Below are 230,686 nucleotides of genomic sequence, written 5' to 3'. Positions count from 1 at the left end.
TGGCGCATGTGCAGGTGGCGGCAGTGTGGCTGGCGGACATGGCGCAGATCACGGCACAGACCTTTCATGCCCTGCAGGCCCAGGCCCAGGCCGATGGCGTGCATATCGTGCGACCGAGGCTTGAAGGCGAGGGCGGCCCCGGGCATCCGGTGCTGTTCGGGCGGGCGCTGTGGGCAGAGCTTGCGACGCTTGAAGGCGGCGAGGGCGCGCGCGAGGTGATCGCGCGACATCGCGAGGCGCTGCGTCAGGTAGCAGTCGGTGATGCCGGTATCCATCACGACATCGACACGCCAGCGATGCTGAAGCTCAGAGGCTGAGACAGAAACTGAAACTGAAACTGAAACTGCAAGAAGTCACGTGCGCTGGAAACAGGCCCCTCCAGACAGCAAAAGGCCCCGTCACCTTGAAGTGACGGGGCCTTTTGCTGTCGGCGTATCGCGTTAGAGCGTGCGCATATCCAGCAGCTTGATGCTCTGGATGCGCGGCTCGCCCCAGCTCAGGTCGAGCACCCACTCGGCGTCGAAATGCGTGTGCAACACGCTGCCATCGCACATGGCGGCGCGGTGCTCACCGCCCATGCGCAGGGTGGCGCTGTCGAGGCTGTTGCGCTGCGCACGCACCCAACCGAGTGCATGGCCATTGACCAGCAGCTCGCTGCGACGCTGCTCCCAGTTGGCCAGGTACTCGCTGCCGGTCAGGGTTTCATCCAGCAGCTGGATGGAAGCCTCCTCGCCCAGCAGTTCCGCCAGTTCGATAGCAGGCGCCATGCGGTTGAGCATGGAGAACCAGCGGTGCGCGAAGTTTTCGAGTTCGGCCTCGAGGGCCAGATCATTGAAGGTATCGGCGTACATGGCACCTGCTCCCGAGTGGGTAAATATTGATGGGCATTATGCCGAGAGTCGTGAGCAGTAAACATGCCACGAACGGAATGGCAGTGTTGCCAACGGGGAGTCAATGCTTCAGCGGTTGCTGAAGCCGCGACGCCCCGTGGCGTTTGGCTGTTCTCGATCTCTCGGGAGAGTGGTCGTATCAGTGGATGGCTCAGTGGCCGTATCAATGGTCGTATCAATGAATGCGGCGGCCTGACTCGCCATTGCTGTCCGGCGTGTCAGTGTCCTGATGCGATTCACGTTTCTCGACCAGGCGGCGGATACCGACATAGAACAGCGGTGTCAGCAGCAGGCCGAACACGGTGACGCCGATCATGCCGGAGAACACCGCCACGCCCATCGCCTGACGCATCTCGCTGCCGGCACCGGTGGCCAGTACCAGCGGCACCACGCCCGCGGTGAAGGCCACCGACGTCATCAGGATGGGACGCAGACGCAGGCGACAGGCCGTCAGCACGGCGTCCAGACGACTCTGGCCAGCATGCTGCTGCTCACGAGCGAACTCGACCAGCAGGATCGCGTTCTTGCACGCCAGCGCCACCAGCACGATCAAGCCGATGCGCGTGAAGATGTTGTTGTCGCCTCCCGTCAGCCAGACACCAGCCAGCGCCGACAGCAGTGTCATCGGCACGATCAGGATGATCGCCAGCGGCAGCGACCAGCTCTCGTACTGGGCGGCCAGCACCAGGAACACCAGCAATACCACCAGCGGAAAGATGTAGATCATGGTGTTGCCGGCCAGTACCTGCTGGTAGGTCACCTCCGTCCACTCGTAGCCGATGCCCTGTGGCAGGTTGCCGGCCAGCACTTCCTCGATGGCGGCCTTGGCCTGATCACTGGAGACGCCCGGCGCCGGCGAGCCGTTGATATCGGCGCTGACGAAGGTGTTGTAGTGCATCACACGGTCCGGGCCGGTGGTCGGTGTCACCTTGACGAAGCTGCCCAGCGGAATCATGCGGCCGTTGTCGCTGCGCACCTTGAGGTTGCGGATGTCATCCGGGTCGAGACGCGCCGACTGCTCAGCCTGGGCACGCACCTGATAGGTACGCCCGAAGCGGTTGAAGTCATTGACGTACAGCGAGCCCATGTACACCTGCAGGGTCTCGAAGGCACGTTCCACCGGCACGCCCATGATCATCGCCTGCTCGCGATCCAGATCGATGTCGTACTGCGGCACCTGGATGCGGAAGCTGGAGTAGACACTGCTCAGACGCGGGTCAGCGTTGCCCTTGGCGGTGATGGTCTGCACGGCGGAGAACAGCTCATCGAAGCCCTTGTTGCCACGGTCCTGCAGCTGCAACTTGAAGCCCCCCGTAGTGCCCAGGCCCAGAATCGGTGGCGGCGGGAAGACGGCAACGAAGGCCTCGTCGATCCCCGCGAATTTCTGGTTCAGCTGAGCGGCGATCGCCTGACCGGAAAGCTCGGGCGACTGACGCTCATCGAAGTCCGCCAGGGTCGCGAACACGATGCCGGAGTTGGAGGCATTGACGAAGCCGTTCACGGAGAGCCCCGGGAAGGCCACGGTGTGCGCCACGCCCGGTGTGTCCAGCGCCAGTGCCTGCATCTCGTCGATGACCTCGGAGGTGCGGTCGAGGCTGGCGGCGTCCGGCAGCTGGGCCATCGCGACCAGGTACTGCTTGTCCTGCCCCGGGATGAAGCCGCCGGGCACGCTGTCGAACAGCTTGCCGGTGGCGCCGAGCAGTACGACATACAGCAGGCCGACGATGACACCGAAGCGCAGCAGCTTCTTGATCAGGCCGGTATAGCCGTTGGCCATCGCACTGAAGGCGCGGTTGAACGGCGCGAACAGCCAGCGCCCGAACAGGCCATCGATGACACGGGTCAGCCAGTCAGGCTTGGCACCGTGGGGCTTGAGCAGCAAGGCCGACAGCGCCGGTGACAGCGTCAGCGAGTTGAAGGCCGAGATCAGCGTCGAGATGGTGATGGTCAGCGCGAACTGCTTGTAGAACTGACCGCTCAATCCGCTGATGAAGGCCGTCGGCACGAATACCGCCGTCAGCACCAGCGCGATGGCGATGATCGGGCCGGTCACCTCACGCATGGCGATCTGGGTGGCCTCGATGGGCGAGTGGCCCAGCTCGATGTTGCGCTCGACATTCTCCACCACCACGATGGCGTCATCGACGACGATACCGATGGCGAGCACCAGCCCGAACAGCGACAGCGTATTGATCGACACGCCCATCAGCTGCATGACCGCAAACGTTCCGATCAGCGAGACCGGCACCGCGATCAGCGGAATGATCGAGGCCCGCCAGGTCTGCAGGAACAGGATCACCACGATCACGACCAGCAGGATGGCCTCGAACAGGGTGTCGATGACCGCCTCGATGGAGCCGCGCACGAAGACCGTCGGGTCGTAGACGATGTCGTAGCTGACGCCATCCGGGAAGGCCTCGGACATCTCGCTCATGCTCTCGCGCACGGAATCCGACAGCGCGATGGCATTCGAGCCGGGGCGCTGGAAGATCGGCATCGCCACGGCGTCCTTGCCATCCAGCTGCGCGCGCAGCGAATAGCTGTCGGCGCCCAGTTCGACACGTGCCACATCCTTCAGGCGTGTCAGACGGCCATCTTCATCGACACGGATGACGATGTTCTCGAATTCCTCGGCGCTCTCCAGGCGGCCCCGCACATTGAGCAGGCGCTGGAACTGGTTGTCGTCAGGCGAGGGCTGGGCACCGACGGAACCGGCGGCGACCTGCTGATTCTGGGCCCGCAGGGCACTGATGATGTCACCGGCAGACAGGCCCCGCGCCGCCACGGCGTCCGGGTCGAGCCACACGCGCATCGAGTACTCGCCGGCACCGAACAGCTGCACGTCGCCGACCCCCTCGAGGCGGGCGAGATTGTCCTTCAGGTTCAGGCGCGCGTAGTTGGACAGCCACAGCTGGTCATAGCGGCCATCCGGAGAGGTCAGGTGGACCACCATCGTCAGGTTGGGCGAGGCCTTCTCGGTGGTGATGCCGAGTTGCTGCACCTCCTGCGGCAGGCGCGGCGTGGCGCGGGCCACACGGTTCTGCACCTGCACCTGGGCCTTGTCCAGGTCAGTGCCCAGCGCGAAGGTCACCGTCAGGGTCAGGTTGCCGTCGGAGGTCGCCTGGGAGTCCATGTACAGCATGCTTTCGACGCCGGTGATTTCCTGCTCCAGCGGCGTGGCGACGGTGGCACCGATGACTTCGGGGTTGGCCCCCGGGTAGTTGGCGCGCACCACCACGGTGGGCGGCACGACTTCCGGATACTCGGAGATGGGCAGCTGGAACAGCGACAGCATCCCGGAGATGACGATCAGGATCGACAGCACCGCGGCGAAGACCGGGCGCTTGATGAAGAAGCTGGAGATATTCACGAACGGCCTCCGGCTGCCTGACGGTCAGCCTCGGCCAGTGTCGCGGCGTCCTGGTCGTTGTCCTGATCCAGCGGCTGGGCGGTCTGCTGCTGCAGGCGCGAGATACGTGCGGCGAGTGCCTTGAGGGCACCGTCATCGGGCATCTCGACCAGCTTGGGGCTGATCGGCATGCCCGGACCTGCCTTGGCAGGCCCCGCGGCCAGCACGCGGTCACCGGCGGCCAGGCCATCGGTGACGGCACGCAGCGGGCCGAAGCGCGGGCCGGTGGTGATGCCGCGGTAGGCGAGGGTGTTGTCCTTGGCGACCACCAGCACGAACTGACGGTCCAGATCGGTGCCGATGGCGCGTTCCGGAATCAGCACGGCATCACGGATTTCGGGTGAGGCGATACGCAGGCGCGCGAAGGCACCCGGACGCAGAGCGGGATCATCGGCATTGAAGGTGGTGCCGATCCGCAAGGTGCCGGTATCGATGTCGACACTGTTGTCGATGAAGTCGAGCTCACCGTGGAAGGGGAAGTCTTCCTGTCCGGCCAGCTGCAGTTCGACCGGCAGGTGGTCATCGGCGCTGACATGCGCGAAGTCCTGGTTCCAGGTCAGCTCGCTGATGTCGATATAGGCGTCCAGCTGGCGGGTCTCGACCAGCGTGGTCAGCACGCTCTGGCCAGCCTGCACGGTGTTGCCACGCGTGATGCGCGCATTGGACAGGCGGCCGTCGATCGGGGCGCGGATGGTGGCGTAGTCCAGATCCAGACGGGCACGCTCGAGCTGGGCGATGGCGCCCTTGAGCTGTGCATTCAAGCCGGTGGCGGTAGTGCTGCGCGAATCGGCTTCCTCGCGCGATATCAGGTGGCGCTTGACCAGACTGGCGGCGCGACCGGACTCGCTGCGGGCATTGGCCAGCTCAGCCTTGATGCGTGCGACATCCGCTTCCAGACGCTGAACCTCGGCCTTGAAGGGGCGTTGATCAAGACGCACCAGCGGCGTGCCGGCGCTTACCTGACTGCCTTCGGTGAACAGCACTTCTTCGACTTCGCCGCTCACGCGTGGGCGCAGTTGCACGCGCTGGGGAGATTCCAGACGTGTAGTGTAGGTGTGCCAAGCCGCGACCGGCTGCGACTGGGCGGCGACGACTTCCATCGTCGGGGGAGTCTGTTGCGCGTTGCCGTTTTCTTCACTGTTGCCCTCGCTGCAGGCACTGAGCGCCAGAAGGCCGCCAAGGGTCAGTAGCAGGGAAGAAGCGATACGAGAAAGGCGCGCCGGACGTAAGTTCAGTCTCGACATGGGAATTTTCCGTTTCAGGATAGTTGGCTCGGCATCCTAGAGAGCCGGCCTGCGACGGATAAGCCCCTTGGAGCACACCGCTTTGATTCTGAATATGCACCAATTGTGCAGATGGCGCGCTGGCTGACTGCTGCGCTTGAGCAAGGGTCAACGCAAAAGCCCCGCGGCGAATGCCAGCGGGGCTTGTTGTCGTACATGTCACTTGCGTCTGCTGCCGCTCAACTCACTGTGCAGGCATCTCGGCACAGGTATCACGGCATGGCTGGCATGCCGCTTGACGCGACCTTACTGCTTCTCGCCGAAGTACTTGGTGTGGATGGTGTCGTAGGTGCCATCGGCCTTCAGCTCGGCCAGGGCGCCGTTGATCTGCTCGGCCAGGTCCTTGTCACGCTTGCGCATGGCGATACCGAAGCCGTCGCCGAAGTACTTCTTGGGCTCGGTGACCACTTCACCCACGGCCTTGTAGTTGCCGTTGCCGCCGTCGATCAGGGTGGACTTGCCGACCGGGAAGTCGAGGAAGGCGATGTCGAGACGACCCGCTTCCATGTCCAGTACCAGGTCATCGGCGGTGGTGTAGCGCTTGACCTCGGCATTCTTGCCGTAGAGATCGGTGACGTAGTTGTCCTGCAGGGTGCCGCGCTGCACGCCGATGGCCTTGCCGGCCAGGGCTTGCTGGGAGGTGGCGCTCAGCTCGCTGTCGGACGGGGCGAACCAGGCGGACGGCGGGGTGATGTAGGTGTCGGAGAACAGCACCTTCTCGCGGCGCTCCTCATTGATGGTCATCGAGGACATGATGGCGTCGTACTTGCGCGCCATCAGGCCGGGAATGATGCCGTCCCACGCCTGGATGACCCACTCGCAGTCGCGGTTGATCTTCGCGCAGATGGCATTGCCCAGTTCGATGTCGAAACCGGTCAGCTCACCATCGGGCGTCTTGTATTCCATCGGCTCGTAGGGCACGTCGACGCCGATGCGCAGCGATTCGGCCGCCTGAGCGCCACCGGCCATCAATGCTGCACCCAGCAGGGAGATTCCCAGAAGCTTCTTCATGTCAGTCCCATCCATCATTGTTGTTGGTCATACTGGCTGATCAGTGGCATCAGACACTCCCTCCTGAACACCAGCCGTCTGAGCCGCGGACATAAGGGGGCGTGTCATGCCAGTGGCTCCACACTAGCCCAGACCGAGGCTGTGGTGAAGAGGGTCAATGGACAAATTCAAACGGTCGTTAAACGAGATGAATTCCTGCCGTTATATCAGGATATAAAAAAAGCGCCCTACAAAGGGCGCTTTTGACGTTCAGCTTAACGGTTTCAAGTGCGCCAGCAGGCGTTTCTCCAGTTGCCGGAATATGGCAATGATGGTGAAGGTCAGACACAGGTAGATGGCGGCGACGAACAGGAAGGCCTCGAAGGGCGCGTAGAAGCGTGCGTAGATGTCACGCGCGGCGCCGGTGAGGTCCAGAAGCGTCACCACGCTGCAGATGGCACTGGCATGCAGCATGAAGATGACTTCATTGCCGTAGGCCGGCAGCGCCCGGCGGAAGGCACTGGGCAGAATGATGCGACGCATCATCCTGGCGCGTGACATGCCGTAAGCGCGGGCGGCTTCCATCTCGCCCTTGGGAGTCGACTGGATGGCACCGTGGAAGATCTCGGTGGTGTAGGCCGCGGTATTGAGCACGAAGGCCAGCAGCGCCGGCACGAAGGGATCACGGAAGTAATCCCACAGCCAGGTCTCCTGAATGCTGGGCACATGCACGCTGGTCACGCCCAGCGAGATGTCGAAGCCGTCGAAGAACACCACGCCGTAGTAGATCAGATAGAGCTGGATCAGCAGCGGCGTGCCCCGGAAGACGTAGGTGTAGAGATAGACCGGCATCTTCACCCAGCGACGACGCGAGCCGCGCAGGATCGCCAGCGGTACGGCCAGTATCAGGCCGATGAGCAGCGCCAGACATACCAGCTGCACGGTGGTGACCAGCCCTTCCCAGTAGTGCCACAGGGTGGTCGCGGTGAAGATGTAGTTGTCGCTCAGCGCATCCTCGAGCATCTGGCCCAGCTGGGCGATGACGCCTGAGGAGCCTGCATCATTCAGTTGTTCCATGCGCTGGCCTCCCCGAATCCGGCGTTATAGCGCTTCTTGAGACGTGCCAGCCCCCATTCGGACACGGTGGCGATCAGCAGATAGCCCGCCGCGACCGGCAACAGGAAGGTGAAGGGCTCGTGGGTCGCCTTGGCGGCCTCACTGGCGACACGCACCATGTCGACCAGCCCGATCACCGACACCAGGGCGGTGGTCTTGAGCAGTACCATCCAGTTGTTGCCCAGCCCCGGCAGGGCGTGGCGCATCATCAGCGGGAAGCGAATGCGCTTGAAGACCTTCCAGTCGTTCATGCCATAGGCGCGCCCGGCCTCGATCTGCCCGGCATCCACCGCCATGAAGGCGCCACGGAAGGTCTCACCCATGTAGGCACCGAAGATGAAGCCGATGGTGACGACGCCGGCAGTGAACTCATCGACATTGACGAAGACGTCGATGTCGTAGCTGTCGTACAGCCAGTCGGTGACCATGTTGATGCCGATCTGGCCGCCGAAGAACAGCAGCAGCATCAGCACGATGTCGGGAACGCCGCGGATGATGGTGGTGTAGAGCGTCGCGAGCCAGCGCAGAGGCGTGGAGCGCGACATCTTGGCCGTCGCCGTCAATAGCCCCAGCGCGATGGCCAGCAGCTGGGCCAGCACGGCCAGCTGCACCGTGACCCAGGCACCTTCCAGCAGGCTGGGCCCGTAGCCTTGTAGGTCAATCATGGGAAATCTCCCGTGAAGCGCCGAATAACCCGTTCAGCGGCTTACTGGTGGTTGTCGGACGCAGTGGCGGCGCTGGCGAAGTACTTGTCGTTGAGACGCTTGAGCGTGCCATCGGCCTTGAGCGCTTCCAGGGCACCATCGATGGCTTTCTTGAGGTCGCGGTCGCGCTTCTTCATGGCGATGCCGAAGCCGTCGCCGAAGTACTTCTTCGGCTCGCTGATGGCGCTGCCGGTGTTGACGAAGTTGCCGTCGTTGGCGTTGACCAGGGTGTCCTGACCGACCGGCAGGTCCAGGAAGGCGACATCGACGCGGCCGCTGTCCATGTCCAGCACCAGATCATCGAGCTTGGTGTAGCGGCGCACTTCTGCCGTGCGGCCGTAGAGGTCGGTGACGTAGTGATCCTGCAGGTTGCCGCGCTGCACCCCGATCACCTTGCCCGCGAGCGCCTCGGCATCGAGGGTATCCGCGCCCGCCAGCGGGCTGTCCGCCTTGACGAACCAGCCGGACGGCGGCGTGAAGTAGGGCTCGGAGAACAGCACCTGACGCTCACGCTCCGGATTGATGGTCAGTGCCGACATGATGACGTCGTACTTGCGCGCCATCAGGCCCGGGATGATGCCGTCGAAGTCCTGCTCGGTCCATTCGCAATGGGTGGCGAGCTGGGCGCAGATGGCGTTGCCCAGTTCGATCTCGAAACCGGTCAGCTCACCGCTGGGCAGCTTGTAGCCGAAGGGCGCATAGGGCACGTCGATGCCCAGGCGCAGCGGGTCCGGCACATCGGCCGCCTGAGCGGCGCTGGTAGTGATGGCGAAGCTGGAGAGACCGAGGGTGAGACCCAGCAGGGCACGTGTCGCGAACTGTTTCATTACTTGTCATTCCTGAAGTCTTGAACACCTCGAGGCTTGCCGTTGGCATGGCGCTCGTGGTGCTGAATCATGTGCCGGTCACGGGATCACCGTGCCGGGATGTGCCACAGGCCGAGCGGTCGGCTCAGCGATGGGCCAAGGGCCATTCATCAGTACTGTTGATCAGGGCTGCTGATCAGGGCACTTTGTCAGTACTTGGGCGCCAGGAACTGCTTGAGGCGCTCCGACTGGGGGTTGCCCAGCACGTCTTCCGGCTTGCCGGCTTCCTCGACCAGTCCCTGATGCAGGTAGACCACCTGGCTCGAGACATCACGCGCGAAGCTCATCTCGTGGGTCACCACCACCATGGTGCGGCCTTCCTCGGCCAGGTCACGCATGACCTTGAGCACGTCACCGACCAGTTCCGGGTCGAGGGCCGAGGTCGGCTCGTCGAACAGCATCACCTCCGGCTCCATCGCCAGTGCGCGTGCGATGGCGCCGCGCTGCTGCTGGCCACCGGACATCTGCGCCGGATAGTAGTCGGCGCGCTCGAGCAGGCCGACGCGGTCCAGCAGACTGCGTGCGTGGGCGATGGCTTCCTTCTTCGGCTTGCCGAGCACATGGATCGGCGCCTCGATGACATTTTCCAGCAGCGTCATGTGCGACCACAGGTTGAAGCCCTGGAACACCATCGACAGGCGCGCGCGCATGCGCTCGACCTGACGCCAGTCCATCGGTTCACGGCCACGACGGCTTTCCTTGAAGCCGATCTGCTCGCCATGCACGAAGATGTCGCCACCGTCCGGCTGCTCCAGCAGGTTCATGCAGCGCAGAAAGGTGCTCTTGCCGGAACCGGACGCGCCGATCAGGGTGATGACATCGCCCTTGCGTGCTTGCAGTGACAAGCCCTTGAGCACCTGGTTGGTGCCGAAGGACTTGGTGATGTTGCGGACCTCGAGAGGCAGCGCGTCGCTGCTCGGGCTCTCGGCCACGGAAGATCTCATGGTCATGCAGTTACTCCAATCCGGACGTTGCCAGCCCTGGGGGCAATGACACGCCACGAGTCCGCCGCGGGGCGGTCGGGCTCGGGATACAGGTTCGTTGCCGACATGGCACGGCTGCCTGGCACTGCCTTTCACTGCCGCTCGCAGACTTGCACGACGCAGATGTGATGAGGCGGCAAGGCGTGGCACGGGAGGAGTGGCGGAGAATGCCGTCAGGGGCATGGCCAGTTCCTCACGATCAGTCCGATTGATCGTCGTTCTCGCTGCCAGTGACCGTCTACAACAGGCGAAAAATGCCTGTGCTTGCATGTCGTGGACGGGAAAGGGGGCCGATTCTACCAGCTCGACGCAGGGTTCACCGCTATCTGGCGTGGAGGAATGTTACGACTTTGGTGGAGCCTGCAGGGACGCATGCGGGTGCCGTCCGGCCGTGGGGGAGGAGTCTTCATGTTCAAGGTCGCCTGTTGTCGTTGTAGTAAGGCTTTCGTCAGTGCAATCGCGCCGGCATCTTGCTGCGCCCTGAGGGGGATGGGCGGGCAGAACGCCGGCGCTTGTGGCTCAGTGCCGGTTTGTTCAGTGTCTGGTGACTCAGTCTGTCGGTGTCGAGCTCTCGGCCAGCAGCAGGGCGGCGCGGGCGCCTATCTCCACCTTCGCGTTGGGGAAGACCACCCGCAGTGGCGTATCGCCGATGATGCAGGGGCCAGCTGCGGCGTCTTCGGCCACCACGCTGCCGGGGGCGAAGGCGGTGAAGTTGGCGACATCCTCGCTGAAGCACAGCGTGAAGTCGGCTGACTGACGCATCAGTTCCACTTCCACCGTGAAGTAGTCGATGGCCTCGGGGTCTGCTTCGGCGGGTGCCGTGCCGGTCGCCAGCGCCGCGAGCAGGGCTTTCATCGGTGCGAGTGCCGCCATGTCGTTGGCGCCGAAGGGGCGTACCTGGCCCAGTTCCAGCGTGAAGGCGTCGGCATCATGGTAGTGGCGCGAATAGTGCGAGAAAGTCCAGCTGTGCTGATGCTGGTGCAGCACGGCCTGAATGCCGGCGGCGCTCAATATCGGCCACTGCGATGCGCTGATGGCGTCGCCATCACTGAAGGGCACCACCGCGAAGCGCGGATAGAGGCTGTCGCGGATGGCGGTGTGCATGTCGTAGTGCAGACGGCGCGTGCCCTCGGCCAGCGGGAAACGGGCATAGAAGGTGTCCACGGCCGCCATCAGCTGACGTGCGCGTGCCGGCTCATCATCGGATGGACAGTCGTTGCCCGTGACGCTTGCCTCGGCGCGCTTGAACAGCCGATTGAGATTGGTGGTGATGAAACGCTTGCCAGTACGGATGGCGGGCAGGTTGCCCAGAATCAGCAACAGCGGCGCCCCGACGATCAGATGGCCGCTCTCCAGGCCCGCGATCAGTTCACCGAGCAGCTCGATGGGGGCGGTCTCGTTGCCGTGGATGCCGGCGGAGATCACGCACGGGCGCGCCTTGGGCCCCGTGACGTCGGGGGTGATCTCCAGCACGCCGGGCGCGACGATCTCATAGCGACCGCCGGGAATACGGCCCATGCCACGGGCGCTGGCGTGGCCTTCGAGTGTCAGGTCTAGCCAGTCGGCAATCACGAGGCAGTCGGCTCCTGGCGAACATTGGTGGATTCGAAGATCTTGTCGGCGCTGGCCGCCACGAAGCCCTGATACAGCTCGCCATCGGCATCGGGGTAGCGGCGCGCGAATTCGTAGTAGCAGGTGGAGATCTCATGCTCCTCGCCACCGGCGAAGGTGAAGGTCTGGCGGTCGGCGAGGGTGGAGGCCTGCTCCAGCAGCACTTCGGGCGAGCCCTTGATGCGCCCTCCGGCCGGGTTGATGCCAAGGCCCAGCGACTCGACGCGCGTCAGCACCTTGTCGAGGGTGTCGTGATGGCTGAGCGCGTTGACGCTGATGGTGAAGTGGTTGGCGCGCAGGCCGATGATCGACAGCCAGGCCGCATACTCGCTCTCTTCCATCAGGCGCTGATACTGCTCGAAGCTGGGCGCTTTCCACAGGCGGCCAGACCACAGCACGGAGGGCTGGGTGGCGGCATCCGGCGAGATCTGGCTGACCAGCCCATCGATGATCGCCTGGGCGCGCTCGGACAGCTCATGGCATTTCAGCTCGGAGAGGAAGACGCGCGGCATGTCGGGTGACGGCGGCAGATAGCCGAAGGCGCGCAGTTTCTTCTCGCGGAAATCATAGGGCGCGAAGCGGGTATAGCCCAGCGCCAGCAGGTGAGGTTCCAGCGCGCTCAGGGTGATCGGCCCGCGATCGAAGGTGCGGAAGGCGACGTGGTCGTTGACGATGGTCTCGCCGTCAGCGATGAAGGCATCCTGGATCTTTTGGGCCTGGGGCGTCATGGCGACGTAGTCATCCCACAGGGCGCTGAAGAACTGCTGGATATCCATGGCACGGGCTCCCTCTGAACTGAGTTGCCCAGTGCAGCGAGGCGTCACTGGCACTGGGCGACAGCATCAAACGATTGGCATCAGGGCAGCGCACTCGGCGAGGCGCTACCCCGGAAGATTGTCAGCTCACCATTGGCGAGCCACGCGCGCGTGACAAGATGCGAGGTCGGTTGGATGAAAGCGGCTGTCCGCACCATATAAACGTCACGCGCCGGCTTAGACCTTGGTGTCAGGCCTTGGGTCCTGGGACCGGGTTCGGTGTCAGCTATCGGTGTCAGCGTTCGGTGTCAGCGTTCAGTGTCATCAGGAGAGGGGCAGGCGTTGCCCTGTTCGACCTTGATCAGCGCGTCGGTCGCGAAGCCGAGCTCGGCGGCCTGCTCGACCAGCGCCTGGTAGGTGGCGTCATCCAGCTGCGGCTCACGCGCCAGTATCCACAGGTAGTCGCGATCGGCGCCGGCCACCAGCGACCACTGATAGTCGTCATCCAGCGCCAGCACGTTGTAGCCGCCATAGAAGGGGCCGAAGAAGCTGACCTTGAGGGCCGCCGTCTCGCTGCCCTGAGTGAAGTAGGCGCGACCTTCGGCCTGGCTCCATTGCCCTTGCTCGGCGTTGTAGCCGCGATTGATGACGCGCACGCCGCCGTCCTCGCGGGGCGAGTAATCGGCGCTGACGCAGCTCAGGCCCTCCTCGAAGCTGTTGGGCAGGCGGGCGATCTCGTGCCATTCACCGTAGTAACGTTCGAGCTCGAAGTCCTCGACGGGCTGGGTGCCGGACGGGACTCCGGCGCAGCCGCCGAGGAGACCGAGACCGATTAGAGAGAAGGCAAGGTTCGGCAGGCGTGTCATTGGCAGGCTCCATACGGCAGGACGCCCCGTTGATGAATCATGGGGCGTCCTGGTGTGATGCGGGTCATGAGAAAAAGGACGAAACGGCATCCTTGTCTCATTGGGGCGTCTGCCGCTGTCTCAAGAGGGAGGGTGACGCGGCGACATGCTCAAGACGTCGGTCGTCGGTCGTCACAGTACCAGGCGGAGCGGATTGCCGGTGACGACGACGCCCCGACCGCGTTGCTTGGCCTCGTACATGGCGCTGTCGGCGCGCGCGATGACCGTTTCCGGCGTGGCGCCCGAGAAGGGGAACAGGCTGATGCCGATGCTGGCGCTGACGGCGATGATCAGCGGCTCGCCATCGACTTCCAGCGTGATGGGACGGCTGATGGCGTCGATCAGACGTTCCGCCAGCTGCTCCGGGCCCTTGCGGCCGTTGCCCTCACGGCTGATCAGCACCAGAAATTCATCGCCGCCCAGGCGACCGACGATATCGTTGCCGCGCAGGGTGTTGCCCAGGCGCTCGCCGGTGATGCGCAGCACTTCATCGCCGATGGCATGACCATGGCGGTCATTGACCGGCTTGAAGCCATCGAGGTCGATGAACAACGCGGCCTGCACCGTGCCGGGGGTCTGGATGTCGAGTATCTGGTCGAGGCGTGTCAGCAGGGCGCGCCGGTTGAGCAGCCCGGTGAGCGAGTCGCACATCGCATGGTCGCGCAGATCGTCCCGCTCACCGGTGATATGGCATTCATGCAGGAAGAGTTGTCGGCTCTGGCGCTCGCGCGAGTAGGCGCTCATGCCCGCCAGCATATTGACGGCCATCATGAAGAAAGCCTCGTTGGCTTCCACCAGGACATCGGAGCCTTGATGCATCAGCGCGCAGCTGGCGGTGCAGCCCATCCATATCAGCAGTCCGCAGGCCATGGCATAGACGAACTGCAGCCCCAGCAGGGTGTAGGTCCAGAAGACCACGGTGATCAGGGTGACGAAGTAGACCGGGAAGTCACCATGCTCGTCTTCATGCTGTCCGGCGGCGTGGCTCTCCACCAGGTGCTCTCCGGCGTGACTGTCCCCCACATGGAACATCGCCAGCGTCCCCAGCGCTGCCACCAGCGAGGCCAGGCACAGGATGCCGTTGACGTGATGTCGGAAACGCGGGAGACGTGACAGCAGAAACAGGCCCAGCACGCCGATCAGAACGCTGGTACGCAGCAGCAGATAGGGCTCGTAGTGATCCAGCAGACTGATCTCGATCAGCCCATAGGACGCGAACAGCAGACAGCTCAGCGGGATGGTGATCCGGCTGAGCTTGTGTGAGGTCTCGATCTGTCGACGCCGATAGCGTCGTTCCAGGGTGTCATCCGCAAAGCAGAGTGTCATGGGATTCATGGGGCGATACCTGAGTTGCCAGACTCTCAGGATGCCACTGCCTTGCGTGGTATGCCCTGGAGGAACCGCAGCAACCTTTGCGTGCGGTTCAACGCTATTTCAAGTACTCCGCGGCATGAGGGCTTTCGTGCTCACGACTGAGTGAGATTGGCACCGGCCAGCTGGCGCGCCGTGACGCGCAGCGCGGATTCCACCATGTCGTAATCCACATAGCAGCCCTGCAGGTGGCGGCGACCGGTCGTCGGGTCGAAGGACTTGCGGCCGTGCATCACGCGGCGGTTGTCGAAGGCCACCATCTGGCCGGCTTCCAGCTTGAGATGCAGGCGGAAGGCTGGTTCCCGCAGGATGCTCCAGTACTGGCGATAGGCGCTGTACCAGGCCTGCATCTGTTCCAGCGGCAGGCGCAGGCTGTCGCGGATCCAGTTGTTGAAGCGCACCTCGATGACCTTGTCGTTGGCATCCAGATGGATCACCGGCTCGCGCACCACCAGGTCGGTGGTCTCGTCGGCAAAGCGGAAGTCCACCGGGGTCTCGGCCAGCAGCCTGAAGGCCTGCGGGTCCCGCTCGCGCAGGGCTTCGGCGACCGCCATGCCGTCTCCGAAGATGGAGTCACCGCCTTCGGCCTCATTGGCCAGGCAGTAGAGCATCTGGATGTCCGGCGGCTGACGCCAGTTGGGCAGGTCGGTGTGCAGTTCCAGTGCGATCGGCGTGTAGGCGGCGTTGTTGGGCGCCTGCTTGGAGAAGACCTCGAAGCGGCCGCCGAAGTTGGTCGCGCGGATCGGGCCGATGGTCGCGGCCACCTGGTCGATCTCGCCGCCTGCCGTCGGGCCGGCATCCAGAATCGCGAAGCCGTCGCGGCACAGCGCTTCCAGCCAGCCCAGGCGCGCCTGTCCACCGGCCATGTAGTCGGCAAAGGCGGTGACATGAGGTTCATGGCCCTGCTGCCAGGCCTGGCTTGCGGGGACCGGCGTGGCTGGCGGTGCATCACTCGGGCGACGTTGCAGCAACCAGCCGGCATCGAAGCGGCTGGTGTGGCCGTCCTGCCAGACGACGACGAGATTGCCTTGCTCGACACGCATCTGATGCACCGTCAGGGCCGCATCGTCCATCAGCATGAAGGTTCGCTCGAAGGTCTGCGGATGACGGCAGAGATCGCAGGCGCAGTGGTCGCGCAGCCAGATCAGCGGCAGTTGGGTCTGCTCACCGCTGGCCCATGCCAGTGACGCCAGGGTCTCGTCGTGGTCTGCCTTCACCAGCGGCGCGCCCTCGTGATGGGGCAGGTATTCCTTCATGTCCCACTGATGGCGTGCCTGTGGCGCTTCAGTGTCTTGGGTGTCAGGGGCAGATGCGATGAGAGTCTCCATGGGCGCCGTCCTATGTCGTGTGTGCAGTAGCAGGTGAGCCGTCGCGTGTCGCGTGCTGGGTCGTATGGCTGAGCCGCGTAGCTGGGTCGTATGGCCGAGCCGTGTCGCTGAGCCGTGACCCGAGAATGAGACCATTGTCCCCCTCGTCATCACGGCTGGCCAACGCGAAATATGACGGCCATGACTTAGCTGAGCTAATGTGTGCGATTGACCTTCATGCTCTGACGCGAGATAGCCATGCACGAACCTTCCCCCACGACGCCGAATGCCTTGCCGCGCCCCCTGCCGCCGCTGGCCTGGTTGCAGGCCTTCGAAGCCGCTGCGCGCCTGATGAGCTTCACGCGTGCCGCCGAGGAGCTGAGCGTCACCCAGTCGGCCATTAGCCAGCGGATTCGCCAGCTGGAGGACCGCCTTGGCCAGCCATTGTTCGTGCGTCACGCCCGTAGCCTCAATCTGACGCCGGCCGGTCAGGCCTGGTTGCCAGCGCTGCAGGATGGCTTCCAGCGCCTGCAGGAAGGCACGCTGGAAGTCTTCGGTCCCTCGCGCGCCGCACCTGTCAGCCTGCGGGCGACCCCGATGAGCCAGCAGGCCTGGCTGTTGCCGCGGCTGGCGAACTTCCACCGTGACCAGCCCGAGATCGCGCTGCGTCTGGTCAGTGCCTTCTGGCAGAGCGACTTCGATGGCGAGCAGGTGGATATCGAGCTGCGCTACGGCCAGGGCGACTGGCCACAGGTGGAGGCGATCCAGGTCGGGGCAGGGCAGGAGAGAATGGCCGTCGTGGCGAGTCCGGCGCTGAGCGCGCAGCTGACCACGGCGGCGGACCTGGCCGGCATGACGCTGCTGCATGCTGCAGGCTTCGCGGTGGGCTGGCGGCGCTGGCTGGTGGCGGCAGATCAACTGGGGCTGGAGAAGACGACCTCCACCATCAGCTGTGACACCCAGGTGATGACGCTGGAAATGGCGCGTCTCGGCATGGGGGTGGCGCTGGTGCATGAAGGCCATTTCCGGCAATGGCTGGCGTCCGGCAATGGCGGGCTGGAGCAGGTCTTCGCGCTGACGATCCCCGCCGAGCAGAACTTCTGGCTGGTGCGCTCCAATCAACGCCCGATGCGGCCCACCGCGCAGCGTGTCTGGGATTATCTGTTGGCGGAGCCACAGTGAGCGATGCAGAGGTTGCTTTTGCGTCCCCTGCTGATCGATGTTCCGGGCCTGCTGATGCGCTTTCGATTAATATACCGTTAGCTTGAGGTGGTGCCCAGCGCGGTGAGCGACCGCTATCTCTTCTCTATCGCGATTTCCTCGCCTTGCTGGCGGCTTGTCTGCCAAGGGGATGGTCATATCTGCCAGGCGTGTGGTCAGATCTGCCAGGCGTGGTCAGTCGGAAGGCGGCGGGCAACGTGCCAATGGCGACTGCTGGAAGAAGCGCTCCAGCAGGGCATACAGCGCCGGATAGGCCGCATTGAGCTCATCCGGTGCGCTGAAGAAATACTCGCAGCAGACGGCGAAGCATTCGGCGGGGTGGCTGGCGGCGTAGTCATCGATGGGCGTCGGCTCACCGCGTGACAGGCGCGCGCTCAGGTCATCCCACACGGCAGTGAAGGTGGCGTGCCACTCCGCCGCGCTGATATGGCGCGGCAGGGGCGGAAAGCCATCGGCATCGGTGGCGTTGGCCATGTCGAGCTTGTGGGCGAATTCATGGATCACCACGTTGAAGCCGCTCCAGTCACCGCTGGCGGCTAGGTCCTGTTGGGTGACCACCACCGGCCCCTGATACCAGGTCTCGCCGGCGCGGGTGTCCTCGAAGACATGCACCACACCGGCGTCATCCATCTCTTCCACCTCACGGCGGATGGCCTGCAGCGGCAGCATGATCTCGTGCACGCGAGCGCCGGCGTCCTGCCAGCGTTCGGCATGCGCCCAGCCGTTGAGCAGCAGCATCGCCTGGGCGGCCAGTGCCAGCGCCTCGACCTGTGCGAGCGGCTCGGCGCTGGTCAGCTTCCAGTCGCTCAGCTGATGGCGGGCGCGCCGTTCAAGACGCGCCAGTGCCTCGGCGTCGAGCCCCTCGAGGATCGGCAGGCGCTCGCAAACTGCCTGCCACGCCTCATCCTGCGCTGTCTCGCCAGTGGGGGAGGCGGTCGAGACAGTGCCGGCGTCGGGGGCTGAGCTGTCACGGCCGTGGCGAGCGGAGCGCTGCCACAGCCGTTGCCACCAGTGCGTCATCGGCTCAGTCCTGACGGCTGCCGGACTTCCACGACCAGTCACGCAGACGCAGCTCGAAGAGGTCCTTGCGGCGGTCCTTCAGGTTGGTCACCGAGCCTTCGCTGCGCACCACCTTGAGACGCTCCAGATCGAGATCCGAGAACATGATCATCTCGGTGTTCGGCGTGGTCTCGGCCATCACCGCGTCATGCGGGAAGGAGAAGTCCGACGGCGAGAACACCGCTGACTGGGCGTACTGGATGTCGAGGCTTTCGATGGACGGCAGGTTGCCGACGCTGCCGCAGACCACCACGTAGCATTCGTTCTCGATGGCACGCGCCTGAGCGCAGTTGCGCACGCGCAGGTAGCTGTTCTTGGTGTCGGTCCAGAACGGCACCATCAGGATATCCATGTCCTGATCGGCCAGCAGGCGCGACAGTTCCGGGAACTCCACGTCGTAGCAGATCAGCATGCCGATGCGTCCGGCGTCGGTCTCGAACACGGCCAGCTCGTCACCGCCCTTGATGATCCAGTCGCGGCGCTCCTGCGGCGTGATGTGCAGCTTGGCCTGACGGTCGATCTCGCCATCGCGGTGACACAGGTAGGTGACGTTGTAGAGCTCGTTGTCGTCACCGATCTCGACCATGGAGCCGGCCACGATGTTGATGTTGTAGGCCACCGCCATGCGCGAGATTTCCTGCTTGAAGCGCTCGGTGAAGCCGGCGAGGTAGCGGATGCAGCGCACCGGGTCGCTCTGGTCTTCCAAAAGGCCGATCAACGGCGTGTTGAACAGCTCCGGGAAGACGGCGAAGTCACTCTGGTAATCCGACAGGGCGTCGACGTAGTACTCGACCTGTTGCAGCACGGATTCGACACTGTCGAACTTGCGCATCTGCCACTGCACGGCGCCGACGCGAATCATCGTCTTGCGGCTTTCCAGCACGCGCTCGGCGGGCTCGAACAGGATGTTGCTCCACTCCAGCAGCGTGGCGTAGCCCTGGGAATCCTCGTCTTCCGGCAGGTACTGGCGCAGCAGGCGCTTGACCAGGAAGCCGTTGGCCAGCTGGAACGACAGGATGGGGTCATGGATCTCGCGACGCTCCACCTTGTCGATGTACTCGGAGGGCGAGAGCTCGGCGGCGTATTCGTGGTACTGGGGAATGCGCCCGCCGGCCAGAATCGAGCGCAGATTCATCGAGCGGCACAGGTCCTTGCGCGCCTCGTACAGGCGGCGACCGAGGCGATAGCCGCGGTAGTCGACGTCGATCAGCACATCCAGACCGTAAAGCGCATCGCCATCCTCCTTGTTGAGGATGATCTCGCGCTGGCCGATCAGGTCGTCGTACTTGTGCGGGTTGGAGAAGGCGTCGTAATCCACCAGCGCCGTCAGGGCGACACCGACCAGCCTCTCGCCATCCTCGATCACGATCTGGCCATCGGGGAATTCGGCGATCAGGCGGTTGATGGTGTGCTCAGGCCAGGCGCCACCGATGTCGTCGTAGATGCCGTCCATCAGGCGCTTGAGCTGGGGGTAGTCTGATTCCTGCAGGTTGCGCAGGTTCAGGTGCAGGTCTTCGACGGACATCGAGACTCCTTGGAAAATGAAAGAGGGGGATCAGGGCAGGAAGTGGCTGGCGCGAAAGTGATAGGCCCTATTATTCGCGCTGTCGAGGCCGGGTGTCATCAATATCCTTTGGTCAATGTCCGGCCCTGGTCACGCAACCCTCATCAATGGGTCCAACCTCGCGTCACTGCAAGGGTGAGCGAGCCTTCGCGCCTTGAGTGGCGCTCAGTGCGATGTTGAACGAATGCTCATTTTGCTTGCATTTGCGCGGCACAACGTCCAAAACAATGCCAAGGGCAGGGCGCGCGCAGCGAAGTCATGCCGTTCATATCAAGCCTCAATGACACCAGGCCTTAGTGACACCAGACCTCAATGACACCCAAGGAGACCCGCATGACCCCAGTACTCCATGAATTGCGTGGCCGTGATGACCGCCTGCGTTTCTCGCCATTCTGCTGGCGTGCGCGTCTGGCACTCGCCCACAAGGGCCTTGCGGCCGAACTCGTGCCGATGCTGTTCACCGACAAGAGCCCGATCGACTTCTGCGATTCCACCACGGTGCCGGTGCTCAAGGATGCTCACGGCGTGGCGATGGACAGCTATGACATCTTCAAGCATCTGGACGCGCATTACCCGGACAGCGGCGATGGCCTGCTGATCGGCGATGCACATGCCGAGGCACGCCTGAACTTCGTCAAGGTGTATACCGAGCAGGTCATGGCGGTCGGCTTCTTCCGCCTGGTGGCGCTGGATCTGCTGGCGGCCATCCACCCGGATGACCGCGAGTACTTCCGCACCAGCCGCGAAGCCCGCTTCGGCATGCCCTTCGAGGAATTCAACAACGTCGAGGCCGCACGCGGCATCCTGGACAGCGCCTTCAAGCCGCTGCGTGGCCTGCTCGCCAATCAGCCCTTCATGGATGGCGATGCCCCGGCGGCGGCGGATTACCTGGTCTTCGGCTTCTTCATCTGGGCACACATCGTCTCCGATACCTCGCCCTTCGGCGAGACGGAAGACGCGAGCGACCCGCTGGTGCAGTGGCGTGAGCGCATGATGGACCTGCACGACGGCATGGCGCGCAAGGCGCCGCGTGCCAGCGAGATTCCGCAGTCATAACACCTTCAGTAACGTCCGCAGTAACGCCCGCAGTAACGGCTGCAGTAAAGAACATGCTCGCAATGCCCCTGGTGAAAGGCTGCACGAGGGGCCTGGCGATGAGCATGATCTCCTCGATGGCTCGAACGCTCATGGGCGTTCGAGCCATTTTGCTATGTCCTTGCACAGGAGCCCACAGATGATTGATCTGTACTACTGGACCACGCCCAACGGCCACAAGATCACGATCTTTCTGGAGGAAGCCGGTCTCGAGTATCGCCTCATTCCGGTGAATATCAGCAAGGGGGAGCAGTTCGCGCCGGAGTTTCTGGCCATCTCGCCCAACAATCGCATGCCGGCGATCGTCGATCATGCGCCCGGTGATGGCGGTGAGCCGATCTCGGTGTTCGAGTCCGGTGCGATTCTGGAGTATCTGGCCGACAAGTGCGGCAAGTTCCTGCCGCGCGAGACGCGCGCGCGTAATGATGTGCTGCAGTGGTTGCACTGGCAGATGGGTGGCCTGGGGCCGATGCTGGGTCAGGTGCATCACTTCAAGCACTACGCGCCAGAGCCGGTGGAGTACGCCATCGAGCGCTATCACAAGGAAGGCGAGCGCCTGTATGGCGTGCTGGAGCGCCAGCTTGCGGAGCGTGACTTCGTGGCGGGGGATGAGTTGAGCATCGCCGACATGGCCATCTGGCCGTGGCTGAAGGCCGAGAAGCAGGAGATCGATCTGACGCGCTTCCCGGCGGTCGCCGCCTATCGTGCCCGCATCGCCGCGCGTGATGGCGTCAAGCGGGCGATGGCGCGTATCGATGACATCAATCCGGCCGCCAATGTGGCGATGGATGAGGAAGCGCGCCGTCATCTGTTCGGCCAGTAATCCTGACGAACGGTCAGTGCCGCTGTGAAGTCATGAAATTGTGGAACTGAGAAGTCGTGAAGCTGAGAAGTTTGAAGCAACTGCTGAACGGCCCGAAGCGCTGTCAGGCCGACTGGTCAGCGGGTCCAGTCCGTCGGCACACGACGGCGGATATGGTCGAGCAGCGCGCCGAGCTTGCGCGGCGGATGGCCGAAGGGATAGTGCAGGCTGACCGGAATCGACGGCCCCTTCCACTCGGGCAGGCAGGCCTCGAACTGTCCCGGGTGCGCCGTCGCCCGGGTACGCACATGGTAGTCCGGCAGCAGGCCGATACCAGCGCCGTGCGCGATATGGTCGGCATGCACCACCACGTTGTCGACCGTGAAGCGTGATGGCGGCAGGCTCAGGCGATACTCGCCTTCCTCGGGGTGGTTGAGCACCAGATTGGGATGATGGCGGTCGATCAGGTTGACCCAGTCATGGGAGGTCAGCTCGCTGGGATGGCGAGGATGACCGTGCCGCGCCAGATACTCGGGATGCGCGTAGAGGTGCTGCTGCTGATGGCCCAGTATCTCCTCGCGCAGCCCGGTGTCCTTGACCGGACCTTCCCATAGCCACAGCATTACCTGGTCGTCATCACGTGACGGCGGCAGGTGGTTGGCGGTCAGGGTCAGGCGAATGCCCGGATACTCTTCGATGAAGTCGGTCAGCACATGATTGAACCAGCCACGCAGGAAGTGCGGGTGCGCGCTGACGGTGATATCACCGCTGATCTCCTCGCGCAGTTCATCCAGCGCGATCTGCGAGCGCTCGCCCAGCGACAGCATCTGCTGGCAATACTGATAGAACAGCGTGCCGGCCTCGGTGGGAATCAGGCGGTTGGCCTGACGATGCAGCAGTGGCTGGCTGAGCTGGTGTTCGAGATGGCTGATCCGGCGGCTGAGCGTGGACTTGGAGATACCGAGATGCTCGGCTCCTGCGCCCAGATTGCCGTAGCGCATGATGGCATCGAAGGCACTGAGGCCCTGAAATTCGTCAAGTACTGGAGGCATGACTTGGTGGCACCCGCCGCTGTTGTCTGCCGTTGAAGCGGCAAATAGCGTGAAAGAAAGCATGAAAGCAGGAATCGCGTCGTTGCTGGGGTGTGGGCCAGCGTCTCCCTGCCATTTTGGCCAGCATTGTAGCCGATCTGGTCGAGCGAATGGCATACATGTGAGTGATTCGCGTTTGCCTGTAGCCGGATGCGGCGAAATATCCGCCAGCCGGCGGCTTCCGCTGTCCTGCCCGTGGCTGATGGCAGACGGGCGCTGATAGGCAGCCAGCGTGCCTCAAGTGAGCCTCATGCCGCTGGCGTTCGACAATCAGGGTTGGCGGTTTCCGCGCCCCGCGCGGCAATTGCGCCCACATGAGATGCACATGGCGAGCGAGCGCGGCATCATGGCGAGATCAATGCGCAGCAGGCCTCGTCGCTGCGTCTCACTGTTCAAGGACCCTGTAGATGTCATTCGCTACCCGCTTGCGCGCCCGGGCCGCCTTGCTTGCCTCTCCGCTACGGCTTGCGTCATCAGCGCCAACGCCTTCATCAGCGCTATCTTCTTCATCAGCGCTATCTTCTTCATCAGCGCTGTTGAGAGGCGCCAGCCTGGCGGCCCCGTTGATGCTGGCACTGCTGGCCGCGCCCGCTCAGGCAGACGAGCGCCCCCAGATTCGTGTCATGGCCGCCGCCTCGCTGCATGATGCGCTGGATGCCATCGAGGCGCGCTACGAGCGTCTCGCCGACGTGGACATCATGCCGGTCTACGCCTCGTCCTCGACCCTGGCGCGTCAGCTGGCCAATGGGGCTCCGGCGCAGCTGTATCTGTCGGCCAATGAGCGCTGGATGGACTGGCTGGAGCAGCAGGCCGGCATCGTTGTCACCGGCCGTCACGACCTGCTGGGCAACCGTCTCGCGCTGGTCGCGCCCGGCCCCAGCCAGCTGGACGCCAGTGTCAGCAATGCCGAGGATGTCACTGATGTAGCCGAGCGCCTCGCCGCCACTGGCAGCAACACTCGCCTGGCCGTCGGCGACCCCGACCACGTGCCCGCGGGCATCTATGCGCGTCAGTCGCTGGAAGCGCTGGGGCAATGGCAGACGCTGCGCTCGCGCCTGGCCAGCGCCGAGGACGTGCGCGCCGCGCTGGCACTGGTCGAGCATGGCGAGGCCCCGCTGGGGATCGTCTATGCCACCGACGCCGCCATCAGCCATCGGGTGCATCAGATCGGCCTGCTGCCGGACAGCAGCCATGACCCCATCCACTATCCTGCCGCCTTGATCAGTCGTGGCGGTGATGCGCCGTCGACACAGGCTGAGGCCTTCGCGGCCTGGCTGTCCAGCAACGAGGCCGGCGCCATCTTCCATCGCTTCGGCTTCAGCACGCTCGCCCATCAGGCTCCTGCTGCGCAGCCAGAGGCCGACTAGCCGCTGGATCAGCGTCGAGGTGCCTTGCGTCATACGCTGGCATGTCATCGACAAGATGAGGCCGCTACACTGGGAGCCTGCTGTCACATCGGCGTGATCAAGGCGGGCAGGGCTGTCCGCCGGCGCTTCGCGTCACGTCATGTGCGAGAACCTGTCTTCGTCTGAGGAAGATCCATGCTGAGTGCGCTGGAATGGGAAGCCCTGAGCCTGAGCCTCAAGGTGGCTTGCGTCGCGGTCGGCCTGAGCCTGATTCCCGGTTTTGCGGCGGCCTGGTGGCTGGCGCGACGTGAGTTTCGTGGCAAGGCGCTGGTCGATGGTCTGCTGCATCTGCCGCTGGTGTTGCCGCCCGTGGTGGTCGGTTATCTGTTGCTGGTCACCTTCGGGCGCAATGGTGCCATCGGCCAGTGGCTGGCCAAGGTCGATATCGTGCTGCCCTTCACCTGGCAGGGCGCGGCGCTGGCGGCGGCGGTGATGGCCTTTCCGCTGATGGTGCGCGCGATGCGCCTGTCACTGGAGGCCATCGATCCGGGGCTGGAGGCAGCGGCCCGCACCCTGGGCGCCAACCCGCTGCGCGTGCTGTTCACGGTGACCATGCCGCTGGCGCTGCCGGGCATTCTCACCGGCGGCATGCTGGCCTTCGCGCGCGCACTGTCGGAGTTCGGTGCCACCATCACCTTCGCCGCCAATATTCCCGGTGAGACCCGCACGCTGCCGTTGGCGCTCTATACCCTGATCCAGACCCCGGGCCAGGAAGGCGCCGCGGCCAGGCTGTGCGCCATCGCCGTCGTCATCGCGATGCTGTCGCTGCTGGCCTCCGAATGGCTGGCACGTCGCGCGCGACTGCGCATGGAGGGGCGTGATGCTTGATTTCCACCTCCATCGTCAGCAGGGCGCCTTCACGCTGGATGCCACGCTCAAGGTGCCGGCGCGCGGCGTCACGGCGCTCTTCGGGCGCTCCGGCAGCGGCAAGACCACCATCCTGCGCCTGATCGCAGGTCTCGAACGTCCCGACCATGGCCATCTGCGCCTGGACGGCGAGTGCCTGACGGGCGGCGAGAACGATATCTTCGTGCCGGCGCATCGTCGCAGGCTCGGGGTCGTCTTCCAGGAGCCGCGCCTGTTTCCGCACTACAGCGTGCGCGGCAACCTCCGCTACGGCATGCCGCGCGCCCTGACGCCTGCCCAGCGCCAACAGAATCAGTCACGCCTGCATGAGATGGTCACGCTGCTGGGCATCGAGGACCTGCTGTCGCGCATGCCCGGCCAGCTGTCCGGTGGCGAGGCGCGACGTGTCGCGATCGGCCGCGCCCTGCTGTCACGCCCGCGCATGCTGTTGCTGGATGAGCCGCTGACCGGCCTCGACGGCGCGCGCAAGCAGGAGCTGCTGCACTACATTGCGCGGCTGGCGCGCGAGATCGAGATCCCGATCCTGTTCGTCAGTCATGACACCCGCGAGCTGTTCGCGGTCGCCGACCGTCTGGCGCTGGTGGACAACGGCCGCATCACCGCCAGCGGCGAGATCGGTGACATGCTGTCACGGCTGGACCTGGCACCGCAGACCGGCCGCTTCGAAGCGGGCTCGCTGCTGACCGCCGAGGTGCTGTCGCACGATGATGACTGGCAGCTGACGCGTCTGGGGCTGGGCGCCGGGCTGAGCCTCAAGCTGGCGCGGCTGGCGATGCCGGTGGGGCGTCGTGTGCGACTGCGGCTGCGGGCACGTGACATCAGCATCGCGCTGGAGACGCCGACCCATACCAGCCTGCGCAATGCCTTGCCGGCCGTGATCCACGAGATCGAGAGCGAGCGCGGCCATGCCAGCGCCGAGCTGGTGCTGGGCATCGCCGGCCAGCGGGTGAGGGCGCGAGTCGATCGTCTGGTGTGTCAGGAGCTGGGCCTCAAGGTCGGGCTGGGCGTCAAGGCGCTGATTTCCAGCGTGGCGCTCTCGGGCCCCGACGTGATCAGCCTGGACGCCATGGATGACGACATCCCTGTGGTGAATGCGGCCCAGCCGAGTGCGGCCCAGCCGAATGCGACACAGACAGATACCGCACAGGCCAAGGCGCCAAATGACGCAGGCTCTGCCTCGCCTGCGAGCTGATACCGCTCGTACGCACCGTTCGCTGACTTCTCGAATTGATGGACTCTGGCAAGGAAACCTCTCATGCAGTTGACCCACCTGTGGCGCTATCCCCTCAAGTCCGGCGCCGCTGAGGCGCTTGAGACAGCGACGCTCGGCGAGGAAGGCCTCACCCAGGACCGCCGCTTCGTGGTGGTCGCGGCGCGCGGCAAGTTCGTCACCGCGCGCACGCATCCCCAGCTGCAGCGACTGGCCTTGCGCGAAGACGCCAGCGGCCAGTGGCGACTGTGGCATCTGGACCGCCCCGAATGCGGCAGCGTCAGCTTTGCCACCGATGACCAGGCCGAGCGTCTCGACATCCAGGTGTGGGCCGATCGGTTCACTGCCTTGAGCGTGAGCTTTGAGGCTGATGCCTGGCTGAGTGAGCAGGTCGGCATGCCGGTCAGGCTCAGCTGGTTGGGCGAGCGCTCGGAGCGCTATCGCGAGATCATCGCGCAGCGCGTCAGCGCCGCCGATGGCTTCCCGCTGTTGCTGGCCAATCAGGCTTCGTTGGCGGCGCTCAACGCCCAGACCCCGAGTGCGGACCATGGCATGGATCAGTTTCGGCCCAATCTGGTGATCAGCGGCGCCGAGGCATGGGCCGAGGATGGCTGGCAGGAAGTGCGCATCGGTGAGGCACGCTTCACGCTGGTGTCCTCCTGCACCCGCTGTGCGATGGTCAATGTCGACCCGGCGACGGGCGATAAGCGTGGCGACGGCGAGCCGCTCAAGACGCTGGCCCAGGTGCGCCGCTTCGCGGATGGCCAGGTGCACTTCGGCTACAATCTCGTCGCGCTCGATCCCTCGCGCAAGCCTACCTTGCGTGTCGGCGACGAGGTGGAAGTCACCGCCTTCAAGTGATGTCGCTGGCATCTTGCCTACAGGCCTGAACCCAAACGCCCGCCATCCTCGATGGCGGGCGTTTTCGTTGAGGGGCGCTTGGCAAGACAGTAGGCGAGGCGCTTGGCAATACGGTAGGCACGACGGTATGCAAGCTCAGCCCGGCGGCCCGAACAGGGCAGGTTGGCCATGCGCCTCGCGCCAGACATCCAGCGCCGCACGGTGCAGCTGGCTGTGACGCCATGCCAGCGCCTCGATATCGCGGTCATAGCCGCCGCCGATCACGCAGGCCACGGCGGCGCCCGCCGCGCGACAGCGCTGGATGACATGTCGCTCGCGGTGGTAGAGGCCGCTGTCGCTCAACTCGAGATGGCCGAGCCTGTCCGCGGCATGCGGGTCGACACCGGCATCGAAGATCACCAGCTGCGGGCGTACCCGCGCCAGCACCTCCTCAAGTGTACGCTCCAGTACCGCCAGATAGTCCGCATCGCCCATGCCCCTGGGCAAGGGTACATCCAGGTCACTTTGCTGCTTGCGCGCCGGGAAGTTGCTCTCGGCATGCAGTGACAGCGTGAAGACCCGCGGCTCGTCGGCGAAGATCAACGCCGTGCCATCGCCTTGATGCACATCGAGATCGACGATCAGCACGCGCTTCACGCCGTCCTCCAGCGCCTGATGCGCCGCCACGCCGATGTCGTTGAGCAGGCAATAGCCGCTGGCGGCCTCCGGGTGGGCGTGATGGGTGCCGCCCGCGGTATTGCAGGCCAGCCCGCGCTTGAGCGCTTCGCGTACGGTGGTCAGGGTGCCGCCCACGGCCAGCACGCTGCGCTCGCGCAGTGCCTCGCTCCACACGAAACCGCTGCGCCGCTGAGCCTGCGCGCTCAGGGTGCCAGTGAGAAAATCATGCACATAGCGGCGGGTATGCACGCTGAGCAGGTCGTCCTCCTCGGCGGGCTGGGGCGTCACCCAGTCGACGGCCGAGGCGCAGTCGGCCAGCTGGCGGTCGAGCAGACGCTTGAGCACGCTGAACTTGTCCATCGGGAAGGGATGCTTCTCGGGCAGCGCTATCCGATAGCCGGGATGGTGAATCAGCGCCAGCGGCGGGCAGTGGGCATCAGCGACGGGGCACAAAGTGCACCTCCTGCCCGTCAGTGGTCAGCTGGCGGATGGCGGTGGGGCGGCCATCGCTGTCCAGGTCGACCAGCCCGATGCCGCAGGCGTTCAGCAGGCGTTCGCCCTGACTGGCCGCGTCGTGACGGCGCGGCGTGACGCGCATGTTGCGCCGGCGTGTCAGCAGATTGAGCGGTGAGCGCGGGGCGTACAGCCAGCGATTGAGACGGTCGAGCACATCCAGCAGGCTGACCGGGAAGCGATTGCGGATGCCGCTGCTGGTGATCTGCCAGATGCTCGGGCTCGAACGGCGATGCTTGAGGCGCACGTCGTAGGCGAAGGAGTAGTGCACATCGCCGGACAGGATCACGAAGTTCTGCGGCGTGCGCGAGTGGCGGAAGATGTTGAGCATCACGCTGGCCGCGCCGCGATGCGCCATCCAGTTCTCGGCATCGACCATCAACGGCTTGCCCGCCAGCGTGAACAGCTTCTGGATGCTCTCGATCAGCTTGACGCCGAACATCGGCGCCGGGGACACCAGCACCACGGCCGGATGGCCGACCAGGCGTTGCTGGAGCTCGCTCAGCGCCTCCCAGTCCATCAGCCCCGAGGGATGCGAGAGCTTGCGCTCGCTGCGCCAGCGGCGGGTGCGCGTATCGGCCACGATCAGCGGCGGCGTGGTGTCGAGCTGATAATCCCAGCTCTCGCAGCGATGCAGGTGAGCGATCAACGCCTCCTGACGCTCGACATCGAAATGGCCGTCTGCGGCCTTGTCAGTGCCAGTCAGGGCATGAGTGAACAGCGCCCGGGTCTCCTCCAGCAGCTCTGCCAGTGGCTCCGGCCCGTTGCCGGCGGCCTGACACAGCAGATAGCCGGTCAGCGCATTGCCGATGATGCGGCGCGAGAAGGGGTGGCCATAGGCGGCTTCTTCCCAGGCGGCGCTGAGGTTCCAGTCATCGGTGACATCGTGGTCATCGAAGATCATCAGGCTGGGCACATTGGCCAGCAGGCGACGAACCTGACCGAGTCCGCCACAGAAGCGCCGCAGATGGCGGGCCTCGGTGGCATGGCGCTCGCGGGTGGCGTCGTCATGGCCCTCGAGCGCCGAGGGATCTTCCAGCGTGATGCCCAGCGCCTCCCACGGCACGTCAGACCACACCAGCAGGTACATGGCGATGACTTCCGACAGGCCGATCAGATGGTTGTCGGCACCGGTGGAGGTGAAGATGGGCTTGCGCTTGGCACCGAAGAAGCTGGCGGCCACACCTTCATTGGCCGGCATGTCCGGCAGCAGCTGTGGGCGATGGTAGAGGTGCGAGGGGTGCTGGCGCAGCTCGCGAGTGTCGGAGACCTCGGCCTCCATCAGCGTCTCCTCCGGCAACCCCAGCCCCGCGATCAGTTGATCGATCGCGCCCAGCATCGGCCCCGCGACATCGTCGGCGTAGATCTGATCGCCGGTGAACAGCATCACCTCCGGCCACTCGGCGACGCTGTGACGACGCTCGCTCAACCAGCGATCCAGCGCCACCAGTCCGTCGCCACCCGGGCCCTTGGGCGGCGGCGTCTCAAGGCGATCGGTCGACGCAGCGTCTTCTGCACTCTGCTGCGCCTGCTGCTCGTCGTCACTCAAGCCGTGATGCGGCTTGCGGCAGCTGCCATGCGCGACACGCGTCAGGCGTGACGGCAGTCGAAAGCGCGGCAGGCTTTCACCGGGGTAGCAGATCTGTGGCGCCCAGTCGGCGATGCCCTGCCATTCGGGCGTGTCTGTCGCTGACGCTTCCGTTGCCGTTGCCGTTGCCGTTGCCGTTGTCGCTGACGGCTCCGCCAGGCCCAGCTCGTAGGCGATGGCGCAGTCGGCGGGCAAGGGCGTGTCGGGATGCGCTTCGATCAACAGCAGCCAGGCGTGCTCCCCCAGCGGCATCGCCAGATGCTCCGTCAGCCGACAGCTCGGTGCTGTCGGCAGGCCATCCTCACCTCGCGTGGGAGGCGTCGCGTCCTGCCCCGGCAGCAGCCACACCCGCGCCTGCTGTGGGCGAGAGGTCACCAGCCACAGCATCACGCTCTCGGCGGTGACACGTCGCAATATCGGGCCTGCCAGCACGCGGGGCAGGGCAGCAGTCGGTGTGGGAGAGCCGTTGGCAGGCAGCGAAGCGGACGAAGTGGCAGACATGAAGCAGGCTCGATGGCAGGTGGAGACGGATAGCGGTCAGCTGACTATTATCAGCTGACGCTTAACAAGCAACAGCGGAACAGGCGACGAACGCCAGCCATGGGCGCAGGCGTGGGCTTGCGCGTATGAGTGGCTCCGTGCGTTGAGTGTGACAACTCGTCGTGGCGCGAGGTTCGCAGGCTCGCAAAGCATGCGCGAGCTAGCGTAAAGTTGGGCCCTTGAATGCACATGGCGTTCGCACAATAGCATGGGAAACCGGCATGAATGATCCATCGGCGAAGCGCCTCGTGAGTCCGCTGTCCAGGCCAGTCAATCGCGGGCACGGCTCGCGCAGCTCCATCTGGCGCAAGATCGCCCTGGCCGCAAGTGTGACAGCGAGCCTGGCCGCGACCTTGGCAACAAGCCTGTCAGCGAGCCTCTTCAGCCCTGCGGCCCTGGCCGCCGAGGCGCCGCTGGCGACAGGCGAGCGCCACGTGCTGGCGGCCAATGACTGCCTGCCCGCACCCAGCGGGCCGGTGGTGTTGACGGTCGAGGGCGCTGTCAGCTGTGGCAATGCCGGTTCCCTGCAGGCACCGCGGGCGCGTTTTGATCTGGCGATGCTCGAAGCCATGCCGTCGCGCGTGGTGGCCACCCACACCCCCTGGACCCAGGGACGTGTCAGCTTCTCCGGCCCGCTACTGCGCGAGCTGGTGGCGCGTGTGTCTGAAGATGCCAGGGGGCTCAAGGTGCGGGCCTTGAATGACTTCGTGGCCGAGATTCCCCTCAGCGACATCGAGGACTTCGATGTCCTGCTGGCGACGCGACGCGACGGCGAGCGCATGCCGGTGCGTGACCTCGGGCCCTTGTTCGTGCTGTATCCCTTCGATGCTCATCCGGAATTGCTCAATGAGCAGGTACGCTTTCGCAGTGTCTGGCAGGTCACCGGGCTGACGCTGGAGTGAGCGAGGGCTGGCGCCTGACCCCTCAGGCGCAAGATGACATGGAGTCATGCAGTGAATCAGTCGCCGGATGAAAGATCCCCGCTTTCAGGCACCGCTGCTGATCAGTCCCTTGCTGATCAGGGCATTGCCGCGTCGGGTGTGGGCGGAAGCGGCAATTCCCCCGCACGCTGGCCGCTGTGGCTGGGCATGGCGATCAGCATCCTGTGTCTGCTGGCCTCCATCGGCATCGGCGGCACCATCCTGCACAACCAGGTCAGTCTGGAAGACCGCACCCGCGACGACGCCGTCTGGTCGATCTACAAGCTGGATCGCGAGGCGGTCAGCCTTTCCTCCTCGATAGCGCGCTATCGCGTCGGCGGGCCAGCCGATCGTGCCAGCATCTGGAATGAGGTGCTGCAGAATTACGAGCTGCTCTACAGCCGCACCTATATCTTCCGGCGGGGGGATTTCCAGCGCCACCTGATGACCCTGCCGGCCGTGCCGCTGCTGGCCGATGAGTTGATGAGCCAGATCGAGTATCTCGATCTGCGGCTGGAAAAGTGGCGGCATGGCCCGGTGTTCGAGGGCACGGGCCCGGTGCAGGGCGCCCAGGCTGACGACGCTTCAGTAGATGACGCTGCACAGAGCTCCCAGGTGCTGGGGCCCGAGGGTCGCGAGGCGGCGGAGTTCCAGAAGCTGAGTGATGCACTGGGCGATACCACCCAGACGCTGTTGTTGCGGGTACGCGCACGCCTGGCCGAGGAGCTGGCCCACGAGCGTCAGAGCCGCGACAGCCTGGTGCAGCTGATGTTGCTGCTGCTGGCGCTGATGCTGCTGGCCACCTTGATGGTCTGCCGTCAGGTCTGGCTGCAGGCCCGCGGGCGTGAACAGGCCCGCCTGCAGATGCTGGCGATGTCGTCGGCTCTCAAGCACGAGGCGGCGCGGGCCGAACAGGCCAGTCGCGCCAAGTCCGAGTTTCTGGCCACCATGAGCCACGAGATTCGCACCCCGCTCAATGGTGTGATCGGCATGAGTGAGCTGTTGCTGGCCGAACCGCTGCAGAGCAGTGCGCATCGCTATGCCAGCAGTCTGCGCGATAGCGGCGAAGTGCTGATGGGGCTGGTGGATGATGTCCTCGACTTCTCCAAGATCGAGGCCGGCAAGCTCAGCGTCGAACGACGCCCCTTCGAACTGCACACGGCCATCGATGGCGTGATCGACCTGCTGCTGCCGCAGATGGACAGCACGCGCATCGTCTTCGATGACCGCCGCTCCGCCCAGCTGCCCGAGCAGGTCATGGGCGATTCGGTGCGTCTGCGTCAGGTGTTGCTTAATCTGCTCTCCAATGCCTTCAAGTTCACCGAGCAGGGGCGTGTCTGTCTGCTGGTCGAGGCATTGCCGGCTGGGCGCGTGCGCTTCGAGGTCGATGACACCGGCATCGGAGTCAGTGAAGAACAGGCCGCCCAGCTGTTCGAGCCCTTTACCCAGGGCGATGCCTCCACCGCGCGCCGCTTCGGCGGTACCGGACTCGGGCTTTCGATCTCGCGGCGGCTGGTCGAGTTGATGGGCGGGCGACTGGGCCTCAAGCAACGCCCGGGCAAGGGCGCCTGCTTCTGGTTCGAGCTGCCGCTGCCACGCGCCGCGGCGCTCAAGCGACCGGCCTTCACCTCCGCGCCCCTGCCGCTCAGCCGTGGCGAGCATGTCCTGGTGGTCGACGACAATCACATCAATCGCGAAGTGGCCCACTCCATGCTCAGTGGCCTGGGCTACACGGTGACGACGGTCGACAGTGGCGAGGCGGCGCTGGCGTGGTATGCGCGCCAGCGCGATACGGTGCTGGTGCTGCTCGACCTGCGCATGCCGGGACTGGATGGCTTTGCGGTGGCGCGGCGTTGGCGCGCCATGGAGCACAGTGACAGGCGTGCGCCGAGCCTTATCGTCGCGATGACGGCCAATGTGGCGGCGGGGGAGCGTGCGCGCTGCCTCTCGGCGGGCATGAACGACTTCCTGTCCAAGCCGATCCGGCGTCAGCAGCTCGCCAGCATGCTGGCGCGCTGGCAGTCGGGCAGCCAGGACCTCGGCGAATGGCGCGTCAATGCCCTCGCCAGCACCCAGCCCTTCGACCCGATCAGCTATTCCCCTACCACCGAGCGACCGCCCCACTTCGAGGCACCGCCGGTAACCGGTGAGGCACTCGCGCGTGCGGCGTCATTGGTGGCATCACTCGATTCCCCCGCTGCGCGGCGTCGCATGATCCATGAGGCCCAGGCGCGTGCCACTGAGGGCGAGGCTGAAGCTGAGACTGAAGCTGAAGCAGACAAGGTCAGTGAGCCGTCGGCGGCTGATCGCGTTGAGCGGCGTGAGTATGCGGGCGAGGACGAGAGCGAACGGGAAGGGGCAGATGGGGGGCACACGCGCATGAACACAGGGGAGGCGTGGACATCTGGCGGCTCAGCGGCGGAGCTTGCACAGGCCGCGACGCCTGCGCTGCGGGATGAGCTGGATGCCGACAGCATCGCGGCCCTCGAGGCGGCCTTCGAGGAGCAGCTAGAACAGCAGTCCCAGCGCCTGTCGCGGGCGGTGGATCATATGGACCTGAAGCAGCTGCAGCATGAAGCCCATCTGCTCAAGGGCAGCGCCGCCACCCTGGATCATGACCTGCTGCGTGATGCCGCCCTGCAGCTGGAGCTGCTGCTGGCATCCGACACGCCGCGCACCCGCATCGAGGCCGCGGTGGCGGCGCTGCTGGCCGAGATTCGTGATCACCGCATCGCCCACGATGCCGGTCAAGCCTGGCGCTAGCACAGCCTGGCGCCAGCACAGTTTGGCTTCAGCAAAGCCGCCTTCGGACAGGCACATCACCTCAGACATCACCTCAGTGCTGGCGGCGGCGCAGTTCGCGTTCCACCAGCGTCACGCCGGGCGTGGTCTGGCCCTGAATGCCCTGCAGCGCCAGCGTCAGCGTCGCATCGGCGATCTGCTGGTGACGCTGGGGCAGTGAATGGATCGGCAGCGGCAGGAAGTCGAGCAGGCGGTCGTCGCCGAAGCTGGCCATCGCCTTGGGCGGATTGGCCGGCGGCCCCTCGGCGAACAGCACATCGAGCACGCCATCCATCAGGGTGTAGGAAGCGGTGACGATGGCGTCCGGCAGCGGTGAATGGCGGAGATGCTCGGTCAACGCCGCCGCGCCGGCCTCGCGCTCGTAACGCGCGGCATGCAGGGTGGTGGCCTCAAGCTCGCTGCTGCCGGTGCGCTGCTGATAGTGCGTCAGCGCCGCCTGCATGCCGCTGGCGCGCGCCTGCGTGATATCGATCTCCGGCAAGGCATCCAGCCACAGCAGTCGCTGCGGCGCGTGTTCCAGCACGGCTTCGGTCAGCTGGCGGGCGGCATCTTCATTGTTGCTGACCACGCTGGCGAAGTGGCGCGTATCCAGCGCGCGATCGACACCGATGACCGGGAAGCCATCCAGCGCCAGTTCGCGGTAGAAGGGGTCATCGGGGGACAGGCAGCTGGCGGTGATCAGCGCATCGACCCGCCGCGCCTTGAGCATGCGTGCCAGCTCGCGCTCGGTTTCCGGCTCATCGTCGGAGCAGACGATGAACAGCTGATAGTCGCGCTCACGCGCCCCGCGCTCCAGCAACTTGGCCAGGCGGGCATAACTGGCGTTCTCCAGGTCCGGCAGCATGAAGCCCAGCGTGCGGCTTTCACCACGCCTCAGCGCGGCTGCCTGGGCATCGATCCGATAGTGATGACGTTGTACCACCGCCATGACGCGCTCGACCGTCTGGGGGCTGATACGTCGTGCCTGTGCCTGCCCATTGACCACATAACTGGCGGTGGTGCGTGAAACGCCTGCAAGACGCGCGATTTCTGCCAGGGTCATGCCACTGTCCTTGCTGGAAAGGGGGAACGGGATCTGCGTGCTCCATGTGCGAGGAATGATGCGCACTTGTTGGCTCGGGTGCAAATCCTCTCTGCGCCGGGCACGCTCCGCTAGACGCCTCTCGAGCCCGCGCCACAGGCGGCTCTACGCCCAATGTCTAGTCACCAGAAGCACGTTTTCGGTTTGTGTTCGCTTGATCGGGCGCAAGAAAACGGCCAGCATGAGCTCTATTGAGGTGACACGATTCAGCATGCTCGTCATCAAGCCATGACGCCGCTACCCTGTCGGAACTCGCCAAGTGACGTGTCGCGGCAGCTGAAATACACGCTTGCAGCGCACCGCCAACATCCAGGCTCCTCACCAGAAGGGAGCCTCAAGGAGCCAGCCATGCTCAGTCTTGATCGCGAGGACATCCTTCTCGCCGCCCATGCCAGTGACTGGCGCGATGCCTTGCAACAGGCCGCCGATGCCCTGGTCGCCGGTGGGCGCGCCACGCCCGACTACCGTGAGGGCCTGCTGGCGCGCGAAGCCCAGTCTTCCACCTACCTGGGGCAGGGGATCGCGATTCCCCACGGCACGCCGGACAGCCGCGAGGCCGTATTGGCCACCGGGGTGCGTGTCCTGCAGTTTCCGCAGGGCGTGGAGTGGCACGACGGCAATCGCGTCTTCCTGCTGGTGACCATCGCGGCACAGTCCGATGAGCATCTCGACATCCTGCGCGCGCTGACGCGTGTGCTCGATCGCGATGGCGTCAGTGAGCGCCTGGCCTCGGCGACCACCGCCGAGGAAGTGCTGAGCGAGCTGGGCCGCGAGGTGGTGCCGCCGCGCCTGGATGCCGAGACGCTGCTGTGCGGCTTCCCCGCGCGTGATCGTGACGAGCTGGTGCTGGCGGGGGCCGCGCGCCTGCGTCAGGCCGGCTGTGTCAGTGATGGCTTCATCTCGGCCATGCTCGCCGCCCAACCGGTGGCGCTGGGGCAGGGCGTGTGGCTGGCGCAGTCGCAGCAGGATGTCACCCGCTCGGCGCTGGCCATCGTCACGCCGGAGAAGGCACTGGAAACGCGCCACGGACGCATCACTGCGCTGGCCTGCCTGGCAGTCGATGCTCAGCAGGGCCAGCATCAGCCGTTGCTGGAGCGCCTGCTGACGCTGTTGGAAGAGGGCGCGGGCGAAAGCCTGCCGGGGCTGTCGGCCAGCGCCCTGCTGGCGCGGCTGTCGGGGGAGTCCGCCACGGCGCAGCTGGCCCAGGTAGTGTTGCTCAACGCCCACGGCCTGCATGCGCGTCCGGCCAAGCAGCTGGTACAGGCGGCGCGCGAAGCCGGCGAGCAGCATGGCGTCATTCCGGCGTTGCGACTGGAAGGCGATGACAGCGGTGTGGTCAGTGCCGCCAGTCTGACCAAGGTATTGGGGCTGGGCGCACGCCGCGGCCAGACGTTGATTTTCAGCGCCTCCGGAGATGACTCGGCGGCCAATCAGGCGGCACTGAGCATGATGGTGAGCGCGGTGCAGGCCGGTCTCGGCGAGGCGGTGGAGCCGCTGGCCGATTGGCGCGCCGACGCCGCCACGCCGCTGGAGGCCAGCGAGCAGCAAGCCTCCCGCGACACCCAGCAGGCTGCTCCCGCCGCCGACAGCGTGGTGCCTGCGGTGGCCGCCTCGCCGGGCATGGCCATCGCGCCGTGCTGGGTGATGCGCCTGCCGCGCTTCGTCTACGAGACACGCAGCGATGCCGGCGCCGATCGTGAGGCTGAGCGCCTGGTGGCCAGTATCCAGACCGCGCGCGAGCAGTTGCTGGCGCTGGTCAATCGCGCCGAAGGCGCCGAGATGGCCGAGATTCTCTCGATGCATGAGGAGATGCTCGGCGATCCGGAGCTGTTCGCCGCGGCGCGCGAAAGCCTCGATGAAGGCCACAGCGCCGAAGCGGCGTGGTGGTCGGCCATCGACAGCGCCGCCAGCGCCCAGGAGAACCTCGCCGATCGCCTGCTGGCCGAACGCGCCGCCGACCTGCGCGATGTCGGGCGGCGGGTGCTCGGCGTGCTGACCGATACGCCGCTGCCCAGCGCCCCCGAGACACCGCATGTGCTGGTGACCGAGGACATCGGCCCGTCGGATGTGGCACGTCTGGATACCACTCGCGTGCGTGGCCTGGTCACGGCGCTGGGTGGGGCGACCTCGCACAGCGCGATTCTGGCGCGCTCGCTGGGCATTCCGGCGGTGGTCGGGGCTGGCCCGAGCGTGCTGGCGATCGCCGATGGCAGCGAGCTGATCGTCGATGGTGAACGGGGACGCGTCAGCGTGATGCCCTCGGCCAGTCGCCGTGCGCGTGCCGAAGAGGCGATCGCCGGCCATGAGCAGCGTCAGGCCGCCGCCTGGGAGTCGCGCATGGCACCCGCCACGACCCTGGATGGCCATCATGTCGAGGTGGTCGCCAATCTGGGCAACACCGCCCATGCCGGCGACGCCGTCGAGCGCGGTGCCGAGGGCGTCGGCCTGCTGCGTACCGAATTCGTGTTCATGGCGCACCCGCAGGCGCCGGATCTTGCCACCCAGACCGCCCAGTACGGCGAGGCGCTGGATGCGCTCGAGGGGCGGCCGCTGGTGGCACGCACGCTGGACGTCGGCGGCGACAAGCCGCTGCCGTACTGGCCGCTGCCGCGTGAGGACAACCCCTTCCTCGGCCTGCGCGGCATTCGCCTCGCCCTGACGCGCCCGGAAGTGCTCGAGACCCAGGTGCGGGCGCTGCTGACGGCCGCCGGTGCGCGGCCGATTCGCCTGATGTTCCCGATGGTCAAGGACCTGGCCGAACTGCGCGGCGCGCGTGCCATCGTCGATCGCGTGCGTGGTGAGCTGGACGCCGCCTACGCGGCCGAACATGGCCAGCCGCCGGTGCGCGACGTGCAGGTCGGCGTGATGATCGAGATCCCCTCGGCGGCGCTGACTGCTGCCAGCATCGCGCCGGAAGTCGACTTCTTCTCGGTGGGCACCAATGACCTGACCCAGTACACCCTGGCGATCGATCGTGGCCATGCGACGCTCTCGGCGCAGGCCGATGGCCTGCATCCGGCGGTGTTGCGCCTGATCGAGATGACCGTCAGTGCCGCCCACGCCCACGGTGCCTGGGTCGGCGTCTGCGGTGAGCTGGCCAGTGATGACCAGGCCGTCGGCGTGCTGGTCGGGCTGGGCGTGGATGAGCTGTCGGTGTCCAGCCGCCAGATTCCGCTGGTCAAGGCGCGGGTGCGCGAGCTGGACCTGGCCACGGCGCGTGAGCAGGCGCGGGTCGCGTTGGCCCAGCCGACCTCGGAAGACGTGCGCAGTGCTCTGGAAGCGCTGCTCGAGCAAGGCGAGCCTTCGGTTGCCGAGGTCACCTCAGGCGCTGCGGACAGTCATGCGGACGGTGATGCGGACAGTAATGCGGCCAGTAATCCGGACAGTAGTGCGGCCAGTAATCCGGACAGTAATGGATATAGCCCGCGGGAGTCAGTGTGATGAGTGACAACACGACGCGTCAGGCCGCCGACTGCCCGGTTTTGTGCGTGACGCTCAACCCGGCGCTGGACATGACCATCGGCCTCGACAGCCTGGTGCCGGGCAAGGTCAACCGGGCGCGCAGCCACCATCTCGAGGCGGCGGGCAAGGGCATCAACGTCGCCCGTGTGCTGGCGACACTGGGCCATCCGGTGACGCTGAGCGGCTTTCTGGGCGCCGACAACCAGGCCGACTTCGAGGCCGCCTTCGCCGAGTGGGGGCTGAGTGATGCCTTCGAACGCGTCGCGGGCGCGACCCGCATCAACGTCAAGCTCGGGGAGGCCAGTGGCCGTGTCACCGATATCAACGGTGCGGGCATGCAGGTCGATGAGGCTGCCTTCACGCGGCTTGAGGCGCGCATCGATGAGTGGATCGATCGTCAGCAGGCCGAGGGCAGCCCGGAGCGCTGTGCCGTCGTCATCGCCGGCAGCCTGCCGCCGGGCGTCAGCAGCGAGCAGCTGGCAAGCCTGGTGCAGCGGGTGCGTGCCCGCCGCATTGCCTGCTGGCTGGACACCAGCGGCACGGCACTCGAAGCCGGTCTGGCGGTGCCGCCCAGCGGCGTGAAGCCCAATGAGCAGGAACTGGCGCTATGGGCGGGTGAGCCGCTGGAGAGCGACGCCGCCCGTCAGCGCGCGCTGGCGAGTCTGGTCGAGCACGGCATCGAGCAGGCGCTGATCTCTGCCGGTCCGGAAGGCGTGCTGTGGGCAAGCCCCGGCGCCGAGACACTGCGGGCACGCCCGCCGCGCATGCGAGTGGTCAGTACCGTATGTGCCGGTGATACCCTGCTGGCCGCCATGCTGCATGGGGTGCTCTGCCATCCGACACCCACGGCTGCCATGCGTGAACAAATTCTGCGTCATGCCACGGCGCTTTCCGCCGAGGCCGTGACTCACCCGGGGCCGGGCAATCCCGCCGCCCCGGAGCTTGAAACCCTCCAACAACACACCAGCATCGAGACATTGGCCAGTGCCGAGGTCGCGACAGCCGGAGAGCCACGCCCATGAATGTCATCATCGTTACCGCCTGCCCGAGTGGCATGGCGACCAGCTTCCTGGCGGCGCGCCGCCTGGAGCAGGCCGCCCGTCGTCGCGACTGGGAGCCCCTTATCGACATGCGCTCGCAATTCGAGCGTGAACTCGTGTTGAGCGATGCCCAGCTCGCCGCCGCCGAACTGGTGATCGTCGCGGCGTCGCCGATGGCCAGCGCCGGTCTCGACCGTTTCGTCGGCAAGCGCGTGCATGTCGCGCCCATCGAAGAGGCGCTGCCGGACCCCGCTGCCTTCCTGGCCAATGCCGAGGCCCGCGCCCGCGTGCTGGAAGCCAAGGACATCGCCGACGTGGCTGCGACTGTCAGCACGACGGCCAGCGGCGCAGCAAGCGCAGCCGGTGGAGACGTGGCGCACAAGCCGTCCATCGTCGCGGTCACCGCCTGCCCGACCGGCGTGGCGCATACCTTCATGGCCGCCGAGGCCCTGAGCGAGGCAGGGCGAGCGCTGGGCTACCCGACGCGGGTCGAGACCCAGGGCTCGGTGGGCGCGCAGGATGCGCTGACCGAGCAGGAGATCGCCGCGGCCGAGGTGGTGATCCTGGCCTGTGATATCGAGGTCGACCCGACGCGCTTCGCTGGCAAGCGGGTCTGGCGGACCTCCACCGGCACCGCGCTCAAGAAGCCGCGCGATACCATCGAGCAGGCACTGGAAGGCGCCGAGGTGGAATCCGCCACCGCCGCGGGCGGTCAGGGCAGCCAGCAGAAGGGCGAGAAGCGCGGTCCCTACAAGCACCTGCTGACCGGCGTGTCCTTCATGCTGCCGATGGTGGTGGCGGGCGGCCTGATGATCGCGCTGTCCTTCGTGTTCGGCATCAAGGCCTTCGAGGAAGAAGGCACTCTGGCGGCGGCGCTGATGCAGATCGGCGGCGGTTCGGCCTTCAAGCTGATGATTCCGGTGCTGGCGGGCTATATCGCCTACTCCATCGCCGACCGCCCGGGCATCACGCCGGGCATGATCGGCGGCTGGCTGGCCGCCACTCTGGACGCCGGCTTCCTCGGCGGCATCATCGCCGGCTTCCTGGCGGGCTACAGCGCGCTGGGGCTGAGCCGTTTCGTCAAGCTGCCGCAGTCGATCGAATCGCTCAAGCCGATCCTGATTATCCCGCTGGTGGCGAGCATGGTCACCGGTCTGGTGATGATCTACGTGGTCGGCACGCCGGTGGCGGGGCTGATGGCGACGCTGACCGAATTCCTCGAATCGATGGGCTCGGCCAATGCCGTGCTGCTGGGCATTCTGCTCGGCGCGATGATGTGCTTCGACCTCGGTGGCCCGGTCAACAAGGCCGCCTATGCCTTCGGTGTCGGCCTGCTGGCCAGCGAGACCTATGCGCCGATGGCGGCCATCATGGCCGCTGGCATGGTGCCGGCGCTGGGCATGGGGCTGGCCAGCTTCATCGCGCGTAGCAAGTTCGCCGAGCCGGAGCGTGAGGCGGGCAAGGCCAGCTTCATTCTCGGCCTGTGCTTCATCTCCGAGGGTGCGATTCCTTTCGCCGCCAAGGACCCGCTGCGCGTGATTCCGGCCTGCATGGTCGGCGGTGCCGTCACCGGTGCACTGTCGATGCTGATAGGCGCCAAGCTGCTGGCGCCGCACGGCGGGCTGTTCGTGCTGCTGATTCCCAATGCCATCAACGTGCCGCTGATGTACCTGGGCGCTATCGTCGCCGGCACCCTGGTGACGGGCATTGGCTATGCGCTGATCAAGAAGGGCGCACAGCAGGTCGAGACCGCTGCCGCGACCTGAGCCGCAGGCAAGGACGCAAGCCGCAAACGCACAAGGCAAGACGCAAAAAGCCCCCGCCGGTCTCCCGGCGGGGGCTTTTGCATTGCAGGCCGAGCGCAGGCGCTCAGCGACGGCTCAGTCCAGCTTCGGTCAGTTCAGTTCTGATCAGTCCAACTTTGATCAGTCCAGTTCTGACTTGCCGATCACGCCCGGCATCGCCGGGGCTTCGTTGACCGTATCGTGGCGCACGAAGGCCAGATGCTGCTGGTAGGCGGTGACGACTTCGTCGAGCACCTGGGCACGCGACAGGCCGTTGAGCTCCTGACCGCTGCCACCTTCGGAGAGGTGCACTTCCAGACGCAGGTAGAAGTCATCATTGGCGTCGATGAAGCTCGGCGTCTGCTGGCGCACCGCACGCACCTGGTAGACGAAGTTGGAGGCGTCCTCGAACTCGACTTCCAGCGTCACGCGCGGCAGCGGCTCATCTTCCAGCGTCTCTTCGGTGACGCTCGAGACCTGACCGCGACGATTGAGCTCCTCGGCCAGCTGGTTGAGGGCCGGACGGATGGAGCGCTTGAGAGTCGCCTCGGAACTGCCGCTCTGGGCGAAGTCGAGCACGTGGTCCAGACGCTCATGCCAGTCGACGCCTTCGTAGACGCAGCTGTTGTCCTGACGCACGTTCTCCTTGCGGTCCTCGATCATCAGCGCCTTGTACATGCCGATCATCATGAAGATCAGCACGATGGAGAAGGGCACGGCGGTGATCACCACGGCGCTCTGCAGTGCGCTCAGTCCCCCGACCATCAACAGTGCCAGCGTCAGCAGGCCGATGATGGCGGACCAGAAGATGCGCAGCCAGATCGGCGCATCGTGGTTCACGTCCTTGAGGATGGAGGTGAAGTTGGCCAGTACCAGGGCGCCGGAGTCGGCGGAGGTCACGAAGAACACGATACCCAAAATCGCCACCACGGCGGTGGTGATGGTGGAGTAGGGCAGCTGCTCCAGGAAGGTGTAGATGGTGTTTTGCGGTGCGTTCAGGGCTTCGGTGGCCAGTGCCGCGACGTCCTGATTGGCGACCATGTCGATGGCGGAATTACCGAACACGCTCATCCACACCATCATGAAGCTCAGCGGAATCAGCAGCGCGCCGAACACGAACTGACGGATGGTACGACCACGCGAGATACGCGCCAGGAACAGGCCGACGAACGGGGTCCAGGCGATCCACCAGCCCCAGAAGAATAGCGTCCAGCCGCTCATCCACTCATCGGTACCCGGGGTGTAGGCGTAGGTATCGAAGCTCTTGGCGGTGAACTGGGTGATGTAGTCACCGACGTTGAGCACCAGGGCGTTGAGCAGCTGCGAGGTGTCGCTGACGGCGAGCACGAAGATCAGCAGCGCGGTGGCCAGCAGCATGTTGAACTCGGACAGCATGCGGATGCCTTTCTCGACACCGGTGATCACGGAAATGGTCGCCAGTACCATCACGCCGATGATCAGCGCGGCCTGGACGGCGAGGTTCTCGGGCACGCCGAGCATGAACTTGAGGCCGTAATTCAGCTGGATGACGCCGATGCCCAGCGAGGTGGCGATGCCGAACACGGTGGAGATGATCGCGAAGATGTCCACGGCGTTGCCGATCGGGCCATTGATGCGGTTGCCGAGCAGCGGGTAGAAGGCCGAGCGGATCGCCAGCGGCAGGCGGTGGCGGTAGCTGAAGTAGGCCAGCGACATGCCGGCGAGCACGTAGATGCCCCAGCCGGAGAGGCCCCAGTGGAAGAAGGTTTCCACCATGGCGTTGCGGATTGCCGCCTGGGTCTGCGGGTCACCGGTCACCGGCGCCACGTAGTGGGACAGCGGTTCGGCGATGCAGTAGAACAGGATGTCGATGCCGATGCCGGCCGCGAACAGCATCGCCGACCAGGACAGCAGCGAGAATTCCGGGCGTGAATCGTCCGGCCCGAGGCGAATGCGCCCGAAACGCGAGCAGGCGATCAGCACCCCGAAGACCAGATAGGCGACGATGGCCAGCATGTAGAACCAGCCGAAGGTGTCGATGGTCCAGCCCAGGGCGCTGCCGATCCAGGCGTCGGCCTGTTCGGTGAACAGCATCGCGAAGGCCAGGAAGGCGAGGATACCGATGATCGATCCGTAGAAGACCGTCGGGTTGATACGACTCGAGGACGGCGTGGCGTTCTCGGCGGAAGCAGGTTTCTGCATGAGCAACTCCTTATCAGGGGAAGTTTCACTCGTGCGTGGTGCTTAGCTGCCCGTCAGCCGCAGAAATTGCGGGTGGCGTGCAGGAAAAGACGGACACGAACGGCACGGGCCGTGCTCAGCTCACGCGCGGGGCGGAACTTGCAGCAGCGGCAGTGTCGACTGCCGTGGCGACGCGATTGCAGGGGCATCGCTGGGCAGCAAGCAAGAAATGCCGATGGGCAATTCATGAGAGACGCCGGGCGCGCACCGTGGTGCTGTGGTGCGGCCCCTTTCCTGCAGGCCAGATTGGCCGCAGAAGAACGATGGCGGGTCGAGCGCTGGGAAACGCCTGGCCTTCATCGCGCTGCTCTCATCACTTCGAACGTCTACTCGGCGTCCCTGGACGTCACCCGACCTTCTCGCGAAGGGCGGGTCACTCCGGTGTCTGCTCGCGAGTCCGTGGCGGTCGCCATCGCTTGCTCCCTTGAAGTTGCCGGGATGGCAGGCGTCAGTCTCGTCGGCATCTGCCGGGTCCGCTTTCCTGTGACGGTTGCAGGCATCCCGTCTTGCTGCCGCCGGTCGAGATCGGCAGCGGAGGGGAGCTCAGCAGTCAGGAAAACGCGACTCACATCATCACGCCGTGTAATGCTCAAAGCCTTGCAGAATTATTTTAATTGATTGTTCAATAAAAATATAACCCCCCTTTGGGGAAAAAGGCAGTGCAACTGTCGCTTTCGCTTATCCTCGTGTCGCGATCACGTCGCCGCGAGGCCCGATGGCAGAGCCTCGCAGGCGCGGTGTCGTGCCTGGGAAAATCGCTGTCGGTAAAAGGACACAACGACGCCGCCCCGACCACAGAATCGTGGCCGGGGCGGCGAAAGTGACGTCAGCAGGGCAGTTGAATGGCTGTGTTCGGGGCGCGGGTCGCCCGATTCTTACCTCGCCGGGCCGTCGATCAGCCGGCTTTCAGCTGCCAAGGTGATGGCCTGACTCAGGCATCTTCAGACTGGTCGGCGTCATGCATCGGGCCGCGCTTCATGTCGCCGCCCTTCATGTCACCCTTCATGCCACCATGATGCTTGCCAGCGTGATGGCGCATGCCATTGGCCATGAAGGCTTCCAGCGCATCGAGCTGCTCGGCGGACAGCACATCGGCGAGTTTCTCGCGGCCTTCCTCACGCAGCTCCAGGCGCTGCTCCTTCATTTCCTTGCGCATTTCCTGGCGAGCGGCGACACGCTCCTGCTTGGTGTCGGCGTCCTGCATGGCATCGCGCATGTCGTCGTGCATCTCTTTCATGCTGTCATGCATCTCGTTACGCATTTCCTTGCGGACTTCCTTGAGCGCCTGCATCTGGTCATCGCTCAGGTTCCAGCTGGCCAGCAGCGCCTTCATGCCTTCCTGCTGCTGACGGTCGGCCATCTTCGGGCCGCGCTTGTCACGCTGGTGCATCAGGTCCAGCACCTTGATCTGATCGTCATCCAGCACCTTGGCCAGACGATCGTGCTGGGTCTTGCGCAGTTCCTCGAAGGCAGCCTTGCGCGCTTCACGCGAGTCAAAGTCGGTCTTCTTGAGTGACTCCATGTCGTCACGCATGGATTTGAAGGAGTCCTTGAGCGCGCTGCGCTGGTCGTCATCCAGGTCCCAGCTGTCGAACAGGGCGCCCATCAGCTGCATGCGTTGCTTGCCGTTGTCGGCCATGTGCTTGCCGCCACGCTCGCCGGCCATGTGCTTGCCGCCGCGTTCTCCATCACGCTCGTCGGCATGCTTGCCTTCGCCGTGACGTTTGCCGTCATGCTTGCCCATGTGCTTGCCGTGCATCGGCTTGCCGGCAGCCCAGTAGGCTTCGAGCACCTTGACCTGATTCTCGTCGAGAATCTCTGCCAGGGCGGCCTTGTGTTCTTCACGCTGTGCCTGGATGGCGTCGCGGCGCGCTTCGCGGGAGTCGAACTTCTGCTCCTTGAGCTGCTTGCGGCTTTCCATCTGCTGTTGCTTGAGTGCGTCGAGCTGTTGCTGCTGTTCATCGCTGAGATGCCAGCTGGCGAGAATCTTGTCGAGGCCTTCCTTGCGGTCGGCGCCGTCATGGTGCTTGTCGTTGCTTGAGGCCATGGCGGTCATCGGCAGTGCCAGGGCGGTCAGCAGACCGGAAACGATGAGCTTGCGAGAAATGCGATTCATGGCGTACTCCGAGTGTCTAGATAAAGGGCCGGAATCAAGCGATAAGAGCATTATCAGCAGTGAATGTGCCGGCATTGTGCAGCGTTTCATGGGGTTGCGTGCAACGCGCCTGGGCGGAACATGCAACGGCTTGCTGTGTCTTTTCTGCAGCGTGATCTTGTGGCCTGAATCCTGTAGGGACTGAGTCCTTGATCAAGGTGATGACGCCAGGTTTCAACCCGGGGCGCTCAGGCGCGGTTGCCATCAGCCGCCGTGGTGGCGCTTCTTCGCCGCCTTGGCGTTCGCCTGGGCATTCGCCGGATAGTGGCGGTCGAACTGCTGGTGGAAGCGCTGGGTCTGATGGCGATTCAGGACGCGATCGACATCGGCCAGGTAGGCCTTGCGCGCCTTGGCAAGCGCCTTGGCGTCGTGATGGCTCTCTGCGGCCTGACGTTGCTGGCGATAGTGGCGATATTGCTTGTCGAGGGTGGCACGCTGGCTGACGTTCAGGCTGATGCCATCCAGCAGCACGTTCAGCGAGACATCGGCGGCGCTGGCACTGGTCACGCTCAGCGGTGATGCCATCAGCATGACGCTCAGTACGCCGGCACCGATCAGGCGAGTGCGGGAAAGAGCACGACTGGCAGGACTGTGGGACATGACGAATACCTCACTTGTGGCGTAGACCCGCGCTTGAGCAGCAGTAAATGGCTCTCGCTTAGGCAGTGATGACAGTATCCGTCGCAGTTGGACAGCAAGTTCGCACCGTGGGTGCAACAAAAACGCAACCGCCGTCTGTGGTCACAGACGGCGGTTGTCATGTTTCTGAAAGGTTTCGACGCCTGAGCAAGGCGAGATATCAGTCCAGCACGTCAGGCTCGAACTTGTAGCCGACGCCATAGATGGAGCGAATCACGTCGCGCTCCGGCCAGACATTGGCGATCTTGCGGCGCAGCTTCTTGACGTGGGAATCCACCGTGCGCTCGGAGACGATGCGGTGGTCGCGGTACATGTGGTCCATCAGCTGGTCGCGGGAGAAGATGCGCCCCGGCGACTGCATCATCACCTTGAGCAGCTGGAACTCGACCGCGGTCAGGCCCAGGTCACTGCCATCGGCCAGTGCCTGCCAACCTTCCTCATTGAGCACCAGCTGGCCCTTGTCGGAGGTCTGCGAGAGGGTCTGATCCAGCGCCTGGCTGCGACGCAGCACGGCCTTGATGCGCGCCACCACCTCACGCGGGCTGAAGGGTTTGCAGATGTAGTCATCGGCGCCCAGCTCCAGCCCCAGCAGGCGGTCCACTTCCTCGACCCGCGCGGTCAGCATCACGATGGGCAACAGGTTGTCCTCGGCCCGCAGCTGGCGGCACAGGGTCAGGCCGTCGGTGCCCGGCAGCATTAGATCCAGCAATACCAGGGCGGGTGTCTCGTCATTGACCGCCGCGATGACGGCATTGCCGTCGTCGACATGCCGGGTGCGATACCCGCTGCCGTCCAGATAATCGCACAGCAGGCTGGCGATCTTGGGCTCGTCTTCCACCACCAGAATCAGCGGTTTCTGGGTCTCGGCCCGGGCGTCAGAGGTGTCGGCGTGAACGTCGCTCATGGTCAAGAGTCCTTGCAGATGAAAATGACTGTTTCAAGTAGACAACAGCGGCAGGCGAATGTCCCATCGCAGTCCGCCCAGCGATGACTGGCCCGGCACCAGCTGGCCATCATGCGCACTGACCAGCGCGCTGGCGATCGACAGGCCCAGCCCTGAACCCCCGCTGGAGCGATTGCGCGAGTTCTCGACCCGGTACAGGCGCTCGGTGAGGTGGGCAAGCTCGGCCTCTGGCACGCCGGGGCTCGAGTCTTCCCAACGCACGACCGCCCAGCCTGGGTGGCCGGCGCCATCCCCGGGTGCGGCGGCCTCGCGCAGCAGGCTGACCCTCAACTTGCCGGGCGAGTCGGTGTAGGCGCGGGTGTTGCTGGCCAGGTTGCTCCATAGCTGATGCAGGCGCTGCATGTCGCCCTGCACGCGCAGTGGCAGCTGGATGTCGGTCTCCAGCTGGATGCCGCTGTCTTCCAACCAGCCGCGCAGGTCGTCCAGGCTATCGCTGAGCTGGGCATCCAGCTCCAGTGGCTCGCGCCAGGCTTCCAGGGTGCCGGCATCACTCTGGGCCAGCAGGCGCAGATCCGACACCAGGCGGTTGAGGGCATCCACTTCCTGCTCCAGCGAGCCGAGGCTGTCCTGGCTCATCGGGCGGATGCCGTCCTGCATGGCCTCGATCTCGCCCTTGAGCACCGCCAGCGGCGTGCGCAGCTCATGGGAGATATCACTCACCCAGCGCTGGCGCGAATCGCGGTTGGTCTCCAGCGTCTGTGCCAGCGCATTGAAGTCGCCGGCCAGCCGCGACAGCTCATCCCGCCCGCGCACCGGCAGGCGGGTGGCATAGTCGCCGCTCGACAGACGGCTGGCGCCACTGGCGAGGTCACGCACCCGATGGCCCAGCCACCAGGCGATCCCGGCCGCTGCCAGCAGCGAGGCGAAGGTGGAGGACAGGATGATGGTCGCCAGATTGCGCGATTGACGCTCCAGATACTGGTCCTTGCCGCGGCGCAGGAATTCACTCACCGGCAGGTAGCCCAGCTCGCCGATCTTCTCGCCGTCCAGTATCAGGTCCTTGAACCGCATGCCGGGGATGGGGCGCGGCGGCCCATTGAGGCGCTGGCCGCGGGTATCGCGCAGCATGTAGTCTTGGGGGCGATTCATGTTGGCGCCCGGCGGCATCTCGAACCTGTCCGGCGGCGCCTGGGAATGCACGATGCGCCCCCAGTTGCGCCGGCTCTTCATCCAGTCCCAGTTGCCTTCCGCGGCGTAGGCGCTGACCAGATCGGACGAGATCAGCTCGATGCGCTCCTGCTGGGTCTGCTCCAGATACTCCGCGAACCCTCTGTCCATGCTGTGGGAGATGAACATGTAGATGCTGCCGCCGATCACGACATTGGTCAGCAGCAGGATCACGAACAGCCGCACGGACAGCCGTGAGCGCCAGGCGGTGACGGCGGGCATCATGATGGCTGCTCCTCATGACGCGGGGTGCGGGGCGGCAGCCCCAGCAGGCGGCGCAGATTGTGCTGCAGATCTTCCAGCAACAGGTAGAGCGAGGGCACCAGGATCAGCAGGATCACCGTCGCGAACAGGATGCCGAAGCCGATGGAGACCGCCATCGGGATCATGAAGCGTGCCTGACGCGAGGTCTCGAAGATCATCGGCGCCAGGCCGAAGAAGGTGGTCAGCGTCGTCAGCAGGATGGGACGCAGACGCCGCGTGGCCGCCATGATGATCGCCTCACGCGCGGTGGCACCGGCCAGACGCTGGCGGTTGGCGTAGTCGATCAGCACCAGGGCGTCGTTGATGACGATGCCCGACAGCGCCAGCATGCCCATCAGACTGATCACCGACAGGCCATAGCCCATCAGCTGATGGCCGATGACCGCGCCGATCAGGCCGAAGGGGATCGCCGTCATCACCAGCAGCGGCTGCAGGTAGCTTCTGAACGGCAACGCCAGCAGCAGATAGAGTGCCGCCAGCGTCAGCAGCAACGACACCTGCAGTGACCCCAGGTTGTCGGCGGTTTCTTCCTGACGCCCGCCATAGCCGATGCTCAGGCTCGGATACTGGCTCTTCAGCTGGGGATAGACATCGCTTTCCAGACTGGTGATCACCTGGCTGACCGCGTCGGACGGGGTGACGTTGGCGGTGACCTCGATCACGCGGCGGCCGTCGATGCGCAGGATGCTGGACGCGGCGCGTCCCTGCTCGATATCGGCCACCAGCCCCAGAGGCACGCTGACGCCGTTGCCGGTCTGCACGCCGAAGTTCTCCAGCTGGGCGAGGCTTGCGCGCTGGTCTTCGGGCAGCAGCACCTTGACCTCGACCTCGTTGCGGCCCTGCTGTTGCTTGAGGGCGGTCGCGCCGGACAGCGGCCCACGCAGCTGGTTGGCCAGGGTGGCGCCATCCAGCCCCAGCGAGCGACCGTAGGCATTGAGCTGCAGATAGAGCTCGCGCTTGCCGTCATCCAGGCCGCTGTCGATGTCCGACAGCGAGCTGTAATCCTCAAGCGACGTCGCCAGCGACTCGGCGGCAGCCATCAGCGCACCGCTGTCAGACGAGGAGAGGCGGATGGTGAGGCCCGCGCCGCGGCCCGGTCCGCCGATGTCGGATTCGAACAGCAGCGACTCGGTATTGGCGATGGTGCCGGCTTCCTCACGCCAGGCCGTGATCAGCTGCGAGGGCGACCAGTTGTCCTCCACCGTGGTGTCCAGGTTGGCGATGATGCTCAGCGAGTTGCCTTCGATCTCGGCGCTGGTGGAGTAGATCGCGGGGGCGTCGTCGCGCTCGCGGACCCGCTCCAGCGCGTCCAGCAGCAGGGTGCGCACTTCGCGGTCCTGGCTGATCGGGCTGCCCACCGGCAGGTTGGCGGTGACACCGGCACGGTTGGACTCGACACGCGGCATCAGCGAGAAGCCGAGGCGGCCGCTGGCCATCCAGGCCATTGCCAGCACCAGCAGCGCCAGGCCGCAGATGGCGGTCAGGCCACGATAGTTCAGGCACCCTTCGAGGAAGGGCTGGAAGCGGCGACGCGTAAAGCGCTCGAGCCCGTGCTGGACGCCATGGCGCACGCGGTCCAGCGGTGCCAGCCAGCGGATCGGCTTCTCGCTGGTATGGCCCAGGTGCGCGGGCAGGATGAAGATCGCCTCGATCCAGCTCAGCGCGAAGATGCTGATCACCACCAGCGGGATGATGCCGAATACCAGCCCGAGGAAGCCGGGCAGGAACAGCAGCGGAATGAAGGCCACGATGTTGGACAGGATCGAGAATGCCAGCGGCACCGCGATCTCGCGCGCGCCGAGAATGGCGGCTTCGCGCATGCTGGCGCCGCGCTCGCGGTGCGAGTGGATGTTCTCGCCGACGATGATGGCGTCATCGACCACGATGCCCAGCGCGATGATGAAGGCGAACATCGAGATCATGTTGATGGACACGCCGACCAGCGGCAGGAACAGCATCGCGCCGAGGAAGGCGGTGGGGATGCCCAGCGTGACCCAGAAGGCGAGACGCGCCTCGAGGAACAGCCCCAGCAGCACCAGTACCAGCACCAGCCCCATCCAGGCATTCTTGAGCAGCAGTTCCAGGCGGTCCTGATAGACCAGCGAATCATCGTCCTCGACGCTCAGCGTCAGTCCGCGCGGCAGGCTGGCGGTCAATTGCGGCAGCATCGCCATGGTCGCGGCGGACAGCTCGTTGGGCGTCTGGGAGCCGACCTGGTAGATGTCGAGACCAATCGCCGGTTCGCCGTCGTAGAGCACTTCCTTGTCGCTGTCAGCGAAGCCGTCGGTGACGGTGGCGATATCGCCCAGGCGCACGACATTGCCTTCCTGGCTGGAGATCACCGGCAGTTGCGCGAACTCGGCGGCGCCGTCGCGCCGCGCCTCATAGCGCACCAGGTATTCGCCCTGCTGGGTGTCGAGGCTGCCCCCGGCCAGGTTGAGCGCCTGATTGCCGATCAGGCCGGCGATATCCTGATGCGAGAGGCCATAGCGACGCAGCGCGCCTTCTTCCAGCGCGACATGCACCTCGCGGTCACGGATGCCGGTCAGCTCCACCTTGGTGATGTCGTCGCTGTCCAGCAGGCTCAGGCGCAGACGCTCGGCGACATTGCGCAGGGTCTGGTCATCGGTCTGGCCATGCAGCTTGAGCTCCATCACGCTGCGCGAGCGGCCCGCCAGCGAGTAGACGGGCGGGTCTGATTCATCGGGCAGGGTGGTGATGCTGTCGATGGCCTGCTGGATGTCCTGATAGGCGCGCATGGTCTCGACGCCGTCCTGCAGCTCGATGGACAGCGAGCCGAGGCCTTCCTCGGCGGTGGCGGTGATCTCCTCGATGCCCTCCACGTCCTGTACCGCGGACTCCATCGCCTGCAACAGGCTCTCGGAGACCTCATCCGGCGTGGCACCGGAATAGCTGACGCTGACGTTGATGATCTCGAGCTCGAAGGAGGGGAAGACCTCCTTCTTGATCTGACTGGACATCAGCAGGCCGCCGAGAATCAGACACAGCATCAGCAGGTTGGCGGCGACGCCGTGATCGTGCATCCAGCGGATGGGGCCCTTGAGGCGCGACTGTGCCGTCATGAGTCACTTCCGGTGGTCGTGGCGTTCTTGTCGGCAGCGGCGGTGTTTTGATCGGCAACCGTGGCGCTCTTGTCGACAGTCGCCGTGTCCTTCTCAACTGTCGCGGCGCTCGTGTCGCCAGCCATCGTCTTGTCGTCAGCCGCTTTGGCATCGTTCGCTTGGGCGGTCGGCGTCGGCGCATCGCCACGCGCGCGCAGTGCCATGCCGGCTTCGACGCTGCTCAGGGAGCTGGTGATGACGCGCTCGCCGTCCACCAGGCCGTCGGCGACCAGCAGGGTGTCATTGCCGAGATGGCGCACGCCTACCGAGCGCTTCTCGAGATGACCGTCCTCCGTCAGCACCCAGACCTGCTGGCCGCTGCGCAGCGCACTGATCGGCAATTCGATCAGAGAGGCGGTGCGCTGGGGTGTCAGGGTCGCCTCGACCACATCGCCGATGCGCAGTGCCGGGGTGCTGGCGCGCGCCTCCTCGGAGACATTGAGCGCCAGCGGGTCTTCCACCGCCACCATCACCTGAGTCAGCAGGCCGTTGTCTTCCAGCGACGGCAGCACGCTCCACACTTCGCCACGGCGATGCTGGCCATCCGGCCAGGCCTTGCTCGAGAGCAGTACCGGCGTGCCCTGGCCATCACGGGCGTGGGTCGAGAGCCATTCCATGTCGGCCTGCGGCAGATTGAGGCGCACCCAGAAGCGGTCGGTGGCCACCAGCGTCAACAGGTCGGTGAAGGCGTTGAGATCACTGCCTTCGCCGACCAGACGCTCGCTGATCAGGCCGTCGTAGGGGGCGCGAATTTCGGTGCGTGCCAGATTGAGCTTGGCCTGATCGCGGCTGGCGCGGGCGCTTTCCACGGCGGCCTGGGCCGACTTGAGCTGAGGTTCGCGCAGGACCAGTGCTTTCTGGGCCGCCGGCAGGTTGCGACCGAAGGTCTTGTATTCCGAGGCGGCGCGGATCTGCTCGCCCTTTTCAGAGGCGAGGCTGGCTTCTGCCGTGGCAAGATCCGCCTCGGCCTGACGCAGTGCCAGCTGATAATCCAGTTGATCGAGACTGGCCAGCAGCTGATTCTCGCGAACCTCGCGGCCGGCCTCGATGCCTTCGGGGAAGGGCGCCAGCTGACCGCTGACGCGCGTGGAGACCGTGGTCTGACGATCGGCGATCACGCGGCCGAAGCCCTCAAGCGTCGGGGCGTTGGCGGCATGGTTGACCGTGACCACCTCGACCGTGGGCGCAGGCGCCTCGCTGGGGGCACGCTTCGGCGCACCGGGGCGGTGATTCATCCACCAGGCGGCCAGCGCGATCGCCAGCGCGAGAATGATCAGCGCCAGCAGGCGCATCCAGATCAGGCGCCGCGAGGAGGGTGCGGGGCGGCCGGCAGGGGCGGGCGACGCGGAAGACGACGCTGGCGTCTCAGGGCTATGGTCCATGCGGACTCCGAACGAAAAGTGACTGGCCTGATGCGCAGCCGTCTTCTGGCCAGTCGCTTTGGCGTCGGTCAGAGCGGGCGGTGGATCATGGCCATGAAAGGCAGACGAATGGGTGGATGATCGCATGATGCCATTCAGGCGCAATGCCAAAATGGGAAATAGCGTGCAACAGACGCAATCTGCCATTGCATGATTGGCGCCCCACAAAAAAAGCTGCCACACGAAGTGGCAGCTTTTCACGAGTGCGCCTGGCGGGCGGCGCCTGCTGACGGGATGAACCCTCCTGTCAGCCGGGCTGAACCGCGCGGGCAGGCCAGATTTCAGTAGTTGAAATAGTTGAAATAGTTGAACTGGATGAACGGGATAAACTAGATGAACAGGCCGATCAGCAGCGCCATGCAGACGCCGATCACGCCGATCAGGGTCTCCATCACCGTCCAGCTCTTCAGTGTTTCCTTCTCGGTGAGGCCGAAGTAGCGGCTGACCAGCCAGAAGCCGGAGTCATTGACGTGACTGAGCACGGTGGCGCCACTGGCGATGGCGATCACCACCAGCCCCAGTACCGGGCCGGACAGCGCCAGCGTATCGATCACCGGGGCCATCAGGCCGGCGGCGGTGATCATCGCCACGGTGGCCGAGCCCTGGATGACACGCACGGCGGTGGCGATCAGGAAGGCAAGCAGGATAGGCGGCAGGTTGCTGTCGGCCATCAGGTTGCCGAGCACGTCACCGACCCCGGAATCGATCAGCATCTGCTTGAAGACGCCGCCCGCGCCGGTGACCAGGATGATGATGCCGGCGGGTTCGAGTGCCTTGGTGGCGACTTCCATCACCTGTTCGCGCGTCATGCCACGGCGTGTGCCCAGCAGGGTGAAGGCCATCAGGGTGGCCAGACTCAGCGCCACGAACGGGTGGCCGAGGAAGCCCAGCCAGCCGACCAGCGGGCTGTCGTCACCGAACAGGAAGCCCGAGACGGTGTTGAGCACGATCAGCGCCAGCGGCAGCAGCACGATGGACAGGATCAGACCGAAGCCCGGGGCGCGCTGATTGACCTCTTCATCGCTCATCACGCTGCCGGTATTTTCCATGTAATCCGGGATCCTGGCGTCGATGCGCGCCGCGATGAAGCGGCCGAAGATCGGCCCCGCGACGATCATCGCCGGCAGACCGCACAGCGCGCCGAACAGGATGACGTAGCCGAGATCGGCACCGATCAGCTTGGCGACCGCGATCGGCCCCGGGGTCGGCGGGATGAAGGAATGCGTCACGGCCAGACCGGCGAGCAGCGGGATGCCGTAATAGAGCAGCGAGCGGCCGCTGCGGCGTGCCAGCGCATAGACCAGCGGCACCAGGATGATGAAGGCGACATCCAGGAACACCGGAATCGCGACCAGAAAGCCGGTCAGCGCCAGCGCCCATTGCGAGCGTGAGGTGCCGAAGCGCCCCAGCAGGGTGTTGGCCATGCGATCGACACCGCCGGACACTTCCAGCATCTTGCCGAACATCGCGCCGAGACCGACCACGGTAGCAACGAAGCCCAGGGTGTTGCCCATGCCGTTGGTGACGGAGTCGATGATGGCGTCGGGCTGCATGCCGGTGGCCAGTCCGACCCCCAGACTCACCACCAGCAGGGCAACGAAGGCATGCAGGCGCAGGCGCATGACGAGGTAAAGCAGCAGCAGAATGCCGCCGAGGGCGGCAAGGACGAGGGTGCTATCTGGGGACATGATGGCGAACTCTTGCGGCTGGCAACGGCGTGATCATCGGCCATTGCCCAAAGGCGTATTGTGTGAGGCGTCGTGGGTCGTGCAGGATGAAAGTTACCGGTAACATTAACGCTTACGCAATGATCCGAAAGGTGCATGAGGGACAAAAGTCTGTCGCGTCTGGCAGCTGACTGTCCGCCAACGGGCAGTCGCTCAGTGCGCGACTGCCGTCCCGAGGCGCCGGACAGGGGATTGATCGGCAACATCGGGTACGCTGGTGGGCCATCGTTTTCATTCAGGGGGAGAGGGTTTTCATGCAGCAGCAGGCAGAAGGAGCATCAGCGGTCGCGTCGATGCCGACCAGGTCAGAGGCTCTGGCCGCGCACGGTGGCGTGCGTCTGGTGGTCATGGGGGTGTCGGGCTGTGGCAAGTCACACGTCGGGCAGCAGCTGGCGGCGTGCCTTGGCGCGCAGTTCATCGATGGCGACGATTATCACGGTGAGGCCAACGTGGCCAAGATGGCGCGCGGCATCCCGCTGGATGACGACGATCGCCACGGCTGGCTGGCCCGTCTGGCCGAGCTGATCGAGGCGGCGCGTCGCGACGGGCGCAGTCTGGTACTGGCCTGCTCGTCCTTGAAACGCCGCTATCGGGATCAACTGCGTGGCGGGGACCCCGCGCTGGGCTTCGTGTTCCTCGAAGGCACGCGCGAGCTGCTGCTGGAGCGCCTCGAGGCGCGAACCGATCATTTCTTCAAGGGCGCTGACATGCTCGACAACCAGCTGGCGACGCTCGAGGTGCCCGGCGACGATGAAGGGCGCATCCACACCCTCGACATCAGCGCCACACCGCAGGCGCTGGTCGAGAGTGTCTGTCAGCAGATCGTCGACGCGCCGGAGCGCTAGTCAGTCGCCGGACGTCTCACGGTGCCAGACTGCCGCCACGTATTACGTGGACAAAGTATCACGGTGCCAGACTACCGCCTGTCTGCAGGCTGAAGCCCAGATCTTCCCACAGGCCGTGGGGCGTGGCGTCGAGATCACCGCTCAAGCGCGCCAGCAGCAGGGCGGCGGCGCGCTCGCCGATCTCGCGGCGTGGCGTGACCACGCTGGCCAGCGGCGGCCAGGTGCCGCGGGTCATCTCCAGGCCGTTGAAGCCGGCCAGTGCCAGCTGGTCGGGCACCGACAGGCCGCGGCGCTGACACTCGAACAGCCCGCCGGCCGCCAGGTCGTCATTGCAGCAGAACACGGCCTGGGTCTCGGGCCAGCGGGTCAGCATCTCGTCGAGCAGCTCGCCGCCCATGCGCACGCTGGAGGGGGCATCGGTGGTCAACAGCGCCTGCTGCGACAGGCCGGCGGCCTCCATCGCCGCGCGCCAGCCACCCAGGCGCTGTTCGACGCGGCGGTCCATGCGCGCGCCGAGAAAGCCGATATGGCGATGCCCCAGGTCGATCATGGCCTCGGTCATCGCACGGCCAGCGGCGTGCTGGTCCAGTCCTACCGCCATGTCGAGCGGCGTCTCGCGCTTCTCCATGCACTCCACCACCGCACAGCCCGAGCGCGCGATCATCTCGCGGGTACGAGGGCTATGGCGACTGCCGCACAGAACCAGCCCATCGATGCCGAAGGAGAGCCAGGTCTCGATCAGGCGCTCCTCTTCCTGCATCGAATAGCCGGTATGGCCGATCAGCAGTTGATAGCCCGCGGCGGCCAGTGGGGCTTCCAGGCCACGATGCAGCTCCGAGAACACGGCGTTGGAGAGCGAAGGAATCAGCAGCGCGATCAGCCGCGAGTGACCGCTGGCGAGGCTGCCGGCCTGGCGGTTGGGCATGTAACCCAGCTCGCGGGCGCATTCGGTTACCCGCTCGCGCATCGCGGCGGACACCTTCTCGGGCTGATTGAGCGCGCGCGACACCGTGACCTTGGTGACGCCCAGTCGGGCGGCGATATCGGCCAGGGTGACGCGCTTGAGGCGGGAAGCTTTGTGTGGCTGAGAGGGCATGGACATTCAAGCGGCTGCGAAGGAGGACAAGAGTGTCCCTGTTAAGGCAGCCCGGGAGCAAGCCTTGCCCGGCGGATCAGACGTGACTCAGGGAGAGCAGGAACAGGATCATCGGCGGCGCTGCCAGTGACAGCAGGAAGCCCGAGACGACGGCGACCGGGACGCAGGCCACGCCGCCGGTCTGCTGGATCACCGGTAGCGTGAAGTCCATCGAGGTGGCCCCGCCGATGCCGATGGCCAGCGGCGTGTAGCGCTGGATGGTCAGGGGGATCAGCACGAAGGCCAGCAGCTCGCGCGCCAGATCATTGAAGAAGGCGGCGCCGCCGAGAATCGGCCCGAGCTGATCACCGATCAGGATCCCCGACAGGGAGTACCAGCCGAAGCCGGCCGAGATCGCCATGCCCTGATTCCACTCCAGCGCCAGCAAGGGGGCCGCCAGCAGGCCACCGAGCAGCGAACTGGCCATCACCGTCAGCGCGATGATCAGGCCGTGTCGATTGAGCAGGATCTGGCGCAGGCTCATGCCGGAGCTTCTGAGCTGGCAGCCGATCAACGCCAGCAGCACATAGAGCGCCCATTCGGCGAGGGTATCGGTATCAAGCTGGGTGCCGAAGGTCTTGAGCAGCACGCCGGCGCCGACGCCGAGCGCGACCACGGCGGCAAGAGTCAGCGAGCCGGACAGCGCCTGCCAGCGGGTCATCGGTGCGCCATCCACTGCCTGGGCGGGATTGGCGCGCAGCGGGCTGCGGCGCGACAGCCACCACAGCGCCAGCAGATTCAGCGGCGTGATGATGGCGAACAGCGTCAACGCCTGACCGCTCATGGCGGCCATGCCGACACTCAACTGCTCCAGCGCCGCCAGCCCCATGCCCATCAGGAACAGGATGAGATAGATGGAGGCATTGACCAGCCGATTGACCACCGCCAGGCGGCCAGGATCGGTAAGACGTACCAGATAGCCGAGTATCAGCGGCAGCAGAATGAAGATGAGACCCGACAGCATGACCCTTCCTTGGCGTTGCCACCCGGACAGCAGGGGCGGCGCAAGTGATTGATTGGCGGTGAATACCGCCGAAGGGCCTTACTATATCGGTTGGCGTGGAGTCTGGATAACCCCGCCATCACCATTGCGCGAGAGACTTGCTGATGGCGTATCAGCGGGGCTTATGATCAGCCGCGCTAGAGGCGGGAGCTTTCCTCACTGGCGGGCGCTGCTCAGCTGGTTCAGGGTCAGATGGGCCGAGCGCGGCGGCACCTCGCCGTTGCGGTTGCCGTCCTTGTCCATGACGTCTTCGTAGTCGAGGTAATCGAGGCCGACCATCAGGCCCGGCCAGCGCGGCGCCAGCCAGATACGGTAGTGCTTGTGCTCGCGATGCTTGCGCCACGCCTCGATACGCAGGGTGCGGAAGGTGCGCTGTGCCGCCTGGCGTGTTTCCTGGCCCTGGATCTCGTACATCAGGGTGCGCTGGCGGCCCTTGTGGTCGAGATAATCCAGTGAGCAGGGCGTCGCGGCCAGACAGGCCTGCTCGCTCCATTGGCTGTCGACCTGCTGGCTCAGCAGTACCAGCAGGCTCTGACGGTCAAGCAGGCGGGTGTCGCCTGCCTCCGGTGCTTCCCGGTTGTAGTCCTTGCCGATGCCGGCCAGCCGATAGCCGGAGCGATAGCCCTCGGGCAGCAGGCGACCCTCCGCGAGCGTGAAGCGGCCCTGCTCATAGCCGCTGGCGACCTTGATGGAGGCCTCCATGCTGGCGATGTACAGCTCGCCACTCTGGCTGACGCGCTGGGTGATGGGCACGTCCGGCCAGCCATCCAGCACCAGGGTGTAGTGGGCGGTGAAGGGCACCGGCGCGATGCTGGCGACTGGCGCCAGGGGCGCGTCAGGGCTGACAGCGGCCTCATCGCTGGCCGCCTGGGCACTGCCTGCCAACAGCAGGAGCGTCCCCAGGCCTGCGCGGCACAGGCGCTGCCATGCCGAGGGCTGATCGGCGCGTGTGGCGGTGCAAGCGCCGCGCCGCGCGGGGGCTTGAGAGAAGTGAGACAAGGCGGAAGATGGCAGGGTCATGGTGACTCCCGAGACCGGCACTGGAGCCGTGGCCTGTGAATGGGGGTGTCGAGCGGTCAGGCAGCGACGGGGCAGGGCGACTGCACGTGATGATGTAATGATGTTGAGGCGATCCACAATCAAGCCAACGTCCGTCAGGCGGCCACGACGATATTTCAGCGCTTGCTCATGTGCAATGGATAGGTACTCTGTAACTGCCTTGTCCTTCCGCCGCGCGCGGCGCCTACCTAGACGTTGGGTCCAATCAGGAGATCATCATGGCCAGCATTGTCATCATTGCCGGGGATTTTGTAGAAGATTATGAGCTGATGGTGCCGTTCCAGGCGCTGCAGGCGATGGGGCATCGCGTGGATGTCGTCTGCCCGGACAAGACGGAAGGCGATATCGTCAAGACCGCCATCCATGACTTCGAGGGTGACCAGACCTACACCGAGAAGCCGGGCCACAACTTCGCGCTCAACGCCAGCTTCGCCGAGATCGCCGTCGAGAGTTACGACGCGCTGCTGATCCCCGGTGGTCGCGCCCCCGAGTATCTGCGTCTGGATGAGCGTGTGCTGGCGATGGTGCGTCACTTCGTCGAGGCCGACAAGCCCATCGCCGCCGTCTGTCATGGTCCGCAGCTGCTGGCCGCCGCCATGTCGCTGGAAGGCCATCGCGTCAGCGCCTATCCGGCCTGTGCGCCTGAGGTGAAGCTGGCGGGCGGTGAGTTCGTGTCGCTGGAAGTGACCGACGCCGTGACCTCCGGCAAGCTGGTGACCGCACCGGCCTGGCCGGCGCATCCGGAATGGCTGCGTCAGTTCCAGGCGCTGCTGGTGTGATGCACCCCCGCTAGCGTCGCCATCACATCGGATCTGCCTTACGACACCCTGCCACTCGGCGGGGTGTCGTCGTTTCAGGCAGGGGCGTAAAACAGGCGTCGTTTCAGTCGGCAAACGCTTCGATCCAGGCCCGCTGCGGGGCGAGTCGCGATTGCTGTGCGGCTCGCCATGCGGGGTCGCCCAGCGTGGTGGCATAACGCTCGGCGTGATCACAGGCCAGCAGCAACCAGCTGCCGGCCAGCGACTCACCGCGAGCGCGCCTGAGCGCCAGACTCTCGAGCAGCCCCGCGAAGGCGGTGCCGGTGGAGGGGCCGACCTCAAGCCCGGCATGCTCGGCCAGCCACAGCGCGGCCGCCTGACTGCGTGCATCCGCAATGCGTCGGTAGTCATCGAAATGCGCGGGGTCAAATGCCTCCAGCACGCAGGGCCGCCCGATGCCTTCGATGGGGTTGGTCGCCTGCGGGGCGGGCAGGGTGGTCGTGCGGGTGCCGTGGGCACGATGGTGCTGCCAGCAGGCGTGATAGACGGAGTGCTCGGGGTCCACGCCGATCACGCGGGCGCGATGGCTCTCGTGATGCGGATGGCTCCCCTGATGCAGATGGCGCTTGTGGCGCAGATGACGCGCGAAGCTGGCGGCGCTGCCGCCGGTGCCGGCGCCGAGAAACACCGCCTGCAGCTCAGGCAGCTCACGCGCGGCGATCTGTGCCAGGCACTCCCCGGGCAGGCTCGTATCGCTTGCCCCGTCGCTTGCCCAGTCGCCGGCCCCGTCGCTGCGCCAGTCGCCGGCAGTAGCGGCATGGCGGAATTGATTGATGAAGTGACCACCGCTGTCATCGGCAAGCGCCTGCGCATGCTGACAGAGCCGAGCGGAGTCCTCGATTTCCACCACGCGCCCGCCCTCGCTACGAATCGCTTGCTGCTTGTAAAAGGCGGTGCCCCTGGGCACCACGGCAATGAATTCCAGCCCCAGCCTGCGTGCCAGCCACGCTTCAGAGACCGCGGTGGAGCCTGAGGAGGCTTCGATCACCGGGCCGCCGGGCGTCAGCCAATCCTTTTGCAGGGCCTGTTCGAACAGCGACATCGCCAGGCGATGCTTGAGTGAGCCGCTGGCATGCGCCCGCTCGTCCTTGATCAGGATGCGCGCCTCGCCCAGCCCGCGCAGGCTGAGTTCCAGCAGCGGGGTTGCCGGGGTGGCGGCCTTCAAGGCCGCAAGCTTCATGAGGCTGCGTTGGCGCCATGACTCGCGCTGAGTCGTGGGCGGGGCGTGCTGTTCTGTGGTCGTGGCTGCGGGCGTGCTGGCGTCGGCGGCCGCAATGAAAGGCGCAGTCGAGGGCGAGGCAGTGGTCGGCATGGCGGCATTTCCGGTCGCAGGAAGGAGCTTTCATGGTACGACCAGCCGCCAAGCAAAACTTGCCAGTTGTCATGGTGTGAGCCATGTTTCATGGCAAGAATTCATTGCGAGGTGAGGGTAATGGAGAAAATAGTGCTCGATGCCACGGACCGCGCCCTGCTGCGGCTGCTGCAGCGCGATGCCAGCCTGTCGTTGGCGGCGCTGGCGGAAGCCGTGCATCTGACCACGTCTCCCTGCTGGAAGCGCCTCAAGCGCCTGGAAGAGTGTGGCGTGATCACCGCACGGGTGGCGTTGCTGAATGCCGAGCTGATCGGCATGGGGCTGACGGCCTTCGTGCAGCTCAAGACCCGCGATCACTCGCGGGCCTGGTTCGAGCGTTTCGTGGCCATCATCGAGGAGATCGAGGAAGTCACCGAGTTCTATCGCATGGCCGGTGACTACGACTATCTCCTCAAGGTGCAGGTCGAGGACATGAATGCCTACGACCGCGTCTACAAGCGGCTGGTCAATACCATCGACGAGCTGAGCGACGTGTCGGCCCGCTTCGCGATGGAGCGCATCAAGACGACCACCGCGCTGCCGCTGTGATGGCTGTCAGGCGGTGACGTCTGATCGCCGGTTGAGCCCCGCGCGTCAGCGCGCTCAATAACCGTGCTCGCGGCTGATGCCGGTCAGCACCTCACCCCGCTGAATGCGACGAATGTTGTCGGCCAGCTGATCGGCGGCCTCGGCCACCGGGGTCGGCGCGGCGGCATGCGGCGTGATGATCACGCGCGGCTGCTGCCACAGCGGGCTGTCCTCGGCCAGTGGCTCGTGCTGGAAGACATCGAGCAGGGCGCCCCTGAGCTTGCCTTCCTCGAGCGCCGCGACCAGATCCTCCTCGACCACGCTGCTGCCACGCCCCGGATTGATCAGCACGGCGTCGTCGGGCAGGGCCTGGAAGACCTCGGCGTTCAACACGTCTCTCGTCGCCGGGGTATTGGGCAACAGGTTGATCACCGCCTTGAGGCCGAGCGACTCGTCACCCAGCACTTGCTTGAGCGAGCGGCCGCCTGCGCCGGTCTCATGGTGGCAGGTCACGCCCTGCAACGTGTGGGCGCTGCGGCTGAAGCCATGTACCGGATAGCCGTCTGCCGCCAGTGATTCGGCGATCTGGCTGCCGATGGCGCCGAGCCCGAGTACCGCCACCGGGTACTGATGGGGGCGCACCACGCGGTGCGGGGCCCACTGGGTGTCCGCCTGCTGTCTGGCGTAGCGGTCGAAGTCACGCCGAAAATGCAGCAGGCCGTAGCGCACGTAATCCAGCATGTGGCTGGCCATGCCGGCATCGCTCAGCTTGAGCACCGGCACATCGTCAGGCAGTGCCGGGTTGGCGAGCAGGCTGTCGACGCCCGCGCCCAGATTGAGGATCGCCTTGACGTCATGATCACGGTGGCGCTCGAACAGCGCCGCAGGCGGCGTCCACACCACCAGCACATCGCCCAGCATCTCGCCGTCATCGGCAACGATTTCCAGCGGCGCTTGTTTTGATGACGGTTCCGACGATGGTTCCGACGATTCGCCTTGCCGCGACCCCTTGGCGCCGGCGGCATCGCACAAGCGCTGACGCAGAGCATCGCACCAACGTTCGGCGCGTTCATGATGTACCAGTATTCGCATGCTGTTCTCCTCTTCAGGGGCGCTGGGTGGCGGGTCGGGATTGCTGCACTGTCCCGGCCTGTTCGTAGGCTCTGTTCGTAGGCTCTGTTCGTAGGCTCTGTTCGTAGGCTCTATTCAAAGGGCCTGGAGTTGTCGCCTCACCATGCGCCATTGCCTTGCGCCATTGTCTTGCGGGCATGGCCTGCTCGCGGGCGGCAATGGCGCAGGCCTTGCAAGGGCTCAAGCGAAGGGCGACAGTGCCAGAGTCGTCCTTTGACCCGTTGTTGGCAGAGTGACAGACTCGAATCCAGAGGGGAATTCGGATGTACGCATGTACGCCGACCCTGCCGACCCGCAGGGCGCATCGTTCGCTCGCGGCGCAGGCAGGCATTGTCAGCCCGGAGCGGCTGACAGGTCGGTCACCCGCCGCCTGGCCCTGCGTATGGCCACTGGCTCCGCCCCAACGTGCTGCTTGCCTCAAGGCCTGATCGAAAAGGAGCGCTGCATGAGTCAATTCCCGCCCCATACTGGTGCGCCCCAGCCAGCCTTCGCTGGCCTAGCCACCTTGCCCAGCAGTGAGGCACCGGCCACCGAGAGTGACTGGACGCCACGCGCGCTGTCCGCTGGCCGTCAGGCCTTCACCATCGGCGAGTATCGCGCGCGCATCCAGCGGGTGCGTGAGGCCATGGCGCGCGCCGGTATCGATGTGATGGTGATTTCCGACCCCTCCAACATGGCGTGGCTGACCGGCTACGACGGCTGGTCCTTCTATGTGCACCAATGCGTGCTGCTGGGGCTTTCCGGCGAGCCGGTCTGGTATGGGCGCCGTCAGGACGGCAATGGCGCACTGCGTACCTGCTGGATGGGTGAGGACAACATCCTGTGGTATCCGGATTACTACGTGCAGAATCCGGACATGCATCCGATGGAGTTTCTCGCCCAGTCCATCCTGCCGCAGCGTGGCTGGCACGATGGGGTCGTCGGGGTCGAGCTCGACAACTATTACTATTCGGCGCGGGCGCACCTGTCGCTGGTCAAGGAGCTGCCCCACGCACGGCTGGTGGATGCCAACTCGCTGGTCAACTGGTGTCGGGCGATCAAGTCCGAGCAGGAAATCGCCTACATGCGCGTGGCCGGGCGCATCGTCGAGCGCATGCATTCACGCATTCTGGAGATGATCGAGCCGGGCCTGCCCAAGAGTGCGCTGGTCGCGGAGATCTACCGGGTCGGCGTCGAGGGCGTGATCGGCCCCGAGGGCGAGATTCTCGGTGGCGACTATCCGGCCATCGTGCCGCTGCTGCCCACCGGCAGTGATGCCGCCGCGCCGCACCTGACCTGGGATGACACGCCATTTCGTCAGGGCGAGGGCACCTTCTTCGAGCTGGCCGGCTGCTACAAGCGCTATCACGCGCCGCTGTCGCGTACCGTGTTTCTCGGCCGCCCGCCGCGCGATTTCGTGCGTGGTGAGTCCGCCCTGCTGGAAGGCATCGAGAGTGGTCTGGCCATCGCCAAACCCGGCAATCGCTGCTGTGACATCGCGCTGGCGCTGGGCGCGGCGATGGACAAGTACGGCTTCGACCGTGGCGGCGCACGCTGCGGCTATCCCATCGGCATCAGCTATCCGCCGGACTGGGGCGAGCGCACCATGAGTCTGCGCCCCAGTGACGAGACCGTGCTGGAACCGGGCATGACCTTCCACTTCATGCCCGGCATGTGGATGGACGACTGGGGGCTCGAGATCACCGAGTCGATCCTGATCACGGAAAACGGTGCCGAGCCGCTGTGTGATGTGCCGCGCCAGCTGTTCGTCAAATAGCCTGCCGACAAGTGTCAGCAGCCCGCCATAACAAGGAGTGGTGTCATGCGAGAGTCCCCCGTCAGTCTGACCATCGATCTGTTCGCCGATGGCGTTCAGCACGGTTTCTTCAAGCTGCCGATCTCGACTGACGAGTCGGCGTGGGGCGCGGTGATGACCCCGATCAGCGTGATCGCCAATGGTGAGGGACCGACGGTATTGCTGACCGGCGGCAATCATGGCGACGAGTACGAAGGCATCACCGCGCTCTACAAGCTGGCGGCGCGTCTGACTGCCGAGGACGTCAAGGGCCGTGTCATCATCGTGCCGACCATGAATGCGCTGGCGGCCAAGGCCGGGCGGCGTTGTTCGCCTCTCGATGGCGGCAACCTCAATCGCAGCTTCCCCGGCAGCCCCACCGGCGGCCCGACCGAGCAGATCGCCGACTACTTCACCAGGGTACTGGTGCCGCAGTGCGACTATGCGCTGGACCTGCATTCCGGCGGCCGCACCCTGGATATCCTGCCGTTCGCGGCCGCGCACCGTCTCGACTATCTCGAGGAATCGCTGGGCGTCGAGCAGTGTCGTCTGCAGGAAGCCGAGAGCCTGGCCGGGGCGCTGGCCTTCGGGGCGCCCTCGGCGATGATGATGTTCGAGCTGGACGCCGAGGCACTCTACGACACCGCGGTGGAGCGCCAGGGCAAGGTCTTCGTTACCACGGAGCTGGGCGGCGGCGGTTCCACCACGCCGGAGCGTCAGGCGATCGCCGACCGTGGCGTCGACAACTTCCTCGCCTTCAGTGGTGTGCTGCGCGAGCGCAGTCGCGCGGATCTGGAGCAGGACATCGAGCGCCAGCGTGGCAGTCAGGCGGACGCGCCGCTGCTGATCGACATGCCGGATGCCAGCTGTTACGTGCAGAGTGAGCATGAAGGGCTTCTGGAGCTGTGCGTGGCACTCGGCGAGCCGGTCACGGCGGGGCAGTGCGTGGCGCGGGTCTATCCGCTGGGGCGCGCTGGTCAGGCGGCGGTGGAATATCGCGCCGCCCGTGATGGCTTGCTGGTGGCGCGGCGCTTCCCGGCTCAGGTGAGTCTGGGCGACACCCTGGCGGTGATCGCGGAAGTCGTGGACGACCTGGCGCGAGAGGCCTCATGAGCGCGAGTCCCTCCCGCTCGCAGCCAGCGCCGAAGCTGGATGCCTTCGATCTCAAGATTCTGGCGATACTCGAGCGCGATGGCCGCATCACCAAGTCGCGGCTGGCCGAGGAGATCAACCTGTCGGTCAGCCCGTGCTGGGAGCGCGTCAAGCGCCTCGAGCAGGCAGGCATCATCGAGGGCTATGCCGCCATCATCAATCATCAGCGCCTGAGTGATCAGCAGGGTGGCGCTGCTCCGGGGGCTGCCCCGCGCACGCCGGTGTGGGTCGAGATCCACCTCAAGCATCATGATGCCGGCAGCTTCCAGCGCTTCGAGCGTGCCATGCGAGAGGCGGATGAGGTGATCGAGTGCGTCGCCGTCGGCGGCGGGGTGGACTATCTGTTGCGGCTGGAGACCGCCAGCATCGATGCCTATCAGCGTCTGGTCGATCACTGGCTGGTGTCAGAGCTGGGCATCGATCGCTATTTCACCTACATCGTCACCAAGCAGGTAAAATAGGCGCGCCGGGCGCGGACTTGTCGTCATCTTGCCGTCCCGCTTTTCAGGCTCACTTTCTTGACTCACTTTCCTGGCTCATTTTCCTTGATCGCAAAGGGGATCGCACGATGGATAGACTCACTGCCATGCAGGTGTTTCGCGCCGTGGTAGAGGAGAGCAGTTTTGCGGGCGGTGCTCGTCAGCTGGGGCTATCCAACGGCATGGTCAGCAAGCAGATCTCGCGCCTGGAAGCCGAGCTGGGCGTTCGCCTGCTGATGCGCACCACACGCAGTCTGCAGCTGACCGCCGAGGGCGAGCATTACCTGGCGGGGGCCTGTCGTGTGCTCAATGACCTTCAGGCGCTGGAAGACAGTCTGGGCGAGCGTCAGGGCGAGGTTCGGGGGCGCTTGAAGATGTCGGCGCCGATGGATTTCAGCATCCAGTGTCTGATGCCGGCTCTGGCGCATTTTCGCCAGACCTACCCCTATGTCGAGCTCGACCTGCGCCTGGAGGATCGCCATGTCGATCTCATGGCCGAGGATTATGATCTGGTGATTCGCGCCGGTGCGCTGTCTGATTCCAGTCTGATCGCGCGCCGGCTGGCGGGTACCCAGGTCGGAGTCTATGCCAGCCCGGGTTACCTGGCCGAGAATGGCACGCCCGAGGTGCCGGAAGACCTCGCCCATCACCGCTGCCTGAATTACACCCAGCAGCGCGAAGGGCCGGTGTGGAGCTTCATGGTCGACGGGCGGCCACGCAAGATCCGCCTCTCGCCGACCTTCAGCTGCGACAGCGGGCGCGGGCTGGTCGAGGCCGCTGCCCAGGGCATCGGCATTACCTGCAAGCCGGATTTCCTGGTGGCCAATGACGTCGCCACTGGCCGCCTGGTGCCGCTGCTTGTCGACTACTGGTGCGCGCCGGTGGATATCCATCTGGTCTATGCCGAGCGCGATATGCAGCCGGCACGCCTGCGGGCATTGATCGAGGTGCTGTGTGAGCACTTCGCCCGGATTGGCCATACGATGATGCCCGACGTGCTCGCCACGTCATCGACAGCCGTTCGCGACACCGCGGCCGTGAATGATGCTGGGCAGCGCGATCCGTCACCGCTCGAGGCTGTGAAGCCGGGTCTGCGGCCGTGATAGACTCCGCGCCCTTGTCCCGTCTGTTCGAGTCGCCCGTCTCCATGATGATTGTCGCCAGCGGTATCTGCCGATGAGTCCTGCCCGCCCAGGCGACATGCCTGCCTCTGATTCCCGTTCTTCTGACCCGGTGCTGGTCTTCGATTCCGGTGTCGGCGGGCTGTCCGTCGCCGCCGAGATCCGCCGTCAGTGGCCGCAGCTGTCGCTGGCCTATGTCTGTGACAACGCCGCGCTACCCTATGGCACCAAGCCGGATGACTGGTTGATACCGCGCATCGTTCAGGTGTGCGTGGCGGCCGTCGAGGCAAGCGGGGCACGGGCGTTGGTGGTCGCCTGCAATACCGCCAGCACTCTGGCGCTGACGGCGCTGCGCGAAGCGCTGTCGATTCCGGTGATCGGCACCGTGCCCGCCATCAAGCCGGCGGCGGCGTTGGCACGTGCGCGCCAGAGCGCAGCACGTCGTGAGAAGTGCGAGCCGCCGGTCTTCGCGTTGCTGGCGACGTCCGCCACGGTGCGTCGCGCCTACACCGAGCAGCTGATCCGTGATTTCGCCGCCGACTGTCGCGTGATTCGCGTCGCGGCCGACCCGCTGGTCGCGGAGGCCGAGCGGCGTCTGCGCGGTGAGCCGGCGCGCCCCGAGGTGGTGGCGGCCAGTCTGGCTGATCTGGCGGCGGTCGAGGCGCTGGAAGTGGTGATTCTCGGCTGCACGCATTTCCCGCTGCTCGGCGCCGACATCTCGCAGGTGCTGGGCGAGTCTCGGGTGGCGCTGGTGGATTCCGGCGCGGCAATCGCCCGACGCGTGGCGGAGGTGCTGGCGCTTGGTGCTGCGGCGCAAGCGGCTGATCAGCAACTCGCTCAGGCTGCTCAGCAAGTCGCTCAAGAGGCTGAACAGCAAGCCGCTCAAGCGGTTCAACCAGTACCGCGTGAGCACCTGGCGCTGGCGACGGATGCCCGGCAGCCGGGGCTGGCCACGGCGCTGGCCAGTCAGGGTTTCGCCGCGCCGCAGGCGCTGTCGTTCGACGACTGAGGGGCAGGGGCGTTGACTCTCACGGCCCTCTTGCACCTGCCTGCTCCCGCCTTGACCCGCCATTTGGCGCTTGAGCTTCGCGCTGCCGATGGTAGGCTAGCGCGCCCAACCTTTGAATGGACGTGATCGGCATGGTTCACCATGACGTCCCCGCGTCCCTTTGCTCATCGTTTCAGTGCTGCGGTATGCCCGCAGGCAGGAGTCAGTGTGGCCATCGCCGTCGTCGATCCCAGTCAGTATGAACAGCAGCTCGCCGAGAAGGCCGAGCAGACCCGCGCACGTTTCGCTGTCTTCGATGCGCCGGAACTGGAGGTATTTCCCTCGCCGCCCAGCCATTACCGCATGCGTTGCGAGTTCCGTATCTGGCACGAGGATGATGACCTCTATTACGCGATGTTCGAGGTCGAGTTCGACGACGAGGGCAACAAGAAGAAGACGGTCGTGCGCATGGACGACTTCCCTGTCGCCAGCCAGCGCATCAATGAATTGATGCCGCTGCTGCGTGAGCGCCTCAAGGCAAGCCCGGTGCTGCGCGAGCGTCTGTTCCAGTGCGAGTTCCTCACCACCCTGAGCGGCGAGGCACTGGTCACGCTGATCTACCATCGCAAGCTCGGCGAAGACTGGGAAGCCGAGGCACGTGCGCTGGAAGAAGAGCTCGACATCATGATCATCGGGCGTTCGCGCAAGCAGCATATCGTGCTGACGCGCGACCACGTCTTCGAGCGTCTCGAGGTCGATGGCCGCGAGTACGTCTATCAGCAGGTCGAGAACAGCTTCACCCAGCCCAATGCCGAGATCTGCCGCTCGATGCTCAGCTGGGCACGTGACGTGACCCATCCTGACAAGGCGCAGGCGGAAGGCCGTGAGCAGGGCGATCTGGTCGAGCTCTACTGCGGCAACGGCAACTTCACCATCGCGCTGGCCGAGAACTTCCGCCGCGTGCTGGCCACCGAGATCTCGCGCACTTCCGTGGCCTCGGCGCAGGTCAACCTGGCGGCCAATAGCATCGACAATGCCCAGGTGGCGCGCATGTCGGCCGAGGACTTCTCGCTGGCGCTGGCGGGCGAGAAGGCGGGCCGTCGTGTCGCGGAGATGGACCTCGACAACCACGACTTCCGCACCGTGCTGGTCGATCCGCCGCGTGCCGGCCTCGATGCCGACAGCTGCGAGCAGACCGCGCGCTACGAGCGCATCGTCTATATCTCCTGCAACCCGCAGACGCTGATCGACAACCTTGAGGTACTGTGCCGCACGCACCGTATCGAACGCTTCGCGCTGTTCGATCAGTTCCCGTATACCGACCACCTCGAATGCGGTGTCTATCTGGTTCGCAGATAAGCGCATCTTCACACCGATAGCCGATGTCACGCCCGCATGAGCGAGGCATCGCGCCAATCGTTTGAAAAACCAGAGCCCCGTCGTCATCTACCTGTCAGGTAGGGGACGACGGGGCTTTTTTTGCGCACATGACAGTCACTCGAATTAGACTTTCGTTTCATGCGCGGACCGCCAAGTCAATACCCGATGCACAGATGTAATGCTGCATGACCAATATGGAACAGGCATGGGGCAGAGGCGCAGACTGCGCTAGTCTGTGATGCACTGCATGAGTCTGTGCTGCAACGCCTTTCTGGCCGGCGCAGACTCTCTATGACTATTTTCCCTGATACATCCATCAGGTCAGTCGAGGTGATTGATGCTACACGTGGCGACGGACGGCAAGCAGGAATTTCTTGCGCAGCTCGAAGAGCAGCTGGACAAGCGACTTCCCAAGGACAAGGTGGACGTGATCGCGGCGTTTGCGCGCGACTATCACGCAACGGCCTCCTTCGAGGACATGGCCGAGCGCAAGCTGGATGACCTCTACGGTTCCACCCTGGCCGTATGGCACTTCCTGCAGAGCCTCGAGGCTCCCAAGGTGCGTGCCTACAACCCGGACTTCGAGAAGCATGGCTGGCAGTCGACGCACACCATCATCGAAGTGCTGCACCCGGACATGCCGTTCCTGGTCGATTCCGTGCGGATCGAGCTCAACCGTCGTGGCATCACCGTTCACGCCATCCACAACGCCGTGCTGGCCGTTGCACGTGATGATGCCGGTCAGCTGGAGCGCGTGACCGCACCGCGTGCCGAGAACGCCCCGCAGCACCGCGAGTCGCTGATCTACATCGAGGTCGATCGTCACAACGACGCCGAGACACTGGAAGACCTCGAGACCAGCCTGCGTGAAGTGCTGGCCGAAGTGCGTGTTGCCGTCGCTGACTTCGACGCCATGCGCAGCCAGGGCGCCCAGGCGCTGCAGGAGCTGCGTGACAACCGTCCGCCGACCGTCTCCGAGGCTGACCATCAGGAAGCCTGCGACTTCATGCAGTGGATGGGCAACGACCACTTCACCTTCCTGGGCTATGACGAGTACACCGTCGACGAGCAGGAAGACGGCACCCGCGTGCTGAACAAGGTCGAAGGCTCCGAGCTTGGCGTGCTCAAGCTGGACCTCGAGCGCTATCACGAGCAGTCCCGTCACCAGCAGAGCGTCAACAGCGATCAGTACGTGCTGATCCCGGAGCTGCTGTCCTTCGCCAAGAGCGCCTTCCACGCCCGCGTACACCGTCCGGCCTACCCGGACTACATCACCGTCGAACGCTTCGATGAAGAAGGCCGCGTGATCGGCGAGCGCCGCTTCCTTGGGCTCTACACCTCCACGGTGTACAACCAGAGCCCGCGCAACGTGCCGATTCTGCGTCGCAAGGTGCAGGACGTCATGGAAGCCGCCGGCGTCAACCCGAAGGGCCACAACGGCAAGCACCTGCTGCAGATTCTGGAAGTCTATCCGCGCGATGACCTCTTCCAGATCTCCACGGACGAGCTGGCCCGTACCGCCACCAGCATCCTCAACATCCGTGAGCGTCGCCGCGTGCGTCTGATCGTGCGTGAAGACCGCTTCGGCAAGTTCTTCTCGGTACTGGTGTTCGTGCCGCGCGACGTCTATTCCACCGACCTGCGTGTGCGCATCCAGAATCTGCTGTGTGAAGAGCTGAATGCCACCTTCGGTGACTTCACGCCGTATCTGTCCGAGTCCGTGCTGACGCGTATCCAGTTCATCCTGCGCTTCAAGGGCGATGAACCCGGCCAGTACGACATGCGCGCGCTGGAGAACAAGATCGCTCAGCTGGCCCGCAGCTGGCGTGACGAGCTGCACGCCGCCATGGTCGAAGGCTTCGGTGAAGAGCAGGCCAACGAGCTGATGACTCGCTACCGTGATGCCTTCCCGGGCAGCTATCGTGACGACTTCTCGCCGCGCACCGCCGTCTATGACGTGGGCCACCTGCGTGCGCTGGACGAAGGCCAGGCCGTCGGCCTGAGCACCTATCGTCTGGTCGAGGACGACAACTCCGGCGTCAACCTGAAGCTGTTCCACAAGCATCAGCCGATCCCGCTTTCCGACGTGCTGCCGGTGCTGGAAAACCTCGGTCTGCGTGTCATCGGTGAGCGTCCCTACGAGATCACCCGCACCGATTCCTCCTGCTGGGTGCACGATTTCGACCTCGAGCATCACGGCAAGGGCGCGGTCGAACTCTCCGAAGTGCGCGAGAGCTTCATCGAAGCCTTCAAGAAGATCTGGTCCGGCGAAGCCGAATCCGATGCCTTCAACCGCCTGATCATCGGCTCTGGCCTGGACTGGCGGGAAGTGGCGATGCTGCGTGCCTACGCGCGTTACCTCAAGCAGATCCGCTTCGGTCTCTCCCAGGCCTACATCGCCAATGCGCTGGGCAGCCATCCGGACATCACCCGCGAGCTGGTGCAGCTGTTCAACCTGCGCTTCGACCCGCAGGGTCAGGGTGGCGAAGATGACGTCAACGCCTGCCGCGAGCGCATCAATGGCCTGCTCGACCAGGTCTCCAGCCTGAACGACGACCGCCTGCTGCGTCGCTACGTCGACCTGATGATGGCGACGCTGCGTACCAACTTCTTCCAGCCGGCGGAAGATGGCCAGGCCAAGGACTACATCAGCTTCAAGCTCGACACGCGCAGCATTCCTGACGTGCCGAAGCCGCGCCCGATGTTCGAGATCTTCGTCTACTCGCCGCGCGTCGAAGGTGTTCACCTGCGTGGCGGCAAGGTCGCACGTGGTGGTCTGCGCTGGTCTGACCGTCATGAAGATTTCCGCACCGAGGTGCTGGGACTGGTCAAGGCACAGCAGGTCAAGAACGCGGTCATCGTGCCGGTCGGCGCCAAGGGCGGTTTCGTCTGCAAGCGCATGCCGGAAACCACTGATCGCGACGTGATCCAGAAGGAAGGTATCGCCTGCTACCAGATCTTCATCCGCGCACTGCTCGACATCACCGACAACCTGTCCGGTGGTGACGTGGTGGCCCCGACGGCCGTCGTGCGTTACGACGAAGACGACCCCTACATGGTCGTCGCGGCCGACAAGGGCACCGCGACCTTCTCCGACATCGCCAATGCCATCTCCAACGAGTACGGCTTCTGGCTGGGCGATGCCTTCGCCTCCGGTGGCGCCAACGGTTACGACCACAAGGGCATGGGCATCACCGCCAAGGGCGCCTGGGTCAGCGTGCAGCGTCACTTCCGCGAGATGGGCATCAACATCCAGGAAGACGAGTTCAGCGTGGTCGGTATCGGTGACATGGCCGGTGACGTCTTCGGCAACGGCATGCTGCTGTCCGAGAAGATCCGCCTGGTCGGTGCCTTCAACCACCGCAACATCTTCGTCGATCCGAACCCGGACACCGCGAAGAGCTTCGCCGAGCGCGAGCGTCTGTTCCGTCTGCCGCGTTCCAGCTGGGACGACTACGACAAGAGCCTGATCAGCGAAGGCGGCGGTCTGTTCTCGCGTGATGCCAAGACCATCGCCATCAGCCCGCAGATGAAGGAAGTCTTCGACATCAGTGCCGACCATCTGGCGCCCAACGAGCTGATCAACGCGATGCTCAAGGCGCAGGTCGACCTGATCTGGAACGGCGGTATCGGAACCTACGTCAAGGCGTCCAGCGAGTCCCACGCCGATGTCGGCGACAAGGCCAACGATGGCCTGCGTATCGACGGCCGTGAGCTGCGCTGCAAGGTGGTGGGCGAAGGCGGCAATCTGGGTCTGACCCAGCGTGGTCGCATGGAAGCCGCGGCCCAGCAGGGCGTGCGCGTCAACACCGACTTCATCGACAATGCCGGTGGCGTGAACTGCTCGGATCACGAGGTCAACATCAAGATCCTGCTGGACGACATCGTCGCCCGCGGTGATCTGACCGACAAGCAGCGCAACCAGCAGCTGGCCGAGATGACCGACGAAGTCGGCGAGCTGGTGATCAAGGACAACTATCGCCAGACCCAGGCGCTGTCGCTCTCCGAGCAGCAGTCCAAGGAAGGCATGGGCGTCTTCCGTCGCTTCATCAATGAGCTGGAAGCGGCCGGCACCCTGGACCGTGAACTCGAGTTCCTGCCGTCCGATGAGGCGCTGATCGAGCGTTCCAACGCCGGTGAAGCCCTGACCCTGCCGGAACTGTCCGTGCTGGTCTCCTACGCCAAGAGTGACCTCAAGACCAGCTTGATCGCCTCTGACGTGCCGGACGATAGCTACGTGCAGCAGCACCTCGAGCGCGCCTTCCCGCGCGTGCTGATGGAGCGCTTCCCCCAAGAGATGTACCAGCACCGTCTGAAGCGTGAAATCGCCGCGACCCAGATCGCCAATGACCTGGTCGACCACATGGGCATCGCCTTCGTGCGTCGCCTGGAAGACACCACCGGTGCCGACAAGGCGGAAATCGCGCGTGCCTACATCGTGGCGCGTGACAGCTTCAATCTGGAAGCGCTGTGGACCCAGATCGAGGCCCTCGATCACCAGGTACCGGCAGAACTGCAGTACCGCATGATGGGCGATCTGATGCGTCTGATGCGTCGTGCCACTCGCTGGTTCCTGCGTCAGCGCAGCTCCATGGGCGTCAAGGAATGCATCAGCCACTTCGCCCCGCGTCTGGCTCAGCTCTCCGAGAGCATCGGTGAGCGTCTCAAGGGCGAAGCCCGCGAGAACTGGGAAGCGCGTCGCGACAGCTATGTCGAGGCAGGCGTGCCGGAGGCCCTGGCCAGCACCATCGCCGCGACCTCAAGCCTCTATGCAGGGCTTGGCATCATCGAGGCGGCCAAGGCGACCGGCGAGAAGATCAATCGCGTGGCAGAAGCCTTCTACGGCATCGGCCATCGTCTGGAGCTGCCGTGGGTCGGTGACAAGATCAACGGCCTTGAGGTGCAGGACAGCTGGCAGGCGCAGGCACGTGAAAGCTTCCGCGATGATCTCGATCGTCAGCAGCTGGCACTGACCGTCAGCGTGCTCAAGCAGGACAATGCACCGCGCGAGATCGATGAGCGTGTCGACAGCTGGATGGCCAGTCACGAGAGCCTGGTCAGCCGCTGGTGCTCACTGCTTGGCGAGATGAAGGGCGGTGCTCAGCTGAGCTTCCCGCTGTTCGCGGTCGCCCTGCGCGAGCTGGTCGATCTGGCCGAGTCCAAGCGCGAAGCCTGATGCTTTCGGCCTCGGAGGCAGCAAGAGGCTGACGCAAGTGGCGAGTAGCTGATGACTCGCTGATAGAAGCCCTCACCATTGGTGAGGGCTTTTTCATGTCGGGAATGAATAAAAAAGTGATAGCTGAAGCCTGCGGTAAGGTAACTGTCGTCAGCTGTCTGGTATGCTGAATGGCGACCAGTGCAGAGACTGATACAGGCCCTGATGGTTGCATCCTTTTCTGCAGACCCTGTTTTCAGTCCTTGATTTTCAGACCCTCATTTCAAGTCTCGGAGTCGCTGCGGCGCTCGCTGGAGGCTTCTGTTTTCAAAGCATCAGTACAACAAGGCAGAGACACCATGTCACATCGTGCATTACCCCTCGCCTGCGCCCTCGCGCTCGGCCTGTCCACTCTGGCCTCCCAGGCCGTGCTGGCCGATGGCAGCCCCGCTCAGCAGCGTGCAGAAGAAGCGGCAGGCAAGCTGGACATCTCCAAGTTCCTCAAGCCGCGCAGTGATGCCCACAGCCAGAACTTCCTGTTCGGCGGCACCAGCGTGCACCAGTTCACCATCAAGGAAGCCGGACGTTACGAAATCGATGGCGTCGCCAGTTTCGATGTGACCGACCCCTACACCATGAAGGCCACGCTCGAGAGTGAGCAGGGTGAGGTCGTGGCCACTGCAGAAGGTGACAGGGCCTCCGATGGCTTGAACATGAATACCGAGCTTGAACCGGGCGTCTACAAGCTGCGTGTGCGCGCCGACAAGCTGGGGGCTGGCAAGTCGGGCGGCAACACCTATGAAATCAATGTCGCAGGCCTGAGCGAGAGTGGCGAGAAGCTGTCTGCCGAGGAAAGCGGCATCGAGACCGGCAACGGCCTGGTCTTCCTCGACACCGATGGCGATGGCCGTCGTACCGCCTTCGTCGATGCCAACGATGAAGTTGCGACCATCAAGCCGGCCACCGTTGCCGCCGCCGAACAGGCTGCCCGCGAGAAGAAGGCTGCCGAGACAGGCAATGCGGCAGCTGAAGGCGCTTCCGCCACAGGCGCTGCCGCCGCTACGACTTCGGCAGCCGCGACTGCTGCAGCCGAGACGTCTGCCGCTGCTGCCACGACCGCTGCTGCCACGGGCAGTGCAGCCGTGACGGAAACCGAGGCCGAAGCGGAGCCGGATCGTCGTTTCGACGAGATCGTCACCGATGTGCGCATTCTCGAGAAGGGCGAGGTCATGACCTTCGACGTCGCGGACCGCGGCACCGTGACCATCGACAGCGAAACCTTCCCGGGCAACGAAGGCACCTACAAGCTGCAGATGCGCCTGCTGGACGAGAGTGGCAACACTGTCGCCAGCGACAAGGGCGAAGGCTTCCAGGGCGACTTCCACCTCAAGACCGTGCTGGAACCGGGGCGTTACACCGTCTGGGTCAGCGGTCAGAAGTTCGGCTCCTCCATGCAGGGTGTCAACAACTACACCGTGCGCGTGCAGCAGCTCGATGTGAAATGATCTGCAGGGCATGACTCCGACATAGTCGGGTGTGACACAAGGGCGGCCCAGCGGGTCGCCCTTTTTTGTTGCCCTGAGCATGAGCAATGGTGTCGGCCTTGGCGTGAGCGATTTTATCGTCAGCAGCGCGAGCGTGCCGGCGCGCAGTGTCTGTCCCCGCGGGCTTCGGGTATACTTCGCGCCCAGCTATGCTGTCGTCACGACCCTGCCGCCCGCTGTCTGGAGATCATCATGTACTCGTTTGCTCGCTCGCTTCTCTTCAAGCTCGACCCGGAAACAGCTCATGGTGTGACGCTGAGTGCGCTGGACATGGCACATCGCCTCGGCATGGCGCGCGGTCTGGGCGGTGAAGCGCCGCGTGATCCGGTCTCGCTGATGGGGCTCGAATTCCCCAATCGCGTTGGCCTGGCGGCAGGTCTCGACAAGAATGCCGATCACCTCGATGCGCTCGCCGCTCTGGGCTTCGGCTTCGTGGAGGTCGGTACGGTGACGCCGAAAGGGCAGGACGGCAATCCCAAGCCGCGACTGTTCCGGCTGCCGGAGCATCAGGCGATCATCAACCGCATGGGCTTCAACAATGCCGGGGTCGAGCATCTGGTCGCGAAGGTCAAGGCCAGTCAGGCGCGTGCTGCCTTTGGTGTCGTGTTGGGGATCAACATCGGCAAGAACCTGAGCACGGCGGTGGATGATGCGCTGAACGACTATCTGGTCTGCCTCGATGCCGTGCATGCTCACGCCGACTACATCACCGCCAATATCTCGTCGCCCAATACCCCGGGGCTGCGCAATCTTCAGTTCGGTGATCATCTCAGCCAACTGCTGGCCGGGCTTCGACAGCGTTGCGATCAGCTCGATGCCGAGCGCGGCAGGAAGGTGCCGCTGGTGATCAAGATCGCGCCCGACATGGACAGCGAGGAAATCCTGTTCGTGGCGCGGGCGTTGGCGGACAACGGCATCGATGGCGTCATCGCCACCAACACCACCATCGAGCGCACGGCGGTCGCGGGTAGTCCGCATGCGCAGGAGGCGGGCGGACTTTCCGGGGCCCCGGTGCGTGAATCGTCGACGCGGGTGATTCGTGGCCTGCGTGAAGCGCTGCCGAACATGCCGATCATCGGTGTGGGCGGTATCACCGATGGCGAGAGTGCGCGTGAGAAGATCGCCGCGGGGGCGGATCTGGTGCAGCTGTACTCCGGGCTGATCTACCGTGGCCCGGCATTGGTCGGCGAGTGCGCGCGCGCACTGGAGAAGGCCGATACCCTGATCAAGGTGTGATCCGGCCTGGGCTCCGTCGCAGCGTGATGCTGGTATCTCCCACTCACGGCGCTTCAAGAGAGGGCCGAGTGGGGAAGGGCAGACACAGAAAAGCCGCCTCCTGACATCAGAAGGCGGCCTCGGTACCGGCGTGAATGATGATATGACAATGGCAGGGAAGTGGTGCGTGATCTGCCGTTGTCGTGTTGGCTGCCATGTCCAGCCAGCGTGCACGATGCGAAGCGCTTTTGCCGTCAGAAACGGCGGTTGGGGGTTGGCCCCTTGAGCTCATCGGGTGCGTGGATGGTTGAAGCAGGCCTGAAAAGAACCTGCTGATGCAGTCAAGGTGAACGTTTGCCCGTGTCGTGCTCCGCGCTGGACCGTCGTCCTCGCAGGCCGTCGCCTGCTGCGCCTCCTCTTCTGGAGCCATACCACGATTGAAACGACACGAGCGCCAACATCTCGGCCTTTCAGGAAGTGAAGCGAGTCGGCCCCATTGCCTACTGCGTCTCTTGCCTGTCAGTGCCGCGCGTCATCAAGATAGAAATAAGGCGTTACCTCCCTGGTGATTTGACGTGTCGCTGGGCGACTTCCGTGGGATTTTCCGGGTGATGTCGCTAAACCGACTCACCGTGAACACCTCGAGTCCTCTCTGTACGTGCCAGCCGACCCTGTAACATGTCAGAAGCCGGTGGCGTGATGCCGGAGAATCCGCTTGGGCAGCGCATCAGGCTGCGTCGGCGGGGTGAAAGGCGCCAGGCGCCGTATTGCCAGTGTCATTCCGTGACGTGCCGCTTTCCTGAAATGGGATGACCTCCTGGTCGCGGATGATGAACCTTGGCGTCATGCGGTGCTCAGCTGAGCACCATGGGGTTCTTGTGGATGCCGGAGACGCCGGTCATTCCCGACCATTGGTCCCCGCGGCCTTCACGCCAGCCGCTCATCCAGAATTCACGTAGATTGACATCGATACTGGGACAATCATCACGGGAACGGCCGGTGACACCAGCCTTGTAGCCGTGAACATAGGCACGCTGAAAGCGATCACGTTTCTGTCTCTTCATGGATGACCTCTAAGTGAGAACCCATCGGCACTGTGTGTCAGTGATGGCGAGACGTACCCGGCGAGACCTTGTCTGGCCGCGGTTGTCCTGCCCTTGGACATGCCGAGTGAGAGAGTTGGCCGATGCCCTGTCGGGCACTGCCGGCCTCGTGCATCATCACCTCGCGTCGTTGGCCATTCTTGTCGGAAAAGGTCACGAGTGTGAGATGATGGAAGGTCTTGCCTGTATATGCTCGAGCGTGATGGTGAAAAAGCGACTGCCTTGCCGTGCCGGAAGTCCGATCTCCTGAGCGGCACAGGTAGGCTGCCCGAATGAGGCTCGTGTCCCTTGATCCTCGATTTCGCATGGCGTGTCACCTTTCCGAATTGCAGCTACACCTATAGTTTTTAGAACACTGCCTCTGGCTTGTCGACAGCCGTATAGGAATATCGCTAGTGCCAGAAGCCAACTCACAGGAATAAGTCCGGCACCTGCCGGTGAGAGATTCATGACTGATACGACCTCTGCGACTACACCCCGCGCGCCCAGCAACTCGCTCTCTACCTGGTTTGCGACCTGCCCGCGTGGCATCGAAACGCTGCTGGCCGATGAGCTGACGGCTCTGGGTGCCGAGGTGACTGGCACGACCGTCGCTGGCGTACACTTCAACGGTAGCCAGGAAACCGCCTACCGCACCATCCTGTGGTCGCGACTGGCCAACCGCATCATTCGTCTGCTCACTCGCGTGGGTGGCGTCGACACCGGCGAGCAACTGCGCAAGGCGAGTGCGGGTGTCGATTGGGCGATGGAATTGCCGGATCGTGCGTCCATCGCCGTCGATTTCCACGGAACATGGAAAGACATTCGCCACACCTTCTTCGGTGCCCAGACCGTCAAGGACGGCATCGTCGAGGCGATGTTCGAGGAAGGCCGCAACAAGCCGACCGTCGATGGCAAGAATGCAGATCTGCGCATCTACGCGCATCTGCACAATGGCTACATCACCCTGGGCATCGACCTCGTGGGGCGCAGTCTGCACCAGCGTGGCTACCGTCCTGATCTCGCGCATGCGCCGCTGAAGGAAAACCTGGCGGCGGCCCTGCTGATGCGGGCCGACTGGCCGGCGCGTGCGGCGCGTGGCGAGAGCCTGGTCGACCCGATGTGCGGCTCCGGCACGTTGCTGATCGAAGCGGCCTTGATGGCGGCGGATATCGCGCCGCAGTCGCTGAACCAGGACTTCGCCTGCCGACACTGGGGGCGCCATGACGAGCGCATCTGGAAGGGCCTGTGGGAAGAGATGGAGCAGCGGGCCATTGCCGGGCGCCGCAAGGTCACCGCGCGTCTGTTCGGGCGTGACCACAGCCCGCAGGCGATATCTGCCGCGCGCTCCAACGCCATGCGTGCCGGCATTCCGGCGCTGATCGAGCTGGAAGGCGCCTCCGTCGCCGAACTGACCTGTCCCGAGGGCGCCACCACTGGCCTGGTGATGACCAACCCGCCCTACGGTGAGCGTCTGGGCGAGCTGCCGGCACTGGTGCCGCTCTACGCAAGCCTCGGTGAGCGCATGAAGCGTCACTTCGGCGGCTGGACGCTGGGCATGTTCACCGGCAACCCGGACCTCGGCCACCGTCTTGGCCTGCGTGCGCATCGTCAGTACGCCTTCCGCAACGGCCAGCTCGACTGCAAGCTGTTGATGATCGATGTGGCGGCGCGTGAGCGTGCGGTCGACGAGGACAGCGTGGCCGAAGATGCCCGCAGTCAGCCCGCGCTGAGCGAGGGCGGCCAGATGTTCGCCAATCGCCTCAAGAAGAACCAGAAGTCACTGGCGCGCTGGCTCAAGCAGAGCGGTACCACCTGTTATCGCCTCTACGATGCCGACATGCCGGAGTACGCGCTGGCCATCGATATCTATGGCCGTCATGTGCACGTGCAGGAATACACGCCGCCCAAGTCCGTGGATGCCAGTCAGGCGCAGCGCCGCCTGATGGATGCACTGGCGGCGATTCCGCAGGTGCTGGGTTGCTCGCCCAACGATATCCATATCAAGCAACGCACGCGTCAGGCGGGCAAGGCGCAGTACACGCGTCAGGACAGCTCCGGTCAGCGTATCGAGGTGCAGGAAGGCGATGCCAGGCTGTGGGTGAATCTCAAGGACTACCTGGATACTGGCCTGTTCCTGGATCACCGTCCGGTGCGCAAGCTGCTGGGCAAGGAAGCAGACGGCAAGCGGGTGCTCAATCTGTTCTGCTATACCGCGACGGCGACCGTGCATGCGGTGCTGGGCGGTGCCAGCGAGAGCGTCAGCGTCGACATGTCCAATACCTATCTGGACTGGGGGCGCGAGAACTTCAAGCTCAACGGCATCAGCGAGAAACGCCATCAGCTGGTGCGTGCCGACTGCCTGAAGTGGCTGGAGCGCTCCCGCGAGGAGTTCGACCTGATCTTCCTCGATCCGCCGACCTTCTCCAACTCCAAGAAGATGGAAGGCACCCTGGATATCCAGCGTGATCACGCGCGCCTGATCGACCTGGCGATGGCCAGTCTGGCGCCGGGCGGCACGCTGATCTTCTCCAACAACCATCGTCGCTTCGTGATGGATGACAGCGTCAGCCAGCACCATGTGGTGGAAGACCTGTCGCGCAAGCTGCTGGACCCGGACTTCAAGCGTCGTCCGGATATCCACCACGTCTTCCGCATCCGTCGCGCCAGCGATGTGAAGGGCTGAGCGATGGCCAGCGTCCCGCTGTGGCTCTACACCACGGCGGGCTGTCATCTGTGCGCTCGGCTGGAAACCACGCTGCAGGCGCTGGGGGCGGATGTCACGCTCACTCGGGTCGAGATCGCCTTCGAAACGCAGTTGAGCGAGCGTTACGCGACGCGCATTCCTGTACTGGCGAGCGCCTCGGGTGCGGAGTATTCGCTGGCCGATGGCGAAGAGGTGTTGCCGGAGTGGTTGCGCGCACAGGGCGTCGAGCAGCGCCTCGAGCAGGGTGTCGAAATGACGACCCCGGCCGAGCACGACTCAGCCACTGAGCCGCAGGGCCCCGCCCTACGCAACGGACGTCGCTTTCTGCGCTGAGCGGCGCAGACGTGTCGCTATAAGCTGGTGCAAAAAGACCGCCGCTACCTCAGGGTAGCGGCGGTCTTTTCGTGTCCGGCACCGTGCTGCGCACTAGCTCTCCAGCAGCGACATCTGGCGCATGGCGTCTTCGGCTTCCGGGCTATCGGCCGTGGCCTCCAGCACCTTGGTGTAGCCGCGTGAGGCCTGGATGTGGGCGAGGTCGCTGACCCAGGTCATGGCCTGCTCGTGGCTTTCGGCGAGATCGTGCTTCAATCCGCCGAACTGGGTGCCGATCTGGCCCCATGAGCGGCTGACGATCCAGTCGCCGAACATGTCCTGATGCACATGGACCAGAACGTAATCGTGGTGGCTTTCCCAGCGGATGATCACGCGTGACTCCCGAGGCGAAACGATGGTGGCTGGACTCAATCATGAGCTTGTGACGCCCGTTGCGTGCGCCTAAGATGGCACGGCGGCGGGCAAGCAAGCATACCATTGTAATCTTCACGTGCCTTGCGGCAAGGTGTGAAGTCACTCAGGCGCTCATGCTGGCCCGTGAACCCGCAGCGACACTCATTGCCACAGCAAGGAAAGGCAACAGATGCACATCATCGTGGACGATAACGTCCCTCTGGCTGAGGAATTCTTCTCCGAACTGGGAGAGGTGACCTGCATGCCGACTCGCGAGATCACCAATGCCGTCCTCAAGGACGTCGACATGCTGATCTGTCGCTCTACCTTGCGCGTGGATCAGGCGCTGTTGGAAGGAACGCGGGTGCGCTTCGTCGGCTCGCCGATCATCGGCACCGACCATGCCGACCTCGAATGGCTCGCGGCCAACGATATCCACTTCACCAACGCGCCGGGCTGCAATGCCGACTCGGTGGTGGATTACGTGCTGTCGTCGCTGTGGCATCTGGCCGAGCAGGAAGGGCTGGATCTGCAGCTGGACCGCCGCTTCGGCGTGGTCGGGGCCGGTCAGGTCGGGTCACGGCTGGTCAAGCGTCTCGAGTCGCTGGGTGCCGAGGTGCTGGTCTGTGACCCGCCGCGCGCCGCGCTTGAGGGCCAGAGCGATGAGCGCCCCGAGAAGTCCCGCTTCGTGGACCTCGATGAGCTGGTCGCTGAGTGTGATGTCATCTGTGTGCACACCCCGATGGTCACCGGTGGCGAGCATCCGACCCATCACCTGATCAATGCCGAGCGTATCCGCGCCATGAAGCCCGGCAGCGTGCTGCTGAGTGCCGGCCGCGGAGGCTGTGTCGATACCGCGGCGCTCAAGCAGCGCCTCAAGGAGCAGGCTGATCTGCTGACCGTGCTGGATGTGTGGGAAAACGAGCCGGATATCGATGCCGAGCTGGCCGCGCTGGTGGACATCGCCACGCCACACATCGCCGGGCATAGCCTGGATGGCAAGATGCAGGGCACCGAGATCATCTATCAGCAGGCCTGTCGTCACTTCGGGCTGCCGGCGCGCCGCAAGCTGGGTCAGCTCAAGCCGGACCCGTGGCTGCGCAAGCTGGTGCTGACGGGCTGGGCGCCGCCGGAAGAGGCGCTGGGGCTCTGCGTACGCGCCTGCTATGACGTGCGTCGCGATGCGCTGGGCCTGCGTCGCTATCAGCGTCGGTTCGGCAATGCCGAGGGCTTCGTGCGTTATCGACGGGAATATCCGCTGCGTCGCGAGTTCTCCACGCTGCGCGTCGAGCTCAAGAAGAATGCCCGCGAACTGCGTGAGGTGCTCGAGGGCTTCGGCTTCTCCCGCGTCAAGCTGGTCAGCAAATGATCACGGTGTGACTCGCAAGCCGCCCTGGAACGCCCCTGTCAGCTCTGCTGGCGGGGGCGTTCGCGTTGTGGAGGTCGCCTGATGGACGACGACCTTGCCGCATGCCTGAAACCCTGACCGTTTCGGTCTTCGACCTTGGTCGATATAATGCGCCCCAGATCGTCTGGCGACACGCGCAGGGGGTGGCCTTGACGGCATGCCCCGCCTGACGCTGCGGCGTTGCTCCCCATTCTCCGTGTCTTCTGCCATGCCCGTCATCACGCGGCGTGTCGGCGTCCTCATTTCTTGAAGATGGTGTCTTGAATGCAACAACACCCTGATAACTCTGCTGAGGACAGCGGCTATCGTCCGCCTTCTCTGCTGGATGCCCTGATTCCCATCGTGCTGGTCATCGCCATGCTGGTGCTGGCGGTGGTGCTGTTCGGTGCCGATGCCTCCTGGGGGCCCAATCAGGTCGCGCTGCTGTCCGGCGCGATGATCGCGGGCCTGATCGGTCTCAAGAACGGCTATCGCTGGAGCGATATCGAAGAGGGGATCAACAAGGGCATCCAGATCTCGCTGGGCGCGATCCTGATCCTGCTCGCGGTCGGCGCGATGATCGGTACCTGGATTCTCGGCGGCACCGTGCCGGCGATGATCTACTATGGTCTGGACGTGATCGCGCCACAGTACTTCTATGCCTCCGCCTGCCTGCTGTGTGCGCTGGTGGCGCTGTCGGTGGGCAGCTCGTGGACGGTCGCCGGTACCATCGGCATCGGCCTGATCGGTATCGCCGATGGCCTGGGGCTGTCCGAGGCCATCACCGCCGGCGCGGTGATTTCCGGGGCCTACTTCGGTGACAAGCTCTCGCCGCTGTCCGATACCACCAACCTGGCGCCGGCAGCGGCCGGCACCACGCTGTTCGCGCATATTCGTCACATGCTGTGGACGACCGTGCCCAGCATCCTGCTCGCGCTGGCAGGCTTTCTGTGGCTCGGCCATGACTCCGTCTCCAGCCTGCAGACGCCGGAACAGGTCGCCAATCTGCGTGCCCAGCTGGGCGAGCAGTTCAATATCGGCCTGCACCTGCTGATTCCGCTCCTGGTGCTGCTGGTGATGGCCGTGCGTCAGATGCCCGCCTTCCCGGCCATCTTCATCGGCGCGGCGTTGGGCGCCGTCTTCGCGGTCATCTTCCAGCCGCAGGCGGTGGTGGGGCTGGCAAGCGTCACGGACATGTCCACCGCCATGGCGCTGCTCAAGGGGGTGTGGATGTCGATGTTCGATGGCTATGTCTCCCACAGCGGTGATGAGGTGATCGACTCGCTGCTCTCCAAGGGCGGCATGAGCAGCATGCTCAACACCGTGTGGCTGATCCTGTCGGCGATGACCTTCGGCGGCGTGATCGAGCGTCTCGGCCTGCTGGAGCGTCTGGTGCAGAGCCTTCTGGGCGCGACACGCAACGCCGGTTCGCTGGTCATCACCACGCTGGGCACCTGCCTGGCCTCCAACGTGGTGACCGGGGACCAGTACATCTCGGTCATCCTGCCGGGGCGCATGTATCGCGCCGAGTTCCGTCGTCGCCGCCTGGCGCCGGTCAACCTGTCACGCGCGCTGGAAGACTCCGGCACCATCACCTCGCCGCTGATTCCCTGGAACAGCTGTGGCGCCTACATGGCCGCCACCCTCGGCGTCGCGACCTTGAGCTACCTGCCCTTTGCGCTGTTCAACCTGATCAATCTGGCGCTGGCGGTGGCCTACGCCATGGTCGGCTTCAAGCTGGAGCGCCTTGAAGAGGGCGAGGGAGCTGAAGGCGTGGAGCCGACGCCGCTGGCCGAATCGCTGGTGCTGGATACGCCCCACGAGACCTCGGAGTCACGCTGACTCAGTCCCGAGATATAAAGAGGAAAAGCCCGCCACGTGGATCACGTGGCGGGCTTTTTTTGCGCCTTAAAGGCGCGGCAAATTCGTTCTGCTCAGCGCTCAATCCGCGCACTGGTGCTGCATGAGGCGCGCGAGGAAGTCACGGTATCGCTCAAGTTCCGCCATCTCGATGTATTCGTCTGCCTTGTGGGCCTGTGCGATGGAGCCGGGCCCACACACGACGGTGGAGAAGCCGCGATCCTGGAACCAGCCCGCTTCCGAGCAGAAGCCGACGCCACAGCGCTCACTCTGTCCCGTCAGGGCGAAGGCCAGCGCCTCTGCCTTGCCGTCGGGTTCCGGGGTGAGAGCCGGCACCGAGGCATAGTCCTCCAGTGTCTGGATGCGGCAGTCGGCTGAATGCTGCTGCATCTCGCGCGCCAGTTGTGCGGTGAAGTCATCGAAGCGTGCACGCACCGCGTCAGGCGGATCACTGGGCAGATTGCGCAGCTCCCAATGCAGACGAGCGTCCTTGGCAATGATATTGGGGGCATTGCCGCCCTGCATGGCGCTGACGTGCAGGGTGGAATAGGGCGGCTCGAACAGCTCTCCCCGGGTGGCATTGGTGCGCAGCTCGGTTGCCGTGCGCTCGAGTTCCGAGATGATGCGCGCGGCGTAGAAGGTGGCCGAGACGCCAAGGTCTGGCCGGCTCGAATGGGCCGGGACGCCTGTCACCTCCGTGCGCCAGGAGTGCACGCCCTTGTGCGCTGACACCACTCGGCCTTGCGTCGGCTCGCCGATGATGACGGCGGCGACCTCGGGCAGTGTCTCGCGCATGTGGTCGATCAGCGGCAGGCAGCCCATGCAGGTGCTCTCTTCGTCATAGGAGAAGGCGAGATGGATCGGCCGCTTGAGAGGCGATGCGAGAAACTGCGGCACCATCGCCAGACACAGAGCGATGAAGCCCTTCATGTCCACCGAGCCGCGACCGTACAGGCGCCCCTCCTTGAGCGTGGCCTGGTACGGGTCCTGCGACCAGGTCTGCCCCGTGACGGGCACGGTGTCGGTGTGACCGGAAAGCACCACGCCCCCGGCGACAGGCGGCCCTATCGTCGCCAGCAGTGAGGCCTTGTCGCCTTCGGCATTCGGCAGCACGGTCGCCTGGATACCGTGCTCGGCCAGCAGGTCACGCACGAAGTGGATCAACGCCAGATTGGAGCGGTCAGACGTGGTATCGAAGGCGATGAGGCGAGTGAGGATATCGAGGGTACGTTGCATGTCAGGCCTCATGAAGCGTGGCGTTTCTCGAGTGTGCGAAAGCCGAGGGTGATCAGTCCCGCGATGACGAGATAGATCAAGGCCATCAGCAGCAGCGGCTCGTAGACGATATAGGTTTCCTGGCGGATACGCCCGAAGACGGCATAGGTATCGATGGCGGAAATGGTCGCGACCAGTGGCGTCGCCTTGAGCTGGATGATCAGCTCGCCATTCAGCGTGGGCAATACCCGTTGTACGGCTCTGGGCAGCCAGATGCGTCGGAGAATGCTGAAGGGAGACATGCCCAGCGAGCGAGCCGCTTCAAGTTCGCCGCGCGGTACGCCGGCAAAGGCGCCGCGCATGATCTCGCCTTCATAGCCCGCGAACGACAGGGTCAAGGCACAGAAGGCGTAGATCCACGGATCTGCCAGCACCGGCCACAACCAGCTGCCACGCAAGCCGGGGATATACGGAAACAGAGACCCCAGTCCGTAGTAGAGAATCCACAGCTGCAGCAGCAACGGGGTACCGCGAATCAGATTGCAGAACCCTCGCGCCAGCCACGCCAGCGGACGCGGCCCACGTGCCTGCGCCAGCCCCAGCGGAATGGCCAGCAGGAAGCCCGCCACACTGGTAGAGACCAGCAGTATAAGCGTCAGCAGTATGCCTTTGCCGATCTCGCCGCGGTACTGGGCGACCCACTCCCAGTGCATCTGGGTGCCGATCGCCACCAGGATAGCGACGACAATCGCGATCAGGATGAGGCGATGGGGCGGAAGTCTGGGCTCAGCCATGGTGGGCCCCCTTGTCCATGCGACGTTCCAGTGTCTTGAACAGCAGGTTGGAGGCAAGCGATACGATCAGGTAGAGCACCCCCGCGGCGCCGAGAAACAGCAGGTAATGGCGGGTGGAACCGGCCGCCTGACGCGAGGCCAGTGTCAGTTCCGTGAAGCCCACGACCGCCAGCAGTGCCGTGTCCTTGGTCGCGATCAGCCATAGATTGGAGAGGCCCGGCAGGGTGCCTGGCAGCAACAATGGCAGCGTGATGCGGCGCAGGATGGTGAAGGGCGCCATGCCATGCGCCAGTGCGGCCTCATGCATTCCCTTGGGGATGGCATTGATGGCGCCGCGGATGACTTCGGTGGCATAGGCGCCCTGCACCAGAGCGATGACGGCCACCCCGGCGACGAAGGGGCTGATCTCGAGGGGGCCGAGGCCGACGGCGCTCGCCAGATGGTTCAGGGCATCGGGCGCTGCGAAATACACCAGCAGGATCAGTACCAGCTCGGGAACCGCGCGTATCACCGTCGTATAGCCGGTGAGCAGATCGCGGGTGACGGGGCCACCCGAGATCTTGCCCGCAGCGCCCGCCATGCCGATCACCAGGCCAATCAGATAGCCGCTCGCCGCCACCTGCAGCGATAGCACCAGACCATCCAGCAGAGCGCCTCCCCAGCCCGGCGGCGTCAGCGACAGCAGCTCGCCGATGCTCATGTTGCGATAGTCAGCCATGCAATTTCCTCATGCGGTATGGCGAAGTCGAGACGAGGGCGGCTTCAATCTCCGTAGATGTCGAAGTCGAAGTACTGCTTGCTGATCTCTTCATAACGCCCGCTGGCACGAATCTCGGCGATACCGGCATTCAGGCGCTCCAGCAGCTCGTTGTCGCCCTTGCGCACGCCGAATCCAACGCCGGACCCCAGGATGCTCTCGTCGTGCGCGACATTGCCCTTCATGTCACAGCACAGTTCGCCATCGTCGCTCGCGAGATAGTCATCCAGCACGAGGATGTCGGCCAGGGTGGCATCGATGCGTCCGGCGAACAGGTCCTGATTGGCCTCATCCTGGGTCTGGTATTCACGCACTCGAGTGTCGGGGAAGTGGCGCTTGGCATAGGTCTGATGAATGGAGGCCGACTGCACACCCAGTGTCTTGCCGGCCAGCCCTTCTGGCGTCGGCGTGATCTCGTCGCCCTTGGCACCCATGACGGCAGCGCTGGTCTGGTAGTACTTGTCCGAGAAGTCGATGACCTTGCGGCGCTGCTCGGTGATGGAGAGTGAAGCGGCGATCGCATCGATCTTGCGCGTGGTCAGTGCCGGAATCAGGCCATCCCAGGAGGAGGTGACAATCTCGCACTCAAGCTCTGCCGCGGCACAGACGGCATTGGCGATATCGACTTCCCAGCCGGTCACGCTGCCATCCGACTGCAGGGTGGCGAACGGCGGGTAGGGCTCGCTGGCGAAGCCGACACGTACGACGTCGGCCTGGGCTACGGTGCTCAGGGTCAGGGCGATGGCCCCGAGAGATGCGATAGCGGACAGGGTTTTCATTGTTGGTCTTCTCCTGGTTCAGGTAACCGAGCCGATGAACTGCTTGAGGCGCTCGGAAGAGGGGGAGCGGAAGATCTGGTCGGGGGTGCCCTGGGCCTCGATGTTGCCCTGGTCGAGGAAGATGACCTTGTTCGCGACATCAGCGGCGAACTTCATCTCATGGGTGACGATGACCATGGTGCGTCCTTCGGCAGCCAGGTCGCGCATCACCTCGAGTACCTCGCCGACAAGTTCGGGGTCCAGTGCCGAGGTCGGTTCATCGAAGAGCAGCACCTCCGGCGACATGGCCAGGGCTCTGGCGATGGCGCCACGTTGCTGCTGGCCGCCGGAAAGCGTTCTCGGGTTGGCCTGGCGGTGGGAGTACAGCCCGACGCGCTCCAGCAGCTGGTGAGCATGCTCCCGAGCTTCTGCGCGGGACTGACCGAGCACCTGCATCGGCGCTTCCATGAGGTTCGCTTCGAGGCTCATGTGAGGCCAGAGATTGAAGTTCTGGAAGACCATCGCCAGGCGAGCTCGCAGCAGACGCAGCTGTCGGCGATTGACGGGTTCGAGTCGCTGGCCGCGCCGCCGCAGCGCCACGTCCTCGCCTAGCAGGCGCAAGGACCCGTCGCTGGGTGTCTCGAGCAGGTTGATGCAGCGCAGCAGGGTGGACTTGCCCGAGCCGCTGCTGCCGATCAGTGAGATCACGTCACCACGCTGGGCGGTGAGGTCGATGCCCTTGAGGACTTCGCGTCCAGCAAAGGATTTCCAGAGTCCGCGAATGTCGATGACGGCATCGTCATTCGTATCGGACATCGGGGTGGCAGGAGAGTGAGGCACGCGCGAGTCCTCTGATTGGTCTTGTTGTTATGCACTCGGGTACTGACTATGCAGTTGCATAAAGTCATGTGTCTGTATAAAACTATGCATCTGTATAAAAATTATGCATCTGTATAACATTCGAGTCAATTGCGACTGACAGACCATCAAATGAGGTTTCCTCCATGTCGAATACCCCCGCCTCCTCCCGGTTCGGTTGCCACTCAATGGCCGCTCGAATGACGCGTGTCCTGATGCGTCGTCCTGGCGACAGCCTGCGCAATGCCGATCCGGCGGTCTGGCATTACAACCACTACTTCAATGCCGAGAAAGCCATCAGTCAGTACCAGGCCCTGGTCGAGATGGTGGAGGAGAGCGGTGCCGAGATCGTCTGGCTCGAGGACACCAATGACGGGCTGTCGGATGCCATGTTCACCCGCGATGCCTCGGTGGTGACGCGTGCCGGCGCCGTGCTGTTCCAGATGGGCAAGCCGCTGCGCAAGGACGAACCGAACCGGCATGGTCAGGTCTATGAGCAGGCCGGCATTCCGGTCATCGGTCGCCTGGAAGGTGAGGCGGCCATCGAGGGTGGCGACACCCTGTGGCTGGATGAGAACACCCTTGTCGTCGGCATGGGCTTCCGCTCCAATCGGGAGGGTGTGCGTCAGCTCAACGCGCTGCTCAATCCGCACGGGATCGAGGTGCTAGGCTTCGACCTGCCCGTCTGGGAGGGCGAGGCAGCCTGCCTGCATCTGATGTCGGTTATCTCGCCGCTGGCGGATGACACCTACCTGGTACATCCCAAGTTGATCCCTGCTGCACTCTGGACCTTGATGAAAGCGCGCGGTATCCGCTTCGTGATTGCCCCGGAAGAGGAGTTCCATCAGTCGCTGGGCCTGAGCCTCAATGTCATGCCGTTGGCGCCGAACGATTGCGTGATGATCGATGGCTTCCCCGGCACGCGTGCCGTGATGGAAGCCGCCGGCGTGCGTGTGCGCACTTTTGAAGGTGACGCCCTGTGCATGGCGTGCGAAGGTGGCCCCACCTGCCTGACCAATCCGATTCTGCGCGAGGGGTAATTCACGTTCCATGGCCAGTCGTCGAGACAACAATGCCCGAGAGGATGACCTGATCGAAGCGACCCTGACCTGCATTGCCAGCGAGGGAATCTCGCGCACGACAGTGCGTCGTGTCGCCGAATATGCCGGTGTCTCGAATGGGTTGATCCGCTTCTATTTCGAAGGCAAGGACAACATGCTCTACGCGGCCTATCGCCGCTTTCTGGAGCGCCTGCTGTCCGATGCCTCCGACACGATAGAAGGGCGAGAGCTGGCACCTCATGCGAGGTTGAAGGCCTTTCTTGAGGCCAATCTGTCACCGCCGATCGTGACGCCGCAGACGTTGTTGCTGTGGGCCAACTTTCTGCCGCTCACCTATGGCGACCCTCGCATGGCGGAGATTCGCCGCGAGGCCTATCGCGAAACGACCGAGCTGTTCCGTCATCTGGTGGAGGACGTTCTGGTGGCGGAAGGGCGTCAGGAAGACGAGGCCCGGCTGCAGCATCTGACCATCGCGCTCAACGGGCTGGTCGATGGCCTGTGGATCGAGGGCGCCCTGCGGGGTGACTCGCTGAACGTGGGCGAGATGCAACAGATCGGCCTCGACGCTGCCGTGAATCTGCTGGGGCTGTCGGGGTGGGAAACGTTGGCGTGAGGGGCGGCATGTCGAGCGGCGCCCACTGACAGAAAAGCCCGCCACGTGGATCACGTGGCGGGCTTTTTGCTGTCTGCAGGGGCCAATCAGGCCGTGCAGGATTGGCGGAGCTTACTTGTAGGCAGCGGCCTTGAGCGCGGCGATACGGTCATCCAGCGGCGGGTGGCTGGCGAACAGTTGCTCCATCAGCTTGCGGCTCTTGCCGGTGGTGATGGCGAAGGCGGTCATGGTGTCGGGCATCTGGTCCGGCAGCTCATGTTCCTGCTTGAGGCGAGCCAGGGCGTTGATCATCGAGCCGCTGCCCGCCAGGCCTGCGCCTGCGGCATCGGCACGGTATTCGCGCCAGCGCGAGAACCAGGCGACGATCATCGAGGCCACCAGGCCCAGCACCATTTCCAGCACGAACACGACCGCCATGTAGCCGAAGAAGCCCAGGCCGCCGTTCTCGTCATCGCGCTTGAGGAAGGCGTCGATGGCGTGTGCGGCGATACGCGCGAAGAACATCACGAAGGTGTTCACCACGCCCTGGATCAGCGTCAGCGTCACCATGTCGCCGTTGGCGACGTGGCCGATCTCGTGCGCCAGCACGGCGCGCACTTCCTCGGGACGCATGCGATTGAGCAGGCCGGCCGAGACGGCGACCAGCGCATCATTGCGGTTCCAGCCGGTGGCGAAGGCATTGGATTGTTGCGCCGGGAAGATGCCGACTTCCGGCATCTTGATGCCAGCGTCGCGCGCCAGTTCACCGACGGTGTCCAGCAGCCAGCGCTCGGTGTCGTTCTGCGGCTGTTCGATGATCACGGTGCCGGTCGAGGACTTGGCCATCGTCTTGGACAGGAACAGCGAGATCACGGAACCGGCCATGCCGATGATGAAGCAGAAGATCAGCAGCGCCGTGTAGTTGATGCCGTTGGCTTCCATGTAGCCATCGAAGCCCAGCAGGCGCAGCGTGACACTGGCCAGCAGCACCACCGCCAGGTTGGTGATCAGGAAAAGGGCTATCCGCATCATGGGGTCAGGTCTCCAATGCCAATATATCGGTAGGGCGCAATTATCTGCCCGCGATACTGACAGTGAGATGAATCACTGGCGGTGGCGCGGGCAGAATTTGCGTCGACAGTCTGCAAGGACGGTCTGCAAGGACAGCAAGGTATCACCACTGGAGGCGACCTGCGTAGCCCCTTGATCCGGGGGCTGGGCCGACGTCAGGCCTTGCGACGTCGCGCAAGGAAGCGGCCGAGGCGTTCGATGGCTTCTTCCAGCTGGTCGGCGTAGGGCAGGGTGACGATGCGCAGGTGGTCCGGATTCGGCCAGTTGAAGGCGGTGCCCTGCACCAGCAGCATCTTCTCTTCCAGCAACAGCTCCAGCACCATCTGCTGGTCGTCCTCGAAGGGATACATCTCGGGGTCGAGCCGCGGGAACATGTAGAGCGCGCCCTTGGGCTTCACGCAGCTGACGCCGGGAATCTCGTTGAGCTTCTTCCAGGCCGCGTCACGCTGGGCCAGCAGGCGTCCGCCCGGCAGTACCAGATCATTGATCGACTGATAGCCGCCGAGCGCCGTCTGGATGGCGTGCTGCGCCGGCACATTGGCGCACAGGCGCATGCTGGCCAGCATGTCGAGGCCGGAGATGAAGTCGGCCGCCGGGCGCTTGTCGCCGGAGAGAATCATCCAGCCGGAGCGGAAGCCGGCGCAGCGGTAACTCTTGGACAGGCCGTTCATGGTCACGACCAGCAGGTCATCGGCCAGCGCGCCGGTGGAGACGTGCTCGGTGCCGTCGTAGAGGATCTTGTCGTAGATCTCGTCAGAGAACACCACCAGGCCGAATTCGCGCGCGACCTGCAGGATGTCCTTCACCACCGCGGGCGGATAGACCGCGCCGGTCGGGTTGTTCGGATTGATCAGCACGATGCCCTTGGTGTGGCTGGTCACCTTGGCGCGGATGTCCTCGATGGAGGGCGCCCAGTCCTGCGCTTCGTCACACAGATAGTGCACGGCGCGACCACCGGCCAGGTTGGCGGCAGCAGTCCATAGCGGGTAATCCGGCGCCGGCACCAGCAGCTCGTCGCCATCATCGAGCAATGCCTGCATGGCCAGCACGATCAGCTCCGAGACGCCGTTGCCGACGTAGATGTCCTCGATCCCGACACCCTGGATATCCTTGCGCTGGCACTCCTGCATGATCGCCTTGCGCGCAGAGTAAAGCCCCTTGGAATCACAATAGCCCTGCGCTGTCGGCAGGTTGCGCATCACGTCCTGCAGAATCTCTTCCGGTGCCTCGAAGCCGAAGGGCGCCGGGTTGCCGATATTGAGCTTGAGAATGCGATGGCCCTCGTCCTCGAGACGCTTGGCGTGTTCGAGAACCGGCCCGCGAATGTCATAGCAGACGTTGTCCAGCTTGTGTGACTTGCGAATTTCGCGGGGCTTTCTTTGCTCGGTATCCATGATGCTTTCCGTAGATCTCCGTCACGTAAGGTGTAGGGGCGAGCGTCCAGCATATCGCGCCGCTGGCCTGCCGCGCCACGGCCTAGGGCCAATAGCGTGGTTAAATTTGTGGCTTGAGACATTCAGGCAGAAAAAAATCCCGCCAGAGGTTTTCTGGCGGGATTTTCAACTGGCGTTCAAGCGTCTCCCGCGGGCGGGAGCCAGGCGAGGGTCGCGTTAGCGCCTTGTTCTGGTAGCGTTATTCGCTCTCTTGCTCACGCGTTTCGGCTCCATCTTCTGTCTCGCCACTGGCTTCCGGCACCGGCTCGGCAGGAATGTCGGCGGGTGTTTCCAGTGTCAGGCGCCCGAGTTTGCCGTCGCGCAGCTCATGCAGCAACACCTCGGCACCGCGGTGCAGGTCGATGATGCCACCGGCACGCAGGCCACCGCGCTTGCTGGCGATCTCTTCCAGAATCGCGACCCCATTGAAGCCGGACAGCGCCATCAGATCGACCTTGCGCGGGCCATCACTCTCGACTCGCTCGGCGTCAGGGTTGGCGCTGTAGGCCGGCAGTGACTTCAGCTTGTAGCGTGCGGTCAGCTCCGTGGGGTAGCGCTTGGCCAGCTCTGCCGCGACGATCACCGCCACATCGGTGTAATCGATGGCGGTGTCGCGGATCGCGCCGCTGCCGGCCAGGCGATAGGCGCTGGCCTGGTCCTCGATCTTCGGCCACATCACCCCGGGGGTATCGATCAGGGCAATGCCACCGTCGATGCGAATCTTCTGCTGGCGCTTGGTGACGGCGGGCTCGTTGCCGGTCTTGGCGATCTTGCGACCCGCCAGGCCATTGATCAGCGTCGACTTGCCGACGTTGGGGATGCCCATCACCATCACGCGCGCATCACGATCGACGCGGATATGACCGGCCATCTCGCGGCACAGCCGCGGAATCTGCTTGAGGTCACGCGCCTCAAGCGTGGTGATCGCCAGTGCACGGGTGTTGGGCAGGGCATCGAAATACTCGACCCATTCGCGCGTGCGTGCCGGGTCCGCCAGATCGGCGCGAGACAGCAGCTTGAGTACCGGCTTGTGGCGGGTCAGTTCGGACAGCACCGGATTGGTGCTGGAGTAGGGGAGGCGGGCATCGAGGACTTCGATGACCACGTCGATCTCGGGCAGCGCGTCCTTTATCTGACGGCGTGCCTTGTGCATATGTCCCGGATACCAGCCCAGCATGTCGCTTCTCTCCTGCCGTCAAGGGTATGACGGTTGTTCTGTCACCTCTGTCCTGTCTCCTTCTTCCCGCATGCCAGGAAAGGCGCTCATCCATCAGGGATGGCGCTACATGGCATGCGGGAGAGGAGGGGACGCGTATGGCGACGCATTCTATCAGAGGCGGCCTGGCCATGGAGGCGCGCTATCCGGTCATCACTGCCCAGCGCTCTATCGACTTTCCATTTCCCGGGCGTCAGGCGCGTATCGGCTTGAAGCGCAGCGCGACGGAGTTGATGCAGTAGCGCTGACCGGTGTCAGTCGGGCCATCCGGAAAGACGTGCCCCAGATGGGATTCGCAGCGGCGACAGCGCACTTCCACGCGACGCATGCCATGACTGGTATCGAAGTGCTCCTCGACGGCGGCATCGGCATAGGGGCGGTCGAAGCTCGGCCAGCCACAGCCGGAATCGAACTTGGTGTCGTTGTCGAACAGCTTGGCGTCACAGGCGATGCAGTGATAGGTACCCGGCGTCGGGCTGACTTCGTGATCGCCGGTGAAGGGGCGCTCGGTCCCTGCCTCGCGCGTCACCCGGTATTGTTCCGGCGTCAGTCGCTTGCGCCACTCCTCTTCACTGCGAATCAACTTGTCCTGAGTCTGCGGGTCTTGTTCGCTCATGATCTCTTCTCTCTATCTATGCGTTTCTCGAATGCGTGCTCGCGCGAACCTGCAAGCAAGTTCTCCTGCGCGGCAATTCGAAAAGAGTGGCTGCCGGTCTTCACGCGAAACCCGGCACATACCCCAAGAATGCGGGCGTCAGGGCGTGACCACAAGCATGTGGTGGATGCACTTGGCCAACGCCGGAAAAATCCTGTTGAAGCAGGGGGTTGACGAAGGGGGAGGGTCTTTGTAATATACGCGCCACCTCGACGAGGCAAGAACGTTACGTCCCATTCGTCTAGTGGTCTAGGACACCGCCCTTTCACGGCGGTAACAGGGGTTCGAACCCCCTATGGGACGCCACTTACTTGCAGCGTAGAGACCGGAGTGCGGGAATAGCTCAGTGGTAGAGCACAACCTTGCCAAGGTTGGGGTCGCGAGTTCGAATCTCGTTTCCCGCTCCATTTAGATCAGGCATGTCTTGTTCTAACGTGTGTCCCATTCGTCTAGTGGTCCAGGACACCGCCCTTTCACGGCGGTAACAGGGGTTCGAACCCCCTATGGGACGCCATCTTCGGTCTTGTGTGGTCGCATGATCTGCTTGTGTTGCGGGAATAGCTCAGTGGTAGAGCACAACCTTGCCAAGGTTGGGGTCGCGAGTTCGAATCTCGTTTCCCGCTCCATTAGGAACAAGTGGTGTGACAAGGTCGCGAGCTGAACGTCAGCCCGGTCGAATCTCATCTCTCGCTCCAGTACGTCCCATTCGTCTAGTGGTCCAGGACACCGCCCTTTCACGGCGGTAACAGGGGTTCGAACCCCCTATGGGACGCCATGCAGAGCATGATGGTGTGGCAAGCCAGCAGTAAGACAGATGTCGTGAGCACAGGTTCATGATACCCGGTGCGGGAATAGCTCAGTGGTAGAGCACAACCTTGCCAAGGTTGGGGTCGCGAGTTCGAATCTCGTTTCCCGCTCCATTCGGAACAAGTGATGCGACAAGGTCGCGAGCTGAACGTCAGCCCGGTCGAATCTCATCTCTCGCTCCAGAGGAAAAGGCAATGTGACAAGGTCGCGAGCTGGTTCGCCAGTCCGATCGAATCTCGTTTCCCGCTCCAGTACGTCCCATTCGTCTAGTGGTCCAGGACACCGCCCTTTCACGGCGGTAACAGGGGTTCGAACCCCCTATGGGACGCCATTCTGTTTTACGCCGCAGTTTTTGTGTTTCGACAGGCGGGAATAGCTCAGTGGTAGAGCACAACCTTGCCAAGGTTGGGGTCGCGAGTTCGAATCTCGTTTCCCGCTCCAGTCGAAAAGCGCAATGATAGGTCGCGATCTGGAACGCCAGTCCGATCGAATCTCGTTTTCCGCTCCAGTCGAATGTGACGTTGCAAGCTGAAGCATGACATAGCAGTACGCCATCGCCTGACAGACACGATCATCGTGTTACGTCACTGGCGATTTTTTTGTGCCTGAAATTCCTCTCCACCCTGTTCTGCGCCGCTCGCTGGTGCTGTCCCCGCGTGATTTTCTCCCTCTGCTTGTTTCCCGTGGCGCACTAATGCCTTTCTGCCGTGTGTCTGATGTGGCAGCGCCGAATGCGTTACCATGCGCATCCAATATCTTGCGTCTGATTTTCATGTTCGCGGGCTGCGAAACGGTGCCATCACTGTTGCGCAATTGTTCTCAGATGCGTCTTTTCTGCTGTGCTGGCTGACAGCGTCAATCGATTACAGGTGTCCGATGTCACGACCTGCCTTGTCTATCCGTGGCCTGACCAAGGTCTACGGCAACGGTTTTGAGGCCCTCAAGGGGATTGATCTTGACGTCCCCGAGGGCGATTTCTTCGCGCTGCTGGGCCCCAATGGGGCCGGCAAGTCCACGACCCTTGGCGTCGTGAGTTCGCTGGTGCAGAAGACCGCAGGCAAGGTCGAGATCTACGGAATCGATATCGACAAGGACTTCTCGAAGGCCAAGTATCACCTCGGCGTCGTGCCGCAGGAGTTCAACTTCAATCAGTTCGAGAAGGTGCAGGACATCGTGATGACCCAGGCGGGTTATTACGGCATGCCGATGAAGGAAGCGCGCCCGCGTGCCGAGCGTCTGCTCAGGGACCTCGGGCTGTGGGACAAGCGCGACACCCCCTCACGCATGCTGTCCGGTGGCATGAAGCGCCGTCTGATGATTGCTCGTGCGCTGATTCACAAGCCGCGTCTGTTGATTCTTGATGAGCCGACGGCCGGTGTGGATATCGAATTGCGCCGCTCGATGTGGGAGTTCATGCGCCGCATCAATCGGGAGGAGGGCACCACCATCATCCTCACCACGCATTACCTGGAAGAGGCCGAGAGCCTGTGCCGCAATATCGCCATCATCAACCATGGCGAGATCGTGCATAACACCAGCATGCGTGAGCTGCTCAAGGAGCTGGATGCGGAAACCTTCCTGCTCGACATTCGTGAGCCGCTGACCAAGGCGCCGGTGATTGCCGGGTTCGAGGTCTCCTTGAGTGACCCTCAGCAGCTGGCGCTCGCCGTGCGCAAGGGCCAGTCGATCAATACCGCCTTCGCAGCGCTGGATCGCGCTGGCATCACCGTGGTGTCGATGCGGAATCGTGCCAATCGTCTCGAGGAGCTGTTCGTCGACCTGGTCGAGCGTTCCAACGCCGAAAGCGGTATCGCCTCCAATGTTGCCAAGGAGATCACGCAGTGAACCCCCGTCAGCTATGGGTGGCTCTGGTCACCATCGTCGTCAAGGAAGTCCGTCGTTTCACGCGTATCTGGCCGCAGACGCTGTTGCCGCCTTCCATCACCATGACGCTCTATTTCGTCATCTTCGGCAATCTCATCGGCTCGCGCATCGGCACCATGGATGGCATCAGCTACATGGATTACATCGTGCCGGGGCTGATCATGATGTCGGTGATCACCAACTCGTATTCCAACGTGGCCTCGTCATTCTTCTCCAACAAGTTCCAGCGCAGCATCGAGGAGCTGATGGTCTCGCCGCTGCCCTCGTGGATCATCCTGCTCGGCTACATCATCGGTGGCGCCGTGCGCGGGCTGGGAGTCGGCATCATCGTGACCGCCGTGGCCTTCCTGTTCACGGACCTCGATATCCATCACCCCTTCCTGACCATCATGGTCGTGGTGCTGACGGCGCTGCTGTTCTCCATTGGTGGCTTCATCAATGCGCTGTTCGCGCGCAAGTTCGATGACATCTCGATCATTCCGACCTTCGTGCTCACGCCGCTGACCTACCTGGGGGGCGTCTTCTATTCCATCCACATGCTGCCGGAATTCTGGCAGACGGTGTCGCTGGCCAACCCGATCCTCTATATGGTCAACACCTTCCGCTACGGCATTCTGGGCGTCTCGGACATCAGCGTCGGCCCGGCGATGGCCGCCATCGTGGCCTTCATCATCGGCCTGTTCGCCTTCGCGCTGTGGCTGCTGGAGCGTGGCAAGGGCATCCGCAGCTGAAGATGTCGCCCAGACGATGATGGTAAGATGCGCGCTATCGCGCCAGTGCATGCAACGCCGGCTTCTGCCGGCGTTCTGCTGTCTGCGCCCCTGATATCGATGCTTTATTGGCCTATTTCACTGGAGTGCTGTCATGGCTCACCCCACTGCCGTCAACGTGCCCGACGAGGCGCGCCCCGAGACTCTCAAGGATGCCCCACTCGGGCGAGAGTCCGCCTATCCCGAGCACTACGATGCCAGCCTGCTGTTCCCCATCGCGCGGGCAGCCAACCGTGGCCCCATCGGCATCGATGACGCGGCGCTGCCGTTCGTCGGTGAGGATGAGTGGCACGCCTTTGAAGTCTCCTGGCTGGATGAGGCCGGCAAGCCGTGGGTGCGCGTGGCACGTTTTCGCCTGCCGGCAGCCTCGCCGAACCTGATCGAATCCAAGTCCTGGAAGCTCTATCTCAACAGTCTCAATCAGAGCCGTTTCCCCGATCAGGCAGCGGTGCAGGCAACGCTGGAGCGTGACCTCGCCGCCGCGGCCGGGGCGCCGGTCGAAGTGTGCCTGCTGGAACTGGACGATAGCGAGCTGGACGTCGGGCGTCTGCCGGGGGAGTGCCTCGATGACTTGCCGATCAGCGTCGAGCACTACACGCCGTCGCCGGAGCTGCTCAGCGCCGATGCCGCCGACATCGTCAGCGAAGACCTGCACAGCCACCTGCTCAAGTCCAACTGCCCGGTCACCGGTCAGCCGGACTGGGGCAGTGTGTGGATCCGTTATCGCGGCCCGCGTATCGACCGCGAGCGCCTGCTGGCCTATCTGATCAGCTATCGCCAGCACCAGGATTTCCATGAGCACTGCGTCGAGCACCTGTTCGTCGACCTGATGGCGCGCGTGAAGCCCGAGTCTCTGCTGGTGATGGCGCGCTATGTGCGGCGTGGTGGCCTGGATATCAGCCCGTGGCGAGCCACGGCGGATCTCGAGGCCGAGGCCCGCGCCAGTCTGCCGCTGCGTCTCTCCCGGCAGTAGTCGTCTCTGTCACCTCGCCAACCAGATAGCGCCTTGGCAATCAGATAGCGCCTTGGCAATCAGGTAGATAGCAGCGAGTGATGAGACGGCGTACCGGCGACATGCTAGTGTGAGAATCATTCTTATCTTAAGTCTGTGACAGGAGAGACGATGGACGCGCTGACGTTACTGCATGAACGCAATTCCATGGGCAAGTTGATGGCGCCGGCCCCGAGCGCTGAGCAGATGGAGGCCATCTACCAGGCCGCCCTGCGCGCGCCGGACCACGCCGAGCTGACGCCCTGGCGCTTCATCGAATTCACGGGTGGCGGGCTTGAGCGCCTTGGCGAGCTGTTCGCCGAGGCGGAGCGCAACAAGTCGCCGGCCGGTGACGAGGCCGCCCAGGCCGCCGCCAGCAAGAAGCCGCTGCGTGCGCCGATGGTGATCGCGGTGATCGCCAGGGTCACGCCGGACCACCCCAAGGTGCCGCGTGTCGAGCAGGTGGTCAGTGCCGGCTGTGCCGCCCACGCCATGCTGTATGCCGCTCAGGCCCAGGGGCTTGGTGGCATGTGGCGCACCGGCGGCTACGCCTTTGACCCCATCGTGCACGCAGGGCTGGGCATGGGCGAGCAGGATGAGCTGGTCGGCTTCCTCTATCTCGGCACCCCGGGCGGGCGCCTCAAGCCATTGCCGAACCGCAACAGTGCCGACTTCGTCGAACGCTGGCAGTGAAACGCTGCATGAGCGAGGCCCTTGGTGAGGAGCGCTGAGCGAGGCCCTGAATGAGAGAGGCGCTGAGCGAAGCCCTTGATGAGAGAGACGCTGAGTGAGTGAGACGCGAAATGAGCCGTCGCGCTTGAGTGGTGAGGCCTGGCCTCCGTTGCCTCTGCCGCGTGATGCGCAGGGGCAGCCGGGCAGTCTCGCGGCGCCGGTCAGCGACGACCTGTCACGGTTTCGTGGCTGGCTGACGCAGGCGATCCCGCTGGCTGCTCATCTGGGGCTTGTCGAGATGCAGTGGTCAGAGCCCGAGCGTGCGACGGGTCAGCTGAGCTGGCATCTGCATCTGCCGCCCAATCTCAATGACAAGGGCACTGCCTTTGGTGGCGCCATGAGTCTCGAGGCGACCCTGTGTGGCTGGAGCTGGCTGACGCTCTGGCTGCGTGCTCGCGGTATCCAGCGCGATATCGTGGTGTCACAGGCCAGTCAGCAGTTTCTGGCCCCGGTCAGTGGCGACTATCACATCATCTGCGCGCCGGATGACATGGCGGCGCTGGACGAGGTGGGCGAGCGCTTGGCGGCAGGGCGGCGAGCACGACTGTCGTTGACCCAGCAGCTGTGGTGTCAGGTCGAAGGGCAGTCCGCTCCGCGGCTGTGTTTCGAGGCCCGCGGCGATTACGTGGTGCTGGGGCCGTGACGATGAGTGCGGCCTCGGCCCAGTGCGCGGGTTGAGGGCGCAGGGTCAGTGAGCAGAGTGAGAGCGCTGACGCTATCTATCTGAAAGTTTTTGGAAAAAAGGCTTGCGCCACTCGAAGGTTATCGATAATATACGCCGCGTTCTCAAGGGAAACACGACGCAGTCGGGTGACCAATGAGAGCACTGATCTGGAGGGGTGTCCGAGTGGTCGAAGGAGCACGCCTGGAAAGTGTGTAAGTCGAAAGGCTTCGAGGGTTCGAATCCCTCCCCCTCCACCAGATTCAGAAAAGCCCGCATCTCACGATGCGGGCTTTTCGCGTTTCTGAGGGATGGTCTGTCGCTCGCCTCTCATTCAGCGGCGTCTCAGCCGCCAGCCTTCCTTATATTCCGCTCTCATCTATTCCGCTCTCATCGCGCGCGCCAGCATGTCCGCCATGGGCTTGCCGATGTAGCTGGCAAAGCTGCGCTCGCCAGTACGGATCATCACTTCCGCCGGCATGCCGGACAGCAGACGCATGCTGTCCGTCATGTCGCCTTTGCCGGCTTCGGTGACACGAATTCGTGCCTTGTAGTAGCGCGCTCGGGTCGCTTCATCCTCGAAGCTGTTGGCGCTCAGGTGGGTCACCTCACCATCGATGATGTTGGACAGGCGCTGGTTGAACGCGCTGAAGCGGATTTCCGCCGGCTGGCCAAGGTAGAGGTGGTCGATATCGTGGTCCGGGACCCTTGCCTCGACGATGAAGCCATCGCCGGCGGGCACGATATCGAGCAGGGGGTCGCCGCTGCGTATCACCGCCCCCAGCGTATGAACCTTGAGCCCGACCACGGTGCCGGCAACCGGGGCGATGACCTTGGTGCGCCTCAGATTGTCATTGAGCGCGACCAGCCGCTCTTCCGCGTCGGTGACTTCGGCCTGCACCTGACGCAGGGACTCGCCGATCTGCTGCTGGAATTCCTGCAGGCGAATCTGTTTCTGCAGCTCGTTCTCGCTGATCTGCGAGCGCAGGCGCGCGACCTCGGCAAACTGGCCCGCGTTGTCACTCTGGTATTCGAGGCTCTCGCGCTCCATCTCCCGCAGACGCTGATTGTTGATCAATCCATTGCGAAACAGCTTGCGATGGTTGGCAACGTCATCATTGAGTGAGTTGATGCGTCGCCGCGTGATGGCCTGGGTATTCTCGAGGCCTGAAATCTGCTCGTTCATCTGCACGATCTGCTCATCCAGCGCCGCCATGGCACCGTTCAAGGATTGGCGACGGACCTCGAACAGACGCTGCTGGACTTCGAGGACTTCCTGCACCCGCGGATTGGTCGAACTGACCAGCGAATCCGGGAAGACCAGGCTGTCGGCATTGCTGTACTCCGCCAGCAGACGAATCTCACTGGCCCTGGAGATCAGATATTCGGCTTCGACGATCTTCTGCTGTGAGCGTGCCTGGGTATCGTCGAAAACGATCAGCACATCGCCGGCCTCGACATGATCGCCATCCTCGACCTCGATCGATTCGACGATCCCCCCCTCCAGGTGCTGAACCGTCTTGGTGAAGCTTTCCACCGATACGGAGCCAGGTGCGACGACGGAAATGGCCAGGTTCGCCATCACCGACCAGCTGCCGAATCCGCCCACCGCGACCAGCAGCACGGCCAGACCGAAGCGTCGATAGCCGTGATCGCGCAGCGGAACGTCACTCTCGGCACTGGTATTGCCGGATGTGGAGTGGGTCATGAGGCGCTCTCCTCGCCGCCCTCATGGCGGCCTCTGGCACTGGGTTTGAGCTTGGTGACGCGCTGGACGCCTGTCGATCGGGCCTGCTGGCCGTTGCCTGCCACGGCCCGTGCCACGGGAGGCTCACGCGTCGGCGCGGCCAGTGACACCACCTGACCATCATTGAGCACGAGGATGCGATCGACCTGCTGCAGCAGACGCTGACGGTGAGTGATGATCAATGCCGTGGTGCCTTCGCGACGCAGGCGCATCAGGCACTCGGCCAGCGCCTGTTCACCGCTGGCATCCAGATTGGCGTCAGGTTCATCGAGTACCACCAGCACCGGTTTGCCGTAGAGGGCTCGGGCCAGGCCGATTCGCTGGCGCTGACCCGCGGAGAGGGCGGCACCGTCATGCGACAGCCAGGTGTCATAGCCCTGGGGGAGTCGCAGGATCATCTCGTGCACCCCGGCACTCTGCGCGGCTTGCACCACGAGTTGCGCATCGACCTCCTGGAAGCGAGCGATGTTCTCGGCAATGGAGCCGTCGAACAACTCGATGTCCTGGGGCAGATAGCCAAGGTGTGGCCCAAGCGCGGTCCTCTTCCACTGGGAGATGTCCGCGCCATCGAGTCGCACGCAACCCAGCTGCACCGGCCATAGTCCCAGCACCACTCGCGCGAGGGACGACTTGCCTGAGGCGCTGGGGCCCACCACGGCAATGTGCTCGCCCTTGGCGAGTGTCAGGTTGATGTCCTTGAGGGTCGGCAGGCGCTCGCCCGGCGGTGCGGCGTTGACCGCCTCGAGCTTCAGCCGGCCCTTGGGGATCGGCAGCGGCATGGAAGGCGCCTCGGCTGGCACCGCCTCAAGCAACTCCTCCAGACGGGCGCGTGCGGTTCTGGCACCGCTGAAGCCTTTCCAGCCATTGATCATCTGATCGATTGGTGCCAGAGCACGTCCCATCAGAATCGAGCCGGCAATCATCATGCCCGGAGTCAGGTCACCGGCCAGCACCAGATAGGCGCCCAGCCCGAGAATCAACGACTGGAACATCAGGCGCAGTATCTTGGAAGTGTTGGTCAAGAGGCCCGCGCGGTCGCTGGCTTTGGACTGCAACGCCAGATACTCACGATGGCGGGCCGCCCAGCGCCCCTGAATGCCGGGCAGCATGCCCATGGCATGCAGCACTTCGGCGTTGCGCAGATTGCTGTTGGCGAGGTCCTGGGACAGGACGTGCTGTCCGTTGGCATCGGCCAGCAGCTGTCTGGTCGTCTTCTCATTGATCAAGGCGATCACGGCCAGCACGAGACCTGCGCCCAGGGCAAACAGGCCAAACCACGGGTGAAACAGCGCCAGCACGCCGATATATACCGGCACCCAGGGAGCATCGAAAAACGCGAACAGCCCATTGCCGGACAGAAATTGGCGCAGGGTAGTGAGGTCATTCAGCGGTTGCGCGGAGGGCTTGCCCGGGGTGGTCAACGAGCGCTTGAACATGGCGCCGTAGAGCCGAGGGCTGAGCAGCACATCCAGACGATTGCCGACCCGGACAAGGATTCTGGAACGCACCAGTTCCAGCGCGCCCATCACCATGAACAGAAACACGACCACCAGAGTCAGCATCAGCAGCGTTTCCTGGCTGCGTGTCGTGATGACGCGATCATAGACCTGCAGCATGTAGAGCGGAGGCACCAGCATCAGCAGGTTGATGAAAAGACTGAAGAGACCGACGTAGACGAAGCTTCGTCGGCAATGGTCCAGGACCTTTTGCAGGTCATTGCCTTCCTGTGGGGTGGCCATGATCTCGTTCCCTAGCGTCATTGTTGTTCTTTTTATCCAGGTCACCGTCGTTGACGGCTGCCCTGAGCCTGGATCTTTTCATGATGTGCTACTTGGCGATGGAATGAATCGCATTGCTCAGCAAGTCATATTGGTTATCTATTTATTAGATTTTTATGTTTTATTTTTCAGATAGCCTATTGAAATATTGCGTCTGAAGGGTTGGCTAGCAAGTGAATATTTTGATGATCATCAAAAACATTTCAGGGTTTTATATTGTTGGTTTTTGCTGTTCATTTTGCTCACCTCCGAATCTATAAATCCACCTGATTCTCGTCTTCATAAAAGTATGGGGTTTCTGGTTTCCTGGTGGATTAACCCTTTTGGTGCTCGGTATTGTTTTTCTCCTCATCTGACACATGGCAAGGGCTTAAAGGGGTGCTTTTTTATTGTTTTAAATAATTATGGTATTGTTTTTATTGGGCTTATTTTAACTTTCTGTTCCTTTGCATATTGCCATTGCAGGGAAGGTGTCAAAAACCTCTTGTCTTGCCATAGGCCGCGTCTAGACTCGTTTTTGACGGGTTGAAGGGGATTTGGCCGGTCATCTTCGAAAGTATCGGGATAGCGTTGGAGTGGAGAAAACACTGGAACTTCAGTTCCGGTGTGGGGGAGTCGTGTCATGAGGTTTCAAGATGGCGTAGCGGTTTCGCCACGATAATAATATTCAGGGGGTAAGGAAAATGTATTCCATGTCATTCGTATCCAGCCGTCTTGACGCCGGCAAGGGACGTCTCCGCAACGGCGACCGTCTGGAAGAAAGGGCTTTCCAGAGTCACGATATCAGTGTCACGCCGTTTCCCTCTGCGTGGGGAGATTCGATCAAGGCAGTGCGAATGACCCTGGAAGATGCCCAGGATCGATTGTCGGTATTTGAGCGCTTCGAGCGCCCCTTTGTCTTTGATCATCTGCCTGCCCCCATGTCCGGCAAGCTCAAGATGATGATCGAGGCGTTGGATGATGCGGGCGAGGTACTGCCCGGGTCTGGTGAGCAGTTCGGCTTTGAGATCGAAGCCCCCGATGTCGTCGTCGTCGAGGAGGTGAGTGAGCTGGGCGGCACGCCACAAGCTGACCCGCAAGATGCGCCTCCGGCTGACCCCGGCGAGGCCCTGACCCTCCAGAGCGATGATGTCATCGGCGAGCCCATCGCTCAGGAAGACCCGCTTGCCCAGGCGCTGCTGGCCAGTGACGACGAACCTGCCGCAGGCGCTGAGCCTGCGCTTCTGGCCGAGCCAGCGCCTCTGGCAACGGCGGCGCTCATCGCGCCGGAAAGCTTTGCTACCCTGCGCATCGAGGCGGAAGACCTCACGGACTCAGATGGTGATGGCAATCTTGCCTCCCTGAGTGGCGCCGGTATCGAGGTGGTGTCGGGAGCGCAGAGCCCCCTCAATACCGAGAATGCCTCAGGCAGTGCCTATGTGGACTTCGCCGCCGCGACCGGCGAGACGCTGACCTTCAGCTTCAGCGTTCCCGAGGCCGGCGAGTATGAACTCGCCCTGGGGTATGCGCTGAGCCGCGATGGGGATGGCTCCGAGCGTAATCGCCCGCTGCGTCTGGACGTCAACGGCGAGCTTCAGGATCGAATGTTCGACCTGCCGAGCACCAGCCTGACGAATGACACTTCGGATTTCAGCACCTTCGGTGAGCGTACCATTCGCGTTCAGCTGCAGGCAGGTGAGAACACGGTGTCGTTCACCTCCAACGGTGCCAGTGGCCCCAACGTCGACTATCTGGAAGTGCGTGCGCCGGACCCGGACGTCTACGTCATCCAGGGCGAGGATCTCGACATCGGCCCGACCTCTGATGTCGCCGATGCTGGCACCAATCGCGTGGTGACGGTCGACAACATCGCCAGCTTCACCGATGGCGGGGAAACCTTCCGGGTCGGGGCCGAAGGGGCCAGCTATCTCGATTGGGCATCGGGCAATGCCGAAGCCTACGGAGAATTTACCCTCGAGGTGGCCACCGCCGGCACTTACAGCGTCACCGTGACCTATGCCAGCAGCTCTGCACGTCCCATTGATCTCTTTTTGGTCGATGACGACACGCAAAGTCAGGTCGGCACCTTCCAGTTCGCAGCGGTAGAGGCGCCGGGCTACTACCCCGATGATGTCGATGATGTGCCCGCGGACAACCAGCCAGGCAATGGCGGGTCTTCCGCGTGGGAAGGCTGGACCACCGAGACGCTGGAAATCACGCTTGCCGCTGGCAGCAATACGCTGCGTCTGGGCGGCGCGACCAATGGCCCGAATATCGACAAGATCGAGGTGGCGCTACTGGAAGCCGACGAGGTAGATCCTGTCGATCCGGTGATTGCGCCAGTGGTGGTGCAAGCCGAGGATGCCGCGTTGGGCGTCGACAACGGGGCCGCCACCTTGGTGCGCGACGCCGCCAATCCCGAGGCCGGTGGCTTTGTCGGACTGCGCCCGGACTTTTCCGGCACCGGTTATGTGGATTTCGGCAGCGCGCCGGGAGATAGCCTGACCTTCACCGTCAATGTGGCCGAGGCGGGTGACTACGACCTCAATTTCCGCTATGCCAGCAATGGTGCGCGTCCGCTTGATCTGTCGATCAACGCAGGCGAGCCCACCGCGCTTGCCTTTGTCGCGACGGACCCCAACGCCACCAACGTCGACCCTGAAGGCTTCGATGTCTGGGAGTACCAGACTCTGACGACGCGACTGGAAGCCGGCGACAACACCATCACCCTGGCGATTCCGCAAGGGCGCAACAATGGTCCCAATGTCGATCGCCTGGAGGTCACTACCGCGGGCACGGGGCCGGTAGGGGACGTCGTGGCGGATGACGATGCCTCTCCGCTGGCCTTTGCCGCGGTGGAGCCCCTGCTCAATGGCGCGACCGTCGGCGAAGCCGGCTTCAGCGTCACCGGGCTTGATGCCGACATCACCTTCGTCGGCGTGACCTTCGATGAGGGCGTCACGGTCCAGGAGGTGGTGCCGACGCCGGAAGGCAGCTTCACGCTGGACCTGTCGGGCTTCGCCGATGGAGACCTGTCGGCCACGCTGATCGCCATGGATGCCTGGGGCAACCGTGCCGAACAGAGCGTGGCACTGACGCTGGATACCACCGCCGATGAGGGGGGTGACCTGGCCCTTGCGGGCCCGGAAGAGGCCATCGAATCGGCCGACAGTGCCAGTGTGGTGTTCAGTGTCGTGGGGATCGATGCTGGTTCGACCCTCGACGTCAGCTTCGATGGCGGTGCGACCCGCCAGTCTGTCGTCAGCGATGGAGATACCCTGACGGTCGATCTCTCGGCGCAGGCCCCGGGCGATATCACCGTGACCTTGATCGTGACGGATGCTGCGGGCAACGAGGCGAGTGCCACGGATACGGTAACGCTGGCCGCCGCTGGTGCCGAGAGCCTCGACGTCAGCTTCGATGACGCGACTCTCAGCGCCTACAGCGCCACCCAGGACAACCCGTCCGACGGCACGGGGGCGGTGGTGGAAGATGACGGCGGCACACTGACGCTGAACGATAACGTCTGGAAACGGGCGGCATTGCCCAGTGACTACACGATCACCGATGCCACCCTCCTGACGGTGGACGTGGCCATTTCCGGCTCGCCGGTGCCCGAGATCGTCGCCATCGGCTTCGATGCGGACTCCAACCCCTTCAATGGCGGCAACAGCGTCTACCAGCTGGGTGGAACCCAGACCCAGGGCGGCTTCGTCGATCTGCGAGGCCAGGGGGTCGACAACGGTGATGGCACCTTGCGCTTCATCATCGACCTGTCGGCGCATGCGGGTACCACCCTCGAGTCTCTCGTCTTCGTCAATGACGACGATGCGGGCGCCAAGGGCAGCACGAGCTTCAGCGCCGTCAGCCTGTCGGAAGCCGACACCGGCGACACCAACAGCGCACCGCGCGTGGTGGGCGGCGGCATCGCCGACCTGAGTCTCGATGAAGGCGCGAATCTCGAAGTCGACCTGCCCTTCGTCGATGACGATGGCGACGACCTCACCTACAGCTTCCTGGTCACCGATGGCGATGGTCAGCCCGTCAGCGCTCCGGGGCTGAGTGTCAGCGACAATGTGCTGTCCGGAAGCCTCGCCGGACTGGCGCCGGGCAGTTACACCGTGACGGTGACCGCCGATGATGGCATCACCAGCACCGACACCGACTTTGCCCTGACGCTCGAGAACGTCAACGACGCGCCGGTGGCCGAGCCCGTCGCCCTCGAACCGTACTTCGGAGAAGTGGGCGAGGACTTCCTCCAGATTCCGCTGTCGGACTTCGCAGCGCTGTTCTCCGATGCCGATGGCGATAGCCTGATATTGACGGCCGAGGACCTGCCGGCCGGGCTCGAGGTGGTCGATGGCATCATCCAGGGCACGCCCAGCCAGGGCGGCACCTTCGATGTCATCGTGCGGGCCACCGACCCGGGCGGTCTGTCAGCGACCCAGACGCTCAGCTTCATCATCGAAGGCACCCAGGTCGGCGATAGCATCACGATCGAGGCGGAAGACTTCACGGATCTCGACGCCAGCAATCTGATCGTCACCGGCAGCGCATCCGCGTCCAATGAACAGCTGATTCGCCTGACCAGCAATGCGCCGGCCACGATTGGCACCGACCTTTCGGCGGGCGGCGTGGAGCCCGGCTGGTACGTCGCACGCCTATACGTGTTCGATGAAACCGACGGTGAAGGCACCTTGAGCCTGACCATCGGCGACACCGTGCTCGAAGCGCGCAACACGACAACCGACAGCCTGAGTGCTGACGTGGTGTTGAATGACGACTTCGGCACCTTCGTCGGCAGTGGCGCGCGCGGCAACGCAGGCCAGAGCGGCAACCGCAAGGAAATCGTCTTCGAGACACCCTTCGAGGTGACCGCCGGTGATCTGGCGAGTCTCGAACTGATGGGGGCCGATGGCGAATTGATGCGGATCGATTCGCTGGTCTTCGAGCGCATTGATGAGCCGGTCAACGGCGCGCCGACCCTTGAAGGGCTGGAAGAGAGCCTGAGTGTCGACGAGAACGGCACTGCCGTGGCCAGCCTGATACTGGATGACCCGGACGGTGACGACCTGACCGTGACGCTGTCCGGTGCCGATGCGGCGCTGTTCCGCTATGACGAGGTGAGCCAGGGCATCGCCTTCATCACTCCGCCGGACGCGGAGCTTGCCGCCGACAGCGACGAAGACGGCGTCTACGAGCTGACCGTGACGGTGTCCGATGGCGAGGACAGCGTGTCACAGGACGCTCTGATCACCGTGGCCGATCTCAACGAGAGCATCGCCATCACCCAGACCGAGTTTGCGGTGGACGAGAACCTGACCGAGATAGGCGCGATCCCCCTCGTCGATGAGGATGGCGTGGCCCTTGGCCTCAACGCCCCGGTATTCGCCATCACCGGCGGCGTCGATTCTCCGCTGTTCAGTATCGATCCGAGCACCGGCGTGCTGAGCTTCACCAGCGCTCGCGATTTCGAGCTGGCGGTCGATGATGACGAGGACGGCGTCTATGAAGTCGAAGTCAGCGTCACAGACGGTGATCTCTCCACCACCGAGCAGCTCTCGGTCACCGTCAATGACGTCGACGAGGCACCTTTCTCGCCCCTGAGCCTGCAGGCCGAGGACGGGGTGGTCGAGAGCTTCGATACCGATGCCAACAACACCGACACTCAGGTCCGTGATCCGGACAACCCCGAGCCGAATCAGCCCACCGGCCTGCGTCCGGGCTTCACCGGCAGCGGCTATCTGGACTTCGGGGATACCCCGGGAGACAACGTCAGCTGGCAGATCGACGTGGCTCAGGCCGGTCAGTACGACATCAGTGTGCGTTACGCCACCAACAGCGATCGTCCGCTGGATCTGGTGATCAACGGCGGTGATCCGCTGGCGTTGGCCATGGCCAGTACCGACCCGGATGGTGCCGGTAGCGAGGAAGGCTTCGACCACTGGGAGTTCGAGACGCTCACCGTCACCCTGGCGGCGGGCAGCAATACCATCGCGCTGGCGATACCGGCGGGTGCCAACACCGGCCCCAACATTGACCGCATCGAAGTGACCGCGGCGGGCAGCGGCCCGATCCCGGAGGATGTCAGTGCCGATGAGGATGGCGATCTCGCCATTGTCGCCGCTGACGAGACGCTCGATGCCAGCCAGCTGGCGGCGGCCGTCTTCAACGTCTCCGGCATCGATGACGACGTGACCAGCGTCGCCGTGTCCTTCGATGGCGGCACGACCCGCAGTGAGGTGACGCCGGATGTCGATGGCAACATCACCCTGGACCTGAGTGGCCTGCTTGATGATCAGAGTGGCGATCTTGTCGTCTCGCTGTTTGTCACCGACGCCGCCGGCAACGAAGCCAGCGCCAGCGAGGTGGTCAGCTTCGAGGACGCAGGCGTGGTGGTGGCGCCGATCACCCTGCAGGCGGAAGACGCCGATATCGTCGATGTGGGCGGTAGCGCGATAGGCGAGGAGACGCGGGTGGTCGATGCCGACAATCCCGATGACTTCGGCAACCATCGCCCCGATGCGGTGGGAGATGCCTATGTGGACTTCGGCTCCAATCCCGGCGACCAGATCACCTTCAACGTCAACGCGCTGGAGGCCGGCAGCTACACCGCCACCGTGCGCTATGCCAACGGTGGAAACGCCCCGCGGCCGCTGGATCTGACCGTCAACGGCACTGATCAGGGCCAGCTCGGCTTCGCCAACGCCACCGGGACGGACCCCTGGGATCAGTGGCAGACGCTGGAGGTCGAGGTGGAACTTGCCGAGGGTGCCAATACCTTCACCCTGACCATGCCGGCCGGTGCCACCGGCGGGCCCAACATCGACCAGGTGGTATTCGACTTCAATGAGGCCGACGTCGGCACCCCGGCGTTCAACTTCGCCATCGAAGGCGAGGCGCTGACCATCGTCGATGTCGACGGCGATACCCAGGTGCGCGATGCCGACAATCCGGAAACCAACACCGCAGCCGGGGCCGACGGTCTGTGGGATGACTTTACCGGCACCGGCTATCTGGACATGGGAGCCGACGCTGGTGACGCCGCCGAGTTCCAGGTGAGCGTGGACGAGGCGGGCACCTACACCCTGGAGGTGCGCTACACCAATGCCGGCACCAACGGCGCCGATCGCCCCATGGATATTCTGGTCGACGGCCAGAGCCAGGGCAGTCTGGCCTTTGCCTCTACCGGCACCAACGCGGCTGGCTGGGAGAACTGGACCACCACCACCCTCGAGGTGGAGCTCGCAGCCGGCGACAACACCATTCGCCTTGCCAACCTGGGCAACGCCGGCCCCAACATCGACAGCCTGACGGTGAGTCGTGACGGGGTGGAACCGGATCGTCCGGTGGAGCCGGGCGAGCGCTTCTCGGTCAAGATCAACTTCCAGCCCGAAGGCACCGCGGTGCCGGATGGCTACATCGCCGACAACGGCAAGGCATTCGGCACCCAGTCGGTGACCGTGGACGGCCAGACCTACCAGTACGGCTGGGTCACCGAGGCGTCGATCTACGACGCCGAGCCCGGCACCGAGCCGCTGGACATCAGCGCGCTGACCAGCGTGGCGGTCAATGACCGCACCGATGACATCGCGGGTCTCGATCCGCGCCAGGGCACCTACGCCCACTTTGACCAGCCCAGCGCCAACTATGTGCGCGCCGGCTGGGAGATCGAGCTGGAGAATGGCTACTACGAGGTCACCATCTCCATCGGCGACACCAGCGGGCCCTACGACAGCCACAATGTGCTCAATGCAGAGGGCGAGCTGTTCAATGACCCCTTCACCCCGTTCCGCCCCGAGGATTTCCCGGCGGACGGCAACCCGTCAGATGATACCGAGGGCTTCCGCTCGGACCTGGTCACCCGCATCGTTCAGGTCAGCGACGGGCGTCTGACGCTGGACTCCCTGGGACTCGACAGCGAGAACACCGAGATCCAGTACCTCGAGATCCAGGCGCTACCGGACCTGACGCCGGAAGATGATCGCATCGCGGCCGAGGACTACGCCTTCTTCACCGATGCCCGTGCCATCGCCGGGGTCGGCGAGAACGAGCTGGAGGTGGACCTTGATCCGGAGGATGGCGGCATCCCCACCGGAGTCGATCCGACATCCGACATCTTCGTCGGCATCTCGGTGGTGGATGGGCGCGGCGGGGCCCTGCTGGAAAGCCTGGGGGATGGCTCCATCCGGCTGTTCGAGACGCTCAGCGGCGAGGAAGTCACCTTCAATGCCAACACCACCGGCGGCTTCGACTCGCTGACCATATCGCCGAGCCAGACGCTCAAGCCCTTCACCAGCTATACCCTGGTGATCGATGGTTTCCAGGACCGTGGCCCCAACGACGATACCGACGCGCCGACGCGCGAATTCCAGAAGTACACCAACACCTTCGTCACCGGCGAGGAGCCCGAAGTGGTCGCCCGCGACGTGGCCTTCAACGACGTGGTGGAGCTCGACGGTGCCTCTGACGACGCCTATGGCTTCACCTCGCTGGAGATGAGCTCCGACGGCGCCTTCATGTACGTCGCCACCATCAGCGGCGAGCTGCTGCGTTATGACGTCGATCCCGTCGACGGCTCGCTGTCCAATCGCCAGGAACTTGCCCTGCCCGATGACTACTTCGATCAGCCGGGGGAAGACCAGCAACGCGGCATCATCGGCCTGGTGGTGGACCCGACCGATCCCAACGTGCTGTGGATCACCGACAACTATCCGATTCCGCTATCAGGACGTGACAACGGCGTGCCGGACTTCAGCGGCCGGGTGACCAAGATCACCCTGGACGATGGCCCCGATTTCTCGGGGACCGCCGAGGCCTATATCACCGGTCTGCCGCGCTCCAATGGCGACCATGTGACCAATAGCCTGGAGTTCCGCGCGAATCCGGATTACGACGCCGAGACCAATCCCGATGTCCCGAGTCATCTGCTGTATCTGATCCAGGGCTCCAACTCTGCCATGGGTGAGCCCGACAGTGCCTGGGGCAATCGTCCCGAGCGCCTGTTGAACGCGGCGATACTGGAGATCGACCCGACCCGCGATGTGTCCAATGGGCCCTTTGACGTCTCCACCGAACCACTGCCCGACGATGGCCTGAACCAGCGCTTCGATGATCCCGACGGCCACCCCAAGGATGACCCCATCCCCATGGGCGACGGCGAGTTCCTGGTCTTCGATGAGCGCGGCGTCGCCACGGTGCAGGATGAGTCCGGCAACGTGCTCGAGTCCTACTACGACCCCTACGCCAGCGATGCGGTGCTGACGATCTTTGCCACCGGGGCGCGCAATGCCTACGACCTGGTATGGCATTCCAATGGCTTCCTGTACGTGCCGACCAATGGCTCGGCGGCTGGCGGTAACGTGCCGGATGATCCCTCCACGCCCGAGGACGAGCGCTACACCAGTGTCGAGAAGCAGGATGACTACCTGTTCCGCGTCGAAGAAGGGGGCTACTACGGACACCCCAATCCGCTGCGTGACGAGTACATTCTCAATGGCGGCAATCCCACCTCTGGCACCGACCCCAACCAGGTCGACAAGTACCCGACAGGTACCGACCCCGAGGGCACCTACGATATCGCCGGGGTCTACTCGCTGGGCGAGAATCGCTCGCCCAATGGCGCGGTGGAATACACCAGTGATGTCTTCGGCGGCAATCTGCAGGGCAACGTGCTGTTCACCGAGTATTCCGGTGGTGACGATGTCCGCTCCATCACCCTGGATGCCAATGGCAACGTGATCGGCGATGACGTGCTGCGTGATCCCGAGGGCAACGTCATCAGCTACGTCGACCCGCTGGACATCATCGAGAACCCGGCCACCGGCCAGCTCTACCTGCTGACCCTGAATCGCGGCAATGGCCAGAGTCAGATCATTCGTCTCGACCCGGCACCGGGTGGGGTAGTGGACCCGGTGGATCCCGTCGATCCGGTTGATCCCGGCGATGACCTGGTCTCGCTGCTGGCCATCCAGGCCGAGGACAGGACGCCTGAGGACGGCACTGCCGTGACGATCGCCACCGGGGCGGAGATCCAGATCCGCGACATCGACAATCCTGAGACCAACCAGCCTGACCTGCCCAACGGCCTGCGCCCCGGCGCCTTCGGGGTGGACGGCAATGACGTGGATGATGATGGCGTGCCCGGTGGTTATGCCGATTTCGGCAACACCAATGATGACTTCATCACCTTCAGCTTCACGCTGGACCCCGAGCAGGCCGGTGACTCGGTGCTGCGCCTGCGCTATGCCAATGGCGGCAGTACCGATCGCCCGCTGGAAGTGTTCGTCAACAACGTGAGCGTCGGGGTGTATGACTTCAGCCCGCCCGAGGGCCTGAGCGGTGATGCAGCCTGGGCCGAGTGGCTGACCGAGGACGTGGCGGCGACGCTGGTCAGCGGCCAGAACACGGTGCGCCTGCAGGCCACCGCTGACACCGGCCCCAATATCGACCAGCTGGAGATCCTGCAGGAAGCGCCGGACACGACTCCGGGCTTCGATGAGTACGAGGCCGAAGGAGCCGCGCTCGATGGGGCGGTGGTGGTGCTGGCCAGCGAGGAGGATCGCAATGCCTCCGGCGATGGCTTCGTCGACTTCGATGGCAGCGGTGATCAGACCATTACCTGGACGATCGATGTTGCCGAGACCGGCAGTTACGACATCGCCTTCCGCTATGCGCTGGCGGCGACCAAGGCCGACCGGCCGCTGGGTCTGAGCATCAATGGCGTTGATCTGGGGCAGGTGAACTTCGAGGGCCAGAGCAACGGCGATGAAAGCGACTGGTTCTTCCAGAATGCCCTGGTCGCGCTGCAGCAGGGCAGCAACACCATCACCCTGACTGCGCCGGGAGCCGTGGGGCCGAACATCGATCTGCTGAGAGTGCCGGATGCGCCGTCTGACACCTTCGTCCCCGTCTATGCCGATGTCTCGGACGGGTCGCGCATCGAGCTGGAGAGTGGCGACAGCGCGCGCACCCTCAACGAGCTGACCGCCGACTTCTACTTCACCGTGGACAGCAGCGGGCTCTATCGTCTCGACCTGGCCGCGAATGCGGGCGCCGATGATGGCCAGGGCCTGGCCCTGACGCTCAACGGGCAGACGCTGGAAACGCTGGCCTATCCGGGAGAGGGCGATGCCGGGGAAGAAGGCACCTATGTCGAGCTCGAGGCCGGCGTGGAGTACAACCTGCGTGCAGTGTCCGCCGCCGATGGTGCCGATGATCTCGACTATCTGGACGTGACGCCGGTGGTCGGCAACGACAATGCCGACATCGCGGTGCAAAGCGGCGATGCCGCCTATTACTCCGATCGCCTGCATTTCAGCTATCTGGAGAACAACAGCGCCTCGAACGCCGACCGCGACTTCAAGGAAAGTGCCACGGTGACGATTTCCAACACCGGGACGGAGTTGCTGGAAATTCTCGAAGCCGATATCGAAGGACCCTTCGTGCTGCAGGACCCCGCTGCCTTCGACGGCCTGACGCTGGCCGCCGGGGAGTCGCTCGAGGTGACGGTGCTGTTTGACAGTGCAAGCTACGAAGCGCCCACCACCGACGCCGGTGACGGAGTCTTCGAAGGGCGGATCCGGCTGGTGACCAACGACCAGGATTCGCCGGTGGCCGAGATCCATATGGCGGGCTTCTGGCAGGCGCGCGACGAGGGTGGCTGGGAGCCCAACGTCAATGAGGTGTGGGAAGTCTTCGGCCTCGGTAACCGCATCGATGGCTTGCCGACCGAGGGTGGCGGCCAGAACTCGGTGCTCAACGACTTCGATCTGTATCGCCCGATCAATGATGACGAGGTGCTGTCGCGCTACTGGACGCTGGCGGAGGGCGTCAGCGAGGCCACGATCACCCAGCTGGCGGCCTATCACGGTGGCGGCGGGGCGACTCTGGGCATCCACAACCCCGGTGACAAGGGCGAGGATGTCATCTTCTCCAATCATGCGGGAGACAATAACCAGACGATCCTGCCGGTACTGAGCAATGGCGAATTCGCCAGCGCGACCTTCGGTCTCGATGACATCCCCGCCGAGTGGGCCGGGAGTGGCGTGTTCGGGATTGAAGTGGCCAATCTGTCCACTGACCCGTCACTCAACCCGTCAGGCGGCGGCACACCGCCGGCAGATGCCGATGGCATCGAGCGCGGCTACACCGTGCGCATGTTCCGGGCGCTGGATGCAGAGGGCAACGTGATCCCCGATACCTATGTGGGCATCATGGATTACACCGGCATCAACTATGACTACAACGACAACATGTTCCTCATCGAGGGGGTGACGCCTGTCTCTGGCGGTGACCTCACGGTGATCAACAATGATGTGCTGCCGTCCAATGATCGTCTGGTGATGTCGCGCATCGAGAATCCGGTCAACAACCAGGTGGTGCATGACGAGGCCACTCTCACCCTGCGCAATGACGGCTTCGAGGACCTGACCATCGATGATGTCGTCGTCAGTGACACGACACTGTTCGAGTTGACCCAGCCGTTCAGTGCGCTGACGCTGGCACCGGGTGAGACGGCGGATGTCACGGTGCGCTTCATCGCTGATGACCCCAACGATGGCAGCCTCTACGAGGCGAGCCTGATCATCTCCTCAAGCGATTCCGATGAGAGCGAGAAGGTCATCCAGCTTGCGGGCCTGGCCCAGAACCAGTCCGAGAGCGGTCAGGAGCCGACGGTGCAGGAGATCGTCAACGCCTTCGGCTACTCCACCAACGTGGTGCAGGACCAGATGAACCAGGGCGGCCTGGTGGAGGCCAACGGAGACGAGATCCTGTCCCCGTACTTCCAGCGTGCCGATGGTGATGAACCGATCAAGATCACCCAGATCGCCGCCTATCATGGCCAGGGCGACATCGCGCGGCTGTTCGTGCATGACGTCGACAGTCGGGAGCTCGAAGAGGTCATCGTGCATGACGAGCAGGACGGCCAGACGCTGTTCCCGCGGGCGCTCGATAGCGGCGACCAGCAGGCAGTGGTGAGTCTGGATCGCGATGATCCCTTCGGCTTCTACGCCGAGATATCCGACCGCCAGGGCTATATCTCCTGGTCCGACCCGGATGCCAACCTCTACGAGGACACCATCGATGCCATCGGCAATCCCGGCAACAACCTGAATTGGGATGAAAATGATGGCCACCTGATTCGCGTCTATGTGGCCAAGGATGCCGACGGCAACGTGATTCCGGACACCTACATCGTCATCCAGGACTACGCGGGGGTGAACTACGACTACAACGACAACATCTTCCTGGTCGAGAACGTCACCACCTACGACCCCACCGGCGCGGAAGATGCCGATGGCAACGGGCGTGTGGATCTGTACGACGACGATGACAACGACGGCGTGCCGAACTTCCTCGACACGCCTGACCCGGTCGGACAGAGCGCCTTCAATGACGATCAGACGGCCTGGGCGGTCGGGGCCGATGGCCTGAGCCTGGAGGCACGCCTGTTCGACAACGGAGGCCAGGGCGTGGCCTACAACGACACCACGCTGTCCCACCAGGGCGATGGCTTCCGCTCCGATGAGGCGGTGGATATCTCCAACGGCACTCTGGCCATCGGCTATGTCGCCGACGGCGAGTGGCTGGAGTACACCCTGAATGTGGAGACGGCCGGTAGCTATGCGCTGAATTTCTCCGCCTCGGCGGTCTCCGACGGCAAGTCGATCACCGCCGCCTTCGAGCAGGACGGCAGCTTCTATACCGACGCCCAGGCGGTGGCGGTGCCGGACACCAACGCCTTCACCAACTTCACCGATGTGGGGCCCTTGACCTTCGAGCTGGAGGAAGGCGAGCAGGTGCTCAGGCTGACCTTCAATGGCGGACAGCTGGATCTGGCATCTCTGGACCTGTCGCTGGTGGCACCGGTGGATGACGGTCAGCAGGCGTTCACCGACGATGGCCAGCCCTGGCAGGTGGGCAGCGAGTTCAGCCTGGAAGCGGTGAATTACGATGAGGGTGGCCAGGATGTCGCCTACAACGATTCCAGCGAGGTGCAGCAAGGCAGCAACGTGCGTGGCGAAGGGGTGGACCTGGCCAACGGCGGCACTGCCATCGGCTGGATCCAGGATGGCGAATGGGTGGAATACACCCTCGATGTCGAGCAGGCCGGCACCTATGACATTGCCTTCCTGGCAGCGCGGGGCTCCACCGGTGGCGCGCAACGCACCGTGACCGCGACCTTTGCCAAGGAGGGCGATACTCCCTATGCCAGCGTCACGCCGGTGGAGGTCGAACCGACCGGTGGCTGGACCAACTATGTGGAAACCGACACTGCCCAGGTGACCCTGGAGGCCGGCGAGCAGGTGCTGCGGCTGACCTTCAACGGCGGCGCCATGGACCTGCAGGGCTTCACGCTGTCCCGGGATGGCCAGCAGGCCTTCAATGCCGGCGGCGTTCCCTGGCAGGTGGATGCCGATGAGGGGCTCACCCTCCAGGCGGTCGACTTCGACGAAGGCGAGCAGGGCGAGGCTTACAATGAGCTCTCCAGTGCCCAGCTTGGCTCGGGGTATCGCGACACCCCGGTAGACACCGTCGGTGAGGGCGAGGCGATAGGCTGGGTGGAGGATGGTGAGTGGCTTGAGTACACCATCGATGTCGAAGAGGCGGGCTCGCACACGCTGTCGTTCGTCACCTCCGCGCCTGACAATGGGCGCAGCATTACCGCCTCGGTGGAGAAGGATGGCGAGTTCTACGATGAGGACAGTGGCACGCTGCCCAATTCCGGCGCCTGGGGCGTCTACGTCGATGGCCCCTCGCTGACGCTGGACCTGGAGGAGGGGGTGCAGGTGCTACGCATCACCTTCAATGGCGGCTCGCAGGATCTGGCATCGTTCCAGATCACGCGTGACCCCGAAGTCGCCCCGGCCAGCGCGCCAAGCAATACCGCGCTGATGAGCCTGGTCGACGAGGGCGATATCGCCCCGGTCTCCAACGATGAGGAGGTGCCGATGAGTGAGGATGTGACCCTTCAGGGCGTGCAGGATGACGCCCCGGGGAGTCTGCTCTGAGAGTGTGACGCAGCACGACGGAGCAATCCGCGACACGGGCGCGGGACGGCAACGGTGACAGGGTGAGATACAAGGCGAGCACTGAGCGCAAGGCGCCTCGCCTGCTGTCACCGTCATCCGTCCCGGCACCCGATGCATGTCACTGCCAGCCTGAGCGTGAGTGAGTGTGAAAGTCAGCACGTCACTCGCGCCCAGGCTGGCAGCGGCGTTTGTGGCGTCAGTCATGCAGGCTGTCTGCTGTTGCATGGTTTATTGCATCGTCAGCCGCATCGTCTCTCGCACCGCACCCCGCGCACCCCGCGCACCCCGCGCTCTCGGCGCTCCCTGCCTTGTCTGCCTGTCTGCCGACCGGATGATGGATACACACGCATACAGCGTCTGTCATCCTGAGCTGTTATCATGCCCGCCTTCAGACTCACCCCATCGCCTGTCGAACCTTCCCCGAACGCCTGATCTCGCGTCATGACGACTGTCATGTCGTCAGTGGCGTGCTCGGGTGACGTCGGGCCCGCCTCCGGGATGCCCGGGGCACGAGATGGCGTGAGGCAAGACCGATTCCGCCTGCAAGAGGACATGAGATGGCTCGTATTGCCATGGCACGCCACATTCTGGTGAAGACCGAGGCCGAGGCGCAGCGTCTCAAGCAGTCACTGGAGCGCGGCCAGCCGTTCGAGAAACTGGCCAAGAAGCACTCCACCTGCCCCTCCGGCAAGCAGGGCGGTGACCTGGGCGAAGTGCGCCCCGGCCAGATGGTCGGCGGCATTGATCGCGCCATCTTCAAGGGGCCGCTCAATACCCTGCAGGGGCCGCTGAAGAGCAAGTTCGGCTATCACCTGCTGGAAGTCTTCTTCCGCGGCTGATGCCTGCCAGGCCTTTGCGGCTCCCCGTATTTCCCGGCGCCAGCGTGACACTTCGTCACCGCCCACCTTTTTCATTTCAAACGGATATTCCCTCGTGATCTCTACCGCCAATCTCACCATGCAGTTCGGTGCCAAGCCGCTGTTTGAAGACGTCTCCGCCAAGTTCGGGCGTGGCAATCGCTACGGCCTGATCGGCGCCAACGGCTGCGGCAAGTCGACCATGATGAAGATTCTCGGTGGCGATCTGGAGCCGTCCGGTGGTCACGTCATGCTCGAGCCCAACATCCGTCTGGGCAAGCTGCGTCAGGACCAGTTCGCCTATGAGGAATACACGGTGCTCGACACCGTCATCATGGGCCACGAGCGTCTGGCCGTGGTCAAGGCCGAGCGTGACCGCATCTACTCGCTGCCGGAGATGAGCGAGGAAGACGGCATGAAGGTTGCCGACCTCGAGGTCGAATTCGCCGAGCTGGATGGCTATACCGCCGAAGCGCGTGCCGGTGAGCTGCTGATGGGCCTCGACATCCCCATCGAACAGCACCTGGGGCCGATGAGTGAAGTCGCGCCGGGCTGGAAACTGCGCGTGCTGCTGGCGCAGGCGCTGTTCTCCGATCCTGACGTCCTGCTGCTCGATGAGCCGACCAACCACTTGGACATCAACACCATCCGCTGGTTGGAAGGTGTGTTGACCGCGCGTTCCAGCACCATGATCATCATCTCGCACGACCGTCACTTCCTGAACAGTGTCTGCACCCACATGGCGGACCTGGACTACGGTGAGCTGCGTCTGTTCCCGGGCAACTACGACGAGTACATGACCGCCGCCACCCAGGCGCGCGAACAGCTGCAGGCCGACAACGCCAAGAAGAAGGCGCAGATCGCCGAGCTGCAGTCCTTCGTCAGCCGCTTCTCCGCCAACGCCTCCAAGGCCAAGCAGGCGACCTCGCGTGCCAAGCAGATCGACAAGATCCAGCTCAACGAGATCAAGCCGTCCTCACGCGTCAGCCCGTTCATCCGCTTCGAGCAGACCAAGAAGGTCCACAACAACGCGGTGATGATCGACAAGCTCTCCAAGGGCTTCGACGGCAACACCCTGTTCGAGAACTTCAGCTTCACGGTCGCTGCCGGTGAGCGTGTCGCCATCATCGGCCCGAACGGCATCGGCAAGACCACGCTGCTGCGCACCCTGGTCGGCGAGATGCACCCGGACGCCGGTGAAGTGAAGTGGACCGATGCCGCGGACGTCGGCTACTACGCGCAGGACCACGCCCATGACTTCGCCAACGACATGAGCCTCTATGACTGGATGGCACAGTGGACCGGCGGCGGTGAGCAGGTCGTGCGTGGCACCCTGGGTCGCATGCTGTTCTCCAATGACGACATCCAGAAGTCGGTCAAGGTCATCTCCGGTGGCGAGCAGGGCCGCATGCTGTTCGGCAAGCTGATCCTCAAGCAGCCCAACGTGCTGGTGATGGATGAGCCGACCAACCACCTGGACATGGAATCCATCGAGGCACTCAACCTCGCGCTGGAAAACTACCCGGGCACCCTGATCTTCGTCAGCCACGACCGCGAATTCGTCGGCTCGCTGGCCACCCGCATCATCGAGCTGAAGGCCGATGGCGTGGTCGACTTCTCCGGCACCTACGACGACTACCTGCGCAGCCAGGGCGTCATCGTCTGAGACGCGCCATGACTGGCTAGTCTGTCCGGTCTGACAAGACACCCTCATCGTCTCTGGCGGTGGGGGTGTCTTGTTTCCCATCTCCGGCCGCTGGCTACGGCAGGCTTCTGGTAGAATGCCGGCCCGCGTGTGTCTGCACAGCCGATTTCCTTTCCTTTCTTCGCTTCACGGAGTGTCCCGCATGGCCACATATGACGTCATCATCATCGGCGCAGGCGCGGCAGGCCTGATGTGTGCCGCCACGGCAGGCTATCAGGGCAAGCGCGTGCTGGTGCTGGACCACGCCAACAAGGCCGGCAAGAAGATCCTGATGTCCGGCGGTGGGCGCTGCAACTTCACCAATCTGGATGCCGGCCCAGCCAACTTCTTCTCACGCAATCCGCACTTCTGCATCTCGGCGCTCAAGCGCTATACGCCGCACCATTTCCTGGAACTGGTGGAGCGTCATGGGCTGGAGCACGTCGAGAAGAAGCCGGGACAGCTGTTCTGCGCCGATTCCGCCAAGGACCTGCTGGCGATTCTGCTGACGGAGTGTGAATGGGCCGGAGCGGAGATTCGCCTGAGTACGCGCATCACCTCGCTGGAGCGCGCGGGAGAGGGCATGCGGGTCGAGACCAGCAATGGCACGCACACGGCGGGGCGCGTGGTGGTGGCCACCGGCGGCATGTCGATTCCGACGCTCGGCGCGACCGGCTTCGGCTACGACATCGCGCGCCAGTTCGGGCTCGAGGTCACCGATACCTACGCCGCGCTGGTGCCGTTCACGCTGACCTCGCAGTGGAAGGAGCGTCTGTCGCCGCTGTCGGGGCTTGCCTGTGACGTCAGCGTCACCGCCGGCAAGGGCCATTATCGTGAACCGATGCTGATCACCCATCGCGGGCTTTCCGGTCCGGCGATGCTGCAGGCTTCCAGCTGGTGGACACCCGGTCAGCCGCTGGACATCGATCTGCTGCCGGGCGTGGATGCCTACGCCGAGCTGCTGGCCCTGCGTGAGCAGCATCCCAAGCGCCAGATCGGCCCCTGGCTTGGCGAGCGCCTGCCCAAGCGCCTCGCCCAGTCGCTGGTCGAGTGGCAGGACGCCGACGCCGGTCGCATCAGCGAGCGCAGTCTCGCCGAGCTTTCCAACGCGCGTCTCGAGCAGCTGGCCAAGGCGCTCAATCACTGGCAGCTCAAGCCGGCGGGCACCGAAGGCTGGCGCACCGCCGAGGTCACCATGGGTGGCGTGGTCACCGATGCCATCTCGCAGAAGGACTTCAGCGTGCGCGATCTGCCGCAGCTGGCCTTCATCGGCGAGGTGCTGGATGTCACCGGCGAACTGGGCGGCTACAACTTCCAGTGGGCGTGGTCCTCGGCGGTGGCCTGCGGTCTGAACTGCTGACCAGCACCTTCTCGCCACTGGCTGCGTCTCACGCCATCTGCTGGCGGATGGCGGGCAGGCGCTGCTCGATCAGCGCGACGAAGGCCACGATCACCGGGCGGACCGGTGTGGTCGGGTAGTGAAGCTCCAGCGGTACCGCGCCGAGTGCCGGGCGCAGGGGAATGAACTGGCAGCCATCACGTTGCAGGCGGCGAATGCAGCCGGGCGCGATGGCGACTCCCAGTCCCGCCGCCACCTCACTGAGCAGTGTCTGCATCAAGGCCGGTTGGCGCTGGATGCGCGGCGAGAAGCCGGCATCGCCGCAGGCACTGATGATCTGATCGAACAGCCCCGTCGCCTGCCCGCGCTGAAACAGCACGAAATCTTCCTGCGCAAGCTCGCTGAGGGCCAGTCGCTTGCGGTGCGCCAGACGATGCCCCTCGGGCACCACCGCCATCAGCCTATCCTCGTAGACCGCCAGGGCGGTCAGGCTGTCACGCTGCTCGCCGGGAAGCGGGCGCGACAGCCCGATGTCGATCTCGTCACGCGCGAAGGCATCCAGCTGCTGCTGGGCGCTCATCTCATGCAATGACAGGCTGACCTCGGGATGGTCGCTGGCGAAGTCGCGCATCAGTCCGGGCACGAAGCTTGCGCAGGCCGAGCTCATGTAGCCGATGCGCAGTGTGCCGGTTTGGCCGCTGGCAGCCATCGCCACGCGTTTGCGTGCCTGAGCCTCCAGCGCCAGCATGCGCTGCGCTTCTTCCAGCAATGCCTCCCCCGGTGCCGTCACCTTCACTTCTCGCGTATTGCGCCATAGCAGGCTGACGCCCAGCTCGGCTTCGAGATCGGCGATCTGGCGGCTGATGGCGGGTTGCACGGTATGCAGCTCGCGGGCGGCGGCCGAGAAGCTTCTATGCGTCGCCACCGAGACGAAGGTTTTCAGTGTGCGGAGTTCCATGCCGGCCCTCGTGGCTGATTGATGTTCAGTCAGTATAAGTCATATCAAGTATTGTCATTTCTATTATAAGCCTGCACTCGCTAGTCTGAAGGCCTGCCAAACCTCCCTTCGTCAGTCTCTGCCGTTTCGCCTTGTCTCCTGTCTCTTGCTGCTTGCCGCTGGCTTTGCCTCGCAAGCACGCAAGCAAGCGAGCAGGCGGGGCGCGTAGCGGCTGACAGGAGGGTTCTGAATTCGAGTGGAGCCAATATGACGACATCAACGAGTGGAGTGGCCGCGCAGGATACGCGCGGACCCTCACAACCGCTTTCTGCCGGCGGCCGTTTCACGCTGCTGGCCATCGCCTGTCTGACCATCATGGTGGGAACCGTGGTCGCACCGGGGCTTCTGAGCATCGCCTCGGCGCTTGAGGTGGAGAGCCATGCCAGCTGGCTGATTACCCTGCCATCGCTGGGCGCCGTGCTGTTCGCGCCCATCGCCGGGCGCATGATCGATCGTGTCGGTGCCTATCGCTCGCTGGTGGGTGGGCTGTTCCTGTATGGCGTGCTGGGCGCGGGCGGCGCACTGCTGGAAGGCACCGTCGTCGTGTTCGCCGATCGCATTCTGCTCGGCGGCGTGACCGCCGTGGTGATGGCGGGCGGCACCACGCTGATCTCCGAGTGGTATCACGGCCATGCGCGTCTGGCGATGATCGCCCAGCAGGGCATGTCCATCGAGCTTGGCGGGGTGATCTTCCTGTTCGTCAGTGGTGTGCTGGCAGGTATCGCCTGGCAGTGGCCCTTCGCCCTCTATCTGCTGGCCTGGGTACTGCTGGCCATGCTGTGGATGATGGTGCCGAAGCAGTCGCCTGAAGCGCCCACCGAGGAGAGCGGAAATGCCGGCGGTGAGGCCTTGTCCTCCTCGCTGACCAGCGTCTACCTGGCCGCGGCCATCTCGTTGACGCTGTTCTTCTCCGCCATCGTCATGCTGCCGATGCGCTTGAATCTGCTGGGGCTGGATGAAGCGGCCACCGGTATCTTCCTGGCGGGCATTTCGCTGGTCGCGGTGGTCGCGGCGATGCTGATGCCGAAGGTGTCGCGTGCCCTGGGTGAGATGCCGACACTGGTGCTGGCCTTCCTGCTCTATGCCGGCAGCCTGTTCCTCTTCCAGCAGGCCGAGAACATGACGCTGATGAGCGTCGGTGCCGTGTTGTCCGGCATGGGCTTCGGCTTCTCGATCCCCTTGCTCAACCACATGACGGTGGAGCGCAGCCACACCTCGGTGCGCGGTCGCAATCTCTCCTACCTGACGATGGCGATCTTCCTGGGACAGTTCCTGACGTCCTTCCTGGAATTCCTGCCCGGTGACGGCAGCAACGTCTTCGGCGCCGCCGCCGTGCTGGGGCTGATCTTCGCGGTGCTCTATCTGGGCGTGTATCTGCTCAAGCGTGACAGCCGCAGCGCCTGATCGCGGCAGGGTAAACAGACTGCACGTTGCAGCGACGAAAAAAAGCCCCGCCACCTGACTCTCAGGTGGCGGGGCTTTCGCTGTAATGCCGTGATCATTTGTCGAACAATATTCTCAGACGGCGAATCATCACCCAGCTCATCAGCCCGCGCTTGAGCAGGCTCAGGCCCTTCTTTGGCCTGAACCCGCCCCGCGCCGCGATCAGGCCGCCCACCAGCACCAACGGGCCGCGGTATTGCTGGACCTTGGCCCAGCCGCGGTCGATGGGGGCAGTGGCCTCCTTGAGTTCGCGCATCGCATGGCTGACATCGAGGCGCTGCTGACTGATGCGTGCTTCGAGTTCCGCACGCCGAGCGTCACGCGGATGTGCTGACCGGCGTCCGTTCCCCTGCACGGGAGGCAGCGCCGGCTCGCGTCGCGCGAGGGACTGTCTGGAAGAACTCATCTCGCCTCCTTGGCAGGCACTGGCAGGCGGGGCATCAAAGGTTTTCGCGTTGGCGCTGGCGTTCCAGTGCGTCGGCACGCACATCCTTGAGGCTGTCGCTGTCACGGCTCAGGTTGCTGAGCGTGGAACGCAGCAGGCTGCGCTGGGAAGCGATCACCTTGACGCGCCAGGCGATCAATCCCCCCAATGCCAGCAAGATACCGCCGCTCAGGGCGATGGCCAGCAGGCGGTGGGTATCCCAGAAGGCCACGACCACCAGCAGGATCGCCAAGCCGATGCCGAAGCAGATCAGCATCAGGGCGATACCCGACAGCAGCAGCATCACGAACAGCCGTTCGCGCTCTTCCTCGAGCTCCAGCACGGCGAGACGCAAGCGCGTCTCGCCACTCTCGACCAGGCTCGCAGTCAGACGTCGGATGGCGCCAAGTACGCGTTCAACCGGCCCTTGCTCCTGCATCAGCGACGGCCAAGCAGCATGCCGACGACGACACCGGCGGCCGCACCGATACCGACACTGGTCCACGGGTTGTCATGCACGTAGCGATCAGCGCAGTCCACGGATTCGCGCGCGCCGGCGGCGAGGCGATCGCCCTGGGCGCTGAGGCGGGCGCGGGTGGCTTCCAGGCGAGTCTGGGCGCGGGCGCGGGCTTCCTTCATGCTCTCGCGGGAATCTTCAGCCGAGGCGTGCAGCAGTTCCTCGACGGTCTGGGACAGATGGCGCAGATCTTCCTTCAGCTGGTCGGTGTTGGCACCGGTCGCGGAAGTGGTGTGATCGCCGATCTTTTGCATAGCCATGGTGTAACTCCTTCCCGTATGTCGAATCAGATTTCGCGAATGGTGAGCGCGGTGTTGTCTGCGCTTGACTCTCGAACTCTCTCTTCCCTGGGGCGCCGCAGGCGGCAGGGCATGACCTGAATCCACTTGCACGAGACTCTCTGCAAGCATCGTCAGCACGTCGTCATGACGCGTCTTGCGTGGTCATGCACAAGTCGTGGGGGTCGAATGCGACAAACACAAGGGCAAGACACGCACAGAGCACGATATCGCCATGTCACTTGCGGGATGCATGATCTGGATCATGGATGTGCCACTAGGTCTACATGGGCGGTCCACATGGGCGGTCCACATGAGAGCGGTGCATACGGAGGGCAGATGGCAAGACGGGCAGCCTGGGCTGCCCGTTGCGGGAGGGTCGTGCGAGTTCTTTTATCAGAACTTTTTGATCAGAGCTCTTGCATCAGCGCTCTTTGATCAGGTTTCTGGCGAGCCGGCGAAGAAGGTATTGATCGAGAAGCCCAGGCCAAAGCGATTCACGCTGTGGTCGTAGTCGATCAGGCTCTCACCGTAGCCGTGGTAGTACTGCACGTAGCCACGTACCTTGCCGAACAGCGGGAAGGAGTAGTCGAGCTGGTTGCCGTAGTTACCCTTGGAGGGGTTGCCACGCACCATCCAGGTGACTTCGTGCTGATCGGAGGTATAGCCGACCGTGATGTCGCCGTAGCCGATGTAGTTGTAGAGATCCGGATTGTCGTCCTCGTCGGACTCCTCCGGCACGCGCCAGTGCGGCGTGACCGCGATGGCCCAGTCGCCGTTCTGGAACATCATGTCGGCGTAGACACGGTTCCAGCTGCGCGACAGCGGGTCGGAACGGCCGTTGGACTGATGCGCGAAACCGATGCGGTTGCGGGTATTGGTCCAGCCGAACAGCTCATAACGATTGTCGAACTGCAGGAAGGCTTCCGGCTCGTAATTGGTCTCGCGGAACGGCGCCGACGCATCGGAATTGTAGGCCTGCCACCAGCTGCGCTGGGTATAAGCGAAGAACACGTCGCCATTGTCACCGAAGATGTCATCCATCAGCTCGACCTTGAGGCTGAGCTGGTATTTCACCTCGGTCTTGTCCACCTCGCCTTCCTGGGTGACTTCGGCAAAGCCATTGGCATCCGGGTTGGTGTTGTAGGCCCAGGGCAGCAGGTAATTGCGCTTGTAGGCGGTGATGGCCAGCGGATTCTTCTCGGCATCGTCCTCAAGAACGACACGCTCCTTGGCACGCTGCTGGGCCAGGCTTTCATCGAGGGGCACATCGACGCTCTGGCCTTGTGCCTGCTCGGTCTCGGCCGCTTCCGCCGAGTAGCGGTCGTCATCCGCGTCTTCGCGATTGGAGAGGAAGACCTGCTCGGTACGCGGGTCACTCTCGACGCTGTCCGCCGTGCCCGGTGCAGAGGCCGCCAGCTCGCGCCAGTCAGCCTGGCTCATGGCACCCGCGCGGGCCTGGGCGGCAGTCATGCCCAGTGCTTCGGGAGCGAAGCGCTTGCCGTTGGCCAGTACCACGCGTCCTTCGGCATCCATGGTGTAGGGCACGTCGGCCGCTGCCGGTGCGGCGGCACCCAGCAGTACTGTGGCCAGCACTCCCGTGAGGCGTGCAGGGACGGACCGGAATCCGATGGAGGCAAGGCGGAGGGGCATGGAAATATCCTGTCGGTTACACCGCGGCGGGGGAGCAGCGCATTATGGAGCAATGTTCATGACATGTCTGCCATTCTACTGGTGGCGCAGTGTCCGGTTCCAGCACGAAGATTCCGACAGGTGCGTCGCCTCGATGCGACGATGCATGTCGCTCACGCTGGCCTGCAAGCACCGCTTTTTCGCCCCGTCACTCTTTGCTGCATTCTCTAGTTCATTCTCCACTTCATCCTTTGCTGGGCGGCCGCTGGCGGGCGTTTGCCGACAAGGATTGCGTGGGATGCAGCGCCAGTCGACAATGCGGCCCTTGCCTGCGCTTGCGGCCTGACACGATGCCATCCTGCATGGCTGGCGGCGGCCTGGCGGGGCAGCAGAGCCGATGAAGAAGCGCGGTGGTGACCATTGAGGAGACAGCTGTGACAGGTAACAAGTCCTTGAGACTGATGATGTTGGCAGGCGCCTTGCTGCTGATGGTGCTGCTGGCCTGGGTGCCGGCCACGGCCAGTGCGGACGCCCCGAAGCGTGCTGATGTCCAGACTCAGCTTGAAGACCTGCAGAGCGTCGAGAAGCCGGATGCCGACACCCGTCAGCGCGTCGCGGACCTCAAGGATACCCTGACGGTGCTCGACGACCTCGCCGAGGCCACCAGCAGCCTGAATTCCCTCAAGAGTGAGGTCAAGGAGGCACCGGCGGAGTTGGCGAAGGCGCAGGCCGAGCTGGCGCGTCTGCCTCAGGACTACACCCCGCCCAGCATCGCATCGCTGGAAGACGAGTCGGTCGAGGCGCTGGACAAGCGCATGACCTCGATTCTCGACTCGCTGCAGAACCTGCAGGACAAGCTGGCCGATACCAACCGGCGCCTGATCAATGCCCAGAGCCTGCCGGAGCGTTCGCGCTCGACCCTGGCCGATGCGCAGCAGCAGGTGCAGCGCCTGCAGACCCAGCTGGGTGGCAGTGGCGATGCCGACCTGTCCGGCACCGGGCGTGATCTGATCGAGGCGCGTCTGGCATTGGCCGAGACGCGTGGCGAGCTGAGCCATTCAGAGCTCAATTCAAGCTCCCTGCTGCGTGAGCTGGCCCAGGTGCGCAAGACCCTCTACAGCCGCCAGATCGCCAATCTGGAGCAGGACCTGGAGCAGGTCCAGACGCTGGTCAACGACAAGCGCCGCAACCAGTCCGAGCAGACCATCGCCGATGCCACCAGTGGTGAGAATGCCGCGCTGGCCGACAATCCCATCTTCCAGCAGGTGCTCAACCGCAACCGCGAGCTCAGCAGCCAGCTGCTGGCGATCACCGATCGCGTCAACGCCGTGATTCGCGATGGGCTGGAGGTGCGCACCCAGCTTGATCGCGTCACCCAGGTCGAGCGCACCATGAGCGAGCAGATCGAGGCCATCAAGGGCAGCGTCCTGCTGGCGCGTATCCTGCGTGAGCAGCAGAGTCGCCTGCCGCAGGTCGATGTGCGCAAGGACTTGAAGGAAGAGATCGCCGACCTGCGCCTCAAGCAGTTCGAACTCAACAAGGTGCGCGAGCAGCTCGCCGATATTCCGGGCTACCTCAATTCCTACGTGCTGGGCGAGGCCGCGGCGCTGGAACGCCCCGGCGGCAATGCCGATGTCAGCCAGATCAGTGCCGAGCTGCGTCAGGCGTTGATCGGTCAGCTGGAGGCGCGCAAGGAGCTGGTCGACAAGCTCGACAAGGAATACGACAGCCTGCTGGCACGCGCCATCGACCTGCAGCTCAACCAGCAGCAGCTGCTGGAAGTGTCAGGGCGTCTGCGCCAGACCATCGAGGAGCAGCTGTTCTGGGTCGCCAACGGCAAGCCGCTGGATCTCGACTGGCTGTCGCGTACCCCGGAAATGCTCGCCGAGGAGCTCAGGCCCAACGTCTGGCGTGGCGTGATCGCGGGGTTGTCCAAGGGCTTTCAGCTCAGTGACCTGTGGGTGGCGCTGCCGGGCTTGCTGCTGCTGATCTTCATCACCTGGAAGCGTTCGCGCATCCGTGCGCGCCTGGCGGACCTCCACGCCCAGATAGGGCGCCTGAAGCAGGACACCCAGCTGCATACGCCGCGTGCCATTCTGCTCAACGTCCTGCTGGCCATTCCCGGCGCGCTGGCGCTGGCGCTGATCGGCGGCGTGCTGTCGCTGGGCGAGGGCATCATGCTGTGGGCGCTGGGCCAGGCGCTGTTGAAGCTGTCGCTGGCGTGGGGCATCTTCGCCATCTTCCGCCGTCTGCTGGTCAAGGACGGCGTCGCCGAGCGTCACTTCCAATGGCCGGCCAACTACGTGGCAGAGTTGCGCCGTCATATCTGGTGGCTGGGCTTCGCGCTGCTGCCGGTGGTGCTGACCACCAACATCATCAGCGAGGCGGACCTCAATCTGCTCGAGCGTCCACTGGGGCTGGCCATTCTGTTCGTGGGCCTGATGGCGATGAGCTTCTGTCTGTCGCGGCTGATCCTAGCGCATGTCCCCTTCTTCGGTCTCAAGCTGTTCCGACTGATTCTTGGCCTTGCGATGGCGCTGGTACCGGTGGCGCTGGGCGTGCTGATCTGCCTCGGCTACGAGTACACCGCGCTGCGTCTGTGTGGCCGCTTCATCACTACCATCTTCCTGTTCGGGGCCTGGATTCTGGTGGAAGCCACCGTGGTGCGCGGGCTGGCAGTCGCTGCGCGGCGTCTGGCCTATCGTCGCGCCGTGGCGCGTCGCCGCGCCCAGGTGCAGGAGGGCGCCGAAGGCGGTGTCGAGGTGGTGGAAGAGCCGCCGCTGGACATGGAGCAGGTCAACTCCCAGTCACTGCGTCTCTCGAAGCTGATCCTGGTCATCAGCTTCCTGTCGATCTTCTATGTGGTGTGGGCCGATCTGCTCAATGTGCTCAGCTATCTCGACAGTGTGGTGGTGTGGGAAATCGCCGCTTCCGTCGAGGGCGATTCGGCGACGCCCATCTCGCTGGCGGACCTGATCGCGGGCATGATCACCCTCGCCGTGGCGGTGATGATGGCGCGCAACCTGCCGGGCCTGCTGGAGGTCTCGATCCTGTCGCGGCTCGAGCTCAAGCAGGGCTCCAGCTACGCGATCACCTCGCTGCTTTCCTACGTGATCATGGCCACCGGTTTCGTGATGACATTGGGCAGCATGGGCGTCAGCTGGGACAAGCTGCAGTGGCTGGTGGCGGCGTTGAGTGTCGGGTTGGGCTTTGGCCTGCAGGAGATCTTCGCCAACTTCATCTCGGGCCTGATCATCCTGTTCGAGCGCCCGGTGCGCATCGGCGACACCATCACCATCGGCAACCTGCATGGCACGGTCAATCGCATCCGGATCCGCGCCACCACGGTGACGGACTTCGATCGCAAGGAGATCATCATCCCCAACAAGGTGTTCGTCACCGATCAGCTGATCAACTGGTCGCTGTCGGACAACGTCACGCGAGTGGTGCTCAATTTCGGTGTCGCCCATGGCAGTGATCTGGATCTGGCGCATCGTCTGCTGATGCAGGCTGCCCAGGAAAACAGGCGGGTGCTCAAGGACCCGGAGCCGCTGGTGTTCTGCCTGACCTACAACCAGGACAACTTCGGTTTCGAGCTGCGCATCTACGTCAATGACCTGACCGATCGCCTCTACGCCACCGATGAGATCAACCGCTGGGTGGACGCACGCTTCCGTGAGCATGGCCTCAAGGTCGCCTTCCAGCAGATGGATGTCTGGCTGCATCGCGACGATGGCACAGAGCGCCTCGTCGAGCAGCGCAGCGCCTCGGCGGAGCCATTGCGCCCCGCCAGCGGATCACCGGAAAGCAGCGAGGCGGAAAGCACGGAGTATCAGAGCAGCGAGCACCGGGAAGGTGGTGCACTGATCGCGCGGCGCAAGCCCGCCGAGGGTCTGGCAGGCCGTGAGGACGCCGGGCTGCGCGAGGCCGCACCGGACGCCGATGGCGGTGACGGTGGCGGAGATGCCGGCGGTCGCTGACGCTGAACCCTCTCGCTCATCTCATTGAATGCCGCATGGCATCACGCACAAGGCGCCCCGCGGGGCGCCTTGTGCGTGATGGGCCCGGTCCTGTGTCCAGGGCGCCCTGCAAAGGCGACTTGTACAGATCGAGCTGTGAAAGAGGGAATGTGCTAGTCAGGCCTGACGCCACGCATCATTGGTTCAATTCTGGCTGCGTGGCTGACGGGGTCTGGCCCTGAATCTGACCCTGACCCTGACCCTGGCTCGCCTCACCGGCAAAGGGAGCAGGGGCCTCGAATTCCAGTACCCAGCGGCTCAGGAAACTGGCCTGCTTGAGGCGGTCGAGTGTCGCCAACAGGCCAGGGCCGATCTCGATCGGGCGCAGCGCATCGCCCAGTTGCTCGCGCATATGCTGAGCGCTGCCCTCGCCACGCACCTCGGGGTGCAGTGCGCCCAGCTGGCTGTTGCTGGCCACCGCCTGCTGGCCTTCCAGACTCAGCCACCAGTCGAGAAAGGCCTCACCGGCCTCGGGGTGAGGCGCCTGCTGGGGGACGAAGGCCAGCCGGCGCTGAATCAGCACGTAGTCTTCCGGCACGATCACCACCAGCTCCGGGTGGGCGCGGGCAAAGGTCACCGCGTAGGGGCCGACCAGGTTGTAGGCGATGTCCACCTCGCCGCTGGCCAGCGCCTCGAGCATGGCGCCGGTGGTGCTGACCAGCCTGGCATCGGCCTGACCCATGGCGCGCACCAGCGTCCAGTAGCGCGGCGATTGACGGGCGTCTGACACGGCATAGGTAAAGCCGGAGCCGCTGCGGCGCGGGTCGTAGCTGATGATGCGGCCGCGCAGCTGCTCGCGGCGCGTCTCGAGCAGGTGCCAGAAGTCGCGATGACTGCGCAGCACATCGCGGGGATTGCGCAGGCCGTCGAGGTCCGCCAGGCGCTTGAGCGCATCGCGTCGTGCCACCATCACGATCGGCTCGAAGCTCATCGCATACAGCTCATTGCGCCAGCGTGAGTTGGCCGGCCAGGCGGTCAGGTTGGGGGCCTCGAGTGCCAGGGCGTGACCCTGATTGGCGAGTCGGTACTGCAGCCCCATGGCGGAGGAGATCATCAGATCCGCCTGCGGTGTCAGCGGCGCCTGCAGGTACTGTGCTTCAAGCCCCAAGGCGGAGCGATTGACGTAGTGCAGCACTCGCTCAGGATGCTGGCGGCTGTAACGCAGCAGCAGCGGGCGAATCTCGGGCAGGTCCAGGGCGGCGTGAATCGTCAGGTCGGCCGCGTGGCTGGCGTCGCTGTCAGGCGCGGGCGGCGTGACTGGCTGGCCACCCTGCAACCACAGCGATTGATGCTCTTCGAGCAGCGGGTCAAACGCTGCCTGGGTCGCCGCCCGGGTCGCCGCCTGACTGACGGGGCTCAGAAGCACGGCCAGCACGAGGCAGGCCGTCAGCCGTCCAGATCGCTGTCTGCCCGGGCGGTGATTGTCATGACCGTGATGGTCAGGGCGCTGCTGCCCGGTTCGCGGTCGTCTCGCTAGCATGCTGTGCCTCCTGTCTTCGCAGGCTTGCCGGCCTGTGCTGATTCATCCTCCCCATCCACACTCACCTCAGGCGCTGCACAGGGCGCCAGATGCAGACTGACGCATAGCCCGCAGGACGCGCCTGTCTCGGCTATGCCGTTTGTGTCGGCTGCGCGGGTTGCATCGCCTGTGCGGGATGCAGGATCAGCAGCCTGCGTCACGCTGCGTGCTGTCGCGTCGCTGAGCGTCAGGCGCGCATCGTGGTGTCGCGCGATGCCATCGACGATCGCCAGCCCCAGTCCGGCGCCTTCGTGATGCTTGAGCTCATCGGGCTGCTGCGCCGGCGCCTGATCATGACTGTCGGGCTGGGTGTTGCGGTGGAAGGGGCGCAGTACCAGCAGGCGTCGCTCGGCGTCGATGCCCGGGCCGTCATCCTCGACACTCAGCCGCCAGCGGCCCGCCAGTGCGGCGCTGTCCGGTTGCGTGAACGTGGCATCGCTCGGTGCCGCCATCCGGCTCAGGGTGAGTGTGACGGTGCGCGCGCCGTGCTTGCAGGCATTGTCGATCAGGTTGGCCAGTGCCTCCTCGAGCTGCCATTCGACGCCCAGCGTCCAGGCGGCACCATCGATATCCGGGGCGATCTCGAGGCCGAGGTCCACCCCGGCGCGATCACAGCGCAGGAACAGGCGGCTGACGGTGGCGCGCGCCAGCGCCGACAGCTCCAGCGGCACGCGCGGCGGCTGCACTTCCGGGTTGTTGAGGCGTGTCAGCGACAGCAGCTGATTGGCCAGGTGGGCGGTATGGCTGGCGGTGGCCTGCATCTGGCCCAGCGCGGCATGCCAGGCGCTGGGGTCCTGCTGGCGCAGCGCCAGCTCGGCGTGGGCGGAGAGTCCCGCCAGCGGGGTGCGCAGCTGGTGCGAAGCATCACCGATGAAGCGCTCCTGATTGGCGCGCACGCGGCGCATGCGCGCCAGCAGGTCATTGATGGTGTGCTTGAGTTCCTCGAGCTCGCGCGGCAGGGGCAGGTTGAGTGGCGCCAGACTGCGCGAGTCACGTTCGCGAATGGCGCGGCGCAGTCGGGTCAGCGGCGATAGCGCCAGCCGTACGCCGATCAGCACCACCAGCAGTGCCAGCGTGGCCATGCCCGCCAGACGCACCAGCGAGCCACTGAACAGCTCACGCGTCAGGGTGTCTCGCCCCTCGCGGGTATGGGCGACGCGAATGCTGTAGCGCTGGCCGTGGCGTGGGTCATCACCCCAGCCGCCCAAGCGGGTATCGAGGCTGCCCAGCCGCAGTGCCTGTCCTTGCCAGGCGATATCGCGAAACGACAGTTCGCCGCTGCGTCCGAGTGATTCCTGCGGGGCCAGGCGACCATTGGCGGCGCGATTGGCATCCGGCAGGTGGGTATTGCCGGTGACCTGCTCGCCATCGGCGTCCACCAGGCTGTAGAAGACGCGCTCCTGGGCGTCGGTGGCCAGCATCTCCAGGGCGGCGGGCGGCAGGTCGAGCCACAACTGGCCATCCTGCCATTTGACCTGCTCCGCGATGGTGACCAGCGAGGCTTCGAGCAGCCGGTCATAGGCGCGGTCCGCTGCCTCACGCGCCGACAAGAAGGCCTGCACCAGCAATAGTGTGCCCAGCGCCAGCAGAGGCAGCAGCAGCCAGCTCAGCAGGCGCCGATAGAGGCTGATGCTGCGTTTCGCCTCTGTCTGTGGGCGTGGTGAGGGTGCGGAATTCAAGCGCTGCCGTCCGTGGTCTGTTCCAGTAGATAGCCAAGGCCCCGGATGGTGCGCAGATTGACGTCGCTGCCTTCCAGGCGCTTGCGCAGGCGATGCACATAGACCTCGATGGCATTGTCGCCCACGGCTTCCTCCTCGCCGAAGGCCTCACGGGTCAGACGCGCCTTGTCCACCGGCTCGCCGGCATGCTGGATCAGGCAACCCAGCAGGCGCTGTTCACGGGGCGGCAGCGCCAGCGGGGCATCGGCGAGCAGAAAGCGTGCATTGAGTGGCTCGAAGGCCAGGCTGCCGAGGGTCAGGCGTGGGGCGATGCCAGGCGAGGGCGCCGGCTGCTGACTGGCCTGAAGAGTGGCCTGCTGACTGGCCTGAAGAGTGGCATGGCGGCGCAGCAGGGCGCGCACGCGGGCTTCCAGCTCATCGAGCACGAAGGGCTTGGCAAGATAGTCATCGGCGCCCAGGTCCAGCCCGCGCACGCGATCTTCGATGGCGCCGCGCGCGGTGAGAATCAGCACCGGTGTCTGGCGGTCGTGCTGGCGCAGCGCGGCGAGAATCTCGAGCCCGGAAGCGCCGGGCAGGTTGAGGTCGAGCACGATCAGCGCGAAGCCGTGATCGTGGCTGGTCGCCAGGCGAGCAAGCGCCGCGGCGCCGTCGGCCAGGTGGGTGACCGCAAGGCCCTCGGCGGAAAAGACGCTGCACAGTGTGCTGGACAGCAGGGCGTCGTCCTCGACCAGCAGCAGGGCCGGAGGCGGTGCGGTGGCTGGGCCATGCGCTGAAGCGTCAGCCGCTGATGCGTCAGGCGCTGAATCGTCAGGTGCTGAGGGGAGTGAGTCGGGAGAAGTCATCCGGGCTCCGCAAGGGCGCGTCAGGTACGCGACAAGAGTGATGAGAATCAGGCACAGGGCCGGTCTGCGACCTGAAATGGCCGCTTGAAGGCGCAATATTGCCTCAAACAGGCAGCCAATGGCGCTTGCGCCAGCGTATCATTGGTGGCCTGTTTCGTGTCGCTGACAAGGAAGCCAGCATGCCATCCGTTCCGCTACTGCAGCGCCTCAAGGCGCGCGCCTCTCGTCTCTCGCCAGCCCATTGGCTCACGGCTGTCACGTCGCTCAGGCCGCTGCTGACCTCGCTGGCGCTGGGCGTGGTAGGCGGTTGGCTGTTCCAGCTCACCGGCATGCCGCTGGCGTGGATGCTGGGGCCGCTGGTCGCCAATCTGCTGGGCGCGATGGCCGGGCTGAAGCTTGGTGTGCCGGACCGGATGCGCAATCTGTTTCTGGGGGTGCTGGGTCTGACGCTGGGCGCGCGCGTCTCGCCGGAGCTGGTCTCGCACCTCTCCAGCTGGTGGTTGTCGGCATTGTTGTTGCTGGCGGGGGTGTGGGCCTCGACGCTGGCCTGCGCCGCCTGGTATCGCCGCTGTGGTTTTGACGCCACCAGTGCGTGGTTCTCCTCGGTGCCCGGCGCGCTGACGGCGATGGTGGTGATCGGCGAGCGCATCGGTGGCGACCCGCAGCGCATCGCGGTGGCGCAATCGTTGCGGGTGCTGCTGGTGATCATGATTCTGCCGCCGCTCTATTGGGTGCTGGAAGGCGCGGCGGGCACGCCCGGCATCGGCAGCGATGTGGCGGTAAGCGGCCTGTGGCTGATCGCGGTGCTGCCGATTCTGCTGCCCCTGGCCAGGCGACTGCGCATTCCCAATGCCTCGCTGCTGGCGCCGCTGTTGCTGGCACTGGTGCTGTCGCTTGGCGACGTGGTGCGTTTCTCGCCACCGGTATGGGGCACTGATGTCATGCAGCTGGTGCTGGGCTGCGCCATCGGGGCGCGCTTCAAGGGCCTTACGCCGCGGGTGCTGGTCGGGGTGATGGGCCAGTCGGGCGTGGCGACCCTGATCTCGCTGTCGGTGCTGGGCTGCTTTGCCGAGCTGATCCATCAGCTGATGGGCGTGCCGCGTGACGTGGCCTTCCTAGCCCTGGCACCCGGCGGTATCGGCGAGATGGCGCTATTGGCGGTGGCGCTCGATCTCGACCCGATCTTCGTCGCCTTTCACCACCTTCTGCGTCTGATTGTCCTGATGCTGTTGCTGCCGGTGATGGCGCGTCATTTCCGCCATCGCCGAGCGCGTGAGACGACGCAATAGCCTACGGCGTGATCTCCCCTTGTGAGGGCGGCGATGCGCTGTTATAGTGTGCGCCTTGATCACGCCAAGTGCTTGAAGTTCAAGCGATTGGCTCGGTAGTTCACCGAATGATCATATTTGTGGTGGCCCTGTCGGTCCTCCCGCAATGCTAGGCTGCAAACCCCGCCAGGCCCGGAAGGGAGCAACGGTAGTGGCTGACGCGTGTGCCGGGATGTGGCTGATGGGGCCGCCTCCATTTCAGGGCCCTGAAAGTGGCTGCTCGTGAAATGTCCGCATTATCCCGCCTGCTTCGCAACGCTCTATCTCAAGCCCCTGCAAGCCCTCGCAAGACCTTCGCTTCACGCTGCCTGAAGCCTTTCGCCACACCCTCGCTGTCTGAACCGGTCATCTCCTGCCTGTCCCGAGCCCCGCTTGGCGTTTCGTCGTGCCCGCAATTCGGGGGCGCACCACGCCTGTCATCCGGCCTCGTGCCCTCAATCCTGCTGCGCAAGTGGCATCGCGCTTTGAAGCCACACGGCAAGTCGCTAGAATGAGCGCATTCTCAGCGAGGCCACGTCATCGGTCTCCGTCTGTCGACCGTCGGGGGTAAAGCCCAGCCGGGTCGTGCAGGTTTCAGCTCATGTTTCAGATCGCCCAAGGAATGCCCCGCTCAATGAGCTATCAGGTATTGGCGCGCAAGTGGCGCCCGCGCAATTTTCACGAACTGATCGGTCAGGAGCATGTCAGCCGTGCGCTGGTCAATGCCCTCGATCAGGGGCGCCTGCACCATGCCTATCTGTTCACCGGGACCCGCGGTGTCGGCAAGACGACGCTGGCGCGCATTCTGGCCAAGTGCCTGAACTGTGAAGAGGGCGTCAGCTCCAGGCCGTGTGGCGTGTGTGGCACCTGTCGCGAGATCGATGAGGGCCGCTTCGTCGACCTGATCGAAGTCGACGCCGCCTCGCGGACCAAGGTCGAGGACACGCGTGAGCTGCTGGACAACGTCCAGTACGCGCCGACCCAGGGCCGCTACAAGGTGTACCTCATCGATGAGGTGCACATGCTGTCGACCCACAGTTTCAATGCGCTGCTCAAGACCCTGGAAGAGCCGCCGCCCCATGTGAAGTTCCTGCTCGCGACCACTGATCCGCAGAAGCTGCCGGTCACCATCCTGTCGCGCTGCCTGCAGTTCACGCTCAAGAACATGCCGCCGGTGCGCGTGGTCGAGCACCTGTCTGACATTCTCGCCCGCGAGGAAGTCAGCTTCGAGGAAGACGCGCTGTGGCTGCTCGGCAAGGCCGCCGATGGTTCGATGCGTGACGCCATGAGTCTGACCGATCAGGCGATCGCCTTCGGCCATGGCCAGGTGCGGCGCGAAGATGTCGCCGCCATGCTCGGCACGCTGGATCACCGCCATGTGCTGGCGCTGCTGGAGTGTCTGGCCTCGCTGGACGCCGCGAGTCTGCTGGCGGAGGTCGCGACCCTGGCCGAGCAGGGGCCGGACTACGGCGGGGTGCTGGATGACATGGCGTCCGTCTTCCACCGTCTGGCGATCGCCCAGATGGTGCCGAGCGCACTGGACAACGGGCATGGCGACCGTGATGCGTTGCTGGCGCTGGCCAGCCGTTTCACCGGTGAAGACGTGCAGCTCTATTACCAGATCGCCCTTCAGGGGCGTGGCGACATGGCCAACGCCCCGGATGCGCGTACCGCACTGGAAATGACGCTGCTGCGCATGCTGGCCTTCCGCCCGCAGGGCGTGCCGCGCCCAGCGCAGACGCCGCTGCCGATGACCGGCCAGGCGGAGGGTGCGAACGCGCCTGGCGCTCAAGCCTCGGCGCCTGTCCAGCAAGCGCCTGTTCAGCAGGCTCCTGTTCAAGCAGCTCCGGCTCAGCAGGCTCCTGTCCAGCAAGCCCCGGCCCAGCCTCAGCAAGCGCCGGTGCCCCCGATGGCGCCCGCGCCTCAGCCTGCCGCACCAGTGGCCGCGCCAGCGACCGAAGCACAGCCGCCGATGGCCGACGAGCCGCCCCCGTGGGCGACGGAGGACGTTCCGCAGGACGCCCGGGATGCCGGCTTTCGCGACGTAGCGCAAGACGCGCCCCAGCCTGCGGCCGCGCCAGTGTCGGCGCCAGCGCCAGAACAGACGGCAGCTCCCGCACAGGCGCCCGCTGCGCCAAGCTCGGCGATGTCACGCCTGAGTGCCGCCTTCGGTTCCGCGCCGGCACAGCCAGAGGCTGCTGAGTCATCGGCTCCTCAGCCCGCTGAAGCATTACCAGCAACGCTAGAGCCCGCTGAACCTGTACCAGCAGCGCCGCAGCCCGCTGAAGCTGTACCAGCAGCGCCAGCACAGCCCGAACCCGCTGCATCGCCGGCGCCAGAGCCGGCCGTGTCTGAGCCGGTCGCAAACGAGCCGGTCGTGGCAGCGCAACCGATACCGGAGCCGGCACCCGCGGCTGCTCCCACGCCGGCGCCGAGCGCCCCGAGTACCGATGGTCGCTTGAATCACGCCGCGTGGCTGGAGCTGTTCCCTTCACTGGGGCTGGGCGGCATCACGCGCAATATCGGCGCGCATTGCCTGGTCGAGCACGATGACGGCACCCACCTCAAGTTGAGGCTGGACCCCGCCCAGTCGGCGATGATGGCCGAAGTCCATCAGGATCGCATTCGCAAGGCGCTGGCGGGCCAGGGCGTGGAGCGTGTGCTGGAGATCAGCGTCGCGCCGCTGCCGGAAGGTCTGGAAACGCCGCACAGTCGTCGCATTCGTCTGCTGGGTGAACGTCATGTGCGCGCGGTTGAAGCCTTGCGTGCTGACCCGCATATCCAGTCCATGGAGCAACAGCTGGGCGCACGTCTGATCGAGGAAAGCGTCAACTCCTTCGAGCCGGACGATTTCTGACGCTCTGGGCAGTTTCGACCGAGCGTCGGCGGTGCCGGGCATCGCTGACGCTTTCCCGGATTCGCGGTGCGTGTGCCGTCAAGGCACGCACACCACAGGCCGGAGGTGCCACGACATGGCACGTCCGCCAGACAGCATTTATCGTTAGGTCATGTTCAACACGTTATTGATGAGGTGAGCCATGTTCGGTGGAAAAGGCGGTATGGGTAACATCATGAAGCAGGCGCAGGAAATGCAGGAGCGCATGCAGAAGGTCCAGGAAGAAGCCGCCAAGGCGGAAGTCCAGGGCGAATCCGGCGCGGGCATGGTCAAGGTCACCATGAACGGTCGTCATGACGTCGCGCGCGTCGAGATCGATCCGAGCCTGATGGAAGAAGACAAGGAGCTGCTGGAAGATCTGCTGGCGGCCGCCGTCAATGACGCGGTGCGCAAGGTCGAAGTCAATTCCAAGAAGCAGATGGAAGAGGCGACTGCTGGCATGAACCTTCCGGCCGGCTTCAAGATGCCGTTCTGATGGGATTTTCGCCGCTGGTAGATCAGTTGCTGGATGCCTTGCGCGTGCTGCCGGGCGTTGGCCCGCGGACGGCACAGCGCATGGCGCTGCATCTGCTGGAGCGTGATCGCATGGGCGCCGACCGTCTGGTCGGCGTGCTGGGCGAGGCGCTGGAGCGCGTCGGCTATTGCGCGCGCTGCCGCACGCTGACCGAGGAAGAGGTCTGTCAGCTGTGCCTGAGTCCGCGGCGTGATGATCGCGTGCTGTGCGTGGTGGAATCGCCCGCCGACCAGCTCGCCATCGAGGGCGCGGGTGGCTACGTGGGGCGCTACTTCGTGCTGCACGGCCATCTGTCGCCGCTGGATGGCATCGGGCCCGAGGATATCGGGTTGGATGCGCTGGAAACCCGCGTCCGCGAGAGCCAGATCGAGGAGCTGGTGCTGGCCACCAACCCGACGGTCGAGGGCGAAGCCACCGCACATTACATCGCCGAGCAGCTTCGCGATGTGCAGCACGGTGGGCAGCCGCTCAAGCTGACGCGTCTGGCCTATGGCGTGCCGATGGGCGGCGAGCTTGAATACGTCGATGGCGGCACGCTCAGTCGTGCCTTCAGCGGCCGTCTGCCGTTCACTCTCGGCGAGATCTGATGCGATGCCGGTGCCGACGCTGTTCGGCACCGGCATCAGGGCAGCTTCGGCTTCAAGGCAGCTTCGGTAGCAAAGCAGCTTCGGTAGCAAAGCAACTACAGCAGCACGTCTGCGGGCGTGGTGGTCAGGAACCACCACGCCCGCGGTCGTTTACCGCCCGGTGTCTGGCGAGTGCCCGTCACCTTCAATTTCCGCTTGCCCGGGCAAGCCTGTCACCACGAGATTTCCTTGCTGATGAGTGATCAACCCGCCACCGCACTGCTGTCAGAACTCGATTTCGAGGCCGTCTGGGTCGAGACCCCCGAGGCGCTGGCCGCTGCCTGTGCAGAACTGGAAGGCGCCGATTGGCTGGCGTTGGACACCGAATTCATCCGCGAGTCGACCTTCTTCCCGATTCCGGCACTGGTGCAGCTGATGGCCGCCCGTGACGGCGAGCTGCCCGGTGCGGATGGCAAGACGCCGCGCATCTTCCTGATCGACCCCACGGTGGTACCGGCCAGCGAGGCGCTCAAGCGTCTGCTGGGGGCAGAGGGTCCGCTCAAGCTGCTGCACGCCTGTGGCGAGGACATGGAAGTCTTCCTGCGCTGGGCGGGCGTGGCGCCGACGCCGCTGATCGATACCCAGATCGCCGAAGGCCTGACCGGCGGCGAAGCCTCGATGGGCTATCAGCGTCTGGTCGAGCGCGTGGTGGGCGTCACCGTGCCTAAGGAAGAGACGCGTTCCAACTGGCTCAAGCGCCCCTTGAGTCAGGCGCAGTGCGATTACGCCGCGCTGGACGTGCTGTTCCTGCCGCAGGTGTGGTCCGAGCAGCGTGATGCATTGCTCGAGTTGGACCGCATGGCGTGGCTTGAAGAGGATTGCCGGGACCCGGGCAGCAGCGGCGGTGCCACGCCGGACCCGGAGTACTGGAAGCGTCATCGCAGCCTGTGGAAACTCTCGCCGCGTGGCCTGGCCGCCTGGCAGGTGCTGTGTGACTGGCGCGAGGAGCAGATTCGTCTGCGCGACGTGCCGCGTTCACGCCTGCTGGCCGATGCGCAGCTGTTCGGTATCTGCGAGCGACTGCCGACCAATCGCTTCGAGCTGGCCAAGGTCGATGGCATGCATCCGCCGCAGATCAAGCGCCACGGGGACACCGTGCTGACGCTGCTCAAGGACGTGGCGATGATCGATGACAGTCAGCTGCCGCGCGTGCCGCCGTCGCCGTTGGCGCCGGAGTGGAAGAACTGCATGAAGCGCCTCAAGCGTGAGGTCAATGCGGTGGCCGAGGCGCAGCAGCTCAAGCCTGAGATTCTGGGCAAGCGCCGTGACATGGAAGCGCTGGTGATCGCCGATTACGAGGGCGAGCCGCTGCCCTTGCCGCAGGGCTGGCGCGGTGAGCTGCTGGCCGCGCGCCTGGCCAAGGCGCTCGAGAGCTGACGCTCGCCGCTTTCGTGGGCCAGACTGCAAGGGGCATGCGCGAGGCTCGCGCAGCCTGGCCTGCCAGCAACACAGGTCAGAAACAGGCCAGAAACCGGTAGTGAGCTCTCGGGTCATGCCCGTGACGCGAGAGCTCGCTGATGCGCACAAGCGCTGCAAGATGATGGGTAGCCCGATGACAGACGACAAGATGATCTGCGAGATCTACAAGAGCGCCAAGAAGGACGAGATGTATCTCTACGTCGAGAAGGCGCGTGGACTCAAGGATGTGCCGGAATCCCTGCTGGGCATCTTCGGCACGCCGACCCCTTTGATGACACTGCTGATTCGTGCCGACAAGCCGCTGGCGCGCGTTGCCAGCACCACGGTGCTCGAGAAGATTCGCGAGCAGGGCTTCTATCTGCAGATGCCGCCGGCCAAGGAAAATCTCCTCAAGGAGATTGGCGTGACGCCGCCGGAAACGCATTACTGACGCCCTGTCCGGCAGACAAGACCGTACTGATGAAACGACCCTGCTGCCCGGCAGGGCGAGGAGAGCAAGATGAGCGATGTTCCGCAGCCTGACGGCGGAAAGCGTGAGCGTTTCTGGGAGCGCCACGCACTCTCGGAGCTGAATACCGCCGAGTGGGAGGCGCTGTGCGATGGCTGTGGCCAATGCTGCCTGCTCAAGTTCGAGGATGAAGACAGTGGCGATATCGCGGTACTCGATGTCGCCTGTCGCCTGCTGGATGTGCGCAAGGTCAGCTGCCGCGATTACCCCAATCGCGCCACGCGCGTGCCGGGCTGCATCCCACTGGATGTCGAGACGGTGGGCAAGCTGCGCTGGTTGCCGGAAACCTGCGGCTATCGTCGCCTGAATGAAGGCCGTGAGCTGCCTGAATGGCACCCGCTGTTGACCGGGGATGCCAAGAGCGTCAAGCGCGCCGGGGTCTCGGTGTCACGCTTTGCCGTCTCCGAGGTATCGGTGCGCCAGCAGGACCTGGAAGACCACATCATCGCGATCATCGATCCCGAGAGCTGAGGCGCGCCGCGGGCGCGTGTCAGATTTCAGGTGGATGCCTTTAGAAAGCGCAGCTCAATGAGCTGCGCTTTTTCGTTTCTGGCATTTCGTTTCTGGCATTTCGTGTCTGGCATTTCGTGTCTGGCATTTCGTGTCTGGCATTTCGTGTCTGGCAGTTCGAGTCGGGCATTCAGTGGCCTTGTATTTGACGCCTCTGACCCTCAGTCACGGCTTGATCTGCTAGATAAGGTAATTTGCATGAGCTGATTTGCATGGCCAAGGCGCGTGCATGCGCTCGGCCGCGCAATGTCTGGTTGTAAATAAATGAACGTTCATTTATTTTGTGAAGAATCGCTCAAGACCAGATCAGAACAGACCAGAGGCAGACGGGCCATGCGCCATCGTGATGAACACAAGCAGCAGGCGTTGCTGGAAGCCACGCTGCATGAGGTGGCCGAGCATGGTTTTGCCGTGACCTCCGTGGCACGCATCGCGCGTGCTGCCGGCATGTCGCCCGGCACGCTCTATCTCTACTACCGCGACAAGGATGACCTGCTTGAGGCGACCTTTCGCGAGGTCAGCCGGCGCATCATCGCGGTCGCCATCGGGGCCTTCCAGGCCGAGCCGGCAGAGGCGTTCGAGGCCGAGCCGTCAACGCTGTCGCCGGCCGCCCAGCAGCTGAAGTCGGCACTGTGTCGGGTGTGGAATGCCCTGGTGGCGCTAGGGCGCCGTCAGCCTGCGTTGTTCCTCTTTCACGATCAGTTTCTGCACTCTTCCCATATGCAGGACGCCCTGAGGGTGGCCAATCAGGAGCGCGCCGCGCCCTTGCTGGACGCCTTCGCACAGGGCCAGCAGTCCGGCATCCTCAAGCAGATCGATCTCGCCCTCATCGAGGTGTTCATGTTCCGCTCGATCTACAGCCTGCTGCAGGGCTCCAGTTGCCAGTTGCCGGCCATCAGTGATGCCAGCTTCGACCAGGCCTTCGAGATGGCCTGGGACGCGATCGCGCTTCGCCAGTGAGGGCGACTAGCCCCGAAGCGCGCACGCCGGACAGATGACAGATTTTCGCTTGTGCCATTTTATTCCAACGACTCAAGGGCCCGCTGATGAAACTTCGACCTGGTGCCAAGCCACACCTGCGTACTCCTTTCGCCTGGCGGGGAGGCCGCGTCCTTCAGCTGTTCGCCGGACTCGTGCTGGCTCTCGGGCTTGCGGCCTGCAGCGAGGAAGAGGCGCCGCTGGAGAAGCAGAAGGTGCATCCGGTCAAGTTGCTGTCGCTGTCGGATGAAGGCGGCGGTGTCATCCAGCGCTACCCCGGCGTGGTCGAGGCCTCGGAGCGCTCCAACCTGTCGTTCCGTATCGGCGGTGAGCTGCGCGAACTCAAGGTCCAGGCCGGCCAGGAGGTCGAGAAGGGCGAGCTGATCGCGCGCCTGGATGATCGTGATGCCAGAAGCGAGCTCAACAATGCCCGCTCCAGCTTCAATCTGGCGCAGGCGACCTACAAGCGCATGAAGTACTCGGTGGAGAAGGGCGCCATCAGTCGGGCACGCTTCGATGAGGCGCAGGCCGAATTCCAGTCAGCGCAGGCCCAGTATTCCCAGGCGCAGGACCAGCTCAGCTACACCTATCTCAAGGCGCCCTATGACGGGGTGATCGCGCGCGTGCCGGTGGACAACTATCAGGTGGTCGCCGCCCAGGAAACCATCGCCGTGCTGCAGCAGCCGGGGCAGATCGACGTGATCTTCAACATGCCGGAGCGTCAGGTGCGCGCCATCGATCGTGAGCGTGCCGAGGCCGGACGCCTTGAGGATGCCGCCCTGGCCTGGGTGCGCTTCGGCAGTGGCGAGTCGCGCTATCCGGCCCGCTACAAGGAGCACGACACCAGCGCCAGTGAGGGCTCGCTGAGCTATGAAGTCACCCTGACGCTGCCGGAGCCGCAGGACATCACCGTGCTGTCAGGCATGAGCGCCACCGTGGAACTGGACATGCAGCAGCTGACGGCGGCGACCCAGGGCCAGTGGCGCGTGCCGATCGAGGCGGTGGTCACTCAGGAGGAAAGCCCGAACCAGGCTGTGGTGTGGCGCTATGTGCCCAAGGGCGGTGATGCCCAGGCGAGCGCATCGATCAACAATGACGCCACCACGGACACCGGCTCAGACGACGGCAAGAATGAGGGTAAGAGCGAGGGCAAGAGCGAGGGCAAGCAGCAGGAAGCTGGCGCCCAGGGTACCGTCGAGGCCGTGCCGGTCACGGTACTGCAGGCCACCGGCGAAGGGCTGGTGATCACGGGAGAACTGAGTGCCGGTGACCGTCTGGTCACGGCGGGCGCCAGTCGCATGGAAGCCGGGGAGCCTGTGCGTCCCTGGGTCAAGGAAGCGGGGCTCTGATCCATGGTCGATTATTTCCTGAGACACAAGGTCATCAGCTGGATGGTCGTGCTGCTGCTGTCGGTGGGTGGCGTGACCTCCTTCTTCGGCCTCGGCCAGCTGGAATTTCCCGAGTTCACCATTCGCAACGCGGTGGTGATTACCCAGTATCCGGGCGCGACACCCAAGCAGGTGGAAGAGGAAGTCACGCTGCCGCTGGAGAAGGCGATCCAGCAGATTCCCAATCTCAAGCGCGTCAGCTCGGTCAACAGCTCAGGTCTTTCCCAGATCACGCTGGAGCTCGAGAGCAGCGTGCGCGAAGGCGAGATGCAGCAGTACTGGGACCTGCTGCGCCGCAAGATCAATGACGCCCAGTCGAGCCTGCCGCCCGGCAGTGGCTCCTCGATCGTCAATGACGACTTCGGCGATGTGTTCGGGCTGCTCTACAACCTGAGCGGCAAGGGCTATTCGGCGCATGATCTCGAGGACCAGGCCGACTTCCTGCAGCGCGAGCTGACGCTGGTGGAGGGGGTCAAGAAGGTCTCCATCGTCGGCGCGCGCAGCGAGCAGGTCATCGTCGCGCTGGATCGTGATCGCATGCAGGCGTTGAACATCTCGCCGGATCAGCTCGCCAACCTGCTCAATGCCCAGAACGTGGTCGGCGACGCCGGGCGGATCCGTCAGAACGGCCTGTCGCTGGAACTTCAGCCAAGCGGCGAGTTCCAGAGCGTGCAGGACCTGGAGCGCCTGGTGGTCGGTCGTCCCGGCAATGGTGGCCTGATTCGTCTCGGCGATATCGCCTCGGTCAGCCGCGAGTACACCGAATCGCCGTCGCGCCTCTACCACACCGATGGTGAGACGGCGCTGTCGCTGGGCATCTCGTTCGCCTCTGGCGTCAATGTGGTCGAGGTCGGTGCGCTGGTCGACAAGCGTCTTGGCGAGCTTGAGTCGCGCATGCCGCTGGGCATGGAGCTGACCACGGTCTATCACCAGCCGCAGGTGGTGGATGAGGCGGTGTCCGGCTTCTTGATCAACCTGGCCGAGGCCGTCGGCATCGTGATTCTGGTGCTGCTGGTGTTCATGGGCGTCAAGAGCGGCGTGCTGATGGGGCTGGTGCTGTTGATCACCATTCTCGGCACCTTCGTGATGATGTCGATTCATGGCATCGAGCTGCAGAAGATCTCGCTGGGGGCCTTGATCATCGCGCTGGGCATGCTGGTGGACAACGCCATCGTGGTCACCGAGGGCATGTTGATCGGCCTCAAGCGCGGCAAGACCAAGCGTCAGGCCGCCTTCGAGGTCGTCAACCAGAACCGCATGCCGCTGCTGGGGGCCACGGTGATCGCGATCACCGCCTTCGCACCCATCGGTCTGTCGCCGGATGCCACCGGCGAGTTCGTCGGGTCATTGTTCTGGGTGCTGTGCTACTCGTTGCTGTTGAGCTGGATCACCGCCCTGACGCTGACACCGTTCTTCTTCGACATGTTCTTCCGCGAAGCGCGGGAGACGGCAGGCAGTGACACGGATGAGAATCAGGAGGAAGACCCCTATCGTGGCGTCATCTTCCGTGGCTTCCGCAGCCTGCTGAGCTGGGCGATTCGCCTGCGCTGGCTGACCCTGGGGGGCGCGGTGGCGTTGTTGGTGGCGGCCGTGATGAGCTTCGGGCAGGTCAAGAATGCCTTCTTCCCGGATGCCTCGACACCGCTGTTCTTCGTCGATGTCTGGATGCCGGAAGGCACCGATGTGCTGGCGACGGAAGCGCGCATCGCCGACCTTGAGCAGCAGGTGCTCAAGATGGACAAGGTCAATCATGTCACCAGCGTCACCGGCGGGGGCGCCCAGCGCTTCACGCTGACCTACTCGCCGGAAGACAGCTACGCAAGCTTCGGGCAGCTGATCGTCGAGACTCAGGACCGGGCCAGTCGCGAAGCGCGCATGGAGGAGGTGATACGCCTGGTGCGCGCCGAGTATCCTGAAGTCGAGTACAAGGTGCAGGCGTTGCAGGTCGGCCCCTCGGCCAAGGCGAGTCTCGAGGCGCGCCTCTACGGCGAAGACCCCGCAGTGCTGCGTCAGCTGGCGGGCAAGGTGCGTAGCGTCTTCGAGGAGGAGCCGCTGGCCGACAGCATCCGTCTGTCATGGCGCAATCGCGTCAATCGCATCGAGCCCGAATTCCTGGATGATCAGGCGCGGCGTGTCGGCGTGACGCGTGACTCGTTGCATCAGGCGCTGCTGATCAACAGCGACGGCGAGAGCGTCGGTGTCTATCGCGAAGGCTCCGAGCTGATCCCGATCCTGCTGCGCGGTGAAGAGCGTCAGCGCTTCGACCTCGACACCCTGGCGAGCCTCAACGTCTGGAGCGATGAGCAGGAGACCTACGTACCGGCGGGCTCGGTGATGGGGCCGCTCGAGACAGAGCTGCGCGACCCGCTGATCAAGCGTCGCGATCGTCAGCGCATGCTGGCGGTCTACGCCGAGCCGATGCCGCTGTCCGGTGAAACGGCCGCCAGCGTGCTGGGGCGTATCCGTCCCAAGATCGAGGCCATCGAGCTGCCCGAGGGCTACCACCTGGAGTGGGGCGGCGAGTACGAAACCTCATCCGAGGCTCAGGAGGCGCTGTTCTCCTCACTGCCGATGGGGCTGCTGGGCATGTTCGTGATCACGGTGCTGCTGTTCTCCAACCTGCGTCAGGCGCTGGCCATCTGGTCGATCGTGCCGCTGACGCTGATCGGTATCGTCAGTGGCCTGATCGTGTTCGGCGCGCCCTTTACCTTCATGGCGCTGCTCGGCACCTTGAGTCTGATCGGCATGGTGCTCAAGAACGCCATCGTGCTGGTGGAGGAGATCAACGTGCAGCTCGATGAGCAGGAGGATCGCTTCCAGGCGGTGGTGCAGGCGGCCGTCAGCCGTGTGCGACCGGTGTCGATGGCGGCCATCACTACCATGCTGGGCATGATTCCGCTGTTCCCGGATGCCTTCTTCTCGAGCATGGCGGTGGTGATCGTGTTCGGGCTGGGCGTGGCGACCCTGCTGACGCTGGTGGTGCTGCCGGTGGCGTACTGCGCCTTCTTCCGCATCCCGACCGGCAACAAGTCCATGAAGACATCCTGATGTGATGATAATGCGGTAATCTTGGTCTGCGCAGTCGCGGCCACCCACACCATGACGCCCGATGACAGTGCCTTTGTCATCGGGCGTCATGGTGTGGTTCGTGCTCGCTATCCTGCGTGAGGGGCATCGCCGCAAGCCCCTTTCCGTTACACTATGCGCCGCCGGTTGCGAGTTGCCCGGTCGCAAGTGTTTCGTCAGTCGAATCCTATCGAGTCGTGAGGTGTGCCTTGGTCGAACCCCTGAGTGCCTGGTGGGGGCAACAGCTGGTGTTGTGCGGTTGGGGTTTCAGTGCAGCGCCGGAAACGGTGTGGACACCGGCCCAGGCGTGCGCGCGTCTGAAGGCCCAGGAAGTCCCGGATGCGGGCGAGTTGGGATGGCGTCTGCTGGAGGCCTTCCCCAATGACACCCCGGACCCGCTGCACCAGCTGGAGGCGTTGGAATTGCTGGCGCTGGCACGTACCGCCGGCTGGCTGTCAGAGGCGCGCACGCGAGCCTGGTTGATACGCCTGCTCACGGCGATCGGCGGGCGTTTCACCTCGCTGGATGACTGGCTCAAGGCCCTGGCCCATTCACGCAGCGATGCGGGCTGGACGCGAGGCGATGATGGCTTCTTCGAGGCCAGCCTCGCGCTGTCTCAGTTGGAGCACGAAGACGCCGGCGTCACCTGGCCGCGTCTGCAGGAGGCGCTGGAGGCACAGCCTCCGGTGGCGGTTACTGAGCTCTGGCCTCAGGGCGAGCGCGACCGGGTCTGGATGGCGCGCGCCATCTTCTCGCCGTGGCTCGGCGGTCAGACATTGACCACCGATGACAGCGGCCCGCACGAGGACGGTGCCAGCGGTTTTGACGCCGCGGCGCACTGGCCGGACGTCACGCGCTGGCTGGCCGAGACCTGGGCGATCATCGGGCGTGATGAGCTGATTCGACTGCTGCTGTGGCTGGCCTCGCAGGGGCATCGCTATGGCTGGGACATCGACAGCGCACGCCTGATGACGGCCAGCGACAGCGAGCGTGCCAAGTGGCTGGATGAGCTGGAAGCGGATGCGGCTCAGGAAGAGGCCGAACGCAAGTCGGAAGGGCGCAAGGGCGCCCCCGCGCATGCCTCCTCCAGCATCGACGTCGCCGATGGCGGGCTGGAAAAGCCCCCGTCACCGACGGCCTACGGCGAGCTGCTGCTGCAGTATCTCGATCGTGGCGAGCCGCTGGAATTCGCCGCCTGGGACTGGCTGCGCCTGGTCGATCTCGCCTTCGCCGGGCTATGTGCCGGCTGGCTGAGTCGTGAGGAGGGCGAGGACTTCGCCGCCCACGGCATCGACCTGCTGGTGCGTCGCTATGCCGACTGGCAGGGCGTGGCTCGCGCCTATCAGCGCGGTCGCAGCCTGTTTGAAGGTGTCGATCTGACCCGCGACACCGAGAGTGACTGGCGTCCGCTGATGGCGTCACCGCTGACGCCGCTGCGTTGCGAGCTGCATGCGCTGCTGCCTGCTGCCCAGCGTGAGCGCTGCCGCACGGCGATTCGCGCCTGGCGCAATGACAGCCGCCATTGGGTGCTGGCCATCGCCAGTATCCGCGAGCCGGACCTGCTCTATCGTCAGGGGCTTGTCGCCGAGGTCGATATGGCGCGCCGCGAAGAGGCACGCCAATATCTCAACGAGACGCTGGCGCTGGACACCCGCGATGGCGTGCAGGGCATGGCGCGCTTCTGGCTGCCGGCGCAGGCGCATCATCTCAACCAGCTGGCCGCCGATGCCGCGCGTGGTGCCTTGCCCGACCCCCAGACGCCCTTCGGGCGTGCCGATGCCGTCGAGCTGGAACGCCGTCAGCGGCTGGCCGTCTGTCATCGCTATCCCGCCAGTGTGGTGATGGCCGAGAAGTACGCCTTCTATCTGTTGATGGTGCAGGACAGCGGTGATTTCCCGGCCGATGAGCTGGCCCAGTGTGCCGAGCGTCTGCGCAGTGCCCTGTGCCGCTACTATCCGGACGCCATGCGTCTGCTGGAAGCCTGGGCGGTGTGGGAATCCGCGGTGCCGGAACTCGAGGATCATCCGCTGGTCAACGAGATCCGCTGGCATCTCGATGACCCCGGCAGCCTGTTCCATTGGCTCGACTGGCGCGCCAGCGACTGGCAGGAGCCGGGGTTGCGCCCGAGTCTGGATCGCTTCACGGCGCTGGCGCTGAGCGGTCCGCTCAATACGCCGTGCTGGGGCGAGCCGATGGTCGAGTACGGGCGGGGCGTCGAGGAACTCAGCGGCTGGCTCGAAGGCCATTACGGCCTCGCCAATGCCGAGGCACTCAAGGGCTTCCTCGACTTCCTGCGCGATGCCGGTGATCGGGACGAATACCAGATCAATTACGGCCCCTACACCCTCAATCGCGCCCGCCTCGACAATGAGATCGACGTGCTGGAAAGCGCCGAACGCGGCGATGATGAGCAGGTGCATCTGGACCGTCTGCGTCGCGTCAGGGACAACGAGGCGCGTTGCAACGAGCTGGACATGGCGGCGTGGGACATCGCCCAGATGGTGGATCTCGCGATTGCCGGGCGACAGCTGGGCTGGCTGGACGATGTGACCTTCACCGCCTATCTGGACAGCGCCTATGCGATGGCGCGTGACCACTACGGCAGCTGGAAGGAATATGCCCGTGGGCTGTTCGCCGGCTATGCCTTCTTCATGGGCGACACCGACCAGCGTGACAGCTTCCTGCGCGGCTTCCGCGATGCGCTCATCCAGTGGTTGACGGCGGCGCCACCGCTGGCCGGTGCCTGGTCAAGTCTCGATTTCCCGGGCGCGCGCCCGGGGCATTGGCCGGCGTTGCATCTGGATGTGCTGAGCGGAGACGCCCGCACGTTGCACTGAGCGGGATTCAAATCAGGTTGGGCGAGCGGCAGAGGGCACTTTCTCTGATGCTTTGGTCTAACTTGTGCGGCAATGGCATACGGTTTGCGGAAACATGAACTACTATCCTGCGAACGACTCGAGTTTGTCATCTGACTGTCGTCATCGTGTTGCAAGGTGTGCTGCCTGATCCGGCCCACCTTGTCAGATAGTCGCCGTGTTATCCCTGATCGATCAACGATCATCGTCATGCATCAATGGTTATCGCCGTCCGCAAGCGCTGCTCACCTTCACCCTTCCAGCGCCGGGCCCACGACGAGGAATGCTGGATGCGCCACGCGTTATTATGCTGTTTTCTGATCCTGCCACTGGGTGTGGCAGGCTGTGCCAGTCACTCAACACCGTCCAATGATGTGGCCTACTACGATGTGGACCTGCCGGAACTGCCGAAGCTCAAGCGCTATCGCCAGTCCGCGTCCCAGCCGGCCGCCGAGTCGCAGGACTTCGCCATGTCAGGGCCGAGCATCCGCGATGTCCTGCTGGAAGAGCATGACCGCTGGGCCGGGACGCCCTATCGTCTGGGGGGAACCAACACCCGCGGCATCGATTGCTCCGCCCTGATGCAGCATGTCTTCAGTGATGGCTTCGGCATCGATCTGCCGCGTACCACTACCGACCAGGTGAAGCGTGGCAAGCGCATCGACAAGTCGCAGCTCAAGCCGGGTGATCTGGTCTTCTTCCGTCCCTCGCGTCGCTACAACCACGTGGGTGTCTACGTCGGCAACGGCTACTTCCTGCATGCCTCCACCTCGCGTGGCGTGAAGCTGTCGCGGCTCGACAACGTCTACTGGTCCCAGCACTACTGGCAGTCGCGTCGCCCGATGCCCTACGAGGCCATGCAGATGAAGCTGGCCATGCGCAGCCAGTGAGCCGATCACGCGTCGCACTGAAACAGACAAGCGCTGACACAGACAAGCCCTTGAATAGACAAGCCCTTGAAGAGACAAGTACCTCCCCCGACAACACCCGGCCCTGGCCGGGTGTTGTCGTTTGTGAGCCCGGGAAAATGTCAGCCACTGTTCAGGAAGGGGGCTTCAGCGCAGTGCTGTCGGCCTGATCATCAGCGCTCAAGGCGTCCGGGGTGGGCCTCCCGGCCGCCGAGTGTTCAATGACGAAATCGACCAGCGCCTGCTCGGCGCGTGACAGGCCGCGCTCGCGGCGCCAGGCGAGTGACAGCTCAAGCCAGGCGGGCTCATCGAAGGAGACGGCGGTCAGGTTGTTCTCTTCACGGTCGTCCTCGACCACACGCTTGAGGAAGGTGGTGATCCCGAAGCCGCGCGCGACGATCGCCTTGTTGAGGGCGATCAGGTTCGATTCGAAGGCGATGCTCGGCGCGAGACCATGCTGGCTGGCCAGGCGCTCGATGAAGTCGCGATGGAAGTAGCCGCGCTTGAAGACCACCAGCTCCTCGGCGAAGAACTCCTCGACGCTGATCTGCGTGCGGGCGGCCAGCGGATGATCGTTCGCCAGGCAGACCACCATTTCCTCGCTCAGGAAGTGGCGTCGAATCAGGCCGTGGGTGTCGGTGCCGAGCTGATCCTCGACGATGACGCCCAGGTCCAGCTCGGCATTGTCGATCATCCGGCGCAGGCTCAGGGTGCCGCCCTCGATCACGCTGAGCTTGATGTCGGGATAGCGCGCCTTGAATGCCATCAACAGCGGCGGGAAGTAGTAGGAGCCGAGCATCGAGGAGACGCCGATGCGCACCTCGCCCTTGACCAGCCCCTCGAGCTCCGCCATCGCCAGTGCCGCGCGCTGTGCCTGTTGCAGCAGGGGCCGGGCATGCTCGAGCAGCGTATCGCCGGCCGGTGTCAGGCGCAGACCGCGTGAGCCCCTGACCAGCAGTTGCGTACCCAGTCGGCTTTCGAGCCCGGCGATCGACTGGCTGACCGCTGACTGGGCCAGGCTGAGGGTCTGAGCGGCTGTGGTGAAGCTCTGTTGCTCGACGACACTGACGAATATCTCCAGTGCACGCAGATCGAAGGGCAGTTTCATCGCGGAGTCCTGTTGATCGCGAGGTTCTTTTCAGCGCGGAGTCCTTTATCTGCGCAGCTTCCTTCTCAGCGCAGTTTGCGACATCCCTGTGTCGCCGTTGTCATCAGCTTTGCTGATGGCCAGCATCATGTCGAGCTATTTTACTGATGCGGGCGCGCGGCGCAGACTGGCGCCATCCCCATGCTTGATTGAGTGCAGGTACCTGATGGCTTCATCGCTTTCCGCGTCTTCTTCCCCCGATTCCGCCAGTTCGATCTCCGCCACACAGGCAGAGCTGCCCGAGCCGCTCAAGGCGCGCGGGCGTGACTGGCGGCGCATGACTCAGGCGCTGTGTCTGGGCTCCTTCGTGGTCTTCATCAACCTCTATCTGGTGCAACCGCTGCTGCCGCTGCTGGCGACGGATCTGGGCCTGAGCTCGCTACAGGCGAGTCTGTCCCTGTCGGTGAGCACCCTGACGTTGGCTATGGCACTGCTGGTGTTCGGCCCGCTGTCCGATGCGCTGGGGCGGCGGCGTATCCTGCTGTGGACCCTGGCCGGCGGGGTGGCCTGTTCAGGGCTGGCACTGTTCGCCGAGGGCTTCTGGTCGCTGCTGGCGGTGCGCGCGCTGCAGGGCTTTCTGCTCGGCGGCCTGCCGGCGGTGGCAGTGGCGTACATGAGTGATGAAATGGAGCAACCCGCCTTGATGGTGGCGGTGGGGCTCTACATCAGTGCCAATTCGCTGGGCGGCATCTCGGGGCGGGTCGCGGGGGGCGTGATCGCGGAGCACTGGGGCTGGCAGGCCAGCTTCGCCGCCATCGGCGGCGTCAGCCTGCTGGTGCTGGGGGCGTTATGGCAGCTGCTGCCGCGCCAGAGACGCTTCGTCGCCCAGCCGCTCAAGCTGAGCAGCATGCTGGCAGGTCTGGGTCGCCATCTGCGCAACCCTCGTCTGTGGCCGGTGTTCCTGCTCGGCGGGCTGAATTTCTTCATCTTCGTCAACCTCTACAGCTACATGACCTTCCGGCTGAGCGAGGCGCCCTGGTCGCTCAGCAGTCAATGGCTGGGGCTGTTGTTCCTGACCTATCTGGCGGGCACCTTCGGCGCCTCCCAGTCTGGCCGGCTGGCACGGCGTCTGGTACCGGGAGGTGCGGCTGAGAACGGTGAGGCCGCGCTGGCGATCGCTCAGCGACGCGGTCAGGCGCTGACCATGATGCTGGGCACCGGCATCGTGATGCTCGGCACGCTGCTGACGCTGAGTCACTCGCTGATCGGCATGTTGATCGGCCTGAGCCTGAATGCCTTCGGCTTCTTCCTCGCGCATGCTACAGCTTCGGCCTGGGTCGGACGCAATGCCGAAGGCGCGCGGGCCAGTGCCAGTGCGCTGTATCTGACCGCCTACTATCTGGGCGCGAGTCTCGGCGGCTTCTGGCTGGAACCCTTCTGGCAGGCTGCCGGCTGGCCCGGGGTGGTGGCGGCCAGCGTACTGGTGCTGGCGGTGACCTTCTCGCTGGCGATCCTGTGCTGGCGCCGGGCCACCACGCAGTATTGAGCCTGAGAGCAGGGCTGATGGAAGATCAGAGAGCAGGTCAGGCCGCAGAATAGAGAGCAGAGCACGCAAATCAGAGCATGCAAACGACAACGGCTCGCCAGATGGCGAGCCGTTGTCGTTCAGAGGGCCTGGAGGGCGGAATCAGTGTGCGGGCGCGTCGTCACCCCAGATCTCCTCCAGACGATCATCGCGGCCACAGCCGGCGCGGTAGAAGCGATAGCGCACCGGGTTCTTCTTGTAGAAGTCCTGATGGTAGTCCTCGGCCGCATACCAGGGCCCTGCCGCCTCGATCTCGGTGGCGATGCCTTCGGGGAACCTGTCCTTCAGCGCATCGCGACTGGCTTCGGCGGCGTCACGCTGGGCCTCATCGAGGGGATAGATGCCGCTGCGGTACTGGGTGCCGGCATCACAGAACTGGCGGTCTACCGCGACCGGGTCGATGTTGTGCCAGAAGACATCCAGCAGGGTGTCGTAGCTGACCTTATCCGGCTCGTAGACCACCTTGACCGCTTCGGTGTGCCCGGTGCCGCCCGCGGAGACCTGCTTGTAGGTCGGGTTGTCCTGTTCGCCGGCGGTATAGCCGGAGGTGGTCGAGATCACACCCTCAAGCTTGTCGAAGGGGCCTTCCATGCACCAGAAGCAACCACCGGCGAAGATGGCGACTTCCTGGCCCTGAGCGACCCCCTCGGCGACGCCCTTGGGCGCGGTCTGCGGGTCGAAGGCATGGGCGTGGCCGGCAAGCAGCAGGCCGCCGAGGAGGCTTGCCAGTGGCGTGAGACGTCTGAGCGCAGGGAAGGGGATTCGCGTGTATCGGGTCATGGTGTCTCCGGGAAAGGCGTCATTCCTTCGAGATGAGTACACGGAAATCTCCATGTCTCGGTGAGCCGTGAGGTGACTGGCGCTGTTGAGTCCTCACTGCCTGTATCAGGTTTCTACGCGCATAAACGTGGGATGGATGCGAACATGCAGAATGAAACGTTACCGTTGTCGTGATCAAGCCACTGCCATTCACTCCGCTACGCGAATCAGTGCATCCAGTCAGCGACATGCCTCGTAAGGACACGGTACATCCCAATGACATGCCCATGACGGCAGGAATCGAAAAGGAAATCGCCAGTGAATAAACGCAAGTTACTGCTTCTGGGCGCCATCGTCGCTGCCATCGTGGTCTTCTTTGCCAGCGGGGCACAGGATTACTTCACTCTGCAGAGCCTCAAGGCCAGCCAGTCCGAATTCCAGGCGTTGTTCGCGGAATCACCCTACAAGGTCGCGGGCACCTTCTTCGTCGTCTACGTGGCGATGGCGGCACTCTCGCTGCCCGGTGCAGCACTGCTGACGCTGCTGGGTGGCGCGCTGTTCGGCTTCGGCTGGGGGCTGCTGCTGATCTCCTTCGCCAGCACCATCGGTGCCACGCTGGCCTTCCTGATTTCCCGCACTCTGCTGCGCGAGAGCATCGAGAAGCGCTTCCGCCGTCAGCTGGAATCTCTCAACCGCGGTGTCGAGCGCGAAGGTGGCTTCTATCTGTTCACGCTGCGCCTGGTGCCGGTCTTCCCGTTCTTCATCGTCAATCTGGTGATGGGCCTGACCCGCATGCGTGTGGTCACCTTCTACGTGGCAAGCCAGTTGGGCATGCTGGCGGGCACCGCCATCTACGTGAACGCCGGGCGTGAGCTGGGCCAGCTGGAATCCCTGTCCGGCATCCTGTCGCCGGGACTGATCGCCTCCTTCATCGCGCTGGGCCTCTTCCCGCTGATCGCCAAGAAGATCGTCGGCGTGCTGCGCAAGCGCAAGCAGCAGGCGGGCTTCACCAAGCCGAAGACCTTCGACTACGACATGGTCGTCATCGGTGCCGGTTCCGCCGGCCTTGTCACCAGCTATATCGCCTCCGCCGTCAATGCGCGTGTCGCGCTGATCGAGCGGCACAAGATGGGCGGCGACTGCCTCAATACCGGCTGCGTGCCCTCCAAGGCGTTGATTCGTGCCGGACGTGCGGCCCATGAGATCCGTCAGTCCGCACGCTTCGGGATCACCGCCAACGAGCCGGAAATTGATTTCGCCAAGGTGATGGGCCATGTGCATGACGTGGTCGAAAGCGTCGAGCCGCATGACAGCATCGAACGTTATGAAGGCCTCGGCGTGGAAGTGCATACCGGCAGTGCCATGCTCAAGACGCCCTGGGAAGTGGAAGTCGATGGCCGCGTGCTGACCACGCGCAACGTGGTGATCGCTACCGGTGCCCGTCCGCGTGTGCCAGCTATCCCGGGTATGGAATTGATCACGCCGCTGACCTCAGAGAACCTGTGGGACCTCAAGGAACAGCCCAAGCGTCTGGTGGTGCTGGGTTCCGGCCCCATCGGCATGGAGCTGGGTCAGAGCTTCGCGCGTCTCGGCAGCCAGGTCTCCATCATCGAGGGTGCACCCCGTGTGATGCCTCGTGAAGACGAAGAAGTCAGCGCGCTGATGCATGAACAGCTCTCGGGTGAAGGTGTCGATCTGCGAGTGAACTCCAAGGCGACTCGCATTGAGGTGCTGACCGGCAAGGACGGCGAGCCGATGCGCAACATCGTGGTCGAATCACCGGAGGGCGAAGAGAGCTGGATCGAATTTGACGAGCTGCTGGTGGCCATCGGCCGCGAAGCCAACGTCGAAGGCTTCGGTCTGGAAGAGCTGGGCATCGCGGTCTCCGAGCGCGGCACCATCGATGTCTCCGAGTCGCTGCAGACCCTGCAGCCGAATATCTGGGCGTGTGGCGATGTGGCTGGTCCGTACCAGTTCACCCATGCCGCCGGTCACCAGGCGTGGCACGCGGCGGTCAACGCGCTGTTCGGTGGCCTGAAGACCTTCAAGGTCGACTACCGTATCATGCCGATGGTCACCTACACCGAGCCGGAAGTGGCACGTGTCGGCCTCAACGAGACCGAAGCCAAGGCCCAGGGTTACGAGTACGAAGTCACCCATTACGCGATGGGCGAGAGCGATCGCGCGCTGGCCGAGCGGGCCACCGAAGGCTTCGTCAAGGTGCTCACCGAGAAGGGGCGTGATCGCATCCTCGGCGTGACGCTGGTCGGTGCCTCGGCAGGGGAGTGGCTGGCCGAATTCACCATGGCGATGAAGCATGGCATCGGTCTTAACAAGATCCTGTCCACCATCCATCCGTATCCGACACTGTCCGAGGCCAACAAGGCCGCGGCGGGCATGTGGAAGAATGCCCACAAGCCGGAAGGCGTGCTCAAGGTGCTGGACCGTTACTTCACCTGGCGCCGCAACGGCCGCTTCGAGCCGACCAAGACCCTCAAGGCAAACACTGCCGAGCGGACCGTGGCTGTCGAAAAACAGTAATTGCTGATTCATGCCGCGGGCCTGCAGGTGCAGGGTCGCGGCATTTTTCCATCAGGAGAAGCCCTTCATGAAGACGAATCATCTGGCGGGTCGCCGTCGTGCCCTGGCGCTGATGGGCGACTCGCTGGTCTTGCTGGCCGGCGTCACTGCCAGTCCCTGGGCCGCTTCTCTGGCGTATGCCGCCGACGCGCAGGCCGGGCGCCCGGCCCCTGAGCTCGCCTCGCTCGAGTGGCAGGTGATCGCCGAACGTGCACGCGGTCAACGTATCGACTTTCATGCCTGGGGCGGCAGTGAGGCGACCAACGCCTATCTGCGCGCCCAGGCCGAGACGGCGGCGCGGCATGGTATCGAGGTGCGCCACGTCAAGATCGCCGATACCGCCGAGAGCGTCTCGACCCTGCTGGCCGAGAAGGCGGCCGGGCGCCGCGACGGCAGCATCGATGTGATCTGGATCAACGGCGAGAACTTCCGTGCGCTCAAGCAGGCCGAGCTGGTGTGGGGGCCCTTCGTCGAGCGTCTGCCCAACAGTGACTATCTGCTCGAGGAGATCGGTGCGCGCGATTTCGGACTCGCCACCGATGGTCTGGAGGCGCCCTGGGGGCGTGCGCAGCTGATCTTCATGTACGACACCGCGCTGCTGGAATCGCCGCCGCGCTCGATGCAGGCGTTGCTGGAGGTGGCCAGAGAGCATCCCGGGCGCGTGACCTATCCACAGCCGCCCAGCTTCCACGGCACCACCTTCCTCAAGCAGGCGTTGCTGGAGCTGATGCCCGTCGAGCAGCGCGAGGTGCTGGCATCTCCCGTGGGGAGTGATGCTCAGTTCGCTGAGGTGACCGCACCGCTGTGGGACTATCTCGATGCGCTGCATCCTTTGATGTGGGCGCAGGGCGAGCGTCAGCCAGCCGGTGCCGAAGAGCAGATGAAGTTGCTCGCCCAGCGCAGCGTGTGGATCGCGCTGACCTTCGTGCCCCAGGAAGTGGCCAATGCCCGTCAGGAAGGGCGGCTGCCACCGACCATCGAGCCGTATATCCATGACGGCGGCACTCTCGGCAATGTGCACTATCTGGCGATTCCGGCCAGTGCACCGCACAAGGCCGCAGCATTGGTGTGGATCAATCAGTTGATGTCCGCCGAGGCCCAGGCTGCCAAGGCCGATCCCTCACGCTGGGGCGATGACACGGTGCTGGATGTCGCCCGCCTGCCGCCGCAAGAACGCGCCGCCTTCGAGGCCTTGCCGCAGCTGCCCGGCAGCATGTCGCCCGAAGCGTTGGGCACACCGCTCAGCGAGCCACACCCGAGCTGGACCGACGCGTTGGAGGCCGAGTGGGCGCGACGCTATCGCAACTGACGCAATGGGTCGTTGATCGCTGGCGTGTCGCCCCCGCCACTGGTCATGCGCCGCTGACACCCGCCCGCGTGCTGCGCTGGGGCGTCTTGCTGTTGCTGCTCGGCCCTACGGCGCTGGGGCTGGCCGGGCTGGTCGCGCCGGCTTTCGGGCTGTGGCCGACGCTGGGCTTCGAGGAGGTCTCGGCGGTTGCCTGGCAACGCTGGTGGGCCTTGCCCGGGCTGGCGGAGGGCTTTCGACTGACGCTGGTCAGTGGCCTCGGCGGTACGCTGCTGGCGGTGCTGCTGACCATGGGGTGGGTCTCGGCGGCCGCCGGGACTCGTTTCGGCGAGCGCATGGAGCGCCTGCTGGCCCCGATACTGGCGATGCCGCATCTGGCGCTGGCGCTGGGGTTGCTGTGGCTGGCCGCCCCGAGTGGCGTGCTGATGCGCCTGCTGCTGGCGCCCTTCGAGGTGCTGGTACCGCCGCAGTATCCGCTGCCGGATGCCCATGGCATCTCGCTGGCGGTCGGTCTGGCGCTCAAGGAGGCGCCATTCTTGATGCTGATGGCGCAGACGGCGCTGTCACGCCTGCCGGTCACGGCGCAGCTTCAGGCAGGCCAGGCACTCGGCTACAGCATCCCTCAGCTGCGCTGGCGCATTCTGATGCCACAGGTGATGCGCGCCATCGCCTTGCCCATCGGCGCGGTGCTGGCCTACTCGCTGGCGGTGGTGGATGTGGCGCAGGTGCTGGGGCCGACGCGTACGCCGACGCTGGCGGTGCGCCTGATCGAGCTGTGGCGTGACAGTGACCCGACGGCGCGCCTGCCGGCGAGTGTCGGCGCCCTGATGCTGGCCCTGCTGGTGATCGGGATGATGGCGCTGGGCGCGGCGCTGGGACGTGCTCTGCTGACCTGGCATCGCGGCTGGGTACTGAGCCATCACCCGGCGCGCGCAAGCCGCCTGGCGCTGGCGAGCGAAGCCATATTCGGGCGTGTCGCGCGCGGAGTACTGGGCGTGGTCACGCTGATCTCACTGCTCGCCTTCGTGGTGATCGGCGTGCAATCGGTGGCCAGAAGCTGGTTCTTCCCTGCGCTGTTGCCGTCTCACTGGGGCTGGGAGAGTTGGCAACAGGCCCTCGCTGGCCTGGGGGATGCCTTCAGCAACAGCCTGTGGCTGGCACTGCTGGTGGCGACGCTGGCCGTCATTCTCAGCGTCGCGGTGTTCGAGCGTGAGCGGGAAAGTGGCCGTCTGCGCGGCTTCGTGGTCTGCCTCTATCTGCCATTGCTGCTGCCGCAGGCCAGCTTCCTGTTCGGTTTTCAGGTCGGCTGGTTGAGCCTGGGGGCCAGCCCCGGTTGGGCGGGAGTGGTGATCGGCCATCTGCTGTTCGCCCTGCCTTACGCCTGGCTGACGCTGGCCGGTCCCTGGGCACGCTTCGATACCCGACTCGAGCAGGCGGCACGCCTGCTGGGGCGTTCACGGCTCGAGGTGCTGATCGGTATCCGCCTGCGCCTGATGCTCAGGCCGCTGGCCATCAGCTGGGCAGTGGCCTTCGCGGTCAGTATCGCGCAGTACGTGCCGACGGTGGTGCTGGGCGCCGGGCGTGTCCCGACCCTGACCACCGAAACCCTGGCGCTGGCGACGGGAGCCGACCCGCGCCTGACCGCGGTGGCCGCCTGCCTGCAGGCCTGTCTGCCTCTGCTGGTCTACCTGCTGGCGCGTGCGGTACCTGCCGGGCGCTCGGTCTCGCCGACGCGCGGCTGAGCGCCTGTCAGGTGCTGAAATGACGATGACCTCAACGACTTCATGGGAGTAGATGCAACATGCTGGACAAGTGGACCTCACGCTGGGTACAGCCGCCTCTGAAACGTCTTGCGAAAAGTGCGGCGGCGCGCGGTCTGCATCCGGATCAGCTGACCCTCGCGGGCTTCGCCATCGGCATGCTGGCGTTGCCGTTGCTGGCTTATGGGCATTTCGGGCTCGCGCTGGTCGCGATCCTGATCAATCGAGTGGTGGACGGGCTGGATGGCGCGCTGGCGCGGCACGCTGGCCTGAGCTCCGATGCCGGTGGTTTCCTGGATATCTGTCTCGATTTCCTGTTCTACGCCGCCGTGGTGGTGGGCTTCGCCCTGGCAGACCCTGGTGCCAATGCGATGGCGGCGGTGGCATTGCTGTTCGCCTTCGTCGGCACGGGCTCGAGCTTTCTGGCCTTTGCCATCATGGCGGCCAAGCATCAGCTGGAGCGACCCAATTTCACGCGCAAGGCCTTCTATTATCTGGATGGCCTGACCGAGGGCACCGAGACCATCGCCTTCTTCGTGCTGGCCTGCCTGATGCCACAGCATTTCGCATTGTTGGCGTGGATATTCGCTGTGGCATGCATCCTGACCACGCTGACGCGCGTATGGGGAGGGTATGTCACCTTGCGAGCCCAGGATCAGAATGAGCATCACAGCATCGATCAAGAATGATGCGCTGCGAACCTGGCCTTGCTGATGATACGGCTCGTTACCTTTCTTACTCGCCTTGCTCAGGCGCCTCGGAGTCCTGCCAATGAAGATTGCTTCCCGTCAGTTGCCGTCATTCCTGCCCCTGTTCGCGGCAGTCGCCTCCAGCGGCCTGCTGGCGGCGCTAATGCCCTCGGTGGCCCACGCGGCTGACAAGTCCTTCTCGCCTGCGCAGATTCTTGCCTGGGGCGAGAAGACCTTCGAAGGCCAGACGGCCTATCGCGTGGTGGAGCGCGACGGCAGGCCTGCGCTTGAAGCACGTGCCCAGGGCCAGGCGTCCGCGCGCTATCTGGAGCAGGATATCTCGCTGGAAGAGACGCCCTATCTGAAATGGTGCTGGCAGGTGGATGGCATCTACCTGGGCGTGAACGAGAAGACCAAGGGCGGCGATGACTATCCGGCGCGTCTCTACGTGGTCAACAAGACCGGTATCCTGCCGTGGCAGGTCGAGGCCATCAATTACGTCTGGTCCAGCAACGAAGCCAAAGGCAGTCACTGGGACAATGCCTTCACGGATCGTGCCGTGCTGCTGGCGGTCGAATCCGGCGATGAGAAGGTGGGGCAGTGGGTGGCGGAGGTGCGTGATCTGCGTGCTGATTACGCGTCACTGTTTGGCAGCACGCCGAGTGAGATTGCCGGACTGGCGCTGATGGCTGACGGTGACAATGCCGGCGGTGATGCCACGGCGCTGTTTCGTGGCCTGAGCCTTTCCAGCGATGCCACGCCGCCCAGCTGCGGTGCCTGATCCGGAATCATGAGTGATCAGGGCTGTGAAGAGAGGGCTGAGCCAGTCTGACTAGCGCGCCAAGCCAGCCAGGCCGACACGAAGCCAGACACGAAAAAGCCCCGCGACTGATGACTCAGTCGCGGGGCTTTCGGTTCCGGCCTCCCACAGAGTGGGAGGCGCTCATCCGGGGCGATGCCTCAGATGAGGGAAGAGGCGGAGCTTAGTGCTCCACGCCGCCTTCGCCGTGAACGTGGCCGTGTTCCAGCTCTTCGGCAGAAGCTTCACGCACGTTGGTGATCTGCACGTCGAAGTTCAGGGTTTCGCCGGCCAGCGGGTGGTTGCCATCGACAGTGACAGTGTCGCCTTCGACCTTGGTGACGGTGACCATCAGCGGGCCGCCCTGGGTCTGCGCCTGGAACTGCATGCCAGCTTCGATGTCTTCGACACCCTGGAAGGCTTCACGCGGCACTTCCTGGACCAGGGCTTCCTGGACTTCGCCGTAACCTTCTTCCGGAGAGACGGCAACTTTCAGCTCGTCGCCGGAAGTCTTGCCGTCGAGTTCCTTCTCGAGGCCCGGGACGATGTTGCCAGCGCCGTGGATGTAGGCCAGCGGCTCGCGACCTTCGGAGCTATCCAGCACTTCCCCTTCGTTGTTGGTCAGGGTGTAGTGGAAGGATACGACGGCATTCTGGGCGATTTGCATGATGAGAGCCTTTCGATAGGTATATGAACGTCAATGGTAACGTGCCCCTGAGGTGACTGTCAGGGGGGAAACTGGAAAAAAGCCGCGTATCACGTGGCTCCTGGCCCGCTGATGACATTGCCAGAGAGGCAATCCAGCGCACGTTACCTTGTCTTGAAAGTATAGGTGACGCTCGCAGGCGTGCATTTCAACCCTGAGGCAGGGTTTTTTCTCACCCCCGACGCCATCGGTGAACAAAGGGGCAAAACGGTTGGATTATCAGGTGTCTGGCGGGGTTGCCCTGTCAGCGCACGGCGGCCTTGCTGCTGGCGGCCAGACAAGGTTGGGGCGATGGCTTGCGAGGGCCACAGGGTCTGGTTACTCTGCCTACTCGGATATTGCGGATTCTGACGCGCGGCCCGAGGTGGCCTCGCTCTGCACACTCTGTCCCGTCGCCTGACGGGAAATGACAACTCAGGCGCCATGCGACCCTATTTTTCAGGAGAGAATTTCGATGACCGTGACATTGATCTGGCTGGTGAGCTTCGCTGCGATCTTCATGCTGTGCTTGAACCGCTGGGAAGGCTCGCTGGGTGCCACCGTCAAGCGTGTCCTGCCGGAGGCTCTGAGCATCGATAGCGGTGACCGCTACGTCTGGGGCGTGGCCCTGGGTATCCTGGGTGCGACCTTCATCGTCAATCCCGTCTCCATGCTGATGGCATTGATCGTGCTGGCGCTGATCGTTCTGATCGGCGGCAAGCTGATCTGCTGGGGCATGAGCAAGGTCAAGATGCACTGATTCAACCAGCAGCAACCTTCCGGGAAGCATGACGTTTCCCGCAGACAGAAAGGCCGGGCTATCTGCCCGGCCTTTCTGTTTCTGCTCATCAGACTTTTCTCATCAGACCCTGCTCATCAGACCCTGCTCATCAGGCTCTGCTCATCCACCGCGTCTTGTCAGTGCCGCCTGCAGCTCAGCGCCGAGTCATAGCCAGGTCGAGAGCGTCAACGAGCCGAATTGATCGCTCTCCTGCTGCGTCTCGAATTCGTGGGTGCGCCACACGTTGACGAACGCCAGCTGCCAGCGTTGCCAGCTGAGTGCGAAGCCCAGCTGCAGGTCGCCGACCAGCGGACGACGGTCCACCGAGGCGCTGTCCTCGAAGCCATTGCCATCCAGCAGCATGTTGTAGGCCATCGCGCGGCCCTCGATATTGGCGAACAGGTACCAGGCGAAGTCGCCGTCGGGATGGAAGTACTGACGGCCGCCCTGGGCCGGCGCCACTGTCGGTATCCCGTAGCTGCGGGTCAGCCCCTGGCCGATGCGTACCCCGCCACCGACGCCCGCATAGGTATAGAGATTGCCCAGCGCCACGGAAGCCGAGGGGCCGTACTCCACTTCCAGCCCTGCGGCCCTGGCCGGCAGCCATAGCTGCGTCTGCCAGCCGGTGCTGATCACCGGCTCGTTGTGCAGCTGGTGATCCCAACCCTCCGGCTCATCACTGCCGGTCAGCTTGTGTACCGCCTTCTGAGCATCCTTGGCGCCCGAGGCCGGGCCGACGATGCCGAGATCCAGATTGAAGGTATCCACCCGTCTCCAGTCATCTCCCTCTTCACCGGCGAACAGCGAGACGCCACCGAACAGGTAGCCCGCGTAGGGGCGGTCATCCTGATCCGGTTGCTCTCGCTTGATGTCATTGGGGGTATAGATCTGCTGCCCGAAGCGGTAGGCCGTGGCGTCCAGTCGCGCCGCGCTGAAGCCCGGCACCCAGTCCGCGAATGAGCGTGACCAGTGCTGCTCTGGTGTCTTGAAGGTGTAGCTCAGCGCAAAGCCGTTGGTGTAATGGCCATCATCGCCGGAGGTGAGAATGTCGTTCTCGACCTTCAATGACAGCACGCCACCCTCGTCGTCGGCTGCCTCCACCATGGGTGCCAATGCCACCGCACCCAGCATGATCAATGCCATACCCAGGCGCCGGGTCGAGAAGGCCGGCGCCATCTGCGGGGCGTGGCTCAAGGCGGCGGTACCGCCAGGGTTCTCACTGACTGGACTGGGATAAGCGCGGGGAGCGTTTCTTGAAGATGACGTGACACAAGACAGCTTGCGGGTGCCTGGGCGAGAACCTGGCGGACGGGCAGTGACGGGACGCATCGCAACTCCTGGGACGGGTAGTTGTGTACAGAGTCAAGTTAGGCTGCAGGCGTATAACTTTGCACAAAAAATCCCGATTTCATAGCCTGTTAATCAATAGGCAATCTGCCTATCCCCACTGCGGCGAGCCGTGCCTGTGTGAGATCGAGGGAGGGGATGCGAAGCGAGGCGGTGGGGCGTGTGGGAGATGCAGGAGCGCGAGAGGAGCGAGAGAGGTGCGAGAGAGGCGAGAGAGGCGGGGATGCGTGAGCCAGGCGAGATGGGGGAGAGCGCGGCGGCGTTTCCCGCGCAGGGCTGCGACAGGCGCCGCTGAAGGGCGCAGAAACAAAGCGGCTGGCGCCCCGGCAAGGGAGTGCCAGCCGTCGAGAGACTCAGTAAGGCGCGACGCTCAGGTTGGCGCCATAGCCGACCAGGCGGACACGTTGGCCAACCGAGAAGGCGGTGTCGGCTTTCTGGACGACGATGAGGCTGTCTCCGGCATCGCGGCGGACTTCAATCTCGTAGGCGTCGATCTGGTCGACATTGTCAGCGATCGACTTGCCGGCCACGCTGCCGCCGATGGCACCCGCGGCGGTGGCGATCGCACGACCGGAGCCGCCGCCGATCTGGCTGCCGAGCAGGCCGCCGACGACCGCGCCACCCAGGCCACCGAGCACGCCGCTGCCTTCATCCTGTGCCTGGATCTGCACCGGGCGCAGCGAGGTGATGGTGCCGTAGCTGACGGACTGTGCGCGCTTGGCCTGATCGCCGGTGTAGACGTTGCCGGAATAGATGTCGCTGTTCGCGCAGCCGCCAAGCGTCAGCACGCCGAGTGCGATCACGGGCAGCCAGCGGCGTGCGCCAGTCGATCGTTTGTGAGTCAGTGAGAGTGTCATGGTGTGTCTCCTCGCATGATGCGGTGCAGCTTGAGGTTGTGATGGAGAATGCTGAGTGCTGAGAGAGCAAGGCTCAGGTAGGCGATCACTTCCTTGGGCCGCCAGCAGGTTCTTGTCACGACGGGCGTGCGAGAACACTGTTTCTTAACATTATAGACCACGTCGACCATGACGGGTTCCCGACCTGAAACGCTGAGGTGACGCAACTTCTGCACTTCCCTGTCGCGTGAGTGCTACCACGTGAGTACCGACCACGTGAGTTCCGACCACGTGAGTACCGGTGCATGAGTGCTGCCACGCAAGCATTTCCGCGTGAGCACTTCTGTATGAGCACTTATGCATGAGCCATGCCGCGTGAATGTCAGCGCAGGGGCGTTCGTTGCTGATGGTGGACATTCGCAGCGGGCATTCATGGCGCCAAGGCACGAAAAAGCCCGCGTGAGCGGGCTTCGGTCAATCTGCGGGTGGCACCTCGCGCAATCCTGTCATTGCGAGGTGCCATACCGCGATATCAGCGGTCTAGAACTGGTCTTCTTCCGTGGAGCCCGTCAGTGCGGTGACGGAGGAGTTGCCGCCCTGAATGACGTTGGTCATGTCATCGAAGTAACCGGTGCCGACTTCCTGCTGGTGCGCCACGAAGGTGTAGCCCTTCTCGGCTGCGGCGAATTCGGCTTCCTGCACCTTCTCGACGTAGTGCTTCATGCCTTCACCCTGCGCATAGTCGTAGGCAAGATCGAACATGTTGAACCACATGTTGTGGATACCGGCCAGGGTGATGAACTGGTACTTGTAGCCCATGTCCGACAGTTCCTGCTGGAACTTGGCGATGGTGGCGTCGTCGAGGTTCTTCTTCCAGTTGAAGGAAGGCGAGCAGTTGTAGGCCAGCAGCTGGTCCGGGTATTCCTTCTTGATCGCTTCGGCGAAGCGGCGCGCCTCCTCGAGGTCCGGCTTGGCGGTTTCACACCAGATCAGGTCGGAGTAGGGCGCGTAGGCCAGGCCGCGGGCAATGGCTTGATCCAGACCGGCCTTGACGCGATAGAAGCCTTCGTCGGAGCGCTCACCGGTCAGGAACGGCTTGTCGTAGTCGTCGACATCCGAGGTGATCAGGTCAGCGGCGTTGGCATCGGTACGCGCGATGACCAGGGTCGGGACACCCGCCACGTCGGCAGCCAGGCGAGCGGCCACCAGCTTCTGCACCGCATCCTGGGTCGGCACCAGTACCTTGCCGCCCATGTGGCCACACTTCTTGACCGAGGCCAGCTGGTCCTCGAAGTGCACGCCGGAGGCGCCCGCACGGATCATGGCGGTCATCAGCTCGTAGCCGTTGAGCACGCCACCGAAACCGGCCTCGGCATCCGCCACGATAGGCGCGAAGTAATCGACGAAGCCGGCATCGCCCGGATTGGCCCCTTTCTGCCACTGGATCTGGTCGGCGCGGCGGAAGGTGTTGTTGATGCGCTTGACCACGGTCGGCACGGAATCCACCGGATAGAGCGACTGATCCGGGTACATGGCTTCACTGGTGTTGTTGTCGGCAGCGACCTGCCAACCGGACAGGTAGATGGCCTCGATACCGGCCTTCACCTGTTGCATGGCCTGGCCACCGGTCAGGGCGCCCAGACAGTTGACGTAGCCCTTCCTGGCATCACCATTGACCAGTTTCCAGAGCTTCTCGGCACCGCGGGTCGCCAGGGTATTGGCTTCCGGAACGGAACCGCGCAGGCGCACCACATCCTCGGCGGAATAGGGGCGAGTGACCCCTTTCCAGCGCGGATTCTCGGCCCAGTCCTTTTCGAGCGCGGCAATCTGATCGGCACGTGTGTGACTCATGGTGGCATCTCCTGATGGCTTCGTCGTCGGGGCTCAGCCCCTGGCGTGTTGTCTGTGTCTTGTGTCTGTTCACTTGTCTTTCGTCTGGCGGTCGACGCGAGAGCGACGCGTGAAATGGGAGTGTCGGTGCTCTGCGTCTTGAGTTGCTGCATGACAGTTTGTTGTTGTTATTGATCTTTCAGGCGTTACCAGTGGAGTCACGCCGTGCGACAGAAGGCGTCGTCGGTGGCGTTGTCGAGCTCCGCTGGCTCAGCAAGTCTGAAGCGAGCCTTGATCACGCCAAGGCAGGCAGTTTCCAGGCCGGGTGCCGCTGTCAGCGTGATGCTGTCCAACCAGGGCATCAGGAAGTACAGGCTGGCTTCCAGCGTGGGTAACGTGCAGTGGCTGAGGGTGAGGGCGATGCGCGGTGGCCTGCCGTCCGGCGCGCGCAGCCGTGAGATCAGCTCTCCCCAGCACAGCGCTTCGCGCACGCTGCTGATCTGGGCAATGGCCAGCACCGAATGACGTTCGCCGCGATGCCGCGCGGCGGCCAGTGTCCAGAGGGCCCGGGGGAGCGGGCGGTTGCCCAGCTGCATCCCCGTCACGTCATCGGTGAGGCCGGCAAGCGCCAGCTGGTCAGGCGCGTCCTGCGTCTCGGTAGCTGTTGCCGGCTGCGCATTGCACTTCAGCTGCCAGCCGCTGCCCTGTGAGCGCAGTTGCCACTGCTCGCCGGGAAGTTGCCAGCGCTGGTCGCGACTCAGATGGCAGATCGTCTGCGCCTGTGCCGCCACCGACTCCGCTGTCTGCGGTGGTAGCAGGTCCTTGAGGGGACGTGCCAGCTTGAGAATCCGCGTGCGGATCTCGGCGTTGTGCCATTGCTCGGCCAGAGCGGCATCCTCAGGCTGCCCGAGTACCTGGTCACCTCTACCGCCCATCAGGGTGGTCTGCGTTCGTGAGTCTGAGGTGAGCATGGGCGAATCTCCTGAAGGCGGTGCCGGATCGGGCAGCGTGTCATGTCGCAGTGCAGCGTAAATGACCTGATCTCTAGCATCGCTCCGAAATTGAGTGCTGTCTTTCATTCCTTGGTCGCATTAAAACGATCGTTTTATTTCAGTTTCAACGTTGTGAAATTTCTGCTGGCAAACGGTCGTTTTAATATTTCTCAATGACGTCATGATGCCAGTATCCATGGGCCTTGGGGAATGATGACTTGGTCAAGGAGCAGGTTGTAGCCAGACTACAAGAAACTTCAAGGCACAAAAAAACCGGCCCCAAATGGGGCCGGTTTTGTAAGGCGGACGCTAAAATTCAGTTCAGAATCAAGCGCATGCTGCGGTGCGGTATGCCGGCATCGAGAAACTCGTCGCCGTAAGCCGTGAAGCCGAGGCGTTGATAGAATTCCAGCGCATGGGTCTGGGCATCCAGTAGCACTTCAGCATGACCAGCCTGGCGCGCAGCATGGATGACCGCTTCCATCAGGCGTTGGCCAAGCCCCAGTCCGCGCGCTTCGGAGAGGATGGCGACGCGGCCGACATGGCCGTCCGGCAACAGACGGGCCGTGCCGACGGTGCGGCCATCCAGATGCACGAGGAAGTGTTCGCAGGCGTCATCGCGCCCGTCCCACTCCTCCTCCTGTGGCACCTGCTGTTCTTCGATGAACACGACGCGGCGGATCTCGCTGGCCTCGTTGCCCAACGTCTGCCAGTCGCCCCGTTCCAGACTGATCATGGCGTCACTCATTCTTCATCGTCCTCTTCGTCCTGAAGGTCACATTCCAGTATCAGGCTGCCGCGGTTGATCAGCGCCGTCAGCAGGCTGACCACGGCACTGCGATCAAGGTCTGCCGTGGTGTAGTCGAGCAACACCGCGGTAAGGCGCTGATCGGAGGCCAGCGCTTCCGCCAGCGGCTGAGGGGCCAGGATGCCATCGCCATCGACGAACAGCGTGCTGGTGCCATTCTCGCCGTGACGGAAGGCGAAGCGTGAGCCTAGGGAGCGCACCAGTACGCCTTCGTCTTCCAGATACTCGACCAGCTCATGCGTCTTGAGGGCCGGTTCGCGGGCGGCGAGCTGCTCCAGATACTTGGGCTGGGTCATGTAGCGACCGAACCACTGCGCCAGCTGGGTCGGGTTGTCCAGCGTGCTGAGCAGCAATTCACGCACGCGCTCGAGCGAGGCGTCGTCCAGCTCGCCGGCATTGGCGACCGGTGCCATGCCCTGGTCACGGTAGCGCAGCGATTCCGGCAGGCTGGCACCCAGATAGTCGGCGTAGGAGGTGACGACTTCATCGGCGGAAGGCGCACGGAAGCCGACGGAGATGGTCATGCAGTCATCGGACTGGCTGACACCGTGGTGCGCCAGGCGCGGCGGCACGTAGAGCATGTCGCCGGGTTCCAGCACCCAGTCCTCGCCCGGAGTGACCTCGAAGTGCTTGAGGATGCGCAGGTCGATGCCATCGATGATCTCGGCGTCGTCACCGTGCATGCCGCCCAGCTGCCAATGACGCTGGCCCTGGGCCTGCAGCAGGAAGACATCGTAGTTGTCCAGGTGCGGGCCGACGCTGCCGCCGGTCGGCGCGTAGCTGATCATGATGTCATCGAGACGCCAGCGCGGCAGGAAGGTGAAGGGCTCGAACAGCGCGGCGACGTCGGGGACGTAATGATCCACCGCCTGCACCAGCAGGCTCCACTGGCTGTCGTCCTTGGCGTCGAGACGCGCGAAGGTCGCTTCATCGAAGGGGCCGTGGCTGACCTGCCAGGCCTTGTCCGGGCCGTTTTCCTCGACCAGACGGGCTTCGATGCCATCTTCACAGGCCAGACCGGCCAGTTCATCGGCTTCCAGCGGCGTCTCGAAGTCTGCGAAGGCCCCGCGGATCAGCAGCGGCTTCTGCTGCCAGTAATCGCGCAGGAATTCACGGATGCTCAGGCCGCCCAACAGTGCCAGTGGCGTGTCGGTGTCGCGGGGGGCGGGGGATGTGCTCATGCAGAACCTCTCGAACGCGAACGGCAGCCTGTCAGGGGGCGGCGGTCTCGCGATGACGTCGTTGAAGCCGTGTTGCCGGATGGCAGACGGCGATGCGTTCCATGCCGAGCCTTGAGAGCGTGGCATGTCGTGCCCACTGACGGAGAGCGTCAGTGGTCGTGAATCCAGTGTTTTGTCGTTCAGCGTGCTGCGTAATGCGCAATGCATGACGCCGGAGCAGAGGCCCCGGCGTCTTGAGACTTGCAGTGACCTGCGCCGCTTAGAGCGCCTTGGCCTGTGCAATGGCGTTGCCGATGTAGCTGGCCGGGCTCAGTGCCTTCAGCTCGGTCTTGACGTCTTCCGGCAGTTCCAGCGTCTCGATGAAGGCGGCGAAACCGGCCTGGTCGATACGCTTGCCACGGGTCAGCTCCTTGAGCTTCTCGTAGGGCTTCTCGATGCCGTAACGACGCATGACGGTCTGGATCGGCTCGGCCAGCACTTCCCAGCTGTTGTCCAGGTCGGCGTTCAGGCGCTCCGGGTTGGCTTCCAGCTTGCTGATGCCTTTCAGGGTCGCCTGATAGGCGATCAGCCCCTGCGCCAGGCCGGTGCCCAGGTTGCGCAGCACGGTGGAGTCGGTCAGGTCACGCTGCCAGCGGGAGATCGGCAGCTTCTGTGCCAGATGGCCCAGCACGGCGTTGGCGATGCCCAGGTTGCCTTCGGAGTTCTCGAAGTCGATCGGGTTGACCTTGTGCGGCATGGTGGAAGAGCCGATCTCGCCGGCCACGGTACGCTGCTTGAAGTAACCCAGCGAGATGTAGCCCCAGACGTCACGATCGAAGTCGATCAGGATGGTGTTGAAGCGGCAGATGGCATCGAACAGCTCGGCGATGTAGTCGTGCGGCTCGATCTGGGTGGTGTACGGGTTGAAGGTCAGCCCGAGGCTCTCGACGAAGGTTTCGGCGTTGGCCGCCCAGTCGATGGCCGGATAGGTGGTCAGGTGGGCGTTGTAGTTGCCCACGGCACCGTTGATCTTGCCGAGCATCTCGATGCGTTCGATCTGCGCCAGCTGACGACGCAGACGCGCGGCGACGTTGGCCATTTCCTTGCCGAGGGTGGTCGGGCTGGCCGTCTGGCCGTGGGTGCGCGACAGCATCGGCTGTTCGGCGTGCAGGTGGGCCAGCGCGACGATCGCTTCGGTCACTTCACGCATCTGCGGCAGCAGCACGTTGTCCAGGCCGCCACGCAGCATCAGGGCGTGAGACAGGTTGTTGATGTCTTCACTGGTGCAGGCGAAGTGGATGAACTCGGTGACGGCGTTGAGTTCGGCGTTGCCCTCGACCTTTTCCTTCAGGAAGTACTCGACCGCCTTCACGTCGTGGTTGGTGGTGCGTTCGATGTCCTTGATGCGCTGGGCATCCTCGACACTGAATTCACTGACGATGCTATCCAGCACGGCGTTGGCATCCGCGGAGAAGGCCGGCACTTCAGCGATCTCGGCGTGGGCGGCCAGGCGTTGCAACCAGCGCACCTCGACGATGACGCGGGCACGGATCAGGCCGAATTCACTGAAGTGCTCGCGCAGGGCCTCGGTCTTGGCGCCATAGCGGCCATCGACGGGAGACAGGGCGGTGAGGGCGGACAGCTGCATGATGAGAATCTTCCGATGGTGGCAGGACATATCGCGCTGCCGGTTCAAGTGTCTCGGAGCCCGGTTGATGGGCTCCAGCGTTGTTGAAGCGAATTCGGGTGTGAATCAGGTGGCATCAGGTGACGCGCTGGCGCGAGCGCGTAGGCGAGCTCGGCTCAGCCCAGCTGCTGCAATGACTTCTTGAGCGCGCTGCGCTGGAAGACCAGCTTCCAGCGACGGCCACCTTGCTGGTCCCACAGCAGGGCGAAGCGCACGCCTGCCAGCAGGGCGCAGCGGATGCGTTCCGGCATCATGCGCTGCTGCAGCAGGCCGGGGTCGCCCTGCACCACGATCCGGTAGCGGAAGGTGGAGAGGGTCTGCTGGTAAAGCTCGCCCAGGCTTGCGATCACGTTCTCGTGGGTCGGCCCGAAGTGCTCGGCCTGGCCCTGGATGCGTGTCAGGCCCGCGCCCAGCTTGTCCAGCATGTCCGGGTCCTTCTTGAGCTTGCTCATCAGCATCACCAGCGAGAAGCCGTAACGCATCACCACGGGCGAGACCTGGCGACGTTCCATCACCGCACTGACGGTGTCGATGCCGAGCCGCAGGCGGTTATGGTGCCCGCCGTAGATGGCTTCGAAGCTTTCCGGATTGGTATCCAGCGTGGCATTGACCAGGGTTTCCCAGGCGCGCTCATCGCACTGGCCGTGGCGGGCCAGCTCATCGACCAGCGCGGCTGCCTGGAAGACGCCCGCCAGCGAAAGTGCCTGGCGGGTAGTGGTATCAGTGACGGGACGGATCGGCACGCTGGTCATTGCGCGGCGGACTCCTCGGGGCCAGAGAGCGGGGCGGTGGAAGCGCTGGCGTCCGCCGCCGGAAGTTTCCAGGCGGCATCGATCACGCCGCCGCCCAGACAGATGTCGCCGAGATAGAAGACGGCGGACTGGCCGGGCGTGACGGCGCGTTGCGGTTCATCGAAACGCACCTCGACACGCTGGCCGTCATTGACGATCAAGGTCGCGGCCTGATCTTCCTGGCGATAGCGGTTCTTGCAGCGAATGCGCAGCTCGCCATTGGCATCGGTCTGCGGCGGCTCGCCCGCGACCCAGTCGACGGATTCGGTGCTCAACGCCTGAGTGTAGAGCAGGTCGTGATGCTTGCCCTGCACGGCGACGAGCACGTTGCGCTCCAGGTCCTTGGCACACACGAACCAGGGCGCATCCGGATAGCGCTTGAGGCCACCGATTCCCAGCCCCTGGCGCTGGCCGAGGGTGTAGTACATCAGGCCCATGTGCTCGCCGATGACATCGCCATCGGGGGTCTCGATCTTGCCGGGCTGAGCGGGCAGGTACTGCTTGAGGAAGTCGGCGAAACGCCGCTCGCCGATGAAGCAGATACCGGTGGAATCCTTCTTGCGCGCGGTGATCAGCTCATGCTTCTCGGCGATGGCGCGCACTTCGTGCTTCTCGAGCTCGCCGACCGGGAACAGGGTGCGTGCGATGGCCGCCTGCGGCACGGCATGCAGGAAGTAGCTCTGGTCCTTGTTGGTGTCCAGGCCCTTGAGCAGGCGCGGAAGACCGTCACGCACGCCGCCACGCACGTAGTGACCGGTGGCGATCAGCTCGGCGCCCAGCATCTCGGCATACTCGAGGAAGACCTTGAACTTGATCTCGCGGTTGCACAGGATGTCGGGATTCGGCGTGCGACCGGCCTTGTACTCGGCCAGGAAGTGCTCGAAGACGTTGTCCCAGTACTCCGCGGCGAAGTTGGCGGTGTGCAGCTTGATGCCGAGCTTGTCGCACACGGCCTGGGCATCGGCCAGGTCTTCGAGGGCGGTGCAGTATTCGCTACCGTCGTCTTCGTCCCAGTTCTTCATGAACAGGCCTTCGACGTGGTAGCCCTGCTCCATCAACAACAGGGCAGAGACGGAGGAGTCGACACCGCCGGACATGCCGACGATGACCTTGGTTCCGGTACCGGTTTCAGCGGTCATCAGTTCTCTCGTCACCCGCATGGCCGCGGGTTGTCACAAACAGGGGAGGCGGCAGACCCGTCATTCTGGCGCCGCTTGAATGGGCGGGATTATACCTGAATGCGGGGGTGGGATTCACCCCGCCTGCGCCGTCTGCCGCACTGGGCCGCAAGCGCCGCTCGACAGCACGCCCGACGGCGGACTTCCGGCGCGGGCAATCGCTCAATCGTGCAGCACATCCAGCGGGAAACGCTTGCCACGCTGGCTGTCGCGAATACGCCGGGTCACCAGCGGGCTGCGCAGGCGGCCCATATCCTCGAGCTGCTCGATCTCCTCAAGCGACAGCCAGTGCGTTCTGACGATGTCAGGGTCCAGCGGCGTGCACAGGTGCTCAAGGGCGGCGGCCTCGAAACTGTGGGAGTGGAAGTGGGTGCCGTCCTCGGCCACATGCACATAGAGGCCGAGATAGCCGGTCAGCAGGATGCGCCAGGCGGTTTCCTCGCGGACTTCGCGTTGTACGCCGTCGATGATGCGCTCATGCGGTTCGAGATGGCCGGCCGGCTGGTTGAACACCGTGCAGGGCCCGCCCTTGTCTTCCTCGACGATCAGGTAGCGCCCGGCGCGTTCGACGACACAGGCGACGGTGACATTCGGGGTCCAGCGAGCAGCCATCAGGATTTCCTTCCTTTCTTGGGGGATGAGGGACGAGGAGAGGCGCCGCGGGAGCCGGGGGGCTTGCCTGAACCCTTGCCTTCAGTCTGGCCAGAACTCCGACGGGAACCCCGACCTGAGCCCTTGCCGCTCTTGCCCGCGCTGTTGCCTCTATCGCCACTGCCCCGTGGGCCAGCGTTGCCGGTGCGGCGCTTGCCCGTCGCGCCCTTGTGGCGCGGCGAGCGGGACTCGCGACGAGGTACTGCTGGCATCTCGACTTCCTCGCTGCGCCATTCACCGGGGGCAAGGCCATCGAGCTTCCATGGCCCGATGGCCGCGCGGATCAAGCGCAGGGTCGGCAGGCCGACATGGGCGGTCATGCGGCGCACCTGGCGATTGCGACCTTCGCTGATGATGATCTCCAGCCAGTGGGTCGGAATGCTCGCACGGAAGCGCACAGGGGGTTGCCTGTCTGGCAACTCGGGGGGCTCGATGCGCCGCACTTTGGCTGGGCGCGTCATGCCATCCTTGAGCTCGACCCCGGCACGCAGCGCGGCGATGGCCTGCTCGTCAGGGGCTCCTTCCACCTGCACCCAGTAGGTCTTGGGCTGCTTCTTCTTCGGGTGCGCGATCTGGTGGGAGAGCGCGCCATCACTGGTGAGCAGCAGCAGTCCCTCGGAGTCATAGTCGAGGCGCCCGGCGGCATAGACATCCGGCACGTCGATGAAGTCAGCGAGTGTCTGGCGGCCCTGATCGCGGTCGGTGAACTGGGTCAGGACGCGGTAAGGCTTGTGAAGCAGATATATGAGAGACATGGTTTAGACTTTTGTCGCGGCTGCCGTATAAGCCTACTGTGAGAAGCGGCACGGGTGCTATACTCGCGCCTCCACTGAATCCATGACAGGGGAGTTATCAATGGGGTTCCAGAAGATTGTCGTCCCGGAAGGCGGTGCCAAGATCACCGCAAATTCCGACAATACCCTCAACGTTCCGAATAATCCGATCATCCCGTTCATCGAAGGCGATGGTATCGGTGTGGACGTGACTCCGGCCATGAAGATTGCCATCGACGCTGCTGTCGACAAGGCCTATGGCGGCGAGCGCAAGATTCACTGGATGGAAGTCTACGCCGGTGAAAAAGCCACTCACGTTTATGATGCTGACACCTGGCTGCCGGAAGAGACTCTCGAGGCTGTCAAGGATTACATCGTTTCCATCAAGGGTCCGCTGACCACTCCGGTGGGCGGTGGTATTCGCTCCCTGAACGTCGCTCTGCGTCAGAAGCTGGATCTGTACACCTGCCTGCGCCCGGTGCGCTGGTTCACTGGTGTGCCGAGCCCGGTCAAGAAGCCGGCTGACGTCGACATGGTCATTTTCCGCGAAAACTCCGAAGACATCTATGCCGGTGTCGAATGGAAAGCGGGAACGCCGGAAGCCGACAAGGTCATCAAGTTCCTGCGTGAAGAGATGGGTGTCACCAACATCCGCTTCCCGGAGAACTGCGGTATCGGCGTCAAGCCGGTCTCCGAAGAAGGTACCAAGCGCCTGGTCCGTCAGGCTGTCCAGTACACCATCGACAACGACCGTGAGTCGCTGACCCTGGTGCACAAGGGCAACATCATGAAGTTCACCGAAGGTGCCTTCAAGGACTGGGGCTACGAAATCGTCAAGGACGAGTTCGGCGGCGAGCTGCTGGATGGCGGCCCGTGGATGACCTTCAAGAACCCGAACAACGGCAAGGACATCGTGGTCAAGGACGTCATCGCTGACGCCATGCTCCAGCAGATCCTGCTGCGTCCGGCGGAATATGACGTCATCGCCACCCTGAACCTGAACGGTGACTACCTGTCCGACGCTCTGGCGGCGGAAGTGGGTGGTATCGGTATCGCGCCGGGTGCCAACCTGTCCGACACCGTCGCCATGTTCGAAGCGACTCACGGTACTGCACCGAAGTACGCTGGCCAGGACAAGGTCAACCCGGGCTCCGTCATCCTCTCTGCCGAGATGATGCTGCGTCACATGGGTTGGGTCGAAGCGGCTGATCTCGTGCTGAAAGGCGTCGAGAAGGCCATCGCCAAGGGCGAAGTCACCTATGACTTCCATCGCCTGATGGACGATGCAAAGCTGCTGAAGTGCTCCGAGTTCGGTCAGGCTGTTGCTGACAACATGGATGCCTGAGACCCAGCGTTGATCTGATGCCCAGGCATCAGGTTGCGTGACAGGTTTCAGCAGAAGGCCCCCGGACATGTCCGGGGGCCTTCTTGCGTTTGAGATGGAAGCTTCTCGGTTGCGCGCCCAGACGGCTGCCAACGATTGCCACTCCTGGGCATTCTGCGTGGAGCGTTCTGCGCGGGGGGTCTGTGCGGTAGCATTCCGGGTTTCATTGAGCGGCGAGACGCTTGAATGGGTCGCAAGCTGGCGACGCCTGTCGAGAGGTGTCTGTCGCGTATGTGAGCGAAAATGCATGCAAATGTCCGCATTCATGTCAGAGCGTCGCGATGCAGGCATGAACGTGTACGCTCAGGCGTGCGCGACTAAAGCTTGCAACCAGATCGACAAGCCCCCATCTTTTCCTTATCACACCCACATTGAGACGACGTGGCAGCGCTTGACCTTCTCCGCGGCGCGTTGAGGCAATCTGCTTTGTCACGGCTTGTGTTCACCGGATCAGCCCCTTATGTTCAAGACAGAGACATCGCGCGGCAGCCCTCCCTTTCTGGAGACACTGTCGATCAGCAATCAGGCCCCGTCGGCTCAGGAACCCGGATACCAGGAAGACCACGAAGGTGATCTGGCATTCGAGACCGCTGAGCCTGAACTGGCTCCACCGCCCATGTACAAGGTCGTTCTGCACAATGATGACTTCACACCGATGGACTTCGTCGTGGAGGTGCTGACCACCTTTTTCAACAAGGATCAGGAGCAGGCAGTACAGATCATGCTCGCTGTCCATCATCAGGGAAAAGGAACCTGTGGCATCTTCAGTCGCGACATCGCGGAAACGAAATGCCACCAAGTCAATCAATATGCTCGAGAGTGCCAGCATCCGCTGCTGTGCGACATCGACCGGGCGGAGTGATCCGTCCAAGACGCGGCCTAGAGGGGACTTGCCATGTTGAGCAAAGAACTTGAACTGACCCTGAACACGGCCTTCACCGTGGCACGTTCCAAACGCCACGAATTCATGACCGTGGAACACCTCCTGCTGGCACTGCTGGACAATGCCTCCGCTGCCGATGTCCTGCGCGCCTGTGGTGCCAATCTGGACAAGCTGCGAGTCGACCTTCAGGACTTCATCAATTCCACCACCCCGCTGATTCCGGAAGAGCAGGAAGACCGCGAGACGCAGCCGACGCTGGGCTTCCAGCGCGTCCTGCAGCGTGCCGTCTTCCACGTGCAATCTTCCGGCAAGAGTGAAGTGACCGGCGCCAACGTGCTGGTGGCCATCTTCTCCGAGCAGGAAAGTCAGGCCGTCTACTTCCTCAAGCAGCAGAATGTCGCGCGTGTGGATGCGGTCAATTACATCGCGCATGGCATCTCCAAGGTCGCGGGTCACACCCAGACGCCCCAGGCGTCGGTCGAGAATGAAGAGAGCGAAGAGGCGAGCAGCGAAGGCGGCAACAACCCGCTGACCAACTACGCCACCAACCTCAACGAGCAGGCGCGTCTGGGCAAGATCGACCCGCTGATCGGTCGCGATGGCGAGCTCGAGCGCGTGGTGCAGATTCTGGTGCGTCGCCGCAAGAACAACCCGCTGCTGGTCGGTGAGGCCGGTGTCGGCAAGACCGCCATCGCGGAAGGTCTCGCCAAGCGCATCGTCGAGGAGGACGTGCCGGACGTCATCAAGGAAGCCGTGGTCTACTCGCTGGATCTCGGGGCGCTGCTGGCCGGCACCAAGTACCGCGGTGACTTCGAGAAGCGTCTCAAGTCGCTGCTGGCGGAGCTGCGCAAGGAACCGAACTCGATCCTGTTCATCGACGAGATCCACACCGTCATCGGTGCGGGTGCCGCGTCCGGTGGCGTGATGGATGCCTCCAACCTGCTCAAGCCGCTGCTGTCTTCCGGCGAGCTGCGTTGCATCGGTTCCACCACCTTCCAGGAATTCCGTGGCATCTTCGAGAAGGACCGCGCCCTGGCGCGTCGCTTCCAGAAGGTCGATGTCATGGAGCCGTCGGTGGATGACACCATCCGCATCCTCAAGGGGCTGCGTGGTCGCTTCGAGGAGCACCATGCCATCAAGTACACCGATGCCTCGCTGGAAACGGCAGTGCGTCTGGCGGACCGTTACATCAACGACCGTCAGCTGCCGGACAAGGCCATCGACGTGATCGACGAGGCCGGTGCCCACCAGCGCCTGCTGCCGGAGAGCATCCGCGTCGACACCATCGATACCGAGCAGGTCGAGGCGATTGTCGCCTCCATCGCCCGCATTCCGCCGAAGACGGTCTCCAGTTCCGACAAGAAGCTGCTGTCCAATCTCGAGCGCGATCTCAAGATGCTGGTGTTCGGGCAGGACGACGCCATCACCGGGCTGTCCGCGGCGATCAAACTGTCGCGTGCTGGCCTCAAGGCGCCGGACAAGCCGGTGGGCAGCTTCCTGTTCGCTGGCCCGACAGGCGTCGGCAAGACCGAGGTCGCCCGTCAGCTGGCGGCGTTGATGGGCATCGAGCTGGTGCGTTTCGACATGTCCGAGTACATGGAGCGCCACACCGTCTCGCGCCTCATCGGGGCACCGCCGGGCTACGTCGGTTACGACCAGGGCGGTCTGTTGACCGAAGCCATCACCAAGCAGCCGCACTGCGTGCTGTTGCTGGATGAGATCGAGAAGGCACACCCGGAAGTCTTCAATCTGCTGCTGCAGGTGATGGACCACGGCCGCCTGACCGACAACAACGGTCGCGAAGCGGACTTCCGCAACGTCATTCTGGTGATGACCTCCAATGCGGGTGCCGAGCAGGTGGCGCGTCGCTCCATCGGCTTCAAGCACCAGGATCACTCCACCGACGCCATGGAAGTCATCCGCAAGACGTTCTCGCCGGAATTCCGCAACCGTCTGGATGGCATCATCCAGTTCGGCGCGCTGGATCTCGCCGTGGTACGCAATGTGGTCGACAAGTTCCTGGTCGAACTGCAGGCGCAGCTGGATGAGAAGCGCGTGCAGCTGGATGTCGCTGACGAGGCGCGTGACTTGCTGGCGACCCTCGGGTATGACCCGGCGATGGGTGCTCGCCCGATGGCACGCGTGATTCAGGAGAAGCTCAAGAAGCCGCTTGCAGAGATGATCCTGTTCGGCGACCTGTCCGAGTCGGGCGGCATCGTGCATGTCACGGTCGACAACGGCGAGCTGCACCTGGAAACGGAAGCGGAAATGGCGTGATCTGACGCTAAGCTTGCTGCCCTGAAGGGGCGACATGAACGGTCAGTGCTCAAGCACTGGCCGTTTTTTTATGCCCATCAGTCAGCAAGCTGTCCGCACGTAGCGAGCATGACGTCGATTGCTCAAGCTGGACACGCGCGCACGCCAAGGGGCTCGCCATCCTCGAGGGAAGGGCGGGGGAGTTGGATGAGTACTGGAGGAGGCGAATGCTATCGGGGGAAGCGAATGCGTACTGGGGGAGAAGATGCCCAGCGGGGATGAGCCGCCTGTCATCATTGAATGGGAGCGAAGGCCAGATTGGCGTTCGGGCTCAAGACGCATTCATGGGGCAAGGCGGCATCATCGGAATACTCAGGCATACGCCATCGAGGTGGCGGGTGTCTCGCCGCGAAGGGCAAGTCTTGCAACCTCGATGCGTTCCGGGTCCGGGCGGAGGGTTCAGGCGGAGGTGACGCTGGTGCCTGAGGTGCCGGGAACGACCGGTTCAGCCAGCCGGTGTCATGATGATCGCATGCAGGCCCAGGACGTGCAGAGTGATCGATGGCATGGCAACCGGCAGGGCAGTCTGACCGTGCTTAGCGCGAACGGTAGACGATACGGCCCTTGGACAGGTCGTACGGAGTCAGCTCAACCTTGACCTTGTCGCCAGTCAGGATGCGGATGTAGTTCTTGCGCATCTTGCCGGAGATGTGAGCGGTCACGATGTGGCCGTTTTCCAGTTCAACACGGAAAGTGGTGTTCGGAAGGGTGTCGACGATGACGCCTTCCATTTCAATATGATCTTCACGCGCCATATAGGCTGATCCTCACTTATTACAGGGAATACTGCTGGTAGTTCCGAGCCGCCTCAGCACAAAAAGTGCCCGATTCGGGACTTCGATACGCGATATTGTGCCGTAAGGGCGGCGGCAAGGCAAAGTCGAAGCGCGATTGTACGCTCCTTGAGCGCCTGTGGGCAGCTCAGGAGGAAGATAAAAATCGGCATCTTGCGCCGGGGCAACTCTCGGCAGGCGGTTGGTCGGCACTCGGCGCTGTCTGGTGAGCCCAGCCAGCTGAGCGTTGCGTCACCTTAGCGTTGTCAGAGCGCTTGCGTCGAGAGGGCGCCTGGAGAGCGCGTCGAAAGAGCCTATGGAATGAGCCCATGGAATAAGCCCATGGAATAAGCCCATGCAATGAGCTCATGCAATGAGCTCGGCGCGTCACTCGCCGGATGTCACTGACGCGCCTTGCTTGACCAGGCTCAGTGGCAGATGGCTGTCGGTATGGTTGGCCGGTATGCGTCGCCGCCAGTGGCTGCCGTCCAGATACTCGAGCGGCTGGAAATGCTGCTTGTAGTTCATCTTGCGGCAATCGCGGATCCAGTAGCCCAGATAGAGGTGGGTCAGGCCTTCGCGGCGTGCCTGCTCAATCTGCCACAGCACCGCGTAGGTCCCCAGCGAGCGCTGATTCAGTGACTCATCCGGATCGTAGAAGGTATAGATGGCGGACAGGCCATGACTCATGCGGTCCATGGCGGCGACGGCCACCAGACGACCGTCGAGGCGAAAGCTTACCAAGCGGGCATAGTCATCGCGGGAGGTGAGGAAGGTGCGATACTGCTCATGACTGGGCGGGAACATGTCGCCATCCGCATGACGGCTGCGGATGTAGTGGGCGTACAGGCGATAATGCTCGGGGTCGAAGAGTGCCGGCCCCTCTTCGATGACCAGGTCGGCATTGCGCCGCACCAGACGCTTCTGGGTGCGGTTGGGCGTGAAGTCGGCGATCGGCACGCGTACGGAAATGCAGGCACGGCAATCACCGCAATGCGGACGATAGAGATGAGAGCCGCTGCGACGAAAGCCGAGCAGGGCAAGGGCGTCATAGACACCGGAATTGGGCGCTTCCTGCGGATCGAGAAACAGCGTGGTCGCCTGGCGGCCTTCCAGATAGCTGCAGGCGTGCGGTACCGTCAGAAAGAAGCGCAGATCGCGTTGCGGTTGCTTGGGGGTATTGCTGCTCACCGTTGCATCATCTCCCTCTTGGAATTGCCGTGGCCATCATTCCCGGGCGTGCTGTGTGGGCCAGGATGTCAGTGACCACTTGCCCTCATGCCCTTGGCCAGTGGCATACTGGTCAAGATAGCTGATGAAATCGCTGCGGGCGATGCTGCGGGCGCCAAGACTTGCCAGGTGCGGAGTATGCATCTGACAGTCGATCAACGGAAAATCCCGTGCCTTCAATTCCTGGCACAGGATCACCAGCGCCAGTTTCGAGGCATCGGGCACGCGCGAGAACATCGACTCGCCGAAGAAGATGCGTCCACAGGCGACGCCATACAGGCCGCCCACCAGAGAATCGCCCTGCCAGACTTCAACGCTGTGGGCATGTCCCATGGCATGCAGGGCGATGTAGGCCTGCTGCATTTCTGGCAATATCCACGTGCCTGCCTGGCCATCGCGAGGAATGCTGGCACAGGCATTGATCACACCGGTAAAGTCGCGGTCGATACTGTAGCTCAGGCCTGCATTGCGCAGGCGCTTGGCCAGACTGCGGCGTACACGGACTTCCTCTGGCTTGAGCACCATGCGTGGGTCCGGTGACCACCACAGGATGGGGTCACCCGGACTGAACCAGGGAAATATGCCGCGGGGGTAGGCCGCCAGCAGCCACTCGGGACTGAGTTCGCCCCCTGCACACAGCAGGCCGTCGGGCTCGCTCAGGGCGGTGGAAGCATGCGGAAAGCGGACAGGGGCAGGGGGAAGCCAGGGAAGCATGGGCAGCCTCTTGTCGGTTCGGGAACATGCACGGAGCAATGGGCTCCTGGCGCCTTGGCGTCATGAGCAGACGTGAATCGGCAATTATGACGTCACTGCCATCGAATGGTTATGATAACCGGCTGAAGGTACATGGAAAATCGCCCACAAGGTGCAAGGGGGATGGCGACTTGACTGCCAAGAGTGCCAGAAAGACAAGTCGGGAACAGGCCAAGCCTGAAACCCGTAGCCGCCGTGCGGCAGCAACACCCAGGAAGCGTGCCCGTCAGAAAGCGGACTCGCCGGGCTTCTTCGCGCGTCTGCGCGGTGCTTCGGCCACTGAGTCCAGCCCGGCACGCAAGACGCCGCGCGTCTCCGGCAAGCCCGCGAGGAAGGATGCCAGCGGCCAGCCTGCTGCCAAGGCCAGAAACAAGCCGCGCGTGCAGGAAGAGAGCCCTGCAGCCCAGCGCCGCGCCGAGCGTCAGGCCGAACGCGCCGAACGCCAGGCCATCCGCGCCGAGCAGCGTGCGGAGAAGGCAGCGCGACCACCATCACGCCTGACCACCACCCTGCAGGGCGTCAGCCGTGAAGGCGTGGTCATTCTCATGCTCAGCCTCTGCGTCTTCATGCTGCTGGCGCTGTTCAGCTATGCGCCGACGGACCCCGGCTGGTCCTACAGCGGCCCTGAGCTGACGCCCAGCAACTGGATGGGCAGCATCGGCGCCTGGCTGTCAGACGTGCTGTATTCGCTGTTCGGCGGTAGTGCCCTGTGGTGGCCGGCGATGCTGGGCTTCGGTGCCTGGCGTCTGATGCGTCAGCCCAGTACAGAGCTGGTGTGGGATCCGACGACCATCGCGGTGCGCGCTGGCGGCCTGTTCCTGCTGATCATGGCGACCTGCGTCATCGGCGATATCCAGTTCTACAGCCCCGACAGCCAGCTGACCAACGGCGCGGGCGGCATTCTCGGCAAGGGCATCGCCGGGGCACTGACGCCATTGATCGGCATGGGTGGCACGGTACTGGTCGCGATGGCCAGCTTCCTGTGCGGCTTCACGCTGTTTACCGGCATGTCGTGGCTGACGGTCATGGATGAGCTGGGCAATGGCTGCATGCGGGTGTCCGGCTGGTTCGCCGAGCGCTTCAACAGCCGCCGCGACGATCAGGACGCCTACGATGACGAGGCAGCCTACGCCGAAGAGTCGCTGACGCATGAGGACGGCGAAGAGGATGACTCGGATCGCGACCCGGCCCCCAAACTGAGCTGGTGGCAGCGTCTGCTGCCGGGCCGCCGTGCCCGCGAGGAGGAGTGGGACGAGGACAGCGACGAGATTCTGCTTGGTCGCCGGCAGGAGGCAGAAGGCATCGCCGCCGAGCCGCGCGGTCAGCGCCGTGTCGAGCCATCTCTGGATGGCGTCACCGATGAGGCCATCAGCGCTCGCGATGACTTCGCGGATGACCGCAGCACCGATATCCCGTGGCAGACCGCTGAAACCACGCCTTCCGCCAAGGTGCCGGGCGCTGCCTACACCGAGCGCATGACGGTGCAGAGCGCCAATGTCAGCATCGAAGGGGTTGATCTGGCCGCGGCCCTGAAGACCGCCGTGGCGGCAGAGGCTGCCTCCGCGCCGCGTGTCGCGCATGCCGATGTCACGCGTTCCCGTCTGCCGCAAGCTGCTGCCATTGAGGCCGAGCGCCAGCGTCATGCTGACGCCTCAGTCACGACGCAGGCTCCCAAGGCGGCGACGCCAGGCCCTGCCGCCGAAGACACGGCATCAGCCTCCGACAGCACGGCCGCCCCTGCTGCCTGGGACGCCGCCTCTGCCTTTGCGCCGGCCGCTCGTCATGACACGTCTCGTCATGACACGTCTCGTCATGAGACTGCTCGTCACGAGACGGCGCAAGGCGCTCAGGCGCAGAGCGAGGCCGAAGCTCACAAGGCACAGGCACAAGCTCAGGTTCAGGCTCAAGAGCTGGCTCGCGAGCAGGAAGCGCAGCGCTTGGCTGAACAGGAGGCGCAGCGCTTGGCAGAGCAGGAGGCGCAGCGCGAAGCAGAACAGAAAGCACAGCGCGAAGCAGAACAGAAAGCACAGCGTGCAGCCGAGCAGCAAGCGGCAGAGCGACAAGCGCAGCTTGAAAAGCAGGCGCAGATTGAGAAAGAGGCGCAGCGTGAGCGCGACGCGCAACTTGCGCGCGAGCGCAGCGATGCCGCGCCGGATAGCCGCAATCAACCGCCGGAGCCCAGGGACGACGATGATGCGCCCCTGCCCGGCAGTGGTGGTCAATTCGCCACGGCCGCAGGGCTGGCAGCCGGTGCGGGTGTGATGGCGGCCGGTGTCGCGGCGGCCTCATCCGAGGCTCCCGCTCGCAAGGCGGTCGTCTCCTGGGATGATGCCTTCGAGCAGCCGGCGGGTAACGCGCCGACACAGGCAGACGCGCCTGCGGCGCCGAGCAGCCCGTCTGCCACGCCGCAGCAGCATGCCCCTGAGCCGCGTCAGCCAGCAGCGCCTCATCAACCGGCCGAGCCGGTCGCGCCAGCGGAGCCCGATTCCGTGGCGCCTCAGGCCGAGCATGTGCCGCCTTTCGAGGCGCCGACAGCCACGCCGGAAGCGACACCCGCACCGGCCGAGCGCCCGTCCTGGGCCTATGACGGCGATGAGCCCGGCATGGTGCCGGGCGGCGGTCGTCTGGCGACGGCGGAGGATGCACAGGCGGCTGCCAGTGATCCCTCCGGCCCGACGCTGTGGACCGTGGAGCACATGCAGAGTCAGCGCCATGAAGGCGCCGATCACGAGGATGAACCGGAAGGGGACCTGCCGCAGCTGAGCCTGCTGACGCCGCCGGATGCCCAGAAGCCCAACTACAGCGAAGAAGAACTCGACCAGATGGCCGAGCTGCTGGTGGTGCGTCTGCGCGAGTATGGCGTCAAGGCCGAGGTGGCGGATGTCTGGCCGGGGCCGGTCATCACACGCTTCGAGATTCAGCCGGCACCGGGCGTCAAGGCGTCCAAGATCTCCAACCTGTCGACGGACCTGGCGCGTTCGCTGCTGGTCAAGAGCGTGCGTGTGGTCGAGGTGATTCCGGGCCGTCCGACGGTCGGCATCGAGATTCCCAACCCCAACCGCGCCATGATTCGCCTGCGTGAAGTGTTCGATTCCGATGCCTACCAGCTGGCGGAATCTCCGGTCACGCTGGCACTGGGTCAGGACATCGGTGGCGCACCTGTCGTGGCCAACCTCGGCAAGATGCCGCACCTGCTGGTCGCCGGTACTACCGGTTCGGGCAAGTCAGTCGGCATCAACTCGATGCTGATCTCGATGCTGCTCAAGGCCACGCCGGATGAAGTGCGCATGATCATGGTCGACCCCAAGATGCTGGAGCTGTCGGTCTATGACGGCATTCCGCATCTGCTGGCGCCGGTGGTGACCGATATGAAGGAGGCCGCCAATGCCCTGCGCTGGTGTGTCGCCGAGATGGAGCGTCGCTACAAGCTGATGGCCGCCATGGGCGTGCGCAACCTGGCCGGCTTCAATGCCAAGATCGATGAAGCCGAGGCACATGGTGCCCAGATCGCCGACCCGCTGTGGGAGCCGCAGCCCTGGGAGATGCACCAGCATCCGCCGGTGCTCGCCAAGCTGCCCTACATCGTGGTGGTGATCGACGAGTTCGCCGACATGTTCATGATCGTCGGCAAGAAGGTCGAGGAGCTGATCGCACGTCTGGCCCAGAAGGCGCGCGCCGCGGGGATTCACCTGATTCTGGCCACCCAGCGTCCGTCGGTGGACGTGGTGACCGGCCTGATCAAGGCCAACATCCCGACGCGCATGGCCTTCCAGGTCTCCTCCAAGATCGACTCGCGCACCATCCTCGATCAGGGCGGCGCCGAGGACCTGCTGGGTCACGGTGACATGCTCTACCTGCCGGCCGGTGCCGGCATGCCGACGCGCGTTCACGGTGCCTTCGTCGATGATGACGAGGTTCACCGTGTGGTCGATGACTGGAAGCGTCGCGGCTCGCCGGAGTACATCGAGGAGATCCTCACCGGTGGCGTGCAGGCGGATGCCTTGGCCGGTCTCGAGGCCGAAGGTGAGGACAGCGATGCCGAGCAGGATGCGCTTTACGATGAGGCCGTGGCCTATGTGGTCGAGTCGCGTCGTGCCTCCATCTCTGCCGTGCAGCGTCGCTTCAAGATCGGGTACAACCGCGCCGCGCGTCTGGTCGAGGCGATGGAGATGGCGGGCGTCGTCTCCGCGATGGGCACCAATGGCTCGCGGGAAGTGATCGCGCCCAACCACAGCGGCTAGCCGCCGCAGGCCTGATCGCTGAAACACACGAAGGGGAGCTTTTTGCTCCCCTTCGTGTCAAAGACGTCAGATAACAGATCACTGCCAGCAGGCTGTTGGCAGTGATCATCCCGAATCGCTGAAATGATGATGGTCAGGTGCAGGGCATCGGTGCCCGTTGCCGAGGCTTGCCACTGGTCTTCCTCATCGCAAGGAGTTTCATGAAGACATTGTCCCGTTCTTTCGCTTCTTCGTTGACCTCTCGTCTGGCCAAGGGGCTGGGCGCCGCGCTGATGCTGGGCATGGCCGCTCTGCCAGCGCACGCCGAGGAGTCGGCAGGCGATCGTCTGGCGCGCCTGCTGGAGCCGCTCAAGACCTATGCTGCCGACTTCGATCAGCAGATCCTCGATGCCTCCGGTCAGCGTCTGCAGGAAGCCAAGGGCAAGATGTGGCTGTCGCGCCCGGGCAAGTTCCGCTGGAGCGTCGATGCGCCGTACCGTCAGGAAGTGGTGTCGGATGGCAAGGAAGTCTATCTGCATGATCCGGACCTCGAGCAGGTCACCGTGCAGCCGCTGGATGAGCGCGTCACCCACACGCCGGCGCTGTTGCTGTCCGGTCGTGCCAGCGAGCTGACCGCCAACTATGCGGTCAAGCGTCAGCAGCAGGGCGCACGTGAGACCTTCACGCTGACGCCAAAACAGGCCGATACGCTGTTTGAAAGCCTCAAGCTGACCTTCGACAGCGAGCAGCTCGACATGCTGCAGATGGCGGATTCCACCGGCCAGCGCACGGCGATCGACTTCAGCAACGTGCAGTACAACCCGTCGCTGCAGGATAGCCGTTTCGTGTTCCAGATCCCGCAAGGCGCCGACGTCATTCGCGAGCAGTGATCACGCCCAAGGTGCAGCGCAAATCCTGAATACGCTTGAATAAACAAGAACGCCCGGACCATCTGGTCCGGGCGTTCTTGTCTGTGCCAGTCGCGACTTGGCAGCCATGTGCGCGCAGGATTCGCCGCTGATCAGCTCTGTCCGGGCGTCTCGCCACGGTCTGCGGCGGCGTCCTGCTCGCGGCGCCAGCGCTCTATCTCGGCGAAGCGTTTCTCGCCACCATGCTGGGTCGGGCGATAGAACTGCTGGGTCGGCAGCTCTTCTGGCCAGGCATCGTGGGAGCGGCCGGCCGGATAGCCATTGGGCTCGTTGTGGGCATAGCGATAGCCTTCGCCCATGCCCAGCTCCTTCATCAGCGTGGTCGGGGCATTGCGCAGGTAGACCGGCACACCGAAGTGGGGCTGTTGGCGCACGAAGGTCTTGGCTTCCTTCCAGGCCACCTCGATGGCATTGCTCTTGGGCGCGATGGCCAGGTGAATCGCCGCATGGGCGATGGCGCGCTGGCCCTCGTAGTCACCGAGGCGCAGATAGGCGTCCCAGGCGGCGATGGTCAGCGGCAGGGCGCGTGGGTCGGCGTTGCCGACATCCTCGGAGGCAATCGCCGTCAGACGCCGCACGACATCCAGCGGGTCGCCGCCGCCATCCATGAAGCGCGCCATGTACAACAGTGCCGCGTCGGGCCGCGAGGAGCGTATCGACTTGTGGATCGCCGACAGCAGGTCGTAATAGTCATCGCCCTGTTTGTCGAAGCTGGAGGCCTGATGGCCCAGCACGGCCTCCAGCGAGCTATCCTCGAGTATCTCGCGCGTTCCCCCTTGGGCGTCGGGCTCACGACGCACGAAGTCACAGGCGGTCTCCAGCAGGCCGAGGGCACGGCGTGCATCGCCGGAGGCCGAGCGCGCGATGCGGGTCAGCGTCTCGCGGCTGGCTTCGATATGACGCTTGCCGAGGCCGTTGACCTCATCCTGCAGGGCGCGCGTCAGCACCTCGATCAGGTCTTCGGTTTCCAGGGCCTTGAGCACATAGACCCGCGCCCGCGATAGCAGGGCCGAGTTGACCTCGAAGGACGGGTTCTCGGTGGTCGCGCCGATCAGCGTCAGCAGGCCGGATTCCACATGCGGCAACAGGGCGTCCTGCTGGCTCTTGTTGAGGCGGTGGATCTCATCGAGAAACATCACCGTCTGGCGATCGCTGGCCTGGAAGTGTCTGGCGCGCTCCACCACCTCGCGGATGTCCTTGACGCCGGCCATCACCGCCGAGAGCTGCTCCAGATGGGCATCACAGCCATTGGCGAGAATCTCGGCCAGCGTCGTCTTGCCGACCCCCGGCGGCCCCCACAGGATCATCGAGCGCACCACGCCGGAGGCCACCATCTGGCGCAGCGGCATGTCAGGCCCGACCAACGCTGTCTGTCCGATGTAGTCATCCAGGGTGCGGGGACGCATGCGGAAGGCCAGTGGCGCATGGGAATTCGAGGCGGTATCGGCAAAAAGATCCATCGGCGAGTCTGGCTCCGGCAGGCGTGGGGCAGTATTGCGCTCATCATGGCCGATCCTGCAGGCCTGTACAAATCAGCAGGGGCGGCACGGACAGTCAGCGGCCTCAAGCCGCGCGTGGCATTGCACCAGACTGTCATGTTTTCCTGACAGCATGACACGCTCATTTAGGCAATCCCACCCAACGTCTAACTGGCGCTCGGGGGATGTGTCCTACACTTCTAGGTGACGACATTGCTACATTCGGTAGCAATGCCCGAGGCGGCAGCGCTGTCTGCCAGCATCGGCCACCTGTTCCGTAAGGAGGAGGAAGTCATGCCCAATGTGACTCAGCTGCGCCAGGACCACGCCAACATGGCCCGTCTGCTGCACGTGCTTTCGCACCGCCACAAGACGCTCGTCAGTGGTGAGCGTCCCGACTTTCGCATGATGCGTGAGGTGGTGGATTACATTCTCGATTACATGCAGGGCTTCATCATTCCGCTGGAGCGTCAATGCACCCAGATGCTGTGCGAACGCTCCGAAGACGCCGCGCCACTCTGTCAGCGCCTCATCCAGCAATATCGCACCCTGCACGAGCGTCTGGACAAGCTGTCCGACAATCTCGACAGCATCCTGATGGACCAGATCATCCCGATGGATCAGTTCAATGCCGACCTGCGCGAGTATGTGGAGGCACACCGTGACTACCTGCGTGCCGAGCGCCAGGAGCTGTTCCCGCTGATGCGCGACAACCTCAGTGACGAGGAATGGCAGCAGCTGACCGATGCCATCCCACATGCGCGCACCGAGCTTGAGCGCCTCCAGGAAGCCTACCCGGAACTCTACGCCGAGCTGACCGAGAGTGATGTCGTGACCGCCTGAGCCACGTCGGTCCGATCAGTGACGCTCTGATCCATAACGGTCTAGTCAGGAACTCGCCACACAGAAAGAATCCGCACTTTGCCCGCCACAACAGAAAGAACGCCAAGTCGTTGGCGGGTATTCCGAAAGTCTCCACGTCTCATCTCCCCCACACTGAGGTCATCACATGACGCCCGCCGCGTTTCGGTGGGCGTTGTCTTTGGCGGTGTTCCGCCTTCTCAGATGACGGCCGTGCGGCCCGGGAGACAAGCGATGAGTGCTCAATCTCTTGCACGACAGTGGGCAACTTCCCAGGACGGAGCGACGTCCGAGCCCACCCAGTTCGCCAGCCAAGGCATTGCCCTGGAAGACCCGCGCCTGTTTCGCCAGCTCGCCTACGTGAATGGCTGCTGGGTGCATGGCGAAGGCGGGCGCGAGGAGGCGGTCTTCGACCCCGCCACCGGCGAGCGTCTCGGCCAGGTGCCGTGGCTCGAGGAGGCGCAGATCGACGCCGCCATCGCCACCGCCGATGCGGCCCAGCGTGAATGGCGCAAGCTGCGCGTCGACCAGCGCGGCGAGCTGCTGGATGCCTGGTACGACCTCATCCGCGCCCACAAGGAAGACCTGGCCATGCTGATGACGCGTGAGCAGGGCAAGTCGCTGGAAGATGGGCGTGGCGAAGTGGAATACGGCGCCAGCTTCGTTCACTGGTTCGCCGAGGAGGGCAATCGTGCCTTCGGCGAGACCATCCCCAGCCATATTCCGAATGCCGCGCTGGGCACCGTGCGTGAGCCTATCGGTGTCGCGGCGCTGATCACGCCGTGGAACTTCCCGCTGGCGATGATCACCCGCAAGGCCGCGGCCGCGCTGGCGGCAGGCTGCACGGTGCTGGTCAAGCCGGCCGGCGAGACGCCGTTCTCGGCGCTGGCGCTGGCGGAGCTGGCCGAGCGTGCCGGCATTCCCGCCGGTGTCTTCAGCGTCATCACCGGCGAGGCCTCCGAGGTCTCCAGGCAGCTGTGTGATGACCCGCGCGTCGCCGGGCTGTCATTCACCGGCTCCACCCGGGTCGGGCGTCTGCTGCTGAAGCAGTGCGCCGATAGCGTCAAGCGTGTCTCGCTGGAGTTGGGCGGCAATGCGCCCTTCATCGTCGGGCCGGACATGGACCCCGAAGAGGCTGCGCGCGCCGCCGTCGATGCCAAGTTCCAGACCTCCGGTCAGGACTGCCTCGCGGCCGACCGTATCCTGGTCCACGACAGCCTCTACGAGGACTTCCTGAGCCACTTCGCGCGCATCATGAAGCAGCTCAAGGTCGGCAATGGTCAGGTGAAAGGGATCGACCTTGGTCCGCTGATCCACCGCGACGCCGTCGCCAAGGCGCAGACCATCGTCGATGACGCCGTCGAGCGCGGCGCGCGGCTGATCCACGGCGACCAGAGCATGGCGCCGGGCCCCAACTTCTTCATGCCGGTGCTGCTGGCCGACATCACGCCGGACATGCGCGTCTGGCGCGAGGAAACCTTCTCGCCGGTGGCCGGCATCACCGCCTGGCACGATGAGGAAGAGGTGATCGCGATGGCCAACGACACCGAATACGGCCTCGCCGCCTACGTCTATACCCACGATGTGCGCCGCATCTGGCAACTGATGCGTGGCCTGCGCTTCGGCATGGTCTCGGTCAATTCCGTCAAGATGACCGGCGCGCCGATTCCCTTCGGCGGCGTCAAGCAATCTGGTCTGGGCCGCGAAGGTGGGCGTCAGGGGCTCGAGGAATATCTCGATATCAAGTACTACTGTCTGGGTGGACTGGAAAGCGCCTCCGGAAGTTGAGACGGACATCCTTCACTGTCACATGTCGATCATGGCGACCGGTGGTCATTGAGCACCGCCGGTCGATCGCCCCCTAGTTGAGCATTCGGAGAGTCACATGAGCACCGATAACACCCTGAGCCAGGCCGCCAGCTTCGACGACGCGACCTCGACCGATGAGCTGATTCGTCGTGACCGCAAGGTCACCTTCCATGCCTCGACCCACCTGCGCGATTACGCCCAGGGCGATGCGCCGGGCCGCGTGATCACCGGCGGCGAAGGCATCCGCATCCGCGAGCGTGACGGGCGTGAGCTGATCGACGGCTTCGCCGGCCTCTACTGCGTCAACATCGGTTACGGACGTACGGAAGTCGCCGATGCCATCCACGAGCAGGCCCTCAAGCTCAGCTACTACCACACCTATGTCGGCCACTCGAACGAGCCGCAGATCGCGCTGTCCGAGAAGATTCTCGAACTGGCCGGCCCCGACATGTCCAGGGTCTACTACGGCATGTCCGGCAGTGATGCCAACGAGACCCAGCTCAAGCTGGTGCGCTATTACCACAACGTGATCGGCAAGCCGGAGAAGAAGAAGGTCATCTCGCGCTGGCGCGGCTATCACGGCTCCGGCATCGCCTCAGGCTCGCTGACCGGGCTGGCGGCCTTCCATGATCACTTCGATCTGCCGATTCCCGGCATCCTGCACACCGAGGCGCCGGACTACTATCGCCGTCCCGCCGAGTGCGCCGAGATGAGCGAGCGTGAATTCTCCACCTGGTGCGCCGAGAAGCTCGAGGCGATGATCCAGGCCGAAGGGCCGGAGACCGTCGGCGCCTTCATCGGCGAGCCGGTGCTGGGCACCGGTGGCATCGTGCCGCCGCCGGAGGGCTACTGGGAGGCCATCCAGGCCGTGCTCAAGCGCCACGACATCCTGTTGATCTGCGATGAGGTGGTGTGTGGCTTCGGGCGCATCGGCAGCCAGTTCGGCTACCAGCACTTCGGCATCAAGCCGGACCTGGTCACCATCGCCAAGGGCCTGACCAGCGCCTATCAGCCGCTGTCCGGGGTCATCGTCGGTGACCGCGTGTGGAAGGTGCTGGAGCAGGGCACCGGCGAATTCGGCCCCATCGGCCACGGCTGGACCTACTCCGGCCATGCGCTGGGCGCCGCCGCCGGTGTCGCCAACCTGGAGATCATCCGTCGCGAGCGCCTGGTCGACAACGCCCGCGATACCGGCGCCTATCTGCAGAACGCCATGCAGGACGCCTTCGCCGATCACCCCATCGTCGGCAATGTGCGTGGCATCGGCCTGCTGGCGGCGCTGGAGTTCTCGCCGCAGCCGTCACAGCGCAAGGCGTTCGACTCAGCGCTCAAGGTCGGCCCGCGCATCTCCGCGGCAGCCCTCGAGGAAGGCCTGGTCGCTCGCGCCATGCCGCAGGGCGACATTCTCGGCTTCGCGCCGCCGCTGGTGGTCACGCCTGAGGAAATCGATGACATCGTCGCCCGCGCGCGTCGCGCCGTGGACAAGGTGCATCAGGAGCTTGTCGACAATGGCGATCTCTCTTCCGGTGATCCCGCTTCTGGTGACAAGTAATCCATGGCATTGACCTTACCCCCGCTCAAGAGCACACGGGAAACGCCGCTGGCGCTGGCCGATATCCATGCCGCGCGCCAGCGGCTGTTTCATTCATCGACGGCCACGGGTGTCGAACGCACGGCACTGGTGCCTTCACCGGCGCTGTCACGGCGCTTCGATGCCGAGATTCTGCTCAAGCTGGAGACACGTCAGCCCACTGGCGCCTTCAAGCTGCGCGGGGCCAGCAATCTGCTGGCCGCCGTGGCGGAACAGGCCTCTGGGGAGGCCTTCGAACGCCTCCAGCGCGGCGTGACCACCGCCTCCACCGGCAATCATGGTCGCGCGCTGGCCTACGCCGCGATGCGCCGTGGCCTCAGGGCGGTCATCTGTCTCTCCGAGCAGGTGCCCGCCAACAAGGTGCGTGCCATCGAGGCGCTGGGTGAGCTGGGCGGTGCCACTGGTGGCAGTGTCGAGGTGCGCCGGGTCGGGCGCAGCCAGGACGAGGCCTTCCACGAGGTCAATCGGCTGGTCGAGGAGGAGGGCATGCTGGCGGTGCCGCCCTTCGATGACCCGCTGATCGCGGCTGGTCAGGGCACCATCGGGCTTGAGTTGATGGAGGATTGCCCGCAGCTCGATCAGGTACTGATCGGACTGTCCGGCGGCGGCCTGCTCGGCGGCATCGGGGCAGCGCTCAAGGCGATTCGCCCCGAGACCCGTGTGCATGGCATCAGCCTCACCGAAGGCGCCGCGATGTGGCATAGCCTGCAGGCGGGCACACCGGTGGAGGTGGAAGAGGTCGCCAGTCTCGCCGATTCGCTGGGCGGCGGCATCGGGCTTGGCAATCACACCACGCTGCCGCTGGTGCGCCGCGTGATGGATGAACACCATCAGGTCAGCGAGCGCGCCATCGCTCGCGCCATGCTGATGCTGCTGGAAGAGGAGAAGCTGCTGGTCGAGGGCGCCGCCGTGGTCGGGCTTGCCGCGCTTGAGGCCTCGCGACTGGGCGAGACCGACCCGGCGCTGGCCGAGTCGATCCGCGGCCAGCGTGTCGCGCTGATCATCAGCGGCAATGGGGTCAGTCTGGAAACCTTCGATCAGGCCAGAGCGCTGCTGGCGGACGCTCAGCAGTGATTTATTCGCCCATGGCTCACAGCGTGAGACAGATGACGGCACACCAGGAGGAGGGCGCATGACGGAACCGACTCAACAAAGCATGCAGACGTATTCCCGTGAACAGATCGAGCAGGTCGTGGGGCTGGACGCCACGGCACTGGGCACCATTCGCGATGCCTTCATCGCGCTGGGCCAAGGCAAGGTGGTGCAGCCGCCGATCCTGTCGATGGCCATCGAGGAGGCCAATGGCGAGGTGGACGTCAAGACCGCCCACATCCAGGGGCTCAAGCACTTCGCGATCAAGATCAGCCCCGGCTTCTTCAACAATCCCGCCCGCGGCCTGCCAAGCCTCAATGGCCTGATGGTGGTGTTCTCCGCCGAGACGGGGCTGGCCAAGGCCCTGCTGGATGACGGCGGCTATCTCACCGCCATTCGCACCGCACTGGCCGGTGCCGTGGCGGCAGAGGCCCTGTCACGCCCCGACAGCAAGCGCGTCGCGCTGATCGGCGCGGGTGAGCAGGCGAGCCTGCAGCTGGAAGCGCTGCGGCTGGTGCGTGACATCGAGAGTGTCGATGTCTGGGCGCGTGACAAGGAGCGCGGCGAGCGCTTCGCGCGCGACACCGAGCAGCGTCTGGGCCTCACCGTGCGCAGCCATGACAGCCTGCATGCGGTGTGTCAGAACGCCGATATCATCATCACTGCCACGCCGTCCCACACGCCGCTGCTGGAATACTCGATGCTGCCGGAAGGCGTGCATGTCACCGCGATGGGCTCCGACAGCCCAGAGAAGCGTGAGCTGGAGGCCGACGTGCTGACCGACTGCGACTACTTCGTGTGTGACAGCCGCGCCCAGTCGGAAATCAATGGCGAGCTGAAGGGGCTGGATGAAGACCAGGCCAAGGCGTGCGAGGTGTACGAGCTGGGCAAGCTGCTGGCCGATGGGCGTCGTCTGCGTGAGGGTGACCAGAACAGCGGAGAACAGACCGATACCGCCACTGATACCCTCATCACGGTGGCAGACCTTACCGGTACCGGCGTGCAGGACACCGCGATTGCCAGCCTGGCGCTCGCTCGACTCGCCCAGCGCTAGCGCCGCACGCAGCGACAGCGGGTCATGAATGCGCGACGGACTTGCCCAGCGCGGCGCCGCATGCGAGGGTCACGCAGTAACGGCAGGAAGCCGTTGACTCCCTCGTCCACTCGGAGCCTGTCGTGACTCGAACCATGCCCTCACCCTCTGCTGCGCCGCGCGCCCTCAATGCTGCCCCCGGGGTAGAGGTCCGCCGCTCGCCGCTGGCGGATCTCTGTGCCGACTGCGATGCCGTGACGCTGCTGCCACCGCTATCCCCACCGGGTGAGGGGTATCTACGCCATTTCTGCCAGTTGGATTCCCCGCTGGCGGTGTTCGATCTCGACGATACCCTGCTCGATGGCGACTGCACCGGCATGTGGATGCGCTGGATGGCCGCCTGTGGCTGGATCGAGGATGTCGAGGCCTTCATGGCCATCGGCGAGCGCCACCAGAGCGAGTATCACGCCGGCACCCTGGACATCCACGAGCACACCGGCCATCTGCTCAGCCCGCTCATCGGACGGCACCGCGATGAGGTACGTCGTGAAGTCGATGATTTCGTGGAAGAAATGGTGATGCCGCGTCTGCTGGAAGGCGGCATCGCACGGCTGGCCGAACACGGCGAGGCGGGCCATCGCACCCTGATCATCTCCGCCTCCATGCATCATCTGGTCGGCCCCATCGCCAGTCGCCTGACCGCCGATGGCGCGCTGGCCACCCATCCTGCCTTCGATGATCAGGGCCGCTTCACCGGCGAGACCACCGGCATCGTCACCTTCCGCGAAGGCAAGCTGGCGGCGCTGGATGCCTGGCTGGAAGACGCCAGCCAGCTCAAGCGTGCGCCGCAGGCACTGTGGGGTTACTCCGATTCCCACAACGACCTGCCGCTGCTCGAGCGGGTCGATCATCCCCACGCCACCCAGCCGGATGCGCCGCTGCGCCAGTTCGCCGAAGCGCGTGGCTGGCCGGTGGTCGACTGGCGTCAGTCGCACCTGTCCATCGAATCGGACTGAGCGTGCATGAAGCCGTCGACTGACTCCCATCTTTCCCGTGATCACAGTCCGGATACCAGAGCCCTGCAGGCGCGCGGCGTCGCGCTGACGGCGCTGGGCGTGCTGCTGATCTCGCCGGATGCGCTGTTGCTGCGTCTCGCCGATGTCGCCGATGGCCCGCTGGTGTTCTGGCGCGGCCTGCTTACGGCCATCGGCTTCGCGCTGATTCTGCTGCTCACCCAGCGCGGCGGGCCTGCCCAGCGCTTCGCCAGTGCGCTGGCGCGCATGCGTGGCTGCGGGCGCACCGGGCTGTGGGTCGCGCTGCTGTTCACCGGCTCCACGCTGGGCTTCGTGCTCGCCAATCAATACACCCGCGCCGGCAACGTGCTGATCATCCTCGCTGCCAGTCCGCTGTTCGCGGCGCTGATGTCGCGGCTATGGCTGGGCGAGCGCCAGCCGCGCCATGTGTGGGGCGCGATTCTGGTCTCGCTGGCGGGCATCACGCTGCTGGTGATGGACGAGGCGGGCAGCGGTTCGCTGACCGGCAATCTGCTCGCGCTGGGCTGCAGCCTGTCACTGGCGGGCAACTTCACGCTGTGTCGCACGCGCCCGGGCCTCGACATGAGCCCGATGCTGACACTGTCGGGACTTATGACCGCGCTGTGCGGCCTGCTGGCCTGCACATGGTTGGCAGTCTCTGGGGTAGGGGTAGGCGAGGGTGCAGCAGAGGGCCTCGAGAGCGTGCTCACCCAGTTATGGCCCTCGCACAGCGCTGATTTCGCCCAGCGCGCCGGCTGGCTGGTGCTGCTGTGTCTGGTGCTCTCGCCGCTGGGCTTCACGCTGATCCAGCGTGGTCCGCTGTATCTGCCGTCCGCCGAGGTGGCGCTGCTGATGCTGCTGGAAAGCGTGTTCGGCATCCTGTGGGTGTGGTGGGTGCTGGACGAGTCGCTGACCCTGCGCGGCTGGGCGGGCGGCGCCATGGTGCTGGGCGCGATGCTGATCAAGAGTCTGATCGACCGCCGCCTGCGTCACCTGCAGGCCACGCGTACGCCTTCTGCGGATGCGTCTGCGGGCGGCAGCTGATACAATCCCGCCCATCCCCGAGTTTATTCACTGTCAAATGACAGCCCTCTGGACGCCTCACGGCGACCGGAGCGAATAGCTCATGGCGCGAAGAAAGGCACGGGGCGACCGGAAACGACGGCGACTTCACGACGCGAGCCAGGCGCGAGCGGCACTGCCCCTGACGGCAGTGATGAAGATTGCAACAACCGGACGCCAGACTGACTCGACAGCGCCAGGATTCAGCACGCACACCACCTTCCCCAACCTGTTGCGGACGACTCGATGACAAGCAGCCTCAAACAGCAGTGGCTCTCCAACCTCCGGCCCGACATCCTGTCCGGCCTGGTGGTGGCGTTGGCCCTGATCCCCGAAGCCATCGCCTTCTCCATCATTGCCGGTGTCGACCCCAAGGTCGGCCTGTATGCCTCCTTCTCCATCGCCGTGGTGACCGCCATTGCCGGTGGCCGTCCGGGCATGATCTCCGCCGCCACCGGTGCCATGGCACTGCTGATGGTCGACCTGGTCAAGGACCACGGCCTGGAATACCTGCTGGCCGCCACCGTGCTGACCGGCGTGATCCAGATCATCTTCGGCTACTTCAAGCTCGGCTCGCTGATGCGCTTCGTGTCGCGCTCGGTGGTCACCGGCTTCGTGAATGCGCTGGCGATCCTGATCTTCATGGCCCAGCTGCCGGAGCTGACCAACGTCACCTGGCACGTCTACGCCATGACGGCGGCCGGTCTCGGCATCATCTACCTGCTGCCGCTGGTGCCGAAGGTCGGCAAGCTGCTGCCGTCGCCGCTGGTCTGCATCATCGTGCTGACCATCTTCTCGATGGTCGTCGGTCTGGATATCCGCACCGTCGGCGACATGGGCGAGCTGCCGGACAGCCTGCCGGTGTTCCTGATTCCGGACATCCCCTTCAATCTGGAAACCCTGTGGATCATCCTGCCGTACTCGCTGCCGCTGGCGGTCGTGGGTCTGCTGGAATCCCTGATGACGGCCACCCTGGTCGATGATCTGACCGATACGCCGTCCGACAAGAACCGTGAGTGCAAGGGCCAGGGCGCGGCCAACGTCGTCACCGGCTTCCTCGGCGGCATGGCGGGTTGCGCGATGATCGGCCAGACGATGATCAACGTGAAGTCCGGCGGTCGTACGCGTCTCTCCACCATGGTGGCGGGTGTCGTGCTGCTGATCCTGGTCGTGTTCCTCGGGCCGTGGGTCTCGCAGATTCCGATGGCCGCTCTGGTCGCGGTGATGATCATGGTCTCCATCGGCACCTTCTCCTGGCAGTCGATCCGTGATCTCAAGACCCACCCGATGTCCACCAACATCGTCATGCTGGGCACCGTGGCCGTCGTGGTCGCGACCCACAACCTGGCGATCGGCGTGCTGGTCGGCGTGCTGCTCTCGGCGCTGTTCTTCGCCAACAAGATCGGTCAGGTGCTGCACATCGGCAGCGACATGAATGCCGATGGCCGTACCCGCGAATACCGCGTGGTCGGTCAGGTGTTCTTCGCCTCCAGCGAGCAGTTCCAGGCCGGTTTTGACCTCAAGGAGACCGTCGAGCGTGTCGTCATCGACGTCAGCCGTGCACACTTCTGGGACATCACCGCCATCGGCGCGCTGGACACCGTGGTGGTCAAGTTCCGCCGCGAGGGGACCGAGGTCGAGGTACGTGGCCTCAACGAAGCCAGCGCCACGCTGGTGGATCGCTTCGCGGTGCATGACAAGCCGGATGCGGTCGAGAAGCTGATGGGTCATTGATCCCGTTGGCTCCCCCCGCCTGATCGAGGGCGGGGGCGCCAGCAGCGTGATTGATGCGTAAAGACGGCGGGCAGTCCTTCACGGGCTGCCCGCCGTTTGCGTTGGTGGGGTCGGAAAGTGGTAATCTCGAAACAGGCGCCTGAAGCGCCACCTTGATCGTCAGCATAAGGAAGCACGCCATGAGCCAATCCTCTGCCAGTGCCCTGACAGGCCATGACAAGGTCACCGCCTGCATTGACGGCTCCGCCTTTGCCGTCTCCGTGTGTGATGCCGCCGTATGGGCCAGCAAGCGTCTCTCGGCGCCGCTGAGCTTCCTGCATGTGATCGACCGCCAGGAAGGGGCGGGCGAGACCAGCAGTGATCTCTCCGGCAGCATCGGGCTCGGTGCGCGCGAGCATCTGCTGGAAGAGCTCGCCACCCTGGATGAGCAACGCGGGCGTATCGCCCAGGAGCAGGGCCGCCTGATGCTGGAGGCCGCCTACGAGCGCGCCGTGCAGGCGGGTATCGCGGAGCCGCGTCCACGCCAGCGCAATGGCGAGCTGGTCGAGACCCTCGCGGAGCTGGAAGACGAGATTCGCCTGCTGGTGATCGGCAAGCGCGGCGAAGGGGCGGAGCAGGCCAGCGAGCATCTGGGCAGCAATCTGGAGCGCGTGATTCGCAGCCTGCATCGTCCGGTGCTGGTGGTGCCGGGCGAGTTCAATCAGCCGACGCGGGTGCTGATCGCCTTCGATTGCAGTACCACCATCAAGCGCGCCGTCGAGGTGTTGGCGGCAAGCCCGCTACTGCAAGGCGCGGAGCTGCATCTGGTGATGGTCGGCGCGGAGTCGGTGGAACATCAGGCCCCGCTGGACGCCGCGCGCGACACCCTCACCGCGGCAGGTTTCAGCGTGCAGGCCAGCTTCAGAGCAGGGGAGGTGGAAGCCTGTCTGCGCGAATATGCCAAGGAGCACGCCATCGACATGCTGGTGATGGGTGCCTACGGCCACTCGCGCATCCGTCAGCTGCTGGTCGGCAGCACCACCACCGAGATGATTCGCAACGCCACGGTGCCGCTGCTGATCCTGCGCTGAGCCGTGTCAGAGTCGCTCAGGCGGCTCTATGAGCATTGGCTGATGAGCGAGCCGCTTCATCATTGCCGTGACGCCGCGCTTCCGTCATCTCTCGGGCGCGGCGTCTTGCTGTCTGGCGGGTGTCTTCGTATACCGGCAGTCTTGAGTTCACGCCCGTTTTCCTGCATCACCGGCAGCACGCGTGAAACAACAGCTGTCACCACAAGAGCCACCACAAGAGCCCCCATAACTGAAACCACAGGTTCTTCTGATGCAGGGTAATATTCTCCGCAGGTCGCGTTGCGCCGCTCGCGCGAATCTGGAACGCTGAAGGACTGACCTCACCCTGTATCGCCAGCGGTCTTTTCTGTATCAGCACCGCTGGGGGCACTTTTCCACTACCCAAGAAGAACAGCACAAGGACACTCTCGATGAACATCCAACGCCATGACACCAAGCCGCGCATGAGCCGCGCCGTGATCCACAACAACACCATCTACCTGTGTGGCCAGGTCGCCGGTCCGGACCATCGCTTCGGGAATATCACGGACCAGGCCAACAGCATGCTCGCGCGTGTCGATGCGCTGCTGGAAGAAGTCGGCACCGACCGTGAGCACCTGCTCTCCGCCACCGTCTATCTCAAGACAATGGACGACTTCAAGACCTTCAACGACATCTGGGACACCTGGGTGCCACAAGGTCACGCCCCCGCCCGCGCCTGTGTACAAGCCGCCATGGCCAGCCCGGAACTGCTGTGTGAAATTACCGTGGTAGCCGCCGTTAAGTAACTCGCAGTATGATTTTTCTAAGCCCGCCAGAGTTTTCTCTGGCGGGTTTTTGTATTATGAATAGTATTTGTAAGTTGGAGTTACTATGGTTTTTTCGAGAAAGAAAGTTAATAATGCTTTTTTGATATCTTTGAGTGGGTCAACTAAAGTATTTAATAACTTGGTCGCTTGCTTTTTTGTAATGATTTTTGGTATTTATCTTTCTTCGATGGTGATTTACCCATTTTTAGTAGGGGATTGGGTCTATGTACAAAGTGTTTGGGATCGATGGCAAGGTCTTAATGTCGGTGTTTTAGCTTTTTCTTCAAGTTATATTATATATTTGTCTACCAAATATCGTGAAGAAAAACAAAGGAAAAGAGAGTTTGAGGCTACTAAAGCATATCTAAGTGAAGCTCTAAGTGAGCTACTCGATTATTATGAAAAATGCGCTGAGCTGTATTTGTCGGCTTGGGGTGAACGAGATTTTGAAAGTGAAATATCAACTCCTCAAAAATATCAGCCAATATTTAAAGATTGTATTAGATATGCCACCCCTGAAGTGGGAGATTATATATATTCTCTACTGGGTAAGCTGCAGGTCCACAGCTCGAGACTTGAGGATATTAAGAAGACAATGCGTAGAGGCGGCGTGCAGTCAGAAGCAATGCTTTTTTCAAATTTCCTTGGCACTGCAGAGGTATACGCATTAACTAATAAATTGTTTGATTTTGCGCGAAATGAAAATGATAAAGTCAGTACAAAAATCAGTCTTCGTGAATTTAATAGTGCTTACTATTTTTTGGGTATTAGGCCTAAAGATATAGGAGGAAGCTTGTATGGAGATTTGTGGGAATATACGAAAAAGATTCACAAGTTATAGTGAAGATATTCAGGAGTTGGGATGTTACTATTTTCTTGATATTTTAAATGAATTTTAATTACTGGCTCATACCGCACCCATCCCCGATAAAACTCATCCAATCGTTCTGTCTCGTTGAGGTGTGATGCTTCCGCGAGGCGTTCGCGTGCGTCCAGGGGCAGCATGGCGATGCGGGCGTCGAGGTCGTGGGCGTGGCGGGGGTTGCGGTATTCGAGGTCCAGCCCGAGCAGGATAATGGGGAAAACTAAGCCAGTTTGCATCACATGGTGGTGATGTGTTTTGTCATCTACTATTGGCAACTAATAGTTAGGTATTAATATTGTTGAAAGAATGTATAGGTTTATTGATGTAATACACTGTTTTTGGAGTAATGATTAAGTGTGGTGTTTTTAGATTGATAAGGTTATTTTTTGCTATAGGTCTTGATAGTGTTTGATTTTTTGGTAGCGTGAAATTCCAGTTCTAACTTTAATGGTGATTCATGAAATACAAAGATGAAAGTGTGCTTTCAAGGTACAGTGAGTTAGTTAATCCTGTAACAATATTTTTTATTTTCGGATTGTTTATAGGCTTACTTTCTTCCCTGGTTGAGGTGTATAATCGAGATTCCAGCTATTTATTGAAATTTATAGAGGAAGGTGTTGCGCTTAATATCTTCCTGTATATGTGTACTTTTAGTGTTATTGTACTCTTGATGATAGATCGTTTGATGTCGCGTGAAACTCGTTTTATATCCCTCATAAAGACTGGTTTAGAGTCAGCTCTAGATCTTGGCGTAGGTATAGGGGCAGCATCAATATCAGTCATTATTAGTTATAGCCTGGGCGGAATTGTTGTATTCTTAATTTTCGGCGATGAGAAGTTCGATGTTGCAGTTAAGTTGTTTATGCTAGGCATAGGTTACATTATATTGTGGTATTTTGTTGTTTATTTTGGCGGTATTGTTAGACAGAGGATAACCACTTTAGATAATGTCTTGGCTATTGTTGGGTTATTGCTGGTTTTGCTGTCATATATATTTTTCTCACCACAACTTAATGCTTCGTTTAGGCTTGCATTATTGTTTGTAATCCTCGGGTTCGGCATTATTGCAGTAGCGCATTTTATTTTTAAGACATTACAAAAATAACCTCTTTATATGTTGGGCTGATTTGCAAGTTCTACCTAGTATGCACATAAATTGACTAGCTTTTATAAATCCTTCATACCTCACCCATTCCCGATAAAACCCGTCCAGTCGTTCTGTCTCGCTGAGGTGTGATGCCTCAGCGAGGCGTTCGCGTGCGTCCAGGGGCAGCATGGCGATGCGGGCGTCGAGGTCGTGCGCGTGGCGGGGGTTGTGGTATTCGAGGTCCAGCCCGAGTGGGAGGGTGGCGAGGCCGACGAGTACATGGCCGTGGCGGTGGGCGATGGAGACGTAAAAGCCTGCTGGTAGCGCAGGGTGATGGGGAGCCTGGCCACGCGGCGACCAATCGGCCAGTGGCAGCATAATGCCTTGGGCCGCGGCGAGTTGGCCAAGTAGAAGGCGGGCGAGGTGTGACTCGGCTTCACGTTGCTGGCGACGGCGGGCCTTGGCAGATGACACGGGGGTGTCCGCGTTATCCACATCCGGCTGGCGTGCGCGCAGCGAGCGACGGCGGGAAGCAACAGCCGAGGAGCTGGCAGAGGAATCAGCCAGATCAGCATAAAACGCTGGCAGCACACAGGCCTCGGCCAGCCACAGGCGGGCTGGCCGAGAGGAGGATTCAGAGCAGTGATTCGGCAAGGCGCGGGCAGCGCCGCCAGTCGCAGATGCCAAGAAGGCGGCGAGGGCGTGGGGATCATGCGAGATCAGCGGCTCGGTGCTTGGCGGCTCGTTGTTAAGCAAGCCAGTGCTAAGCGAACCAGCGCTCAGCGAAGCGGAGCCATCCGCTGCAGCATGCCCCAGCACCACGCAGCGGTAGGCGGGGTGATCGGTCGGGCGCGTCGCAGGCTCGATTGCCGAGTTATCCTCAACCGGCTCGCCTGTCCCGCTCACATCCTTGCCTTGCCTGGCCGTCATGATGGCGAATCAGTTCTTCGGATGCAGGATCACCAGATCCCCACGCAACGCGACGCCCGCGACGATATTGCCCGCATGGCACTCGTACTTCTCGCTGCTGGAGTAGGGCACCTTGTCATAGTCGCTGCGAATGTTGATGACCGCATTGGCCCCATATTCGCGCGCCTTTTCCTGCAGCTCGCGCAGCGCCGACAGGAACACCCAGCGACAGGCTTCCGCATCGCTCTTGTTGGTCGCGTTGGTCTTCGGGTTCACCCGTGCCCAGCCGCGCTTCTCGATCCGCTCGTAGGGCTGCTTGTCACCGAAGAAGAAGGCCACGTCCTTGCCCAGACGCTGACTGGCCGCGGTGCTGGCCATCACCGGCATGATCGGCAGGAAGTGCTGCGTGTCCCGTGCCACCGCCGGCGCGGAGGCTACAAGCCCCGCAGAGCCGAGCAGCAGTGCAGACACCAGTGTCAGCACACGCGAGGCGCGACCCGAGCGGGCGCGCGTGGCAGGTGCCGCGGAACGTTTCGAGGATGCGAGCGACTGAGCAGAACGTGACGCCATCTGAGACCTCTCCTAACAGGGTGATTGACTGGCGCGACGCCAGTGAATATCGCCGTCAGCCAGCCAGGGGCGTGAGCCAATCACACCATAGACCATGCAGCGGGCGCGTATCTTGCGCCAGATCCGGCCCGCTGCAAAGTCGTACGTTGGCGACACCCTGCAAAGGCGTCAGCGCGAAGCGTGGTGACTGGCGCCGGATCAGATTGCCAATGACTCACTCGCCCTGCCAGCGACGCAGTATCAGCGAGGTATTGATGCCACCGAAGGCGAAGTTGTTGCTCATCACCGTATCTGTCTCGATCTCGCGGCCACCATCACGCAGGTAGTCCAGCGCCGCACAGCGCGGGTCGAGACTGGTGAGATTGGCGGTGCCGTGGAACCAGCCATCGCGCATCATCTCGATGGCGATCCAGGCTTCCAGCGCGCCACAGGCCCCCAGGGTATGACCGGTGAAGCTCTTGAAGGCGCTGATCGGCGTGCTATCACCGAACACCGCATGGGTGGCGTGGCTCTCGGCGATATCGCCGCGCTCGGTGGCGGTGCCATGGGCGCTGACATAGCCGATCTCACTGGCCTCGACACCGGCATCCTCCAGCGCCATGCGCATTGCGGCTTCCATCATGTTGGCGTCCGGCTGGGTGACGTGACGGCCATCGGAGTTGGTGCCGAAGCCGAGAATCTCGGCGTGGATGGTCGCGCCGCGCGCCAGGGCGTGCTCCAGCTCTTCCAGAATCAGCGTGCCGGCGCCTTCGCCGATCACCAGGCCATCACGTTCGGCATCGAAGGGCCGCGGTGACAGGTCCGGGCGCTCATTGCAGGTGCTGGTGGCGAACAGGGTGTCGAACACGGCGGCGTCGGCGGCGGACAGCTCCTCGCAGCCACCGGCGACCATCGCGGTCTGGCGGCCGAAGCGGATCGCCTCATAGGCGTAACCGATGCCCTGGCTGCCGGAGGTGCAGGCGCTGGAGGTGGTGTGGATCCGCCCCTTGATGCCGAGGAAGACGCCGATATTGACCGGCGCGGTGTGCGCCATCATGCGGATATAGGAATTGGCGCTGAGCCCGTCGGTGGAGTGGTTGATCAGCATGTTACCGAAGTCGGCCACCGCGTCCGGCTCACCGGCCGAGGCGCCGTAGGCAATGCCTATCTGGCCGCTCTCCTTGAGCGGGCTGTCACTCAGGCCGGCCGCTTCCAGCGCCAGTTCGCTGGAGCGGGTCGCCAGCTGCGCCACACGGCCCATGCTGCGCAGCGCGCGGCGGTTGTAGTGACTGGGCAGTTCGAAATCGTTGACCGGCGCGCCGAGGCGGGTGTTGAGGCCGTCGTACTTGTCCCAGTCCTCGATATAGCGGATGCCGGTGCGCCCGGCGGCCAGGTTGGCGCGCAGGGTCGGCCAGTCATTGCCGATGGGCGAGAAGCCATGCATGCCGGTGACCACGACACGTCTGCCGCGCAGTGCGTGAGAGGAAGCCGTCATCAGAACATCCCCCCGTTCACCGCGATGGTCTGGCGGGTGATGTAGCCGGCGTCCTTCGAGCACAGGAATGCCACGGTGGCGGCGACTTCCTCGGCTTCCCCCGCGCGACGCATGGGAATCATCTTCAGCGCCTCTTCCATCTCGACGCCTTCGGTCATCTCGGTGGCGATGACGCCCGGTGCGACGGCATTGACGGTGATGCGGCGCTTGGCCAGCTCCACCGCCAGTGCCTTGACCGCGCCGATCAGCCCCGCCTTGGCGGCGGAATAGTTGACCTGACCCCGATTGCCCATCATGCCCGACACCGAGGACATCACGATGATGCGCCCCGGCTTGCGGCGGCGCACCAGCGGCATGGAAAGCGGCTTGATGACGTTGTAGAAGCCATCGAGGTTGGTGCGGATCACGCTGTCCCAGTCTTCATCGGTGAGCGCCGGGAAGGCGTTGTCGGCATGGATGCCGGCATTGCAGACCACCCCGTAGTAGCAGCCGTGGGCCTCGATATCGGCTTCCAGCGCGCTGCGTGCGGCCTCACGGTCGGCGACATCGAAGCTCAGGATGCGCGATTCGCCGCCCAGGGCGCTGATCTCACGCGCGACTTCCTCGGCGGCGTCACGGCGCGAGCGACAATGCAGCACCAGGTTGTAGCCTTCGCGGGCCAGACGCAGCGCGATGGCGCGGCCGATACCACGGCTGGAGCCGGTGACCAGAATCCACTCGCGTGCTTCAGGGGCGGCGGTGGCAGTTTCAGTAGCGGGGGATGTGACAGACATCAGACATTACCTTGCGATGAGGCACCGGCAGCATCCTGCTGTCCGGGTGAGGATTCTTGTGCGGTCTCTTGCGTAGACGCCGCGGAGGGCAGTGCCTCGGGCGCCGGCTCGAAGACATTGACGCCGGCACGCGCGACAGTGGCGCCGTGCTCGTCGCTGATGGTGGCCTCGAAGGCGCCCAGACCGTTGTCGGCACGATAGTCGAGCTGAACATGAATCTGCCAGCGACAGTCGCAGGAAAAGGCGGTGACTTCGCTCTCATAGCGGCGACTCCCGAGCAGAAAGCCGACCCGTGGCGGCTGGCCGCTGCGCGCGGCCTGCAGGCCCGACCAGGCGGCGATGGCCTGCGCCATCCACTCAAGCCCGACCCAGGCGGGAATCACGGCCTGGCCGTCGTCATCCTGCTCGGCGAACAGGTTGTCTGGCGTCGGGGTGATATCGGCGCTCAGCGAATGCTCATCACAGCGCAGCACGCTATCCAGCAGGCACATGCCGGCATCATGGGGCATATAGGGGCCGATGGCGCAGGGCATGGCGGGATAGCGCGCCTCACGGGGCTGCACCTCAGCGCTAGCAGGGGAAACTGAGTCGGTGCTCGGGGTCAGCATGCAGAGGACTCCGGGTCGGTGGTGTGGCGCTCCAGCACCAGCGAGATATTGTTGCCGCCGAAGGCGAAGGCATTGCTCATCACCCGCAGCGGCGGGGTCTCGGGGCGGTCACGATAGACGATATTGAGCGCAGGCAGCGCCGGGTCCAGCGCCTCACGCGGCGTGGCATGCAGCGGCAGGCGGCCATGTTCCAGCGCCAGCCAGCAGAAGGCGGCTTCCAGTGCCCCGCAGGCGCCCAGCGTATGGCCGGTGAGAGCCTTGGTCGAGCTGACGGCGGGCAGACGGGGCTCGTCAGCATCGGCATCCGTACCGAACAGGCGACTGATGGCGAGGCTTTCCATCGCATCATTCAGCGGCGTGGCGGTGCCGTGCAGGTTGATGTAGTCGATCTCGCCGGGGGCGCGTCCGGCACTGGCGAGCGCGCCGCGCATGGCGGCCTCGGCGCCGCTGCCATCGGGGCAGGGCGCGGAAATGTGGTGGGCATCGCTGGATTCACCGACGCCGGTCAGCTGTACACCGCCGCGCTCCGGCGTGACCACGAACAACACCGCGGCCTCGCCCAGATTGATGCCATCACGCTCGGCTCCCAGCGGCTGGCTCTGCTTGCGGCTGACGGCCTCCAGGCTCATGAAGCCTTTCACCGTCATGTGGCACAGGCTGTCGGCGCCACCGGCGATCACCGCATCGCACTGGCCGGAGGCCAGCAGACGTCGCGCACTGGCCAGGGCCTTGGCGCTGGAGGTGCAGGCGGTGGAGAGGGTGTAGATCGGCCCGCGCGCGCCGCTCAGCCAGGCGACACACTCGGCGGGTGCGCCCAGTTCCTGACGACGGTATTCAAAGCTCTGCGGCCAGCTGTCGGCGCTCGGCGTGCCCTGGGCGACGGCGGCGCGCTGGGCGTCCATCGCGGCTTCCGTCTCGCCGATGCCGGAGGTGCTGGTGCCGAGCACCACGCCGATGCGCTCCGGCGCGATGCCTTGACGCTTGAGGGCTTCAAGCTCCGGTGCCAGCTGTTCCAGCGCGGTGGCCAGCAGGCGGTTGTTGCGTGAGCGCAGCGGGGCCGGCCAGTCGCTGTCATCCACCAGCCGCGCGGTGACGCGCCCCAGTGACAGCGGCGTGCCGGGGCTGAAGTCATCACTGACGCGCAGGCCACGGCTGGCGCTGAACAGCGCACTGCTGATCAGGCCGTGGTCTGCACCCAGCGGGCAGACGATGCCGGGGCGAGACAGGCGGCAGGCGTTGCCAGTGTCGCGGCCCTTCGTGGTAGCGGTGGCCACGGTTGCAACAGATTCAGTCATGCGCGGGAGCTTCCGGTGAGTCGTCAGGGGCGTTCTGTGTGCTGGGCGCTGCCAGCGGTTCCAGCGTCAGCTGCATGTCGGCTGCCGGGTCGCGCAGGGTCACGCGGCCGCTGGCATCGCGGGTCAGCTCGGCGATGGTTACACCATCTTGCGTGATGATGCGCTGCGCGGGCTGGCGACTTTGTTGCCAGTCGCCGCGTTGTACCAGCTGCCAGCCTGTGTTCGCAAAGGCGTCATCGATCGCGGCCTGCGGCCAGTGCACCCAGGCGATACGCCGCGCCAGCCAGTCGGCGCTGAAGGGCAGCTTCTCGAGCACTTCGGGGCGCGCCTTCTCGAAACGGCTGCCATCGGCGTCTTGCACCAGCGTCAGCAGGCGTTGGCCCTGCACGCTGAGCATGACCAGCCGCATGGCCTCGGGCGATTGACGCAGGACGCCGATGAGAGGTGGCAGATTCTGCTCCTGCGTACCCTCGCCAGCCTCGGCATCGGCGTCCACAGCGACAGTCCGTTTTGCGCTGTCATCACTCTCTATACGCGCCACACGCAGAATCAGACGTTGGGTGCTGGTCTGCTCGAGACTCGCAAGCGTCGGCATCGGGCTGGCAGCCTCCAGCGGCTGCGGGGCGAGCAGGCTGCAGCCGCTCAACAGCAGCGTGGCGGCCACGGCGAGGCTGGCCAGCCCGAGGCGGCTGCGCAGCCCGACTGAGAGCAGCCCAGTAGAGCGCAGCCCTGCTGAGCGCAGCCCGGTGGAAACAACGTGAGAGGCGAAAGACATGTTTTTCATGACGCTACTTTACCTGTTCTCGCCGACGCTTGCTGCGCGGCCGAAGGCGCTGAGGCCAGCGAGCGAGTCGCTTTCCGGCACCGCGTCTGGTGCGATTGCCTGCTCGGGCGCGGTCAGTCTGGCAAGGGCCGTCAGGCGGCGGCGACTGGCGCTGACGAAGGGGTTGGCCGTGTCCCAGGCGTAACCGGCGAGCACCGCGCTGATCATCTGGCGAATCCGCGCATGCGGCTCGGGATGATAGATGATGTCGGTCAGGCGGCTGTCGTACCAGGCGGTGACGAATTCGCGGAAGACCTCGATGCCACGGCGCAGCGGCTGCTCGTATTCGCTGGCCCAGTCGGGGCGCTGCTCATCGCGGGTCGCGGTAAGCTCACGTGCGACCAGTGGCGCGGCACGCAGCGCCGATTCCAGGGCGATGGTCACGCCGGAGGAGAACACCGGGTCCAGAAATTCTCCGGCATTGCCGAGCAGCGCATAGCCCGGGCCATGCAGGCGACTGACATCGGCGCTGTAACCGCCCAGCGACTGCACGGCGTTGGCGGGCGTGGCATCACGCAGCAGCTCCGCCAGGCGTGGTTCTTCCATCACCCACTGCCACAGGCGTGTCTGTGCATCGTCCCCGGCGCCAGGCTCGATCAGCTCGCGCGGGCCGACCACACCCAGCGAGGCGCGGCCATTGGCGAAGGGAATCAGCCAGTACCAGACGTCGGGATGCGTCGGATGCGAGGCGATCAGGATATTGTCGCGGCGATAGCCCTCGGCGGGCGGCGCGAGGTCGGCGATGCCATCGTGGACATGGCCGAACAGCGCCATGCGCGGCTCCAGGCGCGGGTCGCGCTCAAGCGATTCGAGGCGCGCCAGCACGCGGCCATAGCCGCTGGCATCCAGCACGAAGGCGGCCTCAAGCTCGCGGCCATCTTCCAGCGTGAGGCGTGGCCCCTGCGCATGGCTGGTGACGTCGCTCTGCGCGGCGCGAGCGGGAGTGAAGCCCGTGACCGTGACGCCGAATTCGACCTCGGCGCCCGCCGCCCGCGCGCCCTCGATCAAACGCTGATCAAAGTCGGCGCGCTCCACCTGCCAGGTGGTGCCGGGGCCGTCGCTGAACTTGTCGCGGAAGTCGATCACGCGATGCTCGCCGCGGCGGGTGAAGGCCGCGCCGGTCTTGCGCTGATAGCCACCGGCGGCGGCGGCCTCCATCAAGCCGCAGGCCTCCAGATGCTGCATGCAACGCGGCAGCAGGCTCTCGCCGATGGAGAAGCGCGGGAAGTGGCTGCGCTCCAGTACGCGCACCGCATGGCCCGCGCGTGCCAGCCACGCCGCCGCCGCGGCGCCGGCGGGTCCGGCGCCGATGATGATGACTTCCTTGCGTGGTGGGTTGTTGCTGCGATCTGCCGATTCCATGGCATCGTCCCCTGTCGTTGTCGATATCGTTATCGTTATGTGTTCATGCTGCGCTGCGTTCCCTGCGGCTTGCTTGTCTTTCGCTTCAGACCCGCCTCAACTGCGCGCGAAGGGCACCAGACACCAGGTGGCGCTCAGCCCCAGCAGGCAGGCCAGTCCCAGTGCCGCCAGCGCCGGTGTCTGACTGAAACTCAACAATCCAAAGGCTAGCAGGCTGGAGGCGCACGACAGTGAAATCGCCAGCAGGCTGGCCTGCGATGCACGGCTGGCGCTGGTCTGTGCTGCATCTGACGCTGTAGCTGATAAAGAGCGGCACGTGGGATGCTCGGCACAAAAAATGCCCGCATCCAGGCCAATCCCGAGGACCAGCAACAGGCCCAGCAGGTGGAACAGGTTGAGGCCGACGCCTGCCAGCGTCAGGGCCGCCAGCGTCAGCACCAGTCCGCCCAGCGGCGGCAGCAGGGCTCGCCAGGTGTTGCGGCGATAGCGCAGCGCCAGCAGCAGGCTGATCAAGACCACCGCGCCGCCGACCAGCCAGGCCATCTCGCTGCGAATCCTGCCCAGCGTCGTCGAGAGCCTGGCGACCTGATCGACATACTCGAGGCTGTCGTCATCCGCGGCGAGGCGCGCAAGCGCTGCGCTGCCCTCAGCCGTGACATCCCCGAAGCGTACGATGCCGATGGCGGCGCTGCGTGAGTCGAGCCACAGTCGCTGGCCCATCTCACCGGCGGGCAGCGCGACCCAGTCCGCCGGGCGCAGCGGGCGGGCGTCTGCGATGGCCTGCTCGGCACGTGTGACCAGCTCGGGCGGCAGGCCTGCGGTGCTCAGCACCTGGGGCAGCAGGGTGCGGGTGCGCTCACGCATGGCGCCGAGGTTGGCCTGCTGCTGTTCAAGTGTCGGCAGTTGCTGAGCGAGGCTCGCCCAGTGGCCCAGCTGCTGGCGTGCATTCAGCTGCTGGAAGGTGTCTTCCAGCGCATGCAGGCGCGTGAGCAGGGCGGCGTCAGTCTCGGCCTGCACGATCAGGTAGTGCAGGCCGTCCGGTTCGGCGAGCAGGCGCTGGACCTCGCGTTGCTCGTTGATCAGAGACGCAGGCGAGGGATTGAGCTGCGTGAGGCGGTCATCGCTGCGCAGTCCGTAGAGGCTTGCCAGCGCGGCCACCAGCAGCAGGCCCAGTGCCTGCCAGCTGCGCTTGCCGGGGATGGCACGCGCCAGACGTCCTGCGGCGCGGGCGGCGGGGGAGTCCTCGCGGGTGGCCTGCGCCGGCAGTGGCAGTTGCGGCAGCCACAGGCGCACGCTCAGCCAGGCACCGATCAAGCCGAGCGCCGCGAACATGCCCATCTGGCGTAGGCCGGGCATCGGCGTCAGGGTGATGGCCAGATAGGCGGCGAGGCTGGAACACAGCCCCAGCGTCAGGCCCGGCCACAGCGCGGCGAGCCCGCCACGGCCATTCGTCGTCGCCAGACGGCGCATGCACTCCAGATGCAGCACGTAATCGATGGAGATGCCGATCAGGCTGGCGCCGAAGGCCAGCGTCAGCACATGCAGGCTGCCGAAGGCCCACCAGGTCAGCGGCAGCGCGAACAGCACACCCGTGGCCACCGGCACCAGCAGCAATGGCAGCCGACGCGGGGTGCGGAACACCGCCCATAGCAACAGCAGCACGCCGATCAGCGAGCCGAGCCCGATGGTCGACATCTCCTGCTTGGCCTGTTGCGCGCCGTTGCTGGCATGGAAGACCAGTCCGGAGCGCAGCAGCCGAATGTCGGGATAGTCGGCCTTCACACCATTCACGGCCTGTGCCAGCGCCTGCTGGTCACTCATCGCGTAGGCGCTGCCCGTCAGGGTGGCGCTGATCAGGCGATAGCCGCTACCGCCTTCTTCGCTGTTCTGCTCGTCACTGTCCTGTTCGTTACTGACTGAGCCAGCGGAAGCCGGCGCGCGCAGCAACAGCTGGCCGCCGGACAGCGACAGGTTGGCGGGCGTCAGCCAGCTCTGCCAGGCGCCAGCGAGGCCGAAGGGATCACGGATAAGGTCGCGCTGGCCGCCGGGCTGGAACAGCTGTCTGAGGGCGCGCGCCTGCCAGTCATCGTCACTCAGGTCGCCAAGCGACGGGGCGATCAGGGCCGGCTGGACCTCTGCCGGCAGGCGCAGGCTTTCGAGGCTCTTGCCGTCATCCAGCCTCGCGATGGGCGCGAGCGCCTGACGCAGAGCCTGGGCGGCAGCGTCACGCTGCTTGCGTGCGGCGGCGCTGGCATCGCGACTGCCGACCAGGATCACCAGCCGGTTGGCGGTGTCATCCAGCGATTCGGCGCGCGCTGCCAGCGGGCTGCGCTCCTGCTCCGGCAGCATGGCGGTGATGCGGGTGTCGATCGCCCCACGCCATGGGCTCTGCGGGGCGATCTTCGCCGCCAGAAGCAAGGCGCACAGCAGCAGGGCGGCGGCCCATAGCCAGCGCCAGACGGCGCGATCCAGGCCCTTGCGAGGCTCACGGCTGGGAGATGTCATCGCTCGCAGTGACCGCCGGCGGTGAGCGTCAGCTCAAGGCGGTCACCGTCGCCGCTGTCGAGATTCACGTGTTCCAGCCAGCTGCCACCGTCGATCTCGAGACGCTCGACGGCCTCGGCCAGACGGGCATCATTGGGCGTCAGGCTGGCCTGCCAGTCATCCGGCGTGCCCGTCAACGTCAGGGAGAAGTGCTCCTCCAGCGCCTGCCAGTCGCCGTGGAAGAAGCTGATCAGCAGCTCCGCCATCGCCTGCTGGTCGGCCGGCAGCGGCTCGCCATTCGGGCCTTCGCTGGCATCGGGGCGCATCTCGAGACGGTCTTCAATCGGTGAGGTGGTTTCCCACACCAGGCCTTCGGGTGCGTTCGGGTCACCGATCAGACGGAAGTGACCCCGGCTCTCGAGCTCTGCGCCGACATCCTCGAGCCAGCGTGTCTGCTGGAAGTCACCGCAGACTGGGGCGGTGCGCGCCAGCTGTTGCGTCAGGGCACGAGCGTCGAATCTGGCGTCTGAGTCGCTGGTCTCTGAGGCACTGGTCTCGGATGCGCTGGCCCAGGGGGCACCGGCAGTCAGCAGCAGGGCAGTGGCGGCAATGGCAAGGCGCGAAGTCATCACGGCGTTCCTCGTGTTTCTGAAGGGGAGGCAGGCGAATCACTGGTGTGTGTCAGCGCTTGTTCGGCCTGCCAGGCGGCCAGCCGCTCGCTGAGTGCGGCGGGCGAGGCCAGCAGCATCTCGCCATCTTCCAACCCGACCGCGACCTGCACGCTGTAGCCACGGGTCAGGCGCTTGCCGCTCTCGACATCGCGGATCACGTAGTCGAGCTTGAGGCGGTTTTCCCACTCGCGCAGCCGTGCGGTGATGGCGATGTGCTGGCCGAAGCGCGCCGGGCCGGCATAGCGCAGGCGCAGGTCGATCACCGGCCAGGCGTAGCCGGAATCGCGCATCTGCGGGTAGTTGTAGTCGAGCATGTCGAGCAGCTTGCAGCGGGCGATCTCGAGATAGCGCACGTAATGGCCGTGCCAGGCGACTTCCATCATGTCGACGTCGTGGAAGGGCACTTCCATCTCTACCGTGGCGGTCGGCATCGGGGTGTCTGTGGGCTGATTCATGACTTGTTTCTCGCTCATGCGTGGGCCTCGCCGGCGCTCAGGGCCCAATGGCGCTCACGGATGCGCGCGCACAGCAGGCGCAGGTCGGCTTCCAGAGCGCGATCTTCCTCGAGTGGCGCGATGTCTTCACGCAGTTCACGGGTGAAGGCGGCCAGTCTGGGCGGCGTGGCGGCTTGACCCGTGATGTCGGCGCGCTGCACGCCACCCTGCACGGCGGCGTGCAGGGCGGCGGCGGCGACCTGTTCCACCAGTGTCAGCACGCGCAGCGCATCCCGCGCGGCGATGGTGCCCATGCTGACCTTGTCCTGATTGTGGCACTCGGTGGAGCGCGAGAAGACGCTGGCGGGCATGGTCAGCTTGAGGGCTTCCGCCGTCCAGGCCGAGGCGCCGATCTGCACCGCCTTGTAGCCATGATTGAGCGGCGCGCGCTCGAGCGTGGCACCGCTGAGGTTGCTGGGCAGGCCACGGTTGTAGCGGCTGTCGACCAGCAGTGCCAGCTGGCGGTCGAGCAGGTCGGCCAGGTTGGCGACCGCCGTCTTGAGGCTGTCCATCACCATTGCCACATGGCCGCCGTAGAAGTGGCCGCCGTGGAGAATCTTGCCGGCCTCGACATCGATCAGCGGATTGTCGTTGGCGCTGTTGAGCTCGGTCTCGAGAAAACTGCGCCACCAGCTGAGGCTGTCCTCGACCACGCCGATGACGTGGGGCGCGCAGCGCGTCGAGTAGCGGTCCTGCAGGCGCGGCGAGTTGATTGGCGTGGCGTCGACTTCCGGCGCCGCCGGGTGGGCCAGATCATCGCGCAGCCACTGGGCCACGCGGGCCTGGCCGGGATGCGGCTTGGCGGCGAACAGATCGGCATCGAAGTGGTAGGGGTTGCCTTCCAGCGCCTGCACGCTGAGCGCGGTGATGCGCGCGCTCAGGCGGCTGAGGTAGGTGGTGCGGCCGTAGGCCAGCGCGGCGAGGGCCGTCATCACGGCGGTGCCGTTCATCAGCGCCAGGCCTTCCTTGGGGCGCAGCACATAGGGTGTCAGGCCGTGTGCCGCGAAGACTTCCGCCGTCGGGCGCAGCGCGTGGGGCTGGCCTGCGCCGGGGCGCACCCAGACCTCACGCTCGCCACACAGCACGGCGGCCACATAGGACAGCGGGGTGAGATCGCCGCTGGCGCCCACCGAGCCTTCCTCGGGAATGCGCGGCAGGATGTCGTGATTGAGCAGCCATACGAGGCGCTCCAGCAGCGCCATGCTGACCCCGGAGACACCGCGGCACAGCGAGACGAGGCGCACCATCACCACCGCGCGGCTGCTGACCACATCCAGGTCCGCGCCCATGCCACAGCCGTGGAAGGTATAGAGGTGGCGCGGCAGGGCTTCGAGGTCCTCTGCCCCCTGCACGGCACGCGTCACGGAATCGCCGTAACCGGTGGTGACGCCGTAGACCACGCCTTCTTCTTCCAGCAGGCGTTCCAGCAGGGCCGGACCGGCCTCGATACGGTCGCGGAAGGCGGCATCCGAAGTCAGGCGCACCTCACGGCGGCCTTCGGCGACATCGATCAACTGCTCGAGGGTGATATCACTGCCGTCGAGAATCAGGGCGGAGGAAGAGGTGGCGGGCTGTGACATGACGAGGTACCTGGCGAAGAGAGAAGCGTGAAAATGCGCTGAACGTGAAGACCGAACAAGGTGAAGGCCGCAGAGCCGGGCGCGAAGCAGCGTTGTCGCAGGCCCGGCGCGGCTCAGGCGTCCTGTTTCGGAGCCGACGCGCTGTCTGGATTCGACGTGCTGTCAGGCGCCTGATGCCAGAAGTCGAAGAAGTTGAACCACTGCAGCGGATGGCGCTTCACGCGCGCTTCCAAGTGGCTGGCATGGCGTTGCATTGCCTGCTGGATCCACGCCTCGCGGCCGCTGCGCTTGACGGCGCGGCTGTCATCGAAGGGCGCGAAATCGACCCGGAAACGCGGATGGGCGCCGCCCTGTTCGCGAATGCAGCTCAGGGTATAGACGTGACAGCGCAGCAGCGCGGCCAGCATGAAGGGCCCCTGCGGGAAGGGCGCGGGCTGATCGATGAAGTCACAGTGCAGCACGCGCGGTGAGGCCGCGGCACTGGCCGGCGACGCGGGTCTGCTGCCTTCTGCCGGAGGGGGGTCTGACTTGGCATCGTCGGCGGTGGGCGGAATCGGCACGCGGTCGGCGGCGATGACCACGAAGCCGCCGCGATTGACGCGATCGCCCAGTGCCATGGCGGTGGCTGGGGTGATCTCGCTGACCTCGATCATCTGCGGCGGCTTGCGCCCGGTGGCCTGCTCCAGCAGCTGATTGAACTTTTCGGCGTGGCGCGTGTGCACCAGCGCGCACAGGTCGATGTCGTGGCGCTCGCCGATGGCATTGATCACATCCAGATTGCCGTGATGGGCGACGAGGATGATGCCGCCCTCACCGCGCAGCGCGGCGTCGCGCAGGTCTTCCGGGCCGGTGCCGGTCAGCGAGGACAGCGGGATCTCGCCGCTCCAGGCCGAGACCTTGTCCATGATCGCCTCACCGAACTGCATGAAGTGGGCAAAGCTTCTCGCCCACAGGCGCACGCCGCCAAGCTCTGGCTCGAGGCGCTTGAGGAAGTCGAAGGAGGCGCGCCGCGCCACCCCGCGCAGCAGGAAGTACCACACCAGCACCGGAAACAGCGCGATGCGAAACGGCCAGGCACCGAGGCGACGACGAATCGTCACCATCAGGCGCATGCCAGTGGTGGAGCCGGTTTCCGACAGGCGTGCCCAATGGGTCATTCGTGTTTCCCCTTCGCGTCGTCAGGCTGCGAGGGGCGACTGACATGAGTGGATGATCTCCTGCCATTGCGTCCCGACAGCGTGCGCCAGGCCAGTTTCGGTGAGCGCAGCAGCATGCCGAGGAACAGCCGCGTGTGCATGGCGCTGATCAACAGGTTGTCGTGACCGGGGCGGAAGTGGCTGACGCCCCCAGTGGGATAGCTGACATGCACCGGCAGGTTGGCGACCTCGCCATCGGCCCAGTACCAGCGCACCAGCACCTCGGTGTCGAAGGACATGCGATCGCCACAGTCATGACGCGCCAGTAGCCGGTTGGTGGCGGCCAGCGGGTAGAGGCGCACGCCGCACATGGTGTCGCGGATGGCCAGCGACAGGGTGTTGATCCACACCCAGATGTGCGAGGCGTAGCGGCCATAGAAGCGGATGCGCGGCACGCTGGCGTCGTATTCGGGATAGCCGATCTGCAGGCAGTCGGGGGTTTCCTGCATGCCGTTGAGGAAGGCGGGCAGATCGCTGACATCGTGCTGCCCATCGGCGTCTACCTGCAGGGCATGGGTGAAGCCGAGCTGCTCGGCAGCCTGCAGCCCACTGCGCACGGCAGCACCCTTGCCGCCATTCTGCTCGCGACGCACCAGGTGATGGCCCTCGGCCGCCAGTTGATCCAGCACCGCGGCGCAGGGCGCGCTGCAGCCATCATCCACCAGCACGATGGGCAGCCCGAGCGGCGCCAGACCCGCGCACACGCCGGCGATGGTGGCGGGGTGATCGTAGACCGGAATCACCACGCAGGCGCGCAGTGGCGACTCGCTGACGGGGGGAGAGGATGTGTGGCCGGTCATCGGCGCCTGGGGCTGGCTCATGACGCCTCCGGTGTGGGTGTCGTCTGGGGTGAACTAAGTGGCGAACTAAGTGGCGAACTGAGAGGTGTGTCATCGGTTTCAGCACCGTAGCGCAAGCGGCCGCTGGCGTGCAGGCCCGCGCGGGATTCCAGGCGGAAGTCGACGCGCAGGCCGTGGCTGTCGGCGACCAGTGTCGCGGCCAGCGTGAAGCGCATGCCCGGCAGCAACAGGTTGGAGAACTTGATGCGCTCCAGACGCTGAAAACGGCTTTCCTGCACGCCGACACCCGCCAGGCGCAGGCGGCGGCCGAGATCGCGAGCCCACTTGAGCATCACCACGCCGGGCACCAGTGGCTGGGCGGCGAAATGACCCTCGAGGTAGCACAGGCTGTCGGGCACCTCGGCTTCCAGCGTCAGCTGCTGCGGGCCGCTGGAGGTTTCACCCAGCCAGCGTGGCAGACGATGATCGTCGAGATCGGCAAACAGCCGCGCGACGGAGTCCGCCGTGAACTTGCCCTGGGCATTCAGCGGCAGGCGCGTGACGAAGCGCCAGTAGCGCGGCAGGGCGATGCGCTCGAAACCCGGCATCAGCGCACGGCGCAGACGGGCAATCAGATCACGGCGGCTGGCGTGGTCCTGCGGCAGCGCGCTCTCCTCCATCACCACCACTGCGCCCAGGCGGTGATCGCGGGTGGGCATCGGCAGGCAGCGTACCTCCAGCACCTCTTCTTGCGCGCTCAGGCAGCGCTCCACCGCGCTCAACGAGACCCGCTTGCCGGCCAGCTTGACCAGCCGATCACTGCGCCCCAGCAGCTGGAAGCGTGGCGCCGCCTGCTGCTCGCCTTGCGACGACGTTTCAGCCGCCACTGGCGCGGCGTTGTCGGCCTGCTGCCACCACTGGTCCGGCTGCTCCAGAAACGGCGAGCGCACCGCGAAGGCGGGCGAGAAGCGGAGCTCGACCTCCGGCAGCGGTGTCCAGTCGGACGTCTCGTGCTGGCGGCGATGCGCGATGCCGCCCGTTTCGGTGCTGCCATAGATCTCGATCACCGGCGCCTGCAGGCAGTTCTCTGCGTGGCGGGCGGCCTCGGCCGGCAGCGGGGCACCTGAAGAGAAGACCCGCAACACCTGAGCCTGATACTGAGCCTGGCCCGCCACGCGGCTCTCGTCACTGGTCTGTGGCAGGCGCGCCAGCTGGGCCGGCGAGCTGACCAGCTGGCAGCGATGCCCGAGGCCGGACAGCTGCGCGATGGCGGCGGCCAGCTGCTCGGGGTAGTGGCAGGCTTCGCTGAGAAACGGCACCCCTTCGCTGAGCGGGCGCAGCAGCGACACCAGCAGGCCGTAGATGTGCTGGTGACTGACCTGGCTGAGGCTGACGGTGCCTGTGCTTGGCTCAGACGCTGAGTCAGTGCCTGAAGCGTCCGTCGCCAGCGGCCACAGCGTGCGATGCACGGCCAGTTCGGCCTCGAGCTGATCGAAGCGCTTGGCGATGCGCAGCGGCTCGCCGGTGGAGCCGGAGGTGCAGAGCTCCAGCGCGAGACGCCCGCCGTCTGGCGTGATCTCGAACGGTGTGTTCGGTGCGGCAACAGAGCTGGCAGCGCCGGTAGAGCCGATAGAGCTGAGAGTGCCGGGTTGCTCCGGCGGCCAGCCAGCGGCGCTGGTCTCGGGCAGCTTGCCATCACAGTTCTCGGCCAGGCGGGCCAGGGTTTCCGGGCGGTCATCGCCGGGCAGCACGACGAGCATGCCGCGCTCCCACAGCGCCAGCAGCTGAACGCAGGCGCCAAGCGCCGTGGGCTGGAACATCACCCAGCGCGCACCGGGCCGGCGGCCAGCATGCGCTGCGGGCAGGTTGTCCAGCCACTGATGCCAGGCATCGACGCGTGCCATCAGCTCGGCACGACTCAGCGGGCGCAGCGGCTGACCGGGACTGGCCAGCCAGCAGGCCGGCGCCGCGGGTGCGAGTCGGGCGAGCTGGCGCCAGCCCTGATGGATGAGGGAGGCGGCGCGCTGGGCGGCGTCTTGCTCAGTGGAGCGTGCGGTGGCGCGGCTGGCAGGCTGGCGGGCATCAGACATGTGAGGCAGGCAACTCTTCAGAAAGTCGAATTCATCTGGGGGCGTATCCACGCCGGGCGAATCCACGCCGGGCGTATCCATGCATGGACTCAGCTATCGATAGCCGAGCTCAGCCATCGGCGCGGCGCAGGCGACGGCGTACCAGCCATTCGCCGCAGAACAGCAGCCCCATCAGCACGTAGCTCACCAGGCCGTTGTAAAGCGTCCAGGTCGCGAGGTCGGCATACAGCGCCGTGGCCGCGGCGACACTGGCATTGAAGACGAAGAAGCCGCACCACACACGGGTGACCTTGCGGGTATAACGCACGCCGGCGGCGGGCAGATCAGGCTCCTGCAGACGTGCGAGGCGCTCGATGACCGGCATGCCGCGCCACAGACTGGTGGCGAACACGCTGAGCATGGCCAGATTGACCAGCACCGGATAGGCGCGCAGCCCCAGTTCCGCCTCGCTGAGCAGGCTGATGGCGATCAGCAGCGCGGCCAGCGTCAGGCGCAGGATCAACGGCAAGGGCAAACGCTGGATCAGCAAGGCGCCCAGCGCGATCAGTGCCCACACCCAGGGCGAGACATGTCCGCTGATCGCGTCGCCCGCCGGGTCTGCCGTCAGCCGCGAGAGCAGGGCATAGACCAGCAGCGGCCAGCACACGGCGGCCACCACGCCCAGCCCGCCAAGCAGCAGCCTCGGCAGTGACGGGCGTCGCCCTCGACCAGAGGACAATGACGTCATGCCTGGCGCTGCATCAACTGCTCGACGGCAGTCACGACATCATCGAGGCTGCGTACGCTCTTGAAATCATTGGCTTCGATGCGGCGGCCGGTGAACTTCTTGAGTTCGACCACCAGGTCCACCGCATCGATGCTGTCGATGTCGAGGTCTTCATAGAGCAGCGCCTCGGGGTGGATGTCAGCGGCATCGATCTCGAACAGCTCGATCAGGGTGCTGCGCACATGGGCATAGATCTCTGCGCGGGACGCGGTCTGTTGCTCAGCGCTCACGGCGGGCCTCCACGAGTTCACGCAGGGCATTGAGGCTGGCGAAATGCGCGCGGGTGTCCTCGGCTTCGGCGTCCAGCGTGATGCCGTACTGCTTCTGCAGCGCGAGACCGAGTTCCAGGGCGTCAATCGAATCCAGCCCCAGGCCGTCCACGAACAGCGGCTCATCGGCGACGATGTCGTCCGGCGTGATGTCCTCAAGCTCCAGGGTGTCGATGATCAGTTGCTTGAGTTCCAGTTCCAGCTTGGCGCTATCGCTCATGAATATTCCTCGTGTCGGCGTACCGATAATGGCCGGTATGAATGGCAGCAGGCTTTATTAACGGCGGGAAGGCCGAATATCTTAATCCGTTTTTCTCGCTATCTGATCAACATCAAGATCAGGGCAGTACGGCGCAGCGCGTTGTCATGACTCGCGAATCCGTTGCTGAAAGTCGGCCAGCTCAGCGGCAAAGTCGCTGGCCAGGCGGCGCGTCAACTGGCGGGCATCGCGTGACAGCGGCACCTCATCCTCTGTCGCCGGTGGCGGTGCGACATGCGCCGTCATGTCCGGTAGTACCTTGATATTGAGCATCACCCGCCGGGTCGGGATGTGATACCAGGGCTCGCCCTTGGTCAGGGTGCTGGGCTGGCAGTCGATCAGCACGGGGGTGATCTCGCTTGGCGTGCGCAGCGCGATGTTGGCGGCGCCGCGGCGGAATTTCAGTGCGCGCCCGGGCACGCTGCGCGTGCCCTCCGGAAACAGGATCAAGGCATTGCCGCGCGCCAGGCTCACGCCGGCGGCCTCGAGCACGCCCTGCGGCTCTTCATTGGTGATGTAGCCCGCGGCGCGGATGGGACCGCGGGTGAAGGGGTTGCGTGCCAGCCGCCCCTTGACCACGCAGTCGGCGTGGGGAATCAGCGCGAGCAGGAAGACCACGTCGATCAGCGTCGGGTGATTGGCCAGCACCAGCAGGCCGGGACGTTGCAGGCGCTCGCAGTCGTGCAGGCGATAGTCGAGCACGCCCAGGCCGCGCATCAGGCCCACGAAGCCGCGCATGCCGTGATGGATGATGCTGCGCGCGAGCTTCTGTCGCTTGTCGGGGCAGCGTACCACCAGTGTCAGCAGGGGCCACATTCCCCCCACCAGCAAGCCGCCCAGCCCGAAGGTCAGGAAGCTGATGGCCGTGGCGATGCCACGCCACAGGCGCCCGAGGGGAGACGACAGCATGCGTGGCATCAGTCTGCTGGCGGCGTCGGTGAGGCGGCGTGAGCGCGGCTCAGCTGCCATTGATGGCGACGACAGGCGAGCGTCTCAGCCCCGGCCTGCTCAAGCCAGGCAATGACCTCAAGCGGCGTCGGGGCGCTGTCCGTCATTGACTCGCCAGGCGTGGCGCTCAGTGTCCATGCGCTGTCATCTTCACTGCGGCGGCTCAGGCGCAGGGCGACGGCGCTGGCGCACGCCGGGTAGTCACCGTGGTGCAGGAAAGCCTCCGGCGCGGCGATATCGGAGAACAGCACGATGACATCCTCGCGCTCGCTCAGATAGCCGAGCGCCTCGCTCATCAGCGCCTCGAATTCGTTGCCGCAGGCGGCGAGGGCTTCCAGCGGCTGATGGGACTTGCCGGTGATCGAGTACATGCCCAGCACGGCGTTGTGCACCGAGAGCGAGAAGCGTGCCGGTGACAGGGCCTCGTCGGACTGGGTGGCGGCATCCAGCAGGGCGAGAATCTTGCCGGTATCGCCATGACGCGAGGCATGGATGATGGGCAGGTCGGCGTCAGGGTCGAGCGCGAACAGCAGCTTGCAGCAGGCCTGGCCGACCGGGCTGAGTCGACGACGCTGCATGGCCGGAACTTGCTCGGCACGCGGGGTGGGGGTGATATCTACGCGGCTGTCGTGGGCGGTGCGGGTCGCACTCGCCTGCCAGGCTCGCCAATCAGTCAGACGCATGAGGTTCTTGTCCGTGAACGCATCGTTGCCATATTGGGGCCTCAGTGTACCGCACAGGGGTTGGGCAGCCCAACCGGACTCAGGCGTGTTGGCACTGAGCAGGCGGCGTGGCTACGCGTGTCGTTGGCAGGATAGCAGCTTGCAGGGCGGCACAAGGCGCCTTACGTGAGGTGTCGGGGTGTGATGTCCTGCGGCGGGTCACCGCTGTGGCGGCGCTGGACAGCGGCAGAAGAGGGTGTAGGGTATCGTCGCACTGAGACTGGCGCCCGGGGCGTCATGGGGTAAAACGCTGAGGACGCACAATGATGACTGTCATCAACAGGTCGGTGGCATGAAGGGTGGCTCGCGGGACCTGCTGCGTAGACGGGCTCACGCAGGGCAGGCGACCCGAGCGCACTCGCAGGCGCTGATGCGCCTTCTTTCGCTCTCGGAGTGGTTGCCGGTCGTCCGGGTACTCGGCCTGCTGCTGTGCGTGGTGGCCTTGATGATGCTGGCGCCCTTGCTGGTGTTGCTCGGTGAAGCGGATGCGGATGCCAGCGCCTTCCTTATCTCGCTGGGCATCACGCTCGGCTCGGCGGCCATCATGCTGACGGTATCGCGCAAGGTGGAGCTGCAGCTCAAGCCGCGTGCGATGTTCGTGCTGACGACGCTGAGCTGGGTGCTGGTGTCGGCCTACTCGAGCCTGCCCTTGATCTTCGGTGCCACCCACCTGGGCGTGACCGATGCCGTGTTCGAGTCGGTGTCGGCGATCACCACCACCGGCTCCACCGTGCTGTCTGACATCGAAGGGCTCTCGGATGGTCTCAAGCTGTGGCGCGGCCTGATGCAGTGGGTCGGCGGCATCGGCATCATCGTGATGGCGATCGCGATCCTGCCGTTTCTGAAGGTCGGCGGCATGCGCCTGTTCCAGACCGAATCCTCGGACTGGTCCGACAAGGTGCTGCCGCGTGCCGGTGGCGTGGCCAAGGCCATCGGGCTGGTCTATGTCGGGCTGACGTTGCTGGCCATCGTCTGTTACTGGCTCGGTGGCATGCACTGGCTGGATGCGCTGGTGCATGGCATGACGTCGCTGGCCACCGGCGGCTTCTCCAATTACGACAGCTCGATGGGTATCTATTCCGATCGGCCCCATCTGCTGTGGATGGCGTCGGCGTTCATGTTGCTGGGGGCGCTGCCCTTCGTGCTGTTCATCCGCGCCTGGCAGGATCAGGCCGGCGTCCTGTGGCGTGATGCCCAGGTACGCGGCTTCCTGCGTCTGCTGGGATGGGTGATCGCCTTGCTGACGCTGTATCGCGTCGTCAATGGCGAGGCCATCTTCACGGCGCTGACCCAGGTGACCTTCAATGTCATCTCGGTGGTGACCACCACCGGCTACGCCAGCGATGACTACAGTGCCTGGGGGCCCTTTGCGGTGGTGGCCTTCTTCTATCTGACCTTCGTCGGCGGCTGCAGCGGCTCGACCAGCGGCGGCATGAAGATCTTCCGCCTGCAGATCGGGCTGATCATGCTCGGCAACCATCTGCGCTCGTTGATCCATGCCAATGGCGTCTTCTCGCAGCGCTACAACGGTCGCGCGCTGCCCGATGAGGTGGTGCGCGCCGTGATCGCCTTCTCGTTCTTCTTCTTCATCACCATCGGTGGCCTGGCGCTGGCGCTGTCGTTCATCGGGCTGGACCTGATCACCGCGGTGACCGGCGCCGCCACGGCCGTCACCAATGTCGGCCCGGGACTGGGCGAGATCATCGGCCCGGCGGGCAACTTCTCGAGCCTGCCGGACAGCGCCAAGTGGTTGCTGTGCATCGGCATGCTGATGGGGCGTCTCGAGATATTGACCGTGCTGGTGCTGTTCTCGCCCGGCTTCTGGCGCAAGTAGCGACCCACGAAAAAGCCACCGTCGATTGACGGTGGCTTTTTCGTGGCAGGTACAAGACTCAAGTGTCTTGCTCCGCAGTGCTGGCTTACTGAGCGACCTTCTCGCCGTCCGTCGCCTCGGCGGCATCGAGCTTCTCGTCGAGATCGATGGAGAGCCCTTCGCGATTGAGGATCGGGTTGGCATATTGCACCAGCCACCAGTCCTTGAGCTCCGCGGGCACCTCTGCGAGGCGGTTCTCGAAGGTGGCGCGCTCGGCACCGCTGATGGCCGAGACATCCAGCGCCGAGGCCAGGCGCGGCTCCTCACGCAGCTGCGGGCGGCTGGCGGCCAGCTTCTCGAGTGCCAGCTGATGGCTCGGGTAGAGGGTGTAGTAGGCCAGCACCTGACGGTCGACTTCCTTCACCACGTCTTCCGGGGTCTCGAAGTCGCCCTTGAGCGGCTCGCCGAACACCAGCTTGACGCGCCCCTTGTGGCCGCTGATACCCGCCGCGATGGACTTGATGTCCTCGTACTGCACCTTCTCGTAACGGCCTTCATTGGCGACGGCCGCCAGCTCGCGTGCCTTCTGCAGGTCACAGGGGTCGAACTCGTAGCTGATCGACACCGGCACGATGTTGAGCTCGCTGACCGCCTCGCTGAACGGACGCGTCTTGTCGGCGGTGCGCGCCGCCATGGTCAGCATCTTGATGATGGCGCTCTCGGTGCCGTCTCGGCCGTCCTTGGCGCGCCCTTCACGCTGGGCCAGCCAGATGGAGTGCTGGTCGTGGGTCAGCGAGTGGCGGATATAGCCCGACAGCGACTGGTAGGCGGCCAGCATCGCGCGCTTGCCCTTGGCGGAGCGCGGCACGATGAAGCTCTTGTTGAGGCGCATCAGGTCGGTGACGAAGGGCTTCTGCAGCAGGTTGTCACCGATGGCGATGCGCACCGTGTCACGCCCGTGACGATAGAGGGCGTAGTTGACGAAGGCCGGGTCCAGCGAGATGTCGCGATGGTTGGACAGGAACAGATACGGCGTGTCCGGCGACAGGCGCTCCAGCCCCACCGTCTCGAAGCTGGTGGTGGTGGTGTGGATCATGCGCGCCATGTAGACGGCGATGCGGCTCTGGAAACTGGCAACGTCCTTGACGCCAATCATCTCGCGCTTGATGGCCAGGCGCGCGATCTGGCGTGCCAGCCACGGGAAACGCTGGGTCAGGCCCGGCAGGCGGAAGCGAGTCAGAGTGTCGAGCAGCTCGCGGTCCTGCTCCAGGCGTACCAGCACCTCCGCTACCTCGTCGTCGTGGTAGGGGCGAATATCGGCGAACGGGTCCTGTTCGCTGGTCGTGGCAGGCTTGGGTGTTGCAGTGTCAGTCATCGACGCACGTCATCCGGGTTTGTCATTCTGAAAAAAGAGAAGGTCGGCAGCGGGCCCAAGGCTCAGCTGGCGGGCTGGGCTTCACCACCCAGCCAGGCGGTCATCTGCTCGATCACGCCGGACAGCACCTGGGCCATCAGCGCGAAGTCGGTCTCCAGACGCAGGATGGGGTCTTCGCCGTCATCCTGGGCGTTGGCTTCATCGACCACGGCATCGGCGAACTTGAGGCTCTTGAGCGCCATGTCCTCACCGAGCACCAGCGCGACGCGGCCATCGACTTCCAGCGCCAGCTTGCTGACCACGCGGCCCAGATTCAGCGCCGTCTGGATTTCCTCGCCGTCGAGATCGAACTGGCGCGCACGCAGCACGCCATCTTCGCCGCCCGGCGCCTTGAGTTCGACCTGGTCACCGACGATCAGGTCTTCCGGGCGTGAGCTGACATCCTTGAGCCAGGTGGTCATCACCTGGGAAGGCGGCTG

Annotated in this window: 172 protein-coding genes, 9 tRNA genes, 1 other RNA gene and 1 pseudogene (2 of these 183 running past the window's edge); 89 read left to right on the top strand and 94 right to left on the bottom strand. The window is 64.2% G+C overall.

Going from position 1 to position 230,686, the window contains the following annotated elements:
* A protein-coding gene (locus H2O77_RS14690) for a nucleotidyltransferase family protein (protein WP_215823424.1) crosses the window boundary here: on the top strand, positions 1-317 show its 3' portion. It extends 298 nt beyond the left edge of the window; only the last 317 of its 615 coding nucleotides appear in the window; the start codon falls outside the window, past its left edge; the stop codon is at positions 315-317.
* 123 nt (positions 318-440) lie between these two features.
* Here H2O77_RS14690 and H2O77_RS14685 read toward each other — a convergent pair whose 3' ends face one another.
* From H2O77_RS14685 to H2O77_RS14625, 13 genes are all read right to left on the bottom strand, one after another.
* Positions 441-851, bottom strand: coding sequence for a hypothetical protein (locus H2O77_RS14685; RefSeq protein ID WP_215823423.1), 411 nt, complete (start codon positions 849-851; stop codon positions 441-443).
* A 214-nt stretch (positions 852-1,065) separates the two neighbouring features.
* Positions 1,066-4,260 (bottom strand): multidrug efflux RND transporter permease subunit, encoded by a 3,195-nt coding sequence (locus H2O77_RS14680; protein WP_215823422.1) that lies wholly within the window; start codon positions 4,258-4,260, stop codon positions 1,066-1,068.
* Entirely contained in the window at positions 4,257-5,543 is a 1,287-nt protein-coding gene (locus tag H2O77_RS14675) for an efflux RND transporter periplasmic adaptor subunit (protein ID WP_215823421.1), read from the bottom strand. The genes H2O77_RS14680 and H2O77_RS14675 overlap by 4 nt, the downstream gene beginning before the upstream one ends.
* Before the next feature lie 285 nt (positions 5,544-5,828).
* Positions 5,829-6,593: a transporter substrate-binding domain-containing protein gene (locus tag H2O77_RS14670; protein ID WP_215823420.1), complete on the bottom strand. Its 765-nt coding sequence runs from the start codon at positions 6,591-6,593 to the stop codon at positions 5,829-5,831.
* Between the two features lie 249 nt (positions 6,594-6,842).
* Complete coding sequence (locus H2O77_RS14665; protein WP_054555763.1) at positions 6,843-7,595, bottom strand: ABC transporter permease; 753 nt, start codon at positions 7,593-7,595, stop codon at positions 6,843-6,845.
* 41 nt (positions 7,596-7,636) lie between these two features.
* Positions 7,637-8,353, bottom strand: a complete 717-nt coding sequence (locus H2O77_RS14660; RefSeq protein ID WP_043334396.1) for an ABC transporter permease — start codon at positions 8,351-8,353, stop codon at positions 7,637-7,639.
* A 41-nt stretch (positions 8,354-8,394) separates the two neighbouring features.
* A complete protein-coding gene (locus tag H2O77_RS14655) occupies positions 8,395-9,219 on the bottom strand; it encodes a transporter substrate-binding domain-containing protein (protein ID WP_215823419.1) in 825 nt (274 codons plus the stop codon).
* Between the two features lie 188 nt (positions 9,220-9,407).
* Positions 9,408-10,190, bottom strand: a complete 783-nt coding sequence (locus H2O77_RS14650; protein ID WP_043334393.1) for an ATP-binding cassette domain-containing protein — start codon at positions 10,188-10,190, stop codon at positions 9,408-9,410.
* A 600-nt stretch (positions 10,191-10,790) separates the two neighbouring features.
* Positions 10,791-11,813: a succinylglutamate desuccinylase gene (locus tag H2O77_RS14645; RefSeq protein WP_215823418.1), complete on the bottom strand. Its 1,023-nt coding sequence runs from the start codon at positions 11,811-11,813 to the stop codon at positions 10,791-10,793.
* Positions 11,810-12,628, bottom strand: a complete 819-nt coding sequence (locus tag H2O77_RS14640; RefSeq protein ID WP_043334387.1) for a DUF1338 domain-containing protein — start codon at positions 12,626-12,628, stop codon at positions 11,810-11,812. Before H2O77_RS14640 ends, H2O77_RS14645 begins: the two co-directional genes overlap by 4 nt.
* Before the next feature lie 287 nt (positions 12,629-12,915).
* Entirely contained in the window at positions 12,916-13,473 is a 558-nt protein-coding gene (locus H2O77_RS14635) for a lipocalin family protein (protein ID WP_215823417.1), read from the bottom strand.
* Positions 13,474-13,644: 171 nt separating this feature from the next.
* On the bottom strand, positions 13,645-14,847 hold the full coding sequence (locus tag H2O77_RS14630; protein WP_215823416.1) for a GGDEF domain-containing protein: 1,203 nt from the start codon (positions 14,845-14,847) through the stop codon (positions 13,645-13,647).
* 131 nt (positions 14,848-14,978) lie between these two features.
* Positions 14,979-16,211, bottom strand: coding sequence for a TauD/TfdA family dioxygenase (locus H2O77_RS14625; RefSeq protein WP_215823415.1), 1,233 nt, complete (start codon positions 16,209-16,211; stop codon positions 14,979-14,981).
* A 237-nt stretch (positions 16,212-16,448) separates the two neighbouring features.
* Between H2O77_RS14625 and H2O77_RS14620 the strand changes: the two genes are divergently transcribed.
* Entirely contained in the window at positions 16,449-17,372 is a 924-nt protein-coding gene (locus tag H2O77_RS14620; protein WP_054555681.1) for a LysR family transcriptional regulator, read from the top strand.
* A 213-nt stretch (positions 17,373-17,585) separates the two neighbouring features.
* Here the strand turns inward: H2O77_RS14620 and H2O77_RS14615 are convergent, their stop codons facing one another.
* Both H2O77_RS14615 and H2O77_RS14610 read right to left on the bottom strand, forming a co-directional pair.
* Positions 17,586-18,431: a M90 family metallopeptidase gene (locus H2O77_RS14615; RefSeq protein ID WP_215823414.1), complete on the bottom strand. Its 846-nt coding sequence runs from the start codon at positions 18,429-18,431 to the stop codon at positions 17,586-17,588.
* A gap of 4 nt (positions 18,432-18,435) precedes the next feature.
* Positions 18,436-19,995, bottom strand: coding sequence for a carbon-nitrogen hydrolase family protein (locus H2O77_RS14610; protein ID WP_043334381.1), 1,560 nt, complete (start codon positions 19,993-19,995; stop codon positions 18,436-18,438).
* Positions 19,996-20,367: 372 nt separating this feature from the next.
* Between H2O77_RS14610 and H2O77_RS14605 the strand changes: the two genes are divergently transcribed.
* Together H2O77_RS14605 and H2O77_RS14600 are read left to right on the top strand one after the other, a co-directional pair.
* On the top strand, positions 20,368-21,090 hold the full coding sequence (locus tag H2O77_RS14605) for a glutathione S-transferase N-terminal domain-containing protein (protein WP_215823413.1): 723 nt from the start codon (positions 20,368-20,370) through the stop codon (positions 21,088-21,090).
* Between the two features lie 178 nt (positions 21,091-21,268).
* On the top strand, positions 21,269-21,952 hold the full coding sequence (locus H2O77_RS14600; protein ID WP_215823412.1) for a glutathione S-transferase C-terminal domain-containing protein: 684 nt from the start codon (positions 21,269-21,271) through the stop codon (positions 21,950-21,952).
* A gap of 116 nt (positions 21,953-22,068) precedes the next feature.
* Here the strand turns inward: H2O77_RS14600 and H2O77_RS14595 are convergent, their stop codons facing one another.
* Entirely contained in the window at positions 22,069-22,983 is a 915-nt protein-coding gene (locus H2O77_RS14595) for a LysR family transcriptional regulator (protein ID WP_215823411.1), read from the bottom strand.
* A gap of 605 nt (positions 22,984-23,588) precedes the next feature.
* Between H2O77_RS14595 and modA the strand changes: the two genes are divergently transcribed.
* From modA to H2O77_RS14575, 4 genes are all read left to right on the top strand, one after another.
* A complete protein-coding gene (modA, locus tag H2O77_RS14590; RefSeq protein ID WP_215823410.1) occupies positions 23,589-24,389 on the top strand; it encodes a molybdate ABC transporter substrate-binding protein in 801 nt (266 codons plus the stop codon).
* 174 nt (positions 24,390-24,563) lie between these two features.
* On the top strand, positions 24,564-25,256 hold the full coding sequence (gene modB, locus H2O77_RS14585; RefSeq protein WP_043334370.1) for a molybdate ABC transporter permease subunit: 693 nt from the start codon (positions 24,564-24,566) through the stop codon (positions 25,254-25,256).
* On the top strand, positions 25,249-26,487 hold the full coding sequence (modC, locus tag H2O77_RS14580; protein ID WP_215823409.1) for a molybdenum ABC transporter ATP-binding protein: 1,239 nt from the start codon (positions 25,249-25,251) through the stop codon (positions 26,485-26,487). The genes modB and modC overlap by 8 nt, the downstream gene beginning before the upstream one ends.
* A gap of 63 nt (positions 26,488-26,550) precedes the next feature.
* Positions 26,551-27,366: an MOSC N-terminal beta barrel domain-containing protein gene (locus H2O77_RS14575; RefSeq protein WP_215823408.1), complete on the top strand. Its 816-nt coding sequence runs from the start codon at positions 26,551-26,553 to the stop codon at positions 27,364-27,366.
* 135 nt (positions 27,367-27,501) lie between these two features.
* Here H2O77_RS14575 and H2O77_RS14570 read toward each other — a convergent pair whose 3' ends face one another.
* Both H2O77_RS14570 and H2O77_RS14565 read right to left on the bottom strand, forming a co-directional pair.
* Positions 27,502-28,476: a histone deacetylase gene (locus H2O77_RS14570; RefSeq protein WP_240548628.1), complete on the bottom strand. Its 975-nt coding sequence runs from the start codon at positions 28,474-28,476 to the stop codon at positions 27,502-27,504.
* A complete protein-coding gene (locus H2O77_RS14565; protein WP_215823407.1) occupies positions 28,460-30,625 on the bottom strand; it encodes an alkaline phosphatase D family protein in 2,166 nt (721 codons plus the stop codon). The genes H2O77_RS14570 and H2O77_RS14565 overlap by 17 nt, the downstream gene beginning before the upstream one ends.
* Before the next feature lie 260 nt (positions 30,626-30,885).
* Here H2O77_RS14565 and H2O77_RS14560 point away from each other — a divergent pair, with 260 nt between their 5' ends.
* Together H2O77_RS14560 and H2O77_RS14555 are read left to right on the top strand one after the other, a co-directional pair.
* Positions 30,886-31,566 carry an oxidoreductase gene (locus H2O77_RS14560; RefSeq protein WP_240548627.1) on the top strand — a complete coding sequence of 227 codons (681 nt, stop codon included), beginning with the start codon at positions 30,886-30,888 and terminating at the stop codon, positions 31,564-31,566.
* Positions 31,567-31,617: 51 nt separating this feature from the next.
* Complete coding sequence (locus tag H2O77_RS14555; protein WP_215823406.1) at positions 31,618-34,347, top strand: sensor histidine kinase; 2,730 nt, start codon at positions 31,618-31,620, stop codon at positions 34,345-34,347.
* Positions 34,348-34,420: 73 nt separating this feature from the next.
* On the opposite strand, the gene cra is transcribed toward H2O77_RS14555, so the two are convergent.
* Positions 34,421-35,428 (bottom strand): catabolite repressor/activator, encoded by a 1,008-nt coding sequence (gene cra, locus H2O77_RS14550; RefSeq protein WP_215823405.1) that lies wholly within the window; start codon positions 35,426-35,428, stop codon positions 34,421-34,423.
* A gap of 387 nt (positions 35,429-35,815) precedes the next feature.
* On the opposite strand from cra, the gene ptsP reads away from it, so the two are divergent.
* The 3 genes from ptsP to H2O77_RS14535 are packed head-to-tail and all read left to right on the top strand — an operon-like array spanning position 35,816 to position 41,735.
* Positions 35,816-38,908 carry a phosphoenolpyruvate--protein phosphotransferase gene (ptsP, locus tag H2O77_RS14545; protein ID WP_215823404.1) on the top strand — a complete coding sequence of 1,031 codons (3,093 nt, stop codon included), beginning with the start codon at positions 35,816-35,818 and terminating at the stop codon, positions 38,906-38,908.
* Positions 38,908-39,951: a 1-phosphofructokinase family hexose kinase gene (locus tag H2O77_RS14540; protein ID WP_215823403.1), complete on the top strand. Its 1,044-nt coding sequence runs from the start codon at positions 38,908-38,910 to the stop codon at positions 39,949-39,951. The genes ptsP and H2O77_RS14540 overlap by 1 nt, the downstream gene beginning before the upstream one ends.
* Positions 39,948-41,735, top strand: a complete 1,788-nt coding sequence (locus H2O77_RS14535; RefSeq protein WP_215823402.1) for a PTS fructose-like transporter subunit IIB — start codon at positions 39,948-39,950, stop codon at positions 41,733-41,735. The genes H2O77_RS14540 and H2O77_RS14535 overlap by 4 nt, the downstream gene beginning before the upstream one ends.
* 159 nt (positions 41,736-41,894) lie before the next feature.
* Here the strand turns inward: H2O77_RS14535 and betT are convergent, their stop codons facing one another.
* From betT to H2O77_RS14495, 8 genes are all read right to left on the bottom strand, one after another.
* Positions 41,895-43,934 (bottom strand): choline BCCT transporter BetT, encoded by a 2,040-nt coding sequence (gene betT / locus H2O77_RS14530; RefSeq protein WP_043334330.1) that lies wholly within the window; start codon positions 43,932-43,934, stop codon positions 41,895-41,897.
* A gap of 970 nt (positions 43,935-44,904) precedes the next feature.
* Positions 44,905-46,089: a Spy/CpxP family protein refolding chaperone gene (locus H2O77_RS14525; protein ID WP_215823401.1), complete on the bottom strand. Its 1,185-nt coding sequence runs from the start codon at positions 46,087-46,089 to the stop codon at positions 44,905-44,907.
* A 243-nt stretch (positions 46,090-46,332) separates the two neighbouring features.
* Positions 46,333-46,728 carry a hypothetical protein gene (locus H2O77_RS14520; protein ID WP_215823400.1) on the bottom strand — a complete coding sequence of 132 codons (396 nt, stop codon included), beginning with the start codon at positions 46,726-46,728 and terminating at the stop codon, positions 46,333-46,335.
* Between the two features lie 199 nt (positions 46,729-46,927).
* Positions 46,928-47,671 carry a response regulator gene (locus H2O77_RS14515; RefSeq protein ID WP_215823399.1) on the bottom strand — a complete coding sequence of 248 codons (744 nt, stop codon included), beginning with the start codon at positions 47,669-47,671 and terminating at the stop codon, positions 46,928-46,930.
* A gap of 33 nt (positions 47,672-47,704) precedes the next feature.
* A complete protein-coding gene (locus tag H2O77_RS14510; RefSeq protein WP_215823398.1) occupies positions 47,705-49,123 on the bottom strand; it encodes an ATP-binding protein in 1,419 nt (472 codons plus the stop codon).
* Positions 49,120-52,245, bottom strand: coding sequence for an efflux RND transporter permease subunit (locus H2O77_RS14505; protein WP_225347219.1), 3,126 nt, complete (start codon positions 52,243-52,245; stop codon positions 49,120-49,122). The genes H2O77_RS14510 and H2O77_RS14505 overlap by 4 nt, the downstream gene beginning before the upstream one ends.
* Entirely contained in the window at positions 52,242-53,666 is a 1,425-nt protein-coding gene (locus H2O77_RS14500; RefSeq protein WP_215823397.1) for an efflux RND transporter periplasmic adaptor subunit, read from the bottom strand. The genes H2O77_RS14505 and H2O77_RS14500 overlap by 4 nt, the downstream gene beginning before the upstream one ends.
* 368 nt (positions 53,667-54,034) lie before the next feature.
* A complete protein-coding gene (locus H2O77_RS14495; protein ID WP_043334321.1) occupies positions 54,035-55,393 on the bottom strand; it encodes a gluconate:H+ symporter in 1,359 nt (452 codons plus the stop codon).
* Between the two features lie 332 nt (positions 55,394-55,725).
* Here H2O77_RS14495 and H2O77_RS14490 point away from each other — a divergent pair, with 332 nt between their 5' ends.
* Entirely contained in the window at positions 55,726-56,277 is a 552-nt protein-coding gene (locus tag H2O77_RS14490) for a gluconokinase (protein WP_240548626.1), read from the top strand.
* 58 nt (positions 56,278-56,335) lie between these two features.
* Here H2O77_RS14490 and H2O77_RS14485 read toward each other — a convergent pair whose 3' ends face one another.
* The 3 genes from H2O77_RS14485 to H2O77_RS14475 all read right to left on the bottom strand — a co-directional run bounded on the left by H2O77_RS14485 (position 56,336) and on the right by H2O77_RS14475 (position 59,435).
* Entirely contained in the window at positions 56,336-57,373 is a 1,038-nt protein-coding gene (locus tag H2O77_RS14485) for a LacI family DNA-binding transcriptional regulator (RefSeq protein ID WP_215823396.1), read from the bottom strand.
* 76 nt (positions 57,374-57,449) lie between these two features.
* A complete protein-coding gene (locus H2O77_RS14480) occupies positions 57,450-58,376 on the bottom strand; it encodes a lysine exporter LysO family protein (protein WP_153636470.1) in 927 nt (308 codons plus the stop codon).
* A gap of 195 nt (positions 58,377-58,571) precedes the next feature.
* Complete coding sequence (locus H2O77_RS14475) at positions 58,572-59,435, bottom strand: hypothetical protein (RefSeq protein ID WP_215823395.1); 864 nt, start codon at positions 59,433-59,435, stop codon at positions 58,572-58,574.
* 257 nt (positions 59,436-59,692) lie between these two features.
* Here H2O77_RS14475 and H2O77_RS14470 point away from each other — a divergent pair, with 257 nt between their 5' ends.
* A complete protein-coding gene (locus tag H2O77_RS14470; RefSeq protein WP_043334317.1) occupies positions 59,693-60,253 on the top strand; it encodes a DJ-1/PfpI family protein in 561 nt (186 codons plus the stop codon).
* 103 nt (positions 60,254-60,356) lie between these two features.
* On the opposite strand, the gene H2O77_RS14465 is transcribed toward H2O77_RS14470, so the two are convergent.
* On the bottom strand, positions 60,357-61,604 hold the full coding sequence (locus tag H2O77_RS14465; RefSeq protein ID WP_215823394.1) for a pyridoxal-phosphate dependent enzyme: 1,248 nt from the start codon (positions 61,602-61,604) through the stop codon (positions 60,357-60,359).
* 132 nt (positions 61,605-61,736) lie between these two features.
* Between H2O77_RS14465 and H2O77_RS14460 the strand changes: the two genes are divergently transcribed.
* Positions 61,737-62,192: an Lrp/AsnC family transcriptional regulator gene (locus H2O77_RS14460; RefSeq protein WP_215823393.1), complete on the top strand. Its 456-nt coding sequence runs from the start codon at positions 61,737-61,739 to the stop codon at positions 62,190-62,192.
* A gap of 54 nt (positions 62,193-62,246) precedes the next feature.
* On the opposite strand, the gene H2O77_RS14455 is transcribed toward H2O77_RS14460, so the two are convergent.
* Complete coding sequence (locus H2O77_RS14455; protein WP_215823392.1) at positions 62,247-63,263, bottom strand: glyoxylate/hydroxypyruvate reductase A; 1,017 nt, start codon at positions 63,261-63,263, stop codon at positions 62,247-62,249.
* A 484-nt stretch (positions 63,264-63,747) separates the two neighbouring features.
* Between H2O77_RS14455 and doeA the strand changes: the two genes are divergently transcribed.
* From doeA to H2O77_RS14410, 9 genes are all read left to right on the top strand, one after another.
* Positions 63,748-65,058 (top strand): ectoine hydrolase DoeA, encoded by a 1,311-nt coding sequence (gene doeA / locus H2O77_RS14450; protein ID WP_084589510.1) that lies wholly within the window; start codon positions 63,748-63,750, stop codon positions 65,056-65,058.
* Positions 65,059-65,103: 45 nt separating this feature from the next.
* Complete coding sequence (gene doeB / locus H2O77_RS14445; RefSeq protein WP_215823391.1) at positions 65,104-66,189, top strand: N(2)-acetyl-L-2,4-diaminobutanoate deacetylase DoeB; 1,086 nt, start codon at positions 65,104-65,106, stop codon at positions 66,187-66,189.
* A complete protein-coding gene (locus H2O77_RS14440; protein WP_215823390.1) occupies positions 66,186-66,689 on the top strand; it encodes an Lrp/AsnC family transcriptional regulator in 504 nt (167 codons plus the stop codon). Before doeB ends, H2O77_RS14440 begins: the two co-directional genes overlap by 4 nt.
* A gap of 107 nt (positions 66,690-66,796) precedes the next feature.
* Positions 66,797-67,810 carry a LysR family transcriptional regulator gene (locus H2O77_RS14435; protein WP_215823389.1) on the top strand — a complete coding sequence of 338 codons (1,014 nt, stop codon included), beginning with the start codon at positions 66,797-66,799 and terminating at the stop codon, positions 67,808-67,810.
* A gap of 97 nt (positions 67,811-67,907) precedes the next feature.
* The gene (gene murI, locus H2O77_RS14430) at positions 67,908-68,837 is read left to right on the top strand and encodes a glutamate racemase (RefSeq protein WP_215823388.1); all 930 of its coding nucleotides are present in this window, start codon (positions 67,908-67,910) and stop codon (positions 68,835-68,837) included.
* A 207-nt stretch (positions 68,838-69,044) separates the two neighbouring features.
* On the top strand, positions 69,045-70,175 hold the full coding sequence (trmA, locus tag H2O77_RS14425; RefSeq protein ID WP_215823387.1) for a tRNA (uridine(54)-C5)-methyltransferase TrmA: 1,131 nt from the start codon (positions 69,045-69,047) through the stop codon (positions 70,173-70,175).
* A gap of 358 nt (positions 70,176-70,533) precedes the next feature.
* A complete protein-coding gene (locus H2O77_RS14420) occupies positions 70,534-75,372 on the top strand; it encodes an NAD-glutamate dehydrogenase (RefSeq protein WP_215823386.1) in 4,839 nt (1,612 codons plus the stop codon).
* A gap of 338 nt (positions 75,373-75,710) precedes the next feature.
* The gene (locus H2O77_RS14415; protein ID WP_215823385.1) at positions 75,711-76,856 is read left to right on the top strand and encodes a hypothetical protein; all 1,146 of its coding nucleotides are present in this window, start codon (positions 75,711-75,713) and stop codon (positions 76,854-76,856) included.
* A gap of 231 nt (positions 76,857-77,087) precedes the next feature.
* A complete protein-coding gene (locus H2O77_RS14410; RefSeq protein ID WP_215823384.1) occupies positions 77,088-78,131 on the top strand; it encodes a quinone-dependent dihydroorotate dehydrogenase in 1,044 nt (347 codons plus the stop codon).
* An 833-nt stretch (positions 78,132-78,964) separates the two neighbouring features.
* Here H2O77_RS14410 and rmf read toward each other — a convergent pair.
* Entirely contained in the window at positions 78,965-79,174 is a 210-nt protein-coding gene (gene rmf / locus H2O77_RS14405) for a ribosome modulation factor (RefSeq protein WP_043334308.1), read from the bottom strand.
* 487 nt (positions 79,175-79,661) lie between these two features.
* Here rmf and rlmKL point away from each other — a divergent pair, with 487 nt between their 5' ends.
* Positions 79,662-81,878, top strand: coding sequence for a bifunctional 23S rRNA (guanine(2069)-N(7))-methyltransferase RlmK/23S rRNA (guanine(2445)-N(2))-methyltransferase RlmL (gene rlmKL, locus H2O77_RS14400; protein ID WP_192837427.1), 2,217 nt, complete (start codon positions 79,662-79,664; stop codon positions 81,876-81,878).
* A gap of 3 nt (positions 81,879-81,881) precedes the next feature.
* Complete coding sequence (locus H2O77_RS14395; RefSeq protein WP_215823383.1) at positions 81,882-82,232, top strand: glutaredoxin family protein; 351 nt, start codon at positions 81,882-81,884, stop codon at positions 82,230-82,232.
* 93 nt (positions 82,233-82,325) lie between these two features.
* On the opposite strand, the gene H2O77_RS14390 is transcribed toward H2O77_RS14395, so the two are convergent.
* Positions 82,326-82,604 (bottom strand): WGR domain-containing protein, encoded by a 279-nt coding sequence (locus H2O77_RS14390; RefSeq protein WP_043334304.1) that lies wholly within the window; start codon positions 82,602-82,604, stop codon positions 82,326-82,328.
* Between the two features lie 211 nt (positions 82,605-82,815).
* On the opposite strand from H2O77_RS14390, the gene pdxB reads away from it, so the two are divergent.
* Positions 82,816-83,994 carry a 4-phosphoerythronate dehydrogenase PdxB gene (pdxB, locus tag H2O77_RS14385; RefSeq protein ID WP_043334303.1) on the top strand — a complete coding sequence of 393 codons (1,179 nt, stop codon included), beginning with the start codon at positions 82,816-82,818 and terminating at the stop codon, positions 83,992-83,994.
* 303 nt (positions 83,995-84,297) lie between these two features.
* On the top strand, positions 84,298-85,854 hold the full coding sequence (gene nhaC / locus H2O77_RS14380) for a Na+/H+ antiporter NhaC (RefSeq protein ID WP_064503312.1): 1,557 nt from the start codon (positions 84,298-84,300) through the stop codon (positions 85,852-85,854).
* A 99-nt stretch (positions 85,855-85,953) separates the two neighbouring features.
* Here the strand turns inward: nhaC and argE are convergent, their stop codons facing one another.
* From argE to H2O77_RS14355, 5 genes are read right to left on the bottom strand one after another with little or no spacing between them, the layout of a single operon-like run.
* The gene (gene argE, locus H2O77_RS14375; protein ID WP_215823382.1) at positions 85,954-87,108 is read right to left on the bottom strand and encodes an acetylornithine deacetylase; all 1,155 of its coding nucleotides are present in this window, start codon (positions 87,106-87,108) and stop codon (positions 85,954-85,956) included.
* A gap of 8 nt (positions 87,109-87,116) precedes the next feature.
* Positions 87,117-87,881 (bottom strand): ABC transporter permease subunit, encoded by a 765-nt coding sequence (locus tag H2O77_RS14370; RefSeq protein WP_213114394.1) that lies wholly within the window; start codon positions 87,879-87,881, stop codon positions 87,117-87,119.
* The gene (locus H2O77_RS14365; RefSeq protein ID WP_215823381.1) at positions 87,874-88,599 is read right to left on the bottom strand and encodes an ABC transporter permease subunit; all 726 of its coding nucleotides are present in this window, start codon (positions 88,597-88,599) and stop codon (positions 87,874-87,876) included. Before H2O77_RS14365 ends, H2O77_RS14370 begins: the two co-directional genes overlap by 8 nt.
* Positions 88,600-88,643: 44 nt before the next feature.
* Positions 88,644-89,417 carry a transporter substrate-binding domain-containing protein gene (locus H2O77_RS14360; RefSeq protein ID WP_215823380.1) on the bottom strand — a complete coding sequence of 258 codons (774 nt, stop codon included), beginning with the start codon at positions 89,415-89,417 and terminating at the stop codon, positions 88,644-88,646.
* A gap of 18 nt (positions 89,418-89,435) precedes the next feature.
* The gene (locus H2O77_RS14355; protein ID WP_215824624.1) at positions 89,436-90,212 is read right to left on the bottom strand and encodes an amino acid ABC transporter ATP-binding protein; all 777 of its coding nucleotides are present in this window, start codon (positions 90,210-90,212) and stop codon (positions 89,436-89,438) included.
* Between the two features lie 188 nt (positions 90,213-90,400).
* On the opposite strand from H2O77_RS14355, the gene H2O77_RS14350 reads away from it, so the two are divergent.
* Entirely contained in the window at positions 90,401-91,294 is an 894-nt protein-coding gene (locus H2O77_RS14350) for an arginine deiminase family protein (RefSeq protein ID WP_215823379.1), read from the top strand.
* 10 nt (positions 91,295-91,304) lie between these two features.
* Complete coding sequence (locus tag H2O77_RS14345) at positions 91,305-91,928, top strand: TetR family transcriptional regulator C-terminal domain-containing protein (RefSeq protein ID WP_215823378.1); 624 nt, start codon at positions 91,305-91,307, stop codon at positions 91,926-91,928.
* A 111-nt stretch (positions 91,929-92,039) separates the two neighbouring features.
* Here the strand turns inward: H2O77_RS14345 and htpX are convergent, their stop codons facing one another.
* From htpX to msrB, 4 genes are all read right to left on the bottom strand, one after another.
* Positions 92,040-92,939 carry a protease HtpX gene (gene htpX, locus H2O77_RS14340; RefSeq protein WP_107336103.1) on the bottom strand — a complete coding sequence of 300 codons (900 nt, stop codon included), beginning with the start codon at positions 92,937-92,939 and terminating at the stop codon, positions 92,040-92,042.
* A gap of 194 nt (positions 92,940-93,133) precedes the next feature.
* Positions 93,134-94,372, bottom strand: a complete 1,239-nt coding sequence (locus H2O77_RS14335; protein WP_043334294.1) for a pyridoxal phosphate-dependent aminotransferase — start codon at positions 94,370-94,372, stop codon at positions 93,134-93,136.
* Positions 94,373-94,610: 238 nt separating this feature from the next.
* Complete coding sequence (gene ylqF, locus H2O77_RS14330) at positions 94,611-95,588, bottom strand: ribosome biogenesis GTPase YlqF (protein WP_043334293.1); 978 nt, start codon at positions 95,586-95,588, stop codon at positions 94,611-94,613.
* A gap of 232 nt (positions 95,589-95,820) precedes the next feature.
* Positions 95,821-96,243 (bottom strand): peptide-methionine (R)-S-oxide reductase MsrB, encoded by a 423-nt coding sequence (msrB, locus tag H2O77_RS14325; protein WP_043334292.1) that lies wholly within the window; start codon positions 96,241-96,243, stop codon positions 95,821-95,823.
* Between the two features lie 269 nt (positions 96,244-96,512).
* Between msrB and H2O77_RS14320 the strand changes: the two genes are divergently transcribed.
* The 14 genes from H2O77_RS14320 to H2O77_RS14255 all read left to right on the top strand — a co-directional run bounded on the left by H2O77_RS14320 (position 96,513) and on the right by H2O77_RS14255 (position 102,387).
* Positions 96,513-96,588: transfer RNA gene (locus H2O77_RS14320), tRNA-Glu, on the top strand.
* A 26-nt stretch (positions 96,589-96,614) separates the two neighbouring features.
* Positions 96,615-96,689 (top strand) — tRNA-Gly (locus tag H2O77_RS14315).
* Between the two features lie 31 nt (positions 96,690-96,720).
* Positions 96,721-96,796 (top strand) — tRNA-Glu (locus tag H2O77_RS14310).
* A 37-nt stretch (positions 96,797-96,833) separates the two neighbouring features.
* A tRNA-Gly gene (locus H2O77_RS14305) sits at positions 96,834-96,908 on the top strand.
* 73 nt (positions 96,909-96,981) lie between these two features.
* A tRNA-Glu gene (locus tag H2O77_RS14300) sits at positions 96,982-97,057 on the top strand.
* Between the two features lie 70 nt (positions 97,058-97,127).
* Positions 97,128-97,202 (top strand) — tRNA-Gly (locus H2O77_RS14295).
* A gap of 142 nt (positions 97,203-97,344) precedes the next feature.
* A tRNA-Glu gene (locus tag H2O77_RS14290) sits at positions 97,345-97,420 on the top strand.
* Between the two features lie 35 nt (positions 97,421-97,455).
* Positions 97,456-97,530, top strand: a tRNA-Gly gene (locus H2O77_RS14285).
* Between the two features lie 435 nt (positions 97,531-97,965).
* On the top strand, positions 97,966-98,934 hold the full coding sequence (locus tag H2O77_RS14280; RefSeq protein ID WP_043333884.1) for an ABC transporter ATP-binding protein: 969 nt from the start codon (positions 97,966-97,968) through the stop codon (positions 98,932-98,934).
* Positions 98,931-99,704: an ABC transporter permease gene (locus H2O77_RS14275; RefSeq protein WP_043333883.1), complete on the top strand. Its 774-nt coding sequence runs from the start codon at positions 98,931-98,933 to the stop codon at positions 99,702-99,704. The genes H2O77_RS14280 and H2O77_RS14275 overlap by 4 nt, the downstream gene beginning before the upstream one ends.
* Positions 99,705-99,837: 133 nt before the next feature.
* A complete protein-coding gene (queF, locus tag H2O77_RS14270; protein WP_215823377.1) occupies positions 99,838-100,716 on the top strand; it encodes an NADPH-dependent 7-cyano-7-deazaguanine reductase QueF in 879 nt (292 codons plus the stop codon).
* A 150-nt stretch (positions 100,717-100,866) separates the two neighbouring features.
* Positions 100,867-101,427 carry an NAD(P)H nitroreductase gene (locus H2O77_RS14265; protein ID WP_054555640.1) on the top strand — a complete coding sequence of 187 codons (561 nt, stop codon included), beginning with the start codon at positions 100,867-100,869 and terminating at the stop codon, positions 101,425-101,427.
* 94 nt (positions 101,428-101,521) lie between these two features.
* Positions 101,522-102,109, top strand: a complete 588-nt coding sequence (locus tag H2O77_RS14260) for a YiiD C-terminal domain-containing protein (protein ID WP_240548625.1) — start codon at positions 101,522-101,524, stop codon at positions 102,107-102,109.
* Positions 102,110-102,299: 190 nt separating this feature from the next.
* Positions 102,300-102,387: transfer RNA gene (locus tag H2O77_RS14255), tRNA-Ser, on the top strand.
* Positions 102,388-102,506: 119 nt separating this feature from the next.
* Here H2O77_RS14255 and H2O77_RS14250 read toward each other — a convergent pair.
* Both H2O77_RS14250 and H2O77_RS14245 read right to left on the bottom strand, forming a co-directional pair.
* On the bottom strand, positions 102,507-103,835 hold the full coding sequence (locus H2O77_RS14250; protein ID WP_043333880.1) for an HlyD family type I secretion periplasmic adaptor subunit: 1,329 nt from the start codon (positions 103,833-103,835) through the stop codon (positions 102,507-102,509).
* The gene (locus tag H2O77_RS14245; RefSeq protein ID WP_215823376.1) at positions 103,832-105,613 is read right to left on the bottom strand and encodes a type I secretion system permease/ATPase; all 1,782 of its coding nucleotides are present in this window, start codon (positions 105,611-105,613) and stop codon (positions 103,832-103,834) included. Before H2O77_RS14245 ends, H2O77_RS14250 begins: the two co-directional genes overlap by 4 nt.
* Positions 105,614-106,344: 731 nt before the next feature.
* Between H2O77_RS14245 and H2O77_RS14235 the strand changes: the two genes are divergently transcribed.
* The 4 genes from H2O77_RS14235 (at position 106,345) to H2O77_RS14220 (ending at position 124,567) form a co-directional block, all read left to right on the top strand.
* Positions 106,345-120,645, top strand: coding sequence for a carbohydrate-binding protein (locus tag H2O77_RS14235; RefSeq protein ID WP_240548624.1), 14,301 nt, complete (start codon positions 106,345-106,347; stop codon positions 120,643-120,645).
* Positions 120,646-121,223: 578 nt separating this feature from the next.
* Positions 121,224-121,505, top strand: a complete 282-nt coding sequence (locus H2O77_RS14230) for a peptidylprolyl isomerase (protein ID WP_043333877.1) — start codon at positions 121,224-121,226, stop codon at positions 121,503-121,505.
* Positions 121,506-121,599: 94 nt separating this feature from the next.
* Positions 121,600-123,189 carry an ABC-F family ATPase gene (locus tag H2O77_RS14225; RefSeq protein WP_043333876.1) on the top strand — a complete coding sequence of 530 codons (1,590 nt, stop codon included), beginning with the start codon at positions 121,600-121,602 and terminating at the stop codon, positions 123,187-123,189.
* Between the two features lie 181 nt (positions 123,190-123,370).
* Positions 123,371-124,567, top strand: coding sequence for an NAD(P)/FAD-dependent oxidoreductase (locus H2O77_RS14220; protein ID WP_215823375.1), 1,197 nt, complete (start codon positions 123,371-123,373; stop codon positions 124,565-124,567).
* A gap of 28 nt (positions 124,568-124,595) precedes the next feature.
* Here the strand turns inward: H2O77_RS14220 and H2O77_RS14215 are convergent, their stop codons facing one another.
* Positions 124,596-125,504 (bottom strand): LysR family transcriptional regulator, encoded by a 909-nt coding sequence (locus tag H2O77_RS14215; protein ID WP_215823374.1) that lies wholly within the window; start codon positions 125,502-125,504, stop codon positions 124,596-124,598.
* Positions 125,505-125,750: 246 nt separating this feature from the next.
* Between H2O77_RS14215 and H2O77_RS14210 the strand changes: the two genes are divergently transcribed.
* On the top strand, positions 125,751-126,947 hold the full coding sequence (locus H2O77_RS14210; protein ID WP_215823373.1) for an MFS transporter: 1,197 nt from the start codon (positions 125,751-125,753) through the stop codon (positions 126,945-126,947).
* 94 nt (positions 126,948-127,041) lie between these two features.
* Here H2O77_RS14210 and H2O77_RS14205 read toward each other — a convergent pair whose 3' ends face one another.
* From H2O77_RS14205 to H2O77_RS14190, 4 genes are all read right to left on the bottom strand, one after another.
* Positions 127,042-127,392, bottom strand: coding sequence for a YqjK-like family protein (locus tag H2O77_RS14205; protein WP_052384593.1), 351 nt, complete (start codon positions 127,390-127,392; stop codon positions 127,042-127,044).
* Positions 127,393-127,426: 34 nt separating this feature from the next.
* The gene (locus H2O77_RS14200) at positions 127,427-127,849 is read right to left on the bottom strand and encodes a phage holin family protein (protein ID WP_043333873.1); all 423 of its coding nucleotides are present in this window, start codon (positions 127,847-127,849) and stop codon (positions 127,427-127,429) included.
* Positions 127,849-128,187 carry a DUF883 family protein gene (locus H2O77_RS14195; protein ID WP_082388358.1) on the bottom strand — a complete coding sequence of 113 codons (339 nt, stop codon included), beginning with the start codon at positions 128,185-128,187 and terminating at the stop codon, positions 127,849-127,851. Before H2O77_RS14195 ends, H2O77_RS14200 begins: the two co-directional genes overlap by 1 nt.
* Before the next feature lie 456 nt (positions 128,188-128,643).
* Positions 128,644-129,858, bottom strand: coding sequence for a phospholipase A (locus H2O77_RS14190; RefSeq protein WP_240548623.1), 1,215 nt, complete (start codon positions 129,856-129,858; stop codon positions 128,644-128,646).
* Between the two features lie 413 nt (positions 129,859-130,271).
* Between H2O77_RS14190 and mscK the strand changes: the two genes are divergently transcribed.
* A complete protein-coding gene (gene mscK / locus H2O77_RS14185) occupies positions 130,272-133,817 on the top strand; it encodes a mechanosensitive channel MscK (RefSeq protein ID WP_240548622.1) in 3,546 nt (1,181 codons plus the stop codon).
* Positions 133,818-133,992: 175 nt separating this feature from the next.
* Here mscK and H2O77_RS14180 read toward each other — a convergent pair whose 3' ends face one another.
* From H2O77_RS14180 to H2O77_RS14170, 3 genes are all read right to left on the bottom strand, one after another.
* Positions 133,993-135,231: an ABC transporter substrate-binding protein gene (locus H2O77_RS14180; RefSeq protein WP_215823372.1), complete on the bottom strand. Its 1,239-nt coding sequence runs from the start codon at positions 135,229-135,231 to the stop codon at positions 133,993-133,995.
* Positions 135,232-135,329: 98 nt separating this feature from the next.
* Entirely contained in the window at positions 135,330-137,054 is a 1,725-nt protein-coding gene (locus tag H2O77_RS14175; RefSeq protein WP_240548621.1) for a sensor histidine kinase, read from the bottom strand.
* Positions 137,051-137,896 carry a response regulator transcription factor gene (locus H2O77_RS14170; protein WP_215823371.1) on the bottom strand — a complete coding sequence of 282 codons (846 nt, stop codon included), beginning with the start codon at positions 137,894-137,896 and terminating at the stop codon, positions 137,051-137,053. Before H2O77_RS14170 ends, H2O77_RS14175 begins: the two co-directional genes overlap by 4 nt.
* Before the next feature lie 179 nt (positions 137,897-138,075).
* On the opposite strand from H2O77_RS14170, the gene H2O77_RS14165 reads away from it, so the two are divergent.
* The 13 genes from H2O77_RS14165 to H2O77_RS14105 all read left to right on the top strand — a co-directional run bounded on the left by H2O77_RS14165 (position 138,076) and on the right by H2O77_RS14105 (position 154,853).
* Positions 138,076-139,185 (top strand): AbrB family transcriptional regulator, encoded by a 1,110-nt coding sequence (locus H2O77_RS14165; protein WP_215823370.1) that lies wholly within the window; start codon positions 138,076-138,078, stop codon positions 139,183-139,185.
* A 129-nt stretch (positions 139,186-139,314) separates the two neighbouring features.
* An RNA gene (ffs, locus tag H2O77_RS14160) (signal recognition particle sRNA small type) lies at positions 139,315-139,411 on the top strand.
* A 426-nt stretch (positions 139,412-139,837) separates the two neighbouring features.
* Positions 139,838-142,060: a DNA polymerase III subunit gamma/tau gene (gene dnaX, locus H2O77_RS14155; protein ID WP_215823369.1), complete on the top strand. Its 2,223-nt coding sequence runs from the start codon at positions 139,838-139,840 to the stop codon at positions 142,058-142,060.
* Positions 142,061-142,241: 181 nt separating this feature from the next.
* Positions 142,242-142,574, top strand: a complete 333-nt coding sequence (locus H2O77_RS14150; RefSeq protein ID WP_043333871.1) for a YbaB/EbfC family nucleoid-associated protein — start codon at positions 142,242-142,244, stop codon at positions 142,572-142,574.
* Positions 142,574-143,200: a recombination mediator RecR gene (gene recR, locus H2O77_RS14145; RefSeq protein ID WP_215823368.1), complete on the top strand. Its 627-nt coding sequence runs from the start codon at positions 142,574-142,576 to the stop codon at positions 143,198-143,200. Before H2O77_RS14150 ends, recR begins: the two co-directional genes overlap by 1 nt.
* A gap of 234 nt (positions 143,201-143,434) precedes the next feature.
* On the top strand, positions 143,435-144,616 hold the full coding sequence (rnd, locus tag H2O77_RS14140; protein WP_131432637.1) for a ribonuclease D: 1,182 nt from the start codon (positions 143,435-143,437) through the stop codon (positions 144,614-144,616).
* A gap of 115 nt (positions 144,617-144,731) precedes the next feature.
* Positions 144,732-145,088 (top strand): YcgL domain-containing protein, encoded by a 357-nt coding sequence (locus H2O77_RS14135; RefSeq protein ID WP_240548620.1) that lies wholly within the window; start codon positions 144,732-144,734, stop codon positions 145,086-145,088.
* A 69-nt stretch (positions 145,089-145,157) separates the two neighbouring features.
* The gene (locus H2O77_RS14130) at positions 145,158-145,637 is read left to right on the top strand and encodes a YcgN family cysteine cluster protein (protein WP_054555633.1); all 480 of its coding nucleotides are present in this window, start codon (positions 145,158-145,160) and stop codon (positions 145,635-145,637) included.
* 372 nt (positions 145,638-146,009) lie between these two features.
* Complete coding sequence (locus tag H2O77_RS14125) at positions 146,010-146,636, top strand: TetR/AcrR family transcriptional regulator (protein ID WP_215823367.1); 627 nt, start codon at positions 146,010-146,012, stop codon at positions 146,634-146,636.
* An 86-nt stretch (positions 146,637-146,722) separates the two neighbouring features.
* Positions 146,723-148,003, top strand: a complete 1,281-nt coding sequence (locus H2O77_RS14120) for an efflux RND transporter periplasmic adaptor subunit (protein ID WP_215823366.1) — start codon at positions 146,723-146,725, stop codon at positions 148,001-148,003.
* A 3-nt stretch (positions 148,004-148,006) separates the two neighbouring features.
* Positions 148,007-151,090 (top strand): efflux RND transporter permease subunit, encoded by a 3,084-nt coding sequence (locus H2O77_RS14115; RefSeq protein ID WP_215823365.1) that lies wholly within the window; start codon positions 148,007-148,009, stop codon positions 151,088-151,090.
* Positions 151,091-151,317: 227 nt separating this feature from the next.
* Positions 151,318-153,945: a YbeU/YbeR family protein gene (locus H2O77_RS14110; protein WP_215823364.1), complete on the top strand. Its 2,628-nt coding sequence runs from the start codon at positions 151,318-151,320 to the stop codon at positions 153,943-153,945.
* A 308-nt stretch (positions 153,946-154,253) separates the two neighbouring features.
* Positions 154,254-154,853: an NlpC/P60 family protein gene (locus H2O77_RS14105; protein WP_213114414.1), complete on the top strand. Its 600-nt coding sequence runs from the start codon at positions 154,254-154,256 to the stop codon at positions 154,851-154,853.
* A 151-nt stretch (positions 154,854-155,004) separates the two neighbouring features.
* Here H2O77_RS14105 and H2O77_RS14100 read toward each other — a convergent pair whose 3' ends face one another.
* Positions 155,005-155,979, bottom strand: coding sequence for a LysR family transcriptional regulator (locus tag H2O77_RS14100; RefSeq protein WP_215823363.1), 975 nt, complete (start codon positions 155,977-155,979; stop codon positions 155,005-155,007).
* Positions 155,980-156,184: 205 nt separating this feature from the next.
* Between H2O77_RS14100 and H2O77_RS14095 the strand changes: the two genes are divergently transcribed.
* Positions 156,185-157,504, top strand: a complete 1,320-nt coding sequence (locus tag H2O77_RS14095; RefSeq protein ID WP_215823362.1) for an MFS transporter — start codon at positions 156,185-156,187, stop codon at positions 157,502-157,504.
* A 141-nt stretch (positions 157,505-157,645) separates the two neighbouring features.
* Here the strand turns inward: H2O77_RS14095 and msrA are convergent, their stop codons facing one another.
* A complete protein-coding gene (gene msrA, locus H2O77_RS14090; RefSeq protein ID WP_215823361.1) occupies positions 157,646-158,323 on the bottom strand; it encodes a peptide-methionine (S)-S-oxide reductase MsrA in 678 nt (225 codons plus the stop codon).
* 297 nt (positions 158,324-158,620) lie between these two features.
* Here msrA and H2O77_RS14085 point away from each other — a divergent pair, with 297 nt between their 5' ends.
* The 5 genes from H2O77_RS14085 (at position 158,621) to H2O77_RS14065 (ending at position 165,418) form a co-directional block, all read left to right on the top strand.
* On the top strand, positions 158,621-160,843 hold the full coding sequence (locus H2O77_RS14085) for an FAD-dependent oxidoreductase (protein WP_215823360.1): 2,223 nt from the start codon (positions 158,621-158,623) through the stop codon (positions 160,841-160,843).
* 67 nt (positions 160,844-160,910) lie between these two features.
* Positions 160,911-162,191: an ABC transporter substrate-binding protein gene (locus H2O77_RS14080; RefSeq protein WP_215823359.1), complete on the top strand. Its 1,281-nt coding sequence runs from the start codon at positions 160,911-160,913 to the stop codon at positions 162,189-162,191.
* Positions 162,167-163,930, top strand: coding sequence for a hypothetical protein (locus H2O77_RS14075; protein ID WP_215823358.1), 1,764 nt, complete (start codon positions 162,167-162,169; stop codon positions 163,928-163,930). The genes H2O77_RS14080 and H2O77_RS14075 overlap by 25 nt, the downstream gene beginning before the upstream one ends.
* 59 nt (positions 163,931-163,989) lie before the next feature.
* Positions 163,990-164,637, top strand: a complete 648-nt coding sequence (locus H2O77_RS14070) for a CDP-alcohol phosphatidyltransferase family protein (RefSeq protein WP_215823357.1) — start codon at positions 163,990-163,992, stop codon at positions 164,635-164,637.
* An 82-nt stretch (positions 164,638-164,719) separates the two neighbouring features.
* Positions 164,720-165,418 carry a DUF3047 domain-containing protein gene (locus H2O77_RS14065; RefSeq protein WP_240548619.1) on the top strand — a complete coding sequence of 233 codons (699 nt, stop codon included), beginning with the start codon at positions 164,720-164,722 and terminating at the stop codon, positions 165,416-165,418.
* Positions 165,419-165,620: 202 nt separating this feature from the next.
* On the opposite strand, the gene H2O77_RS14060 is transcribed toward H2O77_RS14065, so the two are convergent.
* Positions 165,621-166,103: a peptidylprolyl isomerase gene (locus tag H2O77_RS14060; RefSeq protein ID WP_043333860.1), complete on the bottom strand. Its 483-nt coding sequence runs from the start codon at positions 166,101-166,103 to the stop codon at positions 165,621-165,623.
* A 493-nt stretch (positions 166,104-166,596) separates the two neighbouring features.
* Here H2O77_RS14060 and H2O77_RS14055 point away from each other — a divergent pair, with 493 nt between their 5' ends.
* Positions 166,597-166,881, top strand: coding sequence for a hypothetical protein (locus H2O77_RS14055; protein ID WP_043333859.1), 285 nt, complete (start codon positions 166,597-166,599; stop codon positions 166,879-166,881).
* A gap of 186 nt (positions 166,882-167,067) precedes the next feature.
* On the opposite strand, the gene H2O77_RS14050 is transcribed toward H2O77_RS14055, so the two are convergent.
* The 12 genes and pseudogenes from H2O77_RS14050 to H2O77_RS13995 form a co-directional block, all read right to left on the bottom strand.
* Positions 167,068-168,096, bottom strand: coding sequence for a lipid A deacylase LpxR family protein (locus H2O77_RS14050; protein WP_240548618.1), 1,029 nt, complete (start codon positions 168,094-168,096; stop codon positions 167,068-167,070).
* 506 nt (positions 168,097-168,602) lie between these two features.
* The gene (locus H2O77_RS14045) at positions 168,603-169,106 is read right to left on the bottom strand and encodes a glycine zipper 2TM domain-containing protein (protein WP_052384587.1); all 504 of its coding nucleotides are present in this window, start codon (positions 169,104-169,106) and stop codon (positions 168,603-168,605) included.
* Complete coding sequence (locus H2O77_RS14040; RefSeq protein WP_153636430.1) at positions 169,103-169,276, bottom strand: hypothetical protein; 174 nt, start codon at positions 169,274-169,276, stop codon at positions 169,103-169,105. The genes H2O77_RS14045 and H2O77_RS14040 overlap by 4 nt, the downstream gene beginning before the upstream one ends.
* Positions 169,277-169,625: 349 nt before the next feature.
* Positions 169,626-170,936 (bottom strand): isocitrate lyase, encoded by a 1,311-nt coding sequence (gene aceA / locus H2O77_RS14035; protein WP_215823356.1) that lies wholly within the window; start codon positions 170,934-170,936, stop codon positions 169,626-169,628.
* Positions 170,937-171,133: 197 nt separating this feature from the next.
* On the bottom strand, positions 171,134-171,886 hold the full coding sequence (locus tag H2O77_RS14030; RefSeq protein WP_215823355.1) for a hypothetical protein: 753 nt from the start codon (positions 171,884-171,886) through the stop codon (positions 171,134-171,136).
* 337 nt (positions 171,887-172,223) lie between these two features.
* The gene (locus H2O77_RS14025) at positions 172,224-172,655 is read right to left on the bottom strand and encodes a GNAT family N-acetyltransferase (protein WP_107336137.1); all 432 of its coding nucleotides are present in this window, start codon (positions 172,653-172,655) and stop codon (positions 172,224-172,226) included.
* Positions 172,652-173,896: a cupin domain-containing protein gene (locus tag H2O77_RS14020; RefSeq protein WP_054555618.1), complete on the bottom strand. Its 1,245-nt coding sequence runs from the start codon at positions 173,894-173,896 to the stop codon at positions 172,652-172,654. The genes H2O77_RS14025 and H2O77_RS14020 overlap by 4 nt, the downstream gene beginning before the upstream one ends.
* 259 nt (positions 173,897-174,155) lie before the next feature.
* The gene (gene purB / locus H2O77_RS14015) at positions 174,156-175,523 is read right to left on the bottom strand and encodes an adenylosuccinate lyase (protein WP_215823354.1); all 1,368 of its coding nucleotides are present in this window, start codon (positions 175,521-175,523) and stop codon (positions 174,156-174,158) included.
* A gap of 155 nt (positions 175,524-175,678) precedes the next feature.
* On the bottom strand, positions 175,679-176,314 hold the full coding sequence (gene hflD / locus H2O77_RS14010; RefSeq protein WP_043333854.1) for a high frequency lysogenization protein HflD: 636 nt from the start codon (positions 176,312-176,314) through the stop codon (positions 175,679-175,681).
* The gene (mnmA, locus tag H2O77_RS14005; RefSeq protein ID WP_215823353.1) at positions 176,311-177,492 is read right to left on the bottom strand and encodes a tRNA 2-thiouridine(34) synthase MnmA; all 1,182 of its coding nucleotides are present in this window, start codon (positions 177,490-177,492) and stop codon (positions 176,311-176,313) included. The genes hflD and mnmA overlap by 4 nt, the downstream gene beginning before the upstream one ends.
* Positions 177,493-177,693: 201 nt before the next feature.
* Positions 177,694-178,143 carry an NUDIX hydrolase gene (locus tag H2O77_RS14000; RefSeq protein WP_043333853.1) on the bottom strand — a complete coding sequence of 150 codons (450 nt, stop codon included), beginning with the start codon at positions 178,141-178,143 and terminating at the stop codon, positions 177,694-177,696.
* 254 nt (positions 178,144-178,397) lie between these two features.
* Positions 178,398-178,937, bottom strand: a pseudogene (locus tag H2O77_RS13995) (pseudouridine synthase); the annotation flags it as partial.
* 100 nt (positions 178,938-179,037) lie between these two features.
* Here H2O77_RS13995 and icd point away from each other — a divergent pair.
* The 3 genes from icd (at position 179,038) to clpA (ending at position 183,499) form a co-directional block, all read left to right on the top strand.
* Positions 179,038-180,300, top strand: coding sequence for an NADP-dependent isocitrate dehydrogenase (icd, locus tag H2O77_RS13990; protein WP_043333852.1), 1,263 nt, complete (start codon positions 179,038-179,040; stop codon positions 180,298-180,300).
* Between the two features lie 499 nt (positions 180,301-180,799).
* Positions 180,800-181,201: an ATP-dependent Clp protease adapter ClpS gene (gene clpS / locus H2O77_RS13985; protein WP_082388342.1), complete on the top strand. Its 402-nt coding sequence runs from the start codon at positions 180,800-180,802 to the stop codon at positions 181,199-181,201.
* 33 nt (positions 181,202-181,234) lie between these two features.
* Complete coding sequence (gene clpA, locus H2O77_RS13980) at positions 181,235-183,499, top strand: ATP-dependent Clp protease ATP-binding subunit ClpA (protein ID WP_043333850.1); 2,265 nt, start codon at positions 181,235-181,237, stop codon at positions 183,497-183,499.
* Positions 183,500-184,074: 575 nt separating this feature from the next.
* Here clpA and infA read toward each other — a convergent pair.
* The 3 genes from infA to aat form a co-directional block, all read right to left on the bottom strand.
* Positions 184,075-184,293, bottom strand: a complete 219-nt coding sequence (gene infA, locus H2O77_RS13975; RefSeq protein ID WP_024953359.1) for a translation initiation factor IF-1 — start codon at positions 184,291-184,293, stop codon at positions 184,075-184,077.
* A 405-nt stretch (positions 184,294-184,698) separates the two neighbouring features.
* Positions 184,699-185,502 (bottom strand): arginyltransferase, encoded by an 804-nt coding sequence (locus tag H2O77_RS13970; protein ID WP_054555616.1) that lies wholly within the window; start codon positions 185,500-185,502, stop codon positions 184,699-184,701.
* Between the two features lie 36 nt (positions 185,503-185,538).
* Positions 185,539-186,255 carry a leucyl/phenylalanyl-tRNA--protein transferase gene (gene aat, locus H2O77_RS13965; protein WP_043333849.1) on the bottom strand — a complete coding sequence of 239 codons (717 nt, stop codon included), beginning with the start codon at positions 186,253-186,255 and terminating at the stop codon, positions 185,539-185,541.
* A gap of 170 nt (positions 186,256-186,425) precedes the next feature.
* On the opposite strand from aat, the gene H2O77_RS13960 reads away from it, so the two are divergent.
* Complete coding sequence (locus H2O77_RS13960) at positions 186,426-190,535, top strand: DNA translocase FtsK 4TM domain-containing protein (RefSeq protein WP_215823351.1); 4,110 nt, start codon at positions 186,426-186,428, stop codon at positions 190,533-190,535.
* 200 nt (positions 190,536-190,735) lie between these two features.
* Positions 190,736-191,404, top strand: coding sequence for an outer membrane lipoprotein chaperone LolA (lolA, locus tag H2O77_RS13955; protein ID WP_213114992.1), 669 nt, complete (start codon positions 190,736-190,738; stop codon positions 191,402-191,404).
* Positions 191,405-191,535: 131 nt separating this feature from the next.
* On the opposite strand, the gene H2O77_RS13950 is transcribed toward lolA, so the two are convergent.
* Entirely contained in the window at positions 191,536-192,903 is a 1,368-nt protein-coding gene (locus H2O77_RS13950; protein ID WP_215823350.1) for a replication-associated recombination protein A, read from the bottom strand.
* Between the two features lie 312 nt (positions 192,904-193,215).
* Here H2O77_RS13950 and H2O77_RS13945 point away from each other — a divergent pair, with 312 nt between their 5' ends.
* From H2O77_RS13945 to H2O77_RS13895, 11 genes are all read left to right on the top strand, one after another.
* Positions 193,216-193,764: a hemerythrin domain-containing protein gene (locus tag H2O77_RS13945; RefSeq protein WP_043331576.1), complete on the top strand. Its 549-nt coding sequence runs from the start codon at positions 193,216-193,218 to the stop codon at positions 193,762-193,764.
* Positions 193,765-194,016: 252 nt separating this feature from the next.
* A complete protein-coding gene (locus H2O77_RS13940; protein WP_213114990.1) occupies positions 194,017-195,570 on the top strand; it encodes an NAD-dependent succinate-semialdehyde dehydrogenase in 1,554 nt (517 codons plus the stop codon).
* Positions 195,571-195,667: 97 nt separating this feature from the next.
* The gene (locus H2O77_RS13935; protein ID WP_215823349.1) at positions 195,668-197,143 is read left to right on the top strand and encodes an aminotransferase; all 1,476 of its coding nucleotides are present in this window, start codon (positions 195,668-195,670) and stop codon (positions 197,141-197,143) included.
* Between the two features lie 3 nt (positions 197,144-197,146).
* On the top strand, positions 197,147-198,256 hold the full coding sequence (locus H2O77_RS13930; protein ID WP_215823348.1) for a pyridoxal-phosphate dependent enzyme: 1,110 nt from the start codon (positions 197,147-197,149) through the stop codon (positions 198,254-198,256).
* Positions 198,257-198,314: 58 nt separating this feature from the next.
* Positions 198,315-199,328, top strand: a complete 1,014-nt coding sequence (locus H2O77_RS13925) for a cyclodeaminase (protein ID WP_240548617.1) — start codon at positions 198,315-198,317, stop codon at positions 199,326-199,328.
* Positions 199,329-199,462: 134 nt separating this feature from the next.
* Positions 199,463-200,323, top strand: coding sequence for an HAD-IB family hydrolase (locus H2O77_RS13920; RefSeq protein ID WP_054555611.1), 861 nt, complete (start codon positions 199,463-199,465; stop codon positions 200,321-200,323).
* Positions 200,324-200,329: 6 nt separating this feature from the next.
* Complete coding sequence (locus tag H2O77_RS13915) at positions 200,330-201,385, top strand: DMT family transporter (RefSeq protein WP_215823347.1); 1,056 nt, start codon at positions 200,330-200,332, stop codon at positions 201,383-201,385.
* A gap of 264 nt (positions 201,386-201,649) precedes the next feature.
* A complete protein-coding gene (locus H2O77_RS13910) occupies positions 201,650-203,137 on the top strand; it encodes a SulP family inorganic anion transporter (RefSeq protein WP_215823346.1) in 1,488 nt (495 codons plus the stop codon).
* Positions 203,138-203,316: 179 nt separating this feature from the next.
* On the top strand, positions 203,317-204,207 hold the full coding sequence (locus H2O77_RS13905) for a universal stress protein (RefSeq protein WP_215823345.1): 891 nt from the start codon (positions 203,317-203,319) through the stop codon (positions 204,205-204,207).
* A 410-nt stretch (positions 204,208-204,617) separates the two neighbouring features.
* The gene (locus H2O77_RS13900; RefSeq protein ID WP_043331456.1) at positions 204,618-204,974 is read left to right on the top strand and encodes a RidA family protein; all 357 of its coding nucleotides are present in this window, start codon (positions 204,618-204,620) and stop codon (positions 204,972-204,974) included.
* Between the two features lie 85 nt (positions 204,975-205,059).
* On the top strand, positions 205,060-205,836 hold the full coding sequence (locus tag H2O77_RS13895; RefSeq protein WP_215823344.1) for a hypothetical protein: 777 nt from the start codon (positions 205,060-205,062) through the stop codon (positions 205,834-205,836).
* Here H2O77_RS13895 and H2O77_RS13890 read toward each other — a convergent pair.
* On the bottom strand, positions 205,824-206,096 hold the full coding sequence (locus tag H2O77_RS13890; RefSeq protein ID WP_215823343.1) for a hypothetical protein: 273 nt from the start codon (positions 206,094-206,096) through the stop codon (positions 205,824-205,826). The two genes, H2O77_RS13895 and H2O77_RS13890, sit on opposite strands and share 13 nt — an antisense overlap.
* A gap of 221 nt (positions 206,097-206,317) precedes the next feature.
* On the opposite strand from H2O77_RS13890, the gene H2O77_RS13885 reads away from it, so the two are divergent.
* Entirely contained in the window at positions 206,318-206,965 is a 648-nt protein-coding gene (locus H2O77_RS13885) for a hypothetical protein (protein ID WP_215823342.1), read from the top strand.
* A 921-nt stretch (positions 206,966-207,886) separates the two neighbouring features.
* Here the strand turns inward: H2O77_RS13885 and H2O77_RS13880 are convergent.
* From H2O77_RS13880 to H2O77_RS13790, 19 genes are all read right to left on the bottom strand, one after another.
* Positions 207,887-208,426 (bottom strand): heavy metal-binding domain-containing protein, encoded by a 540-nt coding sequence (locus H2O77_RS13880; protein WP_213114480.1) that lies wholly within the window; start codon positions 208,424-208,426, stop codon positions 207,887-207,889.
* 214 nt (positions 208,427-208,640) lie between these two features.
* The gene (locus H2O77_RS13875; protein ID WP_215823341.1) at positions 208,641-209,900 is read right to left on the bottom strand and encodes a beta-ketoacyl-ACP synthase; all 1,260 of its coding nucleotides are present in this window, start codon (positions 209,898-209,900) and stop codon (positions 208,641-208,643) included.
* The gene (gene fabG, locus H2O77_RS13870) at positions 209,900-210,673 is read right to left on the bottom strand and encodes a 3-oxoacyl-ACP reductase FabG (protein WP_213114482.1); all 774 of its coding nucleotides are present in this window, start codon (positions 210,671-210,673) and stop codon (positions 209,900-209,902) included. The genes H2O77_RS13875 and fabG overlap by 1 nt, the downstream gene beginning before the upstream one ends.
* Complete coding sequence (locus H2O77_RS13865; protein ID WP_215823340.1) at positions 210,673-211,281, bottom strand: hotdog family protein; 609 nt, start codon at positions 211,279-211,281, stop codon at positions 210,673-210,675. The genes fabG and H2O77_RS13865 overlap by 1 nt, the downstream gene beginning before the upstream one ends.
* Complete coding sequence (locus tag H2O77_RS13860; RefSeq protein WP_215823339.1) at positions 211,275-212,576, bottom strand: beta-ketoacyl-ACP synthase; 1,302 nt, start codon at positions 212,574-212,576, stop codon at positions 211,275-211,277. Before H2O77_RS13860 ends, H2O77_RS13865 begins: the two co-directional genes overlap by 7 nt.
* Positions 212,569-213,360, bottom strand: coding sequence for a DUF3261 domain-containing protein (locus tag H2O77_RS13855; protein WP_215823338.1), 792 nt, complete (start codon positions 213,358-213,360; stop codon positions 212,569-212,571). The genes H2O77_RS13860 and H2O77_RS13855 overlap by 8 nt, the downstream gene beginning before the upstream one ends.
* A gap of 9 nt (positions 213,361-213,369) precedes the next feature.
* Entirely contained in the window at positions 213,370-214,761 is a 1,392-nt protein-coding gene (locus H2O77_RS13850) for a tryptophan 7-halogenase (RefSeq protein ID WP_215823337.1), read from the bottom strand.
* Between the two features lie 96 nt (positions 214,762-214,857).
* The gene (locus H2O77_RS13845) at positions 214,858-217,266 is read right to left on the bottom strand and encodes a hypothetical protein (RefSeq protein ID WP_215823336.1); all 2,409 of its coding nucleotides are present in this window, start codon (positions 217,264-217,266) and stop codon (positions 214,858-214,860) included.
* A complete protein-coding gene (locus H2O77_RS13840; protein ID WP_215823335.1) occupies positions 217,263-217,874 on the bottom strand; it encodes a LolA-related protein in 612 nt (203 codons plus the stop codon). The genes H2O77_RS13845 and H2O77_RS13840 overlap by 4 nt, the downstream gene beginning before the upstream one ends.
* Positions 217,874-218,371: an acyl-CoA thioesterase gene (locus H2O77_RS13835; protein WP_276315210.1), complete on the bottom strand. Its 498-nt coding sequence runs from the start codon at positions 218,369-218,371 to the stop codon at positions 217,874-217,876. The genes H2O77_RS13840 and H2O77_RS13835 overlap by 1 nt, the downstream gene beginning before the upstream one ends.
* A gap of 14 nt (positions 218,372-218,385) precedes the next feature.
* Positions 218,386-219,990 (bottom strand): aromatic amino acid ammonia-lyase, encoded by a 1,605-nt coding sequence (locus H2O77_RS13830; protein WP_215823334.1) that lies wholly within the window; start codon positions 219,988-219,990, stop codon positions 218,386-218,388.
* 113 nt (positions 219,991-220,103) lie between these two features.
* Positions 220,104-221,147: a glycosyl transferase gene (locus tag H2O77_RS13825; RefSeq protein ID WP_215823333.1), complete on the bottom strand. Its 1,044-nt coding sequence runs from the start codon at positions 221,145-221,147 to the stop codon at positions 220,104-220,106.
* Entirely contained in the window at positions 221,144-222,007 is an 864-nt protein-coding gene (locus H2O77_RS13820) for a glycosyltransferase family 2 protein (RefSeq protein ID WP_240548616.1), read from the bottom strand. The genes H2O77_RS13825 and H2O77_RS13820 overlap by 4 nt, the downstream gene beginning before the upstream one ends.
* Positions 222,004-224,055, bottom strand: coding sequence for an AMP-binding protein (locus H2O77_RS13815; RefSeq protein ID WP_215823332.1), 2,052 nt, complete (start codon positions 224,053-224,055; stop codon positions 222,004-222,006). The genes H2O77_RS13820 and H2O77_RS13815 overlap by 4 nt, the downstream gene beginning before the upstream one ends.
* 109 nt (positions 224,056-224,164) lie before the next feature.
* Positions 224,165-224,782 carry a hypothetical protein gene (locus H2O77_RS13810; RefSeq protein WP_240548615.1) on the bottom strand — a complete coding sequence of 206 codons (618 nt, stop codon included), beginning with the start codon at positions 224,780-224,782 and terminating at the stop codon, positions 224,165-224,167.
* Entirely contained in the window at positions 224,779-225,051 is a 273-nt protein-coding gene (locus tag H2O77_RS13805; protein ID WP_240548614.1) for an acyl carrier protein, read from the bottom strand. The genes H2O77_RS13810 and H2O77_RS13805 overlap by 4 nt, the downstream gene beginning before the upstream one ends.
* Positions 225,041-225,310: a phosphopantetheine-binding protein gene (locus H2O77_RS13800; protein ID WP_043331448.1), complete on the bottom strand. Its 270-nt coding sequence runs from the start codon at positions 225,308-225,310 to the stop codon at positions 225,041-225,043. Before H2O77_RS13800 ends, H2O77_RS13805 begins: the two co-directional genes overlap by 11 nt.
* Before the next feature lie 144 nt (positions 225,311-225,454).
* A complete protein-coding gene (locus H2O77_RS13795) occupies positions 225,455-226,258 on the bottom strand; it encodes a lysophospholipid acyltransferase family protein (protein ID WP_215823330.1) in 804 nt (267 codons plus the stop codon).
* 8 nt (positions 226,259-226,266) lie between these two features.
* Positions 226,267-226,980, bottom strand: coding sequence for a beta-ketoacyl synthase chain length factor (locus H2O77_RS13790; protein ID WP_215823329.1), 714 nt, complete (start codon positions 226,978-226,980; stop codon positions 226,267-226,269).
* Positions 226,981-227,389: 409 nt separating this feature from the next.
* Between H2O77_RS13790 and H2O77_RS13785 the strand changes: the two genes are divergently transcribed.
* Positions 227,390-228,853 carry a TrkH family potassium uptake protein gene (locus H2O77_RS13785; RefSeq protein WP_215823328.1) on the top strand — a complete coding sequence of 488 codons (1,464 nt, stop codon included), beginning with the start codon at positions 227,390-227,392 and terminating at the stop codon, positions 228,851-228,853.
* 85 nt (positions 228,854-228,938) lie between these two features.
* Here H2O77_RS13785 and H2O77_RS13780 read toward each other — a convergent pair whose 3' ends face one another.
* Together H2O77_RS13780 and H2O77_RS13775 are read right to left on the bottom strand one after the other, a co-directional pair.
* Positions 228,939-230,207, bottom strand: coding sequence for a 1-acyl-sn-glycerol-3-phosphate acyltransferase (locus H2O77_RS13780; RefSeq protein ID WP_052384259.1), 1,269 nt, complete (start codon positions 230,205-230,207; stop codon positions 228,939-228,941).
* A gap of 62 nt (positions 230,208-230,269) precedes the next feature.
* Positions 230,270-230,686 carry the final stretch of a recombination-associated protein RdgC gene (locus H2O77_RS13775; protein WP_043331446.1) on the bottom strand. Its footprint extends 504 nt past the window's final position, so only the last 417 of its 921 coding nucleotides appear in the window; the start codon falls outside the window, past its right edge; its stop codon occupies positions 230,270-230,272.

This window comes from Cobetia sp. 4B, assembly GCF_018831605.1.
GTDB lineage: Bacteria > Pseudomonadota > Gammaproteobacteria > Pseudomonadales > Halomonadaceae > Cobetia > Cobetia amphilecti.
The sequence above is the reverse complement of the archived record's forward strand: the minus strand, read 5'-3'. Positions and strand labels throughout refer to the sequence as shown.

Excerpts from the sequence above, each read along its gene's own strand:
- H2O77_RS14685 (WP_215823423.1), bottom strand. The coding sequence starts at position 851 with ATGTACGCCGATACCTTCAATGATCTGGCCCTCGAGGCCGAACTCGAA.
- H2O77_RS14675 (WP_215823421.1), bottom strand. The coding sequence starts at position 5,543 with ATGTCGAGACTGAACTTACGTCCGGCGCGCCTTTCTCGTATCGCTTCT.
- H2O77_RS14670 (WP_215823420.1), bottom strand. The coding sequence starts at position 6,593 with ATGAAGAAGCTTCTGGGAATCTCCCTGCTGGGTGCAGCATTGATGGCC.
- H2O77_RS14665 (WP_054555763.1), bottom strand. The coding sequence starts at position 7,595 with ATGCTCGAGGATGCGCTGAGCGACAACTACATCTTCACCGCGACCACC.
- H2O77_RS14660 (WP_043334396.1), bottom strand. The coding sequence starts at position 8,353 with ATGATTGACCTACAAGGCTACGGGCCCAGCCTGCTGGAAGGTGCCTGG.
- H2O77_RS14655 (WP_215823419.1), bottom strand. The coding sequence starts at position 9,219 with ATGAAACAGTTCGCGACACGTGCCCTGCTGGGTCTCACCCTCGGTCTC.
- H2O77_RS14640 (WP_043334387.1), bottom strand. The coding sequence starts at position 12,628 with ATGGATATCCAGCAGTTCTTCAGCGCCCTGTGGGATGACTACGTCGCC.
- H2O77_RS14635 (WP_215823417.1), bottom strand. The coding sequence starts at position 13,473 with ATGACACGCCTGCCGAACCTTGCCTTCTCTCTAATCGGTCTCGGTCTC.
- H2O77_RS14630 (WP_215823416.1), bottom strand. The coding sequence starts at position 14,847 with ATGAATCCCATGACACTCTGCTTTGCGGATGACACCCTGGAACGACGC.
- H2O77_RS14625 (WP_215823415.1), bottom strand. The coding sequence starts at position 16,211 with ATGGAGACTCTCATCGCATCTGCCCCTGACACCCAAGACACTGAAGCG.
- H2O77_RS14620 (WP_054555681.1), top strand. The coding sequence starts at position 16,449 with ATGCACGAACCTTCCCCCACGACGCCGAATGCCTTGCCGCGCCCCCTG.
- H2O77_RS14615 (WP_215823414.1), bottom strand. The coding sequence starts at position 18,431 with ATGACGCACTGGTGGCAACGGCTGTGGCAGCGCTCCGCTCGCCACGGC.
- H2O77_RS14610 (WP_043334381.1), bottom strand. The coding sequence starts at position 19,995 with ATGTCCGTCGAAGACCTGCACCTGAACCTGCGCAACCTGCAGGAATCA.
- H2O77_RS14605 (WP_215823413.1), top strand. The coding sequence starts at position 20,368 with ATGACCCCAGTACTCCATGAATTGCGTGGCCGTGATGACCGCCTGCGT.
- H2O77_RS14600 (WP_215823412.1), top strand. The coding sequence starts at position 21,269 with ATGATTGATCTGTACTACTGGACCACGCCCAACGGCCACAAGATCACG.
- H2O77_RS14595 (WP_215823411.1), bottom strand. The coding sequence starts at position 22,983 with ATGCCTCCAGTACTTGACGAATTTCAGGGCCTCAGTGCCTTCGATGCC.
- modA (WP_215823410.1), top strand. The coding sequence starts at position 23,589 with ATGCTGGCACTGCTGGCCGCGCCCGCTCAGGCAGACGAGCGCCCCCAG.
- modB (WP_043334370.1), top strand. The coding sequence starts at position 24,564 with ATGCTGAGTGCGCTGGAATGGGAAGCCCTGAGCCTGAGCCTCAAGGTG.
- modC (WP_215823409.1), top strand. The coding sequence starts at position 25,249 with ATGCTTGATTTCCACCTCCATCGTCAGCAGGGCGCCTTCACGCTGGAT.
- H2O77_RS14575 (WP_215823408.1), top strand. The coding sequence starts at position 26,551 with ATGCAGTTGACCCACCTGTGGCGCTATCCCCTCAAGTCCGGCGCCGCT.
- H2O77_RS14565 (WP_215823407.1), bottom strand. The coding sequence starts at position 30,625 with ATGTCTGCCACTTCGTCCGCTTCGCTGCCTGCCAACGGCTCTCCCACA.
- H2O77_RS14560 (WP_240548627.1), top strand. The coding sequence starts at position 30,886 with ATGAATGATCCATCGGCGAAGCGCCTCGTGAGTCCGCTGTCCAGGCCA.
- cra (WP_215823405.1), bottom strand. The coding sequence starts at position 35,428 with ATGACCCTGGCAGAAATCGCGCGTCTTGCAGGCGTTTCACGCACCACC.
- ptsP (WP_215823404.1), top strand. The coding sequence starts at position 35,816 with ATGCTCAGTCTTGATCGCGAGGACATCCTTCTCGCCGCCCATGCCAGT.
- H2O77_RS14540 (WP_215823403.1), top strand. The coding sequence starts at position 38,908 with ATGAGTGACAACACGACGCGTCAGGCCGCCGACTGCCCGGTTTTGTGC.
- H2O77_RS14535 (WP_215823402.1), top strand. The coding sequence starts at position 39,948 with ATGAATGTCATCATCGTTACCGCCTGCCCGAGTGGCATGGCGACCAGC.
- betT (WP_043334330.1), bottom strand. The coding sequence starts at position 43,934 with ATGCAGAAACCTGCTTCCGCCGAGAACGCCACGCCGTCCTCGAGTCGT.
- H2O77_RS14525 (WP_215823401.1), bottom strand. The coding sequence starts at position 46,089 with ATGAATCGCATTTCTCGCAAGCTCATCGTTTCCGGTCTGCTGACCGCC.
- H2O77_RS14520 (WP_215823400.1), bottom strand. The coding sequence starts at position 46,728 with ATGTCCCACAGTCCTGCCAGTCGTGCTCTTTCCCGCACTCGCCTGATC.
- H2O77_RS14515 (WP_215823399.1), bottom strand. The coding sequence starts at position 47,671 with ATGAGCGACGTTCACGCCGACACCTCTGACGCCCGGGCCGAGACCCAG.
- H2O77_RS14510 (WP_215823398.1), bottom strand. The coding sequence starts at position 49,123 with ATGATGCCCGCCGTCACCGCCTGGCGCTCACGGCTGTCCGTGCGGCTG.
- H2O77_RS14505 (WP_225347219.1), bottom strand. The coding sequence starts at position 52,245 with ATGACGGCACAGTCGCGCCTCAAGGGCCCCATCCGCTGGATGCACGAT.
- H2O77_RS14500 (WP_215823397.1), bottom strand. The coding sequence starts at position 53,666 with ATGGACCATAGCCCTGAGACGCCAGCGTCGTCTTCCGCGTCGCCCGCC.
- H2O77_RS14495 (WP_043334321.1), bottom strand. The coding sequence starts at position 55,393 with ATGTCCCCAGATAGCACCCTCGTCCTTGCCGCCCTCGGCGGCATTCTG.
- H2O77_RS14490 (WP_240548626.1), top strand. The coding sequence starts at position 55,726 with ATGCCGACCAGGTCAGAGGCTCTGGCCGCGCACGGTGGCGTGCGTCTG.
- H2O77_RS14485 (WP_215823396.1), bottom strand. The coding sequence starts at position 57,373 with ATGCCCTCTCAGCCACACAAAGCTTCCCGCCTCAAGCGCGTCACCCTG.
- H2O77_RS14480 (WP_153636470.1), bottom strand. The coding sequence starts at position 58,376 with ATGCTGTCGGGTCTCATCTTCATTCTGCTGCCGCTGATACTCGGCTAT.
- H2O77_RS14475 (WP_215823395.1), bottom strand. The coding sequence starts at position 59,435 with ATGACCCTGCCATCTTCCGCCTTGTCTCACTTCTCTCAAGCCCCCGCG.
- H2O77_RS14470 (WP_043334317.1), top strand. The coding sequence starts at position 59,693 with ATGGCCAGCATTGTCATCATTGCCGGGGATTTTGTAGAAGATTATGAG.
- H2O77_RS14465 (WP_215823394.1), bottom strand. The coding sequence starts at position 61,604 with ATGCCGACCACTGCCTCGCCCTCGACTGCGCCTTTCATTGCGGCCGCC.
- H2O77_RS14455 (WP_215823392.1), bottom strand. The coding sequence starts at position 63,263 with ATGCGAATACTGGTACATCATGAACGCGCCGAACGTTGGTGCGATGCT.
- doeA (WP_084589510.1), top strand. The coding sequence starts at position 63,748 with ATGAGTCAATTCCCGCCCCATACTGGTGCGCCCCAGCCAGCCTTCGCT.
- doeB (WP_215823391.1), top strand. The coding sequence starts at position 65,104 with ATGCGAGAGTCCCCCGTCAGTCTGACCATCGATCTGTTCGCCGATGGC.
- H2O77_RS14440 (WP_215823390.1), top strand. The coding sequence starts at position 66,186 with ATGAGCGCGAGTCCCTCCCGCTCGCAGCCAGCGCCGAAGCTGGATGCC.
- H2O77_RS14435 (WP_215823389.1), top strand. The coding sequence starts at position 66,797 with ATGGATAGACTCACTGCCATGCAGGTGTTTCGCGCCGTGGTAGAGGAG.
- murI (WP_215823388.1), top strand. The coding sequence starts at position 67,908 with ATGCCTGCCTCTGATTCCCGTTCTTCTGACCCGGTGCTGGTCTTCGAT.
- H2O77_RS14420 (WP_215823386.1), top strand. The coding sequence starts at position 70,534 with ATGCTACACGTGGCGACGGACGGCAAGCAGGAATTTCTTGCGCAGCTC.
- H2O77_RS14415 (WP_215823385.1), top strand. The coding sequence starts at position 75,711 with ATGTCACATCGTGCATTACCCCTCGCCTGCGCCCTCGCGCTCGGCCTG.
- H2O77_RS14410 (WP_215823384.1), top strand. The coding sequence starts at position 77,088 with ATGTACTCGTTTGCTCGCTCGCTTCTCTTCAAGCTCGACCCGGAAACA.
- rmf (WP_043334308.1), bottom strand. The coding sequence starts at position 79,174 with ATGAAGAGACAGAAACGTGATCGCTTTCAGCGTGCCTATGTTCACGGC.
- rlmKL (WP_192837427.1), top strand. The coding sequence starts at position 79,662 with ATGACTGATACGACCTCTGCGACTACACCCCGCGCGCCCAGCAACTCG.
- H2O77_RS14395 (WP_215823383.1), top strand. The coding sequence starts at position 81,882 with ATGGCCAGCGTCCCGCTGTGGCTCTACACCACGGCGGGCTGTCATCTG.
- pdxB (WP_043334303.1), top strand. The coding sequence starts at position 82,816 with ATGCACATCATCGTGGACGATAACGTCCCTCTGGCTGAGGAATTCTTC.
- nhaC (WP_064503312.1), top strand. The coding sequence starts at position 84,298 with ATGCAACAACACCCTGATAACTCTGCTGAGGACAGCGGCTATCGTCCG.
- argE (WP_215823382.1), bottom strand. The coding sequence starts at position 87,108 with ATGCAACGTACCCTCGATATCCTCACTCGCCTCATCGCCTTCGATACC.
- H2O77_RS14370 (WP_213114394.1), bottom strand. The coding sequence starts at position 87,881 with ATGGCTGAGCCCAGACTTCCGCCCCATCGCCTCATCCTGATCGCGATT.
- H2O77_RS14365 (WP_215823381.1), bottom strand. The coding sequence starts at position 88,599 with ATGGCTGACTATCGCAACATGAGCATCGGCGAGCTGCTGTCGCTGACG.
- H2O77_RS14360 (WP_215823380.1), bottom strand. The coding sequence starts at position 89,417 with ATGAAAACCCTGTCCGCTATCGCATCTCTCGGGGCCATCGCCCTGACC.
- H2O77_RS14355 (WP_215824624.1), bottom strand. The coding sequence starts at position 90,212 with ATGTCCGATACGAATGACGATGCCGTCATCGACATTCGCGGACTCTGG.
- H2O77_RS14350 (WP_215823379.1), top strand. The coding sequence starts at position 90,401 with ATGTCGAATACCCCCGCCTCCTCCCGGTTCGGTTGCCACTCAATGGCC.
- H2O77_RS14345 (WP_215823378.1), top strand. The coding sequence starts at position 91,305 with ATGGCCAGTCGTCGAGACAACAATGCCCGAGAGGATGACCTGATCGAA.
- htpX (WP_107336103.1), bottom strand. The coding sequence starts at position 92,939 with ATGATGCGGATAGCCCTTTTCCTGATCACCAACCTGGCGGTGGTGCTG.
- H2O77_RS14335 (WP_043334294.1), bottom strand. The coding sequence starts at position 94,372 with ATGGATACCGAGCAAAGAAAGCCCCGCGAAATTCGCAAGTCACACAAG.
- ylqF (WP_043334293.1), bottom strand. The coding sequence starts at position 95,588 with ATGCTGGGCTGGTATCCGGGACATATGCACAAGGCACGCCGTCAGATA.
- msrB (WP_043334292.1), bottom strand. The coding sequence starts at position 96,243 with ATGAGCGAACAAGACCCGCAGACTCAGGACAAGTTGATTCGCAGTGAA.
- H2O77_RS14280 (WP_043333884.1), top strand. The coding sequence starts at position 97,966 with ATGTCACGACCTGCCTTGTCTATCCGTGGCCTGACCAAGGTCTACGGC.
- queF (WP_215823377.1), top strand. The coding sequence starts at position 99,838 with ATGGCTCACCCCACTGCCGTCAACGTGCCCGACGAGGCGCGCCCCGAG.
- H2O77_RS14265 (WP_054555640.1), top strand. The coding sequence starts at position 100,867 with ATGGACGCGCTGACGTTACTGCATGAACGCAATTCCATGGGCAAGTTG.
- H2O77_RS14250 (WP_043333880.1), bottom strand. The coding sequence starts at position 103,835 with ATGACCCACTCCACATCCGGCAATACCAGTGCCGAGAGTGACGTTCCG.
- H2O77_RS14245 (WP_215823376.1), bottom strand. The coding sequence starts at position 105,613 with ATGGCCACCCCACAGGAAGGCAATGACCTGCAAAAGGTCCTGGACCAT.
- H2O77_RS14235 (WP_240548624.1), top strand. The coding sequence starts at position 106,345 with ATGTCATTCGTATCCAGCCGTCTTGACGCCGGCAAGGGACGTCTCCGC.
- H2O77_RS14230 (WP_043333877.1), top strand. The coding sequence starts at position 121,224 with ATGGCTCGTATTGCCATGGCACGCCACATTCTGGTGAAGACCGAGGCC.
- H2O77_RS14220 (WP_215823375.1), top strand. The coding sequence starts at position 123,371 with ATGGCCACATATGACGTCATCATCATCGGCGCAGGCGCGGCAGGCCTG.
- H2O77_RS14215 (WP_215823374.1), bottom strand. The coding sequence starts at position 125,504 with ATGGAACTCCGCACACTGAAAACCTTCGTCTCGGTGGCGACGCATAGA.
- H2O77_RS14210 (WP_215823373.1), top strand. The coding sequence starts at position 125,751 with ATGACGACATCAACGAGTGGAGTGGCCGCGCAGGATACGCGCGGACCC.
- H2O77_RS14205 (WP_052384593.1), bottom strand. The coding sequence starts at position 127,392 with ATGAGTTCTTCCAGACAGTCCCTCGCGCGACGCGAGCCGGCGCTGCCT.
- H2O77_RS14200 (WP_043333873.1), bottom strand. The coding sequence starts at position 127,849 with ATGCAGGAGCAAGGGCCGGTTGAACGCGTACTTGGCGCCATCCGACGT.
- H2O77_RS14195 (WP_082388358.1), bottom strand. The coding sequence starts at position 128,187 with ATGGCTATGCAAAAGATCGGCGATCACACCACTTCCGCGACCGGTGCC.
- H2O77_RS14190 (WP_240548623.1), bottom strand. The coding sequence starts at position 129,858 with ATGCCCCTCCGCCTTGCCTCCATCGGATTCCGGTCCGTCCCTGCACGC.
- H2O77_RS14170 (WP_215823371.1), bottom strand. The coding sequence starts at position 137,896 with ATGACTTCTCCCGACTCACTCCCCTCAGCACCTGACGATTCAGCGCCT.
- H2O77_RS14165 (WP_215823370.1), top strand. The coding sequence starts at position 138,076 with ATGCCATCCGTTCCGCTACTGCAGCGCCTCAAGGCGCGCGCCTCTCGT.
- dnaX (WP_215823369.1), top strand. The coding sequence starts at position 139,838 with ATGAGCTATCAGGTATTGGCGCGCAAGTGGCGCCCGCGCAATTTTCAC.
- H2O77_RS14150 (WP_043333871.1), top strand. The coding sequence starts at position 142,242 with ATGTTCGGTGGAAAAGGCGGTATGGGTAACATCATGAAGCAGGCGCAG.
- recR (WP_215823368.1), top strand. The coding sequence starts at position 142,574 with ATGGGATTTTCGCCGCTGGTAGATCAGTTGCTGGATGCCTTGCGCGTG.
- rnd (WP_131432637.1), top strand. The coding sequence starts at position 143,435 with ATGAGTGATCAACCCGCCACCGCACTGCTGTCAGAACTCGATTTCGAG.
- H2O77_RS14135 (WP_240548620.1), top strand. The coding sequence starts at position 144,732 with ATGCCCGTGACGCGAGAGCTCGCTGATGCGCACAAGCGCTGCAAGATG.
- H2O77_RS14130 (WP_054555633.1), top strand. The coding sequence starts at position 145,158 with ATGAGCGATGTTCCGCAGCCTGACGGCGGAAAGCGTGAGCGTTTCTGG.
- H2O77_RS14125 (WP_215823367.1), top strand. The coding sequence starts at position 146,010 with ATGCGCCATCGTGATGAACACAAGCAGCAGGCGTTGCTGGAAGCCACG.
- H2O77_RS14120 (WP_215823366.1), top strand. The coding sequence starts at position 146,723 with ATGAAACTTCGACCTGGTGCCAAGCCACACCTGCGTACTCCTTTCGCC.
- H2O77_RS14115 (WP_215823365.1), top strand. The coding sequence starts at position 148,007 with ATGGTCGATTATTTCCTGAGACACAAGGTCATCAGCTGGATGGTCGTG.
- H2O77_RS14105 (WP_213114414.1), top strand. The coding sequence starts at position 154,254 with ATGCGCCACGCGTTATTATGCTGTTTTCTGATCCTGCCACTGGGTGTG.
- H2O77_RS14100 (WP_215823363.1), bottom strand. The coding sequence starts at position 155,979 with ATGAAACTGCCCTTCGATCTGCGTGCACTGGAGATATTCGTCAGTGTC.
- H2O77_RS14095 (WP_215823362.1), top strand. The coding sequence starts at position 156,185 with ATGGCTTCATCGCTTTCCGCGTCTTCTTCCCCCGATTCCGCCAGTTCG.
- msrA (WP_215823361.1), bottom strand. The coding sequence starts at position 158,323 with ATGACCCGATACACGCGAATCCCCTTCCCTGCGCTCAGACGTCTCACG.
- H2O77_RS14080 (WP_215823359.1), top strand. The coding sequence starts at position 160,911 with ATGAAGACGAATCATCTGGCGGGTCGCCGTCGTGCCCTGGCGCTGATG.
- H2O77_RS14070 (WP_215823357.1), top strand. The coding sequence starts at position 163,990 with ATGCTGGACAAGTGGACCTCACGCTGGGTACAGCCGCCTCTGAAACGT.
- H2O77_RS14065 (WP_240548619.1), top strand. The coding sequence starts at position 164,720 with ATGAAGATTGCTTCCCGTCAGTTGCCGTCATTCCTGCCCCTGTTCGCG.
- H2O77_RS14060 (WP_043333860.1), bottom strand. The coding sequence starts at position 166,103 with ATGCAAATCGCCCAGAATGCCGTCGTATCCTTCCACTACACCCTGACC.
- H2O77_RS14055 (WP_043333859.1), top strand. The coding sequence starts at position 166,597 with ATGACCGTGACATTGATCTGGCTGGTGAGCTTCGCTGCGATCTTCATG.
- H2O77_RS14045 (WP_052384587.1), bottom strand. The coding sequence starts at position 169,106 with ATGACACTCTCACTGACTCACAAACGATCGACTGGCGCACGCCGCTGG.
- H2O77_RS14040 (WP_153636430.1), bottom strand. The coding sequence starts at position 169,276 with ATGGTCGACGTGGTCTATAATGTTAAGAAACAGTGTTCTCGCACGCCC.
- aceA (WP_215823356.1), bottom strand. The coding sequence starts at position 170,936 with ATGAGTCACACACGTGCCGATCAGATTGCCGCGCTCGAAAAGGACTGG.
- H2O77_RS14030 (WP_215823355.1), bottom strand. The coding sequence starts at position 171,886 with ATGCTCACCTCAGACTCACGAACGCAGACCACCCTGATGGGCGGTAGA.
- H2O77_RS14025 (WP_107336137.1), bottom strand. The coding sequence starts at position 172,655 with ATGAGTGACGCCATGATCAGTCTGGAACGGGGCGACTGGCAGACGTTG.
- H2O77_RS14020 (WP_054555618.1), bottom strand. The coding sequence starts at position 173,896 with ATGAGCACATCCCCCGCCCCCCGCGACACCGACACGCCACTGGCACTG.
- purB (WP_215823354.1), bottom strand. The coding sequence starts at position 175,523 with ATGCAGCTGTCCGCCCTCACCGCCCTGTCTCCCGTCGATGGCCGCTAT.
- hflD (WP_043333854.1), bottom strand. The coding sequence starts at position 176,314 with ATGACCAGCGTGCCGATCCGTCCCGTCACTGATACCACTACCCGCCAG.
- mnmA (WP_215823353.1), bottom strand. The coding sequence starts at position 177,492 with ATGACCGCTGAAACCGGTACCGGAACCAAGGTCATCGTCGGCATGTCC.
- H2O77_RS14000 (WP_043333853.1), bottom strand. The coding sequence starts at position 178,143 with ATGGCTGCTCGCTGGACCCCGAATGTCACCGTCGCCTGTGTCGTCGAA.
- icd (WP_043333852.1), top strand. The coding sequence starts at position 179,038 with ATGGGGTTCCAGAAGATTGTCGTCCCGGAAGGCGGTGCCAAGATCACC.
- clpS (WP_082388342.1), top strand. The coding sequence starts at position 180,800 with ATGTTCAAGACAGAGACATCGCGCGGCAGCCCTCCCTTTCTGGAGACA.
- clpA (WP_043333850.1), top strand. The coding sequence starts at position 181,235 with ATGTTGAGCAAAGAACTTGAACTGACCCTGAACACGGCCTTCACCGTG.
- infA (WP_024953359.1), bottom strand. The coding sequence starts at position 184,293 with ATGGCGCGTGAAGATCATATTGAAATGGAAGGCGTCATCGTCGACACC.
- aat (WP_043333849.1), bottom strand. The coding sequence starts at position 186,255 with ATGCTTCCCTGGCTTCCCCCTGCCCCTGTCCGCTTTCCGCATGCTTCC.
- lolA (WP_213114992.1), top strand. The coding sequence starts at position 190,736 with ATGAAGACATTGTCCCGTTCTTTCGCTTCTTCGTTGACCTCTCGTCTG.
- H2O77_RS13950 (WP_215823350.1), bottom strand. The coding sequence starts at position 192,903 with ATGGATCTTTTTGCCGATACCGCCTCGAATTCCCATGCGCCACTGGCC.
- H2O77_RS13945 (WP_043331576.1), top strand. The coding sequence starts at position 193,216 with ATGCCCAATGTGACTCAGCTGCGCCAGGACCACGCCAACATGGCCCGT.
- H2O77_RS13940 (WP_213114990.1), top strand. The coding sequence starts at position 194,017 with ATGAGTGCTCAATCTCTTGCACGACAGTGGGCAACTTCCCAGGACGGA.
- H2O77_RS13935 (WP_215823349.1), top strand. The coding sequence starts at position 195,668 with ATGAGCACCGATAACACCCTGAGCCAGGCCGCCAGCTTCGACGACGCG.
- H2O77_RS13930 (WP_215823348.1), top strand. The coding sequence starts at position 197,147 with ATGGCATTGACCTTACCCCCGCTCAAGAGCACACGGGAAACGCCGCTG.
- H2O77_RS13925 (WP_240548617.1), top strand. The coding sequence starts at position 198,315 with ATGACGGAACCGACTCAACAAAGCATGCAGACGTATTCCCGTGAACAG.
- H2O77_RS13920 (WP_054555611.1), top strand. The coding sequence starts at position 199,463 with ATGCCCTCACCCTCTGCTGCGCCGCGCGCCCTCAATGCTGCCCCCGGG.
- H2O77_RS13915 (WP_215823347.1), top strand. The coding sequence starts at position 200,330 with ATGAAGCCGTCGACTGACTCCCATCTTTCCCGTGATCACAGTCCGGAT.
- H2O77_RS13910 (WP_215823346.1), top strand. The coding sequence starts at position 201,650 with ATGACAAGCAGCCTCAAACAGCAGTGGCTCTCCAACCTCCGGCCCGAC.
- H2O77_RS13905 (WP_215823345.1), top strand. The coding sequence starts at position 203,317 with ATGAGCCAATCCTCTGCCAGTGCCCTGACAGGCCATGACAAGGTCACC.
- H2O77_RS13900 (WP_043331456.1), top strand. The coding sequence starts at position 204,618 with ATGAACATCCAACGCCATGACACCAAGCCGCGCATGAGCCGCGCCGTG.
- H2O77_RS13895 (WP_215823344.1), top strand. The coding sequence starts at position 205,060 with ATGGTTTTTTCGAGAAAGAAAGTTAATAATGCTTTTTTGATATCTTTG.
- H2O77_RS13890 (WP_215823343.1), bottom strand. The coding sequence starts at position 206,096 with ATGCAAACTGGCTTAGTTTTCCCCATTATCCTGCTCGGGCTGGACCTC.
- H2O77_RS13885 (WP_215823342.1), top strand. The coding sequence starts at position 206,318 with ATGAAATACAAAGATGAAAGTGTGCTTTCAAGGTACAGTGAGTTAGTT.
- H2O77_RS13880 (WP_213114480.1), bottom strand. The coding sequence starts at position 208,426 with ATGGCGTCACGTTCTGCTCAGTCGCTCGCATCCTCGAAACGTTCCGCG.
- H2O77_RS13875 (WP_215823341.1), bottom strand. The coding sequence starts at position 209,900 with ATGACGGCTTCCTCTCACGCACTGCGCGGCAGACGTGTCGTGGTCACC.
- fabG (WP_213114482.1), bottom strand. The coding sequence starts at position 210,673 with ATGTCTGTCACATCCCCCGCTACTGAAACTGCCACCGCCGCCCCTGAA.
- H2O77_RS13865 (WP_215823340.1), bottom strand. The coding sequence starts at position 211,281 with ATGCTGACCCCGAGCACCGACTCAGTTTCCCCTGCTAGCGCTGAGGTG.
- H2O77_RS13860 (WP_215823339.1), bottom strand. The coding sequence starts at position 212,576 with ATGACTGAATCTGTTGCAACCGTGGCCACCGCTACCACGAAGGGCCGC.
- H2O77_RS13855 (WP_215823338.1), bottom strand. The coding sequence starts at position 213,360 with ATGAAAAACATGTCTTTCGCCTCTCACGTTGTTTCCACCGGGCTGCGC.
- H2O77_RS13850 (WP_215823337.1), bottom strand. The coding sequence starts at position 214,761 with ATGGAATCGGCAGATCGCAGCAACAACCCACCACGCAAGGAAGTCATC.
- H2O77_RS13845 (WP_215823336.1), bottom strand. The coding sequence starts at position 217,266 with ATGACATCTCCCAGCCGTGAGCCTCGCAAGGGCCTGGATCGCGCCGTC.
- H2O77_RS13840 (WP_215823335.1), bottom strand. The coding sequence starts at position 217,874 with ATGACTTCGCGCCTTGCCATTGCCGCCACTGCCCTGCTGCTGACTGCC.
- H2O77_RS13835 (WP_276315210.1), bottom strand. The coding sequence starts at position 218,371 with ATGAATCAGCCCACAGACACCCCGATGCCGACCGCCACGGTAGAGATG.
- H2O77_RS13830 (WP_215823334.1), bottom strand. The coding sequence starts at position 219,990 with ATGTCACAGCCCGCCACCTCTTCCTCCGCCCTGATTCTCGACGGCAGT.
- H2O77_RS13825 (WP_215823333.1), bottom strand. The coding sequence starts at position 221,147 with ATGACCCATTGGGCACGCCTGTCGGAAACCGGCTCCACCACTGGCATG.
- H2O77_RS13820 (WP_240548616.1), bottom strand. The coding sequence starts at position 222,007 with ATGAGCCAGCCCCAGGCGCCGATGACCGGCCACACATCCTCTCCCCCC.
- H2O77_RS13815 (WP_215823332.1), bottom strand. The coding sequence starts at position 224,055 with ATGTCTGATGCCCGCCAGCCTGCCAGCCGCGCCACCGCACGCTCCACT.
- H2O77_RS13810 (WP_240548615.1), bottom strand. The coding sequence starts at position 224,782 with ATGACGTCATTGTCCTCTGGTCGAGGGCGACGCCCGTCACTGCCGAGG.
- H2O77_RS13800 (WP_043331448.1), bottom strand. The coding sequence starts at position 225,310 with ATGAGCGATAGCGCCAAGCTGGAACTGGAACTCAAGCAACTGATCATC.
- H2O77_RS13795 (WP_215823330.1), bottom strand. The coding sequence starts at position 226,258 with ATGCTGTCGTCTCCCCTCGGGCGCCTGTGGCGTGGCATCGCCACGGCC.
- H2O77_RS13790 (WP_215823329.1), bottom strand. The coding sequence starts at position 226,980 with ATGCGTCTGACTGATTGGCGAGCCTGGCAGGCGAGTGCGACCCGCACC.
- H2O77_RS13785 (WP_215823328.1), top strand. The coding sequence starts at position 227,390 with ATGCGCCTTCTTTCGCTCTCGGAGTGGTTGCCGGTCGTCCGGGTACTC.
- H2O77_RS13780 (WP_052384259.1), bottom strand. The coding sequence starts at position 230,207 with ATGACTGACACTGCAACACCCAAGCCTGCCACGACCAGCGAACAGGAC.